Annotated in this window: 219 protein-coding genes, 1 tRNA gene, 1 other RNA gene, 2 pseudogenes and 2 riboswitches (2 of these 225 running past the window's edge); of the genes and pseudogenes, 115 read left to right on the forward strand and 108 right to left on the reverse strand. The window is 66.3% G+C overall.

Going from position 1 to position 223,753, the window contains the following annotated elements; all coding sequences use genetic code 11:
• The 5 genes from cobN to EU800_RS03130 form a co-directional block, all read right to left on the reverse strand.
• On the reverse strand, window positions 1-2,362 hold the 5' portion of the coding sequence (cobN, locus tag EU800_RS03110; RefSeq protein ID WP_129628465.1) for a cobaltochelatase subunit CobN. Its footprint begins 1,385 nt before the window's first position; only the first 2,362 of its 3,747 coding nucleotides appear in the window; its start codon is at window positions 2,360-2,362; its stop codon lies beyond the left edge, outside the window.
• Complete coding sequence (locus EU800_RS03115; protein ID WP_129628467.1) at window positions 2,362-2,820, reverse strand: GNAT family N-acetyltransferase; 459 nt, start codon at window positions 2,818-2,820, stop codon at window positions 2,362-2,364. Before EU800_RS03115 ends, cobN begins: the two co-directional genes overlap by 1 nt.
• Window positions 2,817-3,890 (reverse strand): cobalamin biosynthesis protein CobW, encoded by a 1,074-nt coding sequence (gene cobW, locus EU800_RS03120; RefSeq protein ID WP_129628469.1) that lies wholly within the window; start codon window positions 3,888-3,890, stop codon window positions 2,817-2,819. The genes EU800_RS03115 and cobW overlap by 4 nt, the downstream gene beginning before the upstream one ends.
• Before the next feature lie 108 nt (window positions 3,891-3,998).
• Window positions 3,999-4,203, reverse strand: a riboswitch (cobalamin riboswitch).
• Entirely contained in the window at window positions 4,198-4,962 is a 765-nt protein-coding gene (locus EU800_RS03125; protein ID WP_129628471.1) for a cobalt-precorrin-6A reductase, read from the reverse strand. It overlaps the preceding riboswitch by 6 nt.
• Window positions 4,959-6,035, reverse strand: coding sequence for a cobalt-precorrin-5B (C(1))-methyltransferase (locus EU800_RS03130; RefSeq protein WP_129628890.1), 1,077 nt, complete (start codon window positions 6,033-6,035; stop codon window positions 4,959-4,961). Before EU800_RS03130 ends, EU800_RS03125 begins: the two co-directional genes overlap by 4 nt.
• 95 nt (window positions 6,036-6,130) lie before the next feature.
• On the opposite strand from EU800_RS03130, the gene cobA reads away from it, so the two are divergent.
• The 3 genes from cobA (at window position 6,131) to EU800_RS03145 (ending at window position 9,540) form a co-directional block, all read left to right on the forward strand.
• Complete coding sequence (cobA, locus tag EU800_RS03135) at window positions 6,131-6,991, forward strand: uroporphyrinogen-III C-methyltransferase (RefSeq protein ID WP_129628473.1); 861 nt, start codon at window positions 6,131-6,133, stop codon at window positions 6,989-6,991.
• Window positions 6,988-8,283, forward strand: a complete 1,296-nt coding sequence (locus EU800_RS03140; RefSeq protein WP_129628475.1) for a cobyrinate a,c-diamide synthase — start codon at window positions 6,988-6,990, stop codon at window positions 8,281-8,283. The genes cobA and EU800_RS03140 overlap by 4 nt, the downstream gene beginning before the upstream one ends.
• Before the next feature lie 81 nt (window positions 8,284-8,364).
• Window positions 8,365-9,540: a lytic murein transglycosylase gene (locus tag EU800_RS03145; RefSeq protein ID WP_129628476.1), complete on the forward strand. Its 1,176-nt coding sequence runs from the start codon at window positions 8,365-8,367 to the stop codon at window positions 9,538-9,540.
• Window positions 9,541-9,564: 24 nt separating this feature from the next.
• On the opposite strand, the gene smc is transcribed toward EU800_RS03145, so the two are convergent.
• Window positions 9,565-13,023, reverse strand: a complete 3,459-nt coding sequence (gene smc, locus EU800_RS03150) for a chromosome segregation protein SMC (protein ID WP_129628478.1) — start codon at window positions 13,021-13,023, stop codon at window positions 9,565-9,567.
• Window positions 13,024-13,256: 233 nt separating this feature from the next.
• On the opposite strand from smc, the gene EU800_RS03155 reads away from it, so the two are divergent.
• Window positions 13,257-14,477, forward strand: coding sequence for a hypothetical protein (locus EU800_RS03155; protein ID WP_129628479.1), 1,221 nt, complete (start codon window positions 13,257-13,259; stop codon window positions 14,475-14,477).
• A gap of 126 nt (window positions 14,478-14,603) precedes the next feature.
• On the opposite strand, the gene EU800_RS03160 is transcribed toward EU800_RS03155, so the two are convergent.
• Complete coding sequence (locus tag EU800_RS03160) at window positions 14,604-15,800, reverse strand: alanine--glyoxylate aminotransferase family protein (RefSeq protein ID WP_129628481.1); 1,197 nt, start codon at window positions 15,798-15,800, stop codon at window positions 14,604-14,606.
• 175 nt (window positions 15,801-15,975) lie between these two features.
• Here EU800_RS03160 and EU800_RS03165 point away from each other — a divergent pair, with 175 nt between their 5' ends.
• Window positions 15,976-16,710, forward strand: coding sequence for a tyrosine-protein phosphatase (locus EU800_RS03165; RefSeq protein ID WP_242500385.1), 735 nt, complete (start codon window positions 15,976-15,978; stop codon window positions 16,708-16,710).
• On the opposite strand, the gene EU800_RS03170 is transcribed toward EU800_RS03165, so the two are convergent.
• The gene (locus EU800_RS03170; protein WP_129628483.1) at window positions 16,698-17,378 is read right to left on the reverse strand and encodes a TIGR04283 family arsenosugar biosynthesis glycosyltransferase; all 681 of its coding nucleotides are present in this window, start codon (window positions 17,376-17,378) and stop codon (window positions 16,698-16,700) included. The two genes, EU800_RS03165 and EU800_RS03170, sit on opposite strands and share 13 nt — an antisense overlap.
• Window positions 17,379-17,447: 69 nt before the next feature.
• On the opposite strand from EU800_RS03170, the gene EU800_RS03175 reads away from it, so the two are divergent.
• Window positions 17,448-18,203, forward strand: a complete 756-nt coding sequence (locus tag EU800_RS03175) for a folate-binding protein YgfZ (protein WP_371685559.1) — start codon at window positions 17,448-17,450, stop codon at window positions 18,201-18,203.
• Window positions 18,191-19,006, forward strand: a complete 816-nt coding sequence (locus EU800_RS03180) for a fructosamine kinase family protein (RefSeq protein WP_242500386.1) — start codon at window positions 18,191-18,193, stop codon at window positions 19,004-19,006. Before EU800_RS03175 ends, EU800_RS03180 begins: the two co-directional genes overlap by 13 nt.
• 14 nt (window positions 19,007-19,020) lie before the next feature.
• Here EU800_RS03180 and efp read toward each other — a convergent pair whose 3' ends face one another.
• Window positions 19,021-19,584, reverse strand: coding sequence for an elongation factor P (gene efp / locus EU800_RS03185; protein ID WP_129628485.1), 564 nt, complete (start codon window positions 19,582-19,584; stop codon window positions 19,021-19,023).
• A 212-nt stretch (window positions 19,585-19,796) separates the two neighbouring features.
• Here efp and EU800_RS03190 point away from each other — a divergent pair, with 212 nt between their 5' ends.
• The gene (locus EU800_RS03190) at window positions 19,797-20,117 is read left to right on the forward strand and encodes a DUF6280 family protein (RefSeq protein ID WP_129628486.1); all 321 of its coding nucleotides are present in this window, start codon (window positions 19,797-19,799) and stop codon (window positions 20,115-20,117) included.
• A 494-nt stretch (window positions 20,118-20,611) separates the two neighbouring features.
• On the opposite strand, the gene EU800_RS03195 is transcribed toward EU800_RS03190, so the two are convergent.
• From EU800_RS03195 to EU800_RS03290, 20 genes are all read right to left on the reverse strand, one after another.
• Window positions 20,612-21,709 (reverse strand): hypothetical protein, encoded by a 1,098-nt coding sequence (locus EU800_RS03195; protein ID WP_129628489.1) that lies wholly within the window; start codon window positions 21,707-21,709, stop codon window positions 20,612-20,614.
• A 107-nt stretch (window positions 21,710-21,816) separates the two neighbouring features.
• Window positions 21,817-23,223 carry a TolC family outer membrane protein gene (locus tag EU800_RS03200; RefSeq protein WP_242500387.1) on the reverse strand — a complete coding sequence of 469 codons (1,407 nt, stop codon included), beginning with the start codon at window positions 23,221-23,223 and terminating at the stop codon, window positions 21,817-21,819.
• A gap of 82 nt (window positions 23,224-23,305) precedes the next feature.
• Window positions 23,306-23,959, reverse strand: a complete 654-nt coding sequence (locus EU800_RS03205) for a protein-L-isoaspartate O-methyltransferase (RefSeq protein WP_129628491.1) — start codon at window positions 23,957-23,959, stop codon at window positions 23,306-23,308.
• A gap of 325 nt (window positions 23,960-24,284) precedes the next feature.
• Window positions 24,285-24,980: an urea ABC transporter ATP-binding subunit UrtE gene (gene urtE, locus EU800_RS03210; protein WP_129628493.1), complete on the reverse strand. Its 696-nt coding sequence runs from the start codon at window positions 24,978-24,980 to the stop codon at window positions 24,285-24,287.
• 2 nt (window positions 24,981-24,982) lie between these two features.
• On the reverse strand, window positions 24,983-25,723 hold the full coding sequence (urtD, locus tag EU800_RS03215; RefSeq protein WP_129628495.1) for an urea ABC transporter ATP-binding protein UrtD: 741 nt from the start codon (window positions 25,721-25,723) through the stop codon (window positions 24,983-24,985).
• Window positions 25,720-26,952, reverse strand: a complete 1,233-nt coding sequence (gene urtC / locus EU800_RS03220; RefSeq protein ID WP_129628497.1) for an urea ABC transporter permease subunit UrtC — start codon at window positions 26,950-26,952, stop codon at window positions 25,720-25,722. Before urtC ends, urtD begins: the two co-directional genes overlap by 4 nt.
• Window positions 26,949-27,431, reverse strand: coding sequence for a GNAT family N-acetyltransferase (locus EU800_RS03225; protein WP_129628499.1), 483 nt, complete (start codon window positions 27,429-27,431; stop codon window positions 26,949-26,951). The genes urtC and EU800_RS03225 overlap by 4 nt, the downstream gene beginning before the upstream one ends.
• Before the next feature lie 3 nt (window positions 27,432-27,434).
• Complete coding sequence (gene urtB, locus EU800_RS03230) at window positions 27,435-29,402, reverse strand: urea ABC transporter permease subunit UrtB (RefSeq protein WP_129628501.1); 1,968 nt, start codon at window positions 29,400-29,402, stop codon at window positions 27,435-27,437.
• Between the two features lie 68 nt (window positions 29,403-29,470).
• On the reverse strand, window positions 29,471-30,748 hold the full coding sequence (gene urtA, locus EU800_RS03235; RefSeq protein WP_129628503.1) for an urea ABC transporter substrate-binding protein: 1,278 nt from the start codon (window positions 30,746-30,748) through the stop codon (window positions 29,471-29,473).
• Between the two features lie 340 nt (window positions 30,749-31,088).
• Complete coding sequence (locus EU800_RS03240; RefSeq protein ID WP_129628505.1) at window positions 31,089-31,586, reverse strand: phage holin family protein; 498 nt, start codon at window positions 31,584-31,586, stop codon at window positions 31,089-31,091.
• A 13-nt stretch (window positions 31,587-31,599) separates the two neighbouring features.
• The gene (locus tag EU800_RS03245) at window positions 31,600-31,911 is read right to left on the reverse strand and encodes a hypothetical protein (RefSeq protein WP_129628507.1); all 312 of its coding nucleotides are present in this window, start codon (window positions 31,909-31,911) and stop codon (window positions 31,600-31,602) included.
• Window positions 31,908-33,035, reverse strand: a complete 1,128-nt coding sequence (locus EU800_RS03250) for an AI-2E family transporter (protein WP_129628509.1) — start codon at window positions 33,033-33,035, stop codon at window positions 31,908-31,910. The genes EU800_RS03245 and EU800_RS03250 overlap by 4 nt, the downstream gene beginning before the upstream one ends.
• Before the next feature lie 463 nt (window positions 33,036-33,498).
• Window positions 33,499-34,236 (reverse strand): ABC transporter permease, encoded by a 738-nt coding sequence (locus EU800_RS03255; RefSeq protein ID WP_129628511.1) that lies wholly within the window; start codon window positions 34,234-34,236, stop codon window positions 33,499-33,501.
• Window positions 34,236-34,961, reverse strand: coding sequence for an ABC transporter ATP-binding protein (locus EU800_RS03260; RefSeq protein ID WP_129628513.1), 726 nt, complete (start codon window positions 34,959-34,961; stop codon window positions 34,236-34,238). Before EU800_RS03260 ends, EU800_RS03255 begins: the two co-directional genes overlap by 1 nt.
• Before the next feature lie 12 nt (window positions 34,962-34,973).
• Complete coding sequence (locus EU800_RS03265) at window positions 34,974-35,909, reverse strand: ABC transporter substrate-binding protein (protein WP_129628515.1); 936 nt, start codon at window positions 35,907-35,909, stop codon at window positions 34,974-34,976.
• A gap of 38 nt (window positions 35,910-35,947) precedes the next feature.
• Window positions 35,948-36,754, reverse strand: coding sequence for a bifunctional hydroxymethylpyrimidine kinase/phosphomethylpyrimidine kinase (thiD, locus tag EU800_RS03270; RefSeq protein WP_129628517.1), 807 nt, complete (start codon window positions 36,752-36,754; stop codon window positions 35,948-35,950).
• Window positions 36,751-37,389, reverse strand: coding sequence for a thiamine phosphate synthase (gene thiE, locus EU800_RS03275; protein WP_129628519.1), 639 nt, complete (start codon window positions 37,387-37,389; stop codon window positions 36,751-36,753). Before thiE ends, thiD begins: the two co-directional genes overlap by 4 nt.
• Window positions 37,386-38,174, reverse strand: a complete 789-nt coding sequence (gene thiM / locus EU800_RS03280) for a hydroxyethylthiazole kinase (protein ID WP_129628521.1) — start codon at window positions 38,172-38,174, stop codon at window positions 37,386-37,388. The genes thiE and thiM overlap by 4 nt, the downstream gene beginning before the upstream one ends.
• Window positions 38,175-38,218: 44 nt before the next feature.
• Window positions 38,219-38,314, reverse strand: a riboswitch (TPP riboswitch).
• A gap of 153 nt (window positions 38,315-38,467) precedes the next feature.
• Window positions 38,468-39,145, reverse strand: a complete 678-nt coding sequence (locus EU800_RS03285) for a 3-oxoacid CoA-transferase subunit B (protein WP_129628523.1) — start codon at window positions 39,143-39,145, stop codon at window positions 38,468-38,470.
• Window position 39,146: 1 nt separating this feature from the next.
• On the reverse strand, window positions 39,147-39,800 hold the full coding sequence (locus EU800_RS03290; RefSeq protein WP_129628525.1) for a 3-oxoacid CoA-transferase subunit A: 654 nt from the start codon (window positions 39,798-39,800) through the stop codon (window positions 39,147-39,149).
• Window positions 39,801-39,945: 145 nt separating this feature from the next.
• Between EU800_RS03290 and EU800_RS03295 the strand changes: the two genes are divergently transcribed.
• The gene (locus EU800_RS03295) at window positions 39,946-41,055 is read left to right on the forward strand and encodes a CaiB/BaiF CoA-transferase family protein (protein ID WP_129628527.1); all 1,110 of its coding nucleotides are present in this window, start codon (window positions 39,946-39,948) and stop codon (window positions 41,053-41,055) included.
• A 27-nt stretch (window positions 41,056-41,082) separates the two neighbouring features.
• Here the strand turns inward: EU800_RS03295 and EU800_RS03300 are convergent, their stop codons facing one another.
• The 3 genes from EU800_RS03300 to EU800_RS03310 all read right to left on the reverse strand — a co-directional run bounded on the left by EU800_RS03300 (window position 41,083) and on the right by EU800_RS03310 (window position 45,075).
• Window positions 41,083-42,597, reverse strand: a complete 1,515-nt coding sequence (locus EU800_RS03300; protein WP_129628529.1) for a malonyl-CoA synthase — start codon at window positions 42,595-42,597, stop codon at window positions 41,083-41,085.
• A 619-nt stretch (window positions 42,598-43,216) separates the two neighbouring features.
• The gene (locus tag EU800_RS03305) at window positions 43,217-44,275 is read right to left on the reverse strand and encodes an ABC transporter ATP-binding protein (protein ID WP_129628531.1); all 1,059 of its coding nucleotides are present in this window, start codon (window positions 44,273-44,275) and stop codon (window positions 43,217-43,219) included.
• Window positions 44,272-45,075 carry an IclR family transcriptional regulator gene (locus tag EU800_RS03310; RefSeq protein ID WP_129628533.1) on the reverse strand — a complete coding sequence of 268 codons (804 nt, stop codon included), beginning with the start codon at window positions 45,073-45,075 and terminating at the stop codon, window positions 44,272-44,274. The genes EU800_RS03305 and EU800_RS03310 overlap by 4 nt, the downstream gene beginning before the upstream one ends.
• 130 nt (window positions 45,076-45,205) lie before the next feature.
• Between EU800_RS03310 and EU800_RS03315 the strand changes: the two genes are divergently transcribed.
• The 10 genes from EU800_RS03315 (at window position 45,206) to EU800_RS03360 (ending at window position 56,552) form a co-directional block, all read left to right on the forward strand.
• Window positions 45,206-46,462 carry an ABC transporter substrate-binding protein gene (locus tag EU800_RS03315; RefSeq protein ID WP_242500388.1) on the forward strand — a complete coding sequence of 419 codons (1,257 nt, stop codon included), beginning with the start codon at window positions 45,206-45,208 and terminating at the stop codon, window positions 46,460-46,462.
• A 100-nt stretch (window positions 46,463-46,562) separates the two neighbouring features.
• Window positions 46,563-47,480 (forward strand): carbohydrate ABC transporter permease, encoded by a 918-nt coding sequence (locus tag EU800_RS03320; RefSeq protein WP_129628535.1) that lies wholly within the window; start codon window positions 46,563-46,565, stop codon window positions 47,478-47,480.
• A gap of 1 nt (window position 47,481) precedes the next feature.
• Window positions 47,482-48,327, forward strand: a complete 846-nt coding sequence (locus EU800_RS03325) for a carbohydrate ABC transporter permease (RefSeq protein ID WP_129628537.1) — start codon at window positions 47,482-47,484, stop codon at window positions 48,325-48,327.
• Window positions 48,324-50,408 (forward strand): alpha-galactosidase, encoded by a 2,085-nt coding sequence (locus EU800_RS03330; RefSeq protein WP_129628539.1) that lies wholly within the window; start codon window positions 48,324-48,326, stop codon window positions 50,406-50,408. The genes EU800_RS03325 and EU800_RS03330 overlap by 4 nt, the downstream gene beginning before the upstream one ends.
• 108 nt (window positions 50,409-50,516) lie before the next feature.
• Complete coding sequence (locus EU800_RS03335) at window positions 50,517-51,287, forward strand: SDR family NAD(P)-dependent oxidoreductase (protein WP_129628541.1); 771 nt, start codon at window positions 50,517-50,519, stop codon at window positions 51,285-51,287.
• Window positions 51,288-51,294: 7 nt separating this feature from the next.
• A complete protein-coding gene (locus tag EU800_RS03340; RefSeq protein WP_129628543.1) occupies window positions 51,295-52,200 on the forward strand; it encodes a 2-dehydro-3-deoxygalactonokinase in 906 nt (301 codons plus the stop codon).
• Window positions 52,197-52,802: a 2-dehydro-3-deoxy-6-phosphogalactonate aldolase gene (locus EU800_RS03345; RefSeq protein ID WP_129628545.1), complete on the forward strand. Its 606-nt coding sequence runs from the start codon at window positions 52,197-52,199 to the stop codon at window positions 52,800-52,802. The genes EU800_RS03340 and EU800_RS03345 overlap by 4 nt, the downstream gene beginning before the upstream one ends.
• On the forward strand, window positions 52,799-53,659 hold the full coding sequence (locus tag EU800_RS03350) for an SMP-30/gluconolactonase/LRE family protein (RefSeq protein WP_129628547.1): 861 nt from the start codon (window positions 52,799-52,801) through the stop codon (window positions 53,657-53,659). Before EU800_RS03345 ends, EU800_RS03350 begins: the two co-directional genes overlap by 4 nt.
• Window positions 53,656-55,557 (forward strand): beta-galactosidase, encoded by a 1,902-nt coding sequence (locus EU800_RS03355; RefSeq protein ID WP_129628549.1) that lies wholly within the window; start codon window positions 53,656-53,658, stop codon window positions 55,555-55,557. The genes EU800_RS03350 and EU800_RS03355 overlap by 4 nt, the downstream gene beginning before the upstream one ends.
• The gene (locus EU800_RS03360) at window positions 55,554-56,552 is read left to right on the forward strand and encodes an aldose epimerase family protein (RefSeq protein WP_129628551.1); all 999 of its coding nucleotides are present in this window, start codon (window positions 55,554-55,556) and stop codon (window positions 56,550-56,552) included. The genes EU800_RS03355 and EU800_RS03360 overlap by 4 nt, the downstream gene beginning before the upstream one ends.
• Before the next feature lie 160 nt (window positions 56,553-56,712).
• On the opposite strand, the gene gltX is transcribed toward EU800_RS03360, so the two are convergent.
• Window positions 56,713-58,032 carry a glutamate--tRNA ligase gene (gene gltX / locus EU800_RS03365; protein WP_129628553.1) on the reverse strand — a complete coding sequence of 440 codons (1,320 nt, stop codon included), beginning with the start codon at window positions 58,030-58,032 and terminating at the stop codon, window positions 56,713-56,715.
• 60 nt (window positions 58,033-58,092) lie between these two features.
• Here gltX and EU800_RS03370 point away from each other — a divergent pair, with 60 nt between their 5' ends.
• The 4 genes from EU800_RS03370 to arsC all read left to right on the forward strand — a co-directional run bounded on the left by EU800_RS03370 (window position 58,093) and on the right by arsC (window position 61,151).
• Complete coding sequence (locus EU800_RS03370) at window positions 58,093-58,518, forward strand: metallopeptidase family protein (protein WP_129628555.1); 426 nt, start codon at window positions 58,093-58,095, stop codon at window positions 58,516-58,518.
• Window positions 58,519-58,638: 120 nt separating this feature from the next.
• Window positions 58,639-59,559, forward strand: coding sequence for an MBL fold metallo-hydrolase (locus EU800_RS03375; RefSeq protein WP_129628557.1), 921 nt, complete (start codon window positions 58,639-58,641; stop codon window positions 59,557-59,559).
• 205 nt (window positions 59,560-59,764) lie between these two features.
• Window positions 59,765-60,712, forward strand: a complete 948-nt coding sequence (locus EU800_RS03380) for a 1-phosphofructokinase family hexose kinase (RefSeq protein WP_129628559.1) — start codon at window positions 59,765-59,767, stop codon at window positions 60,710-60,712.
• 10 nt (window positions 60,713-60,722) lie between these two features.
• Window positions 60,723-61,151, forward strand: a complete 429-nt coding sequence (gene arsC / locus EU800_RS03385; RefSeq protein WP_129628561.1) for an arsenate reductase (glutaredoxin) — start codon at window positions 60,723-60,725, stop codon at window positions 61,149-61,151.
• 121 nt (window positions 61,152-61,272) lie between these two features.
• Here the strand turns inward: arsC and EU800_RS03390 are convergent, their stop codons facing one another.
• On the reverse strand, window positions 61,273-62,934 hold the full coding sequence (locus EU800_RS03390) for an NAD+ synthase (RefSeq protein WP_129628563.1): 1,662 nt from the start codon (window positions 62,932-62,934) through the stop codon (window positions 61,273-61,275).
• A 183-nt stretch (window positions 62,935-63,117) separates the two neighbouring features.
• Between EU800_RS03390 and EU800_RS03395 the strand changes: the two genes are divergently transcribed.
• The 3 genes from EU800_RS03395 (at window position 63,118) to mreC (ending at window position 66,797) form a co-directional block, all read left to right on the forward strand.
• The gene (locus EU800_RS03395) at window positions 63,118-64,599 is read left to right on the forward strand and encodes a 2-isopropylmalate synthase (RefSeq protein ID WP_129628565.1); all 1,482 of its coding nucleotides are present in this window, start codon (window positions 63,118-63,120) and stop codon (window positions 64,597-64,599) included.
• A 163-nt stretch (window positions 64,600-64,762) separates the two neighbouring features.
• A complete protein-coding gene (locus EU800_RS03400; protein WP_129628567.1) occupies window positions 64,763-65,800 on the forward strand; it encodes a rod shape-determining protein in 1,038 nt (345 codons plus the stop codon).
• Window positions 65,801-65,852: 52 nt separating this feature from the next.
• A complete protein-coding gene (mreC, locus tag EU800_RS03405) occupies window positions 65,853-66,797 on the forward strand; it encodes a rod shape-determining protein MreC (RefSeq protein WP_129628569.1) in 945 nt (314 codons plus the stop codon).
• 191 nt (window positions 66,798-66,988) lie between these two features.
• Here mreC and ppsA read toward each other — a convergent pair whose 3' ends face one another.
• The gene (gene ppsA / locus EU800_RS03410) at window positions 66,989-69,373 is read right to left on the reverse strand and encodes a phosphoenolpyruvate synthase (protein WP_129628571.1); all 2,385 of its coding nucleotides are present in this window, start codon (window positions 69,371-69,373) and stop codon (window positions 66,989-66,991) included.
• Window positions 69,374-69,692: 319 nt separating this feature from the next.
• Here ppsA and acsA point away from each other — a divergent pair, with 319 nt between their 5' ends.
• The 4 genes from acsA to EU800_RS03430 are packed head-to-tail and all read left to right on the forward strand — an operon-like array spanning window position 69,693 to window position 74,871.
• The gene (acsA, locus tag EU800_RS03415; RefSeq protein ID WP_129628573.1) at window positions 69,693-71,435 is read left to right on the forward strand and encodes an acetate--CoA ligase; all 1,743 of its coding nucleotides are present in this window, start codon (window positions 69,693-69,695) and stop codon (window positions 71,433-71,435) included.
• A gap of 5 nt (window positions 71,436-71,440) precedes the next feature.
• The gene (pdhA, locus tag EU800_RS03420; protein WP_242500389.1) at window positions 71,441-73,429 is read left to right on the forward strand and encodes a pyruvate dehydrogenase (acetyl-transferring) E1 component subunit alpha; all 1,989 of its coding nucleotides are present in this window, start codon (window positions 71,441-71,443) and stop codon (window positions 73,427-73,429) included.
• A gap of 3 nt (window positions 73,430-73,432) precedes the next feature.
• Entirely contained in the window at window positions 73,433-74,626 is a 1,194-nt protein-coding gene (locus EU800_RS03425; RefSeq protein WP_129628577.1) for a dihydrolipoamide acetyltransferase family protein, read from the forward strand.
• On the forward strand, window positions 74,623-74,871 hold the full coding sequence (locus EU800_RS03430) for an acyl carrier protein (protein ID WP_129628579.1): 249 nt from the start codon (window positions 74,623-74,625) through the stop codon (window positions 74,869-74,871). The genes EU800_RS03425 and EU800_RS03430 overlap by 4 nt, the downstream gene beginning before the upstream one ends.
• Before the next feature lie 10 nt (window positions 74,872-74,881).
• Here EU800_RS03430 and EU800_RS03435 read toward each other — a convergent pair whose 3' ends face one another.
• The 6 genes from EU800_RS03435 to EU800_RS03460 form a co-directional block, all read right to left on the reverse strand.
• Window positions 74,882-75,652 carry a TIGR01458 family HAD-type hydrolase gene (locus EU800_RS03435; protein ID WP_129628581.1) on the reverse strand — a complete coding sequence of 257 codons (771 nt, stop codon included), beginning with the start codon at window positions 75,650-75,652 and terminating at the stop codon, window positions 74,882-74,884.
• 47 nt (window positions 75,653-75,699) lie between these two features.
• Window positions 75,700-76,476, reverse strand: a complete 777-nt coding sequence (locus EU800_RS03440) for a DUF6635 family protein (protein WP_242500390.1) — start codon at window positions 76,474-76,476, stop codon at window positions 75,700-75,702.
• A 76-nt stretch (window positions 76,477-76,552) separates the two neighbouring features.
• The gene (gene parA, locus EU800_RS03445; protein WP_129628585.1) at window positions 76,553-77,191 is read right to left on the reverse strand and encodes a ParA family partition ATPase; all 639 of its coding nucleotides are present in this window, start codon (window positions 77,189-77,191) and stop codon (window positions 76,553-76,555) included.
• A gap of 194 nt (window positions 77,192-77,385) precedes the next feature.
• Entirely contained in the window at window positions 77,386-78,912 is a 1,527-nt protein-coding gene (locus EU800_RS03450) for an aldehyde dehydrogenase (NADP(+)) (protein ID WP_129628587.1), read from the reverse strand.
• Between the two features lie 33 nt (window positions 78,913-78,945).
• Window positions 78,946-79,179: a hypothetical protein gene (locus EU800_RS03455; protein WP_129628589.1), complete on the reverse strand. Its 234-nt coding sequence runs from the start codon at window positions 79,177-79,179 to the stop codon at window positions 78,946-78,948.
• A 40-nt stretch (window positions 79,180-79,219) separates the two neighbouring features.
• A complete protein-coding gene (locus EU800_RS03460) occupies window positions 79,220-79,909 on the reverse strand; it encodes a GntR family transcriptional regulator (protein WP_129628591.1) in 690 nt (229 codons plus the stop codon).
• A gap of 230 nt (window positions 79,910-80,139) precedes the next feature.
• Between EU800_RS03460 and EU800_RS03465 the strand changes: the two genes are divergently transcribed.
• The 5 genes from EU800_RS03465 to EU800_RS03485 all read left to right on the forward strand — a co-directional run bounded on the left by EU800_RS03465 (window position 80,140) and on the right by EU800_RS03485 (window position 86,337).
• Window positions 80,140-81,153, forward strand: a complete 1,014-nt coding sequence (locus tag EU800_RS03465) for a TRAP transporter substrate-binding protein (protein WP_129628593.1) — start codon at window positions 80,140-80,142, stop codon at window positions 81,151-81,153.
• A 105-nt stretch (window positions 81,154-81,258) separates the two neighbouring features.
• The gene (locus tag EU800_RS03470) at window positions 81,259-82,062 is read left to right on the forward strand and encodes a TRAP transporter small permease subunit (protein ID WP_129628595.1); all 804 of its coding nucleotides are present in this window, start codon (window positions 81,259-81,261) and stop codon (window positions 82,060-82,062) included.
• A 1-nt stretch (window position 82,063) separates the two neighbouring features.
• A complete protein-coding gene (locus EU800_RS03475) occupies window positions 82,064-83,695 on the forward strand; it encodes a TRAP transporter large permease subunit (RefSeq protein ID WP_207209843.1) in 1,632 nt (543 codons plus the stop codon).
• A 105-nt stretch (window positions 83,696-83,800) separates the two neighbouring features.
• Window positions 83,801-85,291, forward strand: a complete 1,491-nt coding sequence (locus EU800_RS03480; RefSeq protein WP_129628597.1) for a UxaA family hydrolase — start codon at window positions 83,801-83,803, stop codon at window positions 85,289-85,291.
• Between the two features lie 110 nt (window positions 85,292-85,401).
• On the forward strand, window positions 85,402-86,337 hold the full coding sequence (locus EU800_RS03485; RefSeq protein WP_129628599.1) for a DMT family transporter: 936 nt from the start codon (window positions 85,402-85,404) through the stop codon (window positions 86,335-86,337).
• Here EU800_RS03485 and EU800_RS03490 read toward each other — a convergent pair.
• A complete protein-coding gene (locus EU800_RS03490) occupies window positions 86,334-87,068 on the reverse strand; it encodes an SDR family oxidoreductase (protein WP_129628601.1) in 735 nt (244 codons plus the stop codon). The genes EU800_RS03485 and EU800_RS03490 overlap by 4 nt on opposite strands.
• Before the next feature lie 446 nt (window positions 87,069-87,514).
• Between EU800_RS03490 and EU800_RS03495 the strand changes: the two genes are divergently transcribed.
• Window positions 87,515-88,213, forward strand: coding sequence for an RraA family protein (locus EU800_RS03495; protein ID WP_129628603.1), 699 nt, complete (start codon window positions 87,515-87,517; stop codon window positions 88,211-88,213).
• Between the two features lie 10 nt (window positions 88,214-88,223).
• Here EU800_RS03495 and EU800_RS03500 read toward each other — a convergent pair whose 3' ends face one another.
• Window positions 88,224-89,180, reverse strand: coding sequence for a DMT family transporter (locus EU800_RS03500; protein WP_129628605.1), 957 nt, complete (start codon window positions 89,178-89,180; stop codon window positions 88,224-88,226).
• Window positions 89,181-89,459: 279 nt separating this feature from the next.
• Here EU800_RS03500 and EU800_RS03505 point away from each other — a divergent pair, with 279 nt between their 5' ends.
• The 4 genes from EU800_RS03505 (at window position 89,460) to EU800_RS03520 (ending at window position 93,101) form a co-directional block, all read left to right on the forward strand.
• Window positions 89,460-90,062: a LysE family translocator gene (locus EU800_RS03505; RefSeq protein WP_129628607.1), complete on the forward strand. Its 603-nt coding sequence runs from the start codon at window positions 89,460-89,462 to the stop codon at window positions 90,060-90,062.
• 37 nt (window positions 90,063-90,099) lie between these two features.
• Complete coding sequence (locus EU800_RS03510) at window positions 90,100-91,017, forward strand: dihydrodipicolinate synthase family protein (protein ID WP_129628609.1); 918 nt, start codon at window positions 90,100-90,102, stop codon at window positions 91,015-91,017.
• A 13-nt stretch (window positions 91,018-91,030) separates the two neighbouring features.
• On the forward strand, window positions 91,031-92,185 hold the full coding sequence (locus EU800_RS03515) for a fumarylacetoacetate hydrolase family protein (protein WP_129628611.1): 1,155 nt from the start codon (window positions 91,031-91,033) through the stop codon (window positions 92,183-92,185).
• Window positions 92,186-92,423: 238 nt separating this feature from the next.
• Window positions 92,424-93,101, forward strand: coding sequence for a transglutaminase-like cysteine peptidase (locus EU800_RS03520; RefSeq protein ID WP_242500391.1), 678 nt, complete (start codon window positions 92,424-92,426; stop codon window positions 93,099-93,101).
• A gap of 158 nt (window positions 93,102-93,259) precedes the next feature.
• Here EU800_RS03520 and EU800_RS03525 read toward each other — a convergent pair whose 3' ends face one another.
• From EU800_RS03525 to EU800_RS03535, 3 genes are all read right to left on the reverse strand, one after another.
• A complete protein-coding gene (locus EU800_RS03525) occupies window positions 93,260-93,574 on the reverse strand; it encodes a hypothetical protein (RefSeq protein WP_165354550.1) in 315 nt (104 codons plus the stop codon).
• A 438-nt stretch (window positions 93,575-94,012) separates the two neighbouring features.
• Complete coding sequence (locus EU800_RS03530) at window positions 94,013-94,693, reverse strand: PEP-CTERM sorting domain-containing protein (RefSeq protein WP_129628613.1); 681 nt, start codon at window positions 94,691-94,693, stop codon at window positions 94,013-94,015.
• A 510-nt stretch (window positions 94,694-95,203) separates the two neighbouring features.
• Window positions 95,204-96,142, reverse strand: a complete 939-nt coding sequence (locus tag EU800_RS03535) for a 2-hydroxyacid dehydrogenase (protein ID WP_129628615.1) — start codon at window positions 96,140-96,142, stop codon at window positions 95,204-95,206.
• A gap of 116 nt (window positions 96,143-96,258) precedes the next feature.
• Here EU800_RS03535 and EU800_RS03540 point away from each other — a divergent pair, with 116 nt between their 5' ends.
• Both EU800_RS03540 and EU800_RS03545 read left to right on the forward strand, forming a co-directional pair.
• Complete coding sequence (locus EU800_RS03540) at window positions 96,259-97,335, forward strand: Ldh family oxidoreductase (protein ID WP_129628617.1); 1,077 nt, start codon at window positions 96,259-96,261, stop codon at window positions 97,333-97,335.
• Between the two features lie 82 nt (window positions 97,336-97,417).
• Window positions 97,418-98,080 (forward strand): SDR family NAD(P)-dependent oxidoreductase, encoded by a 663-nt coding sequence (locus EU800_RS03545; protein WP_129628619.1) that lies wholly within the window; start codon window positions 97,418-97,420, stop codon window positions 98,078-98,080.
• Between the two features lie 144 nt (window positions 98,081-98,224).
• On the opposite strand, the gene EU800_RS03550 is transcribed toward EU800_RS03545, so the two are convergent.
• Window positions 98,225-98,494, reverse strand: a complete 270-nt coding sequence (locus tag EU800_RS03550) for a hypothetical protein (protein WP_242500392.1) — start codon at window positions 98,492-98,494, stop codon at window positions 98,225-98,227.
• Window positions 98,495-98,631: 137 nt separating this feature from the next.
• Between EU800_RS03550 and napF the strand changes: the two genes are divergently transcribed.
• From napF to EU800_RS03585, 7 genes are read left to right on the forward strand one after another with little or no spacing between them, the layout of a single operon-like run.
• The gene (napF, locus tag EU800_RS03555) at window positions 98,632-99,141 is read left to right on the forward strand and encodes a ferredoxin-type protein NapF (RefSeq protein ID WP_129628621.1); all 510 of its coding nucleotides are present in this window, start codon (window positions 98,632-98,634) and stop codon (window positions 99,139-99,141) included.
• Complete coding sequence (locus tag EU800_RS03560; protein WP_129628623.1) at window positions 99,138-99,413, forward strand: chaperone NapD; 276 nt, start codon at window positions 99,138-99,140, stop codon at window positions 99,411-99,413. The genes napF and EU800_RS03560 overlap by 4 nt, the downstream gene beginning before the upstream one ends.
• 23 nt (window positions 99,414-99,436) lie before the next feature.
• Window positions 99,437-101,929, forward strand: a complete 2,493-nt coding sequence (gene napA / locus EU800_RS03565) for a nitrate reductase catalytic subunit NapA (RefSeq protein WP_129628625.1) — start codon at window positions 99,437-99,439, stop codon at window positions 101,927-101,929.
• Between the two features lie 27 nt (window positions 101,930-101,956).
• The gene (napG, locus tag EU800_RS03570; RefSeq protein ID WP_129628627.1) at window positions 101,957-102,796 is read left to right on the forward strand and encodes a ferredoxin-type protein NapG; all 840 of its coding nucleotides are present in this window, start codon (window positions 101,957-101,959) and stop codon (window positions 102,794-102,796) included.
• Window positions 102,793-103,716 carry a quinol dehydrogenase ferredoxin subunit NapH gene (napH, locus tag EU800_RS03575; RefSeq protein ID WP_129628629.1) on the forward strand — a complete coding sequence of 308 codons (924 nt, stop codon included), beginning with the start codon at window positions 102,793-102,795 and terminating at the stop codon, window positions 103,714-103,716. Before napG ends, napH begins: the two co-directional genes overlap by 4 nt.
• Before the next feature lie 21 nt (window positions 103,717-103,737).
• Window positions 103,738-104,178 (forward strand): nitrate reductase cytochrome c-type subunit, encoded by a 441-nt coding sequence (locus tag EU800_RS03580; RefSeq protein WP_129628631.1) that lies wholly within the window; start codon window positions 103,738-103,740, stop codon window positions 104,176-104,178.
• Between the two features lie 26 nt (window positions 104,179-104,204).
• Window positions 104,205-104,885 carry a NapC/NirT family cytochrome c gene (locus EU800_RS03585; RefSeq protein ID WP_129628633.1) on the forward strand — a complete coding sequence of 227 codons (681 nt, stop codon included), beginning with the start codon at window positions 104,205-104,207 and terminating at the stop codon, window positions 104,883-104,885.
• Window positions 104,886-105,134: 249 nt separating this feature from the next.
• Here EU800_RS03585 and EU800_RS03590 read toward each other — a convergent pair.
• A tRNA-Leu gene (locus EU800_RS03590) sits at window positions 105,135-105,220 on the reverse strand.
• Window positions 105,221-105,394: 174 nt separating this feature from the next.
• Between EU800_RS03590 and EU800_RS03595 the strand changes: the two genes are divergently transcribed.
• Window positions 105,395-106,162 (forward strand): rhomboid family intramembrane serine protease, encoded by a 768-nt coding sequence (locus EU800_RS03595; RefSeq protein ID WP_129628635.1) that lies wholly within the window; start codon window positions 105,395-105,397, stop codon window positions 106,160-106,162.
• 19 nt (window positions 106,163-106,181) lie between these two features.
• Here the strand turns inward: EU800_RS03595 and EU800_RS03600 are convergent, their stop codons facing one another.
• The 3 genes from EU800_RS03600 to EU800_RS03610 form a co-directional block, all read right to left on the reverse strand.
• Complete coding sequence (locus tag EU800_RS03600; protein WP_129628636.1) at window positions 106,182-106,388, reverse strand: hypothetical protein; 207 nt, start codon at window positions 106,386-106,388, stop codon at window positions 106,182-106,184.
• Between the two features lie 42 nt (window positions 106,389-106,430).
• A complete protein-coding gene (locus EU800_RS03605) occupies window positions 106,431-107,222 on the reverse strand; it encodes an inositol monophosphatase family protein (protein ID WP_129628637.1) in 792 nt (263 codons plus the stop codon).
• Between the two features lie 83 nt (window positions 107,223-107,305).
• Complete coding sequence (locus EU800_RS03610) at window positions 107,306-108,214, reverse strand: LysR family transcriptional regulator (RefSeq protein ID WP_129628638.1); 909 nt, start codon at window positions 108,212-108,214, stop codon at window positions 107,306-107,308.
• 93 nt (window positions 108,215-108,307) lie between these two features.
• Here EU800_RS03610 and metF point away from each other — a divergent pair, with 93 nt between their 5' ends.
• From metF to EU800_RS03625, 3 genes are all read left to right on the forward strand, one after another.
• Window positions 108,308-109,174: a methylenetetrahydrofolate reductase [NAD(P)H] gene (gene metF, locus EU800_RS03615; protein ID WP_129628639.1), complete on the forward strand. Its 867-nt coding sequence runs from the start codon at window positions 108,308-108,310 to the stop codon at window positions 109,172-109,174.
• 464 nt (window positions 109,175-109,638) lie between these two features.
• Window positions 109,639-110,100 carry an NUDIX hydrolase gene (locus EU800_RS03620; protein ID WP_242500393.1) on the forward strand — a complete coding sequence of 154 codons (462 nt, stop codon included), beginning with the start codon at window positions 109,639-109,641 and terminating at the stop codon, window positions 110,098-110,100.
• A gap of 45 nt (window positions 110,101-110,145) precedes the next feature.
• On the forward strand, window positions 110,146-110,589 hold the full coding sequence (locus tag EU800_RS03625) for a DUF1178 family protein (protein ID WP_129628641.1): 444 nt from the start codon (window positions 110,146-110,148) through the stop codon (window positions 110,587-110,589).
• 7 nt (window positions 110,590-110,596) lie between these two features.
• On the opposite strand, the gene EU800_RS03630 is transcribed toward EU800_RS03625, so the two are convergent.
• The gene (locus tag EU800_RS03630) at window positions 110,597-111,253 is read right to left on the reverse strand and encodes a ceramidase domain-containing protein (RefSeq protein ID WP_129628642.1); all 657 of its coding nucleotides are present in this window, start codon (window positions 111,251-111,253) and stop codon (window positions 110,597-110,599) included.
• A 61-nt stretch (window positions 111,254-111,314) separates the two neighbouring features.
• On the opposite strand from EU800_RS03630, the gene EU800_RS03635 reads away from it, so the two are divergent.
• Window positions 111,315-112,007, forward strand: a complete 693-nt coding sequence (locus EU800_RS03635) for a metal-dependent hydrolase (protein ID WP_129628644.1) — start codon at window positions 111,315-111,317, stop codon at window positions 112,005-112,007.
• A gap of 4 nt (window positions 112,008-112,011) precedes the next feature.
• Here EU800_RS03635 and EU800_RS03640 read toward each other — a convergent pair whose 3' ends face one another.
• Entirely contained in the window at window positions 112,012-112,464 is a 453-nt protein-coding gene (locus EU800_RS03640; protein ID WP_129628646.1) for a nucleoside deaminase, read from the reverse strand.
• A 62-nt stretch (window positions 112,465-112,526) separates the two neighbouring features.
• On the opposite strand from EU800_RS03640, the gene EU800_RS03645 reads away from it, so the two are divergent.
• The 3 genes from EU800_RS03645 to kynU all read left to right on the forward strand — a co-directional run bounded on the left by EU800_RS03645 (window position 112,527) and on the right by kynU (window position 115,552).
• On the forward strand, window positions 112,527-113,321 hold the full coding sequence (locus EU800_RS03645; RefSeq protein WP_129628648.1) for a pseudouridine synthase: 795 nt from the start codon (window positions 112,527-112,529) through the stop codon (window positions 113,319-113,321).
• A 201-nt stretch (window positions 113,322-113,522) separates the two neighbouring features.
• On the forward strand, window positions 113,523-114,362 hold the full coding sequence (kynA, locus tag EU800_RS03650; RefSeq protein WP_129628650.1) for a tryptophan 2,3-dioxygenase: 840 nt from the start codon (window positions 113,523-113,525) through the stop codon (window positions 114,360-114,362).
• Window positions 114,362-115,552 carry a kynureninase gene (kynU, locus tag EU800_RS03655; protein ID WP_129628652.1) on the forward strand — a complete coding sequence of 397 codons (1,191 nt, stop codon included), beginning with the start codon at window positions 114,362-114,364 and terminating at the stop codon, window positions 115,550-115,552. The genes kynA and kynU overlap by 1 nt, the downstream gene beginning before the upstream one ends.
• Before the next feature lie 50 nt (window positions 115,553-115,602).
• Here kynU and EU800_RS03660 read toward each other — a convergent pair whose 3' ends face one another.
• The 7 genes from EU800_RS03660 to EU800_RS03690 all read right to left on the reverse strand — a co-directional run bounded on the left by EU800_RS03660 (window position 115,603) and on the right by EU800_RS03690 (window position 123,317).
• Window positions 115,603-116,292, reverse strand: coding sequence for an ABC transporter ATP-binding protein (locus EU800_RS03660; RefSeq protein WP_129628654.1), 690 nt, complete (start codon window positions 116,290-116,292; stop codon window positions 115,603-115,605).
• Window positions 116,289-117,041, reverse strand: a complete 753-nt coding sequence (locus EU800_RS03665) for an ABC transporter ATP-binding protein (RefSeq protein WP_129628656.1) — start codon at window positions 117,039-117,041, stop codon at window positions 116,289-116,291. Before EU800_RS03665 ends, EU800_RS03660 begins: the two co-directional genes overlap by 4 nt.
• Window positions 117,034-118,017 (reverse strand): branched-chain amino acid ABC transporter permease, encoded by a 984-nt coding sequence (locus EU800_RS03670; protein WP_165354551.1) that lies wholly within the window; start codon window positions 118,015-118,017, stop codon window positions 117,034-117,036. The genes EU800_RS03665 and EU800_RS03670 overlap by 8 nt, the downstream gene beginning before the upstream one ends.
• Window position 118,018: 1 nt before the next feature.
• Window positions 118,019-118,936 (reverse strand): branched-chain amino acid ABC transporter permease, encoded by a 918-nt coding sequence (locus tag EU800_RS03675; RefSeq protein ID WP_129628658.1) that lies wholly within the window; start codon window positions 118,934-118,936, stop codon window positions 118,019-118,021.
• Between the two features lie 63 nt (window positions 118,937-118,999).
• Window positions 119,000-120,136: an ABC transporter substrate-binding protein gene (locus EU800_RS03680; RefSeq protein ID WP_129628660.1), complete on the reverse strand. Its 1,137-nt coding sequence runs from the start codon at window positions 120,134-120,136 to the stop codon at window positions 119,000-119,002.
• A gap of 404 nt (window positions 120,137-120,540) precedes the next feature.
• A complete protein-coding gene (locus tag EU800_RS03685; protein ID WP_129628662.1) occupies window positions 120,541-121,497 on the reverse strand; it encodes a proline dehydrogenase family protein in 957 nt (318 codons plus the stop codon).
• A gap of 134 nt (window positions 121,498-121,631) precedes the next feature.
• On the reverse strand, window positions 121,632-123,317 hold the full coding sequence (locus EU800_RS03690) for an acyl-CoA dehydrogenase family protein (protein ID WP_129628664.1): 1,686 nt from the start codon (window positions 123,315-123,317) through the stop codon (window positions 121,632-121,634).
• A 152-nt stretch (window positions 123,318-123,469) separates the two neighbouring features.
• Here EU800_RS03690 and EU800_RS03695 point away from each other — a divergent pair, with 152 nt between their 5' ends.
• A complete protein-coding gene (locus tag EU800_RS03695) occupies window positions 123,470-124,243 on the forward strand; it encodes a sulfite exporter TauE/SafE family protein (RefSeq protein WP_129628666.1) in 774 nt (257 codons plus the stop codon).
• 64 nt (window positions 124,244-124,307) lie between these two features.
• Here the strand turns inward: EU800_RS03695 and modC are convergent, their stop codons facing one another.
• The 5 genes from modC to EU800_RS03720 form a co-directional block, all read right to left on the reverse strand.
• Entirely contained in the window at window positions 124,308-125,396 is a 1,089-nt protein-coding gene (gene modC, locus EU800_RS03700) for a molybdenum ABC transporter ATP-binding protein (RefSeq protein ID WP_129628668.1), read from the reverse strand.
• On the reverse strand, window positions 125,393-126,091 hold the full coding sequence (modB, locus tag EU800_RS03705; protein WP_129628670.1) for a molybdate ABC transporter permease subunit: 699 nt from the start codon (window positions 126,089-126,091) through the stop codon (window positions 125,393-125,395). The genes modC and modB overlap by 4 nt, the downstream gene beginning before the upstream one ends.
• On the reverse strand, window positions 126,088-126,858 hold the full coding sequence (gene modA, locus EU800_RS03710) for a molybdate ABC transporter substrate-binding protein (RefSeq protein WP_129628672.1): 771 nt from the start codon (window positions 126,856-126,858) through the stop codon (window positions 126,088-126,090). The genes modB and modA overlap by 4 nt, the downstream gene beginning before the upstream one ends.
• Before the next feature lie 120 nt (window positions 126,859-126,978).
• Window positions 126,979-128,577: a phosphoenolpyruvate carboxykinase gene (locus EU800_RS03715; RefSeq protein WP_129628674.1), complete on the reverse strand. Its 1,599-nt coding sequence runs from the start codon at window positions 128,575-128,577 to the stop codon at window positions 126,979-126,981.
• 180 nt (window positions 128,578-128,757) lie between these two features.
• On the reverse strand, window positions 128,758-130,731 hold the full coding sequence (locus EU800_RS03720; protein ID WP_371685563.1) for a phosphoenolpyruvate carboxykinase (GTP): 1,974 nt from the start codon (window positions 130,729-130,731) through the stop codon (window positions 128,758-128,760).
• Between the two features lie 250 nt (window positions 130,732-130,981).
• Here EU800_RS03720 and EU800_RS03725 point away from each other — a divergent pair, with 250 nt between their 5' ends.
• From EU800_RS03725 to EU800_RS03755, 7 genes are read left to right on the forward strand one after another with little or no spacing between them, the layout of a single operon-like run.
• Complete coding sequence (locus tag EU800_RS03725) at window positions 130,982-131,683, forward strand: response regulator transcription factor (RefSeq protein ID WP_129628678.1); 702 nt, start codon at window positions 130,982-130,984, stop codon at window positions 131,681-131,683.
• Window positions 131,684-131,711: 28 nt separating this feature from the next.
• Window positions 131,712-133,394 carry a sensor histidine kinase gene (locus tag EU800_RS03730; RefSeq protein WP_129628680.1) on the forward strand — a complete coding sequence of 561 codons (1,683 nt, stop codon included), beginning with the start codon at window positions 131,712-131,714 and terminating at the stop codon, window positions 133,392-133,394.
• Window positions 133,395-133,397: 3 nt separating this feature from the next.
• Window positions 133,398-133,844 carry an HPr kinase/phosphorylase gene (locus EU800_RS03735; protein WP_129628682.1) on the forward strand — a complete coding sequence of 149 codons (447 nt, stop codon included), beginning with the start codon at window positions 133,398-133,400 and terminating at the stop codon, window positions 133,842-133,844.
• Complete coding sequence (gene rapZ / locus EU800_RS03740) at window positions 133,841-134,761, forward strand: RNase adapter RapZ (RefSeq protein ID WP_129628684.1); 921 nt, start codon at window positions 133,841-133,843, stop codon at window positions 134,759-134,761. Before EU800_RS03735 ends, rapZ begins: the two co-directional genes overlap by 4 nt.
• On the forward strand, window positions 134,758-135,159 hold the full coding sequence (locus tag EU800_RS03745) for a PTS sugar transporter subunit IIA (protein WP_129628686.1): 402 nt from the start codon (window positions 134,758-134,760) through the stop codon (window positions 135,157-135,159). The genes rapZ and EU800_RS03745 overlap by 4 nt, the downstream gene beginning before the upstream one ends.
• Window positions 135,160-135,438, forward strand: coding sequence for an HPr family phosphocarrier protein (locus EU800_RS03750; RefSeq protein ID WP_129628688.1), 279 nt, complete (start codon window positions 135,160-135,162; stop codon window positions 135,436-135,438). It abuts the gene before it with no gap.
• A 58-nt stretch (window positions 135,439-135,496) separates the two neighbouring features.
• Complete coding sequence (locus EU800_RS03755; protein ID WP_129628908.1) at window positions 135,497-136,378, forward strand: lysophospholipid acyltransferase family protein; 882 nt, start codon at window positions 135,497-135,499, stop codon at window positions 136,376-136,378.
• Window positions 136,379-136,410: 32 nt separating this feature from the next.
• On the opposite strand, the gene EU800_RS03760 is transcribed toward EU800_RS03755, so the two are convergent.
• Window positions 136,411-137,286 (reverse strand): 3-hydroxybutyryl-CoA dehydrogenase, encoded by an 876-nt coding sequence (locus tag EU800_RS03760; protein WP_129628691.1) that lies wholly within the window; start codon window positions 137,284-137,286, stop codon window positions 136,411-136,413.
• A 177-nt stretch (window positions 137,287-137,463) separates the two neighbouring features.
• On the opposite strand from EU800_RS03760, the gene EU800_RS03765 reads away from it, so the two are divergent.
• A complete protein-coding gene (locus tag EU800_RS03765) occupies window positions 137,464-138,180 on the forward strand; it encodes a DUF6473 family protein (RefSeq protein ID WP_371685564.1) in 717 nt (238 codons plus the stop codon).
• A 172-nt stretch (window positions 138,181-138,352) separates the two neighbouring features.
• On the opposite strand, the gene EU800_RS03770 is transcribed toward EU800_RS03765, so the two are convergent.
• The 6 genes from EU800_RS03770 to EU800_RS03795 all read right to left on the reverse strand — a co-directional run bounded on the left by EU800_RS03770 (window position 138,353) and on the right by EU800_RS03795 (window position 142,604).
• Window positions 138,353-139,279, reverse strand: coding sequence for an FAD-binding protein (locus EU800_RS03770; protein WP_129628693.1), 927 nt, complete (start codon window positions 139,277-139,279; stop codon window positions 138,353-138,355).
• Window positions 139,279-140,040 (reverse strand): electron transfer flavoprotein subunit beta/FixA family protein, encoded by a 762-nt coding sequence (locus EU800_RS03775; RefSeq protein WP_129628695.1) that lies wholly within the window; start codon window positions 140,038-140,040, stop codon window positions 139,279-139,281. The genes EU800_RS03770 and EU800_RS03775 overlap by 1 nt, the downstream gene beginning before the upstream one ends.
• Before the next feature lie 204 nt (window positions 140,041-140,244).
• Window positions 140,245-140,817, reverse strand: coding sequence for a cob(I)yrinic acid a,c-diamide adenosyltransferase (locus EU800_RS03780; protein WP_129628697.1), 573 nt, complete (start codon window positions 140,815-140,817; stop codon window positions 140,245-140,247).
• 2 nt (window positions 140,818-140,819) lie between these two features.
• Complete coding sequence (locus tag EU800_RS03785) at window positions 140,820-141,023, reverse strand: twin transmembrane helix small protein (RefSeq protein ID WP_129628699.1); 204 nt, start codon at window positions 141,021-141,023, stop codon at window positions 140,820-140,822.
• A 73-nt stretch (window positions 141,024-141,096) separates the two neighbouring features.
• On the reverse strand, window positions 141,097-141,951 hold the full coding sequence (locus EU800_RS03790) for an SDR family oxidoreductase (protein WP_129628701.1): 855 nt from the start codon (window positions 141,949-141,951) through the stop codon (window positions 141,097-141,099).
• Between the two features lie 59 nt (window positions 141,952-142,010).
• A complete protein-coding gene (locus tag EU800_RS03795; protein ID WP_165354552.1) occupies window positions 142,011-142,604 on the reverse strand; it encodes an SH3 domain-containing protein in 594 nt (197 codons plus the stop codon).
• A 164-nt stretch (window positions 142,605-142,768) separates the two neighbouring features.
• On the opposite strand from EU800_RS03795, the gene EU800_RS03800 reads away from it, so the two are divergent.
• Entirely contained in the window at window positions 142,769-145,117 is a 2,349-nt protein-coding gene (locus tag EU800_RS03800) for a DNA topoisomerase IV subunit A (protein ID WP_129628705.1), read from the forward strand.
• Window positions 145,118-145,273: 156 nt separating this feature from the next.
• Here the strand turns inward: EU800_RS03800 and EU800_RS03805 are convergent, their stop codons facing one another.
• The 4 genes from EU800_RS03805 to folK all read right to left on the reverse strand — a co-directional run bounded on the left by EU800_RS03805 (window position 145,274) and on the right by folK (window position 149,155).
• Window positions 145,274-145,957 carry a DUF2062 domain-containing protein gene (locus EU800_RS03805; RefSeq protein WP_129628706.1) on the reverse strand — a complete coding sequence of 228 codons (684 nt, stop codon included), beginning with the start codon at window positions 145,955-145,957 and terminating at the stop codon, window positions 145,274-145,276.
• Window positions 145,958-145,971: 14 nt separating this feature from the next.
• Window positions 145,972-148,134, reverse strand: a complete 2,163-nt coding sequence (locus EU800_RS03810; RefSeq protein WP_129628708.1) for a bifunctional (p)ppGpp synthetase/guanosine-3',5'-bis(diphosphate) 3'-pyrophosphohydrolase — start codon at window positions 148,132-148,134, stop codon at window positions 145,972-145,974.
• A gap of 43 nt (window positions 148,135-148,177) precedes the next feature.
• Complete coding sequence (rpoZ, locus tag EU800_RS03815; protein WP_129628710.1) at window positions 148,178-148,534, reverse strand: DNA-directed RNA polymerase subunit omega; 357 nt, start codon at window positions 148,532-148,534, stop codon at window positions 148,178-148,180.
• A gap of 75 nt (window positions 148,535-148,609) precedes the next feature.
• Window positions 148,610-149,155, reverse strand: a complete 546-nt coding sequence (gene folK, locus EU800_RS03820; RefSeq protein WP_242500394.1) for a 2-amino-4-hydroxy-6-hydroxymethyldihydropteridine diphosphokinase — start codon at window positions 149,153-149,155, stop codon at window positions 148,610-148,612.
• 130 nt (window positions 149,156-149,285) lie between these two features.
• Between folK and EU800_RS03825 the strand changes: the two genes are divergently transcribed.
• The 8 genes from EU800_RS03825 to rnhA all read left to right on the forward strand — a co-directional run bounded on the left by EU800_RS03825 (window position 149,286) and on the right by rnhA (window position 156,429).
• The gene (locus EU800_RS03825) at window positions 149,286-149,861 is read left to right on the forward strand and encodes an NYN domain-containing protein (RefSeq protein ID WP_129628712.1); all 576 of its coding nucleotides are present in this window, start codon (window positions 149,286-149,288) and stop codon (window positions 149,859-149,861) included.
• A gap of 218 nt (window positions 149,862-150,079) precedes the next feature.
• On the forward strand, window positions 150,080-151,627 hold the full coding sequence (locus tag EU800_RS03830; protein WP_129628714.1) for a glycosyl hydrolase: 1,548 nt from the start codon (window positions 150,080-150,082) through the stop codon (window positions 151,625-151,627).
• Window positions 151,624-152,379, forward strand: coding sequence for an HAD-IIB family hydrolase (locus EU800_RS03835; RefSeq protein ID WP_129628716.1), 756 nt, complete (start codon window positions 151,624-151,626; stop codon window positions 152,377-152,379). The genes EU800_RS03830 and EU800_RS03835 overlap by 4 nt, the downstream gene beginning before the upstream one ends.
• A 28-nt stretch (window positions 152,380-152,407) precedes the next feature.
• Window positions 152,408-153,685 (forward strand): glycosyltransferase, encoded by a 1,278-nt coding sequence (locus EU800_RS03840; protein WP_129628718.1) that lies wholly within the window; start codon window positions 152,408-152,410, stop codon window positions 153,683-153,685.
• A gap of 94 nt (window positions 153,686-153,779) precedes the next feature.
• Window positions 153,780-154,733 (forward strand): 4-hydroxy-3-methylbut-2-enyl diphosphate reductase, encoded by a 954-nt coding sequence (gene ispH / locus EU800_RS03845; RefSeq protein WP_129628720.1) that lies wholly within the window; start codon window positions 153,780-153,782, stop codon window positions 154,731-154,733.
• A complete protein-coding gene (locus EU800_RS03850) occupies window positions 154,730-155,344 on the forward strand; it encodes a LysE family translocator (protein WP_129628722.1) in 615 nt (204 codons plus the stop codon). Before ispH ends, EU800_RS03850 begins: the two co-directional genes overlap by 4 nt.
• A complete protein-coding gene (locus tag EU800_RS03855; RefSeq protein WP_129628724.1) occupies window positions 155,341-155,937 on the forward strand; it encodes a class I SAM-dependent methyltransferase in 597 nt (198 codons plus the stop codon). Before EU800_RS03850 ends, EU800_RS03855 begins: the two co-directional genes overlap by 4 nt.
• Before the next feature lie 39 nt (window positions 155,938-155,976).
• On the forward strand, window positions 155,977-156,429 hold the full coding sequence (gene rnhA / locus EU800_RS03860; RefSeq protein WP_129628726.1) for a ribonuclease HI: 453 nt from the start codon (window positions 155,977-155,979) through the stop codon (window positions 156,427-156,429).
• 22 nt (window positions 156,430-156,451) lie between these two features.
• On the opposite strand, the gene fmt is transcribed toward rnhA, so the two are convergent.
• From fmt to def (EU800_RS03875), 3 genes are read right to left on the reverse strand one after another with little or no spacing between them, the layout of a single operon-like run.
• On the reverse strand, window positions 156,452-157,351 hold the full coding sequence (fmt, locus tag EU800_RS03865; RefSeq protein ID WP_129628728.1) for a methionyl-tRNA formyltransferase: 900 nt from the start codon (window positions 157,349-157,351) through the stop codon (window positions 156,452-156,454).
• A complete protein-coding gene (gene def / locus EU800_RS03870) occupies window positions 157,348-157,851 on the reverse strand; it encodes a peptide deformylase (protein ID WP_129628730.1) in 504 nt (167 codons plus the stop codon). Before def (EU800_RS03870) ends, fmt begins: the two co-directional genes overlap by 4 nt.
• Before the next feature lie 5 nt (window positions 157,852-157,856).
• Window positions 157,857-158,378, reverse strand: a complete 522-nt coding sequence (gene def / locus EU800_RS03875; protein ID WP_129628732.1) for a peptide deformylase — start codon at window positions 158,376-158,378, stop codon at window positions 157,857-157,859.
• Between the two features lie 102 nt (window positions 158,379-158,480).
• Between def (EU800_RS03875) and EU800_RS03880 the strand changes: the two genes are divergently transcribed.
• Both EU800_RS03880 and EU800_RS03885 read left to right on the forward strand, forming a co-directional pair.
• Complete coding sequence (locus EU800_RS03880) at window positions 158,481-159,650, forward strand: MalY/PatB family protein (RefSeq protein ID WP_129628734.1); 1,170 nt, start codon at window positions 158,481-158,483, stop codon at window positions 159,648-159,650.
• Entirely contained in the window at window positions 159,650-160,189 is a 540-nt protein-coding gene (locus EU800_RS03885; RefSeq protein ID WP_129628736.1) for a murein L,D-transpeptidase family protein, read from the forward strand. Before EU800_RS03880 ends, EU800_RS03885 begins: the two co-directional genes overlap by 1 nt.
• An 8-nt stretch (window positions 160,190-160,197) precedes the next feature.
• Here the strand turns inward: EU800_RS03885 and EU800_RS27210 are convergent, their stop codons facing one another.
• Both EU800_RS27210 and EU800_RS29075 read right to left on the reverse strand, forming a co-directional pair.
• Window positions 160,198-160,425, reverse strand: coding sequence for a DUF1428 family protein (locus EU800_RS27210; protein ID WP_207209845.1), 228 nt, complete (start codon window positions 160,423-160,425; stop codon window positions 160,198-160,200).
• Window positions 160,424-160,561: pseudogene (locus EU800_RS29075) on the reverse strand (DUF1428 family protein); the annotation flags it as partial. The pseudogene EU800_RS29075 and the gene EU800_RS27210, both read right to left, overlap by 2 nt.
• Window positions 160,562-160,870: 309 nt before the next feature.
• On the opposite strand from EU800_RS29075, the gene EU800_RS03895 reads away from it, so the two are divergent.
• On the forward strand, window positions 160,871-161,872 hold the full coding sequence (locus EU800_RS03895) for a glutathione S-transferase family protein (RefSeq protein ID WP_129628738.1): 1,002 nt from the start codon (window positions 160,871-160,873) through the stop codon (window positions 161,870-161,872).
• A gap of 6 nt (window positions 161,873-161,878) precedes the next feature.
• Here EU800_RS03895 and EU800_RS03900 read toward each other — a convergent pair whose 3' ends face one another.
• Together EU800_RS03900 and EU800_RS03905 are read right to left on the reverse strand one after the other, a co-directional pair.
• A complete protein-coding gene (locus EU800_RS03900) occupies window positions 161,879-162,250 on the reverse strand; it encodes a response regulator (protein WP_129628740.1) in 372 nt (123 codons plus the stop codon).
• Window positions 162,251-162,462: 212 nt separating this feature from the next.
• Entirely contained in the window at window positions 162,463-162,936 is a 474-nt protein-coding gene (locus tag EU800_RS03905) for a papain-like cysteine protease family protein (protein WP_165354553.1), read from the reverse strand.
• 229 nt (window positions 162,937-163,165) lie between these two features.
• Between EU800_RS03905 and cobD the strand changes: the two genes are divergently transcribed.
• The 3 genes from cobD to EU800_RS03920 all read left to right on the forward strand — a co-directional run bounded on the left by cobD (window position 163,166) and on the right by EU800_RS03920 (window position 166,492).
• A complete protein-coding gene (cobD, locus tag EU800_RS03910; RefSeq protein WP_129628744.1) occupies window positions 163,166-164,152 on the forward strand; it encodes a threonine-phosphate decarboxylase CobD in 987 nt (328 codons plus the stop codon).
• Window positions 164,149-165,069: an adenosylcobinamide-phosphate synthase CbiB gene (cbiB, locus tag EU800_RS03915; protein ID WP_129628746.1), complete on the forward strand. Its 921-nt coding sequence runs from the start codon at window positions 164,149-164,151 to the stop codon at window positions 165,067-165,069. Before cobD ends, cbiB begins: the two co-directional genes overlap by 4 nt.
• Window positions 165,070-165,220: 151 nt before the next feature.
• Window positions 165,221-166,492 (forward strand): glycosyltransferase family 87 protein, encoded by a 1,272-nt coding sequence (locus tag EU800_RS03920; RefSeq protein WP_129628748.1) that lies wholly within the window; start codon window positions 165,221-165,223, stop codon window positions 166,490-166,492.
• Here the strand turns inward: EU800_RS03920 and EU800_RS03925 are convergent.
• Window positions 166,462-167,136, reverse strand: coding sequence for a CPBP family intramembrane glutamic endopeptidase (locus tag EU800_RS03925; protein WP_242500396.1), 675 nt, complete (start codon window positions 167,134-167,136; stop codon window positions 166,462-166,464). The two genes, EU800_RS03920 and EU800_RS03925, sit on opposite strands and share 31 nt — an antisense overlap.
• A gap of 359 nt (window positions 167,137-167,495) precedes the next feature.
• On the opposite strand from EU800_RS03925, the pseudogene EU800_RS29080 reads away from it, so the two are divergent.
• Both EU800_RS29080 and carB read left to right on the forward strand, forming a co-directional pair.
• Window positions 167,496-168,407 (forward strand): annotated as a pseudogene (locus tag EU800_RS29080) (collagen-binding domain-containing protein).
• Window positions 168,408-168,579: 172 nt separating this feature from the next.
• Complete coding sequence (carB, locus tag EU800_RS03940; protein WP_129628754.1) at window positions 168,580-171,897, forward strand: carbamoyl-phosphate synthase large subunit; 3,318 nt, start codon at window positions 168,580-168,582, stop codon at window positions 171,895-171,897.
• Between the two features lie 45 nt (window positions 171,898-171,942).
• On the opposite strand, the gene EU800_RS03945 is transcribed toward carB, so the two are convergent.
• The 3 genes from EU800_RS03945 to EU800_RS03955 all read right to left on the reverse strand — a co-directional run bounded on the left by EU800_RS03945 (window position 171,943) and on the right by EU800_RS03955 (window position 175,693).
• Window positions 171,943-172,143 carry a hypothetical protein gene (locus EU800_RS03945; RefSeq protein ID WP_242500397.1) on the reverse strand — a complete coding sequence of 67 codons (201 nt, stop codon included), beginning with the start codon at window positions 172,141-172,143 and terminating at the stop codon, window positions 171,943-171,945.
• Between the two features lie 55 nt (window positions 172,144-172,198).
• Window positions 172,199-173,329, reverse strand: a complete 1,131-nt coding sequence (locus EU800_RS03950) for an alpha-hydroxy acid oxidase (RefSeq protein ID WP_129628756.1) — start codon at window positions 173,327-173,329, stop codon at window positions 172,199-172,201.
• Window positions 173,330-173,518: 189 nt separating this feature from the next.
• Complete coding sequence (locus EU800_RS03955) at window positions 173,519-175,693, reverse strand: esterase-like activity of phytase family protein (RefSeq protein ID WP_129628758.1); 2,175 nt, start codon at window positions 175,691-175,693, stop codon at window positions 173,519-173,521.
• A gap of 118 nt (window positions 175,694-175,811) precedes the next feature.
• Between EU800_RS03955 and EU800_RS03960 the strand changes: the two genes are divergently transcribed.
• Window positions 175,812-176,615 (forward strand): alpha/beta hydrolase, encoded by an 804-nt coding sequence (locus EU800_RS03960; protein ID WP_129628760.1) that lies wholly within the window; start codon window positions 175,812-175,814, stop codon window positions 176,613-176,615.
• Between the two features lie 20 nt (window positions 176,616-176,635).
• Here the strand turns inward: EU800_RS03960 and EU800_RS03965 are convergent, their stop codons facing one another.
• The 6 genes from EU800_RS03965 to EU800_RS03990 all read right to left on the reverse strand — a co-directional run bounded on the left by EU800_RS03965 (window position 176,636) and on the right by EU800_RS03990 (window position 181,844).
• Window positions 176,636-176,824 carry a hypothetical protein gene (locus EU800_RS03965; protein WP_129628762.1) on the reverse strand — a complete coding sequence of 63 codons (189 nt, stop codon included), beginning with the start codon at window positions 176,822-176,824 and terminating at the stop codon, window positions 176,636-176,638.
• A 138-nt stretch (window positions 176,825-176,962) separates the two neighbouring features.
• Complete coding sequence (locus EU800_RS03970) at window positions 176,963-177,520, reverse strand: hypothetical protein (RefSeq protein WP_129628764.1); 558 nt, start codon at window positions 177,518-177,520, stop codon at window positions 176,963-176,965.
• A 55-nt stretch (window positions 177,521-177,575) separates the two neighbouring features.
• Entirely contained in the window at window positions 177,576-178,577 is a 1,002-nt protein-coding gene (locus tag EU800_RS03975; RefSeq protein ID WP_129628766.1) for a P1 family peptidase, read from the reverse strand.
• Window positions 178,577-179,317 carry a glucose 1-dehydrogenase gene (locus EU800_RS03980; RefSeq protein WP_129628768.1) on the reverse strand — a complete coding sequence of 247 codons (741 nt, stop codon included), beginning with the start codon at window positions 179,315-179,317 and terminating at the stop codon, window positions 178,577-178,579. The genes EU800_RS03975 and EU800_RS03980 overlap by 1 nt, the downstream gene beginning before the upstream one ends.
• Before the next feature lie 59 nt (window positions 179,318-179,376).
• On the reverse strand, window positions 179,377-180,585 hold the full coding sequence (locus EU800_RS03985; protein ID WP_129628770.1) for an acetate/propionate family kinase: 1,209 nt from the start codon (window positions 180,583-180,585) through the stop codon (window positions 179,377-179,379).
• A 149-nt stretch (window positions 180,586-180,734) separates the two neighbouring features.
• Window positions 180,735-181,844, reverse strand: a complete 1,110-nt coding sequence (locus EU800_RS03990) for an NAD(P)H-dependent glycerol-3-phosphate dehydrogenase (RefSeq protein ID WP_129628772.1) — start codon at window positions 181,842-181,844, stop codon at window positions 180,735-180,737.
• A 124-nt stretch (window positions 181,845-181,968) separates the two neighbouring features.
• On the opposite strand from EU800_RS03990, the gene EU800_RS03995 reads away from it, so the two are divergent.
• Together EU800_RS03995 and EU800_RS04000 are read left to right on the forward strand one after the other, a co-directional pair.
• Window positions 181,969-182,928, forward strand: coding sequence for a YihY/virulence factor BrkB family protein (locus tag EU800_RS03995; RefSeq protein WP_129628774.1), 960 nt, complete (start codon window positions 181,969-181,971; stop codon window positions 182,926-182,928).
• 72 nt (window positions 182,929-183,000) lie between these two features.
• Window positions 183,001-184,269, forward strand: a complete 1,269-nt coding sequence (locus EU800_RS04000; RefSeq protein WP_129628776.1) for a 3-deoxy-D-manno-octulosonic acid transferase — start codon at window positions 183,001-183,003, stop codon at window positions 184,267-184,269.
• Between the two features lie 143 nt (window positions 184,270-184,412).
• Here EU800_RS04000 and EU800_RS04005 read toward each other — a convergent pair whose 3' ends face one another.
• The 6 genes from EU800_RS04005 to EU800_RS04030 all read right to left on the reverse strand — a co-directional run bounded on the left by EU800_RS04005 (window position 184,413) and on the right by EU800_RS04030 (window position 190,296).
• Window positions 184,413-185,360 (reverse strand): glycosyltransferase family 2 protein, encoded by a 948-nt coding sequence (locus EU800_RS04005; protein ID WP_165354554.1) that lies wholly within the window; start codon window positions 185,358-185,360, stop codon window positions 184,413-184,415.
• Between the two features lie 177 nt (window positions 185,361-185,537).
• The gene (locus EU800_RS04010; RefSeq protein ID WP_129628780.1) at window positions 185,538-185,795 is read right to left on the reverse strand and encodes a hypothetical protein; all 258 of its coding nucleotides are present in this window, start codon (window positions 185,793-185,795) and stop codon (window positions 185,538-185,540) included.
• Window positions 185,796-186,125: 330 nt separating this feature from the next.
• The gene (gene ychF / locus EU800_RS04015) at window positions 186,126-187,223 is read right to left on the reverse strand and encodes a redox-regulated ATPase YchF (protein ID WP_129628782.1); all 1,098 of its coding nucleotides are present in this window, start codon (window positions 187,221-187,223) and stop codon (window positions 186,126-186,128) included.
• A 116-nt stretch (window positions 187,224-187,339) separates the two neighbouring features.
• Window positions 187,340-188,233, reverse strand: coding sequence for an NAD(P)-dependent oxidoreductase (locus EU800_RS04020; RefSeq protein WP_129628784.1), 894 nt, complete (start codon window positions 188,231-188,233; stop codon window positions 187,340-187,342).
• On the reverse strand, window positions 188,230-189,072 hold the full coding sequence (locus EU800_RS04025) for a glycosyltransferase (RefSeq protein WP_129628786.1): 843 nt from the start codon (window positions 189,070-189,072) through the stop codon (window positions 188,230-188,232). Before EU800_RS04025 ends, EU800_RS04020 begins: the two co-directional genes overlap by 4 nt.
• Window positions 189,073-189,078: 6 nt before the next feature.
• Window positions 189,079-190,296 carry an NAD-dependent epimerase/dehydratase family protein gene (locus EU800_RS04030; protein WP_129628788.1) on the reverse strand — a complete coding sequence of 406 codons (1,218 nt, stop codon included), beginning with the start codon at window positions 190,294-190,296 and terminating at the stop codon, window positions 189,079-189,081.
• Between the two features lie 367 nt (window positions 190,297-190,663).
• Between EU800_RS04030 and EU800_RS04035 the strand changes: the two genes are divergently transcribed.
• On the forward strand, window positions 190,664-191,185 hold the full coding sequence (locus EU800_RS04035) for a hypothetical protein (protein ID WP_129628789.1): 522 nt from the start codon (window positions 190,664-190,666) through the stop codon (window positions 191,183-191,185).
• On the opposite strand, the gene EU800_RS04040 is transcribed toward EU800_RS04035, so the two are convergent.
• From EU800_RS04040 to EU800_RS04055, 4 genes are all read right to left on the reverse strand, one after another.
• Window positions 191,160-191,900, reverse strand: coding sequence for a hypothetical protein (locus EU800_RS04040; protein ID WP_129628791.1), 741 nt, complete (start codon window positions 191,898-191,900; stop codon window positions 191,160-191,162). The genes EU800_RS04035 and EU800_RS04040 overlap by 26 nt on opposite strands.
• Window positions 191,890-192,681 (reverse strand): hypothetical protein, encoded by a 792-nt coding sequence (locus EU800_RS04045; RefSeq protein WP_129628793.1) that lies wholly within the window; start codon window positions 192,679-192,681, stop codon window positions 191,890-191,892. The genes EU800_RS04040 and EU800_RS04045 overlap by 11 nt, the downstream gene beginning before the upstream one ends.
• 115 nt (window positions 192,682-192,796) lie before the next feature.
• Window positions 192,797-194,299, reverse strand: a complete 1,503-nt coding sequence (locus tag EU800_RS04050) for a caspase family protein (RefSeq protein WP_129628795.1) — start codon at window positions 194,297-194,299, stop codon at window positions 192,797-192,799.
• A gap of 43 nt (window positions 194,300-194,342) precedes the next feature.
• Entirely contained in the window at window positions 194,343-195,209 is an 867-nt protein-coding gene (locus EU800_RS04055; RefSeq protein ID WP_129628797.1) for a M15 family metallopeptidase, read from the reverse strand.
• Between the two features lie 348 nt (window positions 195,210-195,557).
• Here EU800_RS04055 and EU800_RS04060 point away from each other — a divergent pair, with 348 nt between their 5' ends.
• The 6 genes from EU800_RS04060 (at window position 195,558) to EU800_RS04085 (ending at window position 202,179) form a co-directional block, all read left to right on the forward strand.
• On the forward strand, window positions 195,558-196,133 hold the full coding sequence (locus tag EU800_RS04060; RefSeq protein ID WP_129628799.1) for an OmpA family protein: 576 nt from the start codon (window positions 195,558-195,560) through the stop codon (window positions 196,131-196,133).
• A 49-nt stretch (window positions 196,134-196,182) separates the two neighbouring features.
• Window positions 196,183-198,369: a serine/threonine protein kinase gene (locus EU800_RS04065; protein WP_129628801.1), complete on the forward strand. Its 2,187-nt coding sequence runs from the start codon at window positions 196,183-196,185 to the stop codon at window positions 198,367-198,369.
• Window positions 198,370-198,511: 142 nt separating this feature from the next.
• On the forward strand, window positions 198,512-199,174 hold the full coding sequence (locus tag EU800_RS04070; protein WP_129628803.1) for a CerR family C-terminal domain-containing protein: 663 nt from the start codon (window positions 198,512-198,514) through the stop codon (window positions 199,172-199,174).
• Window positions 199,167-200,123 carry an HlyD family secretion protein gene (locus tag EU800_RS04075; protein ID WP_207209846.1) on the forward strand — a complete coding sequence of 319 codons (957 nt, stop codon included), beginning with the start codon at window positions 199,167-199,169 and terminating at the stop codon, window positions 200,121-200,123. The genes EU800_RS04070 and EU800_RS04075 overlap by 8 nt, the downstream gene beginning before the upstream one ends.
• Window positions 200,120-201,049: an ABC transporter ATP-binding protein gene (locus tag EU800_RS04080; RefSeq protein WP_242500398.1), complete on the forward strand. Its 930-nt coding sequence runs from the start codon at window positions 200,120-200,122 to the stop codon at window positions 201,047-201,049. The genes EU800_RS04075 and EU800_RS04080 overlap by 4 nt, the downstream gene beginning before the upstream one ends.
• Entirely contained in the window at window positions 201,046-202,179 is a 1,134-nt protein-coding gene (locus EU800_RS04085) for an ABC transporter permease (RefSeq protein WP_129628805.1), read from the forward strand. Before EU800_RS04080 ends, EU800_RS04085 begins: the two co-directional genes overlap by 4 nt.
• Before the next feature lie 86 nt (window positions 202,180-202,265).
• On the opposite strand, the gene EU800_RS04090 is transcribed toward EU800_RS04085, so the two are convergent.
• The gene (locus EU800_RS04090; RefSeq protein ID WP_129628807.1) at window positions 202,266-203,585 is read right to left on the reverse strand and encodes an MFS transporter; all 1,320 of its coding nucleotides are present in this window, start codon (window positions 203,583-203,585) and stop codon (window positions 202,266-202,268) included.
• Window positions 203,586-203,722: 137 nt separating this feature from the next.
• On the opposite strand from EU800_RS04090, the gene EU800_RS04095 reads away from it, so the two are divergent.
• From EU800_RS04095 to rimK, 12 genes are all read left to right on the forward strand, one after another.
• Complete coding sequence (locus EU800_RS04095; RefSeq protein WP_129628809.1) at window positions 203,723-204,235, forward strand: DUF1697 domain-containing protein; 513 nt, start codon at window positions 203,723-203,725, stop codon at window positions 204,233-204,235.
• A gap of 74 nt (window positions 204,236-204,309) precedes the next feature.
• Complete coding sequence (gatC, locus tag EU800_RS04100) at window positions 204,310-204,597, forward strand: Asp-tRNA(Asn)/Glu-tRNA(Gln) amidotransferase subunit GatC (RefSeq protein WP_129628811.1); 288 nt, start codon at window positions 204,310-204,312, stop codon at window positions 204,595-204,597.
• Window positions 204,597-206,084: an Asp-tRNA(Asn)/Glu-tRNA(Gln) amidotransferase subunit GatA gene (gatA, locus tag EU800_RS04105; protein WP_129628813.1), complete on the forward strand. Its 1,488-nt coding sequence runs from the start codon at window positions 204,597-204,599 to the stop codon at window positions 206,082-206,084. Before gatC ends, gatA begins: the two co-directional genes overlap by 1 nt.
• 43 nt (window positions 206,085-206,127) lie before the next feature.
• The gene (locus tag EU800_RS04110) at window positions 206,128-206,796 is read left to right on the forward strand and encodes a hypothetical protein (protein WP_129628815.1); all 669 of its coding nucleotides are present in this window, start codon (window positions 206,128-206,130) and stop codon (window positions 206,794-206,796) included.
• A 59-nt stretch (window positions 206,797-206,855) separates the two neighbouring features.
• Window positions 206,856-207,068 (forward strand): hypothetical protein, encoded by a 213-nt coding sequence (locus EU800_RS04115; protein ID WP_129628816.1) that lies wholly within the window; start codon window positions 206,856-206,858, stop codon window positions 207,066-207,068.
• A 27-nt stretch (window positions 207,069-207,095) separates the two neighbouring features.
• A complete protein-coding gene (locus EU800_RS04120) occupies window positions 207,096-207,815 on the forward strand; it encodes an N-acetylmuramoyl-L-alanine amidase (RefSeq protein ID WP_242500399.1) in 720 nt (239 codons plus the stop codon).
• Between the two features lie 11 nt (window positions 207,816-207,826).
• Window positions 207,827-208,197, forward strand: an RNA gene (gene rnpB, locus EU800_RS04125) — RNase P RNA component class A.
• Between the two features lie 85 nt (window positions 208,198-208,282).
• Window positions 208,283-208,993: a DUF533 domain-containing protein gene (locus tag EU800_RS04130; protein WP_129628818.1), complete on the forward strand. Its 711-nt coding sequence runs from the start codon at window positions 208,283-208,285 to the stop codon at window positions 208,991-208,993.
• A gap of 98 nt (window positions 208,994-209,091) precedes the next feature.
• Entirely contained in the window at window positions 209,092-209,259 is a 168-nt protein-coding gene (gene rpmG, locus EU800_RS04135; RefSeq protein ID WP_068315689.1) for a 50S ribosomal protein L33, read from the forward strand.
• A gap of 74 nt (window positions 209,260-209,333) precedes the next feature.
• Window positions 209,334-209,831, forward strand: coding sequence for a GNAT family N-acetyltransferase (locus EU800_RS04140; RefSeq protein WP_129628820.1), 498 nt, complete (start codon window positions 209,334-209,336; stop codon window positions 209,829-209,831).
• A gap of 134 nt (window positions 209,832-209,965) precedes the next feature.
• Entirely contained in the window at window positions 209,966-210,484 is a 519-nt protein-coding gene (locus tag EU800_RS04145; RefSeq protein WP_129628822.1) for a RimK/LysX family protein, read from the forward strand.
• Window positions 210,481-211,386 (forward strand): 30S ribosomal protein S6--L-glutamate ligase, encoded by a 906-nt coding sequence (gene rimK / locus EU800_RS04150; RefSeq protein ID WP_129628824.1) that lies wholly within the window; start codon window positions 210,481-210,483, stop codon window positions 211,384-211,386. Before EU800_RS04145 ends, rimK begins: the two co-directional genes overlap by 4 nt.
• A 198-nt stretch (window positions 211,387-211,584) precedes the next feature.
• On the opposite strand, the gene EU800_RS04155 is transcribed toward rimK, so the two are convergent.
• Both EU800_RS04155 and EU800_RS04160 read right to left on the reverse strand, forming a co-directional pair.
• Window positions 211,585-212,361 (reverse strand): Bax inhibitor-1/YccA family protein, encoded by a 777-nt coding sequence (locus EU800_RS04155; protein WP_129628826.1) that lies wholly within the window; start codon window positions 212,359-212,361, stop codon window positions 211,585-211,587.
• Between the two features lie 129 nt (window positions 212,362-212,490).
• On the reverse strand, window positions 212,491-212,706 hold the full coding sequence (locus EU800_RS04160) for a DUF1127 domain-containing protein (protein WP_129628828.1): 216 nt from the start codon (window positions 212,704-212,706) through the stop codon (window positions 212,491-212,493).
• A gap of 125 nt (window positions 212,707-212,831) precedes the next feature.
• Here EU800_RS04160 and EU800_RS04165 point away from each other — a divergent pair, with 125 nt between their 5' ends.
• Complete coding sequence (locus EU800_RS04165) at window positions 212,832-213,734, forward strand: LysR family transcriptional regulator (RefSeq protein ID WP_129628830.1); 903 nt, start codon at window positions 212,832-212,834, stop codon at window positions 213,732-213,734.
• On the opposite strand, the gene EU800_RS04170 is transcribed toward EU800_RS04165, so the two are convergent.
• A complete protein-coding gene (locus EU800_RS04170; protein ID WP_129628832.1) occupies window positions 213,688-214,650 on the reverse strand; it encodes an NADPH:quinone oxidoreductase family protein in 963 nt (320 codons plus the stop codon). The two genes, EU800_RS04165 and EU800_RS04170, sit on opposite strands and share 47 nt — an antisense overlap.
• Window positions 214,651-214,998: 348 nt before the next feature.
• On the opposite strand from EU800_RS04170, the gene EU800_RS04175 reads away from it, so the two are divergent.
• The 5 genes from EU800_RS04175 (at window position 214,999) to EU800_RS04195 (ending at window position 218,682) form a co-directional block, all read left to right on the forward strand.
• Complete coding sequence (locus tag EU800_RS04175; RefSeq protein WP_129628834.1) at window positions 214,999-215,358, forward strand: helix-turn-helix domain-containing protein; 360 nt, start codon at window positions 214,999-215,001, stop codon at window positions 215,356-215,358.
• A 62-nt stretch (window positions 215,359-215,420) separates the two neighbouring features.
• On the forward strand, window positions 215,421-216,257 hold the full coding sequence (gene hisN, locus EU800_RS04180) for a histidinol-phosphatase (protein ID WP_129628836.1): 837 nt from the start codon (window positions 215,421-215,423) through the stop codon (window positions 216,255-216,257).
• Entirely contained in the window at window positions 216,254-217,594 is a 1,341-nt protein-coding gene (locus EU800_RS04185) for an 8-oxoguanine deaminase (RefSeq protein WP_129628838.1), read from the forward strand. The genes hisN and EU800_RS04185 overlap by 4 nt, the downstream gene beginning before the upstream one ends.
• Window positions 217,591-218,058: a CAP domain-containing protein gene (locus EU800_RS04190; protein ID WP_129628840.1), complete on the forward strand. Its 468-nt coding sequence runs from the start codon at window positions 217,591-217,593 to the stop codon at window positions 218,056-218,058. Before EU800_RS04185 ends, EU800_RS04190 begins: the two co-directional genes overlap by 4 nt.
• A 141-nt stretch (window positions 218,059-218,199) precedes the next feature.
• Window positions 218,200-218,682 carry a CAP domain-containing protein gene (locus tag EU800_RS04195; RefSeq protein WP_242500400.1) on the forward strand — a complete coding sequence of 161 codons (483 nt, stop codon included), beginning with the start codon at window positions 218,200-218,202 and terminating at the stop codon, window positions 218,680-218,682.
• A gap of 4 nt (window positions 218,683-218,686) precedes the next feature.
• On the opposite strand, the gene guaD is transcribed toward EU800_RS04195, so the two are convergent.
• Entirely contained in the window at window positions 218,687-220,045 is a 1,359-nt protein-coding gene (guaD, locus tag EU800_RS04200) for a guanine deaminase (protein WP_129628841.1), read from the reverse strand.
• A gap of 105 nt (window positions 220,046-220,150) precedes the next feature.
• Here guaD and mgtE point away from each other — a divergent pair, with 105 nt between their 5' ends.
• The 4 genes from mgtE to EU800_RS04220 all read left to right on the forward strand — a co-directional run.
• Window positions 220,151-221,533: a magnesium transporter gene (gene mgtE / locus EU800_RS04205; protein WP_129628843.1), complete on the forward strand. Its 1,383-nt coding sequence runs from the start codon at window positions 220,151-220,153 to the stop codon at window positions 221,531-221,533.
• Window positions 221,530-222,090, forward strand: coding sequence for a 5-formyltetrahydrofolate cyclo-ligase (locus EU800_RS04210; RefSeq protein WP_129628845.1), 561 nt, complete (start codon window positions 221,530-221,532; stop codon window positions 222,088-222,090). The genes mgtE and EU800_RS04210 overlap by 4 nt, the downstream gene beginning before the upstream one ends.
• 93 nt (window positions 222,091-222,183) lie before the next feature.
• Window positions 222,184-222,996, forward strand: a complete 813-nt coding sequence (locus tag EU800_RS04215; RefSeq protein ID WP_129628847.1) for a TIGR00282 family metallophosphoesterase — start codon at window positions 222,184-222,186, stop codon at window positions 222,994-222,996.
• A gap of 267 nt (window positions 222,997-223,263) precedes the next feature.
• On the forward strand, window positions 223,264-223,753 hold the beginning of the coding sequence (locus EU800_RS04220) for an SLC13 family permease (protein WP_129628849.1). The gene runs 1,289 nt beyond the window's last position; only the first 490 of its 1,779 coding nucleotides appear in the window; the start codon lies at window positions 223,264-223,266; its stop codon lies off the right edge, out of view.

A 223,753-nucleotide genomic window follows, 5' to 3' on the forward strand; every position in this document is an offset into this window, starting at 1 on the left:
GCCGCTCGACGGTGTCACCGGCGCTGCGCCAGAGCGACCCCGCCTCCTCGGGCGACATCTTCGGCCCGGCGAGCGCTTCCGGACGGGGCCCGTCCCAAGGCGCGGCCATGTCGCAATCCAGCGGGTCGAACGCCATGCCGAAATCCGCCGCAAGCGCCCGCAGCAGGGAGGCATCGCGCCCCTCGCCCCTGCCGCGCGGCACACGCGTCAGCGCCACCAGCAGGTCGGTCGCCAACCGCCCCTCCGGCGCCTGCCCGAAGACATGCAGCCCGTCACGGATCTGGCTCTCTTTCAACTCGCAGAGATAGGCGTCGAGCTTCTGGAGCCGGCTGTCGGAATCGTCGCCGTCCCGGACACCGGCATCCACGGCGAGGCCGGTCGCCTCCATCAGCGACAGGATCTCGTCCCTGAGATAGCCGATCCGCCGCGGGTCCAACCCGGCGGCCTGGTAATACTCGTCGACCAGCGCTTCGAGATCGCGCATCGTCCCGTAGCTCTCGGCGCGGGTCAGCGGTGGGGTCAGGTGATCGACGATCACCGCCTGCGCGCGGCGCTTGGCCTGCGTGCCCTCGCCGGGATCGTTGACGATGAACGGGTAGACATGCGGCATGGGTCCCAGCACCGCCTCCGGAAAGCAGGTTTCCGAGAGCGCGACCGCCTTGCCGGGCAACCATTCGAGGTTGCCGTGCTTGCCCATGTGGACGATGGCATCGGCGGCGAAGACCTCCCGGCACCAGATGTAGAAGGCAAGGTAGTTGTGCGGCGGCACGAGGTCCGGCGCGTGATAGGTCTCCTCGGGGTCGATGTTGTAGCCACGTGCCGGCTGGATGCCGACCACCGCGTTTCCGTAGCGCAGGATCGACAGCGCGAAGCCCGCGCCGTCGCAGAACGGGTCGGCCTCAGGCGGGCCCCACCGATCCTCGATCTGCTGGCGGAGTTCGAGCGGCAACGCGTCATAGGCCTTGCGATACGCTTCCAGCGACAGCCGCTCTCCACCCTCTCGCGTCGCGCGGTCGGTCAGCCAGTTGGTCGGCCCGGCGAGGATCTGCGCCATCAGCTCAGCCGACTCCGCCGGTGCGCCCGCGACGCCATATCCGGCCTCCCGAAGCGCAGTCAGAACCTTGATCGTCGCGGCCGGCGTGTCGAGCCCGACGCCATTTGCGAGCCGCCCGTCCTTGTTGGGATAATTCGCCAGCACCAGCGCCACCCGCCGCTCCGGCGCCGGTTTGCGCCGCAGCCGTGCCCAACGCGCCGCAAGCTCTGCGACGAACTGCACCCGGTCGCCGCGGGCGCGATAGGCGGCGATGGCGCATTGCGTCGCCTCATCGAAATAGGCCTGGCTCTTGAAACTGATCGCGCGGGAAAGGATACGCCCGTCGACCTCAGGAAGCGCCACGTTCATCGCGATGTCGCGCGCCGACAGCCCGCGCGCGGCCTCCGCCCAGGCCGCCTCCGAGCCGCCCGACAGAACCACCTGCAACACCGGCGCACCGGGCGCGTCGAGCACGGTGGCAGGCCGCGCGCCACCCCAGGCCGCCGGGTCCGGCGACGAGACCGCGAAGCTCGTGCCGTTCAGCACCACATCGGGCAGCGCCTCGGCAAAGATGCCCTCAAGCGTGGCAATCGAGACCGGGTCCTTCAGCGACGCGACGAAAACCGGCAGCGGGTTCAGCCCGCGCCGGAGCAACGCCTTGACAAGCTGGTTGACCGGGTGGAGCCCCGCTCCCTGGAGCAGCGCGCGGTAAAACGTGATCGCCGCGACCGGAGCGCCGGGCGTCCAATGCGCCCGCAGCGTCTCGAGATCCGCGCGCGCCGCACCCGGCCAATAGAGCCCGGCGCGCAGCAACGGCTCGGCATCGGGCGGGCGCTCCCCCTGCCCCAGCATATGCGCGGTCAACTCTAGGAAATGCCGCGCATTCTGTGGACCGCCTTCGATGCAATAGGCCCAGAGCGCCTGCCAGTCGGCGCGCGAAACGGTGGAAAGAGCGAGCAGCTCCGCGTCGGGCTTGTCGTCGCCCGGCAGCAGGACAAGCGGCACATTCGCGGCGCGCAGCCTCGCCGAAAGCTGCTCGACCGCATATTGCCAATAGGCCGCGCCACCAAGGACGCGCGCGATGACCATCCGCGACCGTTCCGCAGTGTCACCGACGTAACGGTCCACCGAGAACGGATGGCCGAGCCAGCCGAGGTTGGCCAGCCGCAGGCTCGGAGCGTCCTCGCCGAGCCCCTGGCGGGCCTCCGAGAGTGCGGCGAGCTCGGTATCGGCGGCCGACAGAAAGATCACGTCGGCCGGGCTCTGGCCGGGGTCGACCGGTTCGCTGCCGTCCGAAACCTGTCCGGGCGTCGCCGCGAGCAGATGCATCAGAGGGCCTTTTCCAGGAAGGTCGAATGCGGGCTGTCGGGATATTCGCCGAAGCGCTCGCAATCGGTGAATCCGTGGCGCAGATAGAGGCGCATCGCGTGGTGGAGCCCGTCGCAGGTTTCCAGCTTGATCCGCTTCAAGCCGCGTTCCTTCGCCACCTCGATGACATGCTCCAGCAGAAGGTCACCAATGCCGAGGCCGCGGCCGTCGGGATCGACGAAATGCGACTTGACCTCGCCGTAGTCGGGTCGCTCGGCCAGCGCAATGCAGCCCAGGCTGCGCCCGCCCCGCTCGGCGACGAAGAAATGGATACCCGGCATGCAGAGCCGGTCAACGGCGCTTGTAAGGCCGGGATCGCCCGGCCCGGCATGCCCGATCACGCCATGACTTGCCTGCAGGAGAACCATCGCACCGTGATCACGCGGACTGCATCGGCGTATGAAGACGTTCTCGCTCATGTCACCAGCGCCTGCTCGATCGCCAACCGGTCGAGCCCGGCCTGGCCGATCACCACGAGCCGCGTCTCGCGTGGCTCGTGCGCGGCAAAGGGACGGTCGAAATAGCTGTCGACCCGAGGTCCGACGGCCTGAAAGGTCAGCCTCATCGGCTTGCCCGAAACCGCCGCGAAGCCCTTGAGCCGCAGGATGTCATGGGTCCGGATCACCGCGGCCACCTGCTCGGCGAAGGCGGCCGGATCGGCGATCTCGGCGCGGTGGACAACGAAGCTCTCGAACTCGTCATGCCCGTGGGCATGCGCGTGGTCATGATCGTCGTCGTCATCATCGTCGTCGTCATGGTGATGATGGTGATGAACCTCGTGGCGGCCTTCCATGTCGTCCTCCGCGCCGATGCCGAGCCCGAGCAGGACTGCCGCATCGACAACGCCCATCTCCGACTGCAACACCGAGACGCCGGCGCGCACTTCGCCGCGCAACTTCGCCGTCAGGGCGCTCGCCGCCGCCGCACCCATCAGGTCCGCCTTGTTGACCACAACCATGTCGGCGCAGGCGACTTGGTCCTCGAAAAGCTCCGAAAGGGGCGTCTCGTGGTCGATCGTGTCATCTGCCTCCCGCTGCGCGTCTACCGCGGCCTCGTTGGCGGCGAACCTTCCCTCCGCAAGCGCCGGCCCGTCGACCACCGCGACGACGCCGTCGACGGTCACGCGGGTGCGGATGTCGGGCCAGTTGAAGGCGCGCACCAGCGGCTGCGGCAGAGCGAGTCCGCTGGTCTCGATCACGATATGGTCGGGCGCCTCGTCGCGGTCGATCAGCTTCTGGATCGCGGGCAGGAAATCCTCGGCCACGGTGCAGCAGATGCAGCCGTTCGACAGCTCCACCACGTCTTCCTCGGCACAGCCCGAGATGCCGCAACCCTTGAGGATCTCGCCATCCACACCGAGATCGCCGAACTCGTTGATGATGAGCGCGATGCGACGGCCATTGGCGTTCTCGACCAGGTGCCGGATCAGCGTCGTCTTTCCGGCGCCGAGGAAACCGGTCACGACCGTTGCAGGGATCTTCTGTGCCATCGCTCAGGCTCCTAAGCCACATTGTTCCACGGGTGCAGATCGTCGCGCGGGACGGGCCGGACGCCCAGAACACCCGAGGCACCCCGCCCGAGTCGTTTCCCGCACCGGCCGGGACCGGGCATGCGAGGCAGGTCTCCTGGCTCACGGGTCCCTGCTCGCGCCGGCCTTCCCGGTGGCAACACCAGTGGCACGGGGCGCGCGCTCGCCGCATACAGTCGCGGGGGCGGCTGCGATTGACCCGCGCTTCAGCGAAGGCCGTCGCATTCCCTCTTCGCCCGGGCCGCGCCCGGGAACCTCGTGAGCGCGGTTATGGAGCCCCGCCCGAAGCAGTGTCAAGCGCCAGCCGCTCGGCGATCCGCGCGCTCAGGGCGGCGACATTGTCGAGGGTCTCCCCCTCCGGCGGCGACACGGGGCGCGCAATCATCAGTACCTCCACGCCAAGCGCGGCAGCGGCCGTGAGCTTGGCACGCCCGGCCCCGCCGGAATTTCGGGTCACCAGATGGGTGATGCGGTGTTGCGTCATGAGGGCGCGCTCCCCTGCCTCGGTGAAGGGCGGGCGGGCGAGAATCGGCTCGACTCGCGGCGGCAGGTCCGCGGGCATCTCGATGGCACGCAGGATCAACGTCACGTCGGGCCGCTCGGCCAGGGCTGCCAACCGGCGGGATCCCGTGGTCAGCAGCGCCCGCGCGCCCGCCGGAAGGGCGAGCAAAGCGGCTTCCAGCGAGGCATGGGTCTGCCAGCGCTCCCCGGGCGCGGGCCGCCAGGGCGAACGTTCGAAGCGCAGAAGCGGGCACCCCACCTGCGCGGCGGCCGCGGCCGCATTGGCGGATATCGCCTCCGCAAAAGGATGCGTCGCATCCACCAGCAGGTCGACCGACTGCGCCTCGAGCCAGTCCGCAAGACCGGCCGCTCCGCCGAAGCCTCCGGTCCGGAGGCGACCCGGAACAGGCGCCGGCGCCTGGGTCGCGCCCGCCAGCGACACCGTAAGGTCGAGCGGCCAACCCGCCAGCATTCCGGCAAGCTGCCGCGCCTCGGAGGTTCCCGCCAGCAGCAGGACATGCGGCCGGCTCATCGGCTCCGCGCCCCCGCGGCGTCGGCCAGCGCGACGAGGTTTCCCGCCCGGTCGATCAGCAGGATATCGAGCGCGATCCCGGCCGACGCGACCATCGCCTGCGCCCGTGCCTGCGCGGCCGCAGCGACCGCAAGTGCGAGCGGCGGGCCGACGCGAGACAGCGCCTCGCTGGCGGTGTTGCAGGCGGCGACAGCCTCCCGGTCCGCGCCGAGACTGGCCGCCATCGCCGCGAGACGGTCGAAATCGACCCGGCTGCGGGCGGAATGAAGGTCCAGCGCCCCCTGCGAGAGCTTGGTGAGCTTGCCGAACCCACCCGCGATGGTGACCCGTTCGACCGGGTGCCGGGCGAGATATTTCAACATGCCGCCGGCGAAATCCCCCATGTCGATCATCGCGTGATCCGGCAGGCCGAAATGCGCCTGGGCGACCCTCTCGGATGTCGCTCCGGTTGCGCCCGCGACATGGGTCAGCCCCGAGGCGCGGGCAACGTCGATCCCGCGGTGGATCGAGGCGATCCAAGCGGCACAGGAAAACGGGCGGACGATGCCGGTGGTGCCGAGGATCGACAACCCGCCGACGATGCCGAGCCGCGGGTTCCAGGTCTTCTCGGCCAGCGCCGCGCCGCCGGGAATGGCGATGGTGACGTCGAAATCGGGCGCCACACCGAGATCGCCGAGCGCCCGGGCGATCATCTGACGCGGGACAGGGTTGATCGCGGGTTCCCCCACCGGCACCGGCAGGCCCGGTCGCGTCACCCTGCCAACCCCCTCACCGGCCAGGAAGCGCAGACCCTGTCCCGGTTCTCCCGCGCGGACGGTCACGGTGACCCGCGCGCCATGTGTCACGTCCGGGTCATCGCCCGCGTCCTTGATGACGACGGCCCGCGCCCAGCCCGCGCCCGTTTCCCGCTCCGCCAGCGGGAACATCACTCGCTGACCGCGCGGCAGGGTGATCTCTACCGGATCGACCCAGGTGCCCGTCACGAGGGCTCCGGCCGCGGCCGCAGCCGCGGCGGTGGCGCAGGCGCCGGTGGTGAAGCCCGTGCGCAGGGGTCTTGTCGGTTCACGGTCCATGGCGCAGCTATAGCCCGGATGCGACATCTCGCGACAGGGGCAAAGACCGGCGCGGTCTCTCGCCATCGCTGCCGCGCGGCGATATGCTGGACGCCATGACTCAGGACACCCAGATCATCTTGCCCGACCATGACTGGCCGGACTTCCCGCCGGGCCTTGTCTGGCTTGTCGGCGCCGGTCCGGGCGAGCCCGGGCTCCTGACCCTGCAGGCGCTCCACGCGCTCAGGCTGGCCGACGTGGTCGTGCACGACGCGCTGGTCGATGACCGGATCCTGGCGTGGCGCCGGCCCGGAAGCGCGCTGGAATATGCCGGCAAGCGCGGTGGCAAGCCGTCTGCACAGCAACGCGACATCTCGCTCCGCCTCATCGATCTCTCCCGTGCCGGCAAGCGGGTGCTGCGTCTCAAGGGCGGCGACCCATTCGTCTTCGGCCGAGGTGGCGAGGAGGCTCAGACGCTGGTGCAGGCGGGCATTCCGATCCGTGTCACGCCCGGCATCTCGGCCGGGATCGGCGGCCTCGCCCATGCCGGCATCCCCGTCACCCATCGGGACGTCAACCAGGCTGTCACTTTCCTGACCGGGCACGACCAGACCGGGCTCGCGCCCTCGGCGGTCGACTGGAAAGCGGTGGCCAAGGGCAGCCCGGTGATCGTGATCTACATGGCGATCAAGCATCTGGCGCAGATCAGCGGCGAGCTTCTGGCCTCGGGGCGCGACGCGGGCGAGCCGGTCGCCATCGTCTCCAACGCAACGCTGCCGCAGATGCGGGTGCTCGAAACCACGCTCGGCGACGCAGCGGCGGATGCGACGGCGCATGGCATGGAGGCGCCGGCCATCGTCTGCGTCGGCCGGGTGGTCCTTCTGCGGAAGGTGATCGACTGGGCCGGCCAGCTTCGCGGCGAGCCGGTGCGCGACCCAGACCCGCTCGGCACCGGAGGATCGCGGCAAGTCTCATGAGCGCACGTGGGTTCGTGATCGCCGCTCCGACGTCCGGAGCCGGCAAGACCACCGTGACCCTCGGGCTGCTCCGGGCGCTCAAGCGTCGTGGGATCGACATCCGCGCGGCCAAGAGCGGCCCCGATTATATCGACCCCGCCTTCCACGAAGCCGCCTGCGGATCACCCTCTGTCAATCTCGATGCATGGGCGATGCCGCCGGACGCCCTGCGAGGACGGGCCGCGGCGCAGGGGGGCGCGCTGCTCCTCGTCGAAGGCGCGATGGGCGTGCTCGACGCCGGCCGCGACGGTCGCGGCTCGGCTGCTGACCTCGCCGAGATCCTCGGGCTCCCGGTCGTGCTGGTGCTCGACGTGGCGAAATCCGGCCAGTCCGCGCTCCTCCCGGCTGTCGGCCTGCAGTCACTGCGCCCCAAGCTCCCGCTGGCCGGGGTGATCCTGAACCGCGCCGGAACGGAGAGCCATGCCGAGCTGGCGGCAAAACCGCTCGCGGCGGCAAAGGTGCCTGTCTTCGGCGCTCTCCTGCGCGACACCGCGCTGCACCTTCCGGAGCGCCATCTGGGGCTCGTGCAGGCGGCCGAGACCGAGGGGCTCGACACGTTTCTCGAGCACGCAGCGGACCGGGTCGAAGCGGCGATCGACCTCGACGCGCTTGTCGGTGCCGCCCAACCACTCGCCTCCGCCGGTGACTTGGGCGGCTTCCCCCGCCTGACGCCGCCAGGCCAACGGATCGCGGTTGCCGCCGATCCCGCCTTCGCCTTCGCCTATCCGCATCTGCTGGCCGACTGGCGCGCCCAGGGCGCTGAGATCCTTCCCTTCTCGCCGCTCGACGACGAGGGGCCGGCCCCCCTGGCCGATTCCGTCTTCCTGCCCGGCGGCTATCCCGAGCTCTTTGCCGGACAGCTCGCCGCGGCCAGCCGGTTCCATGCGCTCATGCGCGCGGCCGTCGACCGCGGGGCACTGATCTATGGAGAATGCGGCGGCTTCATGGTGCTCGGCGAGGGGCTCGTCGATGCTGAAGGCACGCGCCACGAGATGCTCGGCCTACTACCGCATTCCACGTCGTTCCGCCAGCGCAGGCTGACTCTCGGCTACCGCAGGCTTTCTCCCCTGCCCGGCGCTCCCTGGAGCGCGACCCTTCTCGGGCATGAGTTCCACTACGCGACGATCCAGTCGGAAGGCGCGGCCGACCGGCTCTTCGAGGCCACGGACGCCGCCGGCACGCGCCTTGCGCCGATGGGCCTGCATATCGGCCGTGTCTCCGGCTCCTTCGCCCATGTGATCGGACCGGCCTGATCGCGGATCTGTCAGTGAACGACGCTTGTCGCGCGGCCCCGCTTCGCTAGGGTGGCGCCGGACGTCCCTTTGGAGAATGACATGCACCGCCTCGCCGCCCTCGCCCTCCTCGCCCTGATCCCGGCATCCGCGCGGGCCGAGATCCCCTGCGGCGGCTCTTTCTCGGAGTTCCGGGCAGCAATGCAAGCCGAGGCGATCGCCCGCGGCCACGACCCTGCCGCCGCGGAACGCTTTTTTGGCGGGCTGCGGCAAGACCCCAAGGTGCTGCAACGCGACCGCGCGCAGGGCATCTTCCAGCTCCCCTTCATCGACTTTTCCCGCCGGGTTATCAGCCAGAACCGGATCCAGAACGGCCGTGCCAACCTGAAAACCTACGCGCCGATCTTCGAACGGATCGAACGCGAGCAGGGCGTTAGTCCGGGCGTGCTGCTGGCCTTCTGGGCGCTCGAAACCGATTACGGGGCGGTCCAAGGGAATTTCAACACCGCCAACGCGCTGATGACGCTGAGCCACGACTGCCGCCGGCCCGAGCTCTTCCAGCCGCAGGTCTTCGCGGCGCTCACGCTCTACGAGCGGGGCGATTTCGACCCTGCGAGTGTGACCGGTGCCTGGGCGGGCGAGATCGGCATGGTGCAGATGCTGCCCGGCGACATTCTCGAGAACGGCGTCGACGGCGATGGCGACGGGCATGTCTCGCTCAAGACCTCCGTGCCGGACGCGCTGATGTCCGGTGCGGCGATGCTGCGCGCACTCGGCTGGCGGCCGAACGAGCCGTGGCTCCAGGAAGTCACGGTGCCTGCCGGGCTCGACTGGGCGCTGACCGGGCTCGACCATCCCCGCCTCGCAGCCGACTGGGCCGCTCTTGGCGTGACCCCGCGCGGCGGGCCTCTGGCCGCGCCCGGGCTACCGGCGGCGCTGATTCTGCCGCAGGGCAAGGACGGGCCGGCCTTCCTCGCCTATCCGAATTTCAACATCTATTTCGAGTGGAACCAGAGCTTCACCTATGTCCTGACTGCGGCCTATTTCGCAACGCGGCTCGAAGGCGCTCAGATCTATGACGCGGGCAACCCGGCTCCCGGCCTCTCGGGCGAGCAGATCCAGGCGCTCCAGCGCAAGCTCGTCGAACGTGGCCACGACGTGGGCGGAATTGACGGCATTCTCGGCGAAAAGACCCGCGAGGCCGTGCAAGCCGAACAGCTTCGGCTGGGGATGCCGGCGGATGCCTGGCCGACGCCAGCGATGCTGAACGCGCTCTGACCGACACCCAGAGACAGGGCCGGCTCAGGCGACCAGCGCCTCGGCCTTCTTGAGATCAACCGAAACGAGCTGGCTCACGCCCTGTTCCTGCATCGTCACCCCGAAGAGCCGGTCCATCCGGCTCATCGTGACGGCGTGGTGGGTGATGATCAGGAAACGCGTGTCGGCGCGGTTGACCATCTCGTCGAGCAGGTCGCAAAAACGGGTCACGTTGGCGTCGTCGAGCGGCGCGTCGACCTCGTCGAGCACGCAGATCGGCGCCGGGTTGGCGAGGAAGACCGCAAAGATCAGGGCCAGCGCCGTCAAAGTCTGCTCGCCCCCCGACAGCAGCGACAGCGTCGAGAGCTTCTTGCCCGGCGGCATGCACATGATCTCGAGACCAGCCTCCAGCGGGTCGTCGCTCTCCACCAGTTCCAGCTTCGCCTCGCCGCCGCCGAAGAGATGGGTAAAGAGCAGGCGGAAATTGCCGTTGACCTCCTCGAAGGCCGTCAGCAGCCGCTCGCGCCCCTCGCGGTTGAGGCTTGCAATGCCGCCTCTCAGCGCGCGGATCGCCTCCTGGAGATCGCGCTTCTCCTCGACCAGCGCGGCATGTTCGCCCGCCACCTCCTTGGCGTCCTCCTCGGCGCGCAGGTTCACCGCACCGAGCGCGTCGCGGCCGCGGCGCAGGCGGGCAATGTCCGCCTCGATCGCCTCCATGGATGGCATCGTCTCCGGGTCGGCATCGAGCGCTTCCAGCAGCGCCTCCGGGGTCGTCTCCAACTCTTCGCGGATCCAGCTCACCGCGCCGTCGAGCACCTCTTGCGCCGCCTCGGCGCGAGCCTCGGACGCAGCACGCGCCTCACGGGCGTGTCCGGCGAACTTCTCCGCGTCCCGCTCGGCGCGTTCGGCCTCGCGGAACACGGTTTCGGCGGCAGCAAGCGCATCTGCCGCCGCACGCCGCCGGGCTTCCGCCGCCTCAAGCCCAACGGTCAGCTTTTCCTTGCGCACGGCGATCTCCTCCGGCGCGGCGCGGGCGATCTCGAGATCCTCCATCGCCGCCTCCTTGCGCGCCTCGAGATCGGCGCTCCGCGCCTCGGCATTGTCGAGCCGCTTCTGCCAGCCGTCGATGTCGCGAGCGATCTCCTTCAGGCGCCTCTCGCGCGCCTCCCCCAGCCTCCTCAACTCGTCCTGCGCAGCCCGCGCCGCCATCATGTCGCGCCGTGAGCCCTCGACCTGCGCCTTTGCCGTCTCGATCCCGAGCCGCGCCTCGGAGAGATCCGCCAGCTCCGCGCGCGCCGCGCGCGCCTCCTCCAACCGCTCACGCGCCGATTCCGCCTCGTCGCGGTGTCTCGCAACGGCGAGTTCCGCCGCTTCCAGCCGCGTCTCGGCCATTGCGCGCTCGTTCTCCGCCCGGCTCAGCGCCCGGCTCGCCGCTGCCAGCGCCGTGTCGGCGTCCTTGCGCGCCTGGCGTGCCGCCCGATCCGCCTCACTCAGCTCCTGCAACTGGCGGTGCAGGAGGGCATGGGCATGGGCCGCGCCTTCGGAGCGTGCGGCCGCGTCCTCCAAGTCGCGCTTCAGCGCAACCAGACGGTTGAGCTGCTGGAGACGCAGCGCTGCGGCCGAGGGCGCATCCGCCGCCGCCGCTCGGAACCCGTCCCATCGCCAGAGATCGCCCTCCGGGCTCACCAGCCGCTGCCCCGGCTTCAGCGCTGCCTGCAACCGCGGCCCGTCCGTTGCCGCCACCAGACCGACCTGCGCCATCCTCCGGCCCAGGACGCCGGGCACGTCCATCCGCTCGGCCAACGACTCGACGCCATCCGGGAGAGATTGCGCCGCCTCGTAGGGCGGCAGAGGTGCCCAGCCGGAGCCGACCGCCTCCGACCCGATCTCGGGCGCGCGCAGATCGTCGGCCAGCGCCGCGCCAAGCGCCTTTTCGAATCCGAAATCGACCCGGATCCGGTCCATCACCTGGTCGCCCTCGCTGGCGTCACGCTCGACCAGCCGTGCCAGCGCGGCAACCTCGGCGCGCAGCGCCTGGGCCTCGCCCTCGGCCGCCGAATGCTCCGCCCGCGCCTCGGCCTCACGCGCAGCGCAGTCTGCGCGCGCGGTGTCGGCCTCCGCCAGCGTCGCCTCGGCCTCCTCGGCCATCAGGGTCGCCGCCTCGAGTCCGGCCTCGGCCAGCTCCAGCGCCTCGGTCGATCCCGAGAGAACGCCGCTCGCTTGCTCGACGACCGCTTGCGCCGACCTTGCCTCCTGCTCGTGGCGCGAAACCGCCTGCGTGGCGTCCGTCTCCATGCGCTCGGCCGACTGGTGGCGTGCCGCAAGGCGGGCGACGTCTTCGGTCAGCGCCGCCAGGTCGCTTTCCCTGCCTTGCAGGTTCGAGGCGGCGATCCGCGCCGCCTCGACCGCTGCCGCCAGGGCTTCCGCGTGTCCCTCGGTCTCGGTGGCCAGAGCGTCGCGTTCCTGCGCCAGCCGGGCGATCGTCTCGCCGGCGTCGCGGTTTAACCCTGCCTCGCGCTCGACATCCTGCGCCATCTGCAGGATCTGCCGCTCGAGCGTCGCGATGGAATTCCTGGCGCGGTTCTCCTCCTCGCCGATCGCCCCGAGTTCGACCTGAAGGCGCTGCAGCACCGCGGCGGCGATCGCTTCCTCCTCACGCAGCGGCGGCAGCGCCTCGTCTGCCGTCTCGCGCCGTCGTGCCGTCTCGACCGCCAGCCGCTCGGCCTTTGCCGCCGCAGTCATCCGCTCGCGAAGCTCCGTCCGCGCTGCCTCCAGCGCATCGGACGCCTCGCGCCAGCGCCGGTAGAGCAGCAAGCCCTCAGCACGACGCAGCTCGGCCCCGATGGTCCGGTAGCGCTCAGCCTGTTTCGCCTGCCGCGCAAGCTGCGCAAGCTGTCCGGCGAGCTGCTCGATTACGTCATCGACCCGCGCGAGGTTCTGTTCCGCCGCGTTCAGCTTCAGTTCCGCCTCGTGGCGGCGCTGATAGAGGCCGGAGATGCCGGCCGCCTCTTCAAGGATGCGGCGACGGTTCTTCGGCTTGGCGTTGATCAGCTCGCTGATCTGGCCCTGACGGACCAGCGCGGGCGACTGGCTGCCGGTCGAAGCGTCGGCAAACAGCATCTGGATGTCGCGCGCCCGCACGTCGCGGGCATTCGCCTTGTAGGCAGAGCCGACATCGCGCGTGATCCGCCGGATGATCTCAAGCGAATCCGCCTCGTTGAATCCGGAAGGCGCAAGCCGTTCCGAATTGTCGATCATCAGGCAGACTTCGGCGAAATTGCGCGCTGGCCGGCTTGCCGCGCCGGCAAAGATCACGTCCTCCATGCCGCCGCCACGCATCGCCGTCGGGCGGTTTTCGCCCATTACCCAACGCAGCGCCTCGAGGAGGTTTGACTTGCCGCAGCCGTTCGGTCCCACCACGCCCGTCAGCCCGTCCGCGATCACCAGTTCGGTCGGATCGACGAAGCTCTTGAAGCCGTTGAGTCGCAAACGTGAGAATCGCAAATGCCTGCCCTGCGCGAGTCGTGAAGCTGCGAGAGTCTGGCAAAGACGCGCAAATTGTCAAGCGACACCCCAGAATGTGGGACAGGTGAACTGGCGGTCCACTATATCTATTCGCCAGACGTCCCAGATGCCCTGCGCCACAAAAAACTGAACGGAACAGTTCAAATATACTTGCCATACAGCTTTTTCCTCCGTAAACACATTCAATAATGCGAATACAAAAGGAGTGACTCATGGACACCGTCTCCCGTCCCGCGGACAGATATTCCCCGCTCTACTTCCTCGGCTCACTCGGCGCCGGGGGATTGTCGGTCACCTTCTTCATGTATCTCTTCATGTGGGTGCCTCATCCCGGCATCCCGGTGCCGACCTTCGAGCACATCTGGTCCGCCTACACCGAAGGCGGCGTCCTCCAGCAGGCCGGCATCGCCATTGCCTGGGCCGGCATTGCCGTTTTCGTTTACCTGAACCTGAAATACCTCCTCTGGAACCTGCGCGCTTATCGCGCCTTCAAGAAGACCCCGGTCTATGAAGAGCTGCGCAATTCCAACGCCGAGACCACGATCACGGCCATGCCCCTGGCGCTTGCGATGTCGATCAACGGACTGTTCATCGCCGGTCTCGCCTTCGTGCCTGGGCTCTGGTCGATCGTGGAATATCTCTTCCCGCTTGCAATGATCGCCTTCGGCGTCGTCGGCGTTATAGCGCTCCGGATCATCGGCGACTTCCTCGGCCGGGTGCTGAGCAAGGGCGGCGTGTTCGACGTCACGGCCCACAACTCCTTCGCCCAGCTGACACCGGCATTCGCGCTCTCCATGGTCGCCGTCGGCTTCGCCGCGCCCGCCGCGATGAGCCACAACACGGTGACGGTCGGCCTCGCCCTGGTGATCTCGACCTTCTTCGCCGTCGCTTCTGCGCTCTACATGGTCGTCGCCGCAATCACCGCCTTCAACTCGATGCTGCATCACGGCACGGCGAAGGAATCCGGCCCCACGCTGATGATCATCGTTCCGATCATGACCATCCTCGGCATCACCTTCCTGCGCCAGTCTCACGGGCTGCACGCGACCTTCGACGTCCACAGTGCCGCCACCGACTCGCTGATGATGCTGTCGCAGCTCCTGACCGTGCAGATCATCTTCCTGATGCTCGGCCTGCTCGTTCTGCGCCGTCAGGCCTATTTCAGCGACTTCGTCTTCGGATCGAAGACCTCGCCGGGCTCCTACGCGCTGGTCTGCCCCGGTGTCGCGCTCTCGGTCATGCTGCAATTCTGGCTGAACAAGGGCCTCGTGGCCTCGGGCGTGGTCGATAAGTATTCCCTCGCCTTCTGGATCGTCTCCGCCATCGCTGTCGCATTCCAGTTCGCGATGATCGCCCTGCTGCTGCGGCTAAACCGGCAGCACTTCGGCCGGACCGCGGTCCGCCACGGCGCGATCGCAACGCCTGCCGAGTAAGGAAATCCGGGCGGCGTGATCGCCGCCCGCTCCCCGTCGCCGAAACGTCGCCCGCATGGCTCGTTGCCGTTGCGGGCGCGTTCTTTCAGAGCCCCTGAACTCTCTTGGGCGGTCCCGGCGCCGCCTTCAGGCCCGCGCGAGCACCGTCGCGGCCTCCTCCAGCGCACCGGACCCGTGTGGAATGCCAAGCGCCTTCAACCCTGTGTCGATCGCGCCGAGCGCCCCCATTACCATCTGGGCATTGACGTATCCCATATGCCCGATCCGGAAGACCCCGTCCGAGGCCGGATCCTCAGGGCTCGCCATGCCGAGCCCGATGCCGAGCGTCAGGCCGGCATTGACACTCACCCAGTCGCGCAGCCGCGTCCCGGCGCCGCCGCCGGCGCGCACCGTGGTTACCGCGTGGCTGCGAATGCCCGGCTCCGGCACGTTGAGCTCCAGCGGGCCGGCCGCGCCCCAGGCATCGACCGCCGCCCAGATGGCGCGGGCCAGCGCCGCGTGCCGCGCCCAGATCTGTTCCATTCCCTCCTCGCGGATCAGGTCCAGCGCCGCGCGCAGGCCGTAGAGGTGGTGCGTCGGTGCGGTGCCGTTGAAATACTGGTAGAAGGCCTCTGCCCGAACTCTCGGCCGCCAGTCCCAATAGGCGGTCGCAAGGTCCGAGCGCTCCCGCGCCGCATCCGCCTTCTGCGAGAAATAGACGAAGCCCAGCCCCGGTGGCGTCATCAGCCCCTTCTGGCTGGCGGTCACCATCACGTCGACACCCCATGCATCCATGTGAAACTCGTCGACCGCCAGACTGGCGATGCAATCGACCATCAGCAGCGCCGGGTGGCCGAGCCGGTCGAGCACGGCCCGCAGCCCGGCGATGTCGTTCTTCACCGAGGTCGCGGTGTCAACCTGCACCGTCATGACGGCGCGGATCTCGTGGTCGCGATCCGCGTCCAACGCCGCGGCGACCGCATCGAGATCCACCGCCGCGCGACGCCCGAAATCGAGGCGCGCAACCTCGACGCCCAGCCGCTCCGCCGTCGCCGACCAGCCCTCGCCGAACCGCCCGGTGACTAGCCCGAGCGCCTTGTCGCCGCGCCGGAAGACATTGCTGAGCGCGGCCTCCCAGGCCCCATGGCCGTTGCAGATGTAGAGCGCCACGTTCTGATCGGTTTTGGCAACCTGTTTCAGGTCCGGGATGATCGTATCTACAATATCGTGCAGTTCGCCGGTATAGATGTTCGGCGCCGGCCGGTGCATGGCGCGCAGGACGGCCTCGGGCATGACCGATGGTCCGGGGATGGCAAGGTAGTGAGAGCCGCGAGACAGGTTCATGGGACGACGCTCCGGAACTGGGACAGCCGCTCCTAGGACGCTGCCGAAGGAAGGTCAAATACCACACCGCTCCCACGACCGACGCGGGGCCGGGACACCCAGCCTTGCCCATCTGGCGCGAACGGGCTAGACCCCGGCGACTTCGGGTGCCTTGGCACGTATTCGAGCAGGTTGCATGTTCAGACGGCTCTCAGACTGGGTCGAGACCGCGGAACGCCGTCTCCGGCGCTCTTTCGGCAACGACATATCGACGCCGCGCATGCGTCGGCAGGCCTGGTGGCATTTCAATCTCTTCGATCACGCCTTCCTGCGCGTGCCCTGGACGAACTTCGACAAGGTCGCCGAGGGTGTCTACCGGTCCAACCACCCCGGCCCCAGGCGGCTCGTGCGCTACAAGGAGATGGGCATCCGAGGCGTGCTTAACCTGCGCGGCGACGACGGCTACTCTCCCTGGCTCTTCGAGAAAGAGGCGTGCGAGGCGCTCGGTCTGGACCTCCGGGTGGCGAAGATCTACGCGCGCAAGGCGGCCGGGCGATCCGAGATCATCTCCCTTATCGACACGATGCGCGAGATGCCGAAACCCTTCGTGATGCATTGCAAGTCGGGGGCGGACCGCGCGGGCTTCGCCTCGGTGCTCTACAAGGTCATCTTCGAGGGTACGCCGGTCGAGGAGGCGCGGAAGCATCTTGCCGTGAAATACATCCATTTCGACTGGACCGAGACAGGCATCGTCGACCACATCATCGATCTCTACGAACTGCGGAACGCCGCTGCGCCGATCGACATGGAGAGCTGGTTCCGCACCGAATACGACCAGCCTCTTGCCACCGAAACCTTCCGGCTGAAGCGCGCGGGCAAACCGTGGAAGGCGCTCCTGCCGATGCCGGAGGCAGAAGGTCACGCGCCGTAGGACCGCGCCAGCTTCGTCGGGTCGGCCCCGGCAAGGTAACGACCGAGCAGCCAGAGATTGCGCGCCCCGCGCCGGAACCAGCCCTCGGCCTCATAGCGCGCGGCCGAGGTGGTCAACACCGCCGGCATGAGCGCGACACGACCCCGAAGCGCCCGGACCAGCGCCACATCCTCCATCAGCGGAATGTCGGGGAAGCCACCCACGGCGTGATAGAGCTCTTTCGAAATCAGCAGCCCCTGGTCCCCATAGGGCAGGCGGAAGAGCCGGCTGCGCAGATTCGCCCAGCCTGCGACGAGACGCGGCGCAAGCCCGCGCGCGCGAAACGCCAGCTTGAAGGCATGCGCCCGTGCCGGATCGGTCATCGCTGCCTGGACAGGGGCGACCCAGCCCTCTGGCAGACCGCTGTCAGCATGCAGCACGAGGATCCACGTCCCCCGCGCGGCCGCCACGCCGCGCCGGAGCTGCTCGCCGCGCCCCGCGGGACCGAGGACGAGCTCCGCCCCCACCGCCTCGGCCAGTTCCGAGATATCGTCCGTCGACCCGCCATCGCTCAGGATCACCTCGCGAACGACGCCCTCGGCCACCCCGTCCATCAGCCGGCTTAACAGCGCCGCCACTTCGGGGGCGGACTCCAGCGTGGGAATGACGATGGACAGTGGCGCGGGCATTGCAGAACTCCGGGCTGGCGGGCAGGCGCGCAGGACGTATAAGACGGAAAGGCGCAAGGGGAGCATGCAATGTCGACAACAGCGATCATCGGACGCAGGATCCTGGCAATTTCCGGCGCGGACCGGACGACCTTTCTGCAGGGGCTTGTTACCAACGATCTCGCACGGCTCTCCGAGGGGCTGGTCTATGCCGCGCTGCTGTCCCCGCAGGGCAAGTATCTCGCCGATTTCTTCCTGCTCGAGGACGGCGATCGCATTCTCCTCGACACCGCCGAACCGCTGGCGGACGGCCTCCTGAAGCGGCTTTCGATGTATCGGCTCAGGGCCGATGTCACGATTGCCGAAACCGGGTTGCAGGTGGCGCGCGGTATCGGGGCGGCGCCTGATGGTGCGCATGCCGATCCGCGCGATCCGGCGATGGGGTGGCGGCTCTACGGTGACGACCTTCCCGAGAGCCCGGAAGTCGACTGGGACGCGCTGCGCGTCGCCCATTGTGTCCCGGAGGCAGGCATAGAACTGCAACCAGATGACGCCTACATCCTCGAATACGGTTTCGAACGGCTGAACGGGGTGGATTTCCGCAAAGGCTGCTATGTCGGGCAGGAGGTGACGGCCCGGATGAAGCACAAGACGGAGCTGAAGAAGGGCCTCGTCACCGTCGCCATCGAAGGCACCGCGCCGATTGGCAGCGAAATCCTTGCCGAAGGGCGTCCCGCCGGAAAGCTCTTCACGCAATCCGGTGACAGGGCGCTCGCCTACCTGCGGTTCGACCGCGCGGGCGTGCCGCTCGAGGCCGGCGAGGCGCGGGTGACATGGCCGATCTGACAGCGCTTGGCGCGGCGCTCGGGTCGCGTTTCGACACCGGGATGCGGCGCGCCGAGCGGATGCATGGCGGCGATCTGTCCGAGGTCCTGTCTGTCGAGCTCGAAGACGGCCGGCGCCTGGTCGCCAAAGCCGGTCCGCTGGTTTCGCGGGAGGCCGCGATGCTGACGGCCATCGCCGCAGCCGGGGCGCCGGCGCCGGCGGTGCTGGGAGTCGCGGACGACTTTCTCTTTCTCGAGTACCTTGAGGAGACCCACGGATCAGAGGCCGGCTGGCGGGCGCTCGGCAGCGCCTTGCGCGGCTTGCACGAGCAGCGGGGCGAGACCTATGGCTGGCCCGACGACTACGCCTTCGGCACCGTCGCAATTGCGAACGCAACTGCGGTTAGCTGGCCCGATTTCTGGGCCGAGCGGCGGCTGCTGCCCTTCCTGCGGCATCTTCCGGCCGATCTCGCGGATCGTGTTGAGACGCTCTGCGACCGGCTGAACGACATTCTTCCGGCTGCCCCGCCGCCGGCACTTCTGCATGGTGACCTCTGGACCGGCAACGTGCTGTTCGGCCCGGGCGGCCGGGCCTGGCTCATCGATCCCGCCTGCTATTTTGGGGATGCCGAGGTCGACCTCGCCATGCTGACGCTGTTCGGTCAGCCCGGGCGCAGCTTCTGGGAGAGCTATGGCCCCCTGTCGCCCGGCTCGGGACCGCGACGCGCGGCTTACCAGCTCTGGCCGGCACTGGTGCATCTGCGTCTCTTCGGCGAGGGCTACCGGAGCCTCGTCAGCAGTCGGCTCGACGCGCTCGGAGTGTGAAACCCCGAGCGCTTTTAGGCGCGCTCGGAATATTCCATGGTCTCGGTGTTGACGACGATATCCTCGTCCTGGCCGACGAAGGGTGGCACCATCACCTTCACCCCGTTATCGAGCAACGCTGGCTTGAAGGAGTTCGCCGCGGTCTGACCCTTCACCACCGGCTCGGTCTCGACCACCTTGCAAGTGACCTTCTGAGGCAGGGTCGCGTTCAGCGCCTCGTGCTCGTAATACTCGATCTTGATCGTCATCCCGTCCTGAAGGAACGGGCGGCGCTCGCCGAGGATCTCGGCCGGCAGTTCGATCTGCTCGAACGTGTCGCTGTCCATGAATACCAGCATTCCGTCGCTCTCATAAAGGAACTGCTGATCCTTCTGCTCCAGCCGGACCCGCTCGACCTTGTCGGCACTGCGGAACCGCTCGTTGAGCTTGGAACCGTTGCGCAGGTTGCGCAGCTCAACCTGCGCAAAAGCGCCCCCCTTGCCCGGCTTCACATGATCCGCCTTCACGGCGACCCAAAGCCCGCCGTTGTGCTCAAGTACGTTCCCGGGACGGATTTCGTTCCCATTTATTTTCGGCATATTTGACCTTCACGGCGCTTGATCGAAAACTGCAAGCTTCTATATCTTGGTGGCCAACGGCTGGCAAGACGACCAGATATGGCGCTACGGCTCGCCGACCCATGCGCCTAGTGCATAGGTGGCATTCCGAAAGAGACATACCGAATCGCCATAAAAGCGTCATATTCGGCCCCGCGCCGAAAAGACAAGAGCAAGAATAAAAGGACGACGAGATGAACGATTTCGTTGACGGTACGGCATTCAACTTCGAGCAGGGGCAACGCGCACGCAAGCTCTTTGCCGCTGTGGTGTTGGCCGCGCTCGACGATGCAATCGCCGACGACAAGAAATATGGCAACGGCCCCGAGCAGATCGCTCGCTGGGCACGGTCCCGTGATGGCCGCGAGGTCCTGAGCTGCGCCGGAATTGATCCGAACGAGCGTGTCGTGTCGGGACTGATGGAGTTTGTCTCCAACGGTGTGCGGACCTCTGTGGCCCTGTCCCGTGAAGAAAGCGAGCGGCGTCAGGCCGCGGAGCAGGCCGAAGCCGCCTGAGTTCCCTTTTTCGCGACGTATACCGAAATAGCGCGCCATCCGGCGCGTTTTTCGTTGTGGAACGACACAATAACCAGATCACTTGACGGTGGGACCCGGTCTCCAAAGCCGCCGCGGAAGGTGTTTCCAGCGCAACGATGCATCGACATCAGGAAGCGAACCGGTTTCTCAATCTACAGGTACGGTCATGGTCATCGCCGTGAAGTCCCGTGGGGCCGGACTTCAGGCGGGCAAGACGGAGGACGAAAAACCGCCCTTTGACCGGGTTGATCCGGCCTGCGCGCCGTGAACTTTCCTTTGGAACCGGTGGAAGCCAACGCGACCGCCCTCGACAGACCGAACCGGATCCTGCGATCCCTATCACCCGAAAAACCCGCGCCCTTCGAACCGTGGCGTGCAGAAATCAGTGGCGGGACACGGAATCCCTTACATCACCGGCGGCGTCCCACTATTCGCGCGAGGCTCTTGCCGATGCGCAGAATCGCCGAGGCGTGTCAGTCGAAGTCGCGTGTGGCAAGCGCCCGATGGATTTCTCGGCGCACCAGCTTGCGGACGTTACGCGTGATCCGCTCGCCGAGCGGCCCCCGCAACTCACGGTGGAGCATCTCGGCGACAAGGTCCCGTAGCGCCTCTTCGTCGATCTCCGGTGCCGGGACGGAAAAGAGATTCGTCGCCTCGGCGTCGTCATCCGAGGACTCCGGTTCCACCGCGTCCAGCCAATCTTCCCCGCCCCCGGAAACATCCTGCCAGGGATCGTCTATGTCTTTTTGCGGCGCTGTGTCGGCCACCTCCGAAGCGACCGACTCCGTCGACCGTCCTAATTGCGCATCCGCGAAGATTTCTGCCGCGGCGGCGGAAAGGCTTGCCTCCGGCTCGTCCGGTGCGTCGTCTGCGCCTGTCCAGTCCTCCGGAATCTCCATGTCGGCGCCGTCGAAGGGCCCGAAAGCTTCCTCCGCCGCTTCATCTTCCTGAACCGGCGGCTGAAAATCGCTGTCCTCGTCCTCGAGTGCACTGAAATGGAAACCGGCCCGCGGGACCATGCGGCCGGACAGCAGTTCCTGCCCGTCCCGAACCTCCGACTCGTCCGACGGAGGTGTCGCCTCCGTCCGGGAGGCTGCATCGTCCGCGGCATCCTGCGATGGTGGGGTTTCAACCTGCGGCGTCTCCGGCGTGTCCGACCAGTGCCGCACGCGGACGAAAGTGGGCAGCGCGTCCTCTTCCTCTTCGGGTGCTTCCTCCACGTTCCGGGCAAAGGGCGCGACTCCGTCGACGTCCGGCAGGGGATCCTCCTCGGCTGCTTCCGCGGGTGTCGGAAGAACGGTCTCTTCCCTCTCCGTTTCGTCCGCTTCCTCCATCCCCGGTCGCGCGGCCTCGGGATCGGCATCCCAGATCGCGGCTTCCTCCTCGATACGCAGAGACGGGGTCAACACGAGCGCAGTGCCTTCCTTGCTCTCCGGCTCCGGATGCGATGTTTCCGGATCCTCCTCGGAGCGTTCGGAAACAGAAGGGCCTTGCGCGCGATCGCCTGCTACCAGCCTGCGAATCGACGACAGGACATCTTCGATCTCAGCGTTGCTTACCGGGTTCGACATGTCAGCTCCTGTCCTTCGCTCCACTGCCAGCCCGACGATCACCCCGTTCTGCGGCCAGAGTATGACATAGTCGGGAAACGAAGGCAGCTGTTGCGCAGGGCGCCGTCCTATTGCTTCCCGAGCTTGCGCAACACACGGTCCAGCTGCTGACCACGCTTCGACAGACGCGCTGGGGCGTTCTTGACGGCATTGTAGTAGCCAGCGGGATCATAGGTCTGGATTCCGAGGTTCAGGTGTTCGACTGTCATCAGACCCATCGCAGACAGAAGTGAATAAACTGCTACATACTGCGTGGCGATCGCGTCGATCCGTGCGGCGCGGGCATCGAGAAGCTCCTGCTCGGCATCGAGCACGTCGAGCGTGGTCCGCGCGCCGAGGGTTGCCTCCTCGCGGGTACCTTCGAAAGCGATCTCGGCGGCGCGGATCTGAAGCTCGGTCGCCCGGATCTGCGCCGTGGCCGCCTCGATCCGCGCCCAGGCGGTGCCCACGGCCTCCTCGACCGACAGGGTCGTCTGAAGCAGTGCCGAGCGACTCGCGTCACGTTGCGAAATCGATTGGCGCTCGAGCGCCGCCAACTGGCCGCCCTGGTAAATTGTCTGGCGCATCGTCAGGTTCAGCGCATGCGTGTCCATCCGGTCCTGGGAATCGATCTGCGATGAGAGGCCGAGGCTGACCGTCGGGCGGTAGGCCGCCGTCGCGATGCGCATGCCGATCTCCGCGACGGTGACCTGGCGCTGCGCCTGGCGAATGTCCGGATGGGTCCGCACACCGATCAGGACCGCCTCGTCGACATTCGGCGCGGTCTTCGGCAGGGCGCCGGGGAACTGGAGATTGTTGGGATAGCGGCCGACAGCAGTCCTGAAGGTCTCGCGGGCAACGTCGTAATCCCCGCGCGCGGCTTCCAGCGCACTCGTCGCGGCGGCGAGGCGACTCTCGGCAAGAGCGACGTCCGTCCGGGTCACCTCGCCAACGTCGAAACGGTCGCGGGTCGCCTGAAGCTGCTGCTGCAGCACGCGGACGTTGTTTTCCCGCAGGTTCACGAAGGCGACGGTCCGGAGCACCTGCATGTAGGCGCCAACGGCATTCAACAGCACGTCCTGTTCCACCGAGCGCAGAGCTTCGCGGGTGGCCAGAACGGTCTCCTTGCTGCTCTCGATCGCAAGCCGGTTGCGGCCGCCGGTGTAGAGCGCGATCTCCAGTTGAAGCTGGGCCGTGCCGATCATGTTGTCCCGCGTCACCGCGCCGGTCACCGGGTTGGCATAGATCTCGCTGTGGGGATGATCGCCGCTCAAGTTGGCGATGAAATCCAGTGTCGGCATCAGCGCCGAGGTCGCGATGGCGACATCGTCATCTGCGGCACGGAGCACGGCCCTGTTCTGTTCGAGGAGGTTGGAATTCCTGTAGGCGTCGATCAGCGCATCCGTCAGCGTCTCGGCGCTTGCCTGAATTGGTTGAATGGCCAGCATGACCATTGCCATACCCGCCACGCCGCGCCTCACGCGCCTACCGATCATCCACACGCGAACTGCTCCTTCTCGTGGGTCTATGTTTCCTGCCTTGGTTTTTTTCGGGCATCATAGCAAGAACAATCGGATTTTACAGCACGAAAGCTTTTGCAGTCTCGAATCCGGGCAACACTGGAGCGCCCGCGTTGAAGGCAAATCGCCAGTTGATGCGGCCATCGAGCTTGTAGCCAATGCGCACGGCGCCGACGGCCCCTTCGACGAAAAGACAAGCGATACGACCGCCATCCTTGAGCTGATCGGCGATGGCCGCGGGCAACTCCGCCACGCCGCCCTCAACCACGATCACGTCGTAGGGGCTGTGCTGCGGCGCGCCTTCTGCGAGCGGGCCGGTGACGACAGCGGCATTGTCGACCGCCTCGTTGCCCAGCGTCGCCTCGGCCTCTTCCGCCATCGACTCGTCTTCTTCCAGCGCGATCACCGCCTCGGCGAGGCGGGCGATCACGGCGCTCGAATAACCGTAGCCCGCGCCGATATCGAGAACCAGCTCGCCCGGCTGTATGTCGACGGCCTCCAGCGTCTTGGCGAAGGTGCGCGGTTCGAGCAGCACCCGACCCGGAGCGAGGGGGACATTGGTGCCGGCATAGGCCGCGTCCTTCTGGCTATCGGGCACGTAGAGCTCGCGCGGCACGTCCAGAAGGGCATCGATGATCGGGTATTTGGTCACGTCCGAGGGACGGATCTGCGTGTCGACCATCGTCGTGCGGCGGGAAGCGAAGCTGCTCATGAGATTTCCCTGTCGGTCCGGAGGAGTCGTCCGAGGTTGTTCCACAAAGCCCCCGCGGTGACAAGTTCCCGGGGTGCCGCATCGCCCTTCTCCAGCCCGCTCGCGGCGGGCAGGAACCGGCGCCGGGGTCGCGCCAGGAGCTGGAAGCTGCGGAACGTAATCGGATCCAGGTGGACCTGAAGCGACTGCGAGCGGTCTATCCATGCGCACTCACCGGCATTCCGGCGCAGCACGGGAAGGAGGGCGGGATTGTCACGATTCGTTTGCCAGAACGCGGCAATGGGGCTGGTTCGCCAAGCCGACGACAGCCGCTCCGGGCGTGGAGCTAGACCGACACCGCGGCTTTTAGGTCCTCCTTGTCGAGTTCCGCCTTCGTCCCGCTCATCGACACCGCGCCACGCTTCATCACCGTGAAACGGTCGGCGAGGCCGTAGGCAAATTCGAAATATTGCTCGACCAGGATGATCGCCATGTCGCCGCGGTCGCGCAGATATTCGATCACCCGGCCTATCTGCTGGATGATGTTGGGCTGGATGCCCTCGGTGGGCTCGTCGAGCAGGAGGAGCTTGGGCTTGGTCAGCATCGCACGGGCGATTGCGAGCTGCTGCTGCTGGCCGCCGGAGAGGTCGCCGCCGCGGCGGGCGAGAAACTCCTTCAGGATCGGGAAGAGTTCATAGATCTCGTCGGGAATGAAATGCTCCGATTTCGGCAGACAGGCAAAGGCGGTCTCCATGTTCTCCTTCACCGTCAGCAATGGGAAGATCATCCGGCCCTGCGGGACATAGCCCACGCCCTTGTGGGCGAGCACATGGGCAGGTACCCGGCCGATTTCCTCGCCGGCGAGATCCACCCGCCCCCCGGAGCGCGGATGCGTTCCCGAGATCGCCTTCAGCAGAGAGGTCTTGCCGACGCCGTTGGTGCCCATGACGCAGGTGACCTCGCCGGCCGCGGCCTCGATGTCGACACCGTGGAGGATCTGGCTGCCGCCGTAATGCAGGGTGAGTCCTTGGGTTTTCAGCATCTCTAACGCCCCAGATAGACGTCGATGACGTCCTGGTTCTTGGTCACGTGGTCGAGCGAGCCCTCGGCCAGCACCGAGCCCTCGTGGAGAACGGTGACGCGGCAGTCGAGCCGGCGGACGAATTCCATGTCATGCTCGACCACCACCACCGCACGGGTCTTTGCCGCCTCCTTCAGAAGGTCGGTCGTGTGCTCGCGCTCGGCCAGCGTCATGCCGGCGGCCGGCTCGTCGACCAGGAGCAGCCTGGGTTCCTGCGCCAGCAGCATGCCGATCTCGAGCCATTGCTTCTGGCCATGCGACAGCTCGCCCGACTTGCGGTGCAGTTCATCCGCGAGACCGATCTCCTCGGCAAGCTCCTCGATCCGCGCGGCGTCCTCCGCGGCGGGCCGGAAGAACAGCACCGACCACGGCGCGCGGTCCTTCTTCAGCGCCATGGCGAGGTTGTCATAGACCGTCTGGTCCTCGAACACCGTCGGGCGCTGGAACTTGCGGCCGATGCCGGCACGGGCGATCTGGCTTTCGTTCATCCGGAGCAGCGACTGGCTCGTCTCGCCCCAAAGCACCGCGCCCTCGTCGGGCCGGGTCTTGCCGGTGACGATATCCATGAAGGTGGTCTTGCCGGCGCCGTTCGGGCCGATGATGGCGCGCAACTCTGCCGGGCCGATGGAGAAGCTCAGGTTGTTGATCGCCTTGAAGCCGTCGAAGGAGACGGAGACGCCGGAGACCTCGAGAAGCGTGCTCATTGCTCGGCCTCCCGCTCCTGCAGGCTGCCCTTGTCCGGGCCGAGATCGGCGCCGTGGCGATCCGGCGGGCGGCGGCCGGTGACGAGGTCGACGAGCCCGCCGATGCCCTTCGGCGCGAAGAGCGTGACGAGGACGAAGGAGAGGCCGAGCAGGACCTGCCACCAGTCGACCCAGTCGATGGTGTAGAATCCGAGCGGAACCGAAGGCACCTGGCCGCCGGTGAACATGGTGGACAGGAGCGAGACGAAGGCGGCGCCGATCACCGCGCCATAGAGCCGGCCGCGGCCGCCGATGGCGACCCAGACGGCGAGGTAGATCGAGGCGATGGGCGCGATCTCGGCCGGGTTGATGATGCCGGCCTGCGGATAGTAGAGGGCGCCCGCGATGGCGGCGATGATTGCTGTTATGGTGAAGACGAAGAGCTTGTAGCCCTCGACCGAGTAACCGAGGAATCGCACGCGGGCTTCGTCATCACGGATGCCGCGGATCACCGAGCCGAATTTGCCCGAGACAATCCAGGCCGCGAGCAGATACCCCACGCCGAGCGCGAAGGCGGAAGCCCAGAAGAACCAGAGCGAGATGTCGGCCTGCGGGATGTTGTTGGCGCCGGGCAGGTTCTGCAGACCCGAGAGGCCGTTATTGCCGCGCAGACCCGAGTCGTTCTGGAAGAGGTAGAGCGACAGCGCCAGCGTCATCGCCTGCGTCAGGATCGAGAGGTAGACGCCGGTGACGCGGCTGCGGAAGGCGAGCCAGCCGAAGACCAGCGCCAGCAGGCCCGGCACGAGGACGACGAGCATCAGTTGCAGCGCCAGCGAGTCGGCAAAGATCCAGATTGGCGGGAAATCCGACGAGCCGACGACGCCGAAGATCTGGGTGCCAATGGCGTCGACGATCTCCTGGTCGGTGGGCGGGATCTGGGCATTGGCCATGGATGTGGCGACGATGGCCTCCGTGCGGGCATACATCAGCCACATGCCGATCATGTAGCCGCCGAGACCGAAGAACGCCATGTGGCCGAGCGAGAGGATTCCGGCATAGCCCCAGATCAGATCCATCGCGATGGCGACGAGGCAGAGGCAGAGCGTCTTGCCCAGCGTCTTGACGAAAGACGTAGAGAGCGCGCCGGTCCCGGTCGCCTCGCTGGCCAGCGTCACCGCGAGGGTGAAGACGGCAAGCACGGCGATAAAGATCAGCACCGAAGGGTTTCGGGCAAAGAAGGAGCGGGTCATCGCGGCGCCTCCGCTTGCGTGAGGGTCTTGGTGTAGCAGACGCTGTTGGGATCCTCGAAATAGTCGCCGAAGGGCGGGCACGGCGTGAATCCATGGCGCTCGTAGAGCGCCCGGGCCGGCGCGAATTCGGGCATGGTTCCGGTTTCGAGCCAAAGCGCGCGATAGGTGCGACGGGCGGCCTCGGACTCGATCTTGCCGAGGATGGCGGCGCCGACGCCGCGTCGGCGCATTTCATGGACGGTGTGCATCGACTTGATCTCTCCGTCCTCCGGCGACAGTGCCTTGAGCGCACCGACGCCTGCAATCTCCTCGCCCACCCAGGCCGCCCAGAGAGTGATATCGGGCGTGTCGAGCTCCGCGGCGGGCAGGTAGTGACGGCTCTCCGGCGGGCTTGCGTCGGAGCAATGCGCCGCATGCGCCTCCAGCACGGCCGAGACGGCCGGGTGCACCGCCCTGGCAAAGGTGATCCGCAGCGCCATGGCTCAATCCCCCGCCGCGCGGCCCTTGAGGGCGATGATGCCCCGGGGCCGGAACTGGATGAAGATGATGATGAAGATGATCATGTAGGTCTGGGCGGCCAGCGTGTTCGACGGGTTCAACCACTCGATGCCCTTCTGCAGGAAACCGATCATCGTCGCGCCGAGAAGCGTGCCCCAGATGTTGCCGACGCCTCCGACGACGACGGTCATGAAGCTCTGGACGATATAGTCCGCGCCGAGCTCGGAGGTGACCTTGGCATAGAGGCCGATGGCGACACCGGCGATACCCGCGATGCCGGAGCCGAGCCCGAAGGTCAGCATGTTGATCCGGTCGGGGTTGATGCCCATCGAGGCGGCCATGCGCGGATTCTGCGTCACGGCACGGACCTCGAGACCGATCCGGGTGCGGTTCATGATGAAGAGGAACAGGAACAGGAAGATCAGCGCGAGAACGAAGATGGCGATCCGGATATAGCTGATCGAGACGACATCGTTGAGCACCAGCGCGCCGTCGAGCCAACCCGGAGAGGTCAGCGGCCGGGCCTGGGTGCCGAAGATGTTCTTGGCCAGCTGCTGCAGCGCGATGGATATGCCGAAGGTGGCGAGCAGCGTCTCCAGCGGGCGGTTGTAGAGCCAGCGGATCACCAGCCGCTCAAGCGCGACGCCGGCGGCGAAGGTGACGGCAAAGGCCATCGGCAGGGCGACAAGGATCGAGATCGTGTAGTCCGGGATCAGTTGCTGGACGACATAACCGGTATAGGCGCCCATCATGATGAACTCGCCATGCGCCATGTTGATGACTCCCATCACGCCGAAGGTGACGGCAAGCCCGATCGCGGCGAGGAAGTAGATCGAGGCGAGCGACAGCGCGTCGAGCCCGAGGTCCAGCGCCTGGTTCAGGCCGACCTGGGTGTTGATGCTCGAGAGCGTCTCGTTCGCGGCCTCGGTGATGACGGCGTTGGGTTCGGCATAGCGGTCGTAGAAGACATGCGCAGCGAGGGCCGCGTCGACGTCGGCCTGCAGAGCGGTCGGCGGGACCACGCCGGCCTCGGCGAGCGCGGCATAGGCGCGGTCGCGGGCCTCCTCGGTGTCGAGCTGAGCCAGCGGTACGCCGCCGACACGGCCCTCGACGATGTTCTGCTGAAGAGCGGCAAGACGGGCGTCGGCGTCGATCCGCTCCGGTGCGAGGCCATTGCCGACAAGCAGGGCATAGGCCTCGGCCGCGGGCAGCGCCTCGCTGCCGGGCCGCAGGCGCGCGGCGAGGTTCACACCTTGGGGGATCTCGCCTTCCGCAACTTCGCGGATCGTCGCGACGAGCGGGTTCAGCGCGGCACGCGTATCGACCCCGAGGTCGCCCTTGAAGCTTTCGATCGCCGCGATGCGGTCCTCTTCGCTCTCGCTCCAGGAAATGGTCAGGAGCCGCACCAGCCGCTCCTTGCGGGTACGGATCTCCGGGTCGGGTTCCTTTTCGATGGAGCCGGCGAGCGCGGCGAGGTGGCTCTCCTCGGGGTCGCGCTGGATCGCGTCGAGCGCCTCGATGCGCTTGGCCGGATCGGGGTCGAGAAGCTGGAACTGGACCAGGGTGGCGCCGATCAGGCTGCGCACGCCGCTGTTGGGCTTGAGCTGATCGATCTCACCCTTGTCGACTTCGCCGACCGGCGCGCCGGTATCGATGTCGATCAGCCGCCAGGTTGTGCTGTCGACCTTCTCGGCAAAGAAGAAGAGCCCGTCGGATTCGCGCTGCCAGAGTTCCTTGTCCTGCCATTTCTCCAGTACGACCTGGGCCTGTGGCAGGCCGCTCTCCCCGAGCGCGTCAATGGCGGGCTGGATGGTCTTGCGGGAGGCCTTCTCGATGAGCGCCCGATGTTCCTGGAGGAGCGTCTGGATCGGGCTCCCGGCAAGGTCCTGCGCCGAGGCCAGAGAGACGCAAAGCGTCCAGGCGACCAGCACCGCCGAAATTATTCTCTTCATTTTCGCCTGCGCAGCATTGAACGGTTCGGGAGGGCGCGAACGCCCTCCCCGTCTGTCTTCTGTCGGGATCAGTAGTTCGACTTGATCTGAACGCAGGTATCGGTCTCGGTGTTATACATGCCGCATTCGAGATCGATCCAATCGGAGGTCAGGACCGCCGATTCCGGCAGGTAGTCGGTCCAGGCATCGCCCGGAACCGGGTCCGTCTGGGAGATGATGTCGAATTGGCCGTCCTCGGTGATCTCGCCGATCAGCACCGGCTTGGTCAGGTGGTGGTTCGGCAGCATGGTGGCGGTGGAGCCGGTCAGGTTCGGCGTCTCGAGACCGATCATCGCCTTGGCGACAGCGTCGACATCGGTTGTGCCGGCAGCCTCGACCGCCTCGACCCACATGTTGAAGCCGATATAGGTGGCCTCCATCGGGTCATTGGTCACGCGGGACTCGTCGCCGATGAATTCGTGCCAGCCCTCGATGAAGGCCGCGTTCTCGGGCGAATCGGCGGACTGGAAGTAGTTCCAGGCAGCGAGGTGGCCGACGAGGTTGGAGGTGTCGAGGCCCGAAAGCTCTTCCTCGCCCACCGAGAACGCGACGACGGGGATGTCGTCGGCCGAAATGCCGGCCGCGGCGAGTTCCTTGTAGAAGCCGATATTGGCGTCACCATTGATCGTCGAGATCACGCCGACCTTCTTGCCGTCGGCGCCGAGCGCGACGACGTCGGAGACGATCTTGGACCAGTCGGAATGACCGAAAGGCGTGTAGTTGACGAAGATGTCTTCCTCGGCGATGCCCTTGTCCTTCAGATAGGCCTCGAGGATGTTGTTGGTGGTGCGCGGGTACACATAGTCGGTGCCGAGCAGCGCGAATTTCTCGACGCCCAGTTCGTCAAGGAAATAGTCGGTGGCGGGGATCGCCTGCTGGTTGGGCGCGGCGCCGGTGTAGAACACGTTCTTGGAGCTCTCCTCGCCCTCGTACTGGACGGGGTAGAACAGCAGGCCGTTGAGCTCCTCGATCACCGGCAGAACCGACTTGCGGCTGACCGATGTCCAGCAGCCGAAGATGACGTCGACATTCTCGACGGTCAGCAGTTCCCGCGCCTTCTCGGCGAAGAGCGGCCAGTCGGAGGCCGGATCCACCACGACGGCCTCGAGCTGCTTGCCGAGCACGCCGCCTTTTGCGTTTTGCGCCTCGACCATCATCAGCACGGTGTCTTTCAGCGTGGTCTCGGAGATTGCCATCGTTCCGGAGAGCGAGTGCAGCACACCCACCTTGATCGTGTCGTCTTGTGCCGCGGCCGCGGTCGCGAATACCAGCGCGCCAACCAGCGCAGAGGTCATACGAAGCTTCATGAGTATCGTCCCTGTTCATTGCGGCCGCCTGGAAATACGCACCCGGTCGCGCGCCTTGCAGCGCGCGGCGAGAGTCCATCCTGACCGGACCGCCGATTGTCGCTTCCACAGGCGCCGACGGAGGTTCCGGCAGGCCTGTGTCCTGTTCACGCGAGGGTGGTTCGCCCTGCGACTGGCATCAAAGGCGAGGCCTGATGCTTGCGCAAATCATGGGCAACGCGGACATGGCAGTTTCGCAGTTTCGGGAGGGATTGCCCGGTTTCCTAGCGCGTTCTGCGGGCAGATGCCGCCTTCTTAGGCAAATTTCCTGCGGTGACGCGGCGTAAACGGCCGCTGTCGCCTATTCCTCCGCCTCCGAAATCCTGTCCTTTTCGGCAGGGTCCCGGCTCACGACCTTCAGGAGAATCGTCAGCAACGGGCCAATGAGTCCGACCCCGGCCGCCAGCGGGTGCCGCGCAGCGGTTTTGAGGCTGTCGGCAATCGCGGCGACCTCGGCGGCGGCGACCTCGACCTCGGACTCGAGATCGGCCACGGCCATGTCTCGCATCTCGCGAACCGGCGCGATATCTGCCTCGGCACTCATCCGTCCGGCCACCAACACCAGGATCAGCGCCAGGATCAGGTCGCCTGCCGCCAGAAGGAGCGCCGCCAGCGCCGGATCCATCCGTTCGGCCAGCGCGAGATAGGCGGCGACGTTGAGAAAAACCAGTCCCGCGGCGCCCAGCACGACGGCCGCGCCGACGAACCCCGCCTTGCGGGTGACCACGGCCATCCGGCGTTTCGCGATCATTCGCTCGGCACGCAGGATGAAGGAGATGTTTCGGCTGATCCGGTTCATTCGGCGCCCCTTCCTATTTCGATCTGCCGAGCAGGTAGCCCAGCAGGAAAGCCCCGAAGAGCGTCATCACCGGCTTCTCTTTTTGCATCGACTCGAGCTCGGAGGTGAATTCCTTGACCAGGCGGTCGAGGTCTGTGCCATCGAGCTTCTCGAGCGCCCAGTCAAGTTTCTCCTCTGCCGCGGCTTCGAGCCCGGAGGCGGCCTTGCGGGCCGCGGCTCCGACGGACTCGGCGGTCTCGGTCGCGTCCTGCGCCTTCGTCTTGGCAGCATCCATCGCCTTGCGGAGCGCGTCCACCTCCGTGTCGAATGTCACCTTGCCCGTCACCTGTCACGCTCCGTTCCGCCGCACTCCCCCGTATGTTCCACGCCCGCGGCCCTGCCGTCCAGTGCCGTAAGGTCTCCGTCGCGTGACATCAACACCGCGAGCCAGCGGAGCCTTGGGATATGGGTGAACACGATCAGGAAACCCACCATGATCGGCACCGACAGGAGCGCGCCGGAGGCGCCCCAGATCGCCGTCCAGAAGGTCAGCGAAAGGATGACGAGGAAGGGCGACAGGTTGAGCGAGCGGCCGGTGATCGCGGGCTCCAGGATATTGCCGATCGAGAATTGCAGGCCACCGCAGAGCAGGACGATGACGAGGAAGGGCGTGATCGTGTCGAACTGCACCAGCGCTACCAGCGCCGGGAACACGACGCCGAGAATAGAGCCGATCGAGGGGATGAAATTCAGCGCGAAGGCGAGCACCGCCCAGGTCTCGGCGAAATCGAGCCCGAGTGGCTTCATCACCGCGTAGCTTGCGAGCCCGGTCAGCACCGAGACGAAGGTCTTCACCCCGAGGTAGCGTTGCAGGCCGCCCGAGATCCGGCGGACCACCCGGCGCAGTTCCTCGCCGGTCTTGCGGTCGGGTGCCGCGATGGCGGCCTTGCGCGCCAGCGGCATCCGCTCCACCATCAGGAAGGGAACGTAAAGCAGCACCAGGAACAACCCTTTCAACATCCCGCCCGCCGAGCCGAGCAGGCCGAGCACCCAGCTCGACAGGTCGGCATTCTGGAGCGCCTCGCGAATATCCTGCGCGTTCTCTTCGCCGATCAGGACGACCAGACCTGCAACCATAGTCTCGAACCGCTCGGTATAGCGCGGCACGGCGGCGGCAACCTCCTCGGCCTGGCTCGACAGGATCAGCCCGATGAGGGTGAAGCCGAGCAACACGAGCGCCATGCCGACAACATGCGCCACCGGCCGCGGCACCTTCCGGCCGGCGATCCTGATACGTCCCACCTGGTCGATCACCGCCAGCAGGAGCACCACGACCAGAAGCGCAAAGGTCAGCGGCACGAGGAAACCCGCGCCATAGACCAGCCCGACGATCGACAGCGTCAGCACCAGCAGCAGGTCGCGCCAGAATTCGAGCGTCAGCGCGCGCTCTCTCAGATCTGCCTGCTCCATCGGCCAACTCCTCACCACGCCCTGTCCCGGTCATAGGAGGACGGGCGCCGAACACCAAGCACCGGCACCGGGTATCGGCCGCTTTGTGCCGGGTGAATCGCAAGGATCGTCTGTCTGGCCGGCTGCAGGAGGGCGCTTTCGTGGCCCCCTGCGACAATGTGCACAACTTCGGAATAGTCTCGGCGGGCCGCCCCGCCACATGCAGGTCTCTGTAACCAAAAGGTCAAACGCACATGAAACAATTGCGTCTGCAACGAAACAGTTTTGTGAACGCTCTGCGCCTCGCGCCGGTGCACGCGCCTGCGCCCGTCATTTTCCATTTTATTTCAAATGTGTTGGCTCCATGGCCGGGGAAGGTCCCCAAGGGCCGCGCTGACACTGAGGGCGGGCGCGGTTCCTTCTCGAAACAGGCGTGTGGATGGAGACAGGGTCGCGAAACCTGTGGATAAGTCTGGGACTTGTCTCAATCGATCCGGGCGACGAGCCGGTCGCAGGCCCATCCGACGGCGCGGTGCAGCAGGAGGGTCAGAACGGCCAGGACGATGAGCGCCGCGAACATCAGGTCGATCTTGACCCGGCCGTTTGCCAGCAGCATTAGGTAGCCCAACCCGCCAGCCGCGCCGACCCATTCGCCGATGACCGCGCCGATCGGCGCGTAGACGGCCGCAAGCCGCAGCCCCGAGGCGAGCGCGGGAATCGCCGCCGGCACCCGGATTCGCCAGAGCAGCCGTCCGCGCGAGGCGCCCATCGTGTGGCCAAGGTCGAGCCAGCCCGCCGGCGTGCGCACCAGCCCGTCGAAAAAGGCCGACGCGACGGGGAAATAGATGATGAGCACTGCCATCAGCACCTTCGACCATATGCCGTAGCCGAGCCACAGCGTGAGGATCGGCGCCAGGGCGAAGACCGGCAGCGCCTGGGTTGCGACGAGCGCGGGGCGAATGAGGTAGCGGGCGGCGGGCGAAACCGCCAGCAGGAGCGCCGTCGCCGCCCCAAGTGCCGCGCCGATGACCAGGCCCGCAATTACCTCCACGGCGGTAAAGCCGGCGTGCCACGCGATCAGGCCGGCATTGTTCCAGAGCGCCAGCGCCACCCGGCCCGGCCCCGGCAGGATGAAGGCCGGAAGGTCCCCGAAGATAACCAGCGCCTGCCAGAGACCGAGAAAGAGCGCTGCCGCCGCTGCCCCGCGAAGAATACCTGCCATCACCGCCCCTCCCGAAGAGCCACCAGGAGCCGCGCCTGGAAGGCGAGGGTGTCTGGGTCGTCGGCCGGACGGATCGCCGGCAGGGCGGGAGGCACCGCCTCGACAAGCCCGCCCGCGTCAAGCAGGAAGACCCGCTCACCGAGCCGCGCCGCCTCGCCCGGGTCATGCGTTACAAGCAGCACGGTGCGCCCGGACAGATGGGCTGCGGCAAGCTCCTGCATCTCCGCCCGAAGCCGCGCGTCGAGCGCCGAGAAGGGTTCGTCGAGCAGCACCACGGGGCGGTCCTCCATCAGCGTTCGCGCCAGCGCCACCCGCTGGCGCTGGCCACCGGAGAGCTGCGCCGGCCGCTTGTGGGCATGCTCGGCAAGACCCAGCCGGGTGATCAGCGCTTCCGCCGCCGCCCGATCGGGCGCCATCCCCCGGAGCCGCGCGCCGAGCGTCACGTTGCCGAGAACGTCCAGCCAGGGCAGGAGCAGGTCGGTCTGCGCCATATAGGCGACGCGGCCGGAAACCGGCCGCCCGTCGCCGGCGTTGATCCGACCATCGAAGGTGACGCCAGTGTCCAGCCCCGCGATGAGCCGCAGGATCGTGCTCTTGCCCGAACCCGACGGCCCGAGCAGGCAGGACCAGCCACCCGGATCGATCTCCAGCGAGACCGGCGGAAAGAGCTGGTGCGTGCCGAACCGGGCTGACCCGGTAAATGCGATGGAGGGCGCACTGTCCATGCCTTGGCGGCGCTAGTCCGCGCCCAGGTCGATGGCGAGCTCGGAGACCGGGCGCGCCGTCTCCAGCAGGCCCGACTCGACGAGAAACGCCTCGAAGCGGGCGTAGCGGCCGGAATCAAGACCCGCCGGCGCGAGCGAGAAGCGCGGCCAGGTGTCCGCCCATGCCTTCTCGTTCAGCGCATCCTGAAGCTCCGCTGCGGTGGCCGAGAAGACCTCCCAGGACGACTGCGGGTTGTTGACGATGTGAAGCGTGGCCTTTTCGGTCGCCGCGAGAAACCGCGAGATCTTGTCTGCGTCCATGGTCTCCGGGTTGGCTACGTAGATCAGTTCGTCATAGGGCGGCAGCCCCTCCTCCTCGAGATAGAAGCAGCGGCCGGGCACGCCTTCGATCTCCATCTGGTTCAGCTCGAAATTGCGGAAGGCGCCCATCACGGCGTCCACCTGCCCGGCCATCAGCGCAGGCGAGAGCGACCAGTTGACGTTCACCAATTCGACATCGTCCAGCGTCAACCCGGCATTGGCGAGCACCCGGGTCAGCAGCGCCTCCTCGATGCCGGCAACCGAGAAGCCGACCTTGCGGCCCTTGAGATCGGCGATCTCCACAACCGGGCCGTCCTCGAGCGCCAGCAGGCAGGTGAGCGGCGTGCCGATCAGCGTGCCGACACGGACGAGCGGCAGGCCCTCGGCGACCTGGAGGTGCAGTTGCGGCTGGTAGGAGATCGCCAGATCGGCCTTGCCGGCGGCGACGAGCTTGGGCGGATCGGCGGGGTCGGACGGCGCGACGATCTCGACTTCGAGCCCGGCCTCCGCGAAATAGCCCAGCTCCTGCGCCACGATGATCGGGCCGTGGTCGGGGTTCACGAACCAGTCGAGGATAACGGTCATCTTGTCGGCAGCAAGCGCCGGGCCGGCGGCGAGCATGGCAAGAAGAATTGTCAGAATGCGCATCGGGCGTCTCCTTATCTCTGTATCTCTGTCTCTGCGCCTCAGGCCTTCGGCCAGAGGGCGTGAAAATGATGGGTGGGGCCGTGACCATGGCCGATCTCGAGGCTGTCGGCCGCAGCGATGGCACCGCCGAGCCAGGCCTTTGCGGCCTCCACGGCGCCGGCCAGCGGCAGTCCCTTTGCGAGTTCCGCGGCGATCGCCGAGGAGATCGAGCAGCCGGTTCCGTGGGTGTTCTTCGTCTCGATCCGATCGCCCTCGAACCAGAGTGACCGCGTGCCGGCAACCAGCAGGTCCGGGCTCTGCCCGGAGGACAGGTGCCCGCCCTTCAGGAAGACGGCTCCGGGACCGAGGCCCAAGAGCGCCATCGCCTGTTCCTGCATCGCAGAGCGCGTGGCGGCGGGTTCCGCGCCGAGCAGCGCGGCAGCCTCGGGAAGGTTCGGGGTCAGCAGCGTCGCGCGCGGCAGCAGCCGGTCGCGGAGCGTCGACACCGCGTCTTCTGACAGCAGCGCGTGGCCGCCCTTGGCGATCATCACCGGGTCGAGCACCACCGCGCCGTGATAGCCGCTCAGAGCCTCGGCCACCGCGCCGGCGATCTCGGCATTGGCGATCATGCCGATCTTGACCGCATCGACGCGGATATCCTCGAGCACCGCCCGTATCTGCTCGGCGACGAAGTCCGGCGGAACGGCGATCACACCGGTCACCCCTTGGGTGTTCTGCGCCGTCAGCGCGGTGATCGCGGCCATGCCGTAGACGCCGCGGGCCGAAAATGCCTTCAGGTCCGCCTGGATGCCGGCACCGCCCGAAGGGTCCGAGCCGGCAATGGAAAGGGCCGTTGCAACGCTCATGCCCGCGCCTCCCCGACAGCATTCACAAGGGCCCGCGCCGCCGCTTCCGGGTCGGGCCGCCCGCAGATCGCGGAGACCACCGCGAGCCCCGCGGCCCCCGCGGCGATCACTTCGCGCGCGTGCCGGGGCTCCAGCCCTCCGATGCCCACCGCCGGCACGGCGCAGAGCCGGGCGATCCGCCGTAGCCCGTCGAGACCGACGGGCGGAGCGTGGTCGGGCTTGGTCGGCGTCCCGAAGACGGGGCTGATCCCGACATAGTCGACCAGCGCGGGGTCGACCGCACGCGCATGCGCCTCGGTCTCGACCGAGAGGCCGAGGATCATCTCCGGCCCGATGGCGGCACGGGCCTCTGCGGCGGGCATGTCGCCCTGGCCGACATGCAGCCCGTCTGCGGAAAGGGCGCGGGCGGCCTCGGCATCGTCGTTGACGATCAGCGCCGCGCCCGTCCCCGCGAGCGCGGTCCGGAGAGCGCGGCCGATCTCGATCCTCTCCGCTGTGTCGGCCGTCTTGTGCCGCAACTGGACGCAGCCCACCCCGCCCGCGACCGCGGCGCGCGCGGTTTCGACCATGCCGAGCCCGGCGCAGAGATCGGGGTCGAGCACGAGATAGGCCGAGAGATCGGGAAGACGCCTCATGCCGCGCTCACCCGGTCGTCGCCAATCGTCTCCGGGGCGACGGAGGCCAGTGCGTCGAGGAAGGCCGGGGCGAAGCTGCCCGGTCCGACCGCACGGCCGGCGGCGATCTCGCCGGCCGCGGCAAAATGGGCGAGTGCACCGACAGTGGCGTCGAACGGATCTTCCACCGCGGCGGCGTAAGCCGCGCAGAGCGCCGAGAGCGAGCAGCCGGTGGCGGTCACTTTCGGCATCAGCGACGAGCCGCCCGAGACCTGCACGGCCCTCTCGCCATCGGTCACGAAATCCACCGCGCCGGTCACTGCGACGACACAGCCAGCCTCCGCGGCGACAGCCCGTGCCGCCGCCTCCGCCGCGGCGACGGAATCACCCGCGTCGACACCGGCCCCGGAACTGCTTTCACCGGCGATCGCAAGGATCTCAGAGGCATTGCCGCGCAGGATGGTCGGGCGCGCCTGCATCAGCTTCGAGGTGGCTTCGCGCCGCAGCCCGGTCGCGAAACAGGCCACCGGATCGAGCACCCAGGGCGTGCCACTCTTGCCGGCCGCCGCCGCGGCCTCCAGCATGCCCGAGACCCATCGCGGGGAAAGCGTGCCGATATTGACCGAGAGCGCGCCCGCGATGGCGGCGAACTCGCCCGATTCCTCGGGATCATGCACCATGGCGGGGGCTGCGCCAGCGGCCAGCAGCACATTGGCCTGGAAATTCATCGCCACGAAATTGGTGATGCATTGCACCAGCGGCGCGGCATCGCGCATCGCGGCGAGAGACCTGGACGGTCGGGACATTGCGTTGGCTCCTCGGGCGGTGGCCCCGGGCCAGCAGATCCTCTTTCCGATCCGGCCCGACTCCCTCCGCCAGCATCATACTGGTTCAGGTTCAAAGGGTTCATCTCAGACCGCATGCGCGGACGCCCCTGTCGCTGGAGGCCGGTAAACCAGATCGGCGGAGGATTGTCACGGGTCAAAGCACAGGGGAAATGCCGCAGGGCACATGCGGGCCTACCGCAGGCCAGCGTCAGGCGCCGTATTGCTCGCCCGTCCGGAACGACATTCGATGGGCACGGGGAGGCCCGATCGGCTTAGGCGGGAGGTCCGGGCGGCACGCCGGCGAGCAGCATCTCCGGCACGTCGCCCGCGATGACGAGCTCCGCCGCCGTGGCGTCGCGGACCTCGTCCACGGTAACGCCCGGGCCGGTCTCGCGCAGCATCAGCCCCGCATCGGTCGGCTCGATCACCGCCAGCTCGGTCACGATCAAGCTGACGCGCCGGACCGCTGTCAGCGGCAGGCTGCATTCCGGCACAATCTTCGGCGTGCCCCGGGCGGTGTGGAGCATCGCGACGATCACCCGTCTGGCGCCCGCCACGAGATCCATCGCACCACCCATACCCGGCACCATCCGCCCCGGCACCATCCAGTTGGCGAGATAGCCGCGCGCGTCGACCTGGAGGCCACCCAGAACCGTCATGTCGAGATGCCCGCCGCGGATCAGGCCGAAGGACATCGCCGAATCGATCGAGGCCGCGCCCGGCACCGCGGTGACGAAGGCGCCGCCGGCATCGGTGAGTTCTGGATCTTCCATGCCCTCGGGTGGCCGGGAACCGAGCCCGATGACACCATTTTCGGCCTGGAAGAAGACGTCGACTTCTGGGGTCAGGTAGTTGGCAACCATGGAGGGCAGGCCGATGCCGAGATTCACCAGCATTCCATCCCGGACCTCGAGCGCCACGCGCCGGGCGATGATCTCCTTCGCGTCCATTTCAATGCGCCCTTTCGAGAAGGTGATCGACCAGCGTGGCCGGTGTCTTGACCGCATCGGGCGGGATCGCTCCGACCGGCAGGATCTCCTTCGGCTCGGCGATGACGACATCGGCAGCCATCGCCATGATCGGATTGAAGTTATGTGCCGTGAGATGGTATTCGAGGTTGCCCTTGTAATCCGCCCGGCTGGCCGCGATCAGGGCGAAATCCGCGCGGATCGGCGTCTCGAGCAGGTAGCGCCTGCCGTCCAGTTCGACGACCTGCTTGCCCTCCTCGACCAGCGTGCCGATCCCGGTCGCGGTGAGCACACCGCCCAAGCCGACGCCGGCCGCGCGGATGCGTTCGACCAGGGTACCCTGCGGCACCAGTTCGACCTCGATCTCGCCGGCGATCATCTTTGCCTGGGTCTCGGGGTTGAGGCCAATATGGCTGACGATCGCCCTGGCGACCATTCCAGCGGAGATCATCTTGCCGATGCCGGTGCCGGGCATGGCCGTGTCGTTGGCGACGACGGTGAATCCGCCGACGCCCCGCTCCACCAGCGCGTCAATCAGGCGGTGGGGCGAGCCGACCCCCATGAACCCGCCGATATGCAGGATCGCGCCTTCGGGGATCATCTCGGCGGCATCCCGAACTCTCGTGGCTGTCTTCATCACCACACCCTTTCGCTGCGTTCCGCACGATGCGCGCGATCCGGTCGGATTCATATTGCCGCGATCCGGCGACAGGCTGTCAACCTCCGAGGAGTTGCGCCGGGCCGCGCGCTGCCGCAGAAAGCGTCGACTGGAGGAGGAATCCATGACCCCGCTTGCCGGCCTCAAGGTCGTCGAACTCGCCCGTATCCTCGCCGGCCCCTGGATCGGGCAGGCGCTGGCCGATCTCGGCGCCGATGTCATCAAGGTCGAGGCGCCGGAGGGCGACGATACCCGCCGCTGGGGCCCGCCGTTCATCGAGCGGGACGGCGATCGTTCGGCAGCCTATTTCCACGCCGCCAACCGCGGCAAGCGTTCCGTCGTGGCCGATTTCCGTACCGAGGCAGGGCAGGCCAAGGTGCGCAACCTCGTCGCCTGGGCCGATGTGGTGATCGAGAATTTCAAGCACGGTGGGCTGGTGAAATACCGTCTCGACCACGCGACGCTGCTTGCCGAGCATCCGCGGCTGATCTGGTGCTCGATCACCGGCTTCGGCCAGACCGGTCCCTACGCAGACCGAGCCGGCTACGATTTCCTGATCCAGGGAATGTCGGGGCTGATGTCCGTGACCGGCGCGGCGGAGGGCGCGCCGCAGAAAGTCGGCGTGGCGGTGACCGACATCGTCACCGGGCTCTACGGCGCAATCGGCATCCTTGCCGCGCTGGAGCAGCGCCGCCGCACCGGTCTCGGCCAGCATATCGACCTCGCGCTCATGGACTGCGCGGTCGCGCTGATGGCGAACCAGGCGATGAACTACCTCGCGACAGGCGTGGCCCCGCGGCGGCGCGGCAATGCGCATCCCAATATCGTGCCCTACCAGGTCTTTCCGGTCTCGGACGGCCATGTCATCGTCGCGGTCGGAAATGACGGTCAGTTCCGCCGCTTCTGCGAGGTTCTCGGCCAGCCCGCACTCGCCGATCATCCGAGCTATGCCAGCAATGCCGCACGGGTGGAGAATCGCGCGACCCTGACGGCGTTCCTCGAACCACTGACGCGCGGCTGGCCGGCGGCGGACCTGCTCGCGGCGCTCGAGGCGGCGACCGTGCCGGCCGGGCCGATCAACGACATGGCGGCGGTGTTCGCCGATCCGCAGGTGATCGCACGCGGGCTGAAGATCGCACCGGAAGGCGTGCCGGGGGTTCGGGGGCCGTGGCGTTTTTCCGGTGCGGAGCTGGCGCTCGGGCGCGGGGCGCCCCGGCTTGGTGAGGATGGCTGACGCACTCTGGTCAAACCGTCCTCAGACTCAGGTCGCGAAGACGTCCCGATAGGTCTGCCGCAGCAGCTTCTTCTGCACCTTGCCCATGGTGTTGCGCGGCAGCTCCTCGACAATCACGTAGTGCCGCGGCTGCTTGAACCTTGCCAGCCGGCCGCTGAGGCCGGCCTCGATGTCCAGCAGGTCAAGCACCGCGCCCGGCTCGGGCACCAAAACCGCCACCACGCTCTCGCCGAAATCCGGATGCGGCGCGCCGATCACGGCGCTTTCCAAAACGCCGGGCTGAGCGTCCAACGCCTGTTCGACGTCGACCGGGTAGATGTTGAATCCGCCGGAGATGATCAGGTCCTTGCTGCGCCCCACAAGGGTCACGTAACCGTCCTCGGACACCGTCCCGAGATCGCCGGTGATGAAATACCCATCCGGACGGAGCTCCTCGGCCGTCTTCTCCGGCATCCGCCAGTAGCCGGCGAAGACGTTGGGGCCGCGCACCTCGATCATGCCGACCTCGCCGCGTGCCCGCGGCGCGCCGGTGTCGGGATCGGTGATGCGCAGTTCGACCCCCGGCAGCGGCAGCCCGACGGTCCCGGCGCGGCGGTCCCCTTCGTAGGGGTTCGAGCAGTTCATGTTGGTCTCGGTCAGGCCGTAGCGCTCGAGGATCCGGTGCCCGGTGGCCGCCTCGAAGGCGCGGTGGGTCTCGGCAAGGAGCGGAGCGGAGCCGGAGACGAAGAGACGCATGTTGGCGCAGAGGTCACGACTGAACCCGGGCGCGTCAAGCATCCTCGTGTAAAAGGTAGGCACGCCCATCATCGTGGTCGCCTGCGGCAGCGCCTCGAGCACGCGTCGGATGTCGAACCGCGGCAGGAAGATCATCGAACCGCCCGCCTGCAGCGTGATGTTGGTGGCGACGAAGAGCCCGTGGGTATGGAAGATCGGCAGTGCGTGAATCAGCACGTCTCGCTCGGTGAAGCGCCAGAGATCGGCGAGCACCTGCGCGTTGGAGAGCAGGTTGCGATGGGTCAGCATCGCGCCCTTGGAGAGCCCGGTGGTGCCAGAGGTGTAGAGCAGCGCGGCGAGATCGTCGGACGCACGGTCGACCGCGTCGAAATGCGTCGGCTGGAAGGTCGTTGCGTCCGGAAAGCTGCCGGACCCGTCGGCCTCCAGCGTCTCGAAACGCACACCCATGCGGTCGCAGTCGCGGTGCAGTTCCTCGAGTGCATCGGCGCGGCCGAGCACGAGCTTGGCGCCGGAATTCTCGATGAAATAGTCCACTTCGAGATGGGTGTAGCCGGTGTTGAGCGGCAGGAAGACGACACCAGCCATGATGCAGGCGGCATAGACCGCCAGCGCTTCGGGCGATTTGTCGACCTGCACGGCGAGCCGGTCGCCGGGGCAGAGCCCCATCTCGACCAGGGTATGCGCGTATCGGGACGCCATGCGCAGGAAAGCACCGTGCGTCAGATCATCGGCTTCGTCCATCAACAGGAACGGCGTTTCCGCATCGATGTGAGGAGCAAGGAGAGCGTCATGAAGCGGGTTGGGCATGGGGCGGCCTGCATCTGGTCTGCCCCTTCCCCTAACGCCACGGTGGCGCCGAGGGCAAGAGAGCGGCGCCGGGTCGCATCGCCGCGCTGCGCGCCTGTCCCGTCCGCGCGCGGTCGGGGCTCTGGCGCCCAACTGCGACACCGGCGCCCCTTTCCGCAGCTCCTGGGAACCGCGACTCGCTCTGAATCCGCGACAACGCAACGCGGGATGTGGATAAAATCACCGGGCAATGGCCATTTGAGCAGCAATTTTCGTCGACCACTCGCCGCGAACGCGACCAGGATCCGAGACAGCCGCCGCGCCGCCGCCGCGATCCGGTCAAACCACCCCATTTCCTAAGGAATCATTAATGCACCGGTCAATCATCAGCGGCGCGAGCGCAACTGGCGATCGGACTCGCCCGTCGGCTCGGGAACAGAAGCCGCCTCTCCCGATCTGTGGATAAGTCTGTGAGCGCATCTGGCGGTCTGAGATCGCAAACGCTGCATCGCAGAAACACGCATTGTCGCAAGAACCGCCCTCACACCACATCGGATCGCATCGGATCGGCGCGGCGGGAAAGAATATGCATCTTGGCCCCGGCACCGGGCGAAAAGTCGACGCGGTTTCTCGATGGCGATCAGCGCAGGCGAAGTTCGGATGTCGCGTCGAAAAGATAGGCTTTCTCGCGCGGGAAACGCAGGCCGACCCGCGCGCCCGCCTCGGTGCGCTCGTCGCCGCGCTCCTCGACGATGATCCGCTCGCCGGTCGGCGCCAGCAGATAGGCGAAGGAAACCCCGCCGAGCGCCTCCGTGAGTTCGACCTCGTGGGTCGCGCCGGCCGGGTCCATCTCCAGATGCTCGGGCCTGAGACCGAGGATCACCTTGCGGCCGTCTTCGGGAAGGGTCACCGGCAGGTCCAGATCCTGCGCGATGCCGGGCACGACGAGCCGGCCATCTACCACCTCGCCGTCAAGGAAATTCATCGACGGCGACCCGATGAACCCCCCGACGAACTTGTTGTCGGGGTCGCGATACAGTTCCATCGGCTTTCCGACCTGTTCGATCCGTCCGTCCCTCAGCACCACGATCTTGTTGGCAAGCGTCATCGCCTCGGTCTGGTCGTGCGTGACGTAGATCATCGTCGCGCCGATCTCCTTGTGCAGCCGGGCGATCTCCACCCGCATCTCCACCCGCAGCTCCGCATCGAGGTTGGAAAGCGGCTCATCGAAGAGAAAGACCTCCGGTCCCCGCACGATCGCCCGGCCGATCGCCACGCGCTGGCGCTGGCCGCCGGAGAGCGCTCTCGGCCGGCGCTGCAGGTAAGGGCCGAGCTTGAGGATCTCCGAGGCATGGGCAACCTTCTCGGCGACCACCTCCTTGGGATGCCCCGTCATCTTCAGCCCGAACCCCATGTTCTCGGCCACCGTCATGTGCGGGTAGAGCGCATAGGTCTGGAACACCATCGCGACGCCGCGCTCCGACGGATCCATCCGCGTCACGTCGCGGTCACCGATCCGGATCTGCCCTTCGGTGGTTTCCTCCAGCCCAGCAACCATCCGCAGAAGCGTCGACTTTCCGCAACCAGACGGACCGACAAAGACGCAGAACTCTCCGTCCTCGATCTCCAGTTCGACCCCGTGAATCACCTGCACGTCGCCGAAACGTTTCTTGACATTGTTCAGAACGACGCCCGTCATCCCGGTCTCCCCTCGCTTTCGCGCCCCTCAACCGGGAACGCCCATTGCGCCGCCTCCTCGGCGATCGCCTCCACAGCCTTCCTGAGACGCGGCACATGCGTCTCCAGTGTTCGGATATCGGTGCGCGGCGTGGAACCGGACAGGCTCGCCGCGCCGATCACTCTGCCCGAGTCCGACAGGATCGGCATGGCAACACAGATCACCCCGGCCATGTGCTCTTCCCGGTCGATCGCGTAGCCGCGCGCCCGCGTCCGCTCCAGCGACTGCCGCAACACCGCCTCTGAGGCCAGCGTCGTCGGCGTGAAGCGGTGAAAACTCTGCATCCTGAGAACCTGCTCGAGTTCGTCCGCGTCCAGATAGGCCAGCATCGCCTTGCCGACGCCGGTACAATAGGCCGGCCCGACCTTGCCGGCGTCGGTAAACATCGCCGCCGATTCGAGCGCGTTGCGCCGGTCGACATAGAGCACGTGGCCGTAGTCCATCTGCGCCAGGTGCACCGTCAGCCCGGTGTCGAGCGAGAGCGCATCGAGATGCGGCCGGGCGATTGGCGCGAGCGAGGCCTGTCGCCAGGCTGCATGGGCCAGCCGGACAAGTCGGACGCCGAGCGAATAGGTTCCCGCCTCGGGATTCTGCACCAGCATCCCCTGGTTTACTAATGTTTGCACTAATCTGTATAGTGTCGCCTTGGGGAGTGCCGACATGCGCTGCAACTCGGCAAAACGGACCGGCCGATCCTGTGAAGATACAAGGTCCAGCACGTCAAGCGCCTTTCCTACAGTGCCGTCGCCCGCTGACGCCATTTTCCTCAACCTCCCGGCCGGTGCGACGCCCCGTCGTTGGGCCGTCGCCGGTTCGGCTGTTGACAACCATAGGCGATTCGCAGTTAGAGTTTCAATATTCAAAACGATGTCCCGAATAATGGAACATCTGATGAAACGCAATCGGGAGGAAACCATGCGTTCCATGCTCTATGTGTCGATCTCGGCAATCGCCGTGGTCGCCGCCGCCGCGTCGCAGGCCGGAACCGTGAAATACTACGGTGACTTCGACCCGGCCCCGCTCGCCGCCATGCAGGAAGTCATCGCCGATTTCGAGGCCGCGAACCCGGGCATCACCGTCGAGTTCCAGAACTTCGACCACGAAGGCTACAAGACCTCGATCCGCAACTTCCTGACAGCCGAGCCGCCGGATCTGGCCAACTGGTATGCCGGCAACCGCATGGCGCCCTTTGTCAACTCCGGCCAGTTCATGGACGTCTCGGATGTGTGGGAAGAGAACGGGCTGAAGGAGGCGCTGGCCTCCGCGCTGCCGTCGATGACGATCGACGGAAAGCAGTGGGGCGTGCCCTACACGTATTACCAGTGGGGAATCTACTACAACAAGGAAGCCTATGATCAGGTCGGCGCCAAGGTGCCGGAAACCTGGGACGAGTTCATTGCCAACTGCGCGCTCTTCCAGGAAGCGGGCATCGACTGCGTGACCACCGGCACCAAGGCGCTCTGGCCCGGCGCCGGCATCTTCGACTACATGAACCTGCGGACCAACGGCTACGACTTCCACATGGCGCTGGCCAACGGCGAGGTGCCGTGGACCGATGACCGGGTGAAGGCCACCTTCGCCGAATGGGCGAAACTGGTCGAGCCGGGCTACATCACCGCCAACCACGCGGCGCTCGACTGGCAGGATGCCGCGGCGCTGCTGGTGCAGGGCAAGGCGGCCAACTACGTGATGGGCAACTTCGCCGTCGCCGTCTTCAAGGATGGCGGGATGACCGACGACACGCTCGGCTTCATGGCCTTCCCGACGATCAATCCCGACGTGCCGCGCGCGGAAGATGCGCCGACCGACACGGTCCACATCCCGTCGGGTGCCACCAATGTCGAGGACGCCAAGAAGTTCCTCGCCTACCTGGCCTCGCCCGAAGCCCAGACCAAGATCAACGCGGCCATGGGTCAGCTGCCGATCAACAAGGACGCCTCGGTCAACCAGGACGACCCGTTCATCGCGGCCGGCTTCGAGCTGCTGTCGACCACCCCGGGCGGCATCGCGCAGTTCTTTGATCGTGACGCGCCGGCCGAGATGGCCAAGATCGGCATGGAAGGCTTCCAGCAGTTCATGGTCCAGCCCGACCAGCTCGACAACATCCTCGAGCGGCTCGAGAAGGCCCGCGGCCGGATCTACAAGTAAAACCATGCGCGGGGCCGGCATGTCCGGCCCCGCACGACCGGTCCCCCTGGGCAACGAGCCGCCGGAGGGAATCGTTTCCGAACAGCGAAGGGCCGCGCGCATGAGCCTTGCAAACACCGAAACCCAACGCCGGACATGGTGGCGCGAGAACCAGCAGCGCCTGACGCCGTACATATTCCTGATCCCCGGCGTCCTCTTCTTCCTCGTCTACGTGATCATCCCGATCTTCGAGAGCTTCTGGCTGTCGGGCTTCGACTGGGACGGGCTGGGCGAGAAGCAATGGATCGGGTTCGCCAACTACCAGGAACTCTTCGACGACGACGCCTTCTACACGTCGCTCAAGAACAACGTCCTCTGGCTCGTGCTCTACATGTTCGCCGTGCCTGCGGGTCTCGGGATCGCGATCTTCCTCAACCAGAAGGTCCGCCTCATCCGGGCCTACAAGTCGCTCTTCTTCTTTCCCTTCGTGATCTCCCAGGTCGTCGTGGGCCTGATCTTTGCCTGGTTCTACGCACCCAATTTCGGCCTTTTCTACTTGCTGCTCGAATGGGCGACAGGCTCCGGCATCGCCGTCCTCGCCGATCCCGACCTCGTCACCTACGGGATCATCGCCGCCGGCCTCTGGCCTCAGATCGCCTATTGCATGATCCTCTACCTGACCGGCCTCAACGCCGTGGACCCCGAGCAGATCGAGGCCGCCCGCCTCGACGCCGCCAAGGGCTTCAAGATGCTCTGGTACGTCATCCTCCCGCAGCTGCGCCCGGCCACCTTCATGGCCGTGGTCGTTACCGTGATCGGCGCGCTCCGCTCCTTCGACCTCGTCTCGATCATGACCGACGGCGGGCCCTTCGGGTCCTCCCGCGTGCTCAGCTTCTACATGTATGAACAGGCGCTGTCCGAATACGGCTACCGGATGGGCTACGGCGCCGCCATCGCGGTCATCCTCTTCCTCATCATGATGGTCTTCATCTCCGGCTTCATCTGGAAGATGGTCGACGACGAAAGACGGGGGCTCTGACATGTTTCCACGTCCCATCGAGCAAAGCTCCCGCGCCGCCCGGATCAGCTACCAGGTGATGCTGCCCCTCGCACTGATCCTCTGGCTGCTGCCGCTGATCGGCGTGGCGATCACCTCCGTTAAGCCCGCGTCCGACCTTGCCGCCGGAAACTATTTCGGCCTGCCTTCGTCACTCGCTTTCTCGAACTATGCCGAGGTCTTCACCCAGTCGCCGATCGGCCAGTATATCTTCAACTCCTTCAAGGTGACGATCCCGACCGTCATCGGCACGCTCGTGCTCTCCTGCCTCACCGGCTTCGCCCTCGGCATCTACCGGTTCCGCGGCAACATCTGGATCTTCTTCATGTTCGTCGCGGGCAACTTCGTCCCGTTCCAGATCCTGATGGTTCCGGTCCGCGACATGACGGTCAATCTCGGGCTCTACAACACCACCACCGGTCTCGTTCTCTTCCACGTCGCCTTCCAGACCGGTTTCTGCACCCTCTTCATGGGCAACTTCATCCGCGCGCTGCCGCGCGAGCTGATCGAGGCGGCCCGCGTGGAGGGCGTAACGGAAATCCGGATCTTCTGGTATGTCGTCCTGCCGCTGATGCGGCCGGCCATCGCCGCGCTCTCGGTGCTGATCTTCACCTTCATCTGGAACGACTATTTCTGGGCCACGGTGCTTACCACCTCCAAGGAGACACAACCGGTCACCGCCGGCCTCTACTCGCTTAACGGCCAGTGGATCGCGCAATGGCAGCTCGTCTCAGCGGGCGCCATCGTCGCCGCCCTGCCGCCGGTCGCGATGTTCTTCCTGATGCAGCGCCATTTCATTGCCGGCCTGACACTGGGCGCCGTGAAATGACCCGAAGCTGGCGGCTCGATGGCGCCGGCCAGACACTGGCGCTCGCCTCCCGGAACGACCGCCTGCCGGAGGTGATTTACTGGGGTCCGCCGCTGCCGCGGGACGAGGATCTGGCGCTGCTTGCGGATGCCAGCATGATCGACCTGACCGGTGGCATGCTCGACGCCAACCCGGCGCTCTCCATTTGTCCCGAGGCCTCCGACAGCTTCCCCGGCCAGCCCGGCCTCGTCCTCGCCGATGCGGACGGCACGCCGCTCTTGCCGCGCTTTTCCTATGAAAGTGAGGTCGACGGCCCCGGTCATCTCTCGCTCCACTTCTCCGACGCCACCATTGGGCTCGTCTACACCGCCCATGTCACGCTCGACGCCGACACCGGCATGCTCGAGGCCCGCGCCGTGCTGGAGGCAAACCGCCCGGTCCGGTTGCACTGGTTCGCCGCACCGGTCTTTCCGGCGCCACAGTCCGGCGTGGAGATGATCGATCTTTCCGGCCGATGGTGCGGAGAGTTCCAGTTGAACCGCCTCCCCTGGACCCCCGGCGCCCGTCTGCGCGAGAGCCGTGTCGGCCGCACCGACCACGCGCATGTCCCCGGCCTGATCCTGCCCGCCCCCGGCGCGACCAACACCCAAGGCGAGGCACTGGCCTTCCACTACGGCTGGTCCGGCGGGCACCGGATGATCGCCGAGGAGCTGCCCGACGGTCGCCGGCAGGTCCAGTTCGGCCATGCCGCCGGGACCGAGACCGAACCGGCCACCCGTTTCGAGACAGCCACGCTCTTTGCCGCCCGCTCCGATGACGGGCTGAACGGCTGTGCCGTCGCCTTCCAGCGCCATCTGCGCGAACGGATTGTCACCTGGCCGAAGCTCGAGCAGCCGCGCCCGGTACACTACAATTGCTGGGAGGCCGTCTATTTCGACCACAACCTGACCACGCTCAAGGAAATCGCCAGCCACGCCGCCGCGCTCGGCGCGGAGCGTTTCGTGCTCGACGACGGCTGGTTCGGCCGTCGCGACGACGACACGAGGTCGCTCGGCGACTGGCAGGTGGACATGCGCAAGCATCCCGGCGGCCTCGGGCCGTTGATCGAGCATGTCCACGCCGAGGGCATGCGTTTCGGCATCTGGTTCGAGCCGGAAATGGTCAACGAGGACAGCGAGCTCTTCCGCGCCCATCCCGACTGGAGACTGGGACCGGCGGACCAGATCCCCGGCCGGCACCAGTTCTGCCTCGACATGGCCAACCCGGAGGTGCGCGACCATCTCTACAGCCAGATCGCCGCGCTGCTCACGGCCTGCGAGATCGACTACATCAAGTGGGATCACAACCGGGTTCTGCCGGTGCCCGATGCCGCCCAGACCCGCGGCACCTACGCGCTGCTCGACCGCCTCCGCGCCGATTTCCCGACGACCGAGATCGAGAGCTGCGCGTCCGGTGGCGGCAGGATCGATTTCGGCATCCTGAAGCGCACGCAACGCGTCTGGCTCTCCGACAGCAACGACGCGCTCGAGCGGCTGCGCATCCAACACGACGCGGCGCTCTTCCTGCCGATGGCGGTCACGGGATCGCATGTCGGGCCGCGCAACTGCCACACGTCAGGACGGGTCCTCGACATCCGTTTCCGCGCCTGGGTGGCCGCACAGCGGCATATGGGCTTCGAGATGGATCCGCGCGAGCTCACCGAGGAGGAGGCGCAGGTGCTGGGCCAGGTCACGGCCTGGTGGAAGGCCAGCCGAGGCTGGCGCACCGGCGCGGACATCCTCCGGCTCGACAGCGCCGACCCGGCCGTCATCGCCGAACAGCAACTTGCGCGTGACGGCGCGCGCTTCGTGGTCTTTGCCGGAACCGCGGCGACCTCCACCCAGATCGCCCCCCGGCCGCTGCGCCTTACCCGGCTCGATCCGGCGGCACGCTACCGCGTCGACCTTCTGAACCGTGCCGATCTGCACCCGCTCTCGCGCGGCGCCGGCGCGCTCAAGGAGGGGCCGGTCGAGCTCTCGGGGCAATATCTCATGCGCCACGGCCTCACCTTGCCCTGGGGCTTCCCGGAGCGGATGTGGGTGCTCGAGGGCGAACGCATGTGACCCCGCTGCGCTGCGCCCCTGCTTCGAAGCGCCGCCTCGACACGGGGGCGGAGAGCGCTTCGATTGCAGGGAGTCGCCGCGCCTGCGGCCCTCAGAAAGGACTCTCCGATGAGCGACCACCCGATCTTTCCCGACCTCGCGGGCGCCTCCGTCTTCATCACCGGCGGCGGCTCGGGCATCGGCGCGGCCCTGACTGAGGGCTTCCTCGAACAGGGCGCAAGGGTTGCCTTCGTGCAGCGCTCCGACGCCACCGAGTTCTGTGACGAGATGGCGGCAGCGACGGGCAACCGACCGCTGTTCCTGCCCTGCGACATCACCGATACCGATGCGCTCCGCGAGGCCCTCGACAACGCCGCCGCCAGCCACGGCGCGATCTCGGTGCTCGTCAACAACGCCGCCAACGACCAGCGCCACGACACCCTGACCATCGACGAGGACTTCTGGGACAGCTCGATGGCGATCAATCTCAAGCCCTATTTCTTCGCCTCCCAGCATGTCATCCCGGCAATGCGAGATTCCGGCCGCGGCGCGATCGTTAACATGTCCTCGATCAGCTACATGATGGCCGATCATGGCTACGCGCCCTATATCGCCGCGAATGCAGCCATTACCGGTCTCACACGGACGCTCGCGCGCGAGTTCGGACCGGATGGCATCCGCGTCAATGCGATCATGCCGGGAATGGTCGTCACGCCGCGCCAGCTCGATCTCTGGCTCACCGAGGAGGGCATGGCCGCGCAGGTCGAGCGGCAATGCCTGAAACGAACGCTGGTGCCGGCGGATATTGTCGGCGGCGCGCTGTTTCTCGCCTCCGAAGCGGCCGGGGCAGTGACGGCGCAGGCCCTGGTGATCGACGGCGGCGTGGTGACGACAGGATGAGGCGGAGATGAGCGAACTGGACTGGATCGCGGTCGACTGGGGCACCTCGAGCCTCCGCGCCTGGGGCATCGACAGGGAGGGCACGGTCCTCTGGGAGGAACGTTCGGACCGCGGCATGGGCGGGCTCGCGCCCGACGAGTTCGAGCCGGCATTCCTCACGCTTGTCGGCGATCATCTGGGACCCGGGCCGATCGAGGCGATCGCCTGCGGCATGGTCGGCGCACGGCAGGGCTGGGTTGAGGCGGGCTACCGGGCGGTGCCCTGCCACCCGCTCGACCCCGAGATGACCCGCGCGCCGACAAAAGACCCGCGCCTTCAGGTCCGCATCATCGGCGGTCTGTCGCAGGCCAGTCCCGCCGACGTGATGCGCGGCGAGGAGACGCAGATTGCCGGGTTCCTCGCGACCAGCCCCCGCTTCGACGGCGTGATCTGCCTGCCCGGCACACATACAAAATGGGTCCATGTCAGCGCCGGCGAAGTGGTCAGTTTCCAGACCTGCATGACCGGCGACCTCTTCGCGGCGATCGCCGGCCACACAGTGCTCCGGCACTCGGTGCAGACGGAGGACTGGGACGACGCCGCCTTCGCGGAGGCGGTCGACGACGCCGTTTCGCGGCCAGAAAAACTGGCAGCCCGGCTCTTCTCGCTTCGCGCCGAGGGCCTGCTTTCGGGGCTCGCGCCCGGCGCCGCGCGGGCCCGGCTCTCTGGCGCTCTGGTCGGTGCCGAGCTTGCCGCCACCCGCCCCTACTGGCTCGGCCAGCCCATTGCCATCATCGGCGCGGGCGGGATCTCGAAACTCTACGCCCGGGCCCTCGAAAGCCTTGGCAACACCCCAAGCCGCGCCGCCGGCGACGCCATGGTCCTCAAGGGCCTCGCCGCCGCCCGCGCGCTTTCCCAGGGACAATCAGCATGAGACGCAACATCATCGCCATCCTTCGCGGCATCACGCCGCCCGAAGCCTCCGACGCGGCCGAGGTCCTGCTCGAGGCCGGGATCGAACAGATCGAGGTCCCGCTCAACTCGCCCGCCCCCTATGCCTCGATCCGCGCGATGGTCGAGAGCCACGGTGAGAGTGCGCTGATCGGCGCCGGCACGGTGCTGACGCTGCTTCAGGTTTCCGAAGTCTGCCGCGCCGGCGGGAGGCTCGTCGTCTCGCCCAATTGCGTGCCCGAGGTGATCCGCGCGACCAAAGCGCTCGGCATGGCGAGCTGGCCTGGCATCTTCACGCCGTCCGAAGCCTTCGCCGCGCTTGACGCGGGCGCCGACGGGCTCAAGCTCTTCCCCGGAAACATGGCCGGCCCCGAGGGGCTCAAGGCGTTGCGTGCGGTGCTGCCTGCGGAATGCCCGGTCTATGCCGTCGGCGGCGCGGGCCCCGAGTCCTTCGCCGACTGGGTCGCGGCCGGCGCCACCGGTTTCGGCATCGGCTCGGCGCTCTACCGCCCGGGCATGCCGGCATCCGAGATTCGCGCCCGCGCCGAGTCGATCGTCGCGGCCTATGACGAGGTACTGACATGAGCGACGTCTTTGACACCACGATCTGCCAGCTGGGCGAGGGCCCGCTCTGGCACCCGACGCGCAAGCAGCTCTTCTGGTTCGACATCACCGGACGCAAGCTGCTGACCCGCAAGGGCGGCACGACGAAGAGCTGGTCCTTCGAGCATTGCGTCTCGGCCGCCGGCTGGGTCGACGACGCCACCCTTCTCATCGCCTCCGCCAGCGAGCTCTTCACCTTCAACGTCGAGACCGCGGCGCGCCAGCACGTCGTCCCGCTCGAGGCCGACAACCCGGTCACCCGCTCCAATGACGGCCGCGCCGACCCGTTCGGCGGCTTCTGGATCGGCACCATGGGCTACAACGGCGAGGACAAGGCCGGCGCGATCTATCGCTACTACCGCGGCGAGCTGCGCCAGCTCTGGGACGGCATCACCGTCTCCAACGCGATCTGCTTCGACCCCGCGGGACGCTTCGCCCATTTCTGCGACACGCGCGAACGGGTGATCCGCAAGGTTGCGCTCGAGCAGACCGACGGCTGGCCGACCGGCGACTCCGAGATCTTCATCGATCTGCGCAAGGAGGGCCTTCGCCCGGACGGCGCGGTCCTCGACAGCGCCGGCAACCTCTGGAACGCGCAGTTCGGCGCCCGCCGTGTCGCGGTCTACGATCCCGCCGGGGCGTTCCTGATGGAAGTGCCCGTCCCCGGCAAGAACTCCACTTGCCCGGCCTTCGGCGGCGACGACCTATCGACGCTCTACGTCACCTCGGCGGCTGCGAAGCTCCCCGAGGAGGAGATCGCCGCACATCCCGAGAACGGCATGACCTTCGTCGCCGAGACGCAGGCGCGCGGGCAGGAAGAGCATCAGGTGATCCTGTGAAACCGGAGCTGGGTGTCTGCTATTACCCGGAACACTGGCCTGAGGAGATCTGGGCCGAGGATGCCCGCCGGATGGCCGAGACCGGGCTCTCCTGGGCCCGGATCGGGGAGTTCGCCTGGTCGCGGCTCGAGCCCGAACCCGGCAAGCTCAGCTTCGACTGGCTCGATCGCGCCATCGACACGCTCGGCGCGGCCGGTCTCAAGGTCGTGCTCGGCACGCCCACCGCCACGCCACCGAGATGGATGCTGGAAAAGCACCCCGACATGCTCGCGGTCGACGCGCGGGGACTCCCGCGCAAATTCGGCTCACGCCGGCACTATTGCTTCAGCCACGCGGGCTACCGCGCGGAATGCGTGCGGATCGCGCGGCTCCTGGGCGAGCGCTACGGCCGCAACCGCCATGTGCAGGCCTGGCAGATCGACAACGAATATGCCTGCCACGACACGGTGATCAGCTATTCTCGCGCCGCGGCCGAGGGGTTCCGCGACTGGCTCGCGCAGCGCTACCAGTCGGTGCAGGCGCTGAACCGTGCCTGGGGCAATGTCTTCTGGTCGATGGACTACGCCGATTTCGCCGAAATCGATCCGCCCAACCAGACTGTCACGGAGCCCAACCCGGCCCATGTCATGGCCTGGCGGCGCTATTCCTCCGACGCGGTCGTGGCCTTCAATGCCGCGCAGGCCCGCGCCCTGCGTCCGCTTACCGACGCGCCGCTGATCCACAACTACATGGGATGGGAGGTGAATTTCGACCATTTCGACGTCGGCGCGGATCTCGATATCGCCTCCTGGGACAGCTACCCGATCGGCTTCCTGTCGGACCGGCTGCGCGACGACGAGGCGCACAAGCGCCGCTACCTGCGCCAGGGCGACCCGGACATGCAGGCGCTCCACCATGACCTCTACCGCGCCGTTGGCCGCGGCCGCTGGTGGGTGATGGAACAGCAGCCCGGACCGGTCAACTGGGCTCCCTTCAACCCTGCGCCGCTTCCCGGCATGCCCCGCCTCTGGGCCTGGGAAGCCTTTGCGCACGGCGCCGAGGCGGTGTGCTATTTCCGCTGGCGGCAGGCGCCTTTTGCTCAGGAGCAGATGCATGCCGGCCTGCTGCGCCCCGACAGCGCGGCGGCTCCCGCGCTCGCCGAAGCGGCGCAGGTCGCCCGTGAGATCGCGGAGCTGCCCGAGATCCGCCCCGCCGTGGCCCCCGTCGCGATCCTCTTCGACTATCCGTCCGCCTGGGCATGGCAGACACAGCCGCAGGGTGCGACGTTCGATTATTTCGAGCTGGTTCTGGCGCTCTATCGCAGCCTCCGAAAGCTTGGCCTTTCCGTCGACATTCTGCCCGGAAATGCCGAGCTCTCGAGCCCAAAGCTGCTTCTCGTCCCGGGCCTCTTCGCCCTCACCGACGAATTGAAGGTGCGGCTCGCGGCGCGCGAGGGCATCACCCTCGTCGGCCCCCGCAGCGGCACCCGCACCGCTGAGTTTGCCCTGCCAGTCCCTCTGCCCCCGGCGCTTCCCGGTCTCGACACGACCATCGCGCTGACAGAGAGCCTGCCGCCCTCGGCCGACATGCCGCTGGCACAGGGCGGCGCGATGACCCGCTGGCTGGAACATATCGAAGGGAGTGCCGAAACGGTCGAGGAGACCATCGCCGGCCAGCCCGTCCTCGCCCGCTCGGGCGGTCTGCACTATCTCGCCGGGTGGCCCGACCCGCCGGCGCTCGCCCGGATCCTCGCGCGTGCCTGCACGGAGGCCGGGATCGAGACCGTCGAAATGCCCGAGGGTCTGCGCCGCCGGGACACTGAAACCCACCGCTTCTACATCAATTACGCCGCCGAACCGGTCCGCTTTGACGGGCTCGAGATCCCGGCCGCCGGCGTTGCCTGGAAGGAGATCACATGACCCAGGAGAGCTTCGGGACCACCGCGGACGGCCACGAGGTGACCCGCGTCATCCTCGACAACGGCACGCTCCGGGTGTGCCTTCTGACCCTCGGCGCGACGCTGCAGGATGTCCGCCTTGCCGGGCTCGACCGTCCGCTGACGCTTGGCGGCGAGCGGGTTGCCGACTACGTGCTCGGCGGGCCGCTGCATTATTTCGGCGCCATTGTCGGACCGGTCGCGAACCGAATACGAGACGCACGGACCGAGCTCGATGGCCGTTCGCTGAAATTCGACCCCAACGGCGCCGGTGGCCATGTTTTGCACGGCGGCGAGATGGGGTTGAACCACAAGATCTGGGATATAGAGGCGGCCGACGAGACCCGCGTCCTCTTCGCCACCACCGCCCCGGACGGCGAGGGCGGCTTTCCCGGCAACCGTCGCTTCACGGCCGAGTTCCGCCTCGACGGTGCGGCGCTACTGATGACGCTCGGCGCCGAGACCGACGCGCCGACGCTGGTGAACCTAGCCAATCACTCCTACTGGAACCTCGGCGGCGGGGCAGATTTCCACGGCCACCTTTTGAAGATCGACGCCGAGCGCTGGCTTCCGACCGACGAGACCAACCGCCCGACCGGCGAGATCCGTGCCGTCGACGGGACGCCAATGGATTTCCGCACGCCCCGGGCGCTCACCGCGGCCGACGCGATCGATCACAATTTCTGCCTTGCCGACAGTCGCCGCGCGCTGACCGAGGTGGCCAGCCTCACCGGCCCGGACGGCACCCGGCTCGACATCGCCACGACGGAGCCGGGCCTGCAGATCTACGATACGCGCCACCTGCCTGCCGAGGGCATCGCCGGTCTCGACGGCCGTCGCTACGGACCTCGCGCCGGCGTCGCCATCGAGGCCCAGCTCTGGCCCGACGCGCCCACTTATCCGGAGTTTCCACCGATCCGCCTCGACCCCGGCAATGCATACGAGCAGGTCACGCGCTGGAGCTTCTCGCGCGGCTGACCCGGAGCGTGGCAGCCGGTGACGCTGGCCCCGCGCGCCACATCATCGACGTAACGAAACGAGCGGACCGAAGGTTGTCCGCTCGTCTTTGTGCCTTGGAATGCCCGTGCATTTCGGGGTCGGGATTGGCCCGGTCACGGGACCGTCCGGCGGGGCACTTTCAGAGCCGCGGCTTGGCCTGCATCAGCGCCACGAAATCCGCCATTTCCGGCCCTTTTTGACGCCCCGTCAGCGCCTTCCGGAGCGGCATGAAGAGCCCCTTGCCCTTGCGTCCCGTCGCGTCCTTGACCGCGCCTGTCCAGTTGCTCCAGGTGGTGTCGTCAAAGGGCGGCTCGGGCAGCAGAGCGAGCGCCTCCGTGACGAATTCCGCATCCTCCGGATCGACCAGCGGCTGCGCGCCCGTCGACAGGATCTCCCACCAGCCGGCGATCTCGGCCCGTTTGGAGATGTTTTCACGGACCACGTTCCAGAACCGCTCCGCCAGTGCATCCGGCACGCCGAGCGCCGCAACCTCGTCCGCCACCGCCGCGAGCGGCAGCGAGTGCAGGTGGCGTGCGGTCAGCGGACCGAGGTCCTCGACGTCGAACTTGGTCGGCGCCGCGCCGAACCGGGTGATATCAAACCCCTCGATCAACTCGTCATGCGAGTCGCGCAGTTCGACCGGATCGGCCGAACCGAGCCGCGCCATCAGTGACAGGAGTGCCATCGGCTCGATGCCGTTCTCGCGCAGGTCGCGCAAAGCCAGCGTGCCGAGCCGCTTCGACAGCGCCTCGCCCTGCGGGCCGGTCAGCAGCGAGTGGTGCGCAAAGCGCGGCGGCGTGCCCCCGAGCGCCTCGATGATCTGGATCTGCGTCGCGGTGTTCGTCACGTGGTCGGAGCCGCGCACCACGTCGGTGATGCCCATCTCGGTGTCGTCCACCACCGAGGCCAGCGTGTAGAGCACCTGTCCGTCGCCACGGATCAGCACCGGGTCGGAGACCGAGGCTGCGTCGATTGAGATCGGCCCGAGGATACCATCCTCCCACTCGATCCGCTCCTGATCGAGCAGGAACCGCCAGTGGCCCGGCCGCTCAGCCCGGAGCGCCGCCTTCTCCGCTTCGGTGAGTTGCAGGGCGGCGCGGTCATAGACCGGCGGGCGGCCCATGTTGAGCTGCTTCTTGCGCTTCAGGTCGAGCTCGGTCGGGGTCTCGAAGCATTCATAGAACCGACCCTTCTCGCGCAAGTCGTCTGCCGCCGCCGCATAGCGGTCGAGCCGTGCGCTCTGTGTTTCGACCCGATTCCAGGTCAACCCGAGCCATTCAAGGTCTTCCTTGATCGCGTCCGCATATTCCTGTTTCGACCGCTCCGGGTCGGTGTCGTCCAGCCTGAGGATGAAGGTGCCGCCTTGCTTGCGCGCGATCAGCCAGTTGAAGAGCGCCGTGCGCAGGTTGCCCACATGCAGGTATCCGGTGGGCGAAGGGGCGAAGCGGGTCGTGGTCATCATGGTTCTCCTGTCCCGCGCCCTCTTCCACAGGGCGGCGATCTTGTCCATACCGGGGGCATGAAAACACCCCACGGCACCACTTCCTGGGCCGATGCGACCGCTCCCGACGCCGAGGAGATCGCCGCGCTTGCCGAAGCGGTCCGCGCCGGGTTGCCATCGCCCTTCGACGCCCATGCCCGCTCGGTCCTGCTCCGGGTGGAGGAATATGCTTCGGACGACATCCTCGACGAGATGGGGCTCGAAGACCCGTTCCAGCTCACCGGCCTCTATGACGGCACGCCGCTCACCCAACGGCTCGCCACCGACCCCCCGCAGGACCCGGACATCATCTGGCTCTTCCGGCGGGCCATCCTCGACGAATGGATCGCCCGCGGCGATGTCTCGCTCGGCGATCTCGTGGCCAACGTGGTCGTGCATGAATTCGCACATCATTTTGGCTGGTCGGATGCCGACATCGCGCGCATCGATCGGTGGTGGGAATAGGTCTGCACCGGCGCACGGGAACTGTGCGCGGTTCAGCCGACTGAATTCTCCCGGAAAGTGAGCCGACAGACGTTCTGCGACGTAGACATAGGACAAGATCCAACCGGAGGAGTTTCTGAAATGTCCGTGTCATTCACTCGTCGAGCCGCTCTCCTGAGCGCCGCCGCCACCCCCGTAACCCTCGTCGCCCCGCTCTCCGCGCGTGCCCAGGACGCGGTGTCTGCCCCAGCGCCGGCACCCCGCGCCCGCGGTTTTCGTGTCGGCGAGCTGGAGGTGACCGCGCTGCTGGCCGGAACGGCGCCGCGCGAGGAGCCGCACAAGATCTTCGGCCTCAACGTTCCTGCCGAGGATTTCGCCAGGGTCAGCGCGGAGAACTTTATCGGCACCGAGTCTGCTCAGTTCTATTTCACGCCGACTCTGGTGAAGGCCGGCGGAAACGTAATCCTGTTCGACACCGGCCTGAACGCCGCCGACACGACTGCCGCGCTCTCCGAGGCCGGGCTCGCCCCCGAGGAAATCACCCACGTCGTGCTGACGCATATGCATGGTGATCACATCGGCGGACTGATGACGGACGGCGCGCCGACCTTCGCCAATGCCGTCTATGTCACTGGCCAGGTTGAGTACGACCATTGGGCCGCGGCAGGCAACGAGCGCTTCGACGCCAATGTCAGACCCCTCGCCGAGAAGATGAGCTTCCTGGGTGACGGCGACAGCGTCGCGCCGGGCATCACCGCTGTGAACGCCTTCGGCCACACGCCGGGCCACATGGCCTACATGCTCGACAGTGGCGGCAGCCAGCTCCTGCTCACCGCCGACATGGCCAACCACTATGTCTGGTCGCTCGGCTATCCCGACTGGGAGGTCCGCTTCGACGCCGACAAGGCGGCGGCGGCTGCCACGCGCCGCCGGCTTCTCGGCATGCTTGCCGCCGAGCGGATGCCGATGATCGGCTACCACATGCCCTTCCCCGCCGCGGGCTTCGTCGAATCGCGCGGCGACGGCTTTCGTTACGTCCCTGTGAGCTACCAGTTGACATAGCCACACCCCCGAGACGATCGCCTCTCAGAGCCGGATCCGCCAAAACGGCGGTTCCGGCGTATCTTTTTTCGGGAACTTCTGCAAAGGTTGCATGGCTGTCCTTCCGGCAATGCGCCCTGCGCTGATATTCCACGCCCAAGACGGTTGCAAAAGCGGTGTGGATGCTGTGTGTGGGCGCAAACATCGGCAATCGAGGTATCGTCCCGTGCACGACATTCTCACGATCACCCTCAATCCCGCCCTCGACATGAACACGGAAGCCGAAAAGGTCATTCCGGATGTGAAGCTGCGCTGCACCGAGCCGATGGTGGATCCAGGCGGCGGCGGCATCAATGTGGCACGCGCCATCAACCACATGGGCGGCAATGCCTCTGCGATCGTCGCCATCGGCGGCCATAACGGCAACCGGCTGCTGGAGCTGCTGATGGCCGAGGGAATTGCCACCATGCCGATCCCGTCGCCGGGCGAGACTCGCGCCAGCGTCGTGGTGAATTGCAAGACGACCGGCCAGCAATACCGTTTCATGCTGCCTGGCCCGCCCTGGCGGGACGAGCACGTGCAGAAGGCGATCCAGACCACCGCAGCCCATACGCCGAAGGACGGGCTGGTGATCTTCTCGGGTAGCCAGCCGCCGGGCGTGCCGCTGGATTTCGAAGAATCGCTCTCCGAAGCCATCCGCGGTGCCGGTGCGCGGCTCATCGTCGACACGTCTGGCGCGGCGCTGCGCCAGATCGTCGAGGATCACAAGTCCCCGCCCTTCCTTTTGCGCGCGGATGACGAGGAGGCCGAGGGGCTGGCGGGGCAAAAGCTCGAGACACCCGCCGACACCGCCGCCTTCGCATGCTCGCTGATCGAACAGGGCGTGGCGGAAAACATCATCTTTGCCCGGGGCGCCGAAGGTTCGGTGCTGACAACGCCCGAGGGGTCCTGGCTGGCCACGGCCGCCAAGGTGAAAGTCGTCTCCAAGGTCGGTGCAGGCGACAGCTACGTGGGTGGACTGACCCTCAGCCTCGCGCGCGGCAGCACGATCCAGGAGGCTGCCCGCTGGGGCGCGGCGGCGGCATCGGCAGCCGTGACAACCGTGGCCACCGAACTCTGCCGGGGAGAGGACGTCGAGCGTCTGCTGCCCGAATGCAAGCTGATCCAGCTCTGAGGCCGGCCCGATGGGCGTCACGATCTGGCACAACCCGGCCTGCAGCAAGTCGCGCGACGTGCTGCGGGTCATCGAGGCCGCCGGCTACGAGCCGGAGATCATCCACTACATGAAGGTTGGCTGGAAGCGCGAGCCGCTGGCAGCGCTGATTGCCGAGGCCGGGCACAGTCCGCGAAGCATCCTGCGCCACGAGCGCGGCCCGGCGCGCGAGCTGGGCCTGCTCGAAGAGGGCGTGACCGACGATCAGATTCTCGACGCGATGGTCGCTCACCCGGTTCTGGTCGAACGCCCGATCGTGCGCGGCGACAAGGGCACGGCGCTCTGCCGTCCGGTCGGCACTGTCCTCGACCTGCTCGAGCACTGGCCGGAGGGGCCGTTCCTGCGCAACAACGGCAAGATGTTGATCGACGCCCAAGGCGTGCCGGTTCCCGGAGTCTGAACGAAGGCCCTGATAGCCCTGCGGCCAGAGTGGGATCAGGTACCGTGCCATCGCTCGGTCATGGCACCAAACCGACTGCGCTTATGTCGCCTTCCCGTCCGGGATGGCAACCGCCGGAGGCTCACCCTTCGAACCGGTCGCGCCAGCGATTGACGATCGGGTAGCGGCGGTCCAGCCAGAACGCGCGTCGGGTGAGTCGCGCGCCGGGCGCCGACTGGAATCGCTTGTATTCGGACATGTAGAGCAGCTGCTCGACCTTGCGGACCTGCTCGATGTCGAAGCCTTCGTCGGCGATCTCGCCGATGCTCGCCTCCTCGTCGACCAGCATCTCCAGGATCCGGTCGAGAACCGGATAGGGCGGCAGCGAATCCTCGTCCTTCTGGTCTTCCCGCAGCTCCGCCGAAGGGGGTTTCTCGATTACCCGCGGCGGAATGACCTCGCCTTCCGGCCCCTTCATCCAGGGGCGGTGATTGGCGTTGCGCCAGCGGCAAGTTTCGAAGACCCGCATCTTGTAAAGATCCTTGATCGGGTTGTAGCCGCCGGCCATGTCGCCGTAGATCGTGGCATACCCCACCGCAACCTCGGACTTGTTGCCGGTGGTCAGAAGCATCTCGCCGAACTTGTTGGAGAGCGCCATCAGCAGCAGGCCGCGGAGGCGGGACTGGATGTTTTCCTCGGTGATGTCCGGCTCGGCACCCTCGAACAGCGGCGCGAGCGCCTCGGTGACGGCGGCGCGAGGGCCGGAGATCGGCAGCGTGTCGAGCCGGCAGCCGAGCGCCGTCGCCACCCCGGCCGCGTCCTCGAGCGAGTCGGGCGAGGTGTATTCGGACGGCAGCATCACGCAGCGCACGTTCTCGGGACCGATGGCGTCGGCGGCAATGACGGCCACCAGCGCGGAATCAACGCCGCCCGAGAGACCGAGCAGCACCTTGGCGAATCCGGTCTTGCGCAGGTAGTCCCGCAACGCCTCCACCATGACGCGGTAATCCTGCTCCCAGTCGTCGGGCACATGCGCCATCTCGCCGGGTTCGGCCAGCCATCCTCCCTCGTCCTCGACGAAATCGACATGCGCGATGGCCTCGTCGAAGAGCGGCATCTGCATCACCAGCTGCCCATGCGGGTTCAGCACGAAGGAACCGCCGTCGAAAACCTGGTCGTCCTGCCCGCCGGCCATGTTGAGATAGACCAGCGGCAGGCCGGTCTCGACCACGCGGGACACCATATGCGTCAGCCGCATCTCCCGCTTTCCGCGGAAATAGGGTGAGCCGTTCGGCACCAGCAGCAGATCGGCGCCGGTCTCGGCCAGGGTCTCGCAGACATCGGGATGCCAGGCATCCTCGCAGATCGGGACGCCGAGGCGGAGCGGGCCAATGCCGGTCGGCCCGTTGATCTCGCCACTGGAGAAGTGGCGCATCTCGTCGAAGACGTTGAAATTCGGCAGGTGGTGCTTGACGACCAGCGCGGCGAGCTTCCCGCCACGGAGCATGGCGTAGGTGTTGAAGAGCTCTGCGCCCTCGAACCAGGGCAGACCGATCCCGAGCGCCGGACCGTCGGCGCAATCAGCGGCGAGCTGTTCCATCACACGCTGGCAGTCGGCTACGAAGGCCGGCTTCATCACGAGGTCCTGGCACTGGTATCCGGCAAGGAACATCTCCGGCAGCGCCACCATGTCGGCCCCCGCCGCGCGCCCCGCCTCCCAGGCTTTCCTCGCCTTTTCGGCATTGCCGCGCAGGTCGCCCACGGTCGGGTTCAACTGTGCCAGCGTCAGGCGGAAACGGGTCATGGGCGGGCTCCTTGACGGCACCCCGGGGAGCGGGGCCGCGGCCGTCTTATCAGAACGGACGGCGCATGGAAGCGCCGAGCGCCCCCGTTCACGGCAAAAGGCGTTGCTCCTCATGGGGGCTGGAAGTAGGGTTTCCTCCCGAACGACCGGGGCAGAATACTCGGTCGCACGAGCGGAGCAGACATGACCCGACAGGCGAAATCCATTCTGACGGCCGCAGCGCTGGCGTTTCTCGCCGCCGGCCAGGCGGTGGCACAGACGGCCCCGATCCAGACAAAGCAATACGAGAATGGCGGCGTCTACGAGGGCACGTTCAAGAACGGGCTGCAACATGGCAAGGGCAGCTACCGGCTTCCCAACGGCTACGAATATGTCGGCGACTGGGTCGAGGGAGAGATCCTCGGACGAGGCGTGGCGCGGTTTCCGGACGGATCGGTCTATGAGGGCAGCTTTGCCCGCGGCAAGCCGCACGGCTTCGGCAAGATCACCTTCGCGGACGGCTCGACCTACGAAGGCGAATGGGTCGAGAACGAGATGACCGGACAGGGGATCGCCCAATATGCCAATGGCGTGCGCTACGAGGGTGGCTTCCTGAGCGCGCTGCACGACGGACAGGGAACACTGACCGGGCCAGACGGCTACCGTTACGAGGGCCAGTGGGTGGCCGGGGTCAAGGAAGGCAAGGGCAAGATCACCTACCCGGACGGAACGGTCTATGACGGCAACATGAGCCGTGGGCAGCGCTCCGGCCAGGGGACGCTCGTCAAGCCGGACGGCTTTACCTATGACGGCGCCTGGAAGGGCGGCCAGATCAACGGACTGGGCAAGCTCACCCAGCCGTCTGGCGAGGTCTATGAAGGGCTTCTCGTCAACGGCCGCCGGCATGGCCACGGCAAGGCGACCTACCCCAACGGCGATGTCTACGAGGGCGCCTTTGTCGACGACAAGCGCGAGGGCGAGGGCACGTTCACCGGCGCGGATGGCTTCGTCTACGAGGGCGAGTGGGTCGATGGGCGCATGGAGGGAGAGGGCAAGGTCACCTATCCCGACGGCTCGGTCTATATCGGCGAGGTTCAGGACAACATGGCCCATGGCACGGGCAAGATCACCTATCCGAACGGCAACACCTATGACGGCGACTGGGTCGAGAACGTCATGGACGGCGAGGGTGTCGCGACCTATTCGGACGGCGCGGTCTATCGCGGCGGGTTCAAGGACGCGAAATACGACGGCCAGGGAACGATGACCTATCCCGACGGCTATCGCTACGAAGGCGAATGGGCGGGCGGCCTGCGCAACGGCGACGGCAAGGCCAGCTATACCGACGGGTCGACCTATATCGGCGGCTTCAAGGACGGCCAGCGCAGCGGCCAGGGCACGCTCTCCACGCCGGCTGGCTTCAGCTATACCGGCGAATGGGCGGCCGGCGAGATCGACGGGATGGGCGTTGCGACTTATGTCAACGGCGACATCTACGAAGGCATGTTCCGCAAGGGCGTGCCGCAGGGCGAGGGCGTGATGCGATACGCCAGCGGCGAGGAGAAGGCGGGGCGGTGGGACGAGGGCCAACTCGTTGAGGAAACCCCGCCCGAACCGGAGCCCGAACCCGATGCGGAGGCCGGCGCGGAGCCGGCAACCGAGGCGGAGAGCGCCCCGGCAGAATAGCCCCGCCGTCGAACCCGGTGAGGCGGACAGGCGGAGGAATGCCTATCGGCGAGTCATTGACCCTTCCACACCGAACGGGCCACGACTATAAGTCGCTCGTCTCGCGGCTGGGGAGTCGATGGGACTTGCAGGCTTTGGCGAACCAAGAAAGAGCAGGACGGATATGGCGTTGTTTGGTGGATTGTTCTCCTCCGACATGGCAATCGACCTCGGGACGGCGAACACGCTTGTCTACGTGAAGGGCCGGGGTGTGATTCTCAACGAGCCCTCCGTCGTTGCCTACCACACCAAGAATGGCCGCAAGGAAGTGCTGGCCGTGGGCGAGGATGCCAAGATGATGCTGGGGCGCACCCCGGGCAGCATTCAGGCCATCCGGCCGATGCGCGAAGGCGTGATCGCCGATTTCGACACCGCGGAAGAGATGATCAAGCATTTCATCCGCAAGGTGCACAAGCGCACGACCTTTACCAAGCCGAAGATCATCGTCTGCGTGCCGCATGGCGCGACGCCGGTGGAGAAGCGAGCGATTCGCCAGTCGGTGCTGTCGGCGGGGGCGCGGCGCGCCGGCCTGATCGCCGAACCGATCGCCGCGGCGATCGGCGCCGGAATGCCGATCACCGACCCCACGGGCTCGATGGTGGTCGATATCGGCGGCGGCACGACCGAGGTTGCCGTGCTGTCGCTGGGCGACATCGTCTATGCCCGCTCGGTGCGGATTGGCGGCGACCGGATGGACGATGCCATCGTCTCCTACCTGCGCCGCCAACAGAACATCCTTGTGGGCGATTCGACCGCCGAGAGGGTCAAGACCTCCATCGGCACGGCGCGGATGCCCGACGACGGGCGCGGCGCCTCGATGCAGATCCGCGGTCGTGACCTTTTGAACGGCGTGCCGAAGGAAACCGAGATCAACCAGGCGCAGGTGGCCGAGGCGCTCAGTGAGCCGGTGCAGGCGATCTGCGAGGCGGTGATGACCGCGCTCGAAGCCACCCCGCCGGACCTGGCTGCCGACATCGTCGACCGTGGCGTCATGCTGACCGGCGGCGGCGCGCTGCTGGGCGAGCTGGACCTGGCGCTTCGGGAACAGACGGGCCTCGCCATCTCGGTCGCCGACGAGGCGCTGAGCTGCGTCGCCCTCGGCACCGGCAAGGCTCTGGAGTATGAAAAACAGCTCCGGCATGCGATAGATTACGAGAGCTGATCCGGTTCCCGGCCCCTGACCCCGGCCGGCCGGCTGGCAGGAGCAAGGCCGCTTGGCACAGAGAAGCAACCATTCAGACCTGGACTATGTCCGCCCCGTTCGCCGGATCCTGGTCGGCGGGCTGGTGCTCTTCTGTCTTGCCGTCTTCCTGATCTGGCGGATCGACAGCCCTCGGGTCGAGCGTTTCCGTGCCAATCTCATCGACCGTGTGGTGCCGAGCTTCGAGTGGGCGTCGGTGCCCCTCACGCATTTCGCCGGCATGATCGAGAACTTCCAGTCCTACCAGCGGATCTACCAGCAGAACCAGGATCTGCGCCGCGAGTTGCAGCAGATGAAGGCCTGGAAGGAGGCCGCTGTGCAACTCGAGCAGCAGAACGCCAAGCTTCTCGCGCTCAACAATGTGCGGCTCGACCCCAAGCTCACCTCCGTCTCCGGCGTGGTGATCGCCGATTCCGGCTCGCCCTTCCGCCAGTCGCTGCTGCTGAATGTCGGCCGGCGCGACGGGATCATGGACGGCTGGGCCGTGATGGACGGGCTCGGCCTCGTTGGCCGGATCTCGGGCGTGGGAGAGAACACCGCGCGGGTGATCCTTCTGACCGATGCCGCGAGCCGTCTGCCCGTCACCATCCAGCCATCCGGACAACGCGCCATCCTCGCGGGGGACAACACCGCCGCCCCCGTTCTCGACTTCGTCGAGGATCTCGATGCGCTTAAGCCGGGCGACAGCGTGGTCAGCTCCGGTGACGGCGGTCTCTTCCCGGCGGGGATGGTGGTCGGCCAGCTCGCGCTCGGGCCGGACGGGCGTTTCCGGGTCTGGCTCGCGGCCGACTACCAACGGCTTGAGTTCCTGCGCGTGCTGCGCAGCCACGAGGGCGAGGTGATCGGCGAGGCCGGCGGCCTGATCGTGCCACCGCAACCCGCGCTCGATCCCGAGACATCCGCCACCGTGGAAGCGGGCGGCGAGACGCAGCCCGAGGCCGAAGCGGGGGACGGCTGATCGCATTGCGGGTTCGTGAGGGTTCGTCGGGCGCCTGATCCCCAAGCTCGACAAAGCCACCCGCGCGCAACCGCGGCAGGACGCGCCAGGATCCCTTCGACCCAAGGGGGACTGCGCCCCTCAGGACCTCGAAACGGCAGTTTCACGCTTCAAACGGAGCACCGACCCGAAAAGCGGGAGATATCCCGATCTCATCCGCACTCGGCTGCCAGGACATTTTTCTTCACCGCGACGAAGCTGTCCGGCGTCACCGAGATCGAATCGATCCCGGCGGCGACCAGCAGCCGGGCGAAGCCCGGATCGTTGCTCGGCGCCTGACCGCAGAGGCCGATCTTGGCCCCTGCCGCCCGCGCCTTGGCGATCACCGTCTCGATCATCCAGAGCACCGCCGGGTCGCGTTCCCGGAAGAGATAGGCGAGGCCCTCGCTGTCGCGGTCGATCCCGAGGGTGAGCTGGGTGAGGTCGTTGGAGCCGATGGAGAAGCCGTCGAAGCGCTTGGCGAATTCCTCCGCCATGATGACGTTCGAGGGGATCTCGCACATCACATAGACCTCGAGGCCGTTCTCGCCCCGGACGAGCCCGTTCTCGGCGATCACTTCGAGCACCCGGTCGGCCTCCTCCGGCGAGCGGCAGAAGGGGATCATGACCACCACATTGTCGAAGCCCATCTCCTCGCGCAGCTTCTTGATTGCGAGGCATTCCAGCGCGAAGCCGTCGCGATACTTGTCGGAATAGTAGCGCGACGCGCCGCGGAACCCGATCATCGGGTTTTCCTCCGCGGGTTCGAACTGCGCGCCGCCGAGCAGCGCTGCATATTCGTTCGTCTTGAAGTCACTCATCCGGACGATGCAGGGGTTCGGATACCAGGGCGCGGCGATCGAGGAGAGACCCATGGCGAGCTTCTCGATGAAGAAGTCCTTCCGCTCGTCATAACCGCGCGTGAGGTCGTCTATGGCCGCCTTGTCCTCGTCCGACTTGAGCTCGTCGTAGCGGGTCAATGCCAGCGGGTGCACCTTGATCTCGTTGCTGACGACGAATTCCATTCGAGCGAGGCCAACGCCGTCCGTCGGCAGCCGCCACCAGCGCATCGCCGCGCCGGGGTTGGCGAGGTTCAGCATCACCTTGGTGCGGGTGGCGGGCACCTCGTCGAGCACGGTCTCCTCGACCGCGATTTCGGCGGCACCTGAATAGACAGTGCCGCGGTCGCCCTCGGCACAGTTCACCGTCACCATCTGGCCGTCGTGCAGCACGTGAGTGGCGACACCAGTGCCGACGATCGCCGGCAGGCCGAGCTCGCGGCTGACGATGGCGGCATGCGAGGTGCGCCCGCCGTGGTCGGTGATGATGGCGCTGGCGCGCTTCATGATCGGCACCCAGTCGGGGTCGGTGATCCCGGTGACAAGGATTGCGCCGTCGACGAAGCGGCCGATATCGGCAGCCGAGTGGATCAGACACACCTCGCCCGAGGCGACCGACATGCCGACGCTCAGACCCTCAAGCAGCTTCTCGCCCGCCTTCTTCATGCTGTAGGTCTTGAACGTCGCGCTGCCCTTGCGGGACTGGACCGTCTCGGGGCGGGCCTGAACGATGTAGAGATCGCCCGTCCCGCCATCGCGGGCCCATTCCATATCCATCGCCTGACCATAGTGATCCTCGATGGTGCAGGCCATGCGCGCGAGTTCCACGATCTCGGCATCGGAAAGGACGAAATGTCCCCGCTCCTTCACCGACGTGGCCACGTTGCGGGTTTTCTGCCCGCCGCCCCGGCCGTAGATCATCTTGATCTCCTTGGCGCCGAGCGACTTCTTCAGGATCGGCGAGATGCCGGCGCGGCCGAGGAATGGCTTGTAGACCTGGTATTCATCCGGATCGACCGCGCCCTGGACCACGTTCTCTCCCAGCCCCCAGGCAGCATTGATCAGCACCACCTTGTCGAAGCCCGACTCGGTGTCGATCGAGAACATCACGCCGGAGCCGCCGGTGTCGGACCGCACCATGAGCTGCACGCCGATCGAGAGCGCAACCGCGAGGTGGTCGAAGCCCTTGATCGCGCGGTAGGAGATCGCCCGGTCAGTGAAGAGCGAGGCGAAGCAATGCCGGCAGGCACGCAGCAACTCCTCTTCGCCGCGGACGTTCAGGAAGGTTTCCTGCTGGCCGGCGAAGCTGGCATCAGGCAGGTCCTCGGCAGTGGCACTGGAGCGCACCGCAACCGAGGCGTCCGCGACCCCCGCGCGCTCGCCAAGCGCCCGGTAGGCGGCGCGGATCTCCGCCTCTATATCCTCCGGCCAGCGGCCCGCGCGAATCTCGGCACGGATGCTCTTGCCGGCTTCCTGCAAGGTCATGCGTTCACGCTGGAGATCGTCGAGGCGCTCGGAGAGGACCTCCGTGAGCTCGTTCTCCCGAATGAACCGGCGGAAAGCGTGGGAAGTTGTGGCGAAGCCGGGCGGAACTCGGATGCCCGCGGCCCCGAGATTGCGGACCATCTCGCCCAGCGAGGCGTTCTTGCCGCCGACGCGCGCAACGTCGTCGCGGCCCAAGTCTTCTAACCAGATGAGATTTTCGGTGTTCGCGGTCATCGTCCTTCCCTCCCGAAGATCGACGCGGAAATGGCGGATATACTATATCACCAAGGGACCGATACCGCGTTGATCGTTGTCATGTTCCAAGGGCGTCTGGCGCTTGGACCGGACTCCGGCCGGACGGCGGCATGATGCGTTATTCTGGGGTCTACGGGATCCTGGCAGCGCTCGCGTTTCGAACCCTGGATGGGCCGGACATGGGCTTGAACAGGCCTCGGATACGGGCCCCTGCCAGATTGAATCCGGTACAGCGTTGACGTGTGTCATGGCGGAAAATCGTCGTTCCTGAGACAATGCCGAGCGGGAGGAATCCGACATGCCTTCGACGATCCGGAAAGAGTCCGGACGGACTCGGAGTGCGTCTCTGCCAGACCCGGACAAGACGCGAAAATCATTTACCTGGAAAGATGCGGAGAGACTGCTCGACAGCCTGCCCGGGGGCGGGCTGAACATTGCCTTTGAGGCTGTGGACCGCCACGTGAGGGCCGGTTACGGCGGGCAGACCGCGATCCGCTGGCTCGGCAAGGGCGACGCACGCGAGGAGATCACCTATGCCGATCTCGCTGCCCGCACCTCCCGTTTCGCGAACCTGCTCATGGCGCATGGGCTTGAGCGAGGCGACAGCGTCTTCGCCCTGATGGGGCGGGTGCCGGACCTCTATGTCGCGGCGCTCGGCACGCTGAAGGCCGGGCTGGTTTTCACGCCGCTCTTCTCCGCCTTCGGGCCCGAGCCCATCCGCACCCGCATGGAGATCGGCGCGGCGAAGGTTCTGGTGACCACCGAGGCGCTCTACCGACGCAAGATCGCCGCCTGGCGCGACGAGATCGCGACGCTGAAGCTCGTGCTGATCGTCGGCGAGGCGGCGCCCGAAGGCTGCGTCGTCCTAGGCCCGGCGATGGCGGCGGCGAGCCCCGAATTCGAGGTCGCGCAGACGCAGCCCGAGGACCGGGCGCTGATCCATTTCACCTCCGGCACCACCGGCAAGCCCAAGGGCGCGGTGCATGTCCACGAAGCGGTGGTCTACCACGCCATCTCCGGCCGCTACGCGCTCGAACTGGTGCCCGGTCGTGTCTACTGGTGCACCGCCGACCCGGGCTGGGTCACCGGCACCTCCTACGGAATCATCTCGCCGCTGGTGAACCGGGTGACGATGATCGTCGATGAGGCCGAATTCGACCTTGAGCGCTGGTACGAGACGATTAAGCGCGAGAAGGTCGAGGTGTGGTATTCGGCGCCGACTGCGATCCGGATGATGATGCGCGCGGGCGCGGAGGCAGCGGCACCCTATGATTTCTCGAGCCTGCGCTTCCTCGCCAGCGTCGGCGAGCCGCTGAACCCCGAGGCGGTCGTGTGGTCGAACAAGGTGTTCGGCATGCCCTTCCACGACAACTGGTGGCAGACCGAGACGGGCGGCATCATGATCGCCAACCTCGCCGCCGAGGACGTGCATCCCGGCTCGATGGGCAAACCTATGCCCGGCATCACCGCCGGCATCCTCAAGCGCACCGAAAGCGGCGTCGAGGAGCTCGACACCGGGCAGATCGGCGAACTGGCGCTGAGGCCCGGCTGGCCGTCGATGATGCGGACCTACCTTCACGAGCAGGCCCGCTACGAGAAGTGCTTCGTCGGCGGCTGGTATCTCACCGGCGACCTCGCGATGCGCGACCCCGGCGGTCGCTTCTGGTTCGTCGGCCGCGCCGACGACCTGATCAAGACTTCTGGCCACCTCGTCGGCCCATTCGAAGTCGAGAGCGCGCTGATCGAGCATGAAGCGGTGGCCGAGGCCGGCGTGATCGGCGTGCCGGACGAGACGGCGGGCGAGGTCATCAAAGCCTATGTCACCCTGACGCCGGGCTTCGAACCATGCGAGGAGCTCGAACGCGCCATCCGGGGCCACACCCGCAAGACGCTCGGCCCGGCCGTGGCGCCGCGGGAGATCGTCTTCCGAAACACCCTGCCCAAGACCCGGTCGGGCAAGATCATGCGTCGCCTGCTGAAAGCGCGCGAACTGGGCCTGCCCGAGGGGGACATTTCAACCCTGGAAAGTGACGAGACATGACTGCGATGGATAAACCGCACCTGACGCGCGACCACGTGCTCGCGCTCCTCAGGGACATGATCCGGATCCGGAAGTTCGAGGACAAATGCGCCGAGCTCTACAGCCAGGAGAAGATCCGCGGCTTCCTGCATCTCTATGACGGCGAGGAGGCGATTGCCGCCGGGGTGATCCCGGTTCTCGGTCCGACGGACAAGGTCGTCGCCACTTATCGCGAGCACGGCCAGGCGCTCGCCCGCGGGGTACCGATGAACGCCGTGATGGCGGAAATGTTCGGCAAGGCTGCCGGGTCCTCGGGGGGGCGCGGCGGCTCGATGCACATCTTCGACGCGGCGACCAATTTCTACGGCGGCAACGCCATCGTCGGCGGTGGCCTGCCGCTGGCGGTCGGCATCGCGCTCGCGGACCACCTGCGCGGCGAGACTCATGTCACCGCCTGCTTCTTCGGCGACGGCGCGGTGGCCGAGGGCGAGTTCCACGAATCGATGAACCTCGCCGCGCTCTGGGGCCTGCCGGTGCTGTTTGTCTGCGAGAACAACGGCTACGCCATGGGCACGGCGCTCGACCGATACGAGTCGGAGACCGACATCCACCTGAAGGCGGCCTCCTACAAGATCGAGGCCCGCGTCGTCGACGGCATGGACGTGGTCGCCGTGGAGGCCGCGGCGCGGGCGGCGATCCGGCATATCCGCTCTGCCGGAGGGCCGGTCTTCCTCGAATGCCGCACCTACCGCTTCCGGCCGCATTCGATGTTCGACGCGCAGCTCTACCGGACCAAGGAGGAGGTCGAGACCTGGCGCGGGCGCGGCCCGATCGTCCTGTTCCAGACCTGGCTGCTGGAGAACTGCCTGCTCCACGAGGAAGACATCGCCTGTATCGAGGCTGAGGCCGATGCCGAGATTGCAGAGGCTGTGACCTTTGCCGAGGCGGCCGATTGGGAGCCCGAGGCCGACCTCATGAAGCACACGATGGACGAGCCGCGTCCCGATCCGGTGCCGGCGTCACCTTCGGGCGAGACGGTGGAGATGACCTATCGCGAGGCGGTCAAGCAGGGCATCCGCGATGCGCTTACGCGCGACGAGCGGGTGTTCCTGATGGGCGAGGATGTCGGCGCCTATGGCGGCTGCTATGCCGTCTCCAAGGGGTTGATGGCGGAGTTCGGCGAGGAACGGATCCGCGACACGCCGCTCTCCGAATCGGGCTTCACCGGCGCCGGCATCGGCGCGGCGGCCAATGGCATGCGGCCCATCGTCGAGGTGATGACGGTGAACTTCTCGCTGCTGGCGCTGGACCAGATCCTCAACACCGCCGCCACGATCCGTCACATGTCGGGCGGAGCCTTCGGCGTGCCGGTGGTGATCCGGATGGCGACCGGCGCGGGGAAACAGCTCGCGGCGCAGCATTCGCATTCGCTAGAGGGCTGGTTCGCCCACATCCCGGGGCTGAAAGTGCTGGCGCCGGCAACGCTCGAGGATGCGCGTGGCATGCTCTGGACGGCGCTCGAGGACCCGGACCCGGTGCTGATCTTCGAGAATGTCATGCTCTACAACCTGACCGGTGAGATCGACACCAATGCCGGGCCGGTCGACATCTCGAAGGCGGCGATCCGGCGCAAGGGCGATGACGTGACGCTCATTACCTATGGCGGCTCGCTCTACAAGGTGCTGGAAGCGGCCGAGGAACTGGCGGCTGACGGCATCTCGGCCGAGGTGATCGACCTGCGCGTGCTGCGCCCGCTCGACGACGCGACGATCATGGACTCGGTCGGCCGCACTCGCCGGGCGGTGATCGTCGACGAGGGCTGGAAATCCGGCTCGCTCTCCGCCGAGATCGCGGCGCGGATCCACGAACAGGTCTTCTGGCAGATGGACGCACCGGTCGCACGGGTCTGCTCGGCCGAAGTGCCGATCCCCTACCCGGCCCATCTCGAACAGGCGGCCATCCCGCAAGTCGCAAAGATCGTCGCGGCGGCGAAGGCCGCGCTTGGACGGAGCTGAGCCATGGGGATATTCCAGATGCCCTCGCTGGGCGCGGACATGGAAGCCGGAACGCTGGTCGAATGGATGGTGAAGCCCGGAGATACGGTCCATCGCGGTGACATCGTCGCCGTGGTCGAGACCCAGAAGGGCGCCATCGAGATCGAGATCTTCGAGGACGGGATCGTTGAGTCGCTGGACGCGGCGCTTGGCGCCAAGCTGCCTGTCGGCGCGCCTCTGGCGACGATCCTGGCCGAGGGGGCGGCGCCCCCGTCTGCTCCGGGGGCGCCAGTTTCCAAACCCGTCGAGACGACGCAGGCCGAAAAACCCGCGCCCGAGGCGACGATGCCGGCCACGCCTCCCAAGGCCGGGCCAGTTGAGCCCGGCGCTACCGGCGTCGCCGCTTCACCTGCGGCGCGGCACCTTGCGGCAGAGCGCGGGATTAACCTTGCCTCCGTCCGCGGAAGCGGCCCGGGCGGGGCGGTGGTCCTGACCGATGTCGAGGCCGCCGCCTCGACGACGCCCGCGTCGAAACCCTCGAAGACGGCAGAGGCGATTGCGGAGATGCGCAAGGCCATCGCCGCAGCGATGCAGCGCTCCAAGCGTGAGATCCCGCATTTCCAGCTCAGTCAGGTGATCGACGTCGAGGCCGCGAGCGCCTGGCTCGCTACCCGCAACGCCGAACTGCCACCTGCCAACCGCATCCTGCTCGGTGCGCTCTTCATGAAGGCCGCCGCCCTCGCCGCTGCGAAGGTGCAAGAGATGAACGGTCATTACCGCGAGGACAGGTTCGAACCTGCAGCGCAAGTAAATCTCGGCGTCGCCGTGGCGCTCAGGGGCGGCGGCCTGATCGCGCCGGCGATAACGGAAGCGGACACGCTCGCTCTCTCCGAGATGATGGCTGCGATGAAGGACCTCGTGGCGCGGGCCCGCGCGATGCGGTTGCGCTCCTCCGAACTGACCAGCGGCACGCTCACTGTCTCGGCCCTTGGCGAGAAAGGGGCGGATTCGATGACCGGCATCATCTTCCCGCCGCAGGTGGCGCTGTTGGCCGTCGGCGCGCCGAAGCGGCGGCCCTGGATTGTCGGCGAGTCCGTCATGCCGCGCCTCGTCGCGACATTCACGCTCTCGGCGGACCATCGGGTTAGCGACGGACGTCAGGCCAACCGCTTCCTCGCTGAGATAGACAGGCTTCTTCAAACACCGGAGGCGCTATGACCGAGCAAGATTTCCGCGCGGCCTTTGTCGAGGAACTCATCAAGATCGCGCCCGATCTCGAACCGGACGAGATCGGCGATAACGACCATATCCAGGACGATCTCGACCTCGATTCGATGGACGTCCTGAACCTCGTCGCGGCGCTGCACGCCCGGTTCGGGCTGAACATCCCGGAGGCCGATTACGTCCGGATCGCGACCCCAGCCCTGGCATCGGCCTATCTGGCGGCTGAACTGGCGGCCTGATCGGGTCGGCCTATCCGCTGACTCCGAGTATGACGTCTACTGCCGCGCCAATGCCCTCGACGACGCAGGTCGGCCGGGGGGCGAAGCGGTTCTCGTCGCCGTCCCGGTATTTTCCGCTGCGCACAAGGATGCCCTGGCCGAGCCCGGCCGCGAGAGCACCGGCCACGTCGCTCTCGGCGTCGTCTCCTACCATCGCAACCCGGTCGGGGCGGCAGCCAAAGCTCTCGACGCCGGCACGGAAGAATGCCGGCGCGGGCTTGCCTAGAAGATGCGGCGAGACTCCGCTGGAATGCTCCAGCGCCTTCACGAAGGCCCCTGCATCGAGGCTCAGCTTCCCGTCCTCGTCGCGAAAGACGCGGTTGGCGGCCAGCGCCAGGAAGGGCGCGCCAGCCTCGATCTCTCGGAAGGCCGCGTTCAAGCGTTCATAGGTGAAGCTGCGGCCGGCATCGCCGACGATCACGGCAACCGGGCCGTCTTTGGCACAGTCTGCGAAATCCTCTTCCAGATCCGGGTGGACCAGCAGATGCGGCGCGTAGCCTTCCCGGTTGAGCCAGCCGCGTGCTGCCGCCGCGGGCGTCAGCACCTCGCCGTCGACAACATCGAACCCCAGCGCGGCGAGTCGCTCGAGCACACGGCGCTTTGGACGGCGGGTGGTGTTAGTGAGAAACCGGACCGGCAGCCCGGCCGCGCGCAGCCGCGCCACCGCCTCGACGGCGCCGGGCAAGGGGCGCTTGCCCTCGTGAAGCACGCCGGCGATGTCGAGAAGCACGCCATCTGTCATGCCAACCTCCTTTCGGTGCGGCTTGCCCCGATGACGCTCCTCTGCCCTTACCCTCGCAGGAACCGCGCCACGCTGACGCCCGCGTCGGTCAGGTCCGCGAGTCGGGCGATGGCATGTTCCGGAGCGAGGCCGGATCCGCGTGCGCCGGCCGCATCCATGGTGGCCAGCAGCCGGAGAAGGCGCTTCCGGTGCAGGCCGAAGCGCGCCTGGAGCGGGTCGGCGAGGATGCCCGCAAATGTCGTCACCAGCGACGCGCAGGCCGCGAGGGCGACGCCGAGGCCGATCACATGGAGAATCGGGAGTTCAGCCGGGAAGGCGGAATACCAGAGGTTGCCGATCCCGCGGCCGAGCGGAAACTCCGCGATGGCGGTCGACTGCGCCACGTAGTCGGAGACGAGCGGAGTCAGAGAGACGACGCCGGGCGTTGCATCATGGAAAAGCGCAAAACCGAGGGCGAGCAGGACCAGCGTGGTGAAGATCTCCGACACCGCCGTCCGCACGCTGGTGTAGTCGCGCAGCAACTGCCTCTGGCGGCCATCGAGGCCAGAGGCGTCCGTTGCGCGGGGCACCCAGAGCTCCGCCTCAATGTGCCGCTCCAGCCGGCGCGCCAACGCGGAATGGATGAAGATGGGGCGGTCGAGGAGCCATCGCCCGGCGCGGCGGAGGCCAATGAGAGCGAGTGCCATGGCCACCAGCCGTGTCAGCAGGAAGACCGGCGCAAGCGCGACGTTGAGCGGCGCGGCGAGCAGGTCCCTGCCAAGCGCCGCGCGGTGCAGCCTGAGCGATCCGCGCAGGCTGAAATGTCGCCTCACGAAGGCGTTCACTCTCTCCTGGTCGTTCCCGTTGCCCACCATCTCCAGTGCCCCTCCGGGCCACTCCCTGCCTGCTGTGCCGACTCGGTCAGCTTTCCAGCATTGTAACGATTTCCTCGGCGAGCGCGGCGATTTCCGCCGCCGCCGCGCCGCTCCGCTGCCGTTCGGTCACGCCGAATCCCTGCCCCAAGGCCTCGGCAAAGATCACCCGGTTCCCGAGCGCCGTGGCTGCCACGGGCGCGGCGAGCCCGTCCATCCCGGCCACGATCTCGCCCGCGAGCCGCGTTCCGGCCCGGGCCCGGTTCAGCACCGTCAGCGCCCGCTTGCGCGTCCGGTCGACGAGGTCCAGTACGGCCTCGGTCGCCCAGAGGTCGAGCTGGCTGGCCGAGACCGGCACGATCACCAGATCCGCCTCGCGCAGAGCCGGGCGCAGATCGCTGTCCGCCTTGGGTGGCGTGTCGACGATCACGAAATCATTGCGTTTCCGGAGCTTGTCGCACTCGTAGCCGACGCCCCAGGCTGAGGCGGTGGAGAATTCCAGCCCAGTGTCCCCGCCGGTCGCCTCATGGCGCAGCATGAACCAACGGCCGAGCGACCCCTGCGGGTCGGTGTCCAGCACTGCCACCGAATGGCCCTGTGACAGAAGGTGGATCGCGAGATTGACGGCCACGGTCGTCTTGCCGGAGCCGCCCTTCTGCTGTGCCACCGTTATCGTGTATCCCGCCATCGCCTGCCCCCCGTGGCCACGCCGCGATTCCTGCCGCGTCGGCGTATCGTGACCCAATTGCTGCGCATGCACAACGGGTCGGACGCCGCTATAGCTCAGGGAGTCGGGTAGCGAGCCGCGCCGTGGCGGCTGGCCCGAACCGCCGATCCGGGCCAAACGCTCCCTTCAGTCACATCGGGAGACGGGCCTCCGGTTCAGACCAGATCCTCCGGAAGCACCGCCTCCGGCATGTTTTGGTAGCAGACCGGGCGCAGCCAGCGCCGGATCGAGAGGGTGCCGACCGAGGTGGCGCCGAAATTCGTCGATGCCGGATATGGCCCGCCATGGACCATCGAGTCGCAAACCTCGACACCCGTGGGATAGCCATTGGCAAGCACCCTGCCCGCCTTTCGTTCGAGGATCGGCATCAGGGCCCGGACCGCGTCGGTATCCTCCGCATCCATGTGGATCGTCGCGGTCAGCTGGCCGACGAGCGACCGGGCGAGGCTCAGCATCTCGTCCGTGTCGGCAACCGTGACGATCAGGCCGAGCGGGCCGAACACCTCCTCTGCGAGCGCGTCGTTGGCGAGCCAGTCGCGTCCGGTGGTGCGGAACAGATAGGGCGCGGCGTTGCGCAGGTTGCAGGTCGAGGTCAGCAATGCCTGCACGCCCGTCCCGGCGGCGACGCGGTCGCTTCCCTCACGATAGGCCTGCGCAATGCCGTCGGTGAGCATGACCTGCTCGCCGGTGGCCGAGAGCGCCTCGCGGGCAGCCTCGGCGAACCGCTCGCCATCGGCGCCCTCCAGCACCACGGCAATGCCGGGATTGGTGCAGAACTGCCCCGCCCCCATGGTCAGCGAGGCGGCCCAGCCCGCACCGATCTCGGCGCCGCGGGACGCCGTCGCGGCTGGCATGAGGAACATCGGGTTGACCGAACCGAGTTCGCCGAAGAACGGGATCGGTCGCGGCCGCGCGGCACAGAGGTCGAAGAGCGCCTTGCCGCCGGCGAGCGACCCGGTGAAGCCCACGGCATTGATGAGCGGATGCTGCACCAGAGCCGTGCCGACATCGCGCCGTCCGCCCTGGATCAGAGAGAAGACGCCGGGATGCAGGCCACAGGTCGCAACGGCCGCGGCGACAGCTTCGGCGACGATCTCGGACGTGCCGGGATGCGACGAGTGCCCCTTGACCACGACCGGACAACCGGCAGCAAGCGCCGACGCGGTGTCACCCCCGGCAACCGAGAAGGCGAGCGGGAAATTCGAGGCGCCGAACACCGCGACCGGGCCGACAGGCCGCTGCATGAGCCGCAGATCGGGCCGCGGCAGAGGCGCGCGGTCGGGCAGCGCGGCGTCGTGGCGGCGGTCGAGATAGTCGCCGGCGCGGATATGGGACGCAAAGAGGCGGAGCTGCCCCACCGTGCGGCCACGCTCGCCCTGGAGGCGCGCCTCCGGCAGGCCGGTTTCCTGGCTGCCGATCTCGGTGATCGCATCGGCGCGGGCCTCGATCTCATCGGCGATGGTCTCCAGGAACACGGCGCGATCCTCGCGGCTGCTGTAGCCATAGCTCCAGAACGCCTCTTCGGCGGCGGTGCAGGCCGCTTCCACGAGTTCGACGGTTCCGACCGAGAAGGAATGCGCCGGACCATGCGCCGGGGCGGAGGAGAACTGCGCCTCGGTCGCGCGCTTTTCGCCGGCGACGAAATGCTTTCCGTGGGGCTTGAAGGGGGCCGCGATGTTCATGGGAACTCCTTTCTGCCGCGCTTCGCCGGGGTGTCATGCACCGGCGCGCGCGGGAACTCTTGGATCGGTTTCACTGTTGCCGAAGGTCTTCGCAGTTTCGCCGGACGGTTTCAATCCGCGCCGCCGTGACATTCTTCTGCCCACCCGATGCAAGGCGGCGGAGACAATGTCCTGCTGACTGAAGACAATGCACTTGCCGGACATCCTTGCCTCGTCTGGGAGGTCGTCCGGCTGCGCGGCACGCATCACCACCTGGGGCACCTGCATCTTCCTTCATCCTCGTCGTTGGGCCGATGCCGCGGCTTCGTCATTCTGGTCTTCCCGACTTCCTGGCCTTGCCCGTCTGCTCGGCGTTCTCGGCTTCCAGAGCGTTCCGGATATCCGACACCAGATGCGACAGGTGGCCGTGGATCGTGTGCGCGGCCGCCGCGGTGTCACGCTCCGCGAGGGCGTCGGCAATCTCCCGGTGCTCGCAGACCACCTTGTCGCGGTTACGCTTCTGGACCGCCGCCATGTAGCGCGCGCGCCAGACACGTTGCAGGTAGCGCTGATGCGTCTCGGCAATCGGCGCATTGTGGGACGCCTTGGCGATCGCGCTGTGAAAAGACATGTCGACCTCGAACATGTCGAGCGGGTCGGTTGCGTCGAACCGTTCGGACATCAACCGGACGATGTCGGCGATCGAGGCAATCTCCCGGTCGGACGCGAACTGGCAGACGAGCTCGGCGGAGCGTGTCTCCAGCAGGATCAGGAGTTCGACCTGGTCGACCACTTCCTTGATGCTTGGCGCTGCGACGATCGGGCTGCGCGACGGGCGGAGATAGACCAGTCCCTCCTGCGCGAGGATTCGAATCGCTTCGCGCATAGGTGTGCGGCTGACACCAAGCTCGGACGCGGAATCGCGCTCCTTGATGGGCGCACCGGGCACCAGCTTGCCGCGCAGAATGTCGCGCCTGATCTGCCGGGCGAGTTGCTGCGGGAGCGATTCATCAGCCATTTGTGCCGTTCCATGGGCGTGTTGGGCCCACTCCGAAGCTTGTGCACCATTCCGGTGGGAGGGGCCGGGAGGAAATGTCTCAGTTTTGGTATACCAGAATGGATTGATTGTCGACACTGCTTTGGCTAGCGTAGGCGCGGATGGTATACCATCGTCAGCTAGATCAAGGCCGGGCAGCACGCCAGGCGATCAATACTTGGCGGAAAGTGTCCGCCTCGGGAGGAGACAATATGAAACTGAAGACAGCACTCATCACCAGTGCCGCCACCGCGCTGGTGGCCGCGGCCGCGATGGCCGACCCGGTCACCCTGCGGGTGCAGACGCACTACGCGACCGAGCACCCGAGCGGCAAGCTGCTGGCGCAGTGGGCCGACGACGTGCAGACCATGTCGAACGGCGACATCACCATCGAGATGTTCTACTCGTCCTCGGTCGTGGCCACCACCGAGACCTTCGACGCCGCGATCAACGGCATCCTGGACTGCGACGCCACCGGCGGCGCCTACCAGACCGGCAAGAACCCGGCCTTCCAGTTCACCGGCGACCTCATGGGTGGCTACGAGACCCCGTGGCAGCAGTATTCCTGGCTCTACTATGGCGGCGGCAACGAGGCCGCACAAAAGCTGTACAATGCTCAGGGCATGCAGCTGATCGGCTGGTCGATCTACGGCCAGGAATCGCTCTCCTCCTCGACGCCGATCGCCGGCATCGAAGACCTTGAGGGTTGGAAGTTCCGCTCGCCCCCGGGCATGGAAACCGAGATCTTCCAGAAGCTCGGCGCCACGCCGATCGTGATGGACTTCACCGAGATCTTCACCGCGCTTGAAACCGGCATCATCGACGGCACGGACGCCTCGGGCCTTGCCAACAACGTCGGCCTCGGCATCTACGAGATCGTCAAGCACGCCACCTATCCCGGCTTCCACTCGATGCCCGGCGACCACCTGGCCTGCAACAAGGACGTGTGGGAAGGCCTGACCGAATCTCAGCGCCGCATCATGGACGTTGCCTGGCAGAAGCTGAGCCTGCACATTGCGCTGTCCAACGAGAAAAACAACGCCGAAGCCGCAGCCGCGCTCGAGGCACAAGGCGTGACGCTTTACGACTGGTCCAAGGAAGACCGCGCCGCGTATCGCAAGGCTGCCCAGGAAACCTGGGAAGATTGGGCCACCCGCTCGCCCGAGGCGGCGGACCTGCTGGAAAGCCACAAGGTCTACCTGAAACAGCTTGGCCTGATCGACTGACCTAGCGTATCTCGATGATCCAGACCAACCGGATCGCAGGTGAGTCCCGAGGGGGCTCACCTGTTCTGCACAGAAAACACACTGCGGCCGAATAGGAGGAGGGGCATGGAACCCGAAAGTCTGTGGCTGGGACCGCTTCGCAAGCCTGTCCGGCTGATCATGATGGCGTTTGTGGGGCTTACGATCCTGCTCTACGCCTGGTTGGTATTCAACAAGATCTTCACGGCCGACGCGATCGGGATGCACGAGATGATCCGACCGGCGGGACGGCCGCTTGTGACCGTCACACTGTTCGCAATTCTCGGATCGCTGATCTCCGCCGGGATCTACCTGTCGGATTTCAAGGGCGACATCGAGCCCGAGCCCGACGGCTTCTTCGACATCTTCTCGCTCATCCTCGCGCGCATCTCGATGATCCTTGTCGCCGCCGTCGTGCTGGTGATGTTCTACGAGGTCGTCGCACGCTACCTTTTCACCAAACCGACGCTCTGGGCCAACGAGCTCTCGCTCTGGGTGGCCGCCCTGATCTTCCTGTTCGCGGGGCAATACGCGATGCAGCAGCGCAGCCATATCCGGATCTATGTGATCTACGACATGATGCCGCGCTGGATGCAAAAGGCCTCGGACGTGTTGTCCGTGCTGCTGGTCCTCGCCTTCACCTTCGCGATGGTCTGGGGCGGATACAACGACGCCAAGACGCGCCTGCTGCGGATGGAAACCTTCGGTACGGCATGGGATCCGCCGATCCCCGGGGTGATCAAGCCCGCGATCCTCTTCATCATCGTCCTCGTTGCCATCCAGGCGGTCTCAAACCTGATCGCAGACTGGAACAAGCTCCCCGAGCATCATAGCGGCGCAGAGGTCGACGAGATCGAGATCGAACATATCCGCCAGTCGCTGGAGAAGTGAGATGGAATTCCTCGAACTCTTCGCGTGGATGAAGGTCACCGACGTCGCCACGCTATCCATCATCCTGCTCGCCGGCATGTTCTTCCTGCTGGCGATCGGGATGCCGCTCGGCTTCGCCTCGGCCTTCCTCGCCGTCGCCGTTCTGGTCATGAAATTCGGCCCCGAGATGCTCTTCGGCGATTTCGGGCGCGGACCGCTCTCGGTGCTCGGTCAGGCGATCTACCGGCAGATGACGAATTACGTGCTCATATCGGTGCCACTCTTCATCTTCATGGCCTCGCTGCTGGAGCGTTCCGGCATCGCGCGCGACATGTACAACGCGCTCAACCAGTGGCTTAGCCGCACCCGAGGCGGCATCGCCATCGTGACCTCGCTGATGGCGGTCATCATGGCGGCGATGTCCGGCATCATCGGCGGCGAAGTCGTGCTCCTCGGCCTGATCGCGCTGCCGCAGATGCTGCGCCTGGGCTACAACCAGAACCTCGCGATCGGCACGATCTGTGCCTCCGGCTCGCTGGGCACGATGATCCCGCCCTCGATCGTCCTCATCTTCTACGGCCTCGTGACGGAGACCTCGATCAAGTCGCTCTTCACAGCCGCCTTCCTGCCGGGCTTCATGCTGGCCTCGTTCTTCATAATCTACATCATCGTGCGCACCCGCCTCGACCCTGACCAGGCGCCGCTTCCGGAAGAAGACCCGGACGCGCCAAAGGGGATGGAGAAGTTCCTGATGTTCGTGGGCTTCCTGTCGCGCTTCACGCTGTGGATCACAGGGGCGATGCTGGTGCGCAACCTGTTCTTCACGATCACCGGCCAGAACAAGGTGATCGAGAACGTGGACCCGATCGCCCTCGGGATGGTCTCCGACATCCCCTACATCGTCGGCGCATTCGTGATCGCGCTCGGGCTGATGCTCTTCGTGGCCGGCCGCGAACGCACCGCGGCAGGTTGGGAGATGGGCAAGGGCCTGATCGCGCCGATTATCGTCATCGGCGTTGTGCTCGGCTCCATCTATATGGGGATCACCGGCATCACCGAGGCCGCGGGCATGGGCGTGATCGCGGTCTTCACGATCGGCCTGATCCGCCGCGAGATGACCTTCGACATCGTCTGGGACAGCCTAATGCGGACGCTAAAATCCACCGGCACGATCATCTGGGTGACCATCGGCGCCTCGGCGCTGGCCGCTGCCTACACGCTCGCCGGCGGCCCGACCTATGTCGCCAACATGATCGTCGCCGCGGAACTGCCGACCATGAGCATCATTTTCGTGATGATGCTGATCTTCCTGGTGATGGGCATGTTCATGGACTGGATCGGGATCGTGCTGCTGATCATGCCGGTGTTCCTGCCGATCGTGCTCAAGCTGCCGGTGCCGGAGCTCGGCTTCTTTGGCCAGCTCGACCCGAAGCACGTGGCGATCTGGTTCGGCGTGCTGTTCACCATGAACATGCAGGTGAGCTTCCTGTCGCCGCCATTCGGCCCCGCGGCCTTCTACCTGAAGTCGGTGGCGCCGTCGCATATCTCGCTCGTGGCGATCTTCCGCGGCTTCCTGCCGTTCATCATGCTCCAGCTCGTCGCTCTGCTGGTCATGCTGGCGTGGCCGCCGATCGTGACGCTCTTCCTCGAGTAGGATCAAACCACACGCCGGGGCGGATGTTCCGCCCTGGCCCTCGCGGCGCGTTCGGCTTCGACCGGCCGAAGCGGCGTCTCGCGCCAGTAATGGGATTCCGGTAGCATGAAAACGGTTCGACTTTCCCCCGAAGACAATGTGGTCACCGCCGTCACGGCGCTGGAAAAGGGCGACGAGGGCGCGCTCGAGAGCATTCCGCGCGGACACAAGCTCGCCACCGAGGCCATCGCCCAGGGGCAGCCGGTTCGGAAGTTTGCCCAGGTGATCGGTTATGCCGCCTGCGACATCGCGCCGGGCGCGCATGTCCACACCCAGAATCTCGAGTTCCGCAATGTCGATGCCGACTACGAGTTCTCCACCAACCTGCGCCCCGCGACGCCGGCGGAGACGACCGACAGCTTCATGGGCTACCGCCGCGCCACCGGCCGCGTCGGGACCCGCAACTACATCGCCGTCCTGACCTCGGTGAACTGCTCAGCCACAGCGGCGCATCTGATCGCGGCACATTTCACGCCCGAAAGGCTCGCCTCCTACCCCAATGTCGACGGCGTGGTGGCCTTCGTTCATGGCACCGGATGCGGAATGGCGAGTTCGGGCGACGGATTCGAGGCGCTGCAACGGGTGATGTGGGGCTATGCCCGTAACCCGAATATCGGGGCGGTTCTGATGGCCGGGCTGGGCTGCGAGGTGAACCAGATCGACTGGATCATCGAAGCCTACGGGCTCAAACCGGGGCCGCTCTTCCAGAAGATGAACATTCAGGACGTGGGCGGCCTGCGCAAGACCGTCGCGCTCGGCATTGCGAAGATCGAGGCGATGCTGCCCGTCGTGAACGAGGCCCGGCGCGAGAAATGCCCGGCCTCCGAGTTGATGGTGGCGCTGCAATGTGGCGGCTCGGATGCCTGGTCCGGCATCACCGCGAATCCCGCGGTCGGTCATGCCTGCGACCTGCTGGTGGCGCAGGGTGGCACCGGCGTGTTGGCGGAGACACCGGAGATTTATGGCGCCGAGCACCTGCTGACAGCCCGCGCGGCGAGTCGCGAGGTCGGCGAGAAGCTCGTCGGCCTGATCCGCTGGTGGGAGGACTACGCCGCGCGCAACCACGGCTCGATGGACAATAACCCCTCGCCCGGCAACAAGAGGGGCGGGCTGACGACGATCCTGGAGAAATCGCTCGGCGCGGCCGCCAAGGGCGGTACGACACCGCTGACGGGCGTCTACAAATATGCCGAACCGGTGACGGCGAAGGGCTTCGTCTTCATGGACAGCCCGGGCTACGACCCGGCCTCCGTCACTGGCCAGATAGCTTCGGGCTGCAACCTCGTCTGTTTCACCACGGGCCGCGGCTCGGCCTTCGGCTCCAAGCCGTCGCCGACGATGAAGGTTGCCACCAACACCGAGATGTACCAGCGTATGACCGAAGACATGGACATCAACGCCGGCCGCATCCTGAGCGATGGCGCCAGTATCGAGGAGGTCGGCCGCGAGATCTACGAAATGTGGCTGCGCATGGCCTCGGGCGAGGCGTCGAAATCCGAGGCGCAGGGGCTCGGGGACCACGAGTTCGTGCCCTGGCTGATCGGCGCGGTGATGTAGGGCACCAACCGGGGAGCACTGAGCGATGAGATCTGACCGAACGAGCGGCGCCGCACCCGCGGCGGGCCGGCCTTTTGCGGCCGACCTCCGTCTGCTCGCGTAGGTCCCGCATGAGTTCGGTCCGTCCAAGAGAAGAACGAACCGCTGCCGGCGTCGTGACGATGACCTTGGCGGTGGCCTTCTTCACCTGCATCGACAGCTCGGCAAAGTGGCTGAGCCTGGCCGGGATGCCGGTGCTGCAGATCGTCTTTTGCCGTTATGCCGGCCATTTTGCCTATGCGCTCGCACTCTACCTGCCGCAGGAGGGTCGCGGCGTGTTCCGGTCCAACGCACCGGGCAAGCAGTTCCTGCGCTCGTTTTTCCTGCTGGGCTCGACGGTCTGCAATTTCGCCGCGCTGAAATTCCTGCCGATCACGGTGACCACCACCATCGCCTTCGCCGGCCCGATCGCGGTCACGCTGCTGGCGATCCCGATCCTCGGCGAAAAGGTCGGCCTGCGCCGCATCCTCGCCGTCTGCGTCGGCTTCTTCGGCGTGCTGGTGGTGGTGCAACCCTGGGGCGTCGAGTTCCACCCGGCGATGTTCCTCAGCCTCTGCACCCTGCTCATCGCCTCGCTCTATTTCATCATGACGCGCATGCTCGCGGGCGTGGAGACCAACGCCACCCAGCAGGTCTGGTCCTCCGGGCTTGCGACCCTGGTGCTCTTCCCGTTGGCCGCACGGGTCTGGGTCTGGCCCGAGACCGGGCTCGAGTGGGGCGTGATGCTGGCCATCGGCGCTTTCGGCGCGCTCGGCCATATCGCGGCGACCACAGCCCATCGCTGGGCCGACGCCTCGATTCTCGCACCGATGATCTATTCGCAGATCTTCTTCGCCTCGCTTTCCGGCATCCTGATCTTCGGCACATGGCCGACGATCTGGACCCTGACCGGCGGCCTCATCATCATCGCCTCGGGCCTCTATATCTGGCAGCGCGAGCGCGCCAAGACCCGGCAGCGCCGCCGCGCCGCGCTCGAGGTGCTGGAGTCGCTCTCTGAACGCGACTAGCCGCGGCCGATGAACGGCATGTTGGTGGCCATCACGGTCATGAACTGAACATTCGCCTCGAGCGGCAGCGAGGCCATGTGAAGCACCGAGCGCGCCACGTTCTCCACGTCCATCATCGGCTCGACGGCGATGCGGCCATCGGCCTGCGGCACGCCGGCCGCGGCCGTGCTGCCCATGTCGGTGGTGGCGTTGCCGATGTCGATCTGGCCGCAAGCGATGCCGAAGGGCCGGCCGTCGAGGCTGATCGTCCGGGTGAGACCGGTGATCGCATGTTTCGAAGCGGTGTAGGGCGTCGAACCCCAGCGCGGAACATGGGCCGAGATCGAGCCGTTGTTGATGATCCGCCCGCCCTGCGGCGCCTGGTTGCGCATGATGCGGAAGGCGGCGCGCGCGGCAAGGAAGGCACCGGTCAGGTTGACCTCGATGAGATTCCGCCAGTCGGCGACGGCGATCTCGTCGATCGGCGCACCCTTGAGGCTAACGCCGGCATTGTTGAAAAGCGCGTCGAGATGGCCCCAGCGGTGCTTCGCGCTGTCAAAGGTCGCGTCGACCTCGTCCTCGTCGGTCACGTCGCATGGCAGGACGAACGCGGTGTCTCGGCCCGCCGCGGTCTCGTCCAGCGCCTCGGCGCGGCGGCCCACCAGCCCGACGCGCCATCCCGCGTCGAGAAAGACCTCTGCCGTCCTGCGCCCGATTCCGGAGCCGGCTCCGGTGATGATGATGCTCTTCATGCCGTCCTTCCTGTTTCCTGCCGCAGTGCGCCACTGCCCAATCCGAGGGTGCAGAGCCGCACCTTCGCGCATCTGCCGGCCGTCGTGATCCTCCGCGCGAGCGGTCGCCGGACCGCCTGCCCGTCGCCGCCTCTCGAGCAAGCCTTCCCGCTTGGTATACCAAATGCAAGGGCAAATTCGCGGAACTCGGGAGAGGATCCGACATGACCAGCCTCGACTGCGCGGCGCAGAGATGCTCTGAGGGACCATACGCCGGCTCTGGTGGCGCCGCGCGTCGTCTGACCCGCGGCGACCGGCGGCACGCCGGATCCTATCCGCTTCGCGCTTGCGCTCGCCGCCAACGTCGCCGGGCTGCGCCTTGGTGTCGTCTGGGCGATCGGCGCGGGAATGGGCACGCTCGACCTGCTGCAATTTCTCACTGACCAAGTCTGACCCGGGAGGTCGCCATGATCGAAGAACCGCCAATCCTGACCCTGCGCCGCAGCTTTCCGCGCCCCACTGCGGAACAGATCGACGCCTTCCGCGACCTGCCCACCGGCTTCGTCTGCGACGCGATGCGCGGACAGGGCGCGATGGCCTCGGAGATCCGGGCGATCGGCGACGGTCGCGACCTCGACTGCCGCGCCGTGGGACCGGCCCTGGTTGCAGAGAACGGACCGGCCGAGATCCTCGCCACGATGGGGGCGCTGCACATCCTCGAGCCGGGCGACATCGTGGTCTCCGCAGTCCATGGTCACCGCAACTGCTCCGCCGCCGGCGACCAGTTCTGCGGCATGCTGAAGAACAAGGGGGCGGCCGCCTTCGTCACCGATGGCGAGATGCGCGACTATGCCGGCATCGTCTTGGCGGGCATGCCAGCCTGGTGCACCGGCCTCAGCCCCAACTCGCCCTATTCCAACGGTCCCGCACGGGTCGGTTTCGGCGCCGTTGTCGGTGGCCAGCGGGTCGAAAGCGGCGATCTGATCGTGGCCGATGTGAACGGCGTGGTGGTGGTTCCCTATGCCGAGATCGACGCGGTGATTGCGCGCGTCGCCCGGGTGCGGAGTTTGGAAGCAGAGCTGGAGGCGAAGGTCAGGGACGGCTTCTGCCACATGCAGGCGATCGAGGAGATGATCGCCGACGGCCGTGCGGTGGTCGTCGACTGAGGCCCCTGCCTCAGGGCGCGGGCGGCGGCTTCGCAGCCTGGGCCCTGTAGGCAAGGCTCGCCCCGGCCGCGATGATCAGCCCCATGCCGAGAAGGGTGAACCCGTCCGGCAGGTAGGCGAAGACGAGCCAGCCAAGCAGCGCCGACCAGACCAGATGCAGGTAGTTGAGCGGCGCAACCAGCGCTGCCGGCGCCTCGCGATAGGCCGCGGCGAAGAGAAAATGCGCGACGGTGAGGACGAGGCCGAGGAGCACCATCAACGCGAAATCGGCACGCGTCGGCAGCGTGCGGTCAAGCGAGGGAAGCGCCATCGCCGAAAACACCACCGAGCCGACCAGCATAAGGTGGAACAGCATCGAGAGATTGCTCTCGCGGCGCGCCAATGCCCGCGTCAGCAGGTGAAAGCTTGCCTGGCAGCCGGCGTTGATCAGCGCGAAGGCGACACCTGCCGGGTTCAGCCCGCCCCCCGGGCGCAGGATCATCAGCACGCCGGAAAAGCCGAGCACGGCGAGGAACCAGCCCATCGGCGTGACCTTCTCCCCGAAGATCGGGATCGCGAGGGCCAGCACGACGAAGGGGGCGAGATACATGATCGCGACGGTTTCGCCCACCGGAAGCAGGCTGAACGCCAGCCCGATGAAGAGCGACGCGGCGGTCATCGACAATGCCCGCAGCACGACCAGCCAGCGCCGCTCGGCCTGCCAGAGCCGCGCGCCCATCCGCGGGCCGAGGATCGCGAGGAGGATCGCCAGACCCGTCAGGTAGCGGATGGCGGCGATCACCGGTACGGGGTTGTTTTCCGTCAGGATCTTGGTGATCACGTCGCTCACCGCGAAGAGCAAGACAGTCAGCGTGACGAAGGCGGCCCCGAGCAGCGGCCGGCTACCGGTGCTTTGCGCCCCTTCGATGGTCACCTCGCCGACCGGACCGCGTGCGTCCAGGCTAGCGTCCTGTCTCCACCGCCTCATCCATGTCCATCCCGTCGCGCCGCGACGTATGCCGGGCCCGGAGCGCCGCTTCGGCCGGACCGATGTAGCGCGATGATCGTCCCGTCAGGTCAAATGGCTGCATGCCCCTTCCACCCCGGCGGTTGCGGTTGACATTCCCGGGCAAACCCGCCTTGATCGAATTGGTATACCATTTTCAGGGCGATGCAAACCTATGCCCGGAGAAGAGTTCTGTGATGACAATGCCTGCCGCTCCGACGCGGAGAATGTGCCGGCGATGCGGCGGCTGAGAGGTCCGGAATGCTGACTTTCGCAGTCGCGGTGATCCTGCTGATCCTGACTCCCGGACCAGGCGTCATGACGACCGCGGGATTCGGCGCGGCCTATGGCTTCCGGCCCTCGCTGAGATACGTTCTGGGCCTCTTCATCGGCACCAACCTCGTGATGCTGGCAGTGATCTCCGGACTGGCGGCGATCCTCCTCTCGATCCCCTGGCTGCGCACCGTCCTGATGCTGGTCTCGGTGGGCTATTTGCTCTATCTCGCCTCCCGCATCGCCCTCGCCGGCGCCCGCGTGGCCTTCATTGAGGCCAAGGTGCCGCCCGGCATCACTGGCGGCCTGATGCTCCAGGCAATCAACCCGAAGGCCTATGCCGTCAACACCTCGCTGATGACGGGCTTCAACTATGCCCCCGATTCGCCCCTCTTCGAGTTGGCAAGCAAGGCGCTGATCCTCAACACGATCTGGATCCCGATCCATCTCGCCTGGCTCTGGGCCGGCGTCTCGCTGCATCGGCTGGACCTCTCCGAGCGCGCCCACCACCGCATCAACATCGCCATGGCGCTGTCGATGCTCGGCGTCGTAGCGCTGGCAATGTGGTCGGCAACCCAGGCACAACCATGACGCGCGTTCATCCTCTCCTCACGACCCCGGAGGCCCCATGACCGACCAATCCTATTCCGGCATCTGGCCGGTTGCCCCGACCCCGTTCCATGATGACGGCAGGCTCGATCTCGACGGAATGAGACGCGTGCTCGACTGCATGATCGACCAGGGAGCGGACGGACTCTGCATCCTCGCCAACTTCTCCGAGCAGTTCCTGATCTCGGATGCCGAGCGCGAGACGTTGACCCGGCTCTCGCTCGAGCATGTCGCCGGACGCGTCCCGGTGATCGTGACGATCAGCCATTTCGCCACGCCGATCGTTGTCGAGCGGGCGCGCCTCGCCCGCGATCTCGGCGCCGCCATCGTGATGATGATGCCGCCCTATCACGGCGCCCTGCTGAAGGGCACGCCGGACCAGACGCTGGAACAGTTCCGTGCCGTCGGCGAGGTGGGCATCCCGATCATGCTCCAGGACGCGCCGCTCTCGGGCGTCGAGCTTCCTGTGCCCCTGCTGGTGCGAATGGCGCGCGAGATCGAGATGCTGAAGCTCTTCAAGATCGAATGCCCGCAGGCCGCCGCCAAGCTCCGCGCGCTCATTGCCGAGGGCGGTAACCTGATCGAGGCGCCATTTGACGGCGAAGAGGCGATCACGCTTCTGGCCGATCTCGACGCCGGCGCCACCGGCTCGATGACTTCGGCCATGATCCCCGACCTGATCGGCCCCGTGATCCGCGCCTTCCTCGCCGGTGACCGCGACGGCGCCATCGCCGGCTACGCGCACGTGTTGCCGGCGATCAACCACGAGAACCGGCAATGCGGCTTCCGCGCCGCCAAGGAGGCGATGGTCGCGGGCGGAGTGATCGGCTCGGCCTTCTGCCGCCACCCGATCCCGCCGCTTCATCCCGATACGCGCGCGATGCTGCTGGAGCTTCTGCGTGCGCTCGACCCGCTCGTGCTCCGCTGGGGCAGGTAAACAGGAGACCACCATGTTACCCGTTTCGAACCCGATCCCCGAAGCCACCCTCGTCGGCCGGATCTGGCGTCCCGACGTCGGCCCGGCGCTGGTACGGATCGACGGCGAGACCGTCGTCGACATCACCAGCGCCTCGCTCCCCACGATGCACGCCTTGCTCGAGGCTCCGAACCCGGCCGCCACGGCCCGCGCCGCGCCGGGCGACGCGGTGGCCACCCTCGCCGAACTCGCATCCGCCTCGACCGACGACGCCGGCGAGGACACGTTGCGCCTGCTCTCGCCGGCCGACCTTCAGGCGATCAAGGCCTGCGGTGTGACCTTTGCCGCCAGCATGGTGGAGCGGGTGATCGAGGAACAGGCGGCGGGCGATCTGGACCGCGCCGCGGCGATCCGGGAGAAAGTCGGCGCGGTGATCGGCGAGAGCCTCTCGGGGCTGGAACCCGGCTCAGCCAAGGCGGCGGAGGTCAAGGCCGTGCTGCAGGGCGAAGGGCTCTGGTCGCAATATCTCGAGGTCGGTATCGGCCCGGATGCGGAGGTCTTCACCAAGGGCCAGCCAATGTCCTCGGTCGGTTGGGGTGCCGCGGTCGGCCTGCACCCGATCTCCAAATGGAACAACCCGGAGCCCGAGATCGTTCTGGCGGTCTCCTCGCGCGGTACGATCTGCGGCGCGACCCTTGGCAACGACGTTAACCTGCGCGACGTCGAGGGCCGCTCGGCGCTGCTCCTCGGCAAGGCCAAGGATAACAACGCCTCCTGCGCCATCGGGCCGTTCCTGCGGCTCTTCGACGAGGGGTTCGGCCTCGACGATATTCGGCGCGCGGAACTGACGATGCGGGTCGAGGGCGCCGATGACGGCTTCGTGCTCGACGGCCATTCCTCGATGGCCCAGATCAGCCGCGACCCGGCCGACCTCGTTCGCCAGACCTGCGGCCGGCACCACCAGTATCCGGACGGGTTCTTCCTCTTCCTCGGCACGCTCTTCGCTCCGGTGGAAGATCGCGACGCGCCAGGGCAGGGTTTCACGCATCACGTCGGCGACGTGGTGACGATTTCCGAGCCCGCGATCGGAGAACTTCGCAACGTCGTGCGACTTTCGACTGACTGCCCGGAATGGCGCTTCGGCACAGCCGCGCTGATGCGCAACCTCTCGGAGAGGGGACTCCTCTGACCGGCGTCCCCGGCCGGAACTGCGTATGAAACAGACCGCTTCCCCGTGAAGGACGGACGGTGAAACGCGCGATGACACCGGCCGGATTGGACGTCTCCATCGCCGAGTCGATAGCGCCGCGTGCAGCCCGCACCGGCGCCATTGTTCCGTGCATCGCCGCGGATCGCGCGCCGACCGCACCTGCGTCATTTCGTATTGGAACTATGTTCCCGGCAAATCGTCACCTTTAGGGCCAGATTTGGCCCAGTTCTGCGGGCCTGATCGACTCAGATTTGCAGAAAGGGGTCGAGAAATGGCTGGAAGTGGTTTCGTCGGACGAGTCGGTCAGGTTCTTTCCGGGATGTTCCTGACGCGACCCGAACCCCTTTTGATGTTGAGTCTCGCTCTCCTTGTCGGTCAGCCCGCGCAGGCCTTGCAGAAGACGAGTTTTCTCCAGCCAGTCCGGTATGTCGTTGCACCGCAAGGCGCCCGCCAATTATGCAGCGACAATTCCTGGGCCTGTTCGGTCAGCCCGCGCGCGAGACAGATCTCCCGCGCGGATCTGGCGGCAATCGATCAGGTCAACCGGACCGTGAACCGGCAGACTCGCAGCATCGCCGATATCATCCAGTTCCAGGAGGAAGAGAACTGGTCCCTGCCGACCTCTCGCGGCGGGGACTGCGAGGATTTTGCCCTTCTCAAGAAACGCGAGCTGATTCGCCTCGGCTACCCGGCACAAGCTCTGCTGATCGCAACGGTTCTCGACAAGAAGCGTCGCGGACACGCGGTTCTGGTCGTCCGCACGGAAACCGGCGACCTCGTGCTCGACAACTTGACGAACAGCATCAAGAAGTGGTCCGAGACAGGCTATATCTTCCTGCGGATGCAGGATCCGAGGACCCCGTCGAAATGGGTCAGCGTGGCAACTGCCTACTGACGCCCGGCCGCCAAGCGACTCGCTGAAGCGCGATCACTGGCGATGACTAGCGTCCCCTGAGGCACCGCGCGGACCTTTGTGCACCACGCGCCACGAGCAGAAGCTCGCGGCGCGTAGTCCGATTTCACAACCATCGGAACACCAGCTCTGGTTGGGCGCTACGCGCTTTGATCACCAGCCGTTGTCCAGGTCGCCGCCGTCGTCCGGTCCGCCGTCGTCCGGTCCGCCGTCGTCCGGTCCACCGTCATCCGGGCCACCATCGTCCGGTCCGCCATCATCCGGGCCACCATCATCCGGGCCACCATCATCCGGTCCGCCGTCATCCGGGCCACCATCGTCCGGTCCGCCATCATCCGGTCCGCCGTCATCCGGGCCACCGTCATCCGGTCCGCCATCGTCCGGGCCACCGTCATCCGGTCCGCCGTCATCCGGTCCACCATCGTCGGGATTACCGCCATCGGGGCCATTGTCATCCGGCGTTTCGTCCTCGGGGTCGTCAGCGCTTGCGACCTCATCACCCGGATTTCGACCGGATCCGGACCTGCCAGTTTCGCTCGGGGAGCCGCCAAAGCCATTGCCATCGGAGCCGGCCCGCGAGCCGTCGGACGGGAACCCGTTTGCGATCGACGCGGTGACCGTGCTGGTCAGCGCAACCGCATGGGCCGGACAGGAGTCCGAGATCGCATCCAGTGCAACCGGGAACAGCGTGTTCCTCTGCATCTTACGGATGAAGGCCGTCGTGATGGCCTCGCAGCCGCAGATGGAGTCAAAATCCTTGGACTGCAGCACTTTGCGCGCAAAGTTGCTGTCACAAGTCTGCTCTGCGAAGGCGGCGTTGGCCCCGGTGAGCGCGGCGCCGACTGCGCCGGCCGCGATGACGAGTCTGGTCGTTTTCTGTAGTCTTTTCATATTTATGCACTCCGCGAAATACGATTGCGCCGACGGAGGCCCGACGCTCCAAGGGCAGCGCCCGCGCCAAGCAGGAGAGCCAGCGAGCCCGGCACCGGAACGTCGGCGATCCGAATGGAAGCTCGTCCCACCGTCTGTGGCATAGACCGGACAAAGCCGGAGATGATGTATTCGCCCGGCCCAAGCAGCCAAGTGCCGGAGCTGAACCTGTCGTCTGCCAGCGCGGCCGTGTAGTCGTTCCCGATGTCATTCCCGGTTTTACTGGCGGAGGTCAGCCCGAGCGAGGCGCCATTCGCGAAGACCTCGAATACGTCGCCCGAGAGAAACGCGTCGGTGACCTGAAGATAGGCCGCTTCTGCAAGCGAGACACTGAAGGACAGGACTTCGAGTTCGCAGGACATGAAGTCCTTAGGGTCGCAAACCGGTGCAGCCTCGAGCCATGCACCCCCATTTAGGCTATCAGCAAAGCGGAAATCGGTCCAACCCATCTCCTTGGTCAGATTGATCGTGGCAGCCGAGGCAAAGCCGGGAAGAACAGCGATGCAGGCTGCGAGAAAGAGTTTTTTCAAATACATCATAATGCTCCTGTTCAATAGGTTCTTTTCGAATAGTTGGCGCAGGCAATCATTCCGCCCGAGGTACAGAATGAACCGACCGGATTTTCCGATCGGCTGATCGCGCATATCTGAGCCTGAAAATTCTGGCAAGCGGTCTCAGAAACCGCTTGGATGCGTTTCCACGCAGACAGGGCCACACAACACAGCTCATTCACGACTCTCAGCATCTCCGCCACCCGGCAAAAAGACGCCACCACCCAGCCAGAGTTCTGACACATTCTTGCCATTAGTTCAACGCGAATTCGATACAAATACCGGCAACTTTCCATAAAACACCAATCTTCACAGTGCCTTGAGTGAATGTGACGTGCTGGACACCGTTGACTGCCCGTGAACGATGAACGGCACAGTCGGGATTGGTCACGATGCGTGCTGCAATCCGGTCGAATCGTCCCGCCAACTAAGGCGCAATTGTGGCGAAGAAGCCACGCTCGGCAGCGCGAGAATCGCGCGCACCGCCCCAATTAGGGCGCCGCGATCGCCGGGCGGCTCCCAGAGTCGGCGACTCGGGTGCCGGATCCTGTCCGATTGCGGCATCCCGGCCATCCACCTCCCGGCGGGCGCGATGAGCTCTCTTCAGTTCACCGGTGTCAGCAGCGGCGCGCCCGCGTGGAAGGCGGCGACATTGTCGCGCTGGAGCTTTGCCATTGCCGCGCGGGTCTCGACCGTGCCGGACCCCTGGTGCGGCTGCAGCACCACGTTGTCGAGCGCGTAGAAGCGCGGGTCGATGTCGGGCTCGCCGAGAAAGACGTCGAGCGCAGCGCCATAGAGCCGTCCCTGCTCCAGCGCATCGAGCAGCGCCGCCTCGTCGACCGTCGTGCCGCGCGAGATGTTGACCAGGATACCCCTCGGTCCGAGCGCCTCGATCACCTCGGCCGAGACGAATTTCTCCGTCTCCTTCCCCCCGACCAGCACGACGACCAGATAGTCGACCGCTGCCGCGAGCGAGACCGGGTCGGCGTGATAAATCCATCCCGGCGTCTCTTTCTCGGAGCGCGCGAAATAGTGGATCTCCATCTTGAAGGCGGCCAGCCTGTCGGCGATCTCGCGCCCGATCCGGCCGAGCCCGAGAATCCCCGCCTTGCCCCCGCTGACCTTCCTGTTGAGCCGGTATTCGCCCTTTTCCTTCCACTGACCCGAGCGCGCCCATTGCGACGCCTGCTCCATCTCGCGGCCGCGCATCAGAAGCATCGCCACGGCAAGGTCGGCCACGTCGTCATTGAGGACGTCGGGCGTGTTGGTCACCCGGATCCCCCGCGCATCCGCGGCCGCAACGTCGATCGCATCATAGCCGACACCGAAATTGGCGATGAGGCCGAGCGCGGGCAGGAGGTCCATCGCCGCGCCGTCGAACGGCCTGTGCCCCTTGAACGCCACGGCGCGCGCGGCCTCCCGCGTCGCGTTGTCGAGGCCGGCGAGCTCGGCAGGGCTCGCAACGAAAACCGGCGCGAACGCCTCGGTCAGGGCAGCTCGGTCGGCCTCGCTGTAGGGGCCGATGACGATTGTGGCGGACATGGCATTTCCTCGGGAGCAGTGTCGCGTTAAATGGTATACCAGCGGACGATGGGGCGGTTGCCGAGGTGAGTCAACCGCTCTGCCCGCGCATATGATGAAAGAAAGGAAGACGAAGCATGGACGCTGCGCGTTACCACCGCGACGATCTCAAGACCCTTGCGTTTCAGCTTCTCGCGCGCGGCGGGATGGAGCAGTCCAAGGCGGACATCGTTGCGGAACTGCTGGTCCGGACCGACGAGATCGGCGTCACCACACACGGAATCTCGATGATACCCTATTACCTGCCGGAACTTGCGGCGGGGCGCATGGCATCCGAGGGCAGCTTCGAGGTCATCCGCGACACCGGCGCGACACTGGTCTGGGACGGCGGCTACCTGCCGGGGCACTGGCTCATGACGCAGGCACTCGATATCTGCATGGAGCGGGCGACCACGCACGGGATCGCCGCGCTGGCAATTCGCCGCAGCCATCATATCGGCTGCCTCTCCGTGTTCACCCGGATCGCGGCCGAGAAGGGCCTGGTGTGCTACATCGCGACTTCGGACCCGTCCGGCGCATGGGTCGCGCCCTATGGCGGCGCCGAACCGACTTTCACGCCCAACCCGTGGGCCATCGGATACCCGGCGCAAGGCCATCCGGTGCTGATCGACACCTGCGCCTCGATCACGACCGTCTCGAAGGTGCGCGCCCATATCAATGACGGCATCCGGTTCAGCCACCCGTGGATGCTGGACGCGGAGGGCAACGCCACGACCGACCCGAACGTGGTCAATGCCGACCCGCGCGGTACCATTCAGCTGACCGGCGGTACCGACCATGGCCACAAGGGCTACGGCATCGCGCTCATGGTGGAAATGCTCACCCAGGCGCTCGCGGGCCATGGCCGCGCGCAGCACCCGGACCGCTGGGGTGGCAACGTCTATCTCCAGGTCATGGCGCCGGACGCGTTCGCTGGCGCCGAGCCCTTCGTCGAGGAAACCACCTATCTGGGCGAGTTGTGTCGCAACAACCGTCCGGCCGACGGCGGCCCACCGGTCCGGGTGCCGGGCGACCGGGTGCAATCGGCGCTCGCCGATGCCGCCGAGAATGGAATCCAGCATCCCGACGAGGTCTGGCGCCGTGTCTCCGCCAGCGCCGCCGATCTCGGCGTGGACCTGCCATCGCCGATCCCGGAGCGCACCGCAACGCAGTGACGGCGGCGCGTGCTGCGGACTCAGGACTTTGCCCGAGGAGCGGATGCGCTACCTGAATGGACGGCATGGGACGGAGTCCGGGATGACGCGTGCATTGGTGATCGGAGCATCGGGCGGGATCGGTGCGGCGCTGTCAGAGGCCCTTGCCGCGCGCGGCGTCGCGGTGACCGGGCTCTCGCGCAGCCGCGACGGGCTGGACATCACCGACGCCGCGTCGGTCGACCGCGTGATCGGGGCACAGTCCGGTCCGTTTGACCTGATCCTCGTCGCCTCGGGCATCCTCGCGCCGCCGGGTCACGCGCCGGAAAAGGCGCTGTCACAGATCGATCCGGCAGCGATGGCCGAGGTGATGGCGGTCAATGCGATCGGTCCGGCGCTGATCCTGCGTCATGTGCACCGCCTGCTGCCGCGCGACGGGCGGTCGGTGGTTGCGGTGCTCACCGCGCGGGTCGGCTCGATCGGCGACAACCGGCTCGGCGGCTGGTATTCCTACCGCGCCTCCAAGGCGGCGGCGAACCAGCTGGTGCGAACCGCGGCGATCGAGATCACGCGCAAGCGCAAGGAGGCCGTGGTGGTTGCGCTCCACCCCGGCACGGTCGCCACGCCCTTCACCTCCGGATATCCCGGCCACCGGAAAGTCTCGCCGGAAGAGGCCGCGCGAAACCTGCTTGGCGTGCTCGACGCGCTGCGGCCCGAACACACCGGCCGCTTTTTCGATTGGGCTGGAACGGAGGTGCACTGGTGAAGCCGGCCCGCATCTCTGGCAGGCGATATATGTCAAGGCGGAAACAAGCCGGCGAACCGGTTCAAAACCGGCCCAGCGGCTCTGCCATCCGGGCGCGCGAATCCGTGCGTACGGATGCGTGATCCGGATCTTGGGCCACCAGGCTCAGACGGTCGCTCCCACGCGGCGAATGAAGCTCCCCAGACTGCCGAAGACCATGCCCACACCCACCGCGACGAAAAGTTCGGGTGACACCAGGGTCCCGGTGCCGAGATCCGCAAAGAACACGTAGGTAGAGACCACACCGACGAGCGCGCCGAGCACCGCGCCGATGACGGGATTTCGCGTCATCATGCCGAGCCCGACGCCGAGGATCCCCGGCAGGTTCAGGATATTGCCGGCAATCAGGCCAAGAATTTCAAGCACGCCGAGCATGTCACGCCCCCATACGATGTGTTGCCACAGGTTGGCCGCGGTGGATGAGATTCACATACCGCCTGCGATGTAATCATCATTGCCCCAAAATCGCTCAGTGTGTAGGCTTTTTGTGAACGAGATTGCGGGCAGATCATATGCCACCGATACCGAGCCGCCGGGACTTCCTGCGTGGCGAGATTCGAACGCCGGATATCCTCCGGCCCCCGGGAGCGACGGTCCGAGGATTCGAACGCGCCTGCACCGGCTGTGGCGACTGCATCGCGGCATGCCCTGAGGCAATCATCCAGTCTGATCCGCGCGGCGGCGTGCTGCTGGACCTCGCCTCTGGTGCCTGCACATTCTGCGGTGCGTGCGGGCGGGCCTGTCCGACCGACGCCCTTGCAGAAGAACGCCAGGGTGACTGGCCGTGGGTGGCACAGGTCTCGCAGGAGTGCCTGTCGCTCAACCGCATTTCCTGCCGTGCCTGCGAAGATTCCTGCGAGGCACGAGCCATCCGATTCCACCTGCAGGTCGGCGGAGTTTCCCGACCGATCATCGATGACTCTGCCTGCACCGGCTGCGGCGCCTGCGTCGGATCCTGCCCGGCCGCCGCAGTCTCGCTTGTCCGCGTCAGCCACCCGAAACTGGAGGCCTGCCAGTCATGACGAACATATGCGGATGTCTCGTCCATGCCGCGCCGGGAAAGGGCGAAAGCGTCCGCGCGGCGACGGCGGAAATGGCCGGCGTCGAGATTCATGCCGTGACCGAAGACGAACGCCTCGTCGTCGTGGTCGAGGACACGCCGGCCGCGCGCGCCTCCGAGCAGATCATGGCGTTGCACCAGATCCCCGGCGTGATGTCCGTCACGCTGACCTATCACCACTTCGAGGACCTTGATGAGGACGACGGCCGGAAACGGCCGGCCGCCGCCCACTGACCCCCTGAACCGGAGCCAAGCCCATGACCATGTCAGACTCCCGTCGGACTTTCCTGAAATCGACCGCCGCAGCCGCCACGGCCTCCGCGGCCGGCATCACGCTCCCCGGTAAGTTGGCGGAGGCCCAGGCGCGCACGCCGGACATCCGGTGGGACAAGGCGGCCTGCCGTTTCTGCGGCACCGGCTGCTCGGTGCTGGTGGGCACCAAGGATGGCCGTGTGATCGCCACGCAGGGCGACCCGGATGCGCCGGTGAACAGGGGACTCAACTGCATCAAGGGGTATTTCCTGTCTAAGATCATGTATGGGCAGGACCGGCTGACCACGCCGATGCTGCGCAAGTCGAACGGCGTCTACGACAAGAATGGCGAGTTCGAGCCGGTGAGCTGGGACGAGGCCTTCGACGTGATGGCCGAGAAGTGGAAGGCGGCGTTGAAGGAGAAGGGCGGCGCGGGCGTCTCGATCTTCGGCTCAGGCCAGTGGACAGTCTGGGAAGGCTATGCCGCGGCAAAGTTCATGAAGGCGGGTCTGCGGTCGAACAATATAGACCCCAATGCGCGGCACTGCATGGCCTCGGCGGTGGTCGGCTTTATCCGCGCGTTCGGCATCGACGAGCCAATGGGGTGCTACGACGACCTCGAGCATGCCGACACGTTCGTGCTCTGGGGATCGAACATGGCCGAGATGCACCCGATCCTCTGGTCGCGCCTGACCGACACGCGACTGACCAAGCCCGGCGCCGAGGTCCATGTGCTTTCTACCTTCGAGCATCGCTGCTTCGAGCTCGCGGATAACGGCATGGTCTTCACGCCGCAGACGGATCTGGCGATCCTCAACTACATCGCCAACTACATCATCCAGAACGACGCGGTGAACTGGGATTTCGTCAATGCGAATGTGAACTTCACCAGGACCGAAACGGATATCGGCTATGGCCTGCGGGACAACGACCCGCGCCAGGAGGCGGCGGCCAACCCGAATTCCGGCAAGCTGACCCCGATCTCCTTCGACGAATATGCCGAGATGGTCTCGGAATACACCGTCGAGAAGGTCTCGGAGATGTCGGGCGTGCCGGCGGCGCAGCTCGAGCGGCTGGCACAGCAATATGCCGACCCCAACCGCAAGGTGATGTCCCTCTGGACGATGGGCTTCAACCAGCACACCCGCGGTTCCTGGGTGAACGGGCTGATGTACAATGTCCATCTTCTCACCGGCAAGATCTCCGAGCCCGGCAACTCTCCCTTCTCGCTCACCGGCCAGCCCTCGGCCTGCGGCACTGCGCGCGAGGTCGGCACCTTCGCCCACCGTTTGCCGGCGGACATGGTGGTCGCCAACGACGCGCATCGCGAGATCTGCGAGACCGCCTGGAACATCCCCGCGGGCACGATCCCGCCCAAGCCCGGCTTCCACGCGGTGCTGATGAACCGCAAGCTCAAGGACGGCGAGCTCAAGTGCCACTGGGTACAGTGCAACAACAACATGCAGGCCGCGCCCAACATCAACGAGGAGGGCTATCCGGGCTATCGCAACCCGGAGACCTTCATCACCGTGTCGGACCCCTACCCGACCGTCACCGCGCTGTCTGCCGACCTGATCCTGCCCACCGCCATGTGGGTCGAGAAGGAGGGCGCCTACGGCAATGCCGAACGTCGGACGCAGTTCTGGCGCCAGCAGGTCAAGGCGCCGGGCGAGGCGAAATCGGATGTCTGGCAGGTGATGGAGTTCTCCAAGCGGTTCACCGTCGAGGAAGCCTGGGGCCCGGAGCTTGTTGCGATGAAGCCGGAGCTTGCCGGCAAGACGCTCTACGAGGTGCTCTTCGAGAACGGCGTGGTGAACAGGTTCCCGGTCTCCGAGACCTATGACGGCTTCGACAACGACGAGTCCGAGCATTTCGGCTACTACGTCCAGAAGGGGCTCTTCGAGGAATATGCCGAATTCGGCCGCGGCCATGCGCATGACCTCGCGGATTTCGACACATATCACCAGGCACGCGGCCTGCGCTGGCCCGTCGTCGACGGCAAGGAGACGCTCTACCGCTTCCGTGAAGGCTACGACCCCTATGTCAAGGAAGGAGAAGGGGTAAAGTTCTACGGCCATGCCGACGGCAAGGCCAAGATCATCTTCGCCCCCTTCGAGCCGGCCGCCGAGGTACCCGACGAGGAATACGATCTCTGGCTGTGCACCGGCCGGGTGCTGGAGCACTGGCACTCCGGCTCGATGACCCGGCGGGTGCCGGAACTGCACCGCGCCTTCCCCTCTGCGGTGGTCTACATGCACCCCGACGACGCCAGGGATCGCGGGCTGCGCCGCGGGCAGGAGATCTCGATTTCCACCCGCCGCGGCGACGTGCTGAGCCGGCTCGAGACGCGCGGGCGCAACAAGGTGCCGCGCGGGCTCGTCTTCATGCCGTGGTTCGACGAGGGACAGCTCACCAACAAGCTGACGCTGGACGCCACCTGTCCGCTCTCGAAGGAAACCGACTTCAAGAAATGCGCCTGCAAGGTGGAGCGGGCCTGACGGCCCGCGTGATCCCGGGAGCGCAGCATGGCCGCAACACCGCACAAGGTCGACAGGCGCCGGTTCCTGACCGACAGCGCCCGCATGGCGGCGGGTTGCGCAGTCGCGGGCGGGTTGCTGGCCTATGTGACCCGCGACGCCAAGGCTCTTCCCGACCAGGCGCTCCGCCCGCCGGGGGCGCTCAGCGAGGACGCCTTTCTCGCCGCCTGCATCCGCTGCGGCCTCTGCGTGCGGGACTGTCCCTACGACACGCTGGTGCTCGCCGATCTCGGCCAGAACGGCCCCGCCACCGGCACCCCCTATTTCACCGCCCGCGATATCCCCTGCGAGATGTGCGACGACATCCCCTGCGTCGCCGCCTGCCCGACCGGCGCGCTCGACAAGGGGCTGACCGATATCGAGGACGCCCGGATGGGCACTGCGGTTCTGGTGGACCAGGAAAACTGCCTCAACTTCCTCGGGCTGCGCTGCGATGTCTGCTATCGCGTCTGCCCGATGATCGACGAGGCGATCAGGCTGGAGATGCGCCACAACGAGCGCTCCGGCCACCACGCGATCTTCGCCCCGACGGTCCGCGCCGACGCCTGCACCGGCTGTGGGATCTGCGAGAAGAAATGCGTCCTGCCGGAAGCGGCGATCAAGGTCCTGCCCACGCGCCTCGCTCGTGGCGCACCGGCGGAGCATTACCGCAAGGGATGGGAGGAGAAGGACGCCAGGGGCGCCCCGGTGGTCGAGGGGATCATCGACCTGCCCGACCGCCTGCCCGGACCAGGCACCGACAACCTTGCCGCCCCCGGCGGCTTCCTTCCGGAAACGGGTGGTGCCTTCCAGCCCACGTTCAAGCTGCCCGAGGGGGCCGGCCAATGAGCACGCAGGGCAAGGTCCATCTCCCCACCGGCCAGGAAGCGCTCGCGACGAAGGGCTGGTTCGGCGCGCACAAGTATCTCGTCCTGCGCCGCGTCAGCCAGGCCTTCTTTCTCCTGCTCTTCCTCGCGGGGCCGTGGTTCGGCATCTGGTGGGTCAAGGGAACGCTCGCGGGCTCCATGACCTTCGATTTCCTGCCCCTGAACGACCCGATGATCCTCGGTCAGATGATGGTCGCCGGTCACTGGCCCGAAAGCACCGCGCTCATCGGCGGGCTGATCGTTCTCGTGGCCTACGCGCTGATCGGCGGCCGGGTCTATTGCTCCTGGGTCTGCCCGATCAACCCGGTCACCGACGCCGCGCATTGGTTGCACGACCGACTGGGCCTCCAGAAGGGCTGGCAGCCGAAGCGCGCCACCCGGTACTGGCTGCTCGGAACCGTCTTCCTCGTCTCGGCGCTCACCGGCACCATCGCCTGGGAAGTTGTGAACCCGGTCACCATCGTCCATCGCGGCCTCGTCTTCGGCATGGGCTGGGTCTGGGGCATGGTGGTGGCGATCTTCCTCTTCGACCTCATCGTCGCCCGCCGCGGATGGTGCGGACATGTCTGTCCGGTCGGTGCGTTCTATTCCCTCGTCGGCACGAAAAGCCTGCTGCGCGTCTCCGCCCTACGGCGTGACGCCTGCGACGATTGCATGGACTGCTACGCCGTCTGCCCGGAAAACCAGGTCATCTCGCCGGCGCTGAAGGGCAAGGGCGACAGCACGCCGCTGATCCTCTCGTCCGACTGCACCAATTGCGGGCGGTGCATCGACGTCTGTTCGGTCGACGTCTTCGCCTTCACCCACCGTTTCGACACCCATATTGACGTCCCCCCGTACGCGGTCGCAACCGACGCGCCGGCCAAACAGAATGCAGCGTGAACTGAGCAACGGAGACCCATCATGACCAAGCCGATCCTTGCAGGTGCCCTTGCCCTGGCAACGTCCCTGGCCCTCGTGGGCCTCGGCCTCGCGCAGCCGGCCACCGGGCTCTCCAGCTTGCGCGGTGCCTCTGTCGACGAGCAGGTTCCGGTGGAGCAGGTCTTTCAGCAGGAGACCAAGCGGTTCAACCGCGAGTACCGCCAGCAGCCACCACTGATCCCGCATTCGGTCGACCAGTACCAGATCGATATTCGTGCAAACCAGTGCCTGAGTTGCCACGACTGGACCAATGCCGGCGATCGCGGCGCGCCGACATTGTCGATGACCCACTATCTGGACCGGGACGGTGTCGAGATGGACGAGGTCGCCGGCACGCGTTGGTTCTGCAACCAGTGTCATGTGCCGCAGGTGAACGCGCCCGCGCTCGTCGAGAACCTCTTTGAACCGTCGGCCAGCCGCTGAGGCAGAACCCAGGGGGAAGAAAAGCGATGGCAGAGCATCAGCACAACGGCGCGCGTCCCGGAGTCCTGCGGCGCATCTGGAACGGCTTCTGGAGCCCCAGCGGCGTCTTCAGCATCGGGTTCCTGATCATCGCCGGCTTCGTCGCCGGCATCCTGTTCTGGGGCGGGTTCCACTGGGCGTTGGAGGAGACCAACACCGAGGAATTCTGCACCTCGTGCCACACGATGACGAAGAACTGGGATGAGTACACCGAAACCATTCACTACAACAACCATTCCGGCGTCCGCGCGACCTGCCCGGATTGTCACGTCCCGCACGAGTGGCAATACAAGGTCAGGGCCAAGATCATGGCCAGCAAGGATCTCTATCACGAGATCCTGGGCACGATCGACACGGACCAGAAATACGAAGATCGTCGCCTGCACATGGCGAGCCTCGTCTGGACCAAGATGAAATCCTCCGACAGCCGCGAATGCCGCAACTGCCACGCGTTTGACTACATGGATTTCACCATCCAGGAGACCCGCGCGGCGGACGATCACCAGAAGGCGATCGACGACGGCATGACCTGTATCGATTGTCATCAGGGCATCGCGCACGGGCTTCCGGCAGGGTATCTCGAAGAATATGAACGGATTGTCGAGGAGTTGCCGGGAGCGACCGCGCAGGCGGATGCGCCCAGGAACGGGATTGCTGCCCTGGAGTGAATGGAACGCTCCGGCGGGGAGACTTGGTCCGACGCCGTCCAAGGCGCCTGGCGCGCAAGACCCGGCCGGGAACGTGAGTCCGCCCATCGCAGTTCCGCGCGCTTTCAACACCATGCTCGACGCAGAAAGAGGAGACTCTTTCGGGAGACGACACTGTGCAGAAGAGAGCTTTTGAAGGAGACGATCAGACGCGGGAGAAGCGTCGAGAGCATCACACGGCAAGAGGAGCGATCATCGTCGCTAACTGGCTGGTGCGGGCGGTGGGACTCGAACCCACACTTTCTTGCGAAAACAAGATTTTAAGTCTCGCGTGTCTACCATTCCACCACGCCCGCAGTAGGCATGGGAATAGGCGCACGTGGGCCGCGCAGCAAGACCGCTTAACTTGGGCCGAAGAATGTTGTCGCAGATTGGCGTCAACGCCGGCCTCGCAAATGGACCGTTCGACGTCGCGCCGCTGTCATCCGCTCTTCACTTGACCGGACGCTGGCCCTCTATAGCTTCGTTCCATGTTTCCGATCCGCGATCACAACCCCTCTGGGCGAACGCCCGTCGTCACCTATGCGCTGATCTCGGCGAACATTCTGATCTTCATCGGAACTTGGGGCATCACGGAGAGCCCTTACGCGTTTCACGCCTTCTACGAAAGATACGCGCTGATCCCCGCGCGGCCCTATCCGTGGAGCTTCCTGACCTCGATGTTCCTGCATGGCGGCATCCTGCACTTGCTCGGTAACATGCTCTTCCTCTGGATCTTCGGCGACAATCTCGAAGACGAGATGGGCCATGGCGGTTTCGCGCTGTTCTATGTGGCCTGTGGCGTGGCGGCCGGCATTGTGCATGTCGCGCTGTCCTTCGGCTCGCCGGTGCCGACCGTCGGCGCATCCGGTGCCATTGCCGGCGTGATGGGCGGATACCTCTTGCTCTTTCCCCGGGCCCGGGTCGATATCCTGCTGATTTTCATTATCTTCTTCCGGATCTTCACGGTTCCCGCCTGGCTGATGCTGGCGATCTGGTTCGGCCTGCAACTGATGGGGGCCGCCGCGTCGGACCCGACAACGGGCGGCATCGCCTATTGGGCGCATGCGGGCGGGTTTGTCATGGGGGTGGTTTTTACACTTCCGCTGTGGTTGCGGCGCGGCGGGCCTGCCTTCTGGCAACGGACGCATGGACTGCCGCCGCATCCGGCGGCAAGGGTCCGTCGCAGCGACGTCCCTTCAGTTTCAAGAAATAAGCGACACAGCCGGATTCCACGGGTTCGGCGGCGGCGGGAATGACATGGTCAGGCAAGGGCCATTAGAAACCGGTCTTGATCTCATAATTCGACGCGACCGAAGCGATGTCTTGCGCGTTGTACTGGACGCTATCACGCCAGACGTTAAGTGAGGCAAGCGCCATGCCGATGACGGCAGCACTCAGAACGACCCAATCGACGGTGACCGCTCCGCGATCATCGGACTGGAAACGGGCATATTGCCGCTGGATAAAGAAAATCGGTTTCATAACGCCGACGCTACCAGCCCAATGTGGCGGGAAATCGGCGGATTAACGGCTTCGAAGGACTTCCGACAGTTTCGCAAACACCGCGCCGTTACCGGCAATCACCATCCTGTCATCGAAGATGCTGCGCCCTTCGTAGAGCGGGGCGACGAAGCCGCCGGCTTCGCGGACAAGGATCAACCCCGCGGCGATGTCATGCGGGTTCACCTCCCGCTCCCAATACCCTTCGAACCGTCCCGCGGCGACATAGGCCAGATCGAGCGAGGCGGCGCCCGAGCGGCGTACACCGGCACATTGCGGCATGAGCTTCGCGAGATCCTGGATGGTGGCCGGCAGCGTCGTCTTCGCCCCCCAGGGCACGCCGGTCGCGAAGAGCGACTCGCTCATCCGGGAGCGGCCCGAAACGCGGATGCGCATGTCGTTCAACCACGCGCCGGCGCCTTTCTCGGCGACATACATCTCGTCCTTTGCGGCGTCGAAGACGACACCGGCGATGATCTCGCCCTTGTGCTCGAGCGCGATCGAGATCGCCCAATGCGGCAGGCCGTGAAGGAAATTGGTGGTGCCGTCGAGCGGGTCGACAATCCAGCGCCGCGTCGGGTCGGCGCCGGCGACGTCCGCGGATTCCTCGGCATGCCAGCCATAGGTCGGCCGCGCCGTGGTGAGTTCCTCGCGGATGATTTCCTCGGCGCGCAGATCCGCCTTGGTGACGAAATCGCCGGGACCCTTGGTGCCGACCTGAAGATTCTCGACCTCGCGGAAATCCTTGACCAGCGAGCGGCCCGCCTTGCGGGCGGCCTTGATCATGACGTTGAGATTTGCGCTGCTGCCCTGCATGGCCGAGGCTCCTTTGGTTCAGGGCGCGGCTATACGCTGCGGACAGCCCGATTCCAAGGCCGAATCCCGCCGGGTGCGGACGGTCACGCCGGTCGTTGAAGCTTCACGGGTATCTCGCGGCCGAGTTTCAGGAAATGCGCCATGTAAGGCCGCTCGATCTCGTCGCTGCGGGTGGCGGCATAGAGCCGGCGCGTCAGACCCGTTTCGGTAAGGGGCCGGGTGACGAAGTCTGCATTGCTCCTGACGTCGCGCACGACCCAGTCGGGCAGCACGGCAACGCCGCGCATCGAGGCCACGAGCAGCAGGATGACGGCGGTGAGCTCCACCTGACGGATGCCGAGCGGCTCGACCCGGCCCGGCATCAGGAGCTGGCTGAAGACGTCGAGCTTGGATCGGGCCACCGGGTAGGTGATGAGGATCTGGTCGCGGAAATCCTCAGCCGAGATGAAGGGACGCTCGGCCAGCGGGTGGCGGGCGGCAGCGACAAAGACCGGCGAATAGTCGAAGAGCGGGTTGAAGGTGACGCCCTCGATCGCTTCGGGGTCCGACGATATGACGACGTCCACTTCCTCCTTCCAGAGCGCCGGAAGGGCGTCGAAGGCAAGGCCCGGGCGGATGTCGACATCGACATCGGGCCAGGCCTTGCGAAACTCCTCAAGCACCGGGAAGAGCCATTCGAAACAGGCGTGGCATTCGATGGCGATGTGCAACCGTCCGGTCTTGCCGGCGCGAAGGCCCCGGAATTCCTCCTCAAGCGCCGCCATCTCGGGCAGCACGCGCTCAGCCGTGCGGAGCATACGAAGGCCGGCGGCGGAGAGCTTGAGCGGCTTGGAGCGACGCGCGAAGAGCTCCATCCCTGCCTGGTCCTCCAGCCCCTTCACCTGGTGACTGAGGGCGGACTGGGTGATATTCAGGATCTCGGCGGCGCGCGCGAGGCCGCCGGCCTCGTGGATGGCCTTGATGGTTCGCAGATGGCGGAGCTCTACATGCATGCGCGGCTCATGATCTTTGTGAAGATTATGAATTTGCTTCAGGGCTCGCGATATGCGACTTCCGTCAGCGACACAAGAGGGACCGAATCCGTCATGACCGCGCCGCATGTTTCCTTTGAATTCTTCCCGCCCCGCTCAGTGGAGGCTTCCTTCCGGCTGCACGAGACAGTGCAGTCGCTTGCCCCGCTCAACCCCGACTTCGTCTCGGTGACTTACGGCGCCGGCGGCACCACGCGGCGGCTGACGCATGAGGCAGTCTCCGCGATCCACCGCACGACCGACCTCAAGGTGGCGGCGCATCTGACCTGCGTGGATGCGACGCGCGACGAGACGCTGGAGATCGCCCGGGGCTATGCCGCGGAAGGTGTGACCGACATCGTGGCGCTCAGGGGCGATCCGCCGAAGGGTGCGACGCGATTCGAGCCGCACCCGCAGGGCTTCGCCGACAGCTGCGAGCTTGTCGCGGCGCTGCGCGAAACAGGCGATTTCACCATCCGCGTCGGAGCCTATCCCGACCGGCATCCGGAGGCGTCGAGCGACACCGCAGATGTCGAATGGCTCAAACGCAAGTTCGAGGCGGGCGCTGATGCCGCGATCACCCAGTTTTTCTTCGAGGCTGAGACGTTTTTCCGGTTTCGCGACGCCTGTGCCAAGGTCGGCATCGACAAGCCGATCCTGCCTGGCATCCTGCCGATCGAGCACTGGGCGGGCACGAAACGCTTCGCCGAGCGGTGCGGGACCAAGGTTCCGGCCTGGCTCGACGACGCCTTCGAGAAGGCCGCACGGGATGGGCGCGAGGAGATCCTTGCGATCGCCGTGGCGACCGAGCTTTGCTCGGAGCTGATTTCGGGCGGCGTGGAGCACCTGCACTTCTACACTCTGAATAAGCCGCATCTGACGCATGACATCTGCCGCGCCCTCGGCGTGACACCGGACACCCGCCTGCAGGACGTCGCCTGAAGCGACGCGCGCGGGATCACGGCAGATTCAAGCGCCGGGAGCCTGGAGCGTCTTGGGCGTAAGCCCGGCGGGTAACGCTTCTGTGCCGGCTCGCCCGCGACAGGTTTCTATGGACACGGCCGATTCACCGAACCGCCCCCCGCGCCCGCCCGCCTGCGCGGCTTTGGTGTTTTGTCTTGGCATATCGAAAGCAGTTTGCTATTCGAACCTCCGCATTTCGGATCCTGCGGTCGGCGAGGGCAATTCGCCGCCAGGCGCGTGGTCAGGATTGACCGGTAGAACTCTCCGCAAAGCCAACAACGTGGCCGTCGGAGCACCGGCAGTCCCCGGAGAACCTCTCCGGGCAGGCCGCGTCAGTACTGGAAGTGACGCAACGGCGATGCTACCTGATGTATAACTCGTGGACCGATTTCCGCGGGAGGGTCGATTTCGAAAGGTTTGGGCAAGACAGCGAGCACGTGTTGGTGATCGAGGACATAGAACTTCCGAAGGCGTTAAAACGCGACAAGGATCTGCGCACGCAATACGGCGCGCTTTGCTACCGCATGATGCGCGGCAAGGTGCAGGTGCTGCTGATCACGTCGCGGACGCGCCGTCGCTGGATCATTCCCAAGGGCTGGCCGATGAGCGACCGGTCCCCGGCGGAGGCTGCGAGCCTGGAAGCCTGGGAAGAGGCAGGCGTCAGTGGCAAGGTGTCGGGGGACGTTGTCGGGTATTTCCCCTACACGAAATACGGCGACGGTCTCGGACCGGACCTGCCCTGTGTCGTCTGCGTCTTTCCGCTGAAGGTGAAGTCGCTGGCCAAGGAATTCCCCGAGCGCCACGAGCGCCGCCGCAAGTGGTTCTCTCCGAAGCAGGCCAGCAAGAAGGTGGCCGAGCCGGACCTGCGCCAGTTGCTGCGGGACTTCAAACCTCCCAAATCCTGACGCGCCCCTTTGAAATCGCCGCGCGCAGGAGTACATTTTATCTGAATGATCAAGTACAGCCTCAAATGTGCCGAGGGTCACAGCTTCGAAAGCTGGTTCGCGTCGGCGGACGCGTTCGAGACGCTCAGGATCTCGGGCCATGTAAATTGTGCGGTCTGCGGTTCTCCCAAGGTTGAGAAGGCGATGATGGCGCCGCGAGTTCTCTCGGGCGAGTCAGGGGCAGAGACCGACGAGAAGGAGCCCGCCCGGCCGCTGAGCGCCCCTGCAACCCCCGCCGAACAAGCGCTTGCGGAGTTGCGCCGGCGGATCGAGGCCGAGAGCGACTATGTCGGACGCGACTTCGCCCGCGAGGCACGCGCCATGCATGACGGCGAGGTGCCGCACCGGTCGATTCATGGCGAGGCCGATCCGAAGGAGGCACGGCGCCTGATCGAGGACGGCGTGCCGGTAATGCCGCTTCCCTTCGCACCGCGCCGCAAGACCAACTGAAGTCGGCTTACGCTGCCCGGCCGGACATGTGACGGCGGTAGATCTCAATCATCCAGCCCAGCATGATCGCGTTCAGGATATGCCAGAGGAAATGCGTGCCCAGCGGGAAGGCAGTGCAGACTGACATGTCGACGGACCGGAACCCGAGCGAGACACAGAGCAACACCGCGCCGACGGCGAGCCCGCGTGCCGTTTCGGGAGCCCTGCGCCGAAGCGCCAGCGCGTAAAGCGCGATGAGCAGCGGCACCGGCCAATAGGCAGCCGAAATCTCGAAGCCCGGCAGGCTCTGGAAGAGCGGCACAGTGGCCGCGGCGTAGGGAAAGAAACCGGCGGTGGCGAGGAGGGCAAGCGGCGTGGAAAGGCCCCAGTAGTCGCGGTTTGCGGCAAAGACATAGAGCAGGATGAAGAGCGTGATTGGCGTGGTGTCGGCGATTGCGCCCCAGACTGTCGCATGGGTGTGAAAGAGCCAGGAGCCGATTCCGATGGCAGCGAGCACGAGGCACATCGCGCGGGCGAGCGGTAGGCGATCTGTGTCCAAACGGCGCCAGAGCAGTGCCGCGGCGACGAGGAAGGCGAGGTTGGTGAGCGCGTTGACCGGCTCCGACCAGTAGCTGAAGTCGGTCCGTTCACAATAGCCGTCAACCTGCCGCAACAGACCTTCCATTTGTTCCTCTCCGGAGTAGGCTGCCCCGCGAAGGCTTAGCTCGTTCCCGGGAGGAGACAAGATGAAGATCACCTGGCTCGGCCATTCAGGCTTCCGTATCGAGATCGCAGGAGAGATCCTGCTGGTCGATCCCTGGTTCACCGGCAACCCCGTTTTCCCCGCCGACAGGCAGCCCGAGGCGATCGCAGGAGCGACGCATATCCTGCTGACCCACGGACATGGCGATCATTCGGGCGACGCGCTGGCGATCGCCAAGGAGCTCGGCGTGCCGCTCGTCGGCATCTACGACCTGATGTCGCATTGGGAAGCGACCGAAGGCGTGAGTGTCATAGGCTTTAACAAGGGCGGCACGGTAACGCTCGGAGATGTCGCGGTGACGCTGGTGAACGCGACGCATTCCTCCTCGATCGGCACCGATCACGGGCCGATGTATGTCGGTGGAGAGGCCGGGTTCATGATCGCGGGCGAGGGTCACGTGATCTATGTCAGCGGCGATACCGACGTATTGGCCGACATGGCCATATTCGCGGAACTGCACAAACCCGATATCGGCATCCTCTGCGCCGGCGGCCATTTCACGATGGACATGGAACGCGCTGCGTTCGCGGCCAGGAAGTTTTTCGATTTCAAGGTAGTGTTCCCGTGCCACTACAAGACGTTCCCGCTGCTGGCGCAATCGGCACAGCCGCTGGCGGACGCTCTGCCGGGGGTTGACGTGAAGACCCCCGAGGTGATGGAGACGGTCGAGATCTGACCGTTCAGCGCCGGGTGGCGAAGAATGCCTTCAGCAGCCGCTCGGCCGGCTCGGCCGCGATGCCGTCGTAGATCTCCGGCACGTGATGCGCCTGAGGATGGGTGAAGATCCGCGGCCCCTGCGCCACGCCGCCGGATTTCGGATCTGCCGCGCCGTAGCAGAGCCGCGCAATGCGCGCGGCCGAGATCACCATCGCGCAGGCAGGACAGGGCTCGAGCGTGACGTAGAGCGTGTGGCCCGGCAGGCGCTCGGAGCCAGCGGCCCGGCAGGCGGCGCGGATCACTTGCACCTCGGCATGGGCCGTCGGGTCGCAGAGCTCGCGCGTCCGGTTGCCGTCGCGCGCCACGACACGGCCCGCGGGGTCGACCAGAACCGCGCCGACCGGCACCTCGCCGCGCGCGGCCGCCGCCCGCGCCTCTTCCAGCGCCTCTTCCATATGGCTCGTGAACGGGCTCATGCCACCTGACTGCCCGTGCCCGCGCCCCTTGGCAAGCCCGCGCGCGCGGCGTATCCGGGCGCATGAACGAGAAAACAGATACACCCCCTGCCGGCGAACGCATCGCCAAGGTGATCGCCCGGGCCGGCCACGCCTCGCGCCGCGAGGCCGAACGGATGATCGAGGCCGGCCGGGTCGCGGTCAACGGCAAGGTGATCGGGAGCCCGGCGCTCAACGTCACCGCGGGCGACAAGATCACGATCGACGGTGCGCCGCTGGCCGACACCGAGCCGCCGCGTCTCTGGCTCTACCACAAGCCGTTGGGGCTGGTGACCACGGCGCGCGATGAGAAAGGGCGGCGGACGGTCTTCGACGCGCTGCCGGAGGAGATGCCGCGGGTCGTCTCGGTCGGCCGGCTCGACATCAATTCGGAGGGGTTGCTGCTCCTGACCAACGATGGCGCGATCAAGCGGCGGCTGGAATTGCCGTCGACCGGTTGGGTGCGGAAATACCGGGTGCGGGTGAACGGACGGCCCGACGACGCGACTTTTGAACCGCTGCGCAGGGGCGTCGAGATCGACGGTGAGCGGTTCCAGCCGATGTCGGTCACGCTGGACCGCCAGCAAGGCGCAAATGCCTGGGTCACCGTCGGCATCCGCGAGGGCCGCAACCGCGAGATCCGGCGGGCGATGGAGACGATCGGCCTGCCGGTGAACCGGTTGATCCGGGTCGCCTACGGGCCCTTCCGGCTCGGCGACCTGAAGCCGGGCGCGGTGGAGGAGGTCAAGGGCCGCGTGCTGCGCGACCAGCTCGGCCTCGACAAGGATTTCGTGCCGCTTGCCGCCCCGAAACGCCGCCCCACGCGCAAGCGGCGCTGACCCCTTCCCCGGGAACCAGGTCGATGCAAGCCGGGAAGCAGAGGCACCACGGTCCTGTGTCTTGCTCGGACGGCGCGGGCGGCGGTTTCCGCCGCAATCCCGTGGCGTGGAGATTTAGCGCTGGAAGTGGTTTTCCCGAGAGTCCAGTTTGCGGCTGGGCGTCGCGACGGCCCGACACGAACCAAACCTGGAAGGCGCGCAATGACCGACCCGACCTATGATCCGAGCAGCGATGGCGCCACGATGTCCTTCGCGCAGGAGATGTCCTATGGAGACTATTTGCGCGTGGATAACCTGTTGGCGCTCCAACACCCGCTTTCGGATGCGCATGACGAGATGCTCTTCATCATCCAGCACCAGACCAGCGAGTTGTGGATGAAGCTCGCGATCCACGAACTGGCGGCCGCGCGCGCCGCGCTTCAGGCAGAGGAACTGGCCCGGATGTTCAAGATGCTGGCGCGGGTCAGCCGTATCTTCGAACAGCTCAACGCGGCCTGGGATGTGCTCCGCACCATGACGCCTGCCGACTACACGCGGTTCCGCGAGACACTTGGCGCGTCCTCGGGGTTTCAGTCCTATCAATACCGGATGATCGAGTTCATCCTGGGAAACCGGAACGCCAACATGCTCCGACCGCATGCACATGTTCCGGAGGTGCACGCGGCCTTGGCGAGCGAGATGGCGCGCCCGAGTTTTTATGACGAGGTGGTCCGACTCCTGTTCCGGACCGTCGACGGGAGCTCAGACGCCATGCCTGCGCCGCAGCTCGACAGGCCGCACCAGGCGGACGCGGCAATCCAGTTGCGCTGGAAACGCGTCTACGAGGATATCGACCGCTACTGGACGCTCTACGAGCTAGCGGAAAAGCTGGTCGACATGGAGGACTACTTCCGCCGCTGGCGCTTCAACCACGTGACCGCTGTGGAACGGGTGATCGGGTTCAAGCGCGGCACCGGGGGCACGTCCGGGGTTCAGTATCTGCGCCGCATGCTGGATGTCGAGCTGTTCCCGGAACTCTGGCACCTGCGAGGAGAGCTCTGATGACACGCCTGCCGCGAAAAGACCTTTTCGACCTGCCCGAGGGGATCGTCTATCTCGACGGGAACTCGCTCGGCCCGCTGCCGAAGGCGGCCCGCGCCCGGGCGCTCGAGGTGATCGAGGCGGAATGGGGTCAGGAGCTTATCAAGGCGTGGAACACCGCCGGGTGGATGGGGCTGCCGCAGACGGTCGGCGATCGCATCGCGGGGCTGATCGGCGCGCCAGCGGGCTCCGTTGCGACCGGCGATACCCTTTCGATCAAGGTCTATCAGGCGTTGGCCGCGGCGCTGAAACTGCGCCCCGACCGAAAGGTCATCCTGTCGGACAACGGCAATTTCCCGACCGATCTCTACATGGCCGAAGGGCTGATCGACACGCTCGACAGAGGCTACGAGCTACGCACGCCCGCCCCCGAAGACGTGACGGCACATATCGGCGAGGACGTGGCGGTCGTGATGCTGACGCAGGTCGACTATCGGACCGGCCGGATGTACGACATGCAGGCGGTGACACGTGCGGTTCAGGCTGCGGGCGCGGTGATGATCTGGGATCTCGCGCACAGTGCGGGTGCCGTGCCGGTGGACCTGACCGGCAGCGGCGCGGAGATTGCGGTGGGCTGCACCTACAAGTATCTCAACGGCGGTCCCGGAGCGCCGGCCTTCATTTATGTGCGTCCTGACCTCGTCGCGGATATCCGGCCGGCGCTTTCCGGCTGGATGGGGCACGACGCACCCTTTGCCATGGAGCGGCACTACCAGCCTGCGATGTCCACCGAGCGGCTGCGCATCGGCACGCCGCCGATCGTGCAGCTCTCGATCCTCGACGAGGCGCTGAAGATCTGGGACGGTGTCGACATGGCGGAGCTGCGCGCGGCCTCGATCGCGCTGAGCCAACGTTTCATCCGGGAGGTCGAGGCCCGCTGCCCCGAACTGGTGCTCGCCTCGCCGCGCGATGCGACTGCACGCGGCTCTCAGGTCTCCTTCGCCTTCGACCAGGGGTATGCGGCCATGCAGGCGCTGATCGCCCAGGGGGTGATCGGAGATTTTCGCGCGCCCGACATCATGCGCTTCGGCTTCACGCCGCTCTATCTCGACGAAGGCGACATCGTGATCGCGGCGGAACGCATGGAACGGGTGTTCCGCGACGCGCTCTGGAAAGACCCGAAATTCCAGACGCGGTCCCGGGTGACCTGAGGCGCGGGAAACTGCCGGACGGACGCCGCGGACGGCGGCGCTGGAAAGGCTCAGATCCCGAGATACCGGTCGGTGATGTCGTGCGAGAGCGCGGAGATGTCGCCGACCCAGACCGACGTTCCCTTCTCGAGGATGACCGCTCGATTGGCGATCGCGCGAAGTTCCTTCAACGACTTGTCGACGACGACGATGCCCATGCCGGTTTCGGCCTTCAGCCGCGCGATCGCGGCCCAGATCTCCTGCCGCACGACGGGCGCGAGCCCTTCGGTCGCCTCGTCCAGCACGAGCAGGCGAGGATTGGTCATCAGGGCGCGCCCGATCGCAAGCATCTGCTGCTCGCCGCCCGACAGGGTGCCCGCACTCTGGTCCTTGCGATCTTCGAGCTGCGGGAAGAGCCGCGTCACCGCAGGCAAATCCCACGCTCCCCGCCGCGCCGCGGCGATCAGGTTCTCGCGCACGGTGAGATCCCTGAAACAGCGGCGCCCTTCCGGGACCAGCCCGACACCGAGGCGCGCGACGCGGTGCGCCGGGAGCCGGGCAATATCCTGTCCGTCAAAAAGGACCGACCCGCCGCGGTTCCTGAGCAAGCGGCAGATGACCTTGACCGTGGTCGACTTGCCCATACCGTTGCGCCCCATCATGGCGACAACCTCGCCTTCGCCGACGGACAAGTCGACATCGAACAGCGCCTGGGAATGACCGTAGAAGGCCGAGACATGGGTCAGTTTCAGAAGGCTCACGATGCTTCCTCGCCCAGATAGGCCGCGCGCACATCCGCGTTGGAGCGGATCTCCTCGACACTGCCGGATGCGATGATCTCGCCGTAGACCAGCACGCTGATCCGGTCGGCGAGCGAAAAGACCGCGTCCATGTCATGCTCGATCAGGAGGATCGGGGCCCTGTGGCGCAGACCGTCGAGGAACCCCACCAGCCGCTGCGAACCTTCGGCGCCCAGCCCGGCCATGGGTTCATCCATCAGGAACGCCTTGGGCGACAGGGTCAGCGCGACGGCGATTTCGAGTTGGCGGCGCTGACCGTGGGACAGGTCGGAGGTCCGGAGCGACCGGAACTCCTCGAGCCCGACCTGTTCCAGCGCGCTTTCGGCAGCCTCCAGCAAATCCGAGTCCCTCATCGCCCGGTTGAAGAAACGGAAGATATCGCCGCGATGGCCGAGCGCCCCCAGGACCGCGTTCTGCAGCACCGTGTACTCCATCGCCAGCGACGAGATCTGGAAAGTGCGTCCCATTCCCATACGGGCCCGCGCGGCAGTGCTGAGGTCACTGACATCCCGACCGTCGAAATGCACGCGGCCGGAGTCGGGGCGCAGGTTCCCGGCGATCTGTTTGATCAGCGTGGACTTGCCCGCGCCATTCGGACCGATCAGCGCGTGAACCTCGCCCGGACGCAGGCCGAGGCTGATATTCCTGCTCGCAACGAGCCCGCCGAAGCTCTTGGTGAGGCCCCGGACATCAAGGACGGGTTCAGTCATCGGCCTGCTCCCGCCCGGCCAGGAAGCCGTAGAGCCCACCACGTGCAAAGAGGACCACGCCGAGGAGGATCGCGCCGAGATAGATGTGCCAATACTCGCTCGAGCCACCGAGGCTGTGCTCGAGCAGAATGAACAGGGCCGCGCCCGCCACCGGGCCGAACACCCGCCCGACTCCGCCGAGAATCACGAAGATCATGATCTCGCCCGAGGTTTGCCAGCTCAGCATGGTGGGGCTGACGAAGCGGTTGAGATCGGCGAACAGCGCCCCTGCCAGCCCGGTTATCGCCCCGGAGATGGTGAACGCCGTCAGGTAGAGACGAAAGGGCGCTTGGCCGACCGCCTGAACCCGGTCTTCGCTCTGCCTGGCCGCGCGCAGCATCATGCCGAAGGACGATTGCGCCACGCGGTTGACCGAGAGGAGCACAATCAGGAGCAACGCGTAGCAGATCGCGAAGAACTGGATCGGGTCCATCGTGTTGAGGCCCGGAAAGCCGTTCCGGACATAGATCGAGAGCCCGTCCTCGCCGCCATAGGCCGACCAGGAGATGGCGAAGTAATAGAGCATCTGGCCGAAGGCGAGGGTGATCATGATGAAATACACCCCCTTGGTCCGCAGCGACAGCGCGCCGATGACCAGCGCGGCCAGCGCGCCGGCGCCGATCGCCATGAGCCAGATGACCGGCATGGATTTCGTGCCCTCGATGGCGACGGGCCAGGTGGCAAGCGCGGTGTAGGTCTGGGCGTGGTGCGCCAGGATTCCCATCGCGTAGCCCCCGAGGCCGAAGAAGGCCGCGTGGCCGAAGCTGACAAGCCCGCCGAAGCCGAGCGCGAGGTTCAGGCCGATGCCCGCGATCGCGAAGATCACGGCGCGCGTGGCCAAGGTAATCAGGAACGGCTCGTCAAAGGTCCAGGCCGCCAGCGGCACCACGAGGAGCAGGGTCATCAGGCCCGCGTTCAGGACGGTTTCGCGGGTCACGTCACGTTCCTCCGAAGAGGCCCCTGGGCCGGACAAGGAGAACGCCCGCCATCAGGATGTAGATCGACATCGACGCCAGCGAGGCGCCAACGGAACTTGCCGCCGATGGTTCAAGGAAGAGGCTGAACAGCTTCGGCAGAAGAAAGCGGCCGAGGGTGTCGGTCAGCCCGATCAGGAGCGCTCCGATGAACGCTCCCTTGATCGAGCCGATGCCGCCGATCACGATCACCACGAAGGCCAGGATCAGAACCGGTTCGCCCATACCGACCTGAACCGACTGGATCGCGCCGATGAGAGCGCCGGCCAGGCCAGCCAGCGCGGCGCCGAGGGCGAAGACGAGCGTGTAGAGCCGGGAAATGTCGACCCCGAGGGCGCCGATCATCTCGCGGTCATTCTCGCCCGCCCGGATGCGAATGCCGACGCGGGTCCGCGCGATCATCCAGAACAGGCCGAGGGCCACGAGAAGTCCGACCACGATCAGGCTGAGCCGGTAGCGCGAGTATTCGACACCGAGTGGCAGGGTGACCGTGCCCGACAGATAGTCCGGCACCTCCAGGAACAGCGGGAAGGAGCCGAAGATCCAGCGCGTCCCCTCCGACAGGATCAGGATCAAGGCAAAGGTCGCAAGGACCTGGTCGAGGTGGTCCCGATCGTAGAGCCGTCGGATCACCGTCACCTCGATCACCACACCGGCGATTGCCGCGGCGGCCAGGCTCGCGGCCAGCGCCAGCAGGAACGACCCGGTCGCCGCGGCGGTACCCGCCGCCGCGAAGGCGCCGATCATGTAGAGCGAGCCATGGGCGAGGTTGATCAGTCCCATGACGCCGAAGATCAGCGTCAGCCCTGCGGCCATCAGGAACAGCATCACACCGAACTGCAGCCCGTTGAGCGTCTGCTCTGCGAGGAGAATCCAGGACATGGAACGCCCGTTTCTTTGGGTCTCCCGCCACGCGACCGAAGGCGCGGCGGGAGCGGCCGCATGCTACATTTTGCACTCGTCGGCATAGGCGTCGCCGCGGTCTTCCAGCGCCACCGAGACGATGCGGTTGGTGTACACGTCACCTTCCTTGACCACTTCGCGGACATAGATGTCCTGAATCGGGTGGTGGTTCGGACCGAAGGTGAAGTCGCCCCGGGTCGAGTCGAAATCGGCCGCTTCCAGCGCCGCCCGGAATGCGTCCTGATCGCTGACATCCGCCGTCTCCATGGCCGAGATCAGCAGGTTGGCGGTATCGAAGCCCTGGCTGGCATAGAGCGACGGAAGACGGCCGTACTTGGCCTGGAAGCTCTCGACGAAGGCCGCGTTGGTCGGGTTGTCGAGATCCTTCGACCATTGCGCGGTGTTGTGCACCCCGAGAGCAGCCTCGCCCACGGCCTGCAGGATACCTTGATCGAAGCTGAAGGCCGGCCCCACGACCGGCAGGCCCACGGCGCTGTCGGCATACTGCTTGAGGAACGAAATCCCCATGCCTCCGGGCAGGAAGAAGAACACGCTGTCGGCGCCCGAGGCCCGGATCTGCGCGATCTCGCTGGCATAGTCGGTCTGGCCGAGCTTGGTGAAAATCTCGCCGGCCAGCTCGCCTTCGTAAAACCGCTTGTAGCCGGTCAGAGCGTCCTCGCCGGCCGGGTAGTTCGGCGCGAGGATGAAGGAGTTCTTGTAGCCGGCGGAATTGGCATAGGCACCGGCGGCCTCGTGCAGGGTGTCGTTCTGCCATGCCACGTTGAAATAGTTCTTGTCGCATCCCTTGCCTGCGAGGGCCGACGGGCCGGCATTGGGGGAGAGGTAGAACTTGCCCTGCGCCACCGCAGCCGGCACGACTGCCATGGCGAGGTTCGACCAGATGATGCCGGTCAGGACATCCACCTTCTCGGACTGGATCATCTTGTCGGACAGCTGGACCGCGATGTCGGGCTTGCGCTGATCGTCCTCGATCACGACCTCGATATCGTGGCGCCCGGATTGCTCGACGGCCAGCATGAAGCCGTCGCGCACGTCGATGCCGAGCCCGGCGCCGCCGCCCGAAAGCGTCGTGATCATGCCGACCTTGACGCCTTCGGCCTGTGCGCCTGTCGCCAGCAGTGCTGTGCCCAATGCAAGAATGAGCTGTCTGGAAATCATGTGGGTCTCCCGTTGGTTGATGTCGGCTCTTTTGGCCTTGTTGCAGATTATTTGGTCGTATCCCCGCCTCCTGCGGGCTCGTATCGCCAGGTTTCAGATGTCGCGCCCATCGCAGTCACTGCAGGGCTTGCAAAGGTAGGAAGACTGGCAGGCAGAAAACCATTCACCCCGATCTTATAAGCACAATCCGGGGATTGAGCTACATGACGCCGATTTCTTCGCCGGCGGGCTCGTGCCGCGAAGGTGCCCCTGTCTTGGAGCCTGTCCGAAACGCATCCCCGGAAGGGCACCTTCGATGCGTCAGGTTCGGAATCTCATACAGGATTTTTCACCTGCGTCCATGCTCTGCCGGTCCCCGACGCTGCCCGCGCAGCGCCGACGGCCACGGGCGGGACCGCTGTGGATCAGGAAAACAATGACGAGACCAGCAGCTTCGCGTTGCCTGGGTATTCGCCGATCCGCCGGACCGCGTAGGGCCACCAGTCCTTGCCGAAGGGCAGGTAGAGCCGCACCCGCTCGCCACGCGCCGCCAGGTCCCGGGCAGCCTCCTCGCGCACGCCGAGCAGCATCTCGAATTCGTAGCTCCCTTTCGGCCAGCCCCCGGATTCGGCCGCGGCGATGGCATGGGCGTGAAGCGCCGTATCATGGGTCGCCACGATCGGGTAGAACCCGGCCGCGAAGGCCGCCTCCGAAAACATCCGGTCGATCAGCCGGCGGTAATTCGCCTTGATCTCTGAAACCTTCGTGAAGGCGATCGCATTGCCGCCGACGAAAGCACCGCGCACCAGCCGGACCTTGCTGCCGCGGCGGATCTGTGCCGCGAGATCGGCCTCGGTGCGCCTCAGGTAGGCCTGAAGCGTCAACGCCACCGGCAGGCCGGCATCGGCCAGCGCATCGTGCAGCGCGATGGTCGGGCCGGTGACGCTCTCGTCCTCCATGTCGATCATCATGCAGCGCAGACGCTGTTCCCCCACGGGCCGGTCCGCGATTGCCCGCGCGATGCGTTCGGCCCGCGGGCGGACCAGATCGGGGTCGAGATGATAACCGATCTGAGTCGGATCGACCGAGACGTGGAGGTCGAGCCCGCTTGTCGTGAGCGCCGCGACCGCCGCAAGTTTCTGAGCGACGTTCTCCTCCACCAGTTCGGGCGAGTCGACATATTCGCCCATGAAGAAGAGCGAGCTGCGGATTCCCGCCTCAGCCATCAGCCCTCGTGCCCGGGCCGCCCCGTCCGAGACGTGCTTTCCCGCAACGTAACGGTCGGCGAGGAAGGAAGTGGCGCGGTGGTCCTGCATGAAGGCCTTGATCCGCGGCGACCGGGCGGCCGCGATCATCGTGCCTTGCCAGGTGCGTGCAAACATCGATCCTCTCCTGCTGTGCGGCGGCGCCAAGATAGGTCCGGTCCGGACCGACGCAAGCCGGGCACAGGTCTCGGGTCGATTTGTCTCACCGCGCCGCCAAAGGGGTGGTCCACGGACCGCCCGGCGGGCCGGCCTCAGGCCAGCAGTCGCCGTGCGATCACCTGCGCCTGGATCTCCGCCGCGCCCTCGAAAATGTTGAGGATCCGCGCGTCGCAGAGCACCCGGGAGATCGCGTATTCCTGCGCGAAACCGTTGCCGCCATGGATCTGCAATCCATTGTCAGCCGCCGCCCAGGCGACCCTGGCGCCGAGGAGCTTGGCCATGCCCGCCTCGAGGTCGCAGCGCTGATCGTGGTCCTTCTCCCAGGCGGCGAAATAGGTCAGTTGCCGCGCCACCATGATCTCGACCGCCATCATCGCCAGCTTGCCCGAGACCCTCGGGAAGGCGATCAGCGACTTGCCGAACTGCTTGCGGTCGATGGCGTATTGCATCGAGATGTCGAGCGCCGACTGTGCCACGCCGATGGCCCGCGCCGCGGTCTGGATGCGAGCGGCCTCGAAGGTCTTCATCAGCTGCTTGAAGCCCTGCCCCTCGATGCCACCGAGCAGGTTCTCGCCTTTGACGCGAAAATTGTCGAAGCCGAGCTCGTATTCCTTCATGCCGCGATAGCCGAGCACCTCGATCTCGCCGCCTGTCATGCCCTCTGTCGGGAAAGGCTCGGCATCGGTGCCGGGCGTCTTTTCGGCGAGGAACATGCTGAGGCCCCTGTGATCCGTTGTCGCCGGATCGGTCCGGGCCAGCAGGGTCATCACATGGGTGCGCGCGGCATGGGTGATCCAGGTCTTGTTGCCCGTCACCTTGTAGTCGCCGGTCTCGTCCCTGACCGCGCGGGTCCTGAGGCTGCCGAGATCCGACCCGGTGTTGGGCTCGGTGAAGACCGCCGTCGGCAGGATCTCGGCGCTGGCGATCTTCGGCAGCCATTCCTCCTTCTGCGCGTCGGTGCCACCCGCAAGGATCAGTTCGGCGGCGATTTCGGACCGCGTGCCAAGGCTGCCCACGCCGATATAGCCGCGCGAAAGCTCCTCGGAGACCACCACCATCGACGCCTTGGAGAGGCCGAAGCCGCCATACTCCTCCGGGATCGTCAGGCCAAAGACCCCCATCTCCGCCAGTTCCTCGATGATCTCCATCGGGATCAGCTCGTCCCTGAGGTGCCAGCCTTGCGCGTTCGGCTCAACGCGCTCCACCGCGTAGCGGCGGAACTGCTCGCGGATCATCTCCAGCTCGTCCTCGAGCCCGGTCGCCCCCACGGTGATGTTCGCCGCCTGCTCCTGCATCAGCTCCACGAGGCGGGTCCGGGCGCGCTGCGAGTTGCCGTCCTGGCAGAGCGTGGTGATCCCGGGCGTGTCAAGCCGCCGCAGATCCGCGCGCTCGTCGAGCCCCATGTCGCGCACCCGCACGATCTCGGTCTGGCTCATCGGGATGCCACCCTGGATCTGCAGGAGGTATTCGCCGAAAGCGATCTGGTGAAGGAGTTGCTCGATCTCGCCGAAACGTCCGTCCGCCTCGAGCCGCTCCGCCCAGGCCTGCATCTGGCGCAGCGACTGGGCATAGGTCGCAAGCCAGGCCAGCGCGTGGGCGGCAGTCTGGTTCGCTTCAAGCAGCTCAGCGGACACCCGGCCACCCTCGGTCACGCGGGTCTTCACCGCTTCCGTCGCCGCTCCCAGGAGATCGTCCACCGGCGCGATCGCCGCCTTGGTCAGCGTCAGCAGGTTGTCGAGAACGGGGGTCTCGGGCAGGTCCAGTCCATCATGCGGCACGGCGCGAATCCTTCGGCTTCGGAGTTTCGAACGGGTCTAATCCCTTTGCAGGTGCAGCGCAACATAATTTCAATACAGGCTGGTCCTGCCATGTATTATGTCGCGATGAATTCACAGATGCAGCACCTTTGACGATCGGGTAAGCGCTGTGCATGGATCTCGCCGCCTTTTCCGCCGGTTTGCCAGCCGGCCTCTTTGCGCTGGCCTGTGCAATTACGGGCTTCGCCGCCTTCGTGAAGGGTGCGACCGGCTTCGCCATGCCGATGATCATGATCTCGGGGCTCGGATCGTTCCTCACGCCCGAGCTGGCGCTGGCCGCGCTGATCCTGCCGACGCTGGTCACCAACCTGATGCAGGCCTTCCGCGACGGGACGGCCGCGGCCTGGGCAGCCGTGAAGACCTGCCGGCTTTTCTTCGTTATGGGCGGGATCTTTCTCGTGCTGTCTGGACAGCTCGTGACCACGCTCGACCCGCGGTTGATCTTCGCGATGATCGGCTTGCCGATCACCGGTTTCGGGCTGGCACAGCTGCTCGGATGGGTGCCGCGGATCCCACCGGACAGGCGGCGCCGGACCGAGGTGATCCTGGGCTGCTGCTCGGGCGTTGTCGGCGGGATTTCCGGCGTCTGGGGCCCGCCGCTGGTCCTCTACCTCACCGCGCTCGGGACACCCAAGGCCGAACAGGTCCGCATCCAGGGCGTGGCCTTCGGGCTGGCCGCTGTGCTTCTGGCGAGTACCCATCTGCAGACCGGCGTGTTGAATGCCGCGACCTTGCCCTTCTCGGCGGTGTTGCTGTTGCCCGCCCTGGCGGGGATGTTCCTCGGCCGCCTTGTGCATGACCGGCTCGACCAATCGACGTTTCGCAAGGCAACGCTGGTGGTGCTGATCGTGGCCGGGCTGAACCTGCTGCGGCGAGCGCTGACCTGATTTGGAAACGATCGCGGCGGGCCGCAACACATCCCGACAGAAGACACCGACATGACGCCACCGCTCAGAGCGCGCCGATATCGTCACGCGCGACCGCCACCGACTTGACGATGGCAAAGCAGTTCTTTCCCGGCTCCAGCGCCAGCGCCTCGGCCGAGCGGCGCGTGACGCGGGCGAGCAGCAGGTCAGCGCCCGATTCCAGCTGCACCATGACGCCCGGCCCGTCTCCGCCACGCAGGGACCGGATGCGCGCAGGAAGGATATTGAGCGCGGAGATGGCCTCGGGCGGGGTGAGCGCAAGGATCACCTCATGCGCCGGGATGCGAATGCGCAGACCCGTTCCGGGCGCCGCGCCGACCCCCGGGAGCAGGAGATGTCCGGCAGAGGTGGCAAGCTCGGTCAGGCCATCTTCGTGGTGGCGCAGCACACGGGCCTCGATCACCGCACCTGCCTCGCGCGGACCGAGGGCGCGGGTCAGCGCCGGGTCGGCCAGCAGCTCGGCCACCGGCCCGCTGCGGTCGACATGCCCCTGCCGCAGGATGACGACCGACGTGGCGAGCCGGGCAACCTCGGCCACCGCGTGGCTGACATAGAGGATCGGCAGGCCGGAGGCGTCACGCAGCTTCTCCAGGTAGGGCAGGATCTCCTCCTTGCGGGCGGCGTCGAGCGCGGCGAGCGGTTCGTCGAGCAACAGCAGACGCGGTTGCGAGAGCAAGGCGCGGCCGATCGCGACGCGTTGCTTCTCGCCCCCCGAAAGCAGGGCCGGCGCGCGATCAAGCAGGTGGTCGATGCCGAGCATGGCGAGCAGGCGGGCCTCGCTGGCCGGGTCGCGCGGCGCTCCCGACATTCGGCGACCATAGGCGAGGTTCTTCGCCACCGACATATGCGGGAAGAGGCGGCCATCCTGGAAGACATAGCCGATGCGGCGGCGATGCGGCGGCAGCCAATGGCCGGTGGCACTGTCCTGCAGGAGGTCGTCGCCGATTCGGATGCGCCCGCTGTCAGGGCGCAGGAGGCCCGCGACCGCCTGGACGATGGTGGTTTTGCCGGCACCGGAGGGGCCGAAAAGCGCGGTGACGCCGGAGGGCGTCTCGACATCGACGTCGAGGACGAAATCCTCGCGCGCGTGTCGGAGGGTGATTGCCAGGCTCATGCGCCGGTCCTCCGCCGTGCCATGCGGCGGGCGAGAACCTCGGAGGCGACGAGCGCGCCCATGGCCACCGCGATGGAGATCAGCACAAGGCGGATCGCCGAACCCTCCGCGCCGGGGACCTGGAGGAAGGCGTAGACGGCCGACGGCAGCGTCTGGGTGCGGCCGGGGATGTTAGAAACGAAGGTGATCGTAGCGCCGAATTCGCCCATCGCCTTGGCGAAGGCGAGAATGGCGCCGGCGAGGATGCCCGGCGCGGCGAGCGGAAGGGTGATGGTGAGGAAGACGCGCGCCCGGCAGGCGCCCAGCGTCGCGGCGGCCTCTTCGAGCCCCGGATCGACCGCCTCGATGGAAAGGCGGATGGCGCGGACCATCAGCGGGAAAGCCATGATCGCCGCCGCCAGCGCGGCGCCGGTCCAGTTGAAGGCGAGCGTGATGCCGAACACGTCGTGCAGGAAGGCGCCCGCCGGACCTCGACGGCCAAATGTCAGCAGCAGAAGGTAACCGGTGACCACGGGTGGCAGGATCAGCGGCAGGTGCACGATACCGTTGACCAACTGCTTGCCGGGAAACTCGACGCGGGCCAGCAACCAGGCGATGGCGATGCCCACCGGGAGGCTCAGCGCCACCGCCCAGAACGAGACCCTAAGCGAGAGAGCGACGGCGGCCCAGGCGTCCGGCGAAATGCCGAGTGTCATTCCTCCCCCCGCCCCGCGAGCCCGAACCCATGCGCGCGGAACACCGCGGCGGCCTCCGGCCCGGCAAGCCAGGCGGCGAAAGACCCGGCTTCCGGGGAGTGGCTCTCGGCCGGGATCGCCATCGGGTAGCGGATCGGCATGTGGGTTTCTTCCGGGAAGGTCCCGATCACCGTGACGCGCGGCTCGGCCATCGCATCGGTCGCGTAGACGATCCCGAGCGGCGCCTCTCCCGAAGCCACCAGCGCGAGCGCGGCACGCACGTTGTCGGCCTGCGCCACCTGCGGCGCGACATCTTCCCACAGCCCGAGCGACATCAACGCTGCCTTGCCGTAGATGCCGGCGGGAACGGCCTCAACCAGCGCCATCGCGAGCCGGCCCTCGCCGAGCCTGCTGGCGATCGCATCCGGAGCGGTGAAGTCGAGCGGCGCGGCCTGAAGGTCATTGGCGATCAACACGAGGCGGTTCGACAACAGGTCCTGACGGCTGCCCGGACGAAGGAGCCCGTCGTCTTCCAGCCGGTCCATCCAGGTCTCGTTGGCAGAGAGAAACAGGTCCGCCGGGGCGCCGGCCTCGATCTGCCGGGCCAAAGTCGAGCTTCCGGCAAAGGACAGGGTCACGCGATGCCCGGTCTGGCTTTCCCAGGCGGACGCAGCCTCTTGCAGTGCCTCTGTCAGACTCGCTGCCGCGAAGATAAGAAGGTCCTCCGCGCGGGCAGGCGCGGCGGACATGACCAATGCCAGAAGGGCTACCTTCGGGAAGTGTTTCATGCGCCGGGCCTCCGTTTCGTCGGGCCAATCTTGGTCCGCGGCGCGTCCGGGAACAAGCCCTCCGGAAACCGAACGGCCCGGGAGTGTCCCGGGCCGTCAAAAAGGCATGCTGTCAAGAGCTTAGCCGATGGAGACCGCTTTGACCTCGTTGTCGACATAGGGCAGGTACTGCTCGAAGTTGGCCTTGAACATCGCAACCAGCTTCTTGGCCTGCTCGTCGTAGGCGGACTTGTCCTTCCAGGTGTCGCGCGGGTGCAGCAGGTCGGTTTCGATCCCGGGCACCTCGACCGGCACTTCGAAGCCGAAATACGGATCCTCCTGGAAGGCGACGGTCTTGAGCGTGCCGTTGAGGGCCGCCGACAGCAACCCACGGGTGGCCTTGATGGGCATCCGCGAGCCAGTGCCGTAGGCGCCGCCAGACCAGCCGGTGTTGACCAGCCAGCAGGTCGCGTGGTGATTGGCGATTTGCTCCATCAGCAAGTTGCCGTAGACCTCCGGGCGCCGCGGCATGAAGGGCGCGCCGAAGCAGGTCGAGAAGGTCGGCTGCGGCTCGGTCACGCCGCGCTCCGTGCCTGCCACCTTGGAAGTGAAGCCCGACAGGAAGTGATACATCGCCTGAGCCGGCGACAGTTTCGCGATCGGCGGAAGAACGCCGAAGGCGTCGCAGGTCAGCATGATGACGTTCCTCGGGTGGCCCGCCACACCCGTCGCCGAGGCGTTGTCGATGTAGAACAGCGGATAGGCGCAGCGCATGTTCGGCGTCAGGCTGTCGTCATCGAAATCGAGCTTCAGCGAGTCCTCGTCATAGACCATGTTCTCGATCACAGTGCCGAACATCGACGTTGTGGCGAAGATTTCCGGCTCGGCATCCGGCGAGAGGTTGATGGTCTTGGCGTAGCAGCCGCCCTCGAAGTTGAACACGCCCTTGCTGTCCCAGCCGTGCTCGTCGTCGCCGATCAGCACGCGGTTCGGGTCGGCCGAGAGCGTCGTCTTGCCGGTGCCCGAGAGACCGAAGAACACGGCTGTCTCGCTGGTATCGCCCGGTGCGTGGTTGGCCGAGCAGTGCATGGCCATCACGCCTTTTTCGGGCAGAAGGTAGTTGAGCGTCGTGAAAACGGATTTCTTGTTCTCGCCGGCATATTCCGTGCCGCCGATCAGGATCAGTTTTTCCTTCAGGTTCAGCGCGATGACTGTCTCGGAGCGGCAGTTGTGGCGCTCGGGGTCGGCCTTGAAGGACGGGCTATTGATGACGGTCAGCCCCGGAACGAAGCTGTCGAGCTCGACGCGGGCCGGACGGCGCAGCATGTGGCGCATGAAGATGCCATGCCAGGCGAACTCGGTCACCATCCGCACGTTCAGCCTGTGCTCCTTGTCCGCGTTGGCATAGAGATCCTCGACGTAGAACTCCTTGCCCTTCATATGCTCCAGCATGTCGGCCTTGAGGTTGGCGAAACCCTCTTCCGACATCGCCGTGTTGTTTTCCCACCAGATGGTGTCCTCGGTCACGTCGTCGCGAACGACATGCTTGTCCTTGGGCGAGCGGCCGGTGAACTTGCCGGTGCTGACCAGCATGGTGCCGCCCAACCCGATGTGGCCTTCGCCGCTCTGGAGCGCCTTCTCCATCAACTGCGAGACGAGGAGGTTGTAGTGAACATTCCCCAGTCCGGTGATGCCTTGATCTTCCAGGCGCATAGCCGGGTTAACACGTCCATTGTTCATCTGTTCGCTCCTAGCAGCCGCCCGTGCGGCCAATAAAATTTCCGTCGTCTGGTATCCGGCACCTTCCGGCCGTCTCGTCTGGGTCGTGCGCCGTCCCTTGCGTCGCGTTTGGTCCGATCTGTCGTCGCTGCGAAAAAGGGAGGGGCGGCCGAGGCCGCCCCCTGAATTGAGTGCGTCGGGTCAGCGCGGGGGCGCCAGTTCCCACTGGTCGGGAGAGCGCCACAGCCGCGAGCGCAGAAGTTCACGCTCGAAGATGAACTCCTTAGGCAGCCGGTCGAAGAACTTGTCGAACTGCTCTTCGTGGGCATGCGCTTCCTTGCCGCCCGCTTCGCGGCCGACTTCCATCAGCTCGTAGAACTTCTCGGCAGGGAAATCGAGCCCGGCCCATTCGAGGTCCTCGTGCCGCGGCATCCAGCCGATCGGGCTTTCGACGGCATATCCACGGCCATGGACGCGGTCGACGATCCACTTCAGAACGCGCATGTTCTCGCCGAAGCCCGGCCAGATGAACTTGCCGTTTTCGTCCTTGCGGAACCAGTTCACGCGGAAGATCCGCGGCGGGTTCGACACACGCCGGCCGATGTTCAGCCAGTGCCCGAAATAGTCCGCCATGTTGTAACCGCAGAAGGGCAGCATCGCCATCGGATCGCGGCGCATCGAGGTCACGCCGATCGCCGCAGCGGTGGCTTCGGAGCCCATCGTGGCCGCGAGGTAGACGCCGTGGCTCCAGTTGAAGGACTGGAACACCAGCGGCATGTCCTTGCTCATCCGGCCGCCGAAGACGAAGCCGGCCACCGGCACACCGGCCGGGTCTTCCCAAGCGTCGTCGATGGAGGGGCAGTTCGCCGCCGGCGCCGTGAAACGCGCGTTCGGGTGCGCTGCCGGCGTATCGCTGTCAGGCGTCCAGTCGTTGCCTTTCCAGTCGATGAGATGGGCCGGAGCTTCCTTGGTCATGCCTTCCCACCAGATGTCGCCATCGTCAGTGAGCGCGCAGTTGGTGTAGATGACGTCCTTCTTAATCGTCTCCACCGCGATCGGGTTCGATCCCTCGTTCGTGCCGGGGGCAACGCCGAAGAAGCCGGCCTCGGGGTTGATCGCACGCAGCACACCATCCGGACCCTTCTTGATCCAGGCGATGTCGTCGCCGACCGTGCTGACCTTCCAGCCTTCAAAGCCCTTCGGCGGCAGAAGCATGGCAAGGTTAGTCTTGCCGCAGGCGCTCGGGAAGGCGGCGGCGAGATAGGTCTTCTCGCCCTCGGGCGACTCGATGCCCATGATCAGCATGTGCTCGGCCATCCAGCCTTCGTCGCGCGCCATCACCGAGGCGATACGCAGCGCCAGGCACTTCTTGCCGAGCAGCGCGTTGCCGCCGTAGCCCGAACCATAGGACCAGATCTCGTAGGTCTCCGGGAAGTGCACGATGTATTTCTTCTGGATGTCGCTTTCGCAGGGCCAGGGAACATCTTCCTCGCCCGGCTCGAGCGGTGCGCCGACCGAGTGCAGGCAGGGGATGTAGTCGCCATCCGCGCCGAGCGAGTCCAGGACCGCCTGACCCATGCGGGTCATGATGCGCATGTTGGTGACGACGTAGGGGCTGTCGGTGATCTGCACGCCGATCTTGGCGATCGGCGATCCGATTGGACCCATGGAGAACGGGATGACATACATCGTCCGGCCCTTCATGGAGCCGTCGAACAAGCCGGTCAGGGTTTCCCGCATCTCGGCCGGCGGCGCCCAGTTGTTGGTGGGACCGGCATCGTCCTTGTTGTTCGAGCAGATGAAGGTGCGATCCTCGACCCGGCCGACGTCGGAGGGGTGCGAGCGGGCGAGGTAGCTGTTCGGGCGTTTTTCCGGGTTGAGGCGGATGAAGGTTCCGGCATCCACCATCTCCTGGCAGAGCCGGTCGTATTCTTCCTGGGATCCGTCACACCACACGACCTGGTCGGGCTTGCAGAGGGCCTGCATCTTTTCAACCCATTCGATCAGCCGGGTATTGGTGGTTGGAGTTTCCATGCTTTCCTCCTGAGGATTGCTGTAACGTTGCGGGGGCGGGCTCCGAGAAGTGACCCTTTGCGCATTGACGCTGACTTCATCGGAGAAGTTTACGTGGCGCCCGTATACCACCTGCAGATCGCTTTTGAAGCGTCGCCACACGCGTTTGTTAGCGCTACAATGTCGCTGTTTCCTAAGCTGAATACCCGACTTGCGGCGCGATCATGACCTGTACGCGACGGTGTACCGGGGCGCCGCTCCGATATGTGATGCAAATTAGCCATTCCTTTCCGAAATGGCGCTTGCATGGGCCGGGGATCGGCGCGCGATTCGCATTGGCAGTTGATTCCGGCACACGGAAGCGGGAAAATACGCTAAAATCAGAAGAACGTGCAGTATGAGGGATTGGAGCATGTCGCGCATTGCGCTTGTGGACGACGACAGGAACATCCTCACGTCGGTTTCGATGACACTGGAAGCCGAAGGATTCGAAGTCGAAACCTATAATGACGGCCAGTCGGCACTGGACGCCTTCAACCGGCGCCTGCCGGACATGGCGGTGCTCGACATCAAGATGCCGAGGATGGACGGGATGGACCTGCTGCAGCGGCTGCGCCAGAAGACGTCGATGCCGGTCATTTTCCTGACCTCCAAGGACGACGAGATCGACGAGGTGCTCGGCTTGCGCATGGGCGCGGACGACTACGTGAAGAAGCCTTTCTCGCAGCGGCTCCTAGTGGAGCGGATCCGGGCGCTGCTGCGCCGCCAGGAAGCGCTCAACGCCGACGAGGCGGGCGAGTCCGAGGTCGCCCAGGTGCTGACTCGCGGCGAGCTGACGATGGACCCGCTGCGTCACGCGGTAACATGGAAGGGCATGGACGTCTCCTTGACGGTCACTGAGTTCCTGCTGCTGCAGGCGCTCGCGCAGCGGCCCGGCTTCGTCAAGAGCCGCGACCAGCTGATGGACGTGGCCTATGACGATCAGGTTTACGTCGATGACCGGACGATCGACAGCCACATCAAGCGCCTGCGCAAGAAGATGCGGAGCGTCGACTCGGAATTCTCGGCGATCGAAACGCTCTATGGCATCGGGTACCGGTATAACGAGGAATAGCGGCGCGACCGGGAAAGGTGCGGGCGACATGCGCGACACCAGGCACGAGGCGGAGTCCGGGGTTGTCCTGGGCGAGGACTGGGTCGCCCCGGATCGCTCGGACGCGGACATGCGCGCGCGGCGCCAGGACCGCGGCTATCTCAACCTCAACCGGTCGCCGCTGGCGCGCAAGATCATCACGTTCAACCTGATCGGGTTGCTCATCCTCGTCGGCGGGGTCTTCTATCTCAACCCTTTCCGCGACAGTATTGCCACGCAGCGGGTCGCCGGCCTCCAAACGGAGGCGATGCTGATTGCCGATTTCTTCGAGGCACAGCTCCCCGCCAACGCGCCGGTGAGCCTCCGGGGCGGTGACGGGATCGACCCCCAGGGAATCCTCGACACTCTGACACTGACCCGCGGCGTGACCGTCTTCGTCTATGATGAAGAGGGCCGTCAGGTGGCGCGCAAATCGGCGCCGAAGGTTCAGCTGACGCCGGGAGAGAGCTCCACCGTCATCACCGATTTCCTGAATGCCATCTGGGTCGGCACTTCGAAGCTGCTCACGCCCATGCCGAATGAGCCCGAAGGAACCACCGGGGAAGAACTCGCGCACACGCTCGCCGGAGCCGGCCTGCGCAGCGAGACGGCCGTTCTTGCAGGCACGACCGCGGAGGGCGAGACGCTCTTTGCGGTGGCCTCGCCGATCCGTGCCGGCGTGCGGGATGTCGGCATGGTCGCAATGTCCTCGCTCCCCGGCGAGGTGGACCGGCTTGTGCGCAAGGAGCGCGAGCAAGTATTGCAGATGTTCGTCATCGCGATCCTCGTCTCCATCGGCCTCAGTCTTCTGCTCGCCTCGACCATCGCCAACCCGCTCTCCGATCTTGCCACGGCGGCCGAGATCGGCCGCGATCGCAACGCGCGCAAAATGACACCCGGCCGGGTCCGCATCCCGGATCTGTCGGGCCGTCCCGACGAGATCGGCCGCCTGTCCAACGCGCTGCGCGGCATGGTGGCGGCGCTCTATGACCGGATCGACGCCAACGAGCAGTTCGCCGCCGACGTGGCGCATGAGATCAAGAACCCGCTGGCCTCGCTCCGCTCCGCCGTCGGTACCATGCGGGTGGCCAAGCGCGAGGACCAGCGCGAGAAGCTGCTCGACGTGATCGACCATGATGTGCGCCGGCTCGACAGGCTCGTGAGCGACATCTCCAACGCCTCGCGGCTGGATTCGGAACTGGTCAAGGAGGAGGAGGAGCGGTTCGACCTTGTGAAGATGCTGACGAACCTTACCGACTACCTCGCGCAGGATGCCGGGGAGAAAGGTGTCGAGTTCATCACGGACCTGCCCCGGCAGCCGATCGAGATCCTCGGCCTCGAGGCGCGCCTCGCGCAGGTCTTCGTCAACCTCATCACCAACGCAATCAGCTTCTGCGAAGACGGCGACGCGGTGCGCGTCTGGGTCCGCAAGCGCGAGAACAGGGTGCTTGTCGTCTGCGAGGATACCGGCCCCGGGATCCCCGAACAGGCGCTCACCAAGATCTTCAATCGCTTCTATTCCGAGCGCCCGCCGGGGCAGTTCGGCAACCATTCGGGGCTTGGCCTCGCGATCTCGAAGCAGATCGTTGAGGCGCATGGCGGCGTGATCTGGGCCGAGAACATCCGGCCGACCGACGCCGATATCGCCTCAGAACCGCTCGGCGCGCGCTTCGTCGTCGGCCTTCCGGTCTGAGCCATGAGCGCGCCGGGACCCGGCGGAGATGCCGCCACGCGCCTCAACGCCTCCGCAGTCGCCCTCGACAGGCGTGCATTGCTGATCCTCGGCCCCTCGGGCTCGGGCAAATCGGCGCTCGCGCTCGACCTCATGGCGCTCGGCGCCGAACTGCTCGCCGACGACCAGGTTCTGCTGTCGCTCGAACGCGGGCACCTCGTCGCCCGATCGCATCCGAACATCGCCGGCCGGATCGAGGCCCGCCACCTCGGGATCCTGCGCCTGCCCTACTGCGAGAGCGCCGAAGTTGTGCTGGCCGTCGACCTCGGCCAGATCGAGACGCACCGCCTCCCGCCGCACCGCTCGATCGACGTCCTTGGCCAAAAGGTCACCTTGCTGCACCGCCCCCCCGCAGGGAATCCGGCATCTGCCATCCTTCACTGCCTTCGCCACGGGCGGGACACGCCATGACCGAGAGCGCTGATACCCTGCCGCAGGCGCCTGCGCCCCGCATCGTCCTCGTCACCGGCCCTTCCGGTGCTGGCCGCTCGACGGCGATCCGCGCGCTGGAGGATCTTGGTTACGAGGTGATCGACAACCTTCCGCTCTCGCTGGTCCCGCGTCTCCTCGAGGGGTCGACCCATGGCCCCGCTCTCGCCCTCGGGATCGACACCCGCAACCGCGATTTCTCCACCGGCGCCTTTCTCGACCTGATCAACAGCCTCGACACGCAGGGCGCCGAGCTGCTCTATCTCGACTGCAGACCAGAAGTCCTGCTGCGGCGCTATTCCGAGACCCGCCGTCGCCACCCATTGGCCCCTGCCGAGAATCCGGCCGTTGGCATCGAGCGCGATTTCGACCTGTTGGGCCCGATCCAGCAGCGCGCCGACATCGTCATCGACACGTCCGAGCTCACAATCCACGACACAAGGGCAGAGATCTCGCGCTGGTTCGGCGGCGCCCCCAAGAGCCGCCTTGCGGTGTCGGTGCAGTCCTTCTCCTACAAGCGCGGCCTGCCGCGCGGGCTCGACATGGTGTTCGACTGCCGCTTCCTGCGAAACCCCTACTGGAAGCCGGACCTGCGTGGCCTCGATGGCCTGTCGCCGGCGGTCGCCGACTATGTGGCAGGCGATGCCCGTTTCGAGGACTTCTTCGGCAAGGTCCTGGACCTAGCCATGCTACTGTTGCCGGCCTATGTCGAGGAGGGGAAGTCCTATCTCTCGATCGGGTTCGGCTGTACCGGCGGGCAACACCGCTCCGTGACCATGGCCGAGCGGCTCGGGAATGCGCTTGCGGAGGCCGGATGGCAGGTGTCAATTAGGCACAGGGAATTGGAGCAACTGACCGAGGCCGGCGGCTCGGCAGGGCAGACGAGGAAAAAGACGTGATCGGCATCGTGATCGTTGCTCACGGGGGCCTCGCGGCGGAGTATCTCGCCGCGGTGGAACATGTTGTGGGCAAGCAGGTCGGAATGCGCGCAATCGCCATCGCGCCGGAGCACGATCGCGTCCTGAAACAAGCGGAGATCCTTGAAGCGGCCAATGCCGTCGATACCGGCGACGGCGTAGTGGTGGTCACCGACATGTTCGGCGGCTCGCCCTCGAACCTGTCGCTCCGGGCCTGCAACAAGGCCAACCGAAAGATCCTCTACGGCGCCAACCTGCCGATGCTGATCAAGCTGGCCAAATCGCGCCAGATGTCGGTGAACGACGCGGTCAACACAGCGCTCCTGGCCGGGCGGAAATATATCAACAGCTTCGACGGGAACGGCCGGAAGGCCGACTGAATGGGGACCGCCGTGATCCGGGTTCTGGACATCATCAACGAGAAAGGTCTGCACGCGCGCGCCTCGGCGAAATTCGTCGAGACGGTCGAGGAGTTCGACGCGAGCGCCGAGGTCCGCAAGGACGGGCTCGACGCTTCGGGCGACAGTATCATGGGCCTTTTGATGTTGGCAGCTTCCCGGGGAACCTCTATTGAGGTCGAGACCAGCGGCCCCGAGGCGGAGGAGCTGATGCAGGCGCTGGTCGCGCTTGTCGCCGACCGTTTCGGCGAGGGAGTATAGCAGGAGCGGGCGGGAGACCTGGCACGTGGTTGAATCGACCCAGCATAGGCCGGTGCTGATGCATACCCGCCCGGCGAAGTCGCTGGTCGGACAGGGAAGTGGCGAGAATCTCGCAGACCAGCCCTATGACAAGCGCCGCCTTTCCTATGCCAACACCTTTGAGAACCCGGTGCAGGTCGGCATCATCCACACGATGGAGGCGCTGACCGGGAAGCTGCGGCTCCTGCGCCTGATCCGGAAATTCGAGGCGATGGGCGTTCCCGAGGGTCAGGCCTTCTGGGCCCAGGCGCTCGACGTCATGGGCATCGCGCTGCGGACGCCGCAGGCGCAGATCGACGCGATCCCGGCGGAGGGCCCGCTGGTGATCGTCGCCAACCATCCGCACGGCCTGATCGACGGAATGGTGCTGGCCGAGTTGATCGGCCGGCGGCGGACCGATTACAAGATCCTGACCCGGTCGCTGCTGACCGGCGTGGGCGAGATCGACCGCTTCATGATCCCGGTGCCCTTCCCGCATGAAAGCGACGCGCTCCAGCAGAACCTGGAAATGCGCAAGACAGCGATGTCCCATCTGCAGGACGGCGGCTGCATCGTGCTCTTCCCCTCGGGAGTCGTCGCCTCATCGGACACGCTTTTCGGGCCGACCGTCGAGCGCGAGTGGAATCCGTTCACTGCCAAGATGATCCTGCGCAGCCGGGCGCGCGTGCTGCCGATCTTCTTTCCCGGCCGGAATTCGCGCTGGTATCAGATGGCCAACCGGATCTCGGCGACGCTGCGCCAGGGGCTCCTGCTCTACGAGGTGGTCCACGCGCTCAACAAGCCGCAGGCGCCGGTCGTCGGCACGCCGATAGAGCGCGACGAGATCGCCGAATGGTCTGCAAACCCGCGCGGCTTCGTGGCGATGCTGCGCGAGCGGACGCTGGCGCTGAGAGGCGCCTGAACCGCCGGACCACGAACGGGTGACGCAGCCTGCTAGCGCGTCGGCACCGGTGTCTCACCTCGGTAATCGTAGAAGCCACGGCCGCTCTTGCGGCCGAGCCATCCCGCCTCGACATATTTCGTCAATAGCGGACAGGGCCGATATTTCGTGTCGGCCAGCCCGTCGTAGAGAACGTTCATGATCGCCAGGCAGGTATCGAGCCCGATGAAATCGGCCAGTTCCAGCGGGCCCATCGGGTGCGCCGCACCGAGCTTCATCGCCGTGTCGATCGAGCGCACGCTGCCGACGCCCTCGTAGAGCGTGTAGACCGCCTCGTTGATCATCGGCAGCAGAATGCGGTTGACGATGAAGGCCGGGAAATCCTCGGCGCTCGCAGCCGTCTTGCCGAGGCTGTCGACCAGGTCGAGCATGGTCTTGTAGGTCGCCTCGTCGGTGGCGATGCCGCGGATCAGTTCGACAAGCTGCATCACCGGTACCGGGTTCATGAAATGCAGCCCCATGAAGCGTTCGGGCCGGTCGGTGCGGCTTGCGAGCCGGGTGATCGAGATCGAGGAGGTGTTGGACGTCAGGATCGTCGTGGGCTTCAGATGCGGCTGTAGATCTTCGAAGATCGCGTTCTTGATCGTCTCCCGCTCGGAGGCGGATTCGACGATCAGATCGGATTGGCCCAGTTCCGGGAGCGAGAGGGTCGCCCGGATGCGACCGAGCGCCTCGTCGCGCGCCGCGCCGGCGATCTTCTCCTTGGCGACCTGGCGATCCAGGTTCTTGCGGATCGTGGCAAGTCCCCGGTCCAGCGCCTCCTGGCTGATGTCGTTCAGCGTCACGTCATAGCCGGCGAGCGCAAAGACATGGGCGATCCCGTTGCCCATCTGGCCGGCGCCGACTATTCCGACGGTCTTGATTTCCATGGTCCCACCTTCCCGTGGAGATACTGAATTTGCGCGAACAGTATTCTGCAACTGCAAAGCATTCCAGCGCAGAGCGCCCGGGCGCTTGCTAAAAATCGTCTCAACCTGTCCGTTTAGGGAAATCGCAATCCACCATCTGCAACCTGCATTCCGGGAAAGTGCAAAAAAGGTGGTGGGATGGCATTCGAACATCCGGGCGAAGGTGCCCTTGACTATCTGCCGTGCAGATACGGCAGTTCCAGGATTCTGTTTCGGGGACCGAGGAAGGCATTGTCCGATCCGTACATCGCCTTTCTCGGCGGGACCGAGACCTATGGCCGGTTCATCGTGCGCCCCTTCCCAGACGTCGTCGGCGATGCGCTTGGCGTGACTGGCGTCAATCTCGGCTGCGTCAACGGCGGCATCGATGTCTACCTGAAGGACGAGACATTGCTGGGTATCTCCGGCCGCGCCCAGGTCACCGTCCTGCAGGTGATGGGAGCGCATAATCTTTCGAACCGCTTCTATTCCGTTCATCCGCGGCGCAACGACCGATTCGTCGGCGCCTCCCCTGTGATGCAGGCGTTGTTCCGTGAGGTCGATTTCACGGAATTCGCCTTCACGCGGCACCTGATGAGCAGCCTGCGCTCGATCTGCCCGGAGAGATTCGAGCATGTGGTCACCGAGTTGCAGACGGCCTGGGTGGCGCGGATGCGCACCCTGCTCCAGGCCATCGACGGACCGAAGCTCCTGCTCTGGCTCGCTGACCACCGGCCCGAGAACGCCAGCGCCGCGCGCGCGGGCTATCGCAACGATCCGCTCTACGTCGAGCGCGCCATGCTCAATGCGCTCGAGGGCCTGCATGACGGGTGCATCGAGGTGGTCTATGATCCGGAAATCCGCGGCACCCGGTAGGACGGAATGGTGTTCTCGGAACTCGAGGCCCCCGCCGCGCGCCAGACCCCCGGCATGGCCGTGCACGAGGCCGCGGCCGCGGCCCTTGAGGAACAGCTGATGGTCTTCTTTACCTAAGCAAAAGGCCCGCCGGTTGGCGGGCCCTGCCGTTCGATTCCGGGGTCGGGCCGGCTCAGAGCTTGCTTGTCAGTTCCGGCACGGCGGCAAAGAGATCCGCAACGAGGCCGTAATCGGCGACCTGGAAGATCGGCGCTTCCTCGTCCTTGTTGATCGCGACGATCACCTTGGAATCCTTCATGCCGGCGAGGTGCTGGATCGCCCCCGAGATGCCGATGGCGATGTAGAGCTCCGGCGCCACCACCTTGCCGGTCTGGCCGACCTGCCAGTCATTCGGCGCATAGCCCGAATCAACCGCCGCGCGCGAGGCGCCGACGGCGGCGCCGAGCTTGTCGGCCAGCGCCTCGATGAGCCGGAAATCTTCCTCCGAGCCGACGCCACGGCCGCCAGAGACGACGACACCCGCCGACGTGAGTTCGGGCCGGTCGGACGCCGCGACCTTGTCCTCGACCCATTCGGAGAGACCCGAGGTTGCGCCCGTGCCGACCGCCTCGACCGGCGCCGCGCCGCCCGCAGCCGCAGCGTCGAAGCTCGCGGTGCGGATCGAGAGGACCTTCTTGGCATCCGCCGACCGGACGGTCTGGATCGCGTTGCCGGCATAGATCGGGCGCTCGAACGTGTCGGCGTCGACCACCGCGGTAATGTCGGAGATCACCATGACGTCGAGCAGCGCGGCAACGCGCGGCAGGATGTTCTTCGCATCGCTGGTCGCCGGCGCCACGACGTGCGTGTAGTCGCCGGCGAGCGAGACGATCAGGTCCGCCACCGGCTCGGCGAGGCTGTGACAGAACCCATGGTCGCCGGCAAAGAGCACCTTGGCGACACCTGTGAGCGTGGCGGCCTCGGCTGCCGCGCCGTCTCCGCCTTCGCCGGCGACAAGCACATGGACCTCGCCAAGCGAGGCAACCGCCGTCAGCGCCTTGGCAACGGAATCAGTGGCAAGCTGGCCGTCCTTGACGTCCGCAAGAAGAAGAACAGCCATCAGAGCACCCCCGCTTCATCTTTCAGTTTCGTCAGCAACTCGTCGACCGAACCGACGATCACCCCGGCCTTGCGCGCTGCCGGTTCGCTGGTCCGGACGATCTCCAGCCGCGGCGCGACGTCGACGCCAAAGTCGTCCGGTGTCTTGATGTCGAGCGGCTTCTTCTTGGCCTTCATGATGTTGGGCAACGAGGCATAGCGCGGCTCGTTGAGCCGCAGGTCCACGGTGATGACGGCGGGCAGCTTGACTTTCACGGTCTGGAGCCCGCCATCGACCTCGCGGGTGACAAGCGCGGCGCCATCCTCGATCGAGACCGCGGAAGCGAAAGTCGCCTGAGCCCACCCCATCAGCGCGGCGAGCATCTGGCCGGTGGCGTTCAGGTCGTTGTCGATGGCCTGCTTGCCGCAAAGCACGAGGCCCGGCTGTTCCTCGTCGACGATCGCCTTGAGGATCTTGGCGACGGCCAGCGGCTCGATATCGGTGTGAACGTCCTCGGTGGCCTGCACGAGAATCGCCCGGTCAGCGCCCATGGCAAGCGCGGTCCTGAGCGTCTCCTGCGCCTGCTTGACGCCGATCGAAACGGCGACGATCTCGTCAACCTTGCCGGCTTCCTTGAGGCGGATGGCTTCTTCCACGGCGATCTCGTCGAACGGGTTCATCGACATTTTCACGTTGGCCAGATCGACGCCCGTGCCATCCGCCTTCACGCGGACCTTCACGTTGTAGTCGATCACACGCTTGACGGGTACGAGGACCTTCATTCACGTGTCTCCCTCTTGGCCGGCCGCGCGGGACCGGCGGTTTCGTTCCATGTGCATCGGAAATGTGCTTAGCGGAGCCGGCTTCGCTGCAACAGCAAAAAAAAGCCTCTCGCCGGGTCCCGGATACCGCGTTTTTTGGTCGCGGCCAGGACATATTCTTTCGTGGATGGCGCGCGAAACGCAGGATCGTGGCCGGCGCTGGCCTCAGCGCGTCGCGCCGGGCACCCAGAGCACATCCGCCTGGCCGCCCGAATTAGCCTGCCGGGAGGCGACGAAGAACCAGTCGGAGAGCCGGTTGAGATATTTTACCGCGACCGGGTTCACCGGCTCGGTGGCGGCGAGTTCCACCGCACGGCGCTCGGCGCGACGCGAGACCGTCCGGCAGAGGTGCAGGTGCGCCGCCAGCGGCGAGCCGCCGGGCAGGATGAAGCTGCGCAGCGGCGCGAGGTCCGCGTTCATCTCGTCGATCTCCGCCTCGAGCCGCTCGACCTGGCTCGGAACCATGCGCAGGGGCGGATACTCGGCCTCGGCATCCTTCTCCATCTCCGGTCGGCAAAGATCGGCGCCGAGATCGAAGAGGTCGTTCTGGATCGCGGCGAGGCGCGCGTCGATCTCGCCGTCCGCGTGGAGCCGCGCCAAGCCGACGCTCGCGTTGCACTCGTCGACCGTGCCATAGGCTTCGACCCGCGGCGAATACTTGGCCACGCGACTGCCATTACCGAGAGCCGTGTCGCCGCCATCGCCGGAGCGGGTGTAGATCTTGTTCAGGACAACCATTTTCAACCTCCCCGGCGCAGCCAGACAAAGAGCAGGATCAGCAGGATCGCCACGAACTGCGCCGCGATCCGGTAGCGCATGATGCGGTTGGCGTGCTTGCGGTTGAACGCGCCACCTCGGCCAAAGCCGCCGATGCCGGTCAACAGGATGAAGAGCACCACGAGCACCGCGGCGCCGGCGAGCAGGAACAGCGGATCGGACAGCATGGATTCTCTCCCCTCTTTGTGCCACGGACCGGCATATCGCGACGGGCGGCGAATGCGAAGCCCGTTCCTTGGCTCAGCCCTTCGCGACCAGCCAGTCGAGCGCCCGGGTTGGCAACAGCCGGCGCAATGCACCCATGATGTAGGTCGGCGTTGTGACGTAGTAGCGCGGCGCCGGTTTTCGTGCCTCGAGCGCGCGGACGAGCTTGGCGGTTACCGCCGCGGGCGGCAGTTCGAAACGGTCCGGCGCCGGCGTCCTGTAGAGGCGCTTGAGCAGGCTCGTCTCGTATTGCGCCGCCCGGGGCGAAACGCGCCAGTCGATCCAGCGTTCGAACTGCGCGATCGCGTTGACCCGGAACCGGGAAGTGATCGGCCCCGGCTCAATCAGGATCACCTTGATGCCGGCATCGGCCATCTCGAGCCGGAGCACGTCGGTCATGCCCTCGAGCGCGTATTTTGTCGCGACATAGGCGCCGCGCCATTTCAAGGGCACCAGCCCGAGAACCGAAGAACATTGCACGATCCTGCCGCCGCCCTGCGCACGCATGATCGGCAAGACCTGTCGCGTGAGCTCGTGCCAGCCGAAGAGATTGGCCTCGAAGATCGCGCGGAGCCCGTCAGTCGGCAGATCCTCGAGCGCGCCAGGCACAGCGAAGGCGCCGTTGTTGTAGAGCGCGTCGAGCCGGCCCCCGGTGCGCGCGGCGACCTCGGCCACGCAGGCGGTGATCGTTTCGGGTTCGGAATAGTCGAGCCGCAGGCTTTCGAGCCCTTCGGATGCGAGCCGCGCAACATCCTCGGCCTTGCGGCAGGTGGCGAAGACCCGCCAGCCGCGCGCCGCAAGCCCGTGCGCGGCGTCATGGCCGATCCCGGAGGAACAGCCTGTCATTAGTATGGTCTTTTGCGCCGTGCCCGGCGTCGCGTCTCGGGTCATCGAGGGGCCTCGCTGCTGCTCGTCCCCTCCTGCCGCGCTGCGGCGGCAGGCGCAAGCGTTCAGCCGCCGGCCAACTCGTCCGCGAGAAATTTTCGGGACATGAAGCCGGTCGTCTCGCCGTCGCCCATGCGAATCCGTGCCCAGCTCAGTCCCTCATAAGCCACGAGTTCGACCTCGTCACCATAGCCGACCGAACCGACGACCTCGTGCGCCGTCGAGGGGCCGGAACGGACATTGACCCGGCTGCCGGTGACAAAGAGCACGCGTGCCGTCCGTTCCGCCAGCATCGGTTCGGGAGCAGGAGCGGCTGTCGCCGCTGCGGCTTCAAAACTCACCCGGGTCTCATCGGTGCCGACATTCTCCTCGACCGCATCGAGCGCCAGTGCCTCGGCAAGCGCTGCTTCGACGCCGGTCTGCAGAGGTTCGGGGGGAAGGTCGCCTTCCGTAACCCGCGCGACCACAGGCGTCACGAGGGCTTCCGGTGCATTGCGCACCGCGTCAGCCATCGCCGCCGGTTCAGCGGACGCCAGCGCGACAGGCTCGGTCTCTGTCCGCGAAACCGCAACATCGGTTTTCTCAATTGGAGCGTCCGGTGCCACGATCATGGCAACACCGAGGATCAGAAGCGTTCCGGCAACATATCTTCCAAGCATAGGTTCCCCCCCTTGGACACACGCGAGAATCATTCGTCAAAAATAGTCGTTATGACATAGTAGCCGATAAAGGCCGAAAATAGCGGTGACATTGCCTATACTGAGGCAATTTCCGGCGCGAGACGCGCTTGTTCAGGCCGAGCGGCTTGGATACACAGCCTGCTATGAGCGACAACGCGGACGATCCGGACATCCCCTCGAACGAGAGCGCCGAGCCGCTGAGCCGGGCGATCGGCGAACGCTACCTGACCTATGCGCTCTCCACGATCATGCACCGCGCCCTGCCGGACGCGCGCGACGGGCTGAAGCCTGTCCACCGGCGCATTCTCTACGCGATGCGGGAGCTCCGCCTCACTTCGACCGGCGCCTTCCGCAAGTCGGCCAAGATTTCGGGCGACGTGATGGGCAACTATCACCCGCATGGTGATGCGGCGATCTACGACGCGATGGCGCGGCTGGCGCAGGATTTCGTGATCCGCTACCCGCTGGTCGACGGCCAGGGGAATTTCGGCAATATCGACGGCGACAACCCGGCGGCGAGCCGCTACACCGAGGCGCGCCTCACCGCGGCCTCCGAGGCGCTGATGGACGGGCTGGCGGAGAACTCCGTCGATTTTCGCGAGAATTACGACGGCACCCTGACCGAGCCGGAGGTGCTGCCGGCGGCCTTCCCGAACCTCCTTGCGAACGGCTCGAGCGGGATCGCCGTCGGCATGGCGACGAACATCCCGCCCCACAATCTCGACGAACTGGTGGCGGCCTGCCTGCATCTCGTCAAGACGCCCGAGGCGCGCGACGACACGCTGCTCAATTACGTCCCGGGTCCGGATTTTCCCACCGGCGGGGTGATCGTCGAGCCGCCCGAGTCGATCGCCGAGACCTATCGGACCGGGCGCGGCGCCTTCCGTCTGCGCTGCCGCTGGGAAATCGAGGAGACCGGCCGCGGCCAGTGGCAGGTGGTGGTGACCGAGATCCCCTACCAGGTGCAGAAATCGAAGCTGATCGAGAAACTCGCCGAGCTGATCCAGACCAAGAAGGTGCCGATCCTCGCCGATGTGCGCGACGAAAGCGCCGAGGACATCCGCATCGTGCTCGAACCGCGCTCGCGCAATGTCGACGCGGATGTGCTGATGAACATGCTGTTCCGCAGCTCGGACCTCGAGACCCGCTTCTCGATGAACATGAACGTACTGATCGACGGGCGCACGCCGAAGGTCTGCTCGCTCAAGGAAGTGCTGCGCGCCTTCCTCGACCATCGCCGCGCAGTGCTGATCCGGCGCGCGGAGCACCGGCTTGAGAAGATCGACCACCGGCTGGAAGTGCTCGAAGGCTTCATCATCGCCTTTCTGAACCTCGACCGGGTGATCGACATCATCCGCTACGACGAGGCGCCGAAGGAAGCGCTGAAGCGGGAGAGCTGGGGCAGACCCATCGCGCGAGCGACGTCGGAGGCCGACTATGTCCCGCCTGCCCCGCTGCCCGAAGGCGACGAGGGAATGCTCTCCGAGGTGCAGGCCGAGGCGATCCTCAACATGCGCCTGCGCTCCCTCCGAAAGCTCGAGGAGATGGAGCTACGCGGCGAACGGGACGCGCTGATGGAGGAGCGCGCGGGGCTCCAGGACCTGCTCGAGAGCGAGGATCTGCAATGGGATCGGATCGCCGGAGAGCTGCGGGAGGTCCGCAAGGCCTTCGGCAAATCCACCCCCGGCGGCGAACGCCGGACAGATTTCGCCCGGGCCGTCGAAGTGGCCGAGGTGCCGCTCGAGGCGATGATCGACCGCGAACCGATCACCGTGGTCTGCTCACAGATGGGCTGGATCCGGGCGATGAAGGGGCATATCGATCTCGACACAGAGATGAAATACAAGGATGGCGACGCGGGCCGCTTCCTCATCCACGCCGAGACCACCGACCGGCTGCTTGTCTTTGGCTCGAACGGCCGCTTCTACACGCTGTCGGCCTCCGCGCTGCCCGGCGGCCGCGGGATGGGCGAGCCCGTCCGCCTCATGGTGGACCTGCCCAACGAGGCCGAGATCGTCGCACTGATGATCCATCGACCCGGCACACGGCTCCTCGTCGCCTCCTCGGCTGGCGACGGATTTATCGTGCCGGCCGAAGAGGTCGTGGCACAGACACGCGCCGGCAAGCAGGTGCTGAACGTGAAGGACGACGTGACTGCGGTGATCTGCAAACCCGTGGAAGGCGACCACGTGGCGGTGATATCGCGGAACCGGAAGTTCCTCGTCTTCCCGGTGAGCGAATTGCCAGAAATGACCCGCGGCAAGGGTGTGCGGATCCAGAAATACAATCAGACCCGCGGTCGGCAGGGGATGCTGGAACTCGACGGCGGGCTTTCGGATCTCACAACATTCGACGCCGAGGAAGGCCTGAAATGGCAAATGCCGAACGGCCAGACCAGGCACGAGAAGGATCTTTCGCCCTATGTCGGCAAGCGCGCCGGCGTTGGCCGGCAACCGCCCTACGGCTTCCCGCGCGACAACAAGTTCAGCTGAGAAAGCGGGCGTTGCCCCCCCCCCGCGGCGGCGGGAGATGACGCCCGGCTCCAGAATCAGGAACCGAGCGCACGTGTATCCTGCATCCCCGCCCGGTTTTCTTCTGTTCCAGAATTTCACCGCCGGAGACATGGAAACGTCGTCCCAACGGAAAGGTCAGTGCCCGGGCTCGGAGATCTTCCTGTGGCCCGCCGAGCGGATCTCCTCGAGCTTTCGCTTGAGCCGCAATTGGCGGCGGTTCTGGTACGCGGTGATCAGCGGAAGCGTGACCTGATAGGCAACGAGGCCGGCGATGAAACCCGGCAAGATTCCTCCGACCAGGAAGGGCAGTAAGATCTCGTGGTAGAAGAGGCCGAGGCGGTGCCAGTTGGCCACGTCGTCGGTGAAGAGTGCCACAAAATTCGTCCAGAGGTCGGCAAAGGCGCCTGAGAAGGTGTGCATCAGCCGCTCGCCGATCTTCTCGTGCGCTGCATGGCTCAACTCGCGCGCCGCGTGCGGCACCTCCAGTCCCAGGATCCAATAGCCCATGCGGAGCGAAATCGCCGCGATGATCGGAAAAGTGATCGGGTTGCCGAAGAAGGTGGCCAGGAGCGCTGCAAGGATGTTACCGCCCACCACCTTGGCAACGATGAAGGCGGTGAGGAAGTGGAGGCCGTAGAACGGGGTGAAGGAGACGAAGACTCCGGCAAAGATCCCTCGGGCGATCCGGTGCGGCTTGTCAGGAAGGCGGCGGATGCGGTGCTTGACATAGATCGCCGCGCGCCCCCAGCCGCCGCGCGGCCAGACGGTCTCGCCAAGGATCCGGAGCCAACTCCGTTTGTCTCGCCTCTTGAAGACCACGCTTCAGGACCTCTTCATTCGTACGCGGCCATGCGCTGTGCCACACGTTCGAGCGGGCGGGCTGCACTACGGTCGGCCCTGCGCAGTCGCTTGACCTCGGCGACGTCGTTGTCCGCCTCGAGCGCCGTCATGACCATGTGCAGGTTCTCCACATCCCTCAGATCCACGTCGATTTCGAGGCGATAGTAGTCCGGTTTCCTGTCCACGAAGTGCAAATCCGAGATATTGGCCTTCTGCTCCCCGATCAATGTGCAGATTCGCCCAAGAACCCCGGCGTCGTTGCTGATCGTCATCTCGAGAGTCACCGTATAGGCCGCCGGGTGAAGGCCGGAATGCCAGTGCAGGTCGATCCAGCGGTCGGGCTGGTCTTCGAGGTCGACGAGGGTTGGACAGTCGATCGCGTGCACCACGACCCCCTGGCCGCGATAGGTGATGCCGACGATCCGCTCTCCCGGCACCGGTTGGCAGCAGGTTCCGCGCGTCGGCGTCTGGTCGGGAGCGAGGCCGAGCACGGCGCGGCCCTGCTCGACCTCCTCGCCCTCGCGCGTGGCGAGTTCGGGGTAGAGCGTCGAGACGACGTCGCGCGCCGTTAGTTCGGCCGAGCCAAGCCGGGCGAGCAATTCCTTGTGGTCCTGCAATCCGAGCTGTTTCGCCGCCGTCTTCAGTGCCTTGGGCGTCGATCGCTTGCCGACATGTTCAAAGGCCACGCGCGCCAGTTCTCCTCCGAGCTTGATGTAGCGCTCCCGGTTTTCCTCGCGAAGGCTCCGCCGGATGGCGGATTTGGCCCGTCCGGTGACCACGATGTCGAGCCATGTCGCCTGCGGCCGCTGGCCCTCGGCGGTAATGATCTCCACCGACTGCCCGTTCTTCAGCCGCGTCCAGAGTGGCACCCGTACACCATCGATCTTGGCGCCGACGCAGCTGTCGCCGATCCTGGTGTGAATGCCATAGGCATAGTCGAGCGGCGTCGCCCCCTTGGGCAGCTTCACCACGTCGCCTTTTGGCGTGAAGCAGAAGACTTGGTCCGAATACATCTCGAGCTTCATGTGCTCGAGAAAATCCACCGTGTCGCTCTCGTTGAACCGCTCGGAGAGGTTGCTGATCCATTCGGCGGGATCGACTGCGAAAGGGTTCTCGGCCCGAACGCCGTCGCGATAGGACCAATGCGCAGCGACACCCGATTCCGCGACCTCGTGCATCTGCCGCGTACGGATCTGCACTTCCACCTGCTTGCCGTCGCGCCCCGAGACCGTGGTGTGGATCGATCGGTAGCCGTTCGATTTCGGTTGGCTGATGTAGTCCTTGAACCGCCCCGGCACCGCCTTCCAGCGCTGGTGGATCGCACCGAGCACGCGATAGCAGTCCTGCACGTCGTTGGTGATGACGCGGAAGCCGTAGATGTCGGCGAGCCGCGAGAAGCCGAGTCCCTTTTCCTGCATCTTGCGCCAGATCGAATAGGGCTTCTTGGCGCGGCCGAAGACATCGGCCTCGATGCCGACCTTGTCGAGCTCAAGGCGGATGTCGTGGGTGATCTTGTGGATCACGTCGCCGGTTTCGCGCTGGAGCGTGATGAAGCGGCGGATGATCGAGCTGCGCCCTTCCGGGTTGAGCACGCGAAAGGCTAGGTCTTCCAACTCCTCACGCATCCACTGCATGCCCATGCGGCCGGCGAGCGGAGCATAGATGTCCATCGTCTCCCGCGCCTTCTGAACCTGCTTTTCCGGGCGCTGATACTTGATCGTGCGCATGTTGTGCAGGCGGTCCGCGAGCTTCACCAGGATCACCCGGAGGTCCTTGGACATCGCGATCAGCAGCTTGCGGAAGTTCTCGGCCTGCTTGGTCTCCGAGCTCGAGAGCTGCAGGTTGGTGAGCTTGGTGACGCCGTCGACGAGCTCGGCCACGTCCTTGCCGAAGCGCGCTTCGACATCGGTATAGGAGGCGCGGGTGTCCTCGACCGTGTCGTGCAGCAGCGCAGTGATGATCGTGGCGTCATCAAGCCGCTGTTCGGTCAGGAGCGCGGCCACCGCGACGGGATGGGTGAAATAGGGCTCGCCCGAGTGCCGAACCTGACCGTCATGCATCTTGAACCCGAAAGCATAGGCTTCGCGGATCTTGGCGGTGTCGCTCTTCGGGTTGTAGGCGGTAACGAGCGCGATCAGGTCCTCGACGTCAATCATGCGCAGGGGCCACTCGCTACCGTGCCGGGCCGGTCCGGACTAACTACCGAGGCTCCTGCGCTTCCATCAGGGCGCGCAGCAGTTTTTCCTCGTCCATGTCGTCTCGTTCAGGCTTGTCGGGAGCCTCGGCGCCCATCAGCAGCGCCATCGAATCCTCTTCCGGCTCGTCAACCTCGATCTGGGTCTGGTTGGCCTCGATGAGACGCTCGCGCAGAGCGCCCGAGAGCTGGGTCTCGTCGGCGATCTCGCGCAGCGCGACGACCGGGTTCTTGTCGTTGTCGCGGTCCACCGTGATCGCGGACCCGGCGGAAATCTCGCGCGCCCGGTGAGCGGCAAGCATCACCAGTTCGAAACGGTTGGGAACCTTGTCAACGCAATCTTCTACGGTCACGCGGGCCATAGGGAACTCCAGTCCTGCCGTGGGTGGGAGCGCGTTTCATATCGCCCCTTGGCAAAAAGCGCAAGCCTTGCGCCTTCAAAGAGCGGTGACAGCGGCGCGGTCGGCTTCGGGCAGCGCCGCGCATAGCTCGGCAGCGGTCCGTCCCAGGACCGGGTGACGCCAGCCGGGCGCGATCTCGGCCAGCGGCACCAGGACGAAGGCGCGATCCTGCAGGCGCGGATGCGGCAGGATCAGCTGCTCCGGCGCGCGAGAGGTCTGTTCTTCGAAGGAAAGATCGTGCCAGAGCGTCCAGGTGTCCAGGTCCGGCACAACGGTTGCCCCGTAGTCCAGCAGGTCGAGGTCGAGAGTCCGGGCAGCCCATCGGCTTTCGCGGCGCCGGTCGAACGCCGCCTCTATCGAGTGAAGATGCGAGAGCAGCGCCTCGGCCGACAGGGTCGTCTCGAGCTCCGCGACCGCGTTGACATAGTCCGGCCCCGCGCCTGCCGGCACGCAAGGTGTGCGGTAGAGCCGGCTGGTCGCAGTGATCCGGACTGATTCGCTGCCGAGTGCCGACAGCGCCGCCCTGATGGTCTCTGCGGTCGAAAGGTCACGTGATGCGACATTAGACCCGAGGCCAATCAACGTCTTTGTATCCGTTATGTGACGTGTTATAGCTTGAAGCACGGAGGGTTTTCCCTATTTTGGCCCGACCGTTGCGCACTGTTCCACTCAACCACTTTCATGGGCGCGCGGTATACCGAAAGGAAATTTGATGTTCTACAGGGACGAGCGGCTTGCGCTCTTCATCGACGGGTCGAACCTGTATGCGGCCGCAAAGGCGCTCGGATTCGATATTGACTATAAGCTGCTACGACAGGAATTCATGCGTCGCGGCAAACTCCTGCGGGCTTTCTATTATACCGCGCTTCTGGAGAATGACGATTATTCGCCGATCCGCCCGTTGGTGGACTGGCTGCATTACAACGGCTTCTCCATGGTGACCAAACCGGCCAAGGAATATATCGACAGCCAGGGTCGCCGGAAGGTGAAGGGCAACATGGACATCGAGCTGACGGTCGATGCCATGGAACTGGCTCCGCATGTCGATCACATCGTGCTGTTCTCCGGGGATGGAGATTTCCGGCCGCTTGTGGAGACTCTGCAACGCTCCGGCGTACGGGTTTCGGTCGTTTCGACAATCCGCAGCCAGCCGCCGATGATCGCCGACGAACTGCGCCGGCAGGCGGACAATTTCATCGAGCTCGACGAGTTGAAGGACGTGATCGGCCGGCCGCCACGCGAGCCGCGCACCGAGACGACTCGTTCCGAGGAATTCGCGCGCGACTGACGGGACCAGCGCGGCGCGTCGAGTGTCGGTCCGCCTGTTGCGGATCGTCCCTCTTGGCGTGGGCTCGCCGCGCCCCGTCACAGGCTTTCTGAAGACCTCACTTTGCGAGGGATGAAGGTGCTTGAGCTGGCGCTGTAGACCGCCGCGCGGCAGGAGCGGGCCGGGACACTCCCGGCGAGTGATTTGCTTTCCGTGGCTTAATTGGGCAGATTGCGCCCATGTATGCCTCTCATGGATTCTTGCGGTCAGACATTGGCGATGTCGATGTCGTCTACCACGATGGCCGTTATCACCTTTTTCACCTCGTGCTTCCCAACCACGATTTCATCGCCCATGCCGTCAGCAAGGACGGCATGACGTGGCGGCGGGTTCGGAACGCGCTGTTCGTCGGCGATCCCGGCAGCTGGGACGACGACATGCTCTGGACCATGCATGTCTCGCCGGACCCGGAACAGCCCGGCGCCTGGCGGATGTTCTACACAGGTCTGTCGCGGGCCGAATACGGGCGTGTCCAACGCGTCGGCCTGGCACGGTCCGAAGACCTCTACACCTGGACCAAGGACGAGTCCGCCGGCTACCCGCTGGAAATCTCGGGCGCCTGGTACGAGTCAAGGGTCGATGAGGGCCGCAAATGGGTCAGTTTCCGGGATCCCTTCTTCTATCGGGACGCCGAGAGCGGCGCGGGCTACCTGCTGGCAGCCGCGCGCACCAAGGACGGCCCGATCATTCGGAGGGGATGCGTGGGCGTTGCCCGCGAGACAGCGCCCGACCAGTTCGAGTTCGAGTCGCCGCTGCACCGGCCTGGCCTCTATGACGATGTCGAAGTGCCCAACCTGATCGAAATCGGCGGGCGCTTCTACCTGATCGGCTCGATCCGGGAAGACACCAAGATCCACTACTGGTACGCCGACGACCTGCGCGGCCCCTTCTGGAACTTTTCGGACAACGTTCTGTTGCCGAAGGGGAATTACGCCGGGCGGATCTGCCGGTGCGGGGACAAGGTACTGTTGTTCAACTTCTTCCAGAGGCCCGAGATCGTCAACGGCCGCGAGGTGATCGCCCGTCTTCTGCCGCCGCCGAAAGAGTTGGTGGCCGATGACCGCGGACGCCTCATCCCGACATCGTTCTACGGTTTCGACGAACTGGTCCGGGACCGTTTCCGCGTCACCGGTCCGGCAGAGTTCTCCACCCTGTTCCGCAATCCACACGCAACGATCTCGGATGGCGGCGGCGAGGTGCATGTCTCCTGCGAGAGCGGATATGAGGCATTTCTCGTGCCGGGCGAACACGAGAATTTCCGGCTGCGGGCGCGGCTTCAGCTCGAAGGGATCGGAAAATGCGGCCTGGTGCTGCGGGTCTCCGAGGAGGGCGACGGTTACTTCCTCGCGCTCGACCTGGTGCAGGGCTACGCGCAACTTCGCCGCTGGGGTGCCAATCCCAATGCCGAGTTCGAACATGCGTTCAACTTCGCCACGCTACAGAGCGGCAGTTTCCTGAGCCATGACCCCCGCAAGATCTGGGACATCGAGATCGTCGCGCACGGCTCGTATCTCGAGTTCTCGATGAACGGGCAGGTTACGCTCTGCGTGGCCGACGAAACCTATGGTTGCGGGCGGCTCGGTTTCTACACCGAGTCCGCCAAGATCCGTCTGGAGGATATCACGGTGGAGACGCTGCACCGCGCGATGGCGGAAGAAGAGACGGTCTACACCTCGACCCGGCACAGCGACATGCCGAGCGCGCGGGAAATCCCGATAGGCCCATGACCGACAGGACTCAGGAAAGCAGCGCCTGGCTTCTGGTGAGCGATATCGACGACACGCTGACCGGAGACGACGCCGCTCTGGAGCGGTTCGCGCAGGCGATCGGACGGAGCCGCCACCGGCTACGCGTCGCGGTGAATTCGAGCCGCCCGGCTGGAAGCGTCGCGCGCACTCTGCAAAACGACTTCCCGGACGGCTTCGTGCCGGATGCCGTGATCACCGCGCTCGGGACAGAAATATCGCTCGACGGCCGACCACTGCCGGATTGGGAGGCACGCTTCGCCGGCTGGCCGCAGGCACGGATCTATCGGCTGCTGGAGGCGCTCGGACACCGGCCGCACGCGGACGAATTCCAGACCGGACGCAAGGTCAGCTTCGCGATTCCCGCCGGCACGGCGCAGGACGAGGCCCGCGCCGCGCTCGCTGCGGACGGGCTCCCCTGCCGGATCATCGCCTCCGGCACCGACGATTTCGACGTCATTCCGGAAAACGCGGGCAAGGATGCCGCCACGCTGGCGCTGGCCGCGGCGCTCGGCTGCGGGCTCTCGCGGCTCGTCGTCGCCGGAGACAGCGGCAATGACCTCGCGATGTTCCGCGCGGCGCAAAACCGGATCGCCGTGGCGAATGCGCGCCACGAGCTTGTGAGCCGGCTCGACCCCGGCTCCTTCTACCATGCACGAAAGCCCCATGCAGCCGGAGTGCTGGAGGGGCTCATTCATTTCGGCGCCCTGCCGGGCGATGCCGAAGAAAACTGAACAAGAAAAAGGAGGCCATACCTTACCCATGGCAAATTCTCACTCCGGATCGCTCATGCTGATCTCGCTCCACGGCTATGTTGCGGGATCGCCCGAACTCGGCAAGCCTGACACCGGCGGGCAGGTCGTCTTCGTCATGGAACTGGCCAAGCGCTTTGCGCGGCTCGGCTACAATGTCGACGTGCTGACCCGGCAGTTCGAGGATCAGCCTGCCGAGGACAAGATCAACGACAACCTGCGGGTCTGGCGGATCCCGTTCGGCGGCAAGAAGTTCATCCGCAAGGAGGACATGCACGACTGGTACGGCGATTTCGTCTCCAACACGCTTGCGGCGATCCGTCGGCATGGGCTGCATTACGACGTGGTGAACAGCCACTACTGGGATGCCGGCGTGTCGGGCCAGAAGATCGCCGAAGAGCTGGAAATCCCGCATATCCACACGCCGCATTCACTCGGCTGGTGGAAGGCCAAGGACATGAAGAGCCTCGGCGAGGGCAAGGCCGCGAATTACCGGTTCGACGAGCGCATCCAGAAGGAATTCGTGCTTTACCGGAGCTGCGACCACGTCATCACCACGAGCGAGCAGCAGACGACGTTGATCGAGGAGGAATACGAGCTGCCGAGCGGGCATATCACGATGATCCCGCCAGGCATTGACGAGGCGCGCTTCACCCCCGTGACGCCGCAGCAACTCAGGGATATCCGCGCGCGGCTCAACATGTCCGACAAGGACGTCTATGTCGTCGGGCGTGCCGCGACCAACAAGGGCTACGACCTCGCGATCCAGGCGCTGTCCTATCTCCGGCAGATGCAGCCAGACGCGCGGCTGGTGCTGGCGGCCGGTGCAAACTCGGACGAGGACCGAAAGCTGATCGATTCCTGGAAGGCGCAGGCGGCGGAGCTCGGCGTTTCCGAGCACATCGACTGGCGGGGATATGTCGCGGACGACGAACTGGCCGACTATTACCGCGCGCCGGGCGTCTTCGCCCTGCCGTCACGCTACGAGCCGTTCGGAATGACCGCCGTCGAGGCGATGGCCTGCGGCACGCCCACGGTGCTCACCACGCGCGGCGGCCTGTTCGAGCAGGTGGAATTCGGCCGGCATACCCTGGCGGCCGATCCCACCCGGCCGCAGGAGTTCGCGGCGATGCTGAACATGCCGATGCAGCACGAGCGGTTGCGTGAGACGCTTATGGTCGAAGGCGCACGTTTCGCCCGGCGTCAGTTCGGCTGGACCGGCATCGCGAGACGGACGGTCGAGATCTTCGAAAACTTCAAGGGACGCTACCAGTCCGCGTTCCAGTAACATGCGGGTGCCGGCGGGCTTAGCGTGCCCGCCGCGCCCGAAACCCGCTGGACGCCGGCCGTCCCTCCGCTTACCTCTGAGCCCGGAGGTGCCCATGACCCGACCCGCCCTGACACTCTATCTCGCCGCGCCCCGCGGCTTCTGCGCCGGCGTCGACCGGGCCATCAAGATCGTCGAGATGGCGCTCGAGAAATGGGGGGCGCCGGTCTATGTGCGCCACGAGATCGTCCACAACCGCTTTGTCGTCGACGGCCTGCGCGCCAAGGGCGCCGTCTTTGTCGAGGAGCTTGAAGACTGTCCGCCCGACCGCCCTGTCATCTTCTCTGCCCATGGTGTGCCAAAATCGGTTCCGGCGGAGGCAGAGCGGCGCAACATGATCTATGTCGACGCCACGTGTCCGCTGGTGAGCAAGGTGCATCTGGAGGCAGAGCGCCATGCGGAGGCGGGTCTCCAGATCGTCATGATAGGCCATGCCGGCCATCCCGAAACGATCGGCACGATGGGCCAGCTTCCCGAGGGAGAGGTCCTGCTGGTCGAGACGGCCGAGGACGTCGCCGGGCTCTCGGTGCGCGATCCCGAGAGGCTCGCCTACGTGACCCAGACCACGCTTTCGATCGACGATACGGCCGGCGTCGTCGCCGCGCTCAGGGCGCGGTTCCCCGCCATCGTCGGGCCGCACAAGGAAGATATCTGCTACGCCACGACCAACCGCCAGGAAGCTGTCAAGGCGATGGCGCCCAGAGTTGACGCGATCCTGGTGATCGGCGCGCCGAATTCTTCCAACTCCCGCCGCCTCGTCGAGGTCGGCGCGCGGGCCGGCTGCGGCCATGCCCAGCTCGTCCAGCGTGCGACCGACATCGACTGGCGGTCGCTCGAGGGCGCGCGCGCGGTCGGCATCACGGCGGGCGCCTCTGCCCCCGACGTGCTCGTCCAGGAGGTGATCGACGCCTTCTCTGACCGCTACAAGGTCTCTGTCGAGACGATCGAGACCGCGCGGGAGACAATCGAGTTCAAGGTTCCGCGCGTCTTCAGAGAGGCCCACGCATGATCTCGCTGCACTTCCTCATTACCGCTTTCGTCGTTGTCGTCGCGCCGGGCACCGGCGTCGTCTACACGCTCGCCACTGGGCTAGGCCGGGGCCGACGTGCCTCGTTCTGGGCGGCGCTCGGCTGCACGTTCGGTATCGTGCCGCATCTCGCCGCCGCCATGCTTGGCCTCGCCGCCGTACTTCACACCTCCGCCCTGCTCTTCCAGGTGGTGAAATTTGCCGGCGTCGCCTATCTGCTCTGGCTTGCCTGGCAGGCGCTGCGCGAAGGCGGCGCGCTCGCAATCACGCCGAGCCGCGCGGCGCCGAACGCCTGGCCGATCGCCCGCCGCGGTGCACTGATCAACATCCTCAACCCGAAGCTCTCGATCTTCTTCCTCGCGCTTCTGCCGCCCTTCCTGTCCGGCGACCCGGCCAGTGCAACACCCGAGATGCTGCTTCTCGGCGGTATCTTCATGGCGATGACATTCGTCGTCTTCGCGCTCTATGGGGCGTTCGCCGCCGCCGCCCGCGACTCGGTCCTCTCGAGCGAACGCGCGATGCGCTGGCTCAACCGCTCCTTCGCGGCGATTTTCGCTGCGCTCGGGCTTCGGCTCGCCTTCGAGCGGGCATGACGCGGGATTCGCGCACCCTCGCGGTCTATGACAACCAGGCAGAGGGCTATGCCACGCTCAACCGGTCCGACCGACCCTACCGGCAGCTCGAACGGTTCATCGACAGCCTTCCCGAAGGCGGCGACGTGCTCGATCTCGGCTGCGGGCCAGGGAACTGGGCGGCGCGGATGGTGGAGCGCGGGCTCAGGGTCGACGCGGTCGATGCCTCCGCCGGCATGGCCGAGGTCGCGCTGCGACGGCACGGCATCAAGGTTCGGCAGGCGGCGTTCGAGGAGATCGACGGCGAGGCTGTCTATGACGGCATCTGGGCGCATTACAGCCTGCTTCACGCCCCGCGCGCTGCATTGCCGGGTCTGCTCGCGGCGCTTGCGCGGGCGTTGCGGCCGGGCGGGCTCCTCTTGCTGGCAATGAAGCTCGGGACCGGCGAAGCGCGCGACGGCAAGGACCGGCTATACACCTATTACGAGCAGGCGGAACTCGAGGAACTGCTGGCGGGGGCCGGATTTTTGGTGACGGACAGCGAGACCGGCGAAGGCACCGGGTTCGACGGCAGCACGCATCGCTTCATCCTTCTCCGGGCACGACGCCCCTGACCGCTTGCCCCGTCCCGCGCCCTGCTTTATCCGCCCGGCATGGCTGATCTCTATGCATTCACGGACGGCGCCTGTTCTGGCAATCCCGGTCCCGGCGGCTGGGGCGTGCTCCTGCAGGCGCGCGAGGGCGAGACTGTCGTCAAGGAGCGCGCGCTGTGCGGCGGCGAGACTGCGACCACAAACAACCGGATGGAACTCCTGGCGGCGATCAACGCGCTGGAGAGCCTGAGCCGTCCTTCCGCGATCACCGTCATCACCGATTCGGCCTATGTGAAGAACGGGGTCAGCGGCTGGATCCATGGCTGGAAGCGGAACGGCTGGAAAACGGCGTCAAAGAAGCCGGTGAAAAACGAGGAACTCTGGAAGCGGCTGGACGCGGCGCAGGCGCGCCACGAGGTCCGCTGGGAATGGGTGAAGGGCCACGCGGGGCACCCGGAGAACGAGCGGGCCGACGCGCTCGCGCGGGAGGGGATGGCGCCCTTCAAGGGCTGAAACGGCCCCGGGCTGCCCCGCCTCAGCCGAGCGTCGGCGGCAGGTCCATGCCCCGCAGGATCTCGCCTGCCGGCATCGGCCGCTTGCCCTGCCGCTGCGCCTCCAGCACTTCGACGGCCCCCGACCCGCAGGCGACCCTGAAACCCTCGAGCACCGTGCCCGGCGCGCCCTCACCCGTAGCCAGACGGCTTCGCAGGAGCTTCACCCGCTCGCCGCCAATCTCGCACCACGCACCCGGGAAAGGCGAGAGACCGCGGATCTGGCGGTCCACCACTTCTGCGGGTCGGGACCAGTCGATCCGGGCCTCCCCCTTGTCGATCTTCTCGGCATAGGTGACGCCCGCCTCGGGCTGCGGCTCGGGCACGAGCCCGTCGATCCGCGCCAACGTCTCGGCGATCATCTCCGCGCCCATCGCAGACAGCCGGTCATGCAGATCCGCCGTGGTGTCCTCAGCCCCGATCGAGGTGGCGCGGCGCATCAGCACCGGGCCGGTGTCGAGCCCCGCCTCCATCTGCATGATGCAGATGCCGGTTTCGGCATCGCCTGCGAGGATCGCCCGGTGGATCGGCGCGGCGCCACGCCAGCGCGGCAGCAGCGAGGCGTGGATGTTCAGGCAGCCGCGCTCCGGTGCGTCGAGCACGGCGCGAGGCAGGATGAGCCCGTAGGCCACGACCACGGCGATCTCGGCGCCCAGCGCGGCGAAGGCGTCCTTTTCTTCCTGCGGCTTCAGGGAGATCGGGTGCCGGACGGTGAGCCCGAGCGCCTCGGCACGGGCCTGCACCGGGCTCGGGCGGTCCTTCTTGCCACGTCCGGCGGGGCGCGGCGGCTGTGTGTAAACTGCAAGGATCTGGTGGCCGGCCGCGATCAGCGCGTCAAGCGCCGGCACGGAAAACTCCGGCGTTCCCATGAAGACGAGTTTCATCCTCTCCCCCCGGCCTTGCGGGCCTTCTTCAACAGCATGTCGCGTTTGGTCCGGCTCAGCCGGTCGAAATACATCCGCCCCGCAAGATGGTCGATCTGGTGTTGTACCGACGTCGCCCAGAGATCCTCGAAGACGCGGGTCACACGGGCACCGGTCTCGTCGGTATATGCCACGTCTACCCGGGCCGGCCGCTCCAGCCGTGCATGCATGCCCGGCAGGTTAGGGCTGCCTTCGTCATAAGCAAAGAGCGCGTCCGAGGCGGACAGGATCTCCGGATCGGCGAGCCGCACAACCTGTCCGCGTTCCTTCGAGCAATCGACCACGGCGAGGCGCAGCATCACACCGATCTGCGGCGCGGCGAGACCGAGGCCGGGCATCGCTTCCATCGTGTCGACCATGTCGTCCCAGGTGGCCCGGATCGCGTCGGTGATCTCGCCCACCGGCGCGGCAGGCGTCCTGAGCCGCCGGTCGGGCCAGGGGACGAAGGGCCGGACGGGCATGCGCCTCAGGCCCGCGCCCGCTCGCGCTTGAGCTTCTGCATCTTGCGCGTGATGAGCTGGCGCTTCAGCGGCGTGAGGTAGTCGATGAAGAGCACGCCGTCGAGATGGTCGATCTCGTGCTGCACGCAGGTCGCCCAGAGCCCGGCGAAATCTTCCTGCTGCTCTGCACCGTCGCGGTCGATCCAGCGCGCCGTAACCTCCGCGGGGCGCTCGATCTCGGCGAAGTTCTCCGGGATCGAGAGGCAGCCCTCTTCGTAGGTGTTCTTTTCCTCCGACGCGGCGACGATCTCGGGATTGAACATGACGATCGGGCGCGGCTCGCCTTCGCCGTCGCGCACACAGTCGAGCACGATCAGCCGCTGCGTGACGCCGACCTGCGGCGCGGCGAGACCGATGCCGGGCGCATCATACATCGTCTCGAGCATGTCGTCGGCGAGCCGCCGAAGCTCGTCGGTGATATCCGGCACGGGATCGCAGACCTTTTTCAGGCGCGGATCGGGATGTATGAGGATCGAACGAAGGGTCATGGAGGGGCATTTAGGCCAAGCCCGGCCGACGCGCAATATCGGGGGGTTGCGCCGGGCGACGCGGCGCGTAGTTTCCCGCCTGACAAACACAGGGAATACGTCATGTCCTTCGACGAGATCATCGACCGGTTCGGAACCCATTCCGCGAAATGGGACATGATGGAGCCCAATTTCGGCGTGCCGGCCAAGGATGGCATTGCCATGTGGGTGGCCGACATGGATTTCCGCCCGCCGCATTCGGTTCAGAAGGCGGTCGAGGACATGGCCGCGCACGGGGTCTATGGTTATTGGGGCGCGCGCACCGAGTATTATGCGGCCATCTGCTGGTGGATGAAGGCGCGGCATGGCTGGGAAGTCGATCCCGGCTCGATCTTCGCCACCCACGGGCTGGTCAACGGCGTTGCGCTCTGCGTCGACACCTGGACCGCGCCGGGCGACGGTGTGGTTCTGATGACGCCGGTTTACCACGCCTTCGGCCGGGTGATCCGGGCCGCGGGCCGGGAGGTGGTCGAGTGTCCGCTGAAAACCGTGTCCGGCCGGTACGAAATGGATTTCGACGCCTGGGACGCGCAGATGACCGGCCGCGAAAAAATTCTGATCCTCTGCTCACCGCACAATCCGGGCGGCCGGGTCTGGACCCGCGAGGAGTTGGAGGGTGTCGCGGCCTTCGTGCACCGTCACGACCTCATCCTGATCTCGGACGAAATCCATCACGACCTCGTCTTCCCCGGCGCGGTCCATGTCCCGATGGCGACACTTCCGGATATCTCCGACCGGCTGGTGATGATGACCTCCGCCTCCAAGACCTTCAACATCGCGGGCACGGAGACAGGCAATGTCATCATCTCCGATCCGGAGCTGCGCAAGGCGTTTGCCGCGCGCATCTCGGCGCTCTCCATCTCGCCGAACAGCTTCGGCATCGCCATGACGACGGCCGCCTATACGCCCGAGGGCGCTCAGTGGGTCGATGCGCTCGTCTCGTATCTCGACGGCAACCGCAAGCTCTTCGACGGAGCGGTGGCGGAGATTCCGGGCCTCGCCTCGATGCCGCTCGAAGCGACCTATCTCGCCTGGGTCGATTTCGCCGGTACCGGCATGGAGCGGGAGGAGTTTACCCGCCGGGTCGAGCAGGACGCGCGCATCGCCATCAACCGCGGTCCGACCTTCGGTGCCGGCGGCGAGAGCTTCCTGCGGTTCAATTTCGCGACCCCGCGAAGCCGGGTCGAGGAGGCGATGGACCGGCTCGCTGCCGCCTTCGCAGACCTTCAGTGATGGGCCTTCTTGCCCCCGGCTGGCTGACGGCGGCGTTCCTCGCGCCGGCCGGCCTTCTCGGGGCGACTCTCTGGCACCATTACGAGCCCTGGGACATGACGCCGCCGCGGGAGTTGACCGAGCAGGTCGACCGGATCGTCATCGAAAAGGGCAAGCGGACGATGGCGGTCTATCGGGACGGAGAGATCCTCAAGCGCTATTCCATCTCCCTCGGCTTCGCGCCTGAGGGCGACAAGGAACAACAGGGCGACGGGCGGACGCCGGAGGGGGGCTACCGCGTCGACAGGCGCAATACGCAGAGCCGTTTCCACCTTTCTCTCGGTATCGATTATCCGCGGGCCGAGGACCGCGCCGAGGCCGCTGCCCTCGGCGTCAGCCCCGGCGGCGACATCTTCATCCACGGCCAGCCGAACCGGCTGCCGGATTACATGAAGCTCCCTGGCGACTGGACAGAAGGCTGCGTGGCGCTGACCAATGCAGAGATCGAGGAACTGTTCCGCCACACACCGCTCGGGACCGAGGTCGAGATCCTGCCCTGAACGCGCGTTCAGGCGTCGAGCAGCACCTCGAACTCGCCCATGACTATCCGGATTCCGTCGAAAGGCGGTTCCCGCAGGGTGCCATCCTTGAATCCGGCCATCATCGCCTCGCCAACCTTCGGCATGCCGGCGTCGTGCACGGCCTTCGACGGCCATTCGACGATCCCGGTCACGACCGTCTCGTGCGGCTCGCTTTTCACCGCCTGCGGAAAGGAGGTGACCTTTCCCGGCGGCACATTCGTGCCCCGGGATTTCGAGGACGCGGGTTGCCCCGTGCGCCCGGAAAATCGGCGCCCTCTCCTGGCAATGCGCGATGTTGGCATCCTTCGCATCCGTCGATACGGCGGCGACGAAACCGGTTACGTAGGCCATCTCAAACCTCCTCTTCGGGAGCGGCCGACGCGTCGGCCTCCAGCGCTGCAATGTCGATCTTCGCCATTTCCATGAGCGCGGCCCCAACCGCGGCACCACCGCCCGAATACATGGGCCGCGGCAGAGCCTCGGGGACGATCTGTCAGACGCTTCTGGCGCAGACGTTCGACGCGGCGCCGTGAAGGCACCAGATGCGCAGAGGCCGAAAGCATCATGTGCAAAAATCCGCGATCCGGCCTGCGCTCACGCCTGTTTCCCAAAGCCCTCGCATGACCCATCTGTTGTCAGGAACACGAGGAGACACGCGATATGGGCCTTCTGATTGACGGCAACTGGCAAGACAAATGGTATGACACGGAAAAGACCGGCGGCGCCTTCAAGCGCAGCGAAGCGGGTTTCCGAAACTGGATCACGACCGACGGCGCGCCCGGACCAACCGGCGAAGGCGGTTTTGCGGCCGAGAGCGGCCGCTACCACCTCTATGTCTCCTATGCCTGCCCCTGGGCGCATCGCACGCTGATCTATCGTAGCCTGAAGGGGCTCGAAGACCACATCTCGGTCTCGGTGGTTCACCCGCACATGCTCTCGGAGGGCTGGAGCTTCGACACGGATTTCCCGGGCGCGACCGGCGACCACTTGTATGGCCTGCCCTTCCTGCGGGACGTCTACTTGCGCGACACACCGGACATGACCGGACGCGTGACCGTCCCGGTGCTCTGGGACAAGGCGCAGGAACGGATCGTCTCGAACGAGAGCGCAGAGATCATCCGCATGTTTGGCAGCGCGTTCGACACCCTGACTGGAAACCGGCTCGACCTGCTCCCGGCCGATCGCGCGGGGGAGGTCGACGCCATCAACGAGCGCGTCTATGCAGGGCTCAACAACGGCGTCTATCGCGCCGGCTTCGCCACCCGCCAGCATGCCTACGATGCCGCGGTGGCCGATGTCTTCGAGACGCTCGACTGGATGGAAGACCGTCTGTCCCGCCAGCGCTTCCTCGCCGGAGACCGCACCACCGAGGCCGACTGGCGCGCCTTCACGACGCTGGTGCGCTTCGACACGGTCTATCACGGGCATTTCAAATGCGCCCGCAACCGGCTTGCCGACATGCCCAATCTCTTTGCCTACACGCGGGAGCTCTACCAGTGGCCGGGGGTCGCCGCGACGGTGAACTTCGAGCATATCCGGCAGCACTACTACTACAGCCACGACGTCATCAACCCGACCCGCGTGGTGCCAATCGCTCCCCGTATCGATTGGGAAAGCCCGCACGGGCGCGAGGAACTCAACCGCAAACGGCCGGCGGCCTAGGGCGGCTCACCCCGGCGACGCCGCCGCGCCGTGATACTCGACCATCGCCGCCAGATCCTCTGGCGGCGTGCCCGTCGGCAGGTAAGCATAGGCATTGGCGGCGATGGCAAAGATAGACCCATCCGAGAAGAAGCTTGTGTCGGTGACAAAAATCACCTTCGCCTCCGGTCGGCGGTAGGAGGCGAAATCGGCCACGGCCAGGGCGCTGCCCTCTTCTAGCTGGATGTCGAGGATGATGACGCGAATGTCGGTTTCATGCAGAACCGCGGTGGCATCCGTCTGACCGTGCGCCAGCGTGACAAGGCACCCCTGGCGCTCCAGATGACGCTTCCAGAGCCATCCGAGGTCTTGGTTGCTTTCGACGATCAATACTTGCATGACGCCTCCGCGCCGGCCCTCTCCGACACTCGTGACAGCCTTCCTGCGCCGAAAGCGTTAACGAATCGTAAACGCAACGTTCCGCCGGGCGGGGCCCAGCCCTCCGTCGCACGGACCGTTCGGGGCGGGCACTTTGCGCCCTCGCTCGCGGAGTCACAGAACACGGAAGCCGACGGGAACCGGTTCGGCACCCCCGGCTCCCGGACCGCATCCTAGTGCGGCGTGTGGGATCCGCGCGACCGCGGGTCCCGGACCATCATGCCGCCGCGCCAGCGCTCGCGGTTGAACCATTCGATCGTTCCCTCGCGCGCCACGCCGCCATCCGGGTCGTTCAGGAAGACAGTCCCTCCGCCGTCACCCTCGGTGCTGGCCCCCGTGACCACGATAATATGCGCGACGCCATACCAGTCGCCATCGGCCCAGATCGGACCGTATTGCCGAACCGTCGCGATCAGGGAACTTGCCGTGAACTCGTGCGATGCGGAGTTCAACTGAGCGAGATTTTCGTTCCGGGCAAGCTCCCGGTGTTGCGCCGGCGAAATCCCGGAATTGGCCTCGAAAACCCGGGGGAGCCCGAGCCGTGGCCCCGCCTCCCAGTAATAGTTGACCATGCAGACCGCCGCATACCAGCAGGACATCGTCCGCGATTGTGCGAGAAGCGGAACATTCAAGCGAATTTCGGACATGAGCCTGTTCCCTGATGATTTTTGTCTAAATTGGATCGTGATGCGCAGGCATAGTCTGCCGATTCGGGCAGTACCGATCAACAAATGCCTGTCCCTGTCCGGCTGTGCACGGCCAAGCGGCAACGCCGCAGGCCGGCTTCCGGACCTGTTGACCACTTCACTTCCGCTGTGAAACCCGACACAAGGCCGGGGCATTGCCGTCACCGCGGCACCACGGACAGGAAGGGTCATGGACGAGGCTTCTGCAGCGGGAACCGCGCGCGACGGGCGGGATCATGGCGGCGGAGTCGACGCCGCCCGCGCCCGCTGGGGTGGCACCCGGACGGACTGGCTGGACCTCTCGACGGGCATCAACCCGGTGCCCTACCCGCTTCCGGCGCTGCCGCAGGACGCGTGGACAGCGCTGCCCGACCGCGATGCCGAGGCCCGGCTGGTCGCCGCCGCCCGGCGGTTCTGGTCGGTCCCCGCGGCGCTCGAGATCCTGCCCACCCCCGGCGCCTCCGCGTCGATCGCCCGCATGCCGGCACTGCTCGACGCGTCCGGGCCAGTGCATATTCCCGAGCCCACCTACAACGAACACGCCGCCGCCTTCCGCGCTGCGGGCCGGCGTGTCCAGGCAGAGCCCGAGGCGCGGCCCGTCGCCACCGTTCTCGTGCATCCCAACAACCCCGACGGCCGACTCTGGACAGAGGAGGCGCTGCCCGAAGATGGTCTGCTCGTGCTCGACGAGAGCTTTTGCGACACCACGCCGGCGGACAGCCTTCTGAGGCTCGCCGCGCTGAGGCCGCGCACGCTTGTGCTCAAGAGCTTTGGAAAGTTCTGGGGGCTTGCGGGGCTACGCCTGGGCTTCGTCATCGGCCCGCCGGAACTGATCGCGCCGCTGCGCGAGATGATCGGGCCCTGGGCGGTCTCCGGGCCGGCGCTGGAAATCGGCGCCGCGGCGCTCTGCGACCGCGACTGGGCCGAAGCGACACGCACGCGCCTCGCGCGGGATGCCGCCCGCCTCGACGCGCTTCTGGCGGCGGCCGGCGTCGAAAAACTCGGCGGCACATCGCTCTTCCGCCTCTTTCGCGCCGAGGACGCGACCGCGCTCCAGGAACGCCTCGCCCGCAGCCATATCTGGACCCGTCGCTTTCCCTATTCGGAGCACTGGCTCCGCCTCGGCCTGCCCGGCGACGCGGCAGGTTGGCGCCGGCTCGACGCGGCGTTGACATGAGCGCCGCGCCGGAGATCCTGCTCCTCGCGCTGCTGCTCGACGCCGCCCTCGGCGAGCCGGCTTGGCTCTGGTCGCGCCTTCCGCATCCGGCGGTGCTGATGGGCCGCGCCATCGGTTGGGCCGACCGCCGCTTCAACCGCGGCGGACAGCGCCGGCTGCGCGGGGCTCTCGCGCTGGCCGGTCTCACCTCCGTCGCGATCGCGCTCGGATGGGCGATCCAGGCCCTGCTGCCGGGGCGCCTGGCCGACATCGTCCTGGTGGCGATCCTGCTGGCGCAGCGTTCGCTGGTCGAGCATGTCGCAGCGGTGGCAGCGGGGCTTCGGCAGAGCCTGGAGGCAGGACGGCGCGCGGTATCGATGATCGTCGGTCGCGACACCGATGGCATGGACGAACCCGCCGTGGCCCGCGCCGCGATCGAGAGCGCGGCAGAGAACCTCTCCGACGGTGTCGTCGCACCAGCCGTCTGGTTCCTTGTCGGCGGCCTGCCGGGCGTCCTCGCCTACAAGCTGGTTAACACTGCCGACAGTATGATCGGCCACCGGACGCCGCGCCACGAGGCCTTTGGCTGGGCGGCGGCACGGCTCGACGACGTGATGAACTGGATCCCGGCACGGCTCACCGGGGCGCTGATCCTGCTCTCTCACGGCGAACCCCGGGGATGGGCCGCAGTGGCACGGGAGGCCCGCCAGCACCGCTCGCCCAATGCCGGCTGGCCCGAGGCCGCGATGGCGCGTTGCCTCGACACGGCGCTCTCGGGGCCGCGCAGCTATGACGGCGCGCAGCGTGATTTCCCGTACATCCACCCGACGGGCGACCGTTTTCCAGACGCTCGCAGCGTCGACCGGGCGGTGACGGCGCTCTGGCGCAGTTGGGTCGGCCTTGCTCTGGCGACCGGGCTGATCCTTCTGCTGAGCTGACCGGATTGGCGCCGGCGGGAGTCTGCTGTGACTGCCGGGCAACCGTCCTGCCTCTGCCGCGCCGGCCGGCGAGACGCGGCGCAACCGAGCGGATAGGCTTCCCCCAAAAATCCGGCCCGCGGCCGGCTGCCCCGACACTGGTTTCGCCCCGATGAGATACCTCGTCCTGCTCGCCCTCGCCGCGCTCGCCGTCGCCCTGCCGATCCTGACAGCGCCGCGCGCTTCGGAGGACATGCTCGCCCTCTGGCTCGCCGCGAGCGCGCTGGCGGCAGAGCGGCCCGATCTCGTCTACGCCCCGGCGGGCGAGGTCTTCACCATGCGCCCGCCAGAGGAGGCGTGGCTCGCGGTGGCGGCGGCGATTGGGCATGAGGGCGCGGTCTATCCTTATCTCTACCCGCCGATCTGGGCCGCACTTGTCCGGCCGCTCACGCACTGGCTTAGTTTCGCCACATTGGAGACGCTCGCCACGTTGCTCGCGCCGCTCGCGCTTCTGGCGACGAGCTGGCTAGCCTGGCGCGCATTTCGGCCAGGGCTCCGGGCGACCGACTTTATCCTGACAGGTCAGATCCTCTTCTACGCCACCTCTATCGGCGCACTTGCGGTGCAACAGAACCAGCCGCAGATCCTCGTGGCCTTCCTGCTGGTTCTCGCGATCGAGCGCAGCCGCGCCGATGCCCAGATCGCTTCCGGCGCCGCACTCGCGCTCGCCGCGGCGATCAAGCTCTACCCGCTGCTTTTCGCACCCATCCTGCTTGCGCGCGGGCAGCGCCGCGCCTTCGCCGCCTTCCTCGTCACCGGCGCGGGCCTTGCCGCAGCCTCGGTCTGGCTGGCCGGCTGGCCGCTGCATTCCGAGTTCCTTGCCGGAGTGGCCAGCATCGCCGGCACCGCGATCCGGATTCCCGCCGCCTACGGCCTCGACACCGTTCTCGCCAACCTGCTGCCCGATGCCTGGATGACGACAATCCCCGTCGCGAGCCTCGCCGAAGGTGCCAACGGAGGCTGGCAGGTGTTCGCCAAGCCGCCTGCCTGGACCATCGCCACACGCGTGCTGCTCGTCACCGGCATCGTCCTTCTCTGGCGCCGCGCCAGCCGCCTGCCACAGGAGCGACTACCCCACACACTCTGGCCGGTTGCGCTCATCGGTTTCTCGCTGCTGATCCCGCTCGCGTGGTGCTACTATTTCCTCGCACCGCTGGCCTTTGCACCCGGTCTGCTCGCCAGCTACGGGCCGCGACGTGGCGCGGCGCTGCTGCTGGCCATCCTGCTTCCGGTTTCGATCCCGCTCATTCAGGTTAACCGCGCGCTCCTCCTGATGCCGCCGGCGGCAATGCCGGCGCTCGGCTTCGCCGCGATGCTGGCCCTGTTGATCGCCTTCGCGCTTCAGCCTGCCGCTCAGAAAGGCCGGACCACGTTGCCGGAATAGAAGTAGAGCCCGAGTCCCGCGAGGAAGATCGCATTTCCCGCCGCCGCATGCATTAGCCAGGCGAGCGGAAAGGAGCGGCGCACCTCGTAGGCCCAGGCAAAGGCCATGCCGCCGAGGAAGGTCATGACCAGCACCAGCCAGGACCAGTACATCAGGTGCGCCAGCGAGAAGAGACCGGCATTGAGCAGGAGCGCTGCGCGCGGACTCCGCGTCAGGATCGGCGCGTATCGGCGGAAGAAGAGCGCGCGGTAGACGATCTCCTGCGGCAGCGCCGACACCAGCGGATAGAGCACGAAGATCATCGCCATCAGCGCGGGCTCATAGCGAGGCAGCGCGAAGAGCGCCCCGGGGCGCGTCGCCGCAAGCAGCGCCGCGCCGAAGGCCAGGACAAGCGCGAAAATGCCTGCGACGAGACGCAGATCGGTTCGCCCGATCCCCACGGCAAGGTCGCGCCAGCGAAAGCTGGCGGTGAGATGGAGAAGCACGATTCCGAATGCCGTCACCGCGAAGAGCGCCGGGAACATCCAGCGCGGCGGGACCAGCAGCGCCATCGCCAGGGGTGCGGCCACGAAGAAGCCGAGGAATTCCGCCCACAAACGCATCGTCGATGGCGGGGCCGGTTCCCTGACCATTGTCCGCTGCACCCCACATCTCCTTCTGACCGGCCCTTGCCGGACTATCGGCAGATCGGCGCCGATTGCAATGATCCCGGCCCATCAGCATCGGACCGACGGCCGGAATGACCTTGCGAAAAGCTAGCGCAGGCTGTCGCGACGTCACGGATTGTCCGTGGCGGTCCGGATTATTAACGGATCGCCCACCTTCGTGCGGCGCCTGAGACCGCAGACTTGATTGAGACGACCCAATCCAAACCGACGCCGTTCCTGCCGCGGCGTGTCCTTAACGGATTGAAACGATGCGAATTCTTGGAACCTGCGCCGTCGCGCTGTTTGCCCTTGCACCCATGGGCGCCCTCGCCGCCCCGATCGACCCGCTCGCGCTGATGCGCGGCACCTCGGTGATCGCGCTCGGCGACCTCACAACCGAAAGCAGCGCCGATGGTGCGAACCACCTCGAAGGTCCGGCCTATATCGGCGGCGACCTGATCTCGGTTCCCGGCTCCTACGCCGCCAACCAGGACGGCTTGGCGCCGATCACGGTCGGCTCGGCCACTGGGACCCTCATCATCGGCGGAAGCACCAGCGCCGATATCGATGGCGCACAACGCGGCGATGTCGTCCTTGGCGGCAGCCACACCGGCTTGGCCGGAACCGCAACGGTCCATGACAATGTCGATGGCATTCCCTTGGCCGAAATGACCAGGGTGTTCCAGGCCCTGTCCGGCAACCTTGCCGGGCTGGACACCACTGCCGGCGCCGCGCTCGACCTGAGCAATCCCTGGAACCCGCTCTTCACCTGAGGTGCCGGCGATGACTCGATCGCGGTGCTGAACCTGACCCAGTCGGAGATGATGGCGCTGTTCGAAAACCCCGGCGCCACGGGCGATATCGGATTCGCCCTCGATACCGGCGTATCGCTCATCATCAACGTGGCGGGAACCGATATCGATGCGGATATCCGGATGAACACCGTGGATGACGCCGTCGCCTCACGCGTTCTGTTCAACTTCTACGAGGCCAACACGATCGACTTCGTAACCCCCTGGGGCAATTTCGGGGCGTCGGTGCTCGCGCCCTTCGCCGAAGTGACGACACCGCAGGGCGGTGCTTTCGGCACATTCGTGGTCGGCTCGATGATCCAGAGGGGCGAACTGCGTCCTTATGACGACCAGCAAACGGGATATGCCGGTGCTCTGCCGGATTTCCCGGACGACACGCCCGCGGTTCCGCTCCCCGCTGGTCTCCTCCTGCTGGGCAGCGCGTTCGCTCTTGCGGGCCTCCGCCGCCGCGGCTGACCCGCAGAACAGCTCTGATGTCGGAAACGGGCCCTCATGGGGCCCGTTCCTATTTCGGACGACCGCGCAGGGGTGCAATTTCCGCCCGACGCGCGGCAGGGCTTGCGCCCCCACGGGCGGTGACTATAACGCAGGCGATTTGCCCGACCATATCCGCTGCCCGGAGAGCCCCATGCCCAAGCGCACCGACATCTCGTCCATCATGATCATCGGCGCCGGGCCCATCGTGATCGGACAGGCCTGCGAGTTCGACTATTCCGGGGCGCAGGCCTGCAAGGCGCTGCGCGAGGAGGGCTACCGGGTGATCCTGGTGAACTCCAACCCGGCAACGATCATGACCGATCCGGGGCTGGCCGACGCCACCTATATTGAGCCGATCACACCGGAGGTGGTGGCCAAGATCATCGAGAAAGAGCGCCCCGACGCGCTCCTGCCGACGATGGGAGGGCAGACTGGCCTCAACACTTCCCTCGCGCTGGCCGATATGGGCGTCCTGCACAAGTTCGGGGTCGAGCTCATCGGTGCCAACCGGTCGGCGATCGAGATGGCCGAGGACCGCAAGCTCTTCCGCGAGGCGATGGACCGGATCGGGCTGGAGAACCCCAAGGCGGTGATCGCGAATTCGATGGCGGAGTGCATGGAGGCGCTGGAGCATGTCGGCCTGCCGGCGATCATCCGCCCGGCCTTTACCCTTGGTGGGACCGGCGGCGGCGTTGCCTATAACAGGGACGACTACGAATATTACTGCAAATCCGGTCTCGATGCCTCGCCGGTCAGCCAGATCCTGATCGACGAAAGCCTGCTTGGCTGGAAGGAATTCGAGATGGAGGTGGTCCGCGACAAGGCGGACAATGCGATCATCGTCTGCTCCATCGAGAACGTGGACCCGATGGGCGTGCACACGGGCGACTCGATCACCGTCGCGCCTGCGCTGACGCTCACCGACAAGGAATACCAGATCATGCGCAACGGCTCGATTGCCGTTCTGCGCGAGATCGGCGTGGAGACCGGCGGCTCCAACGTGCAATGGGCGATCAACCCCGAGGACGGCCGTATGGTCGTGATCGAGATGAACCCGCGCGTGTCGCGCTCCTCGGCGCTGGCCTCCAAGGCGACCGGCTTCCCGATTGCCAAGATCGCCGCCAAGCTCGCCGTGGGCTACACGCTGGATGAACTGGACAACGATATCACCAAGGTGACGCCGGCGAGCTTCGAGCCTACCATCGACTACGTCGTCACGAAGATCCCGCGCTTCGCCTTCGAAAAGTTCCCCGGCTCCAAGCCGGAACTGACCACGGCGATGAAATCCGTGGGCGAGGCGATGGCCATCGGCCGCACGATCCACGAGTCGCTGCAAAAGGCGCTGGCCTCGATGGAGACCGGCCTCACCGGCTTCGACGAGGTTGCCATCGACGGCCTTCCCGGCGACGAGAACATGACGCTCGCCGAGAGCGACGACCCGGTCGTGCCGCAGATCCTTGTGGGCCGGACCGAGACCGACCAGATGTCGATCGACAAGGCGGTGACACGCGCGCTGGCGCTCAAGTCGCCGGACCGGCTCCGTGTCATCGCCCATGCCATGCGATTCGGTTTTTCCGACGAGGAGATCCGAGAGATCACCGATTTCGATCCCTGGTTCCTCGCCCGGATCCGCGAGATCATCGGCACCGAGGCGCGGATCCGCAAGGCAGGCCTTCCGCTCGACGCCGAGGGCCTCCGGCAGCTCAAGATGATGGGTTTCACCGATGCCCGGCTCGCGAAACTCACCGGGCGGGACGAGGCCAATATCCGCCGCGCCCGCGAAAATCTCGGCGTCGTCGCCCAGTTCAAGCGCATCGACACCTGCGCTGCCGAGTTCGAGGCGCAGACGCCCTACATGTATTCGACATACGAGGCCCCGGCGATGGGCGATTCCGAATGCGAGGCCCGCCCCACGGATCGCAAGAAGGTCGTCATCCTCGGCGGCGGCCCGAACCGGATCGGCCAGGGAATCGAGTTCGACTATTGCTGCTGTCACGCCTGTTTCGCGCTGACCGACGCGGGCTATGAGACCATCATGATCAATTGCAACCCGGAGACGGTGTCGACCGACTACGACACCTCCGACCGGCTCTATTTCGAGCCGCTCACCTTCGAGCACGTGATGGAGATCCTGCGCGTCGAGCAGGAGCGGGGCACGCTCCACGGCGTCATCGTCCAGTTCGGCGGCCAGACGCCACTGAAGCTCGCCAACGCGCTCGAACGCGCCGGCATCCCGATCCTCGGCACCACGCCCGACGCGATCGACCTCGCCGAGGACCGCGAGCGCTTCCAAGCGCTGGTCAACGAGCTCGGCCTCAAGCAGCCCCATAACGGCATCGCCGATTCCGACGAAGCGGCGCTCGCCATCGCCGGCGAGATCGGCTTCCCGCTGGTCATCCGTCCTTCCTATGTGCTCGGCGGAAGGGCGATGGAGATCGTCCGCGACCACGCCCAACTCGAACGCTACATCTCCGAGGCCGTCGTGGTGTCTGGCGCCAGCCCGGTGCTGCTCGACAGCTACCTCTCGGGTGCCACCGAGATCGATGTCGATGCGCTTTGCGACGGCAAGCGCGTCCATGTTGCCGGAATCATGCAGCATATCGAGGAGGCGGGTGTCCATTCCGGCGACAGCGCCTGCTCGCTGCCGCCCTATTCGCTTTCCCCCGAGATCATCGGCGAGTTGAAGCGGCAGACCGAGGCGCTGGCGCTGGCACTCAACGTTGTGGGCCTGATGAACGTGCAGTTCGCGATCAAGGACGGCGAGGTCTACCTCATCGAGGTCAACCCGCGCGCCTCGCGCACCGTGCCATTCGTCGCCAAGGCGGTGGGCTCGCCCATCGCCTCCATCGCCGCCCGCCTGATGGCCGGCGAGACGCTCGACCGTTTCGAACTCGTCGACCCTCAGATCGACACTTTCGCCGTCAAGGAGGCCGTGCTGCCCTTCGCCCGCTTCCCCGGCGTCGACACGCTGCTCGGCCCCGAGATGCGCTCGACCGGCGAGGTCATGGGCTCGGACAAGAACTTCCACCGCGCCTTCCTCAAGGCGCAGATGGGCGCGGGGGTGGACCTTCCGACCGAGGGCTGCGTCTTCCTGTCGATCAAGCCCGACGACAAGACCGGCTTGCTCGAGGAGACCGGTCGCACCCTGCACGAGCTAGGCTTCGAGATCATCGCCACCCGCGGCACCGCGGCCTATCTCAAGGAATGCGGCATCCCGGCGGCCACGGTCAACAAGGTCTACGAGGGCCGTCCGAACATTGTTGACGTGATGAAGGACAGGCGCGTCCACCTGGTGATGAACACCACCGAAGGCGCGCAGGCCGTCGAGGATTCCCGCTCGATGCGCTCCGTGGCGCTGCTGGACCGGATACCATATTACACCACCCTCGCCGCCGCCCATGCCGCCGCATTGGCTATGAAGGCCCGCCGCGAGGGCGAGATCGGCGTGCGGGCGCTTCAGGACGTCTGAACCGCGCAGCTGACGGCGCCGGGTCAGTCGACGTCCCAGTCGTCCTCATGCACCAATTCGCCGATGGCGAGCCAGCTCGCGCTGGCGCAGGCTGCGGAACGGTTCGGAATAGCGAATGCCCCGGATCGCCACGCGCGGGCCGGCGCCCGACCACATTGGGCCGTTGCGCTGAAAATCCGAGAAGATCAGCGTCTCGGCGCTTTCGATGCCGATCAGGTTTCTCTGGAGCCGTTTCACCGCGCTCACTATTCCGAGCCACCGGCAAACCGGATACGCCGCCACCTCGCGGCCAGGCGCGCCGTCAGGCCGGCCCGAGATCGCCGAGCGTCGCCGCGCCGAGCTGGATCATGTTGGCCTCCAGGTCAGCCCGCAGGACGTCGTAGAGATGTCCGGGACCCGCCACGCCGAGCGCGCCGGTGGCATAGAGGAAGGCGCGGCCGAGCAGGCAGAAATCCGCCCCGAGCGACAGCGCGCGCAGGACATCGAGCCCGCCCTCGATGCCGCTGTCGAACAGGATCTTCAACCGCCCGTTCACCGCGCGGGCGATCTCGGGCAGAACGTCGATCGAGGCGGGCGCGGCGTCGAACTGCCGTCCGCCATGGTTCGAGACAACGATTCCGTCGGCGCCGAACTCCACTGCGCGCACCGCGTCGTCGGGATGCAGGATCCCCTTGACCACGAAATGGCCCGGCCAGAGGTCGCGCATCGCAGCCAGCATCTCCCAGTCGGGCCGACCATCGACCACCTTGCCGACAAAGCGGGCGGCGCCGGCAAAGGTCGCGGAGTCGAAATACTGCTCCAGCGTCCGGAAGGCGGGCAGCCCGCGCGCGAGCGTCTCCAGAGACCAGCGCGGTCGGATCGCGGCGCGCCAGATCGTCCGTGGCGTGAACTGCGGCGGCACCGAGACCCCGGCGACAAGTTGGCGCTCGCGGCGCGAGCCGACCGGCACGTCGACGGTCACAAGGAGGGTGCCGAAGCCGCTCTCCCAAGCGCGTCGGATGATATCGGCGCGGATCTCGGGGTCGACCGGCGTATAGAGCTGGAACCAGCCATTGCCCGCCGTCAGCGGCCCGATGGTCTCGGGCGCTTCGTTGGCGACCATCGAAAGGGAATAGGGAAAGTTCCGGTCCGCGGCCGCGCGGGCGATGGCACGCTCGGAACCGGGCCACATCAGGCCGGATAGGCCGACAGGCGCTGCGCCGAACGGCACCGAATAGCGGCGCCCGAAGAGTTCTGTGTCGAGCGTCGGCGTGAACCGGCCCCGGAGGACCCGCGGCACAAGTTCCACAGCGTCGAGCGCGGCGCGGTTGCGCGACACCAGGCGCTCGTGCCCGGTGCCGCTGGCAAGATATTCCCAGGCGAAGAAGGGAACGCGTCGACGCGCGCGGGCGGCGAGATAGGGGATCGAGGGGTAGCGGCTTTCCAGAGACATCCGTTTGGTCCGGCCATTGGGCGGATCGGGTCTAGGGCAGGCGGAACGGAATGCCAATGTGACATCGGCAGCGCCGGACACGCCTCTCGGGAGTCGCGGCGTATCGTGACGAGGAAGCGTCCCTATCAATAAAATGGCTGCGGCGCCCGGGTCTCCTCGGGCGCCGCCAATCCGTCCTGACGTATCGGGTTACTCGACCGTACCGATCGAGAAGAACAGCGTTTCGCCGGAATGATCGTCGACACCGTCATTGTCGGTCGAGACGAACGCCTCGCCGTTGACGTCGATCGCCAGGCCCTCGACCTTATCCTGGACATAGCCGCCAAGCTGAAGAAGGTCCGGCAGCAGGTCGCGCACCTCTTCCTTGCTTACAACCGGTAGCTCGCCGCCGAGCGCAGCAGGGACCATCTCGGCGGCGGGGATGCGGAAAATTTTCTTGGTGACCGCGGCCTCGCCGATCTGGTTGTCGCGTTCGATGACATAGACCCAGTCGCCATGCGCCACGATCTCCGAGAGCCCGACCCAGCCCTTTTCAGGCGCCACCTTCGGGTAGAGCACTGCGCCCCACTCCTTGCTCTCGGGATTGTAGGCGACGAGCTTGACGTGGTCCTTCGGATCGTCCTTCCACTCGCGCTGGACGGCCATCCAGAGCGTGTTGCCGATCCGGGTGATCCCCTCGAAACCGAAGCGTGTCTCGTTCGCCATCAGTTCCGGCGGCAGGCCGATCTCCTTCTTGATCTCGCCCTTGGCGTCGACGTTGTAGATCGCGTGCGGGATGACGCGATCGGTGCGACCTTCCGAGGCGATCCAGAATCCGCCCGCGCCGTCGAGCGTGATGCCCTCCATGTCGAGCTTCTGTGCCGGTTGGCCGGCGCGGGTCACGCGGATCGCTTCGACAATCCTGGCAGGCTTGGCGGTCGCGTCGATCGTGAAGATCGTCGGCTGCATGCCGTAGAAGCTGTCGTTCACAGCATACAGGATGCCCGGCGCTTCGGCATCGGCCACCTGTCCGGAGATCGCACCCCAGCCGACCGGCGCGCCGTTCTCCAGAGTGATCCCCTTCGAGGTCAGCATCGGGTATTGCGGCTCGCCCTCGGCGCGTTCGAAGATCATCACATGGGCGCGCACGCCGCCGTCCGGGCCGAGATCGGTTTCGTTGGCAGAAACGAGGAGGTTCCGCTCGGGGATTGCGACATAACCCTCCGGGCCGATACCCGAGGGCAGGATTTGCTCGAGCACCGGGGCGGCCGGGTCGGTCGCGTCATAGACGCCAACGACCGAGGCGCGCTCGGCGCCGATGAAGACCATCGGCGTGTCGCCGAAGGTCGCGACCTCGACCGACTCGGGTTCCACGCCCTTGTTGCCCGAACGCTTCTCCGGGTAATGGCCGATCTCGGCCACGGCATACTCAAAGGAAGTGCCGGCCTCGTAGACCACCGATCCGTCCTTGGCGAAGATCGTCCAGCCGCGTGCGCCGCCATCCATGTCGCCCTCGTTGGCGATCACGAAGTGGTTGTCGTCGAGCCACTTGACCGCATCGGGTTCGCGCAGCCGGCCCATCTGTGAACTGTCGAAGGTCAGCGCACCCTCTTCCGCGACGTCGATATTCTCGAGATCAACGGCACCGGCGGAGAAAGTCGCCGTGACGTTGCCGTCTTTGTCGACGATGGCAATGTGATTGTTCTCCTGCATCGTGACGACGGTCTCCCCGAGGGAGTTGATGTCGACGAATTCCGGCTCTGGGTCCTCAGGGGCGATCTCGGCCAGGCCGGTCAGGTCGACTGTGGTCAAGCCGTCACAAAGGGCGGTATCGCCGTCGACCGGGAGCAGCGCCAGGTATCCGGCCGGCATCTGGCCAACGCGGCCGTCGCCTGCATCCTCGTCGCGCTCGTTCTCGATGGCGACGGCGATGAAGGAGCCGTCCTTGGCCGCTGCGATCGAGTCCGGCTGACCGCCGAGGTCGCAGGTGCCCGTGACGTCCTTGGACGCGATGTCGACCACCGCGAGCTTGCCCGAGGGATTGGTATAGCTCTCGGAGGTGTTGACCCCGACAAAGGCCGTGCCGCCGATAATGGCGACCGAGGTCGGCTCGCCGTCCATGGCGATGTTGCCACCGGGCTGCGGGTGCGCCGGATCGGTGATGTCGACAAGGCCGATCGCCCCGAGCGGGCTGTCGGTATAGACCAGAGTCATGCCGTCCGGCGTGGCGGCGATGATCTCGGCGGAGGTCTCGGCGGAAATGTCCGCGCCCTCGCTCATGTTGTCCGGCGTTGCGAAGGATGCGATCCGGTTGAATGTCATGTCGGCCTGCGCCGTTCCGGCAATCAGCGCGAGCGCCGAGGAATATGCGAGAAGTCGGTTCATCTTCTGCCCCTGTTCGAGTTTATTGACGGGGGAGAAGTGACGGAAATTCGTGACAGTCACGTAACGAACCGGGACATCGGCAGCGATTTTCGCTGCTCCCGGCAGGAGGAGGCGCAGGATGATCGACCCCACGGCCTATGACAACGCCGATTTCATTCCGGGCGGCCACGGTTATTTCGACCGGTGGCCGGCGGCGGCTCGGGCCTTTCGCGAGCGCTGGCCAGCAGACCGGCAGCGCCTCGACCGCCCCTATGGCGCCGAACCGCGGCAGCGCTTCGACCTCTTCCTGCCGGAGACCGAGACGCGTGGCCTGGTGATCTTCGTGCATGGCGGCTTCTGGCGAATGGGCGGACGCGAGGACTGGTCGCACCTGGCCGCCGGCCCGCTCGCGCACGGATGGGCGGTGGCGATTCCCTCCTACCCGCTTGCCCCGGCGGCGCGGGTCTCTGAGATCACCCGTTCGATTGCACAGGCGCTTCCCGTGATTGCAGACGGGATCGCGGGGCCGCTGCTAATCGCTGGACATTCCGCGGGCGGGCAACTCGCGCTGCGGATGGTCTGCCCGGACGCGGGCCTTCCCGATGCGCTCGCTGATCGGATTGCGGGAATCCAGGCGATCTCCCCACTCGCGGACCTGAACCCGCTGCTGATGCTGCCGATAAATGCGGATCTGCGGATCGACGCGGCCGAGGCGGAGCGCGAGAGCCCGATCAACTGCCCCGCACCGCGCTGCGCCGTCGAGATCGAGGTCGGCGCGGCGGAGCGGCCGGCCTTTGTCGACCAGGCGATCCGCATGGCCGATGCCTGGCCAAAGGCGGAGTTGACGGTGACAGCGGGCAGCCACCATTTCGACGTGATCGAGCCGCTGGCCGATCCCCAAAGCGCAATGGTGGGGAGGTTGCTCTCAATGGCCGAAGGCTGAGGTAAGCGTCGTTGCTGGTGCTAGCGGCGGACCGCCCTGCGCCCCGCGCGCTGCGATCGCGACGTGTTCCAGTCGAGGATCTTCGAACGTCGGGCAATCTGGTGTTCGTCATAGGCGATCCGGACCGAACGCACCAACTCGTTCGAGAACTCGCAAACAAAGAGTGCCGGATGGCGCAGGATCGAACGTAGCATTGGCAGCATTTGCATCACGGCCCCGCCTGATGTGAGGAGAACAGGTGACCAAACTAGGCGGAAATCACGGCAGAAATTGGGCCGATTGTCGCCCGCGGGAAAACGCTGTGTCGTCGAAACGGCCCCCCGGAAACGCATCACAGTCGGAGGAAATCAGCGTCCGAAACCCGCCATCGCCTCGAAATCGATCTGTCCGAGGATCGGTTGCATCACCTCGACCGGCGCGCCGCGGGCTTGGATCAGGATCCGGTTGTCGACCAGCCCCGTCAGCTCGCCATCCTGGTCCATGAACATCTCCGAACCGATCTGGACCCGCTTGCCGATCATCAGGCCGGCGCCGCTCAGCATGCCCGCAAACCCCTGCACCATCGCGTTGTCGGCCATCAGCATCACATTGAAGCGGTCCTTGCCGCTGGCATAGGTCGCCTCCGCGCCGACGCCGCCGCCAAACATCGCCATTGCCGCGCCCATGTCGGTCTTGACCTCGCGGGTCCATCCGGTGGGTGGATTGGGCAGGAATTCGGTGAGACCCGCAGTCTTCATCTCGCGTATCAGCAGCTGGGCATAGGCCAGCTCTTCGAGCGCCTGCTGGATATTGCCGCCCTCGTAGGCCACGCGCGCCGCATCGAGGGTCTCGAGCACCTCGTCCGCCCGTGACGCGAGCGGAACGGTCGCGAGCGCGAGCGCGGCGGCAAGGACGATACGACTCATGGGAACTCCGGAAACGACGTGGCCGCCGGCATGCTAGCCGAGCCGGCAACGCTGCTCAATTGCCGGTGGTGCCCGCGGCGCCGAATTTCTCCGACCAGCAGGGGACGGGATCGCCCGGCGCCGGGCGCGCCGCGAAGACGCCGCGGGCGATGGCCCGCGCGAGGCAGGTCGCGGCAGCATGACCGAGCGCCATCGGCGTCAGCACCGGGTCGGGCATACGCTGCGCGCCGGTGGCGGCAGCAAAGACCAAGTCGCCATCATAGGGCGTGTGCGAGGGCACGAGGGCGCGGGCCATGCCGTCATGCGCCGCGGTCGCCATCCGCTGCGCCTCGGCCTGGGTCAGCGCGGCATCGGTAGCGACGATCGCGATGGTGGTGGCTTGGCCGTGCTTGAAGCCCGGCTCGGCGGCCGGGTCATGCGCTCGGACCGGCCCGAGCCCGCCGAACTCTCCCCCGAACTCCCACGCGCCGGCCCAGAATTCCGGCCCCGCGCCGACGGCGTCGCCGAGCGCATTGACCGCCACCAGCGCGCCGACGTTGATGCCGCAATCGAGCACCAGCGAGGCCGAGCCCAGCCCGCCCTTCAGGCTGCGCGTCGTGGCGCCGGTGCCCGCCCCTTCGCTGCCGAGCGCGAATGACGTGCTCGCCGCCGCCAGCGCCGCCGCGCCGAGCGCCTTGTAGGGGTTCTCGGTCCAGCCCTTGTCACCGCCATTGAGCAGGTCGAAGAGGATCGCGCCGGGGACGATGGGCACGCGCTGGCCGCCGACATCGAAGCCGCGCCCCTTCGCGCGCAGTGCATCGACCACTCCCGACGCCGCGTCGAGCCCGAAGGCCGAGCCACCCGAGAGCACCAGTGCATCGACCTGCTGCACGATCTTGTCGGGCGCGAGGAGGTCGGTCTCCCGCGTGCCCGGCGCGCCGCCCATAACATGGACCGCCGCCGTGAAGGGTGCGTCTCCGAGGAGCACGCTCACGCCGCTCCTGACCGTGTCGTCGCGCGCGTTGCCGACCTTCAGGCCCGCTACGTCGGTGATCAGGTTACGCGCGCCCGGTTGCATCAGATGCAGCGCCCGCCATCGACCCGCAGTATCGCGCCGGTCACCATGCTGGCCTCGTCGGAGCAGAGATAGCAGGCGGCGTTGCCCATGTCCTCGGGCGTCGAGAAGCGGCCGATCGGGATGGTGGCGAGGAATTTCGCCCGCATCTCGGGCGTGTCCTGCCCCAGGAAGGAAGCCAGCAGCGGCGTCTCGCCGGCCACCGGTGCGAGGGCGTTGACGCGGATGCCGAACGGCGCCAGTTCGACCGCCATTGTCTCGGTGGCGGTGATCATCCAGCCCTTGGAGGCGTTGTACCAGTTGAGCCGAGGCCGCGGCGAGACGCCGGCCGTGGAGGCGACGTTGAGGATCGCGCCGCTTCCCGCGTCCTTCATATGCGGCACCAGGTAGAGCGCGGTGAGATAGACCGACTTGGCGTTGACCGAGAGCACCCGGTCGAACTCGACTTCGCTGATCTCCTCGAGTGGTGCCGGCAGATGCGTGATTCCGGCATTGTTGACAAGGATGTCGACTGTGCCGAAGGAACGGATCGCGACATCGGCCATCTCCTGCACCGACTCCCGCGAGGAGACGTCCGTCGCCTGCGCGATGCCGCCGATCTCGCTGGCGACCGCCGCCGCCGCCTCGGCGTTGATGTCAGCAACCATGACGCGCGCGCCCTCGGCGGCAAATTTGCGCGCAATGCCGGCGCCGAAGCCCGACCCTCCGCCGGTCACGATCGCTGTCTTTCCGTCCATCCGCATGGCCTGTCTCCTCCACTGTGCAGGCGCAGGAGACACCGGCGCGCGCCGGACCTCAACCGCTATTCGGCGGCGCGGTCGGATTGCGCACCGCCGCGGAGTTCCGCAGAGACCGCGCGCGCGATCACCCGTTCCTCGTCGGTGCGGATCACCAGAACCTTGACCGGCCCGGTGCCAATGTCCTCGGTGCCGCGGCGCCGGTTGGCTTCGATGTCCAGGGAGATGCCGAGAAAGCCGAGATCCTCGCAAACCTGCTCGCGAATTTGCCAGGCGTTCTCGCCGATGCCGCCGGTGAAGACCAGCGCGTCAATCCCGCCGCCCAGGGCCGCCAGCGCGCCGATCTCGTGCTTCACCCTCGCGACGAAGTAGGCCACCGCTTCCCTGGCACTCTCGGTATCGGCCGCATCGCCCTCGAGCAGCGTGCGCATATCGTTGGAGATGCCCGACATCCCGAGCAGGCCGGATTTCTTGTAGATCAGGTCCGAGATGTCCTTCGTCGACATCCCGTGCTGGTCCATCAGGTAGAGGATCACGGAGGGATCGAGCTGGCCTGTGCGGGTGCCCATCGGCAGGCCGTCGACCGCCGAGAACCCCATTGAGGAGGCGATCGATCGTCGGCCCCGGACGCAGCACATCGAGGCGCCGTTGCCGAGATGGGCGATCACCATGCGGGCGTCCGCCAGGTCGGCATAGGTGTTCGCGACATGGCCCGAGACATAGTCATAGGAGAGGCCGTGGAATCCGTAGCGGCGTACGCCTTCCTCGAAATACTGCCGCGGCAGCGCGTAGGTGTCGTTGACGAAGGGATGCGCGCGGTGGAAAGCGGTGTCGAAACAGCCGACCTGAATCGCATCCGGAAACGCCTCCATCGCCGCGCGGATCCCGGCGAGGTTGTGCGGCTGGTGCAGCGGGGCTAGCGGCTCGAGCTTTGCGAGCTCCTCCAGCAGCGCCGCGTCGAGTCGAACCGGCTCCTCCTGCGCGACTCCGCCATGTACGATCCGGTGGCCGACGCCGACGACCGTCTGTGTCCCGATGACCGGGCGGATCGCCTCGAGGATTGCCCGGAGCCCGGACGTGTGGTCGGCCTGTCCGAGCTGAGTCTCGGAGGTCCGGCCATCGTGCTTCAGGATCAACGTGGCGTCGGGGCCAAGCCCGTCGATCTGTCCCACCGCAACGCCTACGGGATCGCCGCTGCTGACCTGGTCGCTGTTGAGGTAAACGGAAAACTTGATCGAACTGGACCCGGCATTCAGCGTCAGGATCGCGGACATCTCACCACTCCTTTGGATCGTCTGGACGGGCCCGGCATCGCGGGCGCCCGAGGGCGCCGCCACGGCATCGACCTACTGCGCTGCGGCGAGCGGTGCAACCGGAGCCCGCGAAGGCGTCGGACGGGCGCGCGTCCGGTGCGGCTTCCCTATTACCCCGCGGGATGCGCCAGCGCGAGGTTCAGGCTCCGGCTCTCGCCGGTGAGTGGCCGCGACCAGAGCGCGGCGAACCGCTCGCGGAGCCCCGCCCCGGAATGCAGAATGTCGTGGACCGCACGGCAGACCGGCATTTCGATACCAATCCGGTCCGCGAGATCGATGACCGAGATCGCATTGATCTCGCCCTCCACCACCACGCTGGTGCCGTTGAAGACGTTCTCGCGCTCGACTCCGCGGCCGAGCTGGACGCCGAAACTCATGTTGCGCGACGTGGTCGAGGAGCAGGTGAGCGTGAGATCGCCGATACCGGCAAGCCCGGCGATGGTCTCTCGCCGCCCGCCGAGCGCCTCGGCCAGCGCTTTCATCTCGTCTATCCCCCAGGTGATCAGCGCCGCGCGGGTGTTCTCGGCATAGCCCGCTCCGGTCATCATGCCGCAGGCGATTGCGACCACGTTCTTGACCGCACCGGCCACCTCAACGCCCACGAGGTCGTCGCTTACATAGGGCCGGAAATTCGCGGTGCCGAGGGTAAGCGCCATGCGTGACGCCGGCGCGGCTTCCGGTTCGCGGCGATGCGCCTGGGCGAACGGGAAGGCGAGGGTGATGGCGGTGGGATGGTCGAGCGCCACTTCGCGGGCGAAGGTCGGCCCGGAGAGCGCGCCGATCTGGTGGCCGGGCAATTCCTCGCCGGCCACCTCGCTCAGGAGCTTGCCCGAATGCGTCTCGATCCCCTTTGCGCAGAGGACAACCGGCGCACCCGCTGGAACATGCGGCGCGATCTGCCGGCAGATCCCGCGCAGCGTCTCAGAGGGCGTGACCACGAGCACCGCCGCGGCACCGTCCAGCGCCTCCGCCATGTCCGTGGTGGCGAGGATCCCGTCGGGCAGCCGGACATGCGGCAGGTAGCGCATGTTGCACCCTGTGTTGCGGATCGTGGCGATGTCGACCTCGTTGCGTCCCCAGAGCCGGGCGGCGCGGCCCGCCTTGCGCGCCACCGCCGCCAGCGCCGTGCCCCAGGCTCCCGCGCCAATCACCGCGACCGAACCATAGGGTTCCGCCGACGCGCGACGGGCGGGGCCGGGCTTGGCCGCGGTTCGGGACATCTCGGCACTCCTGTGGTCGAACTCGAGGCGCGAATCTACTCGCTGGCGGGGCGGGCGCAAGCACCGCCTGCACCCGCCGCGGCAAGCTGGTAGTCTCGTAAGGGGAATCGGTTGGAATTTGCGTATGCTGTCAAAGATCCGGATCTACTGGTCCTTTCTCTCCGCGCTCGGCGAGGGGATCGGAAACCGCCATATCGGGCTGATCGCCGCCGGCATCGCCTTCTACGGATTGCTGGCGATCTTTCCGGCAATCACATCGCTGGTCACTCTCTGGGGCTTCTTCGCCAATCCCGACATCGTCGCCGAGCAGCTCGCAAGCTACGAGGCAGTCGTGCCCGAGCAGGCCTACCAGATCCTCTCCAGCCGCGTGAACGCCATCGCGAACGGGCCCAAAGAGGTGCTCGGCTGGGCTTCGTTCCTATCCATCGGCGCGGCGCTCTGGGCCACACGGGCCGGGACCGCGGCGCTTGTCGGCGGGCTTGGCGCTGTCTACCGCGCGCCGCCGCGCGGAGGACTGCGCAGGGCGGCGGTCTCGCTCCTGCTAACGATGGTGCTGATCGCGGTGGCGCTGATCGCGATGGTGGCCGTCCTCGTCGCGCCGGTCCTGCTGTCGCTCCTGCCGCTTGGCCGCTATTCCGGCCTCGCGTTCTGGCTCCTGCGCTGGCTGATCGGGATCGGCGTTGTGTTGCTCGGGATCGGCCTCTTCTACCGGATCGGCCCCTACCGACCCGGCCACCGCAGCCCGCTCCTCTCGCCCGGCTCGATCCTCGCCGTCTGTCTCTGGGCAGCGGTGTCGATCGGTTTCTCGATCTACCTGGAGAATTTCGGTCGCTACAACGAAATCTACGGCTCGCTCGGCGCAGTGATCGCGATGCTGATGTGGTTTTATCTCAGCGCCTTCGTGGTACTGCTCGGCGGGCTGGTCAATGCCGAGCTCGAGCGGCTCGAGGACCCCGGCGCCCCCGCCCCGAGCAGCGCCGAACCCTCGCCAGCGGACATCCTGCCGCCGCAATCTCCCGACCCGTACGCTGCCGAGGAACCCAGGCCGGCGGCGAAGGCCTCAACGCCGAGGCCCGAAGCCTGACGCCGCGCACCGCTTGCAGCCACGCGCCCTTGCGCCTATCGAAGCCGCCAGACAGCGACCGGGACCCAGCCATTGTTTGCCTATCGCCTTCTCCTTACGCTCCTGGCGCCGGTCGTTGCGATCTGGCTGGCCCTGCGCCTTGTCCGCGGCCGGGAGCGATGGAGCGACCTGCGGGAACGGCTCGGCCGGATCGCGCGCGCCCCCGACGGGCCGCGCCTCTGGCTCCACGGCGCCTCCAACGGCGAGCTGACCTCGGCGCGCGGCCTGATCGAGGCTCTGCTGGCGCACCGACCCGACGTGCAGATCACTGTCACCGCAAACAGCCTGACGGGGCGCGACATGGTCCGCGGCTGGTCCCTGCCGCGCCTCAGTGCCTATCTCGCGCCGCTCGACTATCGCGTCTGCCTCTCCCGTTTCCTCGCGTGTCAGCGTCCGATGGGCCTGGTGCTGATCGAGGGTGACCTCTGGCCGAACCGCTTCGTGCTGCCGGCCCGCCGCGGCCTGCCGGTCGCCATGGTCTCGGCACGGATATCGGAGCGCAGCTTCCGCATCTGGCGGCGGCTCGGCGGCCCGGCGCATGCGATGATGCAGGCGACCCGGTTTCTGTCCGCGCAGGACGAGGCGTCCGAGGAGCGGTTCCTCGCGCTCGGCCTCCCCCGCACCGCGTTGCAGCCCCGGCGCACGCTCAAGTCGGCGGTGCTGCTGCCCCCTCCCGAACCTGATGCTCTGGCGCCCTTCCGCGCCATTTTCGACCGCGAGGAGACCCTGCTCGCCGCCTCGACCCATGCAGGCGAGGAAGCGCAGGTGATTTCCGCCTTCACCGCCGCCCGCGCCACGCGGCCGGGCCTGAAGATGATCCTCGCTCCGCGCCACAACAAGCGTGGCGCCGAGGTGGCCGCCCTGCTGGAGGCATCGGGCCTCATCTTCGCAACTCGCTCGGCCGGCGAGATGCCGGGGCCCGACACGGAGGTCTATCTCGCCGACACGCTTGGCGAGATGCCGCTGTGGTATGCACTGGCGGGGTTCTGCTTCGTTGGCGGCTCGCTGGTCGACAAGGGCGGGCACACGCCGTTCGAGCCAGCGCAGTTCGATTGCGCCATCCTGCACGGGCCGTATCTTTCGAACTTCGCGGAGCCTTTTGCCGCGCTGGCCGAAGCCGGCGGCGCAGTGCAGGCCGAGGATGCCGACAGCCTTGGCGCCGCCATTACTGGGCTCGACGCACCGCGCCGCGCCGTCATGGCGCAGGCTGCGCGAGAGGCGCTGGCGCTCGACGACACCGCCGCGCTCGCGCCACTGCTCGACGGGCTCGAGGCGCTCTTCGATTCTGCGGAACGCCGCTAATAACTTCCGGCTCAGTCGATGTCGAACGTCATCGGCTGGAAACACACGGCCCATGACGAGTTCCACTGCGTTATGCCCGAAGTATGCTTGAGCCCTGCCCTTGTGACGACGACGGGCACTTCGGGGGGCGCGCGGCGGCGTGGTCAGACCGAGCGTGCCCATCCCGGATCTATCCGGCCGCGCAGGATGTCGCCAAGTGCCAGCATGTTGCCGCGGAGCCGCGCCCGGCTGTCTGCCCGCTTGCGCGATCGGACCGAAGAGACCAGGTTCGCGGCAAGGTTGCGCGCGACGAGTTGCAGCGCCCGGCGCGCAGAAAGCGTGCCTTTCCGCATCAAGTGGATCGGGTTGGCGATCTCCGAGTAGCCAAACTTCAGCCCGGGCATGCGGCCGGTCCTGATGCCGAGATGCACGCCACAGAGGTGGTCGGACTGCACCAGCCGGCCGAAGGGGGCAAGCTGCCTGGAGAAATCGACATCCTCCAACCAGGACCGGAGCGGCAGTGCCTCGTCGAAGGCGAGCCCGTATTTCAGCACCGGCCGGGCGCGGATCGCCATGTTGCAACCATGGCCGCTGCGGACATCGCGCAGACGATCCGGGAGATCGAGGGCCCCTGCGTCGCCAAGCAGCGCTACGGCCTGCGCGCGCTCGCATCCTCGCACGACACTGCCGTCGCCGATCACCGTACCGGTTGCCACCACAACCTCCGGATGACGCTCGAAAAGGGCCAGCGTGTTGGCCAGGTAGTCCGGCGCCATCAGGAAATCGTCGTCGAGACAAAGCAAAATGTCAGCGGGCTGGAGATGTCTCAGCATCCTGTTGCGCTGCGCCGAGAGATCCCGCGAACCGATGAGCACGGTGATCGGGAAAGGCAGGTCGGCGAGCGCCACTCGATCGATGTCGCTCTCCTTCGAAATCGCCAGAAGCAGCAGATCCGGCAACCGCGTCTGCCAAGCGATGCGGCGAACGGACTCGGTCAGAATCTCGCGCCGTCCCACGGTCGCCATGCCGAGCACCAGCCGCCGGCGCGGTTGCTGTCCCTGCACCCGGGTCGGGTTCGGGCGGTTTTTCGCCTGACCTGTCGTCTGGTCCAAGGAGTGACTCCTCTGACCTTTCGTCGCGGGGTCAGCGTCGCCGAATGGTTCGTATGCGTATGGCGCGGGCCGGCCGACACCGAGACCGCGAAAGATGTCCGCGCCTGTGTTTGGCGAAGCGGCATGTCGCATGGCGTCTGTTCCTCCTCGTCTTTCTCGCTTCCGGTCGGCTCCGGATCAGTGGCTGCGGTCGTCCCAAGCGGTGCGAATAATGGTCCCGCTGTCCCGACCGACGGAACGGTTGCGGTCAACACCCACGTCGCACCGGACGCGCTCCCGATACGTCGTCGCCAAACGGGTGACGGCTTCGCCCGCGCGCCAAGGCAGCAAGCGTGTGACGGTCGACCCGACCAGCGAGACGGAAGCCAGCGCCTTTTCCGGGAAGGCGAAATAGAACACGCGCTTCCGGATCGGTTCCTGCAGGAACGCGCTCATTGTGCTGTCTGTGTTGATCGCCGCCGCGGCTCCGCAGAGAAAATCAATTACGCCGACACGAAAGATCCTGTCGCAATACCTGTTCATTCAAATACCCAAGGCCGCCCAGCGGCCCTCCTCAACCAAAACGTCGAGGACTACACCCGCCTCAATTCTGTCACATTCCCGCCCGTTTTCCACCGATTTGGCATTAACAGTCTGTTTACCAATTTACGACTGTTGGGGCCGGGCTCCCGCCAGCCATTGCGGACGGAAGACGCTCAAATGCGCCCTACCGCGCCGCGGTCGGCCCGGCGAAAGCCGACGGGCGGAAGCCGGAGGCGACCCGGCTCAGGCGTTGAACAGGAAATGCATGACGTCGCCGTCCTTGACGACGTAGCTTTTGCCTTCGACCCGCATCTTGCCCGCCTCCTTTGCGCCGGTCTCGCCGCCACAGGCGACGAAATCGGAATAGGCGATGGTTTCGGCGCGGATGAAGCCGCGCTCGAAATCGCCGTGGATGACGCCGGCCGCCTTCGGCGCGGTATCGCCCGTATGAATGGTCCAGGCGCGGGCTTCCTTTGGACCGACCGTAAAATAGGTCTGGAGCCCCAGGAGTTCATGGCCGACGCGAATAAGCCGGTCGAGCCCGGCCTCCTCGAGCCCCAGCTCGGCGAGGAACATCTCCGCCTCGTCCCTGTCGAGCTGGGCAATCTCTTCCTCGATCTTGGCCGAGATGACGACCGCTGCTGCGCCCTGTTCAACCGCCATCGCCTCGACCGCAGCCGAATGGGCATTGCCGGTCGCGGCCTCCGGCTCGGCAACGTTGCAGACATAGAGGATCTTCTTGGTGGTCAAGAGCTGGAGCATGTCCCAGGCCTTCCGGTCCTCCGCATCGACCGTGACGGTGCGGGCCGGCCGGCCCGCCTCCAGCGCCGCCAGCGCCGCCTTCAGCAGCCGCTCCTGTTGAAGCGCGTCCTTGTCGCCGCCCTTGACCTTGCGGACGAGCCCGGTGAGCCGCTTCTCGATGCTCTCCATGTCGGCCAGCATCAGCTCGGTCTCGATGGTCTCGGCATCCGCAACCGGGTCCACGCGGCCGTCAACATGGGTCACGTCACCATCCTCGAAACAGCGCAGCACATGGGCGATGGCGTCGCATTCGCGGATATTGGCGAGGAACTGGTTGCCGAGCCCTTCGCCCTTCGAGGCGCCCTTCACCAGGCCGGCGATGTCGACGAAGGTCATTCGGCTCGGGATGATCTGCTTCGAGCCGGCGATTTCGGCGAGCTTCTCGAGCCGCGGGTCGGGTACCGCCACCTCGCCGACATTGGGCTCGATGGTGCAGAACGGGAAGTTCGCCGCCTGCGCGGCGGCGGTCCTGGTCAGAGCGTTGAAGAGCGTGGACTTGCCGACATTCGGCAGGCCCACGATGCCGGTCTTGAAACCCATGTCGGTCTCCCTGCGGGGTGGTTGGGCCGCCACCTAGCCCGAGCGGCGCGCGCGTGCAAGCGGGCTCGGGCCGCGATGGTGGACCGGCGGGCGACGGGGCGCCCGGTCCAGGCACGTCAAGGCGGCGGCATCGGCGGCAACATTGCCGGCAGGCTGGCGCGCAGGCGGTCGATCCCGCCGGGTTGCCAGCCGAGGCTACGCAGCCGCGTGCAGGTCATGCGCGAGACACACGCCGCATTTCCCCGGTCCGGCAGCGGCGTAGTGATCCCGGTCAGCGCGGCGAGTTCGGCCAGCAGATCGCGGCGATCGAGGAGCATGTCGGACACATTGAAGCTGCGTCCTCCGAGCAGGTCCGGCGGTGCCGTCAGCAGTAGCCGGATGGCGACGGCAAGGTCGGCGCCGTGAACCTCGCTGGCCACTCGCGGCGCGATGTTCCTGCCGTCCCGGAACTCCTCGAAGAGGTCGGCCCATTTGTGGCGCTGGCCCGGGCCGGGCGGTCCGTAGACACCGGTCGCCCGCAGGCTCGCGGTGGCGAGGCCCGGCGCATGCATCTTTGCCAGCGCCTGTTCCGCCTGCAGCTTGACCGCGCCGTAGAGCGTGTCGGGCCGCGGCGGAAGCTGCTCGGTCAGGCGGGTTCCCGGAGGATAGTCGCCATAGACCGCGCGCGATGAGAGAAAGAGGATGCGCTCCACCCCGTCCCGACGCGCCGCCTCGAAGAGCCGGAGCGTGCCGTCGAGATTGGCACGACGGAAACCCTCGGGGTCGTCGCCCTCGCCGCCGCGGTAGCGGCCGGGCAGGTGCGAGAAGCCGAGATGGATCAGCGCATCGCAGCCGGCGAGCGGCGGCGGGTCCTCGGTGAGGTCAAAACGGGCGCGTTCGACCGGCGCGGAGAAGCGGCCCGGCGCCGGCGGGGTACGAGCGAGGGTGAGGACGGCATCACCGGCCGCCAGCGCCTCCTCTACCACGAAATGCCCCACGAGCCCGGTCGCTCCGGTGATCGCCAGCCTCATGCAAGCGGCCCGGGCAGGGACGCGATGACCGGCACCGGCCCGTCGCCCGCATAGGCCTCCCAGAGCGCGATCAGCGGCGCCAGTTTCGCGGCCTTGGGATGCGGGTCCTGCCAGGGTTTTTCGTACTGGTAATGCAGGATGTGGATCGAGCCCCAGTCCCAGAGCTCCGGCATGTTGAACCAGACATATTGCAGCATGTTGTCGAAGACCGGCAGCCCGTGCCAGTCGGGGAAGAAATGCTGCAGGAAGGTCTGGTCGGTGCGCCGCCAGAAGGCGCCGGGCTGGTCGAGCTCGGCGATCATCCGCTCGAAGGTCGCAAGGCTCGGCCGCGCGGTAAAGACGCCGGAATTCATCCGGTGGAAATCGGCGAGGCTCTCGTAGACATTGGGGGCCGCCGAGAATTCCGGGTAGTGGAAGAGCCGGTCGCAATTCTTCAGCATCAGCGTGTCGGCGTCGACGAAGACCACCGAGTCATATTCGACGAGCTGCCAGAGGCGCAGCTTGGCAAAATTGTCGAGCGGCGTGTGGAAGGCCGGCTTCTCGCCCTTGGTAAAGGGCGCCTCGCCGTGGATGCGGTCGCGGGCATGGGCGAGGTTGAAAGCGTCGGAGGTCGGCAGGAGCTCGACGCGCACGAGGCGCGCGCCGAGGGCGACGAGCGGCGCGGCCTCTTCGGTTGGCACAGCCCCGGTCATCAGTACCACCATGTCGGCATCGGTCCCGGTGCGGCGGATCGCGCGCAACAGTGCTCGCGCGCCGATCAGGTAATCCGCGTTGGTCACCAGCGTGACATAGGCCTGCCGGCTCTTCGCCGGGGCCGCGGCCGCGATCCCCTCCGGCACGGGCCGCTACCCGACGGACTTGAGATGCACCGCCTCGGGATCGTGAACCACGCGCTTGGCGATGTCCCGAGTCCAGGCCGAGACGCAGGGGACATGCTTGCGGTCCACCCGGTGAGCGTATTTCTCGGCGATGTGCACGATCTCGTCGAGCAGGCCCGTTTCGAGCTTGATCGGGTCGAGGCCGAGGTCGAGGAAGTGATCGTTCTTGACGATCAGCTCGTTCTCGGCGGCCTCCTTGCGCGGGTTCGGCAGGAAGGCAATCTCGGCCCCGGTCATCTTCGCCACCAGCTCGGCGAGGTCACGGACGCGGTGGGTCTCGGTCATCTGGTTGAAGATCTTGACCCGGTCGCCCTGCTCCGGTGCGTCGCCGAGCGCCAGCTCGATGCAGCGCACGGTGTCCTGGATGTGGATGAAGGCGCGGGTCTGGCCGCCGGTGCCGTGGACGGTCAGCGGATACTTGATCGCCGCCTGGATCAGGAAACGGTTGAGCACGGTACCATAATCGCCATCGTAGTCGAAGCGGTTGATGAGCTGCTCGTGGCGAGACGTCTGATCGGTATTGGTGCCCCAGACGATTCCCTGGTGCAGGTCGGTGATCCGGAGCCCGTCATTCTGGGCGTAGAACTGGAACAGAATCTGATCGAGCGACTTGGTCATGTGATAGACCGAGCCGGGACGCGTCGGATAGAGGATCTCCATCCCCTTCGCGCCATTGTCCGTCTCCACCGAGACGTCGAGATAGCCCTCCGGGATCGGCGCGCCGATCGTGGAATAGCCGTAGACGCCCATCGTGCCGAGATGCACCAGGTGCGCGTCGATCTCGGTTTCCACCAGCGCGGTCAACAGGTTGTGGGTGGCGGAGACGTTGTTGTCGACGGTGTAGACCTTGTGGCGGTCCGATTTCATCGAATAGGGCGCGGCGCGCTGTTCGGCGAAATGGATGAGAGCGTCGGGCTTCATCTCGGCCAGCCATTGCTTGAGGCGCTGGTATTCCTTGGCGATGTCGAGCAGGTGGAAGCGGATCTCGTTGCCGGAGACCTGTTTCCAGATCCGGCAGCGCTCCTGGATCGAATCCATCGGCGTCAGCGACTGAACGCCAAGCTCGGTGTCGATCCAGCGGCGAGAGAGGTTGTCGACGATATGCACCTCGTGGCCGAGGCTGGAGAGATGCAGCGAGGTCGGCCAGCCGCAAAACCCGTCGCCTCCAAGAACCGCTATCCGCATGCCCGTCTCCTTCCCGGCCGTCCGGCCTTTCGTGTCTGTCGATTGGCCTGATCGCATACCCCTGCGCCGATGTCTTGTCGAATGAAAGAAATACGACAAAATCACTCACTTCTGCGCACGCTTTCCGCGTAAGCTTTCTCTCTTTCTGCCCATCCGCACAGACCTGAAAGGAAATCGAAACAAATCCTGCGTCTCGCGAAAGCGCAGAAGCTCATGCGAAGCCACACGGATTGGTTTTCGATCTTCATCGGGGCAACCGGGGCCGGCAATCGTGCCTCGCTGGGAGAAGGACAGCGCGATTGCAGATTCAACGATGGATCGAAATGTCTTAGGCTGGGCCGGTGTTCCAGGAAAGGATGCGGTTCGCATGCCCCAGACCTCCAGCCGCCTGTGGCGACTCCTGCGCGACCTGGCGCTGGCGCTGATCAACGCCACGTTGCTTCTCGCCGCGCTCTGCCTGTTCCTCGGACTGCGCATCGTGTCCACGGTGGACGCGACCACCGAGCGCATCACGCAGAGCGTTGTCGCGGTGGAGCGCCTGCACGGAGACCTGCAGACGGTGGGAGAGGAGCTTTCCGCTCTTCGGGCCGAGCTTGCGGCCCTGCGGCAGTCGCCGCTTGAGCTGCCGCCCGAGATGGCCGCCGCGCTGGAAGCCCGGCTCGCCGATTTCGACGCGCGCATGGCGGCCCTCGATGAAGCGATCGCGCGGGCCGGGGAGACCGGGGAAGCGCTGCGAACCGCCGCGCGCCAGGGCATCGACCGCGCGGTCGACCGCGGCGTGGCCGCGCTCGCCGACGAAATCGCGGCACTGGCCGGCTGCGTGCTGCCGCGCGGCCCGGATCTGTCCGACCCCCCGCTGCCGCTTAGGGAGAAACCACCCTCGGGCTGAGCGCAGAGCCGGGTCGCGAACGCAACAGCAACGCGCTGGAATCGAGCGCCTGCGAAACCGCCAGATACTGGTCGGAGAGTTCTCGCGACCGCGAAGTCGAGCGCAGCAGCAGGTCGCCGGCCTCTTCGAGGATCATCGCGGTCTGCGCGTTGACGGACTCGACCGCCTCTTCCTGGACTGCGACCAAGGGCCGGCTCGAGGCAATGCGCGGGTCTGTTCCGGAGGTCGCGTTGATCCGCGGCTCGGCGCGGTTCCGGTTGGACATGACCACCGTGTCGATCTTGCGCGAGGCCTCGTTCAGGACTGTGCGCATATCGTCAAAGCCCTCATCCTCCGGAAGCGATTGCGAGATCGTTGCCAGTTGATCCGCCATGCAGGCCCCCTGGTAGGCGCCAGGCAGACTCTTGCAGAAGGCGGCGCTTGCGTCGATGACGGGGGCGATCGTTCGGCCGCCTCCCATCAAATCAGCCAAGTCCATGCCGGAACCGGCCGCCCCGCCCGATCCGCCGGACCGGAACGACCTGCTCTGCGACTCGGTCAATGGCACGTCGGTAACCCCGGAACCGGGCGTGAACTGCGGCGTGAAGATCGGCTCGATGCCGGGGAGAGACTCGGCGCCGGCGAATCCCTGGCCGGTGGACCCGATGAGGACCGACAGGGCGAGGAGATATCGACAGGCGCTCAGGCGCGGCCCCGAAGACAGGTCAGAAGACATTGGCGGCGATCCAGTTGACGGAGAGAATGACGCGCTGCCGACCATCCTGGTCAAAGGCGTCGCTCAGGATGGCGTTGAAGCCGAGATTGTCGAGCCCGGGAATGCGGAACGAGGCGCCGAGATCGACATTGTCGCCGTTATACGCGACCGAGGTGCCGAAGCTCTCAGTGAGGCCAATACCGACGCCGCCGAAGACGCCAGACTCGCGACCGAATTCGCGTACGTCGTTGCCCGCGCCGACGGTCAGCATCAGCGGATAGGGCGCGCCGGCGAGGCGGATCACCGGGAAGGCCGTGAGCGAGCCGGAAAAGGTCGTATCGAACCCTTCGGCGTCGCCCCAGGACCCGAGCCGACCGATACCGAGGCCGAGATAGGTCGGGATGGAACCGGAATCGATGCGCTTGGAGGCGCGAACGCTGAGATAGCCGGAATCGGCGAAGTCATCCTTGAGCGACGTGATGTTCGCCGTGAACTGAAGATCGAAGAGGTCATCGCCCACACCGACCCCGAAGCCGATCGCGGCGGAACCATCGGGGTCGTCGAGCGTCCCGTTTCGCTTGTCGGTCCAGGCCACCGAGGCGAAGACGAGCCCGTCGGGCGCCACGGTTGCGGGCGGAACGCCCAGAAGCGTAACGTTCTTCTCGAAGGCCTTGACCTTGTCCTCGTAGCTCACCGATTGCTGCGCAACAGCGGCATCGGCCGCCAGAGCCAGACCCACCGCAAGGGCGCGCACGCCATACCGGAGAGGCCGGCGGCCAGGCACTCCATCAGTCAGCATCATTTCAGTCTCCGAAGCTGCGCCATCAGATCTTCGCGACAGATTGCATGCTTTCAGGAGAGGTTCAAATCATTGGCAACTTGTCGACGCCGTTTTAACGAATACTGTCAGAGATGCATCACTCCTCGAGCCCGTAGGCCTGGCGCAGCCCGCGCGCCGTTCCCGGACCGAAGTCGCCGTCGATGGCGCCGCTGTAGAAATTTCGTTCCTGCAGCCGACGCTGCAGCTCCTGTCGGGTGGCGAGGGTGAAGAGTTCGGGCTTTTCCTGCAACGTCACCAGCACTTCGGTCACTCCGGCGCGCAGCGCCGCATAGAGATAGTCGGCCGCATCCTGCGGCCCCTTGCCGGGAACCTGGCCACGATCGATCAGGACCGCGAAATTGTGCTGCGCGCGTGGATGCCGCTGGTCGGCGGCGCGTTCGAAATACTCCATCGCCTTCGTCTGGTCGGGCTCGAAGCCCAGCATGCCGTGGAAATAGAAATAGCCGACATCATTAAGGGCATCGGCGAATTCCTGATCCGCGGAGGCGAGATAAAGCTCGTGCGCCTTGTCCGGGTCGGCCTGAACGAGGACACCTTCCTCGTAGATCCGCGCCAGTTCGAACTGCGCCTGCGGGTCGCCCGCGTCGGCAGCGCGGCGATACCAGGAGACGGCATCGGCGGGACGGAAATCGCCGCCCGGGTTCATCCGCCGCGCGGCGAGCGCCACCATCGAGCGCGTATCTCCGGTCTCGGCCAGCGCAACCAGTTCCGGCTCGCGGTCGGCCGGCAGCGCCGACCAGGCGGAGATCAGGTCACCGCCGGTGGGCAGTGATATCTGGCCCTCGGCCGGCCCGGCCAGATAGAACGGCACGCCCGATAGCGAGCCATAGGAATAAGGCTCCTGCCGGTTGCCGGTCGCGCGAAGAACCTTGTCGCGGACCTGGCGGAACATCAGGCTGATCTCGAGCCCCGGCTGCGGCAGGGTCTCGATCAGCGCCTGGGCGAAGGGGCTGTTGCCGTTGTTGCCGTCCAGCGCGACCGAACCGTCCTTGGCCGCATAGGCCACAAGCGTGCCACGGTCGGGCGCGGAGGCGGCGAGGCCCTCGCCGGCTCCCCCGACGCTGCGGGCCCCCGAGGCATCCGCCGTCTCCGTCTCGCTGGCCGCCGCGATACCACCGCCAAGCGGATTGTTGCGGCACGCGTCTAGGATCACGATGCGCATCTTCCGCGCCCGGTCGACCACCTTGAGCAGTGTGTCGAGCGAGACCGCCTGCCGGCGCAGGTCGTCATTCGATTTCGGCGCGACGTCGACCGGCAGGAGGAAGTTCTCGCCCTGCACCTGCACCCCGTGACCGGCGAAATACACCAGCGCGAGATCCGCCGTCTCTGCGCGGAAGGCAAAATCATCCAGCACCTTCAGCAGAGGTTGAAGCGGCGAGTCGATCACCTCGGTGACCTTGAAGCCGATACCTTCGAGCGTCTCGGCAACGGCGCGGGCGTCCCGGACCGGATTGTCGAGCGCCGCAACGCTTTCGTAGTCGCCCATCCCGATGACCAGCGCGACCCGCTCGGTCGCCGCAAAGGCGGGCAGCGGTCCGACCAGCAGGAGGACAACCAGCAGGCGTTTCAATATCTTCATCTTCAGGCTCCAGGTCTTGCGAGAGGCGCGCGCGACGGCGCGACTATATCAGCCCTTCGCTGCGCCATTCGAGTAACTTTTCCTTGCTGACTTCGAAATGCATCGAATCTTCGCGGTTGAAGCCTGCCCCCCAGATCCACCCCTCCTCGTGAAAGAAGTCAGCGATGATGATGAGCCCGAGCTGGGTCTTGCCGTCGGTGAAATTGTCAAGCCGCCCGTTGATGTTGAGGTCGACGGCAAGACCGAAGGAATGGTTCGAGTAGCGCCCCGTCGTGCCGCGGATCTGGCGCACGCAGAGCGCGCCGGCGGTGTTGATGAGGTCGTGCAGCTTGGGGTCAGTGCGCCGGATGCTCTCGAAGACGCGCTTGAGGGACTCGATCGCCGGTTCCAGCATCGTGACGGTGACCGGTCCGACCTGCTCCGTCCGCAGCATCGCCTTGAGGCCTTCGTTGGTCATCGGCTCGCAATTGTCTGAAAGCACGTCACGCGGCCTGCCGAGAAGATCGACGATGAAGGAGGAAGAGGCGACCGACAGCGGGTTATTGAATCCGGTGCGGTTCTGGATCAGCACGACCTCGGTATACTCGTTGTCCTCGATCTCGCCGATCGGCGCCTGGCTTCCGCCGGTGCCGCCTCCCCCGCCGAGGGTCCGCGCCGAGGCGAGATCGCGTTCCACGCGCTGAAGCTGCGAGTTGAGCTCCCGAACCGCCGCGGAGAGTTCGTCGACCCGCTCCTGAAGCTGGAAGATCACGTTTTCCTGGTTGAGGAATTCGAACACGAGGTCGTCGACGGTGGCATCCGGCCCGAGTGTCGAGGTCCGGCTGGGGCTGAGCATTTTCGGCAACACGATCCAGAGCACGGGGGCAATGAGCAACGCGACCGCGATGATGATTGCCGGGACGAGTCGCATGCCATCTTCCTGTATCGTTTCGTTCGAAAAGGTCTGGCGCGAGTAAACGCGCCATGCGCCCGCGAGGCAAGGGGCGAGTGGGCCGAGGCTTTCAAGGCGCTTCACACCGTTGTGAAGCAGGCTGATGCCGCCCGGCCGGCCCGGCCGCGCCAGTGCCTCGACATAGCCATGTATGCCAAGAATATGCCTTAAAATTTCGGTATTTCGCCGGGTATCGTTATCTCGTGTTGAATAGCAACACGCCAGGATGCCGACTCGGCCGCCTCGCTCCCCATCGCTTGTGCGTTGCCGCCTGAATTGGGGTGGTATAGGCTGTTGTCGGATGCCGAACTTGAATTGGAGTTTGTTATGAGCCGAAGGATTATATTGGCCGCCCTGACGGTCGCTTTTGCCGCCGGCCTGACGGCGCCGACGTTTGCGCAGGACAATGATGCATCGCAGCAAAGCGCCGAGGAGTTGCAGAAGCTTTTCGAAAAGCAGAAGACCCGCGGTCTGGTGATCGCCCCTGCCGGTGGCGCCGGGGCCAATGCCGCCGCGCCGGCGCCGGAGCAGCTGCAGCAGGCGGCGGTCTACAGCGAGACCGACGCGGATACGGAGATCAATGTGCGGATCTCCTTCGACTTCGATTCCGCGCTGCTGCGCGAGGACCAGAAGCCGAAGCTCGCCACGCTCTGCGAGGCGATGACGAACATGGAAGGCCAGATCTTCCGCATCGTCGGTCATACCGACGCGAAGGGATCGGAGAAATACAACCAGAACCTGTCAGTGCTTCGGGCGTCCGAGGTGAAGCGTTACATGGTGGGCACCTGTGGCATCTCCGAAGACCGTCTGATCGCGATCGGTGTCGGCGAGGGCCATCCCGTGAACGACAGCGATCCGAACGCCGAGGAAAATCGCCGCGTTGAATTCCAGCTGATCAGCTGACCGGCCTGCAACATATCCCGGAAGGCCGAGCCGAGGCGATAGCGCGACGATGAACAGCCCTGCAAGCGACACGACCTTCCATGTCGGCGAACTGCTGAACAACACCTTCCGGATCGAGGCAGTCCTCGGGCGTGGCGGCACCTCCGAAGTGTTCCGCGCTCGCAACGAGATTTCCGGGCGTCTCGTGGCGCTCAAGGTTCTGAAGGCCGAGTTTGCAGGAAACGAGAACTTCCTCGTGCTCATGAAGCGCGAGGAGGAGATGCGCGACATCCGCCACGACGCGGTGGTCGGCTACTCGGAAAACCACCGGACTGCCGAAGGCCATATCTACCTTGTGATGGATTTCGTCGACGGGCCCTCACTCGAGGCGAAGATGAAAAAGGGGGGCATGTCGGCCGAGGATCTGTTGATCGTCGCCCGCCGCGTTGCCCAGGGCCTCCACGCTGCGCATGAGCGACGCATCGTCCATCGGGATCTTTCCCCCGACAACATCATTCTCAAGGGCGGCGACCCGGCCCGCGCTGTGATCATCGATTTCGGCATCGCCAAGGATTCCAATCCGGGTGCCAGCACCATCGTCGGCACCGAATTCGCCGGCAAGTTCGCCTATGCTGCACCTGAGCAGATGGGCGGCCATGTCGATGCCCGCTCGGACATCTACGCCCTTGGTATGACTCTTCTCGCCACCTTCCAGGGCCACCATCCCAAGGTCGGCGGCAATCTGCTTGAAGTGCTTGAGGCCAAGAAGCTGCCGCCCGACGTCTCGGCGGTTCCCGAACCGTTACAGAGCCTGATCGCGCGCATGGTCGAACCGGATCCGCTGGCGCGCTTCCAGTCCACCGAGGAGATCCTGCGGGAGATTGCCGCCATCGAGTCCGGCAAACCCGGGGGCCAGGGCGCTCTGGATATCCTCCAGGGGGCGCGGCCGACCGAACGGGAGGCCCCATCCCGAGCCTCCCAACCGGCATCGCCCCAACCCTCGCACCGCAAGGAGACGTCGGCAGCCGCATCGTCCGCCCCGCAGAAGAAATCGTCGAGCGCCATGCCGATCATCATCGCGCTGGTCGTACTTCTCGCGGTCGGTGGCGGGGCGGCGGCGTGGTTCATGGGTCTTTTCGGCCCGAAACTTCCCGTGGCGGACCCGTATACCTTCGCGGCCGAACGGGTGGAGCTCGGCGGGCCGGTGCTCACCGGCCATGTGCCAAGCCAGGAGATGCTCGACACGCTCAAGATCCGGACCTCGGCCGAGGGCGGCACGGTGGATCTCAGCCTCGCCCGCGGCGACATTGCCGATGGTTGGCAGGAAGCGGTCGAGAGGGCAATGTCGCAGGCGGCAGCGCTCGACGTCTTCACTATCCGGGTAGAAGGCAACGACATCACGCTCGAAGGCGCCACCAGCGACGCCGCCGTGCGCGACCGGCTGGACGATTTTCTCGCCGCGCCCGCCCTGCCTGCCGGCATGGTGCTTGACGGCCAGATCGATTTCCTCGCGCCACCGCTTTCGGCCTCGACGCTCGAGCCGATCCTTGCCCAACATGCCGATTGCGGCCCGCTTGCCCTCGCCGATGCGCCGGCCGGAGGCTACGGACCGGACGACACGATCGCGGTGACCGGTACGCTCGCAAGCGCCAATAGCCGGCTGAGTCTCTACGATGCGCTGAGCGGCGTCGCCGAGGGGCGGGACGTCACTGTCGAGACCGAGCTGCTCAATCCTGCTCTCTGCCTTGTCGAACACGAGTTGCCGAAGGTACCGCCGGGCGGCATCGGCATCGATTTCGGCTTTGGCGAGTCCGGCAAGCCGAACCCGTCCGGGCGCTTCCTGACCGGCGAGAACCCGGTGATTGACATCGTTCTGCCAGCCGACATGCTGACCGGGTACCTCTACGTCTCGATCATCGACGTCACCGGCAGCGTCTTCCACCTGCTGCCCAACGTGAACCGGTCCGGAAACTCGGTGGCCGATCTCAGGGGCCTGCAGGACGGTCCGGTCTCGATCCGCGTCGCGTTCCCGGTCTCGGACGCCGCGCCCGACCGGATCGCCTTCCTCGTCGATGACAGCCTGCTCGGGAAGAGCAAGATCCTAGTGCTGCATTCGGACGAACCGCTCTTCGACACTCTTCGGCCCACCGCCGAAAGCGTCGAGGGCTATGTCGAGGCACTGACATCCGGCGGCACGCACGGTACCGGCGACATCCAGACACTCGACAGCCGCGTGCTCGAGATGGTCGCGCCCTGAGCAATCGCCCGGCGCACACCCGAAAATCCCAACTGCCGTATCCGTGATCGCGTCATCGTGGCGCGATCACGCGAAAACACGTGACATCCCGGCTGATCGGAGTCAAAATTCAATCAAACGTTTGATTGAATTTTGAGTCGCCATGTCCGAAGCCCCTCCCCCGCAAGGCCCTTCCGAGCAGACCCGCCGGGCGCTGATCGACGCCGCGATCACGCTCTTCGGCAAAGCCGGATACCAGGCCAGTTCCACCCGCGCGATCGCCCAGCGCGCGGGCACCAATGTCGCCTCCATTGCCTATCATTTCGGCGGCAAGGCCGCACTGCGGTTGGCCTGCGCGGAAGCCGTCGCCGAGCGCATCGGCGCCGTCCTTGGCGCAACCGAGATCCCGTCGCCCACGGACCCGGACCACGCGGTCCAAATTCTCGCAGGGGTGGTCCGCAACTTCGTCCACTTCATCCTGCTCGAGCAGGAAGAGGCGAATTTCGTTCCCTTCATGCTGCGCGAACTTGCCGAGGAAGGCCCGGCGCTCGACCTGGTCTACAGCACCACCTTCGCCCCTCGCCACCGCGCCTTCTGCCGGTTGTGGGAGGCTGCCAGCGGCTGGCCGGCCGAGAGCGAGGAAACGCGGCTCGCCGTCTTCGCCATAATCGGCCAGGTGCTCTATTTCCGCATCGGCGAGAGCCTCGTGAAACGGCGCCTCGACTGGGACCGTCTCGACGAGGCCCGCGTTGCGAAAGTCACCGACATCATCACCACACATCTCAAGGCCGCCATTTCCGCGGCACGGGAGATCACCCATGATTGACACGATTTGCGGCCTCCCGATCCTGGCAACCTTCTTTGCGGCCTGCACCGGAGTGCCGCCGCTGGCCACCGGCTATGTCGAAGGCGAATTCCGCCTGATCGCACCGATCACGACGGCGCAGGTCGAGAGCCTCGCGGTTCAGCGGGGCGACCGCGTCGAGGCCGGCCAGGTCCTCGCCGAAATGGAAACCCGCGATGCCGCCATCGCGGTGGCCGAAGCGCGGGCGGCACTGGAACAGGCCGAGAGCACGCTCGCGAACCTTCGCGAAGGCCGACGCGCCGAGGAGATCCGCGTCATCGAGGCCAATCTCGCCTCTGCGAAGGCCGAGGTGCGCGAGGCCGAGCGCGAGGAGCAGCGCCTTGCCGACCTTGTCGAGCGCGGCATCACTCCGCAGACCCAGCTCGACGACGCCACGCTGCGGCTCGACATGGCGCGGGCCAAGGAAGCCGAGGTCGAGGCAAATCTCGCCGTGGCCCGCCTTCCCGCCCGGCGGCACGAGATCGAGGCCGCCGAGGCGGCGCTCGCCCAGGCCCGCGCGCGCAAGGATGCCGCGGAGTGGCAACTCGGGCAGCGTCGCCTGACCGCGCCAGCCGCGGGGATCGTCCACGAGGTGCTGCGCACCGATGGCGAGATCGCCGGACCGAGCGCGCCGGTCCTGACATTGCTTCCCGACGGTGCGGTGCTGCTGCGGCTCTATGTTCCCGAGCCGGCACTGGCCGGGATCGGTCTCGGCACCGTGCTCGAGGTGAATTGCGACGGCTGCCCGCCGGGCGAAGCCGCGACCGTCAGCTATGTCTCGGACTCGCCGGAATTCACGCCCCCAGTGATCTACTCGCTCGATAACCGCCAGAAGCTGGTCTATCTCGTCGAGGCCCGACCGACCGCAGATTCCAAGGGACTGAAGCCCGGCCAGATCGTCGATGTCCGCCTGCCGGGGGACGCACAGTGATCGATCCGGCAATCCGCGTCGAACACCTGACCAAGCGCTTTGGCGGCCGCGCCGTGGTGAACGACGTGACGATGGAGGTGGCGCGCGGCCAGATCACCGGCTTTCTCGGCCCCAACGGTTCAGGCAAGACGACGATGATCCGCGTCATGTGCGGCCTGCTGACGGCCGACGAGGGCACGGGCACCGTGCTCGGCTACAATCTCGGGCGCGACACGCGGGCGATCAAGGCCGAGATCGGCTACATGACACAGCGCTTCTCGCTCTACGAGGACCTGACGATCCGCGAGAATCTCGACTTCGTCGCCGGGCTCTACCGGCTGCGCCCGCGCCGCCGGATCGTCGCCGAGACGCTTGCAAACCTCGGCCTGACGGCGCGCCGGAATCAACTCGCGGGCAAGCTCTCGGGCGGCTGGAAACAGCGGCTGGCGCTCGCCGCCTGCGTGATGCATCGCCCCAAGTTGCTGCTCCTCGACGAGCCGACCGCCGGTGTCGACCCCAAGGCACGGCGCGACTTCTGGGACGAGATCCATCACCTCGCCGCCGGCGGCATGACGGTGCTTGTCTCGACCCATTACATGGATGAGGCAGAGCGCTGTCATTTCGTCAATTACATCGCCTATGGCTCGCTGGTGGCCTCGGGCACCGTCGATGATGTGATCGCCCATGCCGGGCTCACGACGATCCTTCTCGAAGGGCCGGTCGCGGCGATCAATGAGGCGGACCGGCGGCTGCGTGGCCGGGACGGCGTCGACGAGATCGCGCCCTTCGGCACGACTCTGCATGTCGTCGGCCGCGATGCCGAGGCGCTTGGCCGGGCAGTTGCCGCGGTGGCCGAGGAGACCGGCACGCGGGCGACCCCCACCGAGACCAGCCTAGAGGACGCCTTCATCCGCTTCATGGGCACTAGCCAGGACAACATGGCATGACCCTCTTCTCGCTCCGCCGCCTCGCCGCGCTTCTGCGCAAGGAAACCGTGCAGATGCGCCGCGACCGCGTCACCTTCGCGATGATGATCGGCATCCCGCTGATCCAGCTCGCACTCTTCGGTTTCGCCATCAACAACGACCCCAAGGACCTGCCCGCCGCCCTCGTCGCGCCAACGCAGGACCGCTATTCGCGCGCCATCGTCACGGCACTGGAGCTGACCGGCTATTACCGCTTCGACCACGTCACCAGTTCGGCCGCCGAGGCGGAGGCGCTGATCGAACGTGGCGCAGTCTCCTTCGTGGTGACGATTCCGTCGGATTTCGACCGCCGGGTGGATCGGGGCGATTCTCCCCAGATTCTGATCGAGGCCGACGCGACAGACCCCGCGGTGGCCTCGGGCGCGATCTCGACGCTCGGACAGGTGGCGGCCGAAGCGCTGCTGCATGAGCGCGGGCAGGAGGCGGTGGCCGAAGACGCCGCCCGCGGCGCGCTCGAGGTGGTGGTCCACCGCCGCTACAATCCCGAGGGGATCACACAATACAACATCGTGCCCGGGCTGCTCGGCGTCATCCTCCAGATGACGATGATGATGATGACCTCGATGGCGCTGACCCGCGAGATTGAACGCGGCACGATGGAAAACCTTCTGGCGATGCCGGCCAACGGCTTCGAGATCATGCTGGGCAAGATACTGCCCTATTTCTTCGTCGGCGCTGTGCAGGTGGCGATCATCCTGCTGGCCTCGAAGCTGCTCTTCGGCGTGCCCTTCGTCGGTTCGGTCTGGCTGCTGATGGGCGGCATCTTCCTCTTCGTGCTGACGCTGGTGCTGCTCGGCTACACGATCTCCACCTTCGCGCGCACTCAGATGCAAGCGATGCAGCTCACCTTCTTCATCTTCCTGCCCTCCCTCCTGCTCTCGGGGTTCATGTTCCCGTATCGCGGCATGCCCGACTGGGCGCAGGTGCTGGGCGAGGGGTTCCCGCTCACCCATTTCCTGCGGATGGTCAGGGCGGTGATGCTGAAGGGCGCGGGGTTCGAGAACATTTCCGCACAGGTGGCTGCGCTCTGCGTCTTCGTGCTCGTCTTCTCGATGATGGCGCTGCTGCGGTTCCGGCGAACGCTCGACTGAGGCCGGCCCGAGGGCGTACCGTGTCCGGCGCCCGTTCCGGGCGCTGCTCTACCCTTTGGCATTGTCGGATAAGTGAAGCTGCTGCTTCAGCCGTTCTGCGGCCAGCTCTGGTGGTAGTCGTCTATGACATAGACGTGCTGGTGGCTCTTATGGCCTGCGAGGTGCGGGTGATCGGGCGGCAGGTCCGGATGCTCATGCTCCACCTCCCGGATCTGGCCGGGGGACCAGAGGCGGCGGGCCGCGAGGAGGCCCGCGAGGCAGATCAGGCCGAGCATCGTAAGCGCGACGAGCGTGCCGAAGCGGGTCTGAAGCCAGCCCGAGAGCGGGTAGGTCAGAAGCCAGCAGGCGTGCGACAGCGCGAATTGCGCAGCATAAACGGCGGGGCGATCCTCGGCATGGGCGGACCGGCGCAACAGGCGCCCGGACGGGGTGAGCACCGCCGAGTAGCAGGCGCCGAGCAGGAGCCAGGCCGGCAACAGGAGCGACCACGAAAGGCCGGTCGCGGCGATGAGAGCGGCAAGAGTCAGCAGGACGGCAGAAAGCCCCGCGGCCCCCGCGAGCATGACATCGCGGTCCGGCAGGTGGTCGAGCAGGCGCGGCAGCGAGAGCGCGGCGAGCATCGAGCCGCCGCCGAACGCCGCCAGCGTCAGCGCAACCGCGCCCTCGCCCTGCCCAAGCGCGCCACGGACGAGGACGACGGTGTTGACGATGACCATGGCGCCGGCCGCGGCGACGGCGAGGTTGAGCGCCAGCAGCCCCTGCAGGCGTGGCGTCCTGAGATAGATGCGCAATCCCCGCGTGGTGTTTGCGTAGATGCTGCGCCGCGCGCTCGGAGCGGGACCCGGCAGCACGGCGGAGAGCACGAGGAACGCCGAGGCGAGGAAGCCTGCGGTGGTGCCGAAAAACAGCGAGTCGAAGCTGAGAAAGGCCAGCAGAAGCGCCGCCAGCATCGGTGAAACCAGCGCTTCCAGGTCGTAAGCGAGGCGCGAGAGCGAGAGCGCGCGCGTGTAGTCTTCGTCGTCGGGCAACAGGTCCGGGATCGTCGCCTGGAAGGCCGGGGTAAAGGCCGCGGAGGCCGATTGCAGCAGGAAGATCAGGATGTAGATCTGCCAGATCTCGGTGACGAAGGGCAGAAGCAGCGCGACACCCGCGCGGACGAGGTCGAGCGCGACCAGCATACGCCTGCGCGGCCAGCGGGCGGCGAAGGCGCCGGCGACCGGCGCGATGCCGACATAGGCCAGCATCTTGATGGTGAAGGCCGTGCCGAGCACCATCGCCGCGCCGTCGCCGGCGAGGTCATAGGCCAGTAGTCCGAGCGCCACGGTCGCAAGGCCGGTGCCGAGGAGCGCGACGACCTGCGCGGCGAGGAGATGTCGGTAGGAGCGGTTGGCGAGGATCGCGAGCATCTGGCGACTCCGGGACTTCCGCGCCAACCTATCCCCCCGGGACCAATGGGGCAACCGAGGGGTGGCGCGGCCTCTGGTGCCGTCTCCGGTGCTCCGGCAGGATGGGGGCAAGAGTCCTGGCGGAGCAAGGAGGCCCGATGACTCGCTATGTCGCGCTGCTTCGGGCGGTGAATGTCGGCGGCACAGGCAAGCTGCCGATGGCGGCGTTGGTGCGCCTTTGCGAAGCCGCCGGCTTCGCGACGGTGCGGAGCTATGTCGCGAGCGGCAACGTGCTCTTCGAGAGCGACCAGCCGGACCAAGCTGTTCAGGCCGCGCTCGAAGCGCAACTGGAAGGATATGCCGGCCGGAAAATCGGCGTTCTGCTCCGCGATTCGGAGGAGATGGCGAAAATTTGCGCCGCCAATCCCTTCGCCGGCCGGGACCCGAAATTCACTCATGCCATCTTCCTCGATGCCGCAGTGCCGCCCGATGCGCTCGCGAACGCGCGCGGCCGCGCGGATGAGGCGCTGGCGCTCGGGCGGCGCGAGATCTACGTGCATTACCCCTCGGGTTCGGGCCGCTCCAAGCTGCGTATCCCGGAGGCAGCAGGCGGAACGGCGCGCAATATGAACACGGTGGCGAAACTGGCCGAAATGCTGAAGGGCAGCTGAGCGGGCGACCCGCTTGCGGCCCGCGCGGTGCGAAGCTAAACCCCAACCGATCACAGCCCGACCCCGGAGGCCCCATGTCGATCGACACAGACACAGCGCGCCGCGTCGCCAAGCTCGCCCGCATCAAGGTCGAGGACGACGCCCTGCCCGCCCTTGCCGGCGAGTTCAACGCCATCCTCGGCTTCATCGAGCAATTGAACGAGGTGGATGTGGAGGGCGTCGAGCCGATGACCTCGGTGTCGCCGATGCGCCTCAAGCGCCGCGAGGACGTGGTGACCGACGGCGGATACCAGAAGAAGGTGCTCGCCAACGCCCCTGACGCCCGCGAGGGCTTCTTTGCCGTTCCGAAGGTGGTCGAGTGATGTCCGAACTGAGCCAGATGACCATTGCCGGCGCCCGCGACGCATTGCGCGCCGGCGAGGTGACCTCCGCCGAACTGACCCGGGCCTGCCTCGACGAGATCGAGAAGGCCGACGCGCTCAACGCCTTCGTGCACAAGACGCCCGAGATCGCGCTCGAACAGGCCGCGGCCGCGGATGCCCGCATCCAGGGCGGTGCGGAGAACCCGATGTGCGGCATCCCGCTCGGGATAAAGGACCTGTTCTGCACGCAGGGCGTGCCAAGCCAGGCCGCTTCGAACATCCTCGAAGGATTCCGGCCGGAATACGAATCCACCGTCACGACTCAACTCTGGCAGGCCGGTGCGGTCATGCTCGGCAAACTCAACATGGACGAGTTCGCCATGGGCTCGTCGAACGAGACCTCCTGCTACGGCAACGCTGTGAACCCGTGGCGGCGCGGCAATGACGAGACGGCGCTAACGCCCGGCGGCTCCTCGGGCGGCTCGGCCGCCGCGGTCGCGGCCGATCTCTGCCTCGCGGCCACCGGCACCGACACCGGCGGCTCGATCCGCCAGCCAGCCGCCTTCACCGGCATCACCGGGCTGAAGCCGACCTATGGCCGGGTCTCCCGCTGGGGCATCGTCGCCTTCGCCTCCTCGCTCGATCAGGCCGGTCCGATGACCAAGACCGTCCGCGACGCCGCGATCATGCTCGGCGCGATGGCCGGGCACGACCCGAAGGATTCCACCTCCGCCGACCTTGCCGTTCCGGATTTCGAGGCGGCTATCACCGGCGACATCCGTGGCAAGAAGATCGGCATTCCCAAGGAATACAGGATGGATGGGATGCCGGCCGAGATCGGCAAGCTCTGGGAGGACGGCGCGGCGATGCTACGCGATGCCGGCGCCGAGATCGTCGACATCTCGCTGCCACACACGAAATACGCCCTGCCCGCCTATTACGTGATCGCCCCCGCCGAGGCCTCGTCCAACCTCGCCCGTTATGACGGCGTCCGCTTCGGCCACCGCGCCAAGCTCTCGCAGGGAGACGGCATCACGGAGATGTACGAGAAGACCCGCGCCGAGGGTTTCGGCGACGAGGTCAAGCGCCGCGTGATGATCGGCACCTACGTGCTCTCGGCCGGCTTCTACGACGCCTATTACAACCGCGCCCGCCGCGTGCGCGCGCTGATCAAGCGCGATTTCGACGAGGCCTATGCCGCCGGCGTCGACGCGATCCTGACGCCGGCCACCCCGTCGGCCGCCTTCGGCCTCGGGGAGATGGCCGAGGCGGACCCGGTCCAGATGTATCTCAACGACGTCTTCACAGTGACGGTGAACCTCGCCGGCCTGCCGGGCATCTCGGTCCCCGCCGGGCGCGATACACAGGGGCTTCCGCTCGGGCTGCAACTCATCGGCCGGCCATGGGAAGAGGGCGACCTGCTCAATATCGCGGCCTCGTTGGAAGCGGCGGCCGGATTTGTGGCCAAACCCGCGCGTTGGTGGTAATCTGGCGGCAAAACAAGCCGAACGAGACCGAGCAGGTGCCCCGATGAATCGACCCTCCCTTGCGGTGGCCTGCGTGCTGGCGCTGGCCGCCTGTGCGCCCGAAATCCCTGACAGCGCCGCGGGCGTGGGGTTTGGCAGCTATGACAGCTACGCCTCCGAGCGCTATGCCCGCGAGCGCGCGGCGCGGAACGCACAGCTCACCTCGTCGATCCCGACCGCCCCGCCGGAAGAGACCGGCGCCCCGTCACCCCGCCCCATCGCCGGCCCGCCGCTGAGTGCGATCGCAGCGCCAACGGCCCCGGTCGTCCCGGCGCCGGCCGCACCACAGGCCGTCAGCGTCCAGGAACTTGCCGCCGCGGGCATCGGCTCCAGCGTGATCACGCCGGCCACACCCGCGCCTGCCAGCTCGACACCAACGGCCGCGGTGGCGCAAGGCAACGTCCCCGCTCGCCCGGCCGATACCGGCCCGGATATCGTCGCCTACGCGCTGGCCACATCGCACCCGGTGGGACAGCCAGTCTATCGCCGCACGATGGCCAGCCAAGCGAGGGCGGACCGCCGCTGCGAAGGCTATTCCTCCGGCGACATGGCCCAACTCGCCTTCCTGGAGGCCGGCGGCCCGGAACGCGACCGGCACGGCATCGACCCGGACGGCGACGGATATGCCTGCGCCTGGGACCCGGGGCTTTACCGGCGCGCGGTCGGGCGGTAGAGCTTTTCCGGACGGGGCGCTCTTGGCTGTGTCCCGATCCCGTAACCCAGGAGGACGCCATGTCGGCACCCACGACGACCCGCGCATTTGCGCTGCCGGGAACAGCGCTCATTCTTCTCTTGGCGCTCTCCGCCTGTCAGGCCACCTCGCCGGAGCTCGAGTCCATGTCGCCCGAGGCGGCTGGCGAGACACTCGGCGATGTGGACGCAATGAGCGCCTCCGAGGACGTGCCGTCCGAACTCTCCGACGCCACCGGCGAGATGGAAATGTGACGTGACGGCTTCCATCACGACCGTGTCGTGACCGGGATCGCCTGGCACGGATCGCCGAATTTCGGCCCGCGCCGCAGTGGGGCCGTGCCGGATCTGATCGTGCTGCATTACACCGCGATGACCAGCGCAGAGGCGGCGCTGCAGCGCATGTGTGATCCCGGAATCGAGGTCTCGGCGCATTACCTGCTCGGCCGCGACGGGCGGTGCTGGCAGCTGGTCGATGAGGAGATGCGCGCCTGGCATGCCGGTGCCGGAAGCTGGGGCGGCCGCGGCGACGTGAACAGCCACTCCATCGGCATCGAACTCGACAATGACGGCGCCAGCCCCTTCCCCGCGCCGCTCATGGACCGGCTGGAGACACTGCTCGCCGACATCCTCGCGCGTCACGCGATCCCCCCTGCCCGCGTCATCGGCCATTCGGACATGGCCCCCGACCGCAAGATCGACCCTGGACGGCGTTTCGACTGGACACGCCTCGCCCGCCGCGGCCTCGCTTGCTGGCCCGACGCCGGCGCCGACGACGCGGCTGGTGCCGCCCCCAAGGCATCCACCCAGCTCGAGGCAGGGTTCCGGGATGCCGCCACGCAAATCGGCTATCCCGGCGACACGGATATCACGCCGCTCCTCGACGCCTTCCGCGCGCGCTTCTGGCAGCAGGCGCGCGGACCACTCACACCCGCCGATATCGCAAGGGCAGAGCAAGTCGCCCGCCTTTGTCCCGTTGACCCCGGGGCTTCGGCCGCATAAGTCCCTCTGGCGCGGATGGCCGGATGGCCGCGGGGGCGACCCCGAGGAAAGTCCGGACTCCCTGAAGCAACGGTGCCGGGTAACGCCCGGGCGGGGAAACCCGACGGAAAGCGCCACAGAGAACAGACCGCCGCGCTCGCGCGGCAAGGGTGAAACGGTGGGGTAAGAGCCCACCGCGGGGCCGGCAACGGCCGCGGCACGGCAAGCCCCACCGGGAGCAATGCCAGATAGGACCTCCGCGGGGCGCGTCCCCAGGGCCGCTTCAGCCCCAGGCAGGTCGGGTAGGCAGCTTGAGCGCACCGGCAACGGTGCGTCGAGAGGAATGGTCATCGACGGGGCGCGAGCCCCCGAACAGAATCCGGCTTACAGGCCATCCGCGCATATTTTCCGCCTCCCCAGGATTTTTTCGGTTCGCGACGCATCCGGTGCTAGACTGCCGCAACGTGTCTGTCAGGGAGGATAGCGAGATGAGTTTTCTGAAAGCGCTCATGGCCGTGGGCGCCGGCTTCGCCGCCGCAAGGGGCATGGACCAGTATCGCAAGATGGGCGGCATGGCCGGCCTGCAGGACATGCTGCAAGGCGCGGGTGACAGCCCGACCGCGGAGCATCTCGGCGCGCTCGCCGACAAGTTCGGCCTGCCCGGCGGCTCCGCGAAGGTCAAGGAGTTGATGGGGCAGATGGGGACCGGGACGGCCAGTGTCGCGGGCGCCAGCGCCGCCGGGCTCGGCAGCCTGATGACGACGTTGCAGGGTGCGGCAACCGCCGGCTCGAAGCACTCGGCCGACATGATCTCCTCGATATTCGGCGGAACGCCTGTGAATGACGTCATGGAGCGCCAGGCCAAGCTGATGATCCGCGCGATGATCCAGGCCGCCAAGGCCGATGGCGAGATCGACCCGCAGGAACAGGCTGCGATCCTCGAGCAGCTTTCCGAGGTCACCGAGGAGGAGCGCGCATTCATCCAGGCGGAACTCGCCAAGCCCATCGACATCGCCGGGCTCGCCGAGGACACCTCAGAGGCCGCGCGCGAACAGGTCTACGCCGCCTCGCTCAGCGCGATCCGGCTCGATCACGCCGCAGAAGCCGAGTACCTTCGCCAACTCGCGATCGCACTCCAGCTCAGCGACGCGCTGCGCGACCGCATCCATGCCTCGCTCGGTGTTCCTCCCATGAGCTGAGCCGCGCCGGCAGGGAATGGGGTTGACTCCCCGGCCGTCTGGCGTAAGAAGCGGGCTTCAGATTTCACGGGCCACGAGTCCGTTGCAGGAGACAGACCATGGCAAAACCGACGACGATCAAGATCCGGCTCAACTCCACCGCCGGCACGGGCCACTTCTACGTTACCAAGAAGAACGCCCGGACCATGACCGAGAAGATGGTCGTGAAGAAATACGATCCGGTCGCGCGCAAGCATGTCGACTACAAGGAAGGCAAGATCAAGTAAGGTCTCGCCGATCCGATGTTTTGGGGGCTGCGCGGGCGACCGCGCAGCCCCTTTGCCGTCTGCCAGGGTGACCAATGTCCGACGCGCCGCACACATTCCGTGTCCGAACGGCCACGCCGGCCGACACCGCCGGCGTCGATGCGTTGCTTGCGCGCTCCTATCCCGCACAGCTCAAGGCGGACTACCCTCCATCGGTGATGGTTACCGCCCTGCCGATCATCTCGCGCGCCCGGCCCGAACTTCTCGCCTGCGGAACCTACTATGTCGCCGAAGCCCCGAGTGGCGGGATCGTCGGCGCCGGTGGCTGGACCCCGCGCCCCGGTGAGCGCGGCGCGGCCGACATCCGCCACGTCGTGACCGACCACCGCCATCTTCGACAGGGCATTGGACGGGCGATCTTCCAAACCATCTTCTCCGAATCCGCCGCCGCCGGGATTGCTGCCTTCGACTGCCTCTCGACCCTGACAGCCGTGCCGTTTTACAGTGCAATGGGGTTTCTGGAGTTGGGCCCCGTCACAATACGGTTGAGGCAGGGAATCGACTTTCCGGCGGTACGGATGCGCCGGTCCTAGACGCGGGCGTTCGTGCGGGCACCAGTCGACCGGCGCACAGATACTCCTTGTCTTCCGCCCTGCTCTTGTCCCATTCAGACAAGACACAATGGACCATAGGCGAACCCCTTCGCCATTGAGAGAGCCCGCCCCGGATGCCGTCCGACCGCGACACAGCCCTGCCCCGCAAGACCCGGCGCAAACGGCCCGCCAAGCCGCCGCTCACCATCGGCTGGCGCGAAGTCGTCTCGCTGCCCGAGCTGGGCTTGCTGGATTTTGCCGCCAAGATCGACACCGGCGCGCGGACCACCGCGCTCCATGCCACCGAGATCACCGCATACCGGCAGGACGACGGTGAGCTCTGGGTGCAGTTCCGCCCGCCCGACCTGAAGCACCCCGCCCCTGATCTCTGCCACGCCCGGGTTTCCGACCGACGCGGGGTCAAGAACAGCGGCGGCAGTGTCGAGGAACGGCTCTTCATCCGCAGTCGCCTCATGATTGAGAAACGCAGTTTCCTCGTCGAGATCTCGCTGACCGACCGGGGCGAGTTGCGTTATCCGATGATCATCGGCCGAAACGCCCTTCGGGGCCACCGCCTCGTCGTGGATTGCGGCCATTCCTGGCTGACCCGGCCCGGCGTCTCCAGCAGAACCCAGAAGGATCCAGCGAAATGAAGATCGCCATGCTCGCCCGCAATCCCAATCTCTATTCGCACAAGCGCCTGAAGGAGGCCGCCGAAGAGCGCGGGCATGAGCTGACCATCATCAACACCACGCGCTGCTACATCAATATCGCCTCCCGCCGGCCGGAGATCTGGTATGACGGTGAGAAGCTGCCGACCTACGACGCCGTGATCCCGCGGATCGGTGCCTCTGTCACGTTCTACGGCATGGCGGTGGTGCGCCAGTTCGAGATGATGGGCGTCTACTGCCTCAACGAGAGTGTTGCCATCGGGCGTTCGCGCGACAAGCTGCGCTCGATGCAGCTGATGGCGCGCGATGGCATCGGCCTGCCGGTCACCACGTTCGCCTATGACTCGAAACAGACCGCCGAGGTGGTCAAGTTGGCCGGCGGCGCGCCCCTTGTCATCAAGCTCCTGGAAGGCACACAGGGTGTGGGCGTGATCCTCGCCGATACCGACCGCTCGGCGAAATCGATCATCGAGGCCTTCCGCGGCGCCAACATCAACATCATGGCGCAGGAATTCATCAAGGAAGCGGGCGGCTCCGACATCCGCGCCTTCGTCGTCGGCGGAAAGGTCGTGGCGACGATGATGCGGCAAGGGGAAGAGGGCGAGTTCCGTTCCAACCTGCACCGCGGCGGCTCCGCTAAGCTCCTGCGGATCTCGCCCGAGGAGCGCTCCACCGCGATCCGGGCCGCCCGGGCGGTCGGGCTCAATGTCTGCGGCGTCGACATGCTGCGTTCCAACCACGGCCCGGTGGTGATGGAGGTGAACTCCTCGCCCGGACTCGAGGGGATCGAGACCGCGACCGGCAAGGACGTGGCCGGGACGATCATCGACTATATCGAGAAAAACGCCAAACCGGGACGCTCGAAGACCAAGGGTCGCGGCTGAAGGGAAGCGGCCTCGCCCGGGGCCGTGTTAGCGCCCGTCGGTAACAAGTCTGCAGCGCTGTTTTCCCCCGCTGGCGGGATGTAGGGATCGCGTCGCTGCGTCCTGCTGCGCGCGAGACCCCGCCTTCTGCAACCGCGTGCGCAAATGCAAACGGCCGGACACGAGGTCCGGCCGTTTCCTTTTCCCATTTGGGAAATCTTATTCGCGGTTGCCGAACAAGCTCAGCAACATGATGAACATGTTGATGAAGTCGAGATAGAGGCTCAGCGCCCCCATGATCGCGGCCTTGCCGAGCCATTCCTGATCGCCGGTGACGGCCATCTGGATGTAGGTGTTCTTGATGGTCTGCGTGTCGTAGGCGGTAAGGCCCGCGAAGATCAGCACACCGATCACCGAGATCGCGAAGACCATGGCCGGGGAGGCCAGGAAGATGTTCACGATCGACGCGACGATCAGGCCGATCAGACCCATCATCAGGAAGGTGCCCCAGCCCGACAGGTCCTTCTTGGTCGTGTAGCCGTAGAGCGACAGGCCCGCGAAGGAGATTGCCGTGATCAGGAAGACCTGGGCGATCGAGGTCGACGTGTAGACGAGGAAGATGGAGCTCAGCGACAGGCCCATCACCGCGGCGAATGTGTAGAACATCAACTGCGCGGCCGAGGCCGACATGCGGTTCACCATCGCGGAGAGGCCGAACACGAAGATCAGCGGCGCGAACATGATCAGCCATTTGAGCGGCGAGGCATAGATCGCGGCACCAAAGCTGGTCAGGTAGGTGTCGGCACCAATCTGGTAGGCACTCGGAACCGACGACACCGCCAGCCCGGAGATCGCCCACGCGGCAAGCGCAGTGATCAGCATGCCCACGGACATCGTGCCGTAGACCTTGTTCATGTGGGCGCGCAGGCCCTCGTCGATCTGGGCGGCACGGGCGCCGGAAACACCAGCCGTCCGGATCGTGTCGTATTCAGCCATCGAAAACCTCCGTTCTTGTTCCCAAAAAACGCCCGCTGGGTCGCAGCGGACGTCTTTGCTGGAAATATCGTGGGCCCGAGGCGCCTTTTCAAGTCTTTCCGCGCTGCTTTTGCACGGCGACGGAACGATTCAGCCCATCCAGTGATGCGGCACGTCCCAGGCCGGGCGGGAGGCTTCGAGGTCCGCCTCGTCGCGACTGACGCCAATATCCCTCAGTGCGCGGTCGTCGAGCTGCGCCAGATCACGGCGCTGCTTGCGAACGGCCAGGACTTCCATGATCCGATGCAAGAGGCCCGGATGGCGCGACGTCCCGAGGAAATGGGTGTTGGTGCTATGAACGCTCATGACGGTTTCCTTAACAGATTGTGAACGCGGCTTCGCCTGCCATCATTTCTCTTGATCTATATGGGCGATCGTGTTTGATTTGAAAAACGAATGTTCTTGAAGATATCCATCACGAAAGGTGATGCATGCCCCGAAACCTCGACCTGACCGCGCTGCGCTCCTTCGTGGCCGTTGGCGACAGCGGCGGCGTGACCCGCGCCGCCGGTTACCTGAACCTTACGCAGTCGGCTGTTTCCATGCAGATCAAGCGCTTGGAGGAGGCGCTGGATGTCGAGCTTCTGGACCGTTCCGGCCGTGGCGTCTCTCTGACCGCGAACGGGGAACAGCTTGTTTCCTATGCCCGGCGGATGCTCGCGCTCAACGACGAGGCCATAGACCGGCTCACGGCACATGACTTCGCCGGCGAGATCAAGCTCGGCGTGCCGCATGACATCTTCTACCCGCATATCCCCAACGTGCTGCGCCGTTTCAACGCCGCATTCCCGAGAGTGAAGGTGACTCTGATCTCGTCCTATTCGCGCGCCCTGCTCGACGATTTTGCCCGCGGCCAGTACTCGATGATCCTCACCACCGAGCGCGAACGCAGCCCCGGCGGCGAGGTTCTGGTCGAGAAGCCGCTCGCCTGGATCGGCGCTCAGGGCGGATCCTGCTGGAAGCAGCGGCCGCTGCGCTTCGGCTCGGCCAAGCAGTGCATGTTCCGTGCCGCCGGCGTGCGCGGGCTGGAACGTTGCGCGATCAGCTGGGACCTGGCGGTAGAATCCGATTCCGACCGGATCATCGAGGCGACAGTCCGCGCCGATCTCGCGGTGGCGCTGATGCTGGAAGGCACCGAGCCGCCCTATCTCGAGCGGATCCAGCACAACGGCGCTCTTCCTGACCTGCCGAGCTACTCGATCAACCTCTATGTCTCCGATCTCGCACACGGACGTGCCGAGGCGGCCATGGTCGACCTCATTCGCGAAGCCTATCGCAGCGACGAACTCACCGCATCGTCACCACGAGTTTCCCCGTCGATTTCCGCTGCCTGAGCATTTCCAGCGCCTCACCGGCGCGCTCCAGAGGCAGCTCACGACCGACATGCGGCGATAGTCGACCTTCGGCGTACCAAGCGAAGAGCTGGGCCAGCGACCCGGTGAGGATTTCCGGCCGAAAGGCGAGATAGCCGCCCCAATAGAGCCCGATTACGCTGAGATTCTTCACCAGAAGGTGATTGGCCGGGATTTGTGGCACCTCGCCACTGGCGAAACCGATGGCGAGAAGCCGCGCCTCCGGCCGCGCCGCCCGAAAACAGGCCTCCCAGAGCGCCCCGCCCACCGTCTCGTAGACCACATCCGCCCCGCCAAGCGCCTTGAGCTGGCCGCGCATATCCGAGCTCTCCGCGTCGATCAGGTGGCGCGCGCCGGCCGCCCGGGCGATGTCCAGCTTTGCCTCGCCGCGCGCGATGGCGACGACCTCCGCGCCCATCAGCGCGCCTATCTCGACCGCGGTGAGCCCGACCCCGCCGGCGGCGCCTGTCACCACCAGCCGCTCGCCCGCCCCGAGCCGCGCCCGATGCGCAAGCGCGACATGCGAGGTGCCATAGGCCACCTGGAAGGCAGCGGCGTGGCTGAACGGCATGCCCTCAGGCAGGCGCACGCACCGGTCCGCCGGCACGTTGGCCGCCTCGGCAAGACCGCCCTGACCGGTGAACACCGCGACCCGATCACCCGGCGCGAGCCCCCGCACCTGCGGCCCAAGCGCGGAGACCGTCCCCGCCATCTCCATGCCGAGTGTGACCGGAGGGTCGGGCCGTTCCTGATATTTACCGCGCATCATCAGCAGGTCTGCGAAATTCAGCCCGCAGGCAGCGACCTCTATCGTGACTTCGCCCGGCCCCGGATCGGGCAGGGACATCTGGACCAGCTCGGGTTCTGTTTCGTAGGCCACGAGGCGAAAGGCGCGCATTTTGGATCTCCCGGAGGCGTTGAAATGGAGGCTAGAGAAGTTCGCCAAGAACGGGAAACCAATATCGGCCGTGAGCCCGCATGCCGATCGCGCCACCGAACTGTCGCCATCTGAAAGAAAAGTATCTGAAATGCATGGATTTCGTCACGGATTGCGGGTTTCACTAAAAATACTGCGGCCTGCTGCCACACCCACAAAGAGTCCCACAAGAACGATGCGAAAATGGAGGTATTAATTCGCAATGATGAAAAGTTGTGGTGTTCCATGCATGTCCGGTCGCGACTCCCACTTGTCGCAGGACAACCGCGGCGGGACACCCGGTGTCTGAGTGTTCGGTAAGGAGATAATATGGCTCATCCAGTCGATGTTCATGTTGGAAAGCGGGTGAGGCATCGCCGCTGGATGACCGGGATGACGCAGCAGCAGCTTGCGGAGAAGGTCGGGATCAAGTTTCAGCAGATCCAGAAATACGAGACCGGGACGAACCGGATCAGCGCCTCGCGCCTCTGGGAAATCGCCGAGGCGCTCAAGGTGAGCGTGGCCTATTTCTTCGAAGGGCTCGAGCGCGGCGCCGACGGGATCCCGCCCGGTGACGACCTGTTGGCGGACCGCGAGGCGCTGGAGCTTGTGCGCTCCTACTACGCCATTCCCGAGCATCAACGCCGCCAGCTCTTCGAACTGGCCCGCGTGCTGTCCGACGCGGCTTGACCCACGCAGCCCGCGCCGCTACCGCGCCCGGGTAGCCGGACTGCCCGGCAGCGGAGCCGACGATGACCGAAAGACCGCCCATCCTCCGGGACCATTCCCTCGATGCCGCGACCGCCCGCGATCTCCAAGACACGGCGCGGGCGCTGGTGCTGGCCGCACGGGCCGAGACGCTGCCACTGTTCCGCGCCGCGGGTCTCACCGCCGACAACAAGGGGGCGACCGGCTTCGATCCGGTGACGGAAGCCGACCGTGCCGCCGAACGCGCCATGCGCGAGGTGCTGGCGCAGCGCCGCCCGCAAGACGCGATCCGTGGCGAGGAATATGGCGCGACTCCGGGCAGCAGCGGCTTCACCTGGGTGCTCGACCCGATCGACGGCACGCGCGCCTTTGTGTCCGGACTGCCGACCTGGGGAACGCTGATCGCGGTCTGCACCAAGGACGGCCCGGTTCATGGCGTGATCGACCAGCCCTTCACCGGTGAATGCTGGGAGGGCGGCGCCGTGCCGGCCCGTCATGACGGGCCGCATGGCGGCCGTGCGCTCGCCACCCGCGCGGCGCGCCCGCTCTCCGAGGCGATACTCTTCACCACCTTCCCCGAGATCGGCACGCCCGAGGAACGGGCCGGGTTCGTCCGCGTCTCCGAGCGTGTGAAACTGACCCGCTACGGGACCGACTGCTATGCCTACGGCCTGCTTGCGATGGGCCAGATCGACCTGGTGATCGAAGCAGGGCTGAACGATTACGACGTCTGCGCGCCGATTGCGGTGATCGAGGCCGCGGGCGGACGCGTCACCGACTGGACTGGCGGTCCGGCGCATCACGGCGGCCGGATCGTCGCCGCCGCGAACGCGGAGATCCATGCCGAGGCGCTGGCGCTGCTCGGGGAAGACAGCCGGTGACGAATGAACTGCTGATCCGCAATGCAGACCACCTAGTGACGATGGACGGCAAGCGGCGCGAGCTCATCGATGCCGACCTGCGGCTGCGCGGCGGCGCCATCGTCGAGATCGGCCATGGGCTCGCGCCCGACGGTGCGGAAGTCATCGACGCCACCGGCTGCCTCGTGACGCCGGGCCTTGTGAACACGCATCACCACATGTTCCAGACGTTGACCCGCGCTGTGCCGGCGGCGCAGGACGCGCTGCTCTTCGGCTGGCTGCGCACGCTCTACCCGATCTGGGCGCGAATGGGCCCGGACCACATTCGGGTCTCGACCCAACTCGGTCTTGCGGAACTGGCGCTAGCCGGATGCTCGATGTCTTCTGACCACCTCTATCTCTTCCCGAATGGCGCGCGGCTCGACGACAGTATCGAGGCGGCGACCGAGGTCGGGCTGCGCTTCCACCCGACGCGCGGTGCGATGTCGATCGGCGAGAGCGCAGGCGGGCTGCCCCCTGACAGCCTCGTAGAGGATGAAACGGCGATCCTGGCAGACAGCCAGCGGCTTATCGCGGCCTATCACGACCCCTCCCCGGGCGCGATGCTGCGCATCGGCCTCGCCCCCTGCTCGCCATTCTCGGTCAGCCGCGAACTGATGCGCGACGCCGCAATCCTGGCGCGAGAGACCGGCGTGCGGCTGCACACCCACCTTGCCGAGAATGACGAGGACATCGCCTACAGCCTCGCGCAGTTCGGCTGTCGGCCCGGGCAATATGCCGAGGAGTTGGGATGGACGGGCGACGATGTCTGGCACGCCCATTGCGTGAAGCTGGACGGCGCGGAGATCGATCTTTTCGCCCGCACGCGAACGGGGGTGGCGCATTGCCCCTGCTCGAACTGCCGGCTCGGCTCCGGCATCGCCCCGGTGAGGGCGATGCGCGATGCCGGTGTGCCGGTGGGCCTTGGCGTCGATGGCTCGGCCAGCAATGACACGGGCGATCTCGCCGCCGAGGCGCGGATGGCGATGCTCCTGCAGCGGGTGGCGCGCGGCGCGGACGCGATGTCGGCCCGCGAAGCACTCGAGATCGCCACGCGCGGCGGTGCGGAGGTGCTGGGCCGACCGGAGTGCGGGTCCCTGGAGCCGGGAAAACGCGCCGATATCGCGATCTGGGATATGTCCGGTCTGGAAGCGGCGGGGAGCTGGGACCCGGTGGCGCTGCTGCTGGCCGGCCCGCGCCGAGTCCGCGACCTGATCGTCGAGGGCCGACGGGTGGTCGCCGATGGCCGGCTCGCGACGATCGACGCAGGCAAGCTGGCCGCGCGCGCCGCGGCACTTACACGGGACCTCGCTGGATGAGGCCGGAGCGGGGATGCGGCGGGGCGATCCGCGCGGCCCTTGCGATGGCTCTTCTTCTCGGCGCCCCGGACGCCTCCGCCCAAGGCCCCGACGCAACCGCCGGCATCACCGCACGGCTCAACATCGAGCGCGGGCGAGAAGGCCGCGCCGCACTCCGCCGGTCGCCCGTGCTCGACAGGATCGCCGCCGCCCATGCTGAGGACATGGCCAGGCGGGGCTATTTCGCGCATTCCGCACCCGAGGGCACCGGCCCGCAGGACCGAGCCTTGCGCGCGGGCTACCGCGCCTGCCTTGTCGCCGAAACCATCGCCCGGGGCGTTCCAAGCGCGCCGCAGGCACTCGCCGGCTGGATGCAGTCACCCGAGCATCGTCGCAGCATTCTCCTGCGTCGGGCCACCGAATTCGGCATGGGCCACGCGAGCGACGATATCTGGGTCCTGCTTCTGGCCTGGCCGGGCTGCTGACGTCACCGGGCGCGGTTCCCGGGCGGGCCGATCCGCACAGATCCGGCATTTTGACGTGACAGACGCCGCCTCCTCGCCAATGCTTCACCCGATCGAAACGCGTCTCGCCCAGAAAGGCGCAATCAGTCAGAGGAGCCCAGCATGGTTCGAGCAGTTTTCGCCGTTGTCGCGGCAGTCCTTCTTTGCGCCGGCAGCGCCGTCCCAGAGATCACGGGCCGGATGAGCACGAAACAGGTCACCGTGAGCGCCGCGTCCACCGACGAGATCGCCGCGCGCGTCAACGCCACGCGCCGCAGCAAGGGGCGTGCGACGCTGACACGCTCCGCGAAGCTCGACAAGGCCGCAATGGGCCACGCGCGCGACATGGCCCGCAGGGGGTATTTCTCGCACAAGGCACCCGATGGCACGATGCCCCGCGCCCGCACGCTGCGCGCCGGCTACCGGGCCTGCCTCGTGGCCGAGAACATTGCCTATCGCTGGCGCACGCCGGAACAGGTCGTGACCGACTGGATGAATTCGCCCAAGCACCGCGAGATCATGCTGCTCCGGGAAGTCACCGAGTTCGGCGTGGGCTATGCCTCGGGCGATTTCTGGGTCCTGGTCGTCGCCCGGCCCGGCTGTTGACACCTCAGAGGTCGAGGCTCGCGGCGATGAGCGGAGCAACCGGGCGGCTGTGCCCGCCTTCGCGCCCTGGTCCGACCCGCGCCCCGGCGACATAGACCGCCGCAATGGCCCGGTCGTCGCCCATCATGATCGTTGGAAAAACCGCTTCCCAGATATCGTCTGCCTGCGCCACCCGCTGGGCGATCGCGGGGGTGGATGATAGGTCGAGCACCACGAGATCGGCGTCCGAACCGGCCCGCAGGGTGCCGATCCGGTCTTCGGCGCGCATCGCCCGCGCCGAGCCCTCGGTGGCGAGCCAGAGCAGCTGCGCGGGATGCAGCGCGGTGCCGGACAACTGGCCGATCTCGTAGGCCGCGGCCATTGTGCGCAGCATCGAGAAGCTCGAGCCGCCGCCCGTGTCCGTCGCCAACCCGACGATCTGCCCCTCGGACATGGCGCGGGCAGTATCGAAGAGGCCCGAACCGATGAAGGTGTTGGAGGTCGGGCAATGGACCAGTGCCGCGCCGGCCTCGCGCAGCCGGGCGCGCTCGCTGTCGGTCAACCAGATCGCGTGGCCGAACATCGCGCCGGGGCCGAGCAGGCCATGCGCCTCGTAGGTGTCGAGGTAATCCCGGAAGCCGGAGTAGAGGTCCCGCACCCAGTCGACCTCGTCGGTCTGCTCGCTGAGATGGGTTTGCATCGCGCAGTCGGGATGCGATGCCCAGAGCGCACCGAGCGACTCGAGCTGTTCCGGGCTTGAGGTCGGTGAGAAGCGCGGCGTGATCGCGTAGCGCGCGCGTCCCCGCCCATGCCAGCGCTCCAGAAGCGCACGGCTTTCGTCATGTGCCGTCTGCGCGTCGTCGCGCAACCCGTCCGGCGCGTTTCGATCCATGCAAGTGCGCCCGGCGACAACGGCCATGTTCCGCGCCTCGGCAGCGGCGAAAAAGGCATCCACGCTCTCGGGATGGATGGTGCAGAAGCTCGCCACCGACGTCGTGCCATGTGCCAGGAGCAGGTCGAGATGGCGCGCGGCGATCTCGGCAGCATAACCGGCATCGCCAAAGCGCATCTCCTCCGGGAAGGTATAGCTGTTCAGCCAGTCGATCAGGCGCTTGCCCCAGGAGGCAATGATCGCCGTCTGCGGATAATGCGCATGGGAATCGACGAAGCCGGGCAGAATCAGCCCGTCACCGTGATCCTCCACGCGAACCTGCGGATGCTCCGCGCGCAATGTATCGGCGGCGCCGACATCGACGATCCGGCCATCCCGGACCAGCACCGCGCCGCGCCGCTCGACGCGCGCGGCGTCCTCCGGCGGGATCTCGAAGGGATTGGCGTGGATGTCCAGCACCTGTCCCAGAAGCAATGTCTCTGTGTCGCTCATTCCGCGGAGGTTACGGCGGCGAAGCCGATCCGGCAACGGGGCGCGGCTGCTTGCACCCAGTGCCAAGCCCCGTATTCTGGCGCCGCCTGAAACCGGAGCCCTGCCGTGACCGAAGAACTTGCCGAAAAGGCTGGTCGTGATGAAGACGCGCTCCGGCGCGAGCATATTCGCGAGATCCTTCTGGCGATCAATCGCGGCGATTCGGCGACTCTCGGCCGGCTGCTGGATCAGCTCCACCCGGCCGACGTGGCCGACCTCATGGAGCAGGTCGGCGACAAGACGCGCCAGTTGCTGCTGCGCTTCTGGGGCCGCGACATCGACGGCGAGATTCTCTCCGAGCTTGACGAGGGCGTCCGCGCCGAGGTGATCGCGCTGTTGCCCGAAGAGGTGCTGAGCGAAGCGATGCTCGACCTCGAATCGGACGACATCGTCGATCTGGTCGAGGACCTTGAGGACGAGCAGAAGGACGCGCTGCTCGACGCGCTGCCGGCGAGCGAGCGGGTCGCAGTCGAGGCGGCGCTGCGCTATCCGGAAGGCTCCGCGGGACGCTTGATGCAGCGCGAGGTCGTCCGCGCGCCCGAGCACTGGACGGTGGGCGAGGCGATCGATTTCGTCCGGACCAACACCGAGAATCTGCCCGAGCAGTTCTATCACGTCATCCTCGTCGACCCGAAGATGCGCGCAACCGGCTACGTGACGCTCGGCAAGTTGATGTCGATGCCGCGCAGCAAGCCGCTCCGGGAAGTGAGCGAGCATTCCTTCCGCACCGTGCCGGTCGATCTCGACGAGGGCGAGGTCGCCTACATGTTCAATCAGTATCACCTGATCTCCTTGCCGGTGGTCGACGCCGAGGAGCGGTTGCTCGGGGTGATCACGATCGACGACGCCATGATCGTGCTCGACGAGGAGCACGAGGAGGACATCCTCCTGCTCGCTGGCGTGAACGAGGAGAGTTCGCTTTCCGACAGCGCGCTCGAGACGATGAAGCTGCGGCTGCCCTGGCTTGGCGTCAACCTCGCCACGGCAATCCTCGCCTCGCTGGTCATCGCGCTCTTCGAGGATGTGATCGGCCGGGTGGTGGCGCTTGCCGTGCTGATGCCGATCGTCGCCTCAATGGGCGGCAATGCAGGGACGCAGTCGCTCACCGTCGCGGTCCGCGCCATCGCGACGAAGGACCTTACCGGCTCCAACGTCTGGCGCGTGGTGCGCCGGGAACTCCTCGTCGGCCTGCTGAACGGGCTCGCATTCGCCGTGACGATGGGACTGGTGGCACAGGTCTGGTTCGGCTCGGCCCAGATCAGCGCGGTGATCGCCTTCGCCATGGTGGTCAACCTCGCCGTCGCGGCGCTGGCCGGCATCCTGGTGCCGGTGACGATGGAGAAATTGGGGGTCGATCCGGCGCTCGCCTCGGGCACCTTCGTGACCACGGTGACCGACGTGGTGGGCTTCTTCGCCTTCCTCGGAGTCGCGTCGGCGGTCCTTCTGTGAGCATCGCCGCGGCCAAGGCGGAGGCCCGCGAACGGGCCTTCGCACGGCGGAAGGCGGCGCATGCGACCCATGCGGGCGCGGCCGCTTCGGCCCTGCGCGCGCATCTCGCGGGCACCGAAGGACGGGTGATAGCCGGTTACTTGCCGATCCGCACCGAGGCCGATCCACTGCCCGCAATGACAGCGCTCTGCGAGCGGAACCGCATCGCCGTCCCGGTCGTCGTCGCCAGGGGGGCACCGCTCGCCTTCCGTGAATGGCGCCCCGGCACGCCGCTTGAACGCGGCACCTTCGGCGTCATGGTCCCGGTTGCAGGCGCCGATCTGGTCCCGGACCTGATCATCGCCCCGCTCCTGGCCTTCGACGGCAGGCTTTTCCGGCTGGGCTACGGCGGCGGATTCTACGATCGGACGCTGGAGCAGCTTCGCGCGCGCGGCCCGGTCGATGTCCTGGGCTTCGCCTATGAAGCACAACGCGACGATGCGCTGCCGCTCGAACCGACGGACCAGCCGCTCGACGCGCTGGTAACCGAGCGAGGCATGTTTCCCCGTCGCCCCTGACCCGGACGCGCCGCGCTGGCCGGTTTGAAGCGCCCTACGAGCGCGGCCCGGCGGCCACTTCACCCCTCTCATAAATCGCTGTAGGGAGGGCGCATGAGACTTCTCTTTCTCGGTGATGTGATGGGCCGCGCCGGGCGCGCGGCGGTTGCGGAGCGGCTTCCGGGGCTTCGGGCGGACTGGAAGCTGGATTTCGTCGTGGTCAATGGCGAAAACGCGACATCAGGCATGGGCCTGTCGGGCGCGCATGCCAAGGAGCTGCTCGAAGCCGGGGCCGATTGCGTGACCCTCGGCGACCATGCCTTCGACCAGAAGGACATGCTTCAATATATCGAGCGCGAAAAACGTATCCTGCGCCCGCTCAACTTCGCGAAGGATGCGCCGGGGCGCGGCGCCGCGGTGTTCACCGCAACCGGCGGGCGCAAAGTGCTGGTGGCACAGGTGCTCGGACAGGTCTTCATGAAACGTCCCTTCGCCGATCCGTTCTCGGAGGTGGACGCGATTCTGCGGACCCATCCGCGCGGCGGCATGGTGGCGGCGAGCCTCATCGACATGCATTGCGAGGCGACCTCGGAGAAGATGGGCATGGGCCATTTCTGCGACGGACGCGCGAGCGTGGTCGTCGGCACTCACACCCATATCCCGACGGCGGATGCGCAGATCCTTCCGGGCGGTACCGCCTATCTTTCCGATGCCGGCATGTGTGGCGACTATGACAGCGTGATCGGCATGGAGAAGGCCGAGCCGCTGCGCCGTTTCGTGACCGGCATGCCGAAAACCCGCTTCACACCAGCGCTCGGCCCGGCAACCGTCTCGGGGTTCTACGTCGAAACCGATGACAGGACCGGCGCCGCGATACGGGTCGCCATGGTGCGCCAAGGCGGGCGGTTGCCGCAGGCGGAGCCGTAACGCAGGGGAGCGGGCCGGGCGCTGCGACTGTCGGAACTGCAGAGCGCGCAGTCGGCGGATGTCCCAACATGTTGGCGATCGCCCGCTCAACATATTGGAATATAATCGAAATGCCTCCGACTCCTCCATGGGGGCGCAGCTTTCCCTCGCGTCGCGCACTGGCGGCTGATCGGCACCGGAGCCGGGTTCGCTCAGTTTCCCCGATGCCCTCTTGCGCGCTCCTCCCGCAGCCCTCAGGATGACCGACGGAGCAGCAGCGGGTCGCACATGGAACTCTTCACCCTCGGTCCGACGGGAGAGCCGATCCTCGCGCTCTGCGTGGTGCTCGCCATGTTCGTGCTGTTCTCGCGGGAGGTCTTCCCGGCCGAAGTCGTGGCCATTCTTGGCGCCGCCACCATGCTTGTTACAGGTGTCCTCCCCTACGAGACCGCCCGCGCCGCGCTCGCCAACCCAGCGCCCTGGACCATCGCGATGATGTTCCTTGTGATGGGCGCGCTGGTGCGGACCGGCGCGCTCGACTGGTTCACGGGCATCGCCCAGGGGCAGGCCGAGCGAAACCCCAAGCTCGCCATCGGAACGCTGATCGGCTTCGTCGTTCTGGCCTCCGCCGTGGTCTCCAACACGCCCGTTGTCGTGGTGATGATCCCTGTCGTGGTGCAGATCTCCCGCACGCTCGACCAACCCGCCTCCCGGATGCTGATCCCGCTCTCCTACGCGGCGATCCTCGGCGGCACGCTCACCCTCATCGGCACCTCGA

Origin of the sequence: Tropicimonas sp. IMCC6043, from assembly GCF_004146235.1 — a bacterium.
Taxonomy (GTDB): Bacteria; Pseudomonadota; Alphaproteobacteria; order Rhodobacterales; family Rhodobacteraceae; genus Tropicimonas.

Excerpts from the sequence above, each read along its gene's own strand:
- gltX (WP_129628553.1), bottom strand. The coding sequence starts at position 58,032 with ATGACCACGACCCGCTTCGCCCCTTCGCCCACCGGATACCTGCATGTG.
- EU800_RS03305 (WP_129628531.1), bottom strand. The coding sequence starts at position 44,275 with ATGACGGGCGTCGTTCTGAACAATGTCAAGAAACGTTTCGGCGACGTG.
- EU800_RS03335 (WP_129628541.1), top strand. The coding sequence starts at position 50,517 with ATGAGCGACCACCCGATCTTTCCCGACCTCGCGGGCGCCTCCGTCTTC.
- EU800_RS03315 (WP_242500388.1), top strand. The coding sequence starts at position 45,206 with ATGAAACGCAATCGGGAGGAAACCATGCGTTCCATGCTCTATGTGTCG.
- EU800_RS03505 (WP_129628607.1), top strand. The coding sequence starts at position 89,460 with ATGCTGACTTTCGCAGTCGCGGTGATCCTGCTGATCCTGACTCCCGGA.
- EU800_RS03900 (WP_129628740.1), bottom strand. The coding sequence starts at position 162,250 with ATGCAAGTATTGATCGTCGAAAGCAACCAAGACCTCGGATGGCTCTGG.
- EU800_RS03500 (WP_129628605.1), bottom strand. The coding sequence starts at position 89,180 with ATGAGGCGGTGGAGACAGGACGCTAGCCTGGACGCACGCGGTCCGGTC.
- EU800_RS04030 (WP_129628788.1), bottom strand. The coding sequence starts at position 190,296 with ATGCGGATAGCGGTTCTTGGAGGCGACGGGTTTTGCGGCTGGCCGACC.
- EU800_RS03535 (WP_129628615.1), bottom strand. The coding sequence starts at position 96,142 with ATGTCCGCCACAATCGTCATCGGCCCCTACAGCGAGGCCGACCGAGCT.
- EU800_RS03950 (WP_129628756.1), bottom strand. The coding sequence starts at position 173,329 with ATGTCTCTGGAAAGCCGCTACCCCTCGATCCCCTATCTCGCCGCCCGC.
- EU800_RS03755 (WP_129628908.1), top strand. The coding sequence starts at position 135,497 with ATGCATACCCGCCCGGCGAAGTCGCTGGTCGGACAGGGAAGTGGCGAG.
- EU800_RS03800 (WP_129628705.1), top strand. The coding sequence starts at position 142,769 with ATGAGCGACAACGCGGACGATCCGGACATCCCCTCGAACGAGAGCGCC.
- EU800_RS03735 (WP_129628682.1), top strand. The coding sequence starts at position 133,398 with ATGAGCGCGCCGGGACCCGGCGGAGATGCCGCCACGCGCCTCAACGCC.
- EU800_RS03295 (WP_129628527.1), top strand. The coding sequence starts at position 39,946 with ATGACCCCGCTTGCCGGCCTCAAGGTCGTCGAACTCGCCCGTATCCTC.
- arsC (WP_129628561.1), top strand. The coding sequence starts at position 60,723 with ATGGGCGTCACGATCTGGCACAACCCGGCCTGCAGCAAGTCGCGCGAC.
- EU800_RS04195 (WP_242500400.1), top strand. The coding sequence starts at position 218,200 with ATGGTTCGAGCAGTTTTCGCCGTTGTCGCGGCAGTCCTTCTTTGCGCC.
- EU800_RS03395 (WP_129628565.1), top strand. The coding sequence starts at position 63,118 with ATGACCCGACAGGCGAAATCCATTCTGACGGCCGCAGCGCTGGCGTTT.
- EU800_RS03985 (WP_129628770.1), bottom strand. The coding sequence starts at position 180,585 with ATGTCCGCGATCCTGACGCTGAATGCCGGGTCCAGTTCGATCAAGTTT.
- EU800_RS04020 (WP_129628784.1), bottom strand. The coding sequence starts at position 188,233 with ATGAGGCTGGCGATCACCGGAGCGACCGGGCTCGTGGGGCATTTCGTG.
- EU800_RS04085 (WP_129628805.1), top strand. The coding sequence starts at position 201,046 with ATGACCCTCTTCTCGCTCCGCCGCCTCGCCGCGCTTCTGCGCAAGGAA.
- napH (WP_129628629.1), top strand. The coding sequence starts at position 102,793 with ATGAGCACGCAGGGCAAGGTCCATCTCCCCACCGGCCAGGAAGCGCTC.
- fmt (WP_129628728.1), bottom strand. The coding sequence starts at position 157,351 with ATGAAACTCGTCTTCATGGGAACGCCGGAGTTTTCCGTGCCGGCGCTT.
- gatC (WP_129628811.1), top strand. The coding sequence starts at position 204,310 with ATGTCGATCGACACAGACACAGCGCGCCGCGTCGCCAAGCTCGCCCGC.
- kynU (WP_129628652.1), top strand. The coding sequence starts at position 114,362 with ATGACACGCCTGCCGCGAAAAGACCTTTTCGACCTGCCCGAGGGGATC.
- EU800_RS03835 (WP_129628716.1), top strand. The coding sequence starts at position 151,624 with ATGACCGACAGGACTCAGGAAAGCAGCGCCTGGCTTCTGGTGAGCGAT.
- EU800_RS03920 (WP_129628748.1), top strand. The coding sequence starts at position 165,221 with ATGAGATACCTCGTCCTGCTCGCCCTCGCCGCGCTCGCCGTCGCCCTG.
- EU800_RS03680 (WP_129628660.1), bottom strand. The coding sequence starts at position 120,136 with ATGATTTCCAGACAGCTCATTCTTGCATTGGGCACAGCACTGCTGGCG.
- EU800_RS03390 (WP_129628563.1), bottom strand. The coding sequence starts at position 62,934 with ATGACCCGTTTCCGCCTGACGCTGGCACAGTTGAACCCGACCGTGGGC.
- EU800_RS03325 (WP_129628537.1), top strand. The coding sequence starts at position 47,482 with ATGTTTCCACGTCCCATCGAGCAAAGCTCCCGCGCCGCCCGGATCAGC.
- EU800_RS04010 (WP_129628780.1), bottom strand. The coding sequence starts at position 185,795 with ATGAGCGCGTTCCTGCAGGAACCGATCCGGAAGCGCGTGTTCTATTTC.
- EU800_RS03905 (WP_165354553.1), bottom strand. The coding sequence starts at position 162,936 with ATGTCCGAAATTCGCTTGAATGTTCCGCTTCTCGCACAATCGCGGACG.
- acsA (WP_129628573.1), top strand. The coding sequence starts at position 69,693 with ATGCCTTCGACGATCCGGAAAGAGTCCGGACGGACTCGGAGTGCGTCT.
- EU800_RS03665 (WP_129628656.1), bottom strand. The coding sequence starts at position 117,041 with ATGACTGAACCCGTCCTTGATGTCCGGGGCCTCACCAAGAGCTTCGGC.
- EU800_RS03600 (WP_129628636.1), bottom strand. The coding sequence starts at position 106,388 with ATGAAACCGATTTTCTTTATCCAGCGGCAATATGCCCGTTTCCAGTCC.
- EU800_RS03825 (WP_129628712.1), top strand. The coding sequence starts at position 149,286 with ATGTTCTACAGGGACGAGCGGCTTGCGCTCTTCATCGACGGGTCGAAC.
- EU800_RS04160 (WP_129628828.1), bottom strand. The coding sequence starts at position 212,706 with ATGAGCGTTCATAGCACCAACACCCATTTCCTCGGGACGTCGCGCCAT.
- EU800_RS03180 (WP_242500386.1), top strand. The coding sequence starts at position 18,191 with ATGGCCGATCTGACAGCGCTTGGCGCGGCGCTCGGGTCGCGTTTCGAC.
- EU800_RS03290 (WP_129628525.1), bottom strand. The coding sequence starts at position 39,800 with ATGAAGACAGCCACGAGAGTTCGGGATGCCGCCGAGATGATCCCCGAA.
- EU800_RS03640 (WP_129628646.1), bottom strand. The coding sequence starts at position 112,464 with ATGAGCCCGTTCACGAGCCATATGGAAGAGGCGCTGGAAGAGGCGCGG.
- EU800_RS03195 (WP_129628489.1), bottom strand. The coding sequence starts at position 21,709 with ATGTCGAACCCGGTAAGCAACGCTGAGATCGAAGATGTCCTGTCGTCG.
- EU800_RS04155 (WP_129628826.1), bottom strand. The coding sequence starts at position 212,361 with ATGGCTGAATACGACACGATCCGGACGGCTGGTGTTTCCGGCGCCCGT.
- EU800_RS03115 (WP_129628467.1), bottom strand. The coding sequence starts at position 2,820 with ATGAGCGAGAACGTCTTCATACGCCGATGCAGTCCGCGTGATCACGGT.
- urtE (WP_129628493.1), bottom strand. The coding sequence starts at position 24,980 with ATGCTGAAAACCCAAGGACTCACCCTGCATTACGGCGGCAGCCAGATC.
- EU800_RS03145 (WP_129628476.1), top strand. The coding sequence starts at position 8,365 with ATGCACCGCCTCGCCGCCCTCGCCCTCCTCGCCCTGATCCCGGCATCC.
- EU800_RS03965 (WP_129628762.1), bottom strand. The coding sequence starts at position 176,824 with ATGCAAATGCTGCCAATGCTACGTTCGATCCTGCGCCATCCGGCACTC.
- EU800_RS04065 (WP_129628801.1), top strand. The coding sequence starts at position 196,183 with ATGAACAGCCCTGCAAGCGACACGACCTTCCATGTCGGCGAACTGCTG.
- EU800_RS03880 (WP_129628734.1), top strand. The coding sequence starts at position 158,481 with ATGTCCTTCGACGAGATCATCGACCGGTTCGGAACCCATTCCGCGAAA.
- urtC (WP_129628497.1), bottom strand. The coding sequence starts at position 26,952 with ATGACCCGCTCCTTCTTTGCCCGAAACCCTTCGGTGCTGATCTTTATC.
- EU800_RS03175 (WP_371685559.1), top strand. The coding sequence starts at position 17,448 with ATGTCGACAACAGCGATCATCGGACGCAGGATCCTGGCAATTTCCGGC.
- rpmG (WP_068315689.1), top strand. The coding sequence starts at position 209,092 with ATGGCAAAACCGACGACGATCAAGATCCGGCTCAACTCCACCGCCGGC.
- EU800_RS03585 (WP_129628633.1), top strand. The coding sequence starts at position 104,205 with ATGGCAGAGCATCAGCACAACGGCGCGCGTCCCGGAGTCCTGCGGCGC.
- EU800_RS03645 (WP_129628648.1), top strand. The coding sequence starts at position 112,527 with ATGAACGAGAAAACAGATACACCCCCTGCCGGCGAACGCATCGCCAAG.
- EU800_RS03675 (WP_129628658.1), bottom strand. The coding sequence starts at position 118,936 with ATGTCCTGGATTCTCCTCGCAGAGCAGACGCTCAACGGGCTGCAGTTC.
- EU800_RS03725 (WP_129628678.1), top strand. The coding sequence starts at position 130,982 with ATGTCGCGCATTGCGCTTGTGGACGACGACAGGAACATCCTCACGTCG.
- EU800_RS03995 (WP_129628774.1), top strand. The coding sequence starts at position 181,969 with ATGCTGTCAAAGATCCGGATCTACTGGTCCTTTCTCTCCGCGCTCGGC.
- urtB (WP_129628501.1), bottom strand. The coding sequence starts at position 29,402 with ATGAAGAGAATAATTTCGGCGGTGCTGGTCGCCTGGACGCTTTGCGTC.
- EU800_RS03225 (WP_129628499.1), bottom strand. The coding sequence starts at position 27,431 with ATGGCGCTGCGGATCACCTTTGCCAGGGCGGTGCACCCGGCCGTCTCG.
- ychF (WP_129628782.1), bottom strand. The coding sequence starts at position 187,223 with ATGGGTTTCAAGACCGGCATCGTGGGCCTGCCGAATGTCGGCAAGTCC.
- cobD (WP_129628744.1), top strand. The coding sequence starts at position 163,166 with ATGGACGAGGCTTCTGCAGCGGGAACCGCGCGCGACGGGCGGGATCAT.
- EU800_RS03730 (WP_129628680.1), top strand. The coding sequence starts at position 131,712 with ATGCGCGACACCAGGCACGAGGCGGAGTCCGGGGTTGTCCTGGGCGAG.
- EU800_RS03455 (WP_129628589.1), bottom strand. The coding sequence starts at position 79,179 with ATGCAGGTGCCCCAGGTGGTGATGCGTGCCGCGCAGCCGGACGACCTC.
- EU800_RS03360 (WP_129628551.1), top strand. The coding sequence starts at position 55,554 with ATGACCCAGGAGAGCTTCGGGACCACCGCGGACGGCCACGAGGTGACC.
- EU800_RS03580 (WP_129628631.1), top strand. The coding sequence starts at position 103,738 with ATGACCAAGCCGATCCTTGCAGGTGCCCTTGCCCTGGCAACGTCCCTG.
- cobA (WP_129628473.1), top strand. The coding sequence starts at position 6,131 with ATGACTCAGGACACCCAGATCATCTTGCCCGACCATGACTGGCCGGAC.
- EU800_RS04145 (WP_129628822.1), top strand. The coding sequence starts at position 209,966 with ATGCCGTCCGACCGCGACACAGCCCTGCCCCGCAAGACCCGGCGCAAA.
- EU800_RS03530 (WP_129628613.1), bottom strand. The coding sequence starts at position 94,693 with ATGCGCGATCAGCCGATCGGAAAATCCGGTCGGTTCATTCTGTACCTC.
- EU800_RS04035 (WP_129628789.1), top strand. The coding sequence starts at position 190,664 with ATGCCCCAGACCTCCAGCCGCCTGTGGCGACTCCTGCGCGACCTGGCG.
- EU800_RS03630 (WP_129628642.1), bottom strand. The coding sequence starts at position 111,253 with ATGGAAGGTCTGTTGCGGCAGGTTGACGGCTATTGTGAACGGACCGAC.
- EU800_RS03750 (WP_129628688.1), top strand. The coding sequence starts at position 135,160 with ATGGGGACCGCCGTGATCCGGGTTCTGGACATCATCAACGAGAAAGGT.
- EU800_RS03350 (WP_129628547.1), top strand. The coding sequence starts at position 52,799 with ATGAGCGACGTCTTTGACACCACGATCTGCCAGCTGGGCGAGGGCCCG.
- EU800_RS03695 (WP_129628666.1), top strand. The coding sequence starts at position 123,470 with ATGGATCTCGCCGCCTTTTCCGCCGGTTTGCCAGCCGGCCTCTTTGCG.
- EU800_RS03510 (WP_129628609.1), top strand. The coding sequence starts at position 90,100 with ATGACCGACCAATCCTATTCCGGCATCTGGCCGGTTGCCCCGACCCCG.
- EU800_RS04175 (WP_129628834.1), top strand. The coding sequence starts at position 214,999 with ATGGCTCATCCAGTCGATGTTCATGTTGGAAAGCGGGTGAGGCATCGC.
- EU800_RS03960 (WP_129628760.1), top strand. The coding sequence starts at position 175,812 with ATGATCGACCCCACGGCCTATGACAACGCCGATTTCATTCCGGGCGGC.
- EU800_RS03190 (WP_129628486.1), top strand. The coding sequence starts at position 19,797 with ATGAACGATTTCGTTGACGGTACGGCATTCAACTTCGAGCAGGGGCAA.
- EU800_RS04190 (WP_129628840.1), top strand. The coding sequence starts at position 217,591 with ATGAGGCCGGAGCGGGGATGCGGCGGGGCGATCCGCGCGGCCCTTGCG.
- EU800_RS03810 (WP_129628708.1), bottom strand. The coding sequence starts at position 148,134 with ATGATTGACGTCGAGGACCTGATCGCGCTCGTTACCGCCTACAACCCG.
- EU800_RS04040 (WP_129628791.1), bottom strand. The coding sequence starts at position 191,900 with ATGTCTTCTGACCTGTCTTCGGGGCCGCGCCTGAGCGCCTGTCGATAT.
- EU800_RS03990 (WP_129628772.1), bottom strand. The coding sequence starts at position 181,844 with ATGTCCCGAACCGCGGCCAAGCCCGGCCCCGCCCGTCGCGCGTCGGCG.
- EU800_RS03885 (WP_129628736.1), top strand. The coding sequence starts at position 159,650 with ATGGGCCTTCTTGCCCCCGGCTGGCTGACGGCGGCGTTCCTCGCGCCG.
- EU800_RS03435 (WP_129628581.1), bottom strand. The coding sequence starts at position 75,652 with ATGACAGATGGCGTGCTTCTCGACATCGCCGGCGTGCTTCACGAGGGC.
- thiE (WP_129628519.1), bottom strand. The coding sequence starts at position 37,389 with ATGAGGCGTCTTCCCGATCTCTCGGCCTATCTCGTGCTCGACCCCGAT.
- EU800_RS04115 (WP_129628816.1), top strand. The coding sequence starts at position 206,856 with ATGTCGGCACCCACGACGACCCGCGCATTTGCGCTGCCGGGAACAGCG.
- EU800_RS03165 (WP_242500385.1), top strand. The coding sequence starts at position 15,976 with ATGTTCAGACGGCTCTCAGACTGGGTCGAGACCGCGGAACGCCGTCTC.
- metF (WP_129628639.1), top strand. The coding sequence starts at position 108,308 with ATGACCGCGCCGCATGTTTCCTTTGAATTCTTCCCGCCCCGCTCAGTG.
- EU800_RS03980 (WP_129628768.1), bottom strand. The coding sequence starts at position 179,317 with ATGCGGATGGACGGAAAGACAGCGATCGTGACCGGCGGAGGGTCGGGC.
- def (WP_129628730.1), bottom strand. The coding sequence starts at position 157,851 with ATGCCCGTCCGGCCCTTCGTCCCCTGGCCCGACCGGCGGCTCAGGACG.
- urtA (WP_129628503.1), bottom strand. The coding sequence starts at position 30,748 with ATGAAGCTTCGTATGACCTCTGCGCTGGTTGGCGCGCTGGTATTCGCG.
- EU800_RS03480 (WP_129628597.1), top strand. The coding sequence starts at position 83,801 with ATGAAAACGGTTCGACTTTCCCCCGAAGACAATGTGGTCACCGCCGTC.
- EU800_RS03770 (WP_129628693.1), bottom strand. The coding sequence starts at position 139,279 with ATGGCTGTTCTTCTTCTTGCGGACGTCAAGGACGGCCAGCTTGCCACT.
- EU800_RS03400 (WP_129628567.1), top strand. The coding sequence starts at position 64,763 with ATGGCGTTGTTTGGTGGATTGTTCTCCTCCGACATGGCAATCGACCTC.
- EU800_RS03310 (WP_129628533.1), bottom strand. The coding sequence starts at position 45,075 with ATGGCGTCAGCGGGCGACGGCACTGTAGGAAAGGCGCTTGACGTGCTG.
- EU800_RS04090 (WP_129628807.1), bottom strand. The coding sequence starts at position 203,585 with ATGCTCGCGATCCTCGCCAACCGCTCCTACCGACATCTCCTCGCCGCG.
- EU800_RS03595 (WP_129628635.1), top strand. The coding sequence starts at position 105,395 with ATGTTTCCGATCCGCGATCACAACCCCTCTGGGCGAACGCCCGTCGTC.
- EU800_RS03155 (WP_129628479.1), top strand. The coding sequence starts at position 13,257 with ATGGACACCGTCTCCCGTCCCGCGGACAGATATTCCCCGCTCTACTTC.
- EU800_RS04095 (WP_129628809.1), top strand. The coding sequence starts at position 203,723 with ATGACTCGCTATGTCGCGCTGCTTCGGGCGGTGAATGTCGGCGGCACA.
- rnhA (WP_129628726.1), top strand. The coding sequence starts at position 155,977 with ATGGCTGATCTCTATGCATTCACGGACGGCGCCTGTTCTGGCAATCCC.
- EU800_RS04075 (WP_207209846.1), top strand. The coding sequence starts at position 199,167 with ATGATTGACACGATTTGCGGCCTCCCGATCCTGGCAACCTTCTTTGCG.
- EU800_RS03125 (WP_129628471.1), bottom strand. The coding sequence starts at position 4,962 with ATGAGCCGGCCGCATGTCCTGCTGCTGGCGGGAACCTCCGAGGCGCGG.
- EU800_RS03635 (WP_129628644.1), top strand. The coding sequence starts at position 111,315 with ATGAAGATCACCTGGCTCGGCCATTCAGGCTTCCGTATCGAGATCGCA.
- EU800_RS03265 (WP_129628515.1), bottom strand. The coding sequence starts at position 35,909 with ATGCGCATTCTGACAATTCTTCTTGCCATGCTCGCCGCCGGCCCGGCG.
- thiM (WP_129628521.1), bottom strand. The coding sequence starts at position 38,174 with ATGTCCCGACCGTCCAGGTCTCTCGCCGCGATGCGCGATGCCGCGCCG.
- EU800_RS03160 (WP_129628481.1), bottom strand. The coding sequence starts at position 15,800 with ATGAACCTGTCTCGCGGCTCTCACTACCTTGCCATCCCCGGACCATCG.
- kynA (WP_129628650.1), top strand. The coding sequence starts at position 113,523 with ATGACCGACCCGACCTATGATCCGAGCAGCGATGGCGCCACGATGTCC.
- EU800_RS03540 (WP_129628617.1), top strand. The coding sequence starts at position 96,259 with ATGGACGCTGCGCGTTACCACCGCGACGATCTCAAGACCCTTGCGTTT.
- napF (WP_129628621.1), top strand. The coding sequence starts at position 98,632 with ATGCCACCGATACCGAGCCGCCGGGACTTCCTGCGTGGCGAGATTCGA.
- modC (WP_129628668.1), bottom strand. The coding sequence starts at position 125,396 with ATGAGCCTGGCAATCACCCTCCGACACGCGCGCGAGGATTTCGTCCTC.
- rimK (WP_129628824.1), top strand. The coding sequence starts at position 210,481 with ATGAAGATCGCCATGCTCGCCCGCAATCCCAATCTCTATTCGCACAAG.
- EU800_RS03975 (WP_129628766.1), bottom strand. The coding sequence starts at position 178,577 with ATGCAACCGGGCGCGCGTAACCTGATCACCGACGTAGCGGGCCTGAAG.
- EU800_RS03765 (WP_371685564.1), top strand. The coding sequence starts at position 137,464 with ATGGCATTCGAACATCCGGGCGAAGGTGCCCTTGACTATCTGCCGTGC.
- EU800_RS03775 (WP_129628695.1), bottom strand. The coding sequence starts at position 140,040 with ATGAAGGTCCTCGTACCCGTCAAGCGTGTGATCGACTACAACGTGAAG.
- EU800_RS03780 (WP_129628697.1), bottom strand. The coding sequence starts at position 140,817 with ATGGTTGTCCTGAACAAGATCTACACCCGCTCCGGCGATGGCGGCGAC.
- EU800_RS03790 (WP_129628701.1), bottom strand. The coding sequence starts at position 141,951 with ATGACCCGAGACGCGACGCCGGGCACGGCGCAAAAGACCATACTAATG.
- EU800_RS03370 (WP_129628555.1), top strand. The coding sequence starts at position 58,093 with ATGAAAACACCCCACGGCACCACTTCCTGGGCCGATGCGACCGCTCCC.
- EU800_RS03855 (WP_129628724.1), top strand. The coding sequence starts at position 155,341 with ATGACGCGGGATTCGCGCACCCTCGCGGTCTATGACAACCAGGCAGAG.
- EU800_RS03170 (WP_129628483.1), bottom strand. The coding sequence starts at position 17,378 with ATGCCCGCGCCACTGTCCATCGTCATTCCCACGCTGGAGTCCGCCCCC.
- urtD (WP_129628495.1), bottom strand. The coding sequence starts at position 25,723 with ATGAGCACGCTTCTCGAGGTCTCCGGCGTCTCCGTCTCCTTCGACGGC.
- guaD (WP_129628841.1), bottom strand. The coding sequence starts at position 220,045 with ATGAGCGACACAGAGACATTGCTTCTGGGACAGGTGCTGGACATCCAC.
- EU800_RS03330 (WP_129628539.1), top strand. The coding sequence starts at position 48,324 with ATGACCCGAAGCTGGCGGCTCGATGGCGCCGGCCAGACACTGGCGCTC.
- EU800_RS03605 (WP_129628637.1), bottom strand. The coding sequence starts at position 107,222 with ATGCAGGGCAGCAGCGCAAATCTCAACGTCATGATCAAGGCCGCCCGC.
- EU800_RS03560 (WP_129628623.1), top strand. The coding sequence starts at position 99,138 with ATGACGAACATATGCGGATGTCTCGTCCATGCCGCGCCGGGAAAGGGC.
- modB (WP_129628670.1), bottom strand. The coding sequence starts at position 126,091 with ATGACACTCGGCATTTCGCCGGACGCCTGGGCCGCCGTCGCTCTCTCG.
- EU800_RS04055 (WP_129628797.1), bottom strand. The coding sequence starts at position 195,209 with ATGCGACTCGTCCCGGCAATCATCATCGCGGTCGCGTTGCTCATTGCC.
- EU800_RS03425 (WP_129628577.1), top strand. The coding sequence starts at position 73,433 with ATGGGGATATTCCAGATGCCCTCGCTGGGCGCGGACATGGAAGCCGGA.
- EU800_RS04165 (WP_129628830.1), top strand. The coding sequence starts at position 212,832 with ATGCCCCGAAACCTCGACCTGACCGCGCTGCGCTCCTTCGTGGCCGTT.
- parA (WP_129628585.1), bottom strand. The coding sequence starts at position 77,191 with ATGGCGGGATACACGATAACGGTGGCACAGCAGAAGGGCGGCTCCGGC.
- EU800_RS03375 (WP_129628557.1), top strand. The coding sequence starts at position 58,639 with ATGTCCGTGTCATTCACTCGTCGAGCCGCTCTCCTGAGCGCCGCCGCC.
- EU800_RS03140 (WP_129628475.1), top strand. The coding sequence starts at position 6,988 with ATGAGCGCACGTGGGTTCGTGATCGCCGCTCCGACGTCCGGAGCCGGC.
- EU800_RS03240 (WP_129628505.1), bottom strand. The coding sequence starts at position 31,586 with ATGAACCGGATCAGCCGAAACATCTCCTTCATCCTGCGTGCCGAGCGA.
- EU800_RS04130 (WP_129628818.1), top strand. The coding sequence starts at position 208,283 with ATGAGTTTTCTGAAAGCGCTCATGGCCGTGGGCGCCGGCTTCGCCGCC.
- EU800_RS03895 (WP_129628738.1), top strand. The coding sequence starts at position 160,871 with ATGGGCCTTCTGATTGACGGCAACTGGCAAGACAAATGGTATGACACG.
- EU800_RS03465 (WP_129628593.1), top strand. The coding sequence starts at position 80,140 with ATGAAACTGAAGACAGCACTCATCACCAGTGCCGCCACCGCGCTGGTG.
- EU800_RS03490 (WP_129628601.1), bottom strand. The coding sequence starts at position 87,068 with ATGAAGAGCATCATCATCACCGGAGCCGGCTCCGGAATCGGGCGCAGG.
- EU800_RS03200 (WP_242500387.1), bottom strand. The coding sequence starts at position 23,223 with ATGATCGGTAGGCGCGTGAGGCGCGGCGTGGCGGGTATGGCAATGGTC.
- pdhA (WP_242500389.1), top strand. The coding sequence starts at position 71,441 with ATGGATAAACCGCACCTGACGCGCGACCACGTGCTCGCGCTCCTCAGG.
- EU800_RS03760 (WP_129628691.1), bottom strand. The coding sequence starts at position 137,286 with ATGGAAATCAAGACCGTCGGAATAGTCGGCGCCGGCCAGATGGGCAAC.
- carB (WP_129628754.1), top strand. The coding sequence starts at position 168,580 with ATGCCCAAGCGCACCGACATCTCGTCCATCATGATCATCGGCGCCGGG.
- EU800_RS03340 (WP_129628543.1), top strand. The coding sequence starts at position 51,295 with ATGAGCGAACTGGACTGGATCGCGGTCGACTGGGGCACCTCGAGCCTC.
- EU800_RS04050 (WP_129628795.1), bottom strand. The coding sequence starts at position 194,299 with ATGAAGATATTGAAACGCCTGCTGGTTGTCCTCCTGCTGGTCGGACCG.
- EU800_RS03625 (WP_129628641.1), top strand. The coding sequence starts at position 110,146 with ATGATCAAGTACAGCCTCAAATGTGCCGAGGGTCACAGCTTCGAAAGC.
- EU800_RS03850 (WP_129628722.1), top strand. The coding sequence starts at position 154,730 with ATGATCTCGCTGCACTTCCTCATTACCGCTTTCGTCGTTGTCGTCGCG.
- EU800_RS03610 (WP_129628638.1), bottom strand. The coding sequence starts at position 108,214 with ATGCATGTAGAGCTCCGCCATCTGCGAACCATCAAGGCCATCCACGAG.
- EU800_RS03475 (WP_207209843.1), top strand. The coding sequence starts at position 82,064 with ATGGAATTCCTCGAACTCTTCGCGTGGATGAAGGTCACCGACGTCGCC.
- EU800_RS03495 (WP_129628603.1), top strand. The coding sequence starts at position 87,515 with ATGATCGAAGAACCGCCAATCCTGACCCTGCGCCGCAGCTTTCCGCGC.
- EU800_RS03300 (WP_129628529.1), bottom strand. The coding sequence starts at position 42,597 with ATGCCCAACCCGCTTCATGACGCTCTCCTTGCTCCTCACATCGATGCG.
- cbiB (WP_129628746.1), top strand. The coding sequence starts at position 164,149 with ATGAGCGCCGCGCCGGAGATCCTGCTCCTCGCGCTGCTGCTCGACGCC.
- EU800_RS03550 (WP_242500392.1), bottom strand. The coding sequence starts at position 98,494 with ATGCTCGGCGTGCTTGAAATTCTTGGCCTGATTGCCGGCAATATCCTG.
- EU800_RS03430 (WP_129628579.1), top strand. The coding sequence starts at position 74,623 with ATGACCGAGCAAGATTTCCGCGCGGCCTTTGTCGAGGAACTCATCAAG.
- EU800_RS04070 (WP_129628803.1), top strand. The coding sequence starts at position 198,512 with ATGTCCGAAGCCCCTCCCCCGCAAGGCCCTTCCGAGCAGACCCGCCGG.
- napA (WP_129628625.1), top strand. The coding sequence starts at position 99,437 with ATGACCATGTCAGACTCCCGTCGGACTTTCCTGAAATCGACCGCCGCA.
- EU800_RS03470 (WP_129628595.1), top strand. The coding sequence starts at position 81,259 with ATGGAACCCGAAAGTCTGTGGCTGGGACCGCTTCGCAAGCCTGTCCGG.
- EU800_RS03345 (WP_129628545.1), top strand. The coding sequence starts at position 52,197 with ATGAGACGCAACATCATCGCCATCCTTCGCGGCATCACGCCGCCCGAA.
- EU800_RS03715 (WP_129628674.1), bottom strand. The coding sequence starts at position 128,577 with ATGAACAATGGACGTGTTAACCCGGCTATGCGCCTGGAAGATCAAGGC.
- EU800_RS03525 (WP_165354550.1), bottom strand. The coding sequence starts at position 93,574 with ATGACAATGGCCCCGATGGCGGTAATCCCGACGATGGTGGACCGGATG.
- EU800_RS03130 (WP_129628890.1), bottom strand. The coding sequence starts at position 6,035 with ATGGACCGTGAACCGACAAGACCCCTGCGCACGGGCTTCACCACCGGC.
- EU800_RS04215 (WP_129628847.1), top strand. The coding sequence starts at position 222,184 with ATGAGACTTCTCTTTCTCGGTGATGTGATGGGCCGCGCCGGGCGCGCG.
- thiD (WP_129628517.1), bottom strand. The coding sequence starts at position 36,754 with ATGAGCGTTGCAACGGCCCTTTCCATTGCCGGCTCGGACCCTTCGGGC.
- EU800_RS04170 (WP_129628832.1), bottom strand. The coding sequence starts at position 214,650 with ATGCGCGCCTTTCGCCTCGTGGCCTACGAAACAGAACCCGAGCTGGTC.
- EU800_RS03685 (WP_129628662.1), bottom strand. The coding sequence starts at position 121,497 with ATGTTTGCACGCACCTGGCAAGGCACGATGATCGCGGCCGCCCGGTCG.
- EU800_RS03785 (WP_129628699.1), bottom strand. The coding sequence starts at position 141,023 with ATGCTGTCCGATCCGCTGTTCCTGCTCGCCGGCGCCGCGGTGCTCGTG.
- EU800_RS03545 (WP_129628619.1), top strand. The coding sequence starts at position 97,418 with ATGACGCGTGCATTGGTGATCGGAGCATCGGGCGGGATCGGTGCGGCG.
- modA (WP_129628672.1), bottom strand. The coding sequence starts at position 126,858 with ATGAAACACTTCCCGAAGGTAGCCCTTCTGGCATTGGTCATGTCCGCC.
- gatA (WP_129628813.1), top strand. The coding sequence starts at position 204,597 with ATGTCCGAACTGAGCCAGATGACCATTGCCGGCGCCCGCGACGCATTG.
- EU800_RS04045 (WP_129628793.1), bottom strand. The coding sequence starts at position 192,681 with ATGATGCTGACTGATGGAGTGCCTGGCCGCCGGCCTCTCCGGTATGGC.
- EU800_RS03955 (WP_129628758.1), bottom strand. The coding sequence starts at position 175,693 with ATGAACCGACTTCTCGCATATTCCTCGGCGCTCGCGCTGATTGCCGGA.
- EU800_RS03260 (WP_129628513.1), bottom strand. The coding sequence starts at position 34,961 with ATGGACAGTGCGCCCTCCATCGCATTTACCGGGTCAGCCCGGTTCGGC.
- EU800_RS03285 (WP_129628523.1), bottom strand. The coding sequence starts at position 39,145 with ATGGACGCGAAGGAGATCATCGCCCGGCGCGTGGCGCTCGAGGTCCGG.
- EU800_RS04110 (WP_129628815.1), top strand. The coding sequence starts at position 206,128 with ATGAATCGACCCTCCCTTGCGGTGGCCTGCGTGCTGGCGCTGGCCGCC.
- EU800_RS03320 (WP_129628535.1), top strand. The coding sequence starts at position 46,563 with ATGAGCCTTGCAAACACCGAAACCCAACGCCGGACATGGTGGCGCGAG.
- EU800_RS03250 (WP_129628509.1), bottom strand. The coding sequence starts at position 33,035 with ATGGAGCAGGCAGATCTGAGAGAGCGCGCGCTGACGCTCGAATTCTGG.
- EU800_RS04140 (WP_129628820.1), top strand. The coding sequence starts at position 209,334 with ATGTCCGACGCGCCGCACACATTCCGTGTCCGAACGGCCACGCCGGCC.
- EU800_RS03460 (WP_129628591.1), bottom strand. The coding sequence starts at position 79,909 with ATGGCTGATGAATCGCTCCCGCAGCAACTCGCCCGGCAGATCAGGCGC.
- EU800_RS03485 (WP_129628599.1), top strand. The coding sequence starts at position 85,402 with ATGAGTTCGGTCCGTCCAAGAGAAGAACGAACCGCTGCCGGCGTCGTG.
- ppsA (WP_129628571.1), bottom strand. The coding sequence starts at position 69,373 with ATGACCGCGAACACCGAAAATCTCATCTGGTTAGAAGACTTGGGCCGC.
- rpoZ (WP_129628710.1), bottom strand. The coding sequence starts at position 148,534 with ATGGCCCGCGTGACCGTAGAAGATTGCGTTGACAAGGTTCCCAACCGT.
- EU800_RS03450 (WP_129628587.1), bottom strand. The coding sequence starts at position 78,912 with ATGAACATCGCGGCCCCCTTCAAGCCCCACGGAAAGCATTTCGTCGCC.
- EU800_RS03840 (WP_129628718.1), top strand. The coding sequence starts at position 152,408 with ATGGCAAATTCTCACTCCGGATCGCTCATGCTGATCTCGCTCCACGGC.
- efp (WP_129628485.1), bottom strand. The coding sequence starts at position 19,584 with ATGCCGAAAATAAATGGGAACGAAATCCGTCCCGGGAACGTACTTGAG.
- EU800_RS04060 (WP_129628799.1), top strand. The coding sequence starts at position 195,558 with ATGAGCCGAAGGATTATATTGGCCGCCCTGACGGTCGCTTTTGCCGCC.
- ispH (WP_129628720.1), top strand. The coding sequence starts at position 153,780 with ATGACCCGACCCGCCCTGACACTCTATCTCGCCGCGCCCCGCGGCTTC.
- EU800_RS03205 (WP_129628491.1), bottom strand. The coding sequence starts at position 23,959 with ATGAGCAGCTTCGCTTCCCGCCGCACGACGATGGTCGACACGCAGATC.
- def (WP_129628732.1), bottom strand. The coding sequence starts at position 158,378 with ATGACCCTTCGTTCGATCCTCATACATCCCGATCCGCGCCTGAAAAAG.
- EU800_RS03970 (WP_129628764.1), bottom strand. The coding sequence starts at position 177,520 with ATGAGTCGTATCGTCCTTGCCGCCGCGCTCGCGCTCGCGACCGTTCCG.
- rapZ (WP_129628684.1), top strand. The coding sequence starts at position 133,841 with ATGACCGAGAGCGCTGATACCCTGCCGCAGGCGCCTGCGCCCCGCATC.
- cobW (WP_129628469.1), bottom strand. The coding sequence starts at position 3,890 with ATGGCACAGAAGATCCCTGCAACGGTCGTGACCGGTTTCCTCGGCGCC.
- hisN (WP_129628836.1), top strand. The coding sequence starts at position 215,421 with ATGACCGAAAGACCGCCCATCCTCCGGGACCATTCCCTCGATGCCGCG.
- EU800_RS03515 (WP_129628611.1), top strand. The coding sequence starts at position 91,031 with ATGTTACCCGTTTCGAACCCGATCCCCGAAGCCACCCTCGTCGGCCGG.
- napG (WP_129628627.1), top strand. The coding sequence starts at position 101,957 with ATGGCCGCAACACCGCACAAGGTCGACAGGCGCCGGTTCCTGACCGAC.
- EU800_RS03795 (WP_165354552.1), bottom strand. The coding sequence starts at position 142,604 with ATGCTTGGAAGATATGTTGCCGGAACGCTTCTGATCCTCGGTGTTGCC.
- EU800_RS03830 (WP_129628714.1), top strand. The coding sequence starts at position 150,080 with ATGTATGCCTCTCATGGATTCTTGCGGTCAGACATTGGCGATGTCGAT.
- EU800_RS03255 (WP_129628511.1), bottom strand. The coding sequence starts at position 34,236 with ATGGCAGGTATTCTTCGCGGGGCAGCGGCGGCAGCGCTCTTTCTCGGT.